The sequence below is a fragment of the Pseudomonas sp. Pmew2 genome (assembly GCF_058129885.1).
The window spans coordinates 4442970-4669071 of sequence record NZ_CM176702.1 but is presented as its reverse complement, the minus strand read 5'-3'; the positions used below and the strand labels follow the sequence as shown (position 1 = coordinate 4669071).

The following is a 226102-nucleotide window of genomic DNA, read 5'->3' as shown; positions in this document are numbered from 1 at the left end:
ATGTTCGAGGTCACTCAGGTCGGCGAGCAGTTGTCGCAGATCATTCAGCAGGTACAGGCGTTGGCGCCCCGTGTGCTGATGGTCAATGAAGGTATGCAGGCTCAGGCTACCGGTGCCGAACAGATCAATCAGGCGCTGGTGCAACTGGCGGATGCCAGCAGCCAGACTGTCGAATCTCTGCGTCAAGCCAGTTTCGCCATCGACGAGTTGAGTCAGGTCGCGGTCGGGCTGCGCGGTGGCGTTTCGCGATTCAAGGTCTGAACACTCCAATGACGGATCAATCGCCGAGGCGCAACGGCACGCCACTGACCACCAGCAAACTCTTTCTGCTGTTTTGCATCGGCGAAGACCGCTATGCACTGGACGCGACAGAGATTGCCGAGATCCTGCCTCGCGTGAAACTCAAGGCAATTGCCCAGGCTCCGCACTGGGTGGCGGGGATCTTTGCCCATCGCGGCGAGATCGTGCCGGTGATTGACATCAGTGCACTGAACTCCGGTCAGCCAGCGCGCTTGCGCACCAGCACCCGCATGGTTCTGGTGCATTATCGGCACGACGACGCGCACCCGGCGCAATTACTCGGGCTGATTCTGGAGCAGGCCACCGAAACGCTGCGTTGCCCGGTGTCACAGTTCAAGGCGTACGGGCTGGACAATCGCCTGTCACCTTACCTGGGGCCGGTTCGGGAGGATGAGCAGGGGCTGCTGCAATGGATTCACGTTCAGGAACTGTTGAGCGAGCCGGTTCGCGAGTTGTTGTACCCGGTGCCGCCAATCGACCTCGAACTGCTTGAGGACGCGCCATGAAGGTCGACGATTCACGCTTCTTCAGCTTCCTCAAGGAGCGTATCGGGCTGGATGTGACCTCGGTCGGCGAGGCGATCATCGAGCGTGCCTTGCGTCAGCGTGCGACGGCCGCCCATTGCCCCGACAGTGATGCGTACTGGCACCTTCTGGTGTCGTCGCCTCAAGAACAGCAGGCGCTGATCGAGGCGGTGATCGTTCCTGAAACCTGGTTTTTTCGCTACCCGGAATCGTTCGTCACACTGGGCATGCTGGCCCGTGAACGTATAGCGAGCCTTGCCGGTGTGCGCCCGTTGCGTATTCTCAGCCTGCCGTGCTCGACCGGCGAGGAACCCTATTCGATTGCCATGGCGTTATTCGATGCGGGAGTCGATGCCAGGCAGTTCAAGGTCGATGCCATTGATATCAGCCCTTTTTCGATTGCCAAGGCCGAGCACGGCATCTATGGCAAGAACTCGTTCCGGGGCAGCGACACCGGTTTTCGCGAGCGGTATTTCAACCCGGTCGCTGACGGGTTTGAAATCGCCGACAGTGTGCGCGCCTGTGTGAGTTTTCAGGCTGGCAACCTGCTCGATCCGAAACTGGCTTCGCAGGTCGCCTATGACATCGTTTTCTGCCGCAATCTGGTGATCTATTTTGATCGGCAGACCCAGCAACATGTGTTCAAGGTCCTCAAGCAACTGACCCGGGAAGACGGCCTGCTGTTCATCGGGCCGGCGGAGGGCAACCTGCTGGCAGGTATTGGCATGCGCTCGATCGGTATTGCGCAATCATTTGCCTTCCGGCATGCGCCAATCGAACCGACAGCTCCGGCTCCGGCTTGGAGCCCGGCTCCGGTAACCGCCCCGGTTGCACCGCGCCCGGCCCCCGATGCACCTGCCAGAGCGCCTGCGCCACGACCTGTCGCACGAACGTCCGCAGCGTTTGCGCCCATCGTCAAGCCGGTTGCTGTCACTGGCAATAGCGAGGTTTCGGCGCTGCTCGACAGGATTGCCGGCCTGGCCAACGAAGGCAAAAGTGCCGAGGCGCAGGCTGCCTGCGAGCGCTATCTGCAACAGCATGAGCCGGTTGCACAGGTGTTTTACTGGCTGGGCCTGCTCAGCGAAGTAGAAGGCAGCGTGGCGCAGGCTCAGGGTTTCTATCGCAAGGCGTTGTACCTGCAACCGCAGCACTCCGAATCGCTGGCCCAACTGGCTGCGTTGCTGGCCGCCCAGGGCGACAGTGCCGGGGCCCGGCGCTTGCAGGACCGTGCTGCACGTGGCGCGAATAAACAAGGAAACCATTGATGACGGGTGTGTCCGGTTTTTCCAGTCTTACCCATGACCAAGCCCTGGATATCGATGACTGCTGGAACCGTATCGGTATTCACGGTGATCGTTCCTGCCCGTTGCTTGAAGAGCACATACACTGTCGCAACTGCGCGGTTTATTCTGCGGCGGCCACTCGTCTGCTGGACCGCTACGCACTGGCCCAGGAATCGCATGAGCAGTTTCAGGGCTCTGTATTGCTACGCGACATACAGACCCGCTCCATCCTGGTATTTCGTCTTGGCGAAGAGTGGCTGGGGCTGGCTTCCCGCTGCCTCTCGGAGGTCGCCCCCAGCCAGACCATCCATTCGCTGCCGCACCAGCGCTCGCGTGCGATGCTGGGTGTCGCCAACGTACGAGGTGCTCTGGTAGCGTGCATATCGCTGGTCGAGCTGCTAGGGCTGGACAGCAATGCAGCGAGTGACCAGTCGGCGCGGGTGGTTCCGCGCATGTTGATCGTTGCTGCTGAAGGCGGCCCGGTCGTGGTACCGGTGGACGAGGTAGACGGCATTCACGCCATTGACGAGCGTGAGCTGGAAGCCGCTTCTGCGTCCGGTACTCATGCCAACGCCCGTTTTACTCGCGGCGTTCTGCAATGGAAAGGCCGAAGCCTGCGTTGGCTGGACGAAGAAGAGTTGTTGTCGGCGGTGCACCGGAGCCTTACATGACGCCAGATCAAATGCGTGACGCCTCACTGTTTGAACTGTTCACGCTGGAAGCCGATGCGCAGACCCAGGTATTGAGTGCGGGCCTGCTGGCGCTTGAGCGTAACCCGACCCAGGCGGATCAGCTGGAAGCCTGCATGCGGGCGGCACATTCGCTCAAGGGCGCGGCGCGCATTGTCGGCGTCGATTTCGGTGTGAGCGTTGCGCATGTGATGGAAGACTGTCTGGTCAGCGCGCAAGAAGGCCGTCTATTGCTGCAGGCCGAGCACATTGATGCGCTGCTGTCCGGCACTGACCTGTTGATGCGTATCGCTACGCCAGGCGGTAATAGCGTCGGTCAGCCCGATATCGACAGTTATGTTGAAAGGCTCAACGCGCTGCTGGCCTCCGGTGCTGGCGCAGCGCGCACGGTCAATACGCCGCTGCCTGACCCGGCCTCGGACGCATTGCTGGCCAGCGCGATGCAGCAGCTTGAGTCTTCAGCCCAAGGGGCTGAGCCAGTAATCAACCCTGTCCCTGATCCACTGACAGCAGAGCCGCGTCCGCCATCCAGGTCCGCCGCCAAGCCGGCTCCGGCTCCGGCTCCGGAACCGGAAGCACCTTTTACCCCCTTGGAACGTCGAGTGGCCGAGGGCGGCGAGCGTGTTTTGCGGGTCACTGCCGAGCGTTTGAACGGGCTATTGGACATGTCCAGCAAATCGCTGGTCGAGACCCAGCGACTCAAGCCGCTGTTGGCCGGTATGCAGCGCCTCAAACGCTTGCAAAGCAGCAGCGACCGCGCGCTTGAAGTGCTGGGTGCGAGCTTTGGCGAAGAAGGCCCCCCGGCTGATGTGCAAAAAGCCCTGGAAGATGCACGTAACCTGCTGTCCCAGGCGCAACAGGTGCTGGTCCAGCAAACCGCAGAGCTGGATGAGTTTGGCTGGCAGTCGGCGCAGCGCGCGCAGCTGCTGTATGACACCGCACTGGCCTGCCGCATGCGGCCCTTCGCCGATGTGCTGAACGGTCAGGCGCGCATGGTCCGCGATTTGGGGCGTGAGTTGGGTAAACAGGTACGTCTGCAGATTGAAGGGGAGAAGACCCAGGTCGACCGCGATGTACTGGAAAAGCTTGATGCGCCGCTGACCCATCTGTTGCGCAACGCGGTGGACCACGGCATCGAGTCGCCCGAAAAACGCGCGGCGTCGGGCAAGGACCCTGAAGGTCTGATTCGTCTGCAGGCATCGCATCAGGCTGGTTTGCTGGTCGTTGAGTTGAGTGACGACGGTGGCGGCGTAGACCTGGAGCGTTTGCGCCAGAGCATTGTTGAACGCAAGCTTTCGCCAGCAGAAACCGCCGCGCAGTTGAGCGAGGAGGAACTGCTGAGTTTTCTGTTTCTGCCGGGTTTCAGCATGCGCGACAAGGTCACGCAAATTTCCGGTCGTGGTGTCGGGCTTGATGCTGTGCAGCATATGGTTCGCCAGATGCACGGCAGTGTCGAGCTGCAGCAGTGGACGGGCGAGGGCAGTCGTTTCAGGATTGAAATGCCGCTGACGCTTTCAGTAGTGCGTAGCCTGGTGGTGGAAGTGGGCGGAGAAGCCTATGCCTTCCCTCTGGCCCATATCGAGCGCATGCGCGACTTGCAGCCGGATGATATTTTGCAACTGGAAGGGCGTCAGCACTTCTGGGATGAAGAGCGCCATGTCGGTCTGGTCTCGGCCAGTCAGTTATTGAATCGGCCGCCCGCCCAGAATGCCGGCGAAGCGCTCAAGGTTGTGGTTATTCGCGAGCGTGATGCAGTTTATGGCGTAGCCGTCGAACGCTTCATCGGTGAGCGTACGCTGGTGGTGATGCCGCTCGATGCGCGGCTGGGCAAGGTTCAGGACGTTTCGGCGGGGGCCTTGCTCGATGACGGTTCGGTGGTGTTGATCGTTGATGTAGAAGACATGCTGCGCTCGGTGGAAAAACTCCTGAATACCGGACGCCTGGAGCGTATTGACCGGCGCAACCGTCAGGTCGACCATGTATCGCGTAAACGGGTTCTCGTGGTCGATGACTCTTTGACTGTTCGCGAGCTGGAACGCAAGCTGCTGGTCGGTCGCGGTTACGAAGTATCGGTTGCCGTGGACGGGATGGACGGCTGGAATGCCCTGCGTGCCGGGGACTTCGATCTGCTCATCACCGACATCGACATGCCGCGCATGGACGGTATAGAACTGGTGACGTTGCTGCGCCGTGATACCCGTTTGCAGTCATTGCCGGTCATGGTTGTTTCCTACAAGGATCGTGAAGAAGACCGACGCCGCGGCCTGGACGCCGGAGCGGATTACTACCTGGCCAAAGCCAGTTTCCACGATGATGCCTTGCTCGACGCTGTTGTCGAATTGATAGGAGACGCGCAAGGATGAAGATTGCCATCGTCAACGACATGCCCATGGCCATCGAAGCCCTGCGTCGCGCGCTGGCCTTCGAGCCCGCGCACCAGATCATATGGGTGGCGTCCAATGGTGCCGATGCCGTGCAGCGCTGCGTCGAGCAGACCCCGGACCTGATCCTGATGGACCTGATCATGCCGGTGATGGATGGCGTAGAGGCCACCCGTCGGATCATGGCCGAAACACCCTGCGCTATTGTCATCGTGACCGTCGACCGCGAGCAGAACATGCGTCGCGTATTCGAAGCGATGGGGCATGGTGCGCTGGATGTGGTGGATACGCCTGCCATCGGCGGTCCTAACCCCAAAGAGGCGGCAGCACCCCTGCTGCGCAAGATACTCAATATCGACTGGCTGATCGGTCAGCGTGTCGGCCGCGAGCATGTGGTGGCTGCGCCGAGATCGGAGCCGGCGAGGCGCGACAGGCTCGTTGCCATCGGCTCCTCGGCGGGCGGCCCCGCGGCGCTGGAGATCCTCCTGAAGGGGCTTCCGGTGAGCTTTCCGGCAGCGATCGTCCTTGTGCAGCATGTTGATCAGGTGTTCGCGGCCGGTATGGCGGAGTGGTTGAGTTCCGCTTCCGGCCTGCCCGTGCGGTTGGCAAAGGAAGGCGAAACGCCGCAGCCAGGGGTGGTGCTGCTGGCCGGAACCAATCATCATATTCGTTTGCTCAAGGACGGTACGCTGGCGTATACCGCAGAGCCAGTGAATGAAGTCTACAGGCCCTCGATCGATGTGTTTTTCGAGAGCGTAACCCGTTATTGGAGTGGTGAGGCAGTCGGCGTTCTACTGACCGGCATGGGGCGCGATGGTGCGCAGGGACTCAAGGCAATGCGGGAGCGAGGTTTTCTGACCATCGCCCAGGATCAGGCAAGTTCTGCTGTGTATGGCATGCCCAAAGCGGCTGCAGCCATTGATGCTGCTGTTGAGATACGTCCGCTGCCCGCCATTGCCCCTCGCTTGGTCGAGGTATTTACTCAATGACTGCTCAGGTGCATTCACCTGTGGTCGGCGATCAGGAGAAACACTATGCATGACCTGCAGACGGATGAGATCAAGACCCCGGATGAGAACACCGCCATGGTGCTTCTGGTTGATGATCAGGCCATGATTGGCGAGGCTGTCCGGCGTGGGCTGGCTGGCCACGAATCGATCGACTTCCACTTTTGCGCCGACCCGCATCAGGCAATTGCCCAGGCCGTGCAGATTAAACCGACCGTGATTCTTCAGGATCTGGTCATGCCGGGCCTCGACGGTCTGACGCTGGTTCGCGAGTACCGCAGCAACCCGTTGACCCGCGATATCCCGATCATCGTGTTGTCCACCAAGGAAGACCCGCTGATCAAGAGCGCCGCGTTCTCGGCCGGGGCCAACGATTATCTGGTCAAACTGCCGGACAACATCGAACTGGTGGCGCGCATTCGCTACCACTCGCGCTCCTATATGACACTGTTGCAGCGTGACGAAGCCTATCGTGCCCTGCGGGTCAGCCAGCAACAGTTGCTTGACACCAACCTGGTGCTGCAACGCCTTATGAACTCCGATGGCCTGACGGGGCTGTCCAATCGCCGCCATTTCGATGAGTACCTCGAGCTGGAGTGGCGGCGTGCCATTCGCGATCAGGCGCAGTTGTCGCTGCTGATGATCGATGTCGACTACTTCAAGGCTTACAACGACAACTTCGGGCACCTGGAGGGCGACGAGGCCCTGCGTCAGGTGGCGAAAGCCATCCGCAACAGTTGCAGTCGCCCGTCCGACTTGCCCGCGCGCTACGGCGGCGAGGAGTTTGCCATGGTCCTGCCCAATACCTCTCCGGGCGGGGCGCGTCTGCTGGCTGAAAAACTGCGCCAGAGCGTGTCAGGCATGAATATCCCGCATATCGCTCCAACGCCGGGTTCCAGCCTTACCGTAAGTATTGGCGTCGCTACCGTGACGCCGCAGGTCGGGATGCACAGCCGTCAGCTGATTCTGGATGCCGACAAGGGGCTTTATCTGGCCAAGAACAACGGACGCAATCAGGTTGCGGCAGGCTGACGCCGCCAGTGGCCGGTAAAATAGGCCTCACAACGCCTGCTCGACGGGCTGCTTTCGTGGTCTTGCCTGGGGTATACTCGTCGGCTTTGAAAATTTCGCCTGCGAGTGCTGCCTACCATGGAAATCAACCCGATCCTAAACAGCATCAAGGATTTGTCCGAGCGCTCCGAAACCATTCGGGGGTATCTTTGACTACGATCACAAACATGATCGTCTGACCGAAGTCAACCGCGAGCTCGAAGATCCAAACGTCTGGAACAACCCGACCTACGCCCAGGAACTGGGGCGTGAGCGCTCCCTGCTGGCGCAGATCGTAGAAACCCTGGACGAAATGTCCTCGGGTCTGGCCGATGCCAAAGACCTGTTGCTGATGTCTGCCGAAGAAGAAGACCAGGCCGCCGTCGATGACGTCGCCGCCGAAGTCGAGCGCCTGCGCGAATCGCTGGAAAAGCTCGAATTCCGTCGCATGTTCAGTGGCGAGATGGACCCCAACAACGCCTACCTGGATATCCAGGCCGGTTCCGGCGGCACCGAAGCGCAGGACTGGGCCAACATTCTGCTGCGCATGTACCTGCGTTGGGCTGACAAGCGCGGTTTCGACGCCACCATCATGGAGCTGTCTGCCGGTGAAGTCGCTGGTATCAAGGGCGCTACCGTGCACATCAAGGGTGAATACGCCTTTGGCTGGCTGCGTACCGAGATCGGCGTTCACCGTCTGGTGCGCAAGAGCCCGTTCGACTCCGGCAACCGTCGCCACACCTCGTTCTCGGCCGTGTTCGTTTCGCCGGAAATCGATGACAACATCGAAATCGACATCAACCCGTCGGACCTGCGCATCGATACCTACCGCTCCTCCGGGGCCGGTGGTCAGCACGTAAACACCACAGACTCGGCGGTTCGTATCACCCACGTTCCGACCAACACCGTGGTCAGTTGCCAGAACGAACGTTCCCAGCATGCGAACAAGGACACCGCCATGAAAATGCTGCGGGCCCGTTTGTATGAGCAGGAAGTGCAGAAGCGCAATGCAGCGTCCCAGGCGCTCGAAGACACCAAGTCCGATATCGGTTGGGGTCATCAGATTCGTTCCTATGTGCTGGACGCCTCGCGTATCAAGGACCTGCGGACCAACATCGAACGCAGCGACTGCGACAAGGTGCTTGATGGCGATATCGACGAATACCTGATCGCGAGCCTCAAGCAAGGGCTGTAAACCGTCAGCCGACACCTCAAGTCCCTCGTCGCAAGACGAGGGCGAACCTGTGATGGAATATTTAAAGACATGAGCGACCAACAACTCGACCCGCAAGCCCTGCAACAGGAAGAAAACACCCTGATCGCCCTGCGCAAGGAAAAGCTTGCTGCAGGCCGTGCCAAGGGTCAGGCCTTCCCCAACGACTTCCGCCGCGACAGCTACTGCAACGACTTGCAGAAACAGTACGTCGACAAGACCAAGGAAGAACTGGCAGAGGCAGCGATTCCGGTCAAGGTCGCCGGTCGCATCATGCTCAACCGTGGCTCTTTCATGGTGATCCAGGACATGACCGGGCGTATCCAGGTCTATGTCAACCGCAAGACCCTGCCTGAAGAAACCCTGGCCGAGGTGAAAACCTGGGACCTGGGCGACATCATTGCTGCCGAAGGCACCCTGGCACGCTCCGGCAAGGGCGACCTGTACGTCGAGATGACCACCGTTCGCCTGCTGACCAAGTCGCTGCGTCCGCTGCCCGACAAGCACAATGGCCTGACCGACACCGAGCAGCGCTATCGCCAGCGTTACGTCGACCTGATCGTCAACGAAGACGTGCGCGAAACCTTCCGTGTGCGCTCGCAGGTTATCGCTCACATTCGCAGCTTCCTGATGAAGCGCGACTTCCTTGAAGTCGAAACGCCGATGCTGCAGACCATTCCCGGCGGTGCGGCAGCCAAGCCGTTCGAAACCCATCACAACGCGCTGGACATGGAAATGTTCCTGCGCATTGCGCCGGAGTTGTACCTCAAGCGTCTGGTGGTCGGTGGTTTCGAGAAAGTCTTCGAGATCAACCGCAACTTCCGTAACGAGGGCGTTTCGACCCGGCACAACCCCGAGTTCACCATGCTCGAGTTCTACCAGGCCTACGCCGATTACGAAGACAACATGGACCTGACCGAGGAGCTGTTCCGCGAACTGGCTCAACTGGTTCTGGGCACCACCGACGTGCCTTACGGCGACAAGGTGTTCCACTTCGGCGAACCGTTCGTGCGCCTGTCGGTGTTCGACTCGATCCTCAAGTACAACCCGGATCTGACCGCTGCCGATCTGCAGGACGTCGACAAGGCTCGTGCCATTGCCAAAAAGGCCGGTGCCAAGGTGTTCGGCTTCGAAGGCCTGGGCAAATTGCAGGTGATGATTTTCGAAGAGCTGGTCGAGCACAAGCTGGAACAGCCGCACTTCATTACTCAGTACCCGTTCGAAGTGTCTCCGCTGGCGCGTCGCAATGACGAAAACCCGAGCGTAACCGACCGTTTCGAGTTGTTCATCGGCGGCCGTGAAATCGCCAACGCCTATTCCGAGCTCAACGACGCCGAAGATCAGGCCGAACGTTTCCAGGCTCAGGTAGCCGACAAGGATGCCGGTGACGACGAAGCCATGCACTACGACGCCGACTTCGTCCGCGCGCTGGAGTACGGCATGCCGCCGACGGCAGGCGAGGGGATCGGTATCGACCGGTTGGTGATGCTGCTCACCGACTCGCCATCGATCCGCGACGTCATTCTGTTCCCGCACATGCGCCCGCAAGCGTAATCAATGAAAAAACAGCCGCCTTCAATGGGCGGCTTTTTTTAGGTGTTTTTCAGGACGATTCAAAAAGGAAGCTGTCGTGACGATTGCCAGAGAAGGGGCCGCCGGAGTAGCGAGCGCGGTGGCCAAAAGTGTCAAGTTTCAAGGCCGCAAGGCGGCCCGCGAAGGCAGTGAACAACGCAGACAGGTCATTCTCGATGCGGCCATGCGCATCGTGGTGCGCGACGGCGTGCGCGCTGTACGTCATCGCGCAGTGGCCGCTGAGGCCAGCGTACCGCTGTCGGCAACCACCTATTACTTCAAGGACATCAATGACCTGCTCACCGATGCCTTTGCCCAGTATGTACAGCGCAGTGCCGATTACCTGGCGCGGCTTTGGCAGAACACTGAAGGTATTCTGCGTGAGATGATGAGCCGCAGTTCGGGCAGCCCGACCGACCGTTTTCGGCTGGCTGACGATATTGCGCGTATGGTGATGGAGCATATCCGGCATCAATTGCTGACCCGGCGCGACTACCTGATTGCCGAACAGGCGTTCTACCACGAAGCGCTGATCAACCCGCGTCTGACCCCGCTGGTGATGGCCCATCAGGAAATTCTGCTGCAGGGCAGTTGTCAGTTCTTTCAGGTGATTGGTTCGTTGCAGCCGTATCAGGACGCTCAGGTATTGACGGGGCTAATCCGGCGCATTGAGTATCAAGGCCTGCTGCATGGCCCACAGCGTCAGGCGGACGAAGAAATGCTCTGTATTCTGACCCGGCAGATGCGTCTGGTTTTGGGAACGCCGCAGCCGGTTCGAGGGTGACTATACTTCGTTCGACGTGCTCTGGGTCGGCGGTTCAGACGGCTTGACGACCCTGCCAATTTCGATATTTTCCAGCGGTGGCGTGTTCTCATGCCGCCGAGCAGTAGCGAAACAGCCAGCCAAGGAGTACCGGTGGACGAGTATCAACAGACTATTCGTGCGTTATCGGATCGGATCGTCGTTGCACAGACGCCGATCCGCATTCTGGATGCAGTTAAATGGGATGAGACAGTTCGCAAGGACTTTCTGGCCGCCAAGGGCAAGGCGCTTCCTGCCGTGGACCGTGCCTATTACGAAAACCGTCCGCTGGGCTTTGATTCGGTCGCCTTGAAGCAAGAGTTTCAGAACATCGAGCGGGATGTAACGCGTCAACTCGGGCAGTTCAACCCGGTCGGGCAGATCATGCGCCGCATGTGCCGTGAGTACCGCATGGTGGTGCGTATGCTCGAGGCCCGCGGTACGTCCGACTTCGGCCTGATTTCGCAGGAGCTGTATGGCGCTGCGTCCGATGCCTTTCACGCCGGTGACCCGACGCTGGCCGATCTGGGCCTGATGCTCTCGGATTACCTGAACAACATTGCCGGACGCGGCGACCTGAAGGACGAGCCGAAAACGCTCACGGCCAAGGACGCTGTCTCGCTGCTGCAATCGCGTTTGAACCGTGTGTTCGGTGAGGCCGAGGAGACCATCCGGGTTTTCGAGTCCGACGGTATCGTCGCTGACGCGGCCGCGGGTGCCGACTACATCAAAATCCGCACCGACGCGATGTTCAATGAGCGTGATGTACGGGCGCTGGAGGTTCACGAAGGGCTGGTACACGTCGGCACCACGTTGAACGGGCAAAACCAGCCGATCTGTACGTTCCTGTCCAAAGGTCCGCCTTCATCGACGGTGACTCAGGAAGGCCTGGCGATTCTCATGGAAGTCATCGCCTTCGCCTCCTACCCCAGCCGTTTGCGCAAGCTGACCAATCGTACTCGTGCCATTCACATGGCCGAGCAGGGCGCTGATTTTCTGCAGGTGTTCGAGTTCTACCGCGAGCAGGGCTTCGGCATGTCGGAGAGCTACGGCAACGCCAGTCGCGTATTCCGTGGCTCGGTGCCCAACGGCTTGCCGTTCACTAAAGACCTGTCCTATCTGAAAGGCTTCATCATGGTCTACAACTACATTCAGCTGGCCGTGCGCAAGGGCAAGCTTGAACAGGTGCCGCTGCTGTTCTGCGGCAAGACCACGCTGGAAGACATGCGTACCTTGCGCCAACTGGTAGATGAAGGGCTGGTGGTGGCACCCAAATACCTGCCTGAGCAGTTCCGTGACATGAACGCGCTATCGGCCTGGATGTGCTTCTCCAACTTCCTCAACCACCTGAGCCTGGACCGTATCGAAGCGGACTACTCGAATATTTTGTAGGCCGAACTGACTATCGTGCCAATGCGCCGCGCTGCACAGTCAGGATCGGACGCAGAGCGTCCAGAACGGCATTCCCACGCTGGAGCGTGAGGAACGATAATCTTGTAACTATCGTGCCATTGCTCTGCGCCAGCACGGCGGTGATGTGGCGATGAAAACAGCAAGGAAACCCCATTTGAAACTGCTCGGAATCTTCACCCTGTTCCTCGCACTCACCGGTTGCAGTTCGATGCTGTTCTACCCCGAGCAAGGTGTTCCGTTCACACCAGACAAGGCTCGTTTACAGTATCAGGACGTGAACCTCACCGCCGCCGATGGTACGCGCCTGCATGGCTGGTGGCTGCCCGCGAAAGAGAGTGTGCCGGTCAAGGGTACGGTGCTGCATCTGCATGGCAACGGCGGCAATCTGTCCTGGCACCTTGGCGGCGTCTGGTGGTTGCCCGAGCAGGGTTATCAGGTGCTGATGGTGGATTACCGCGGTTATGGCGAGTCGCAGGGCGAACCGAGCCTGCCGGCGGTCTATCAGGATGTTCAGGCCGCTTTCGACTGGTTGAACACTGCACCGCAAGTGCAAGGCAAACCCCTTATGGTTCTGGGGCAAAGCATTGGTGGAGCGCTGGCGGTGCACTACTTGTCAGAACACCCGCAGGAGCGCTCGCGGCTCAAGGCGTTGGTGTTGGACAGCGTGCCGGCCAGCTATCGCAGCGTCGCGCGAAACTCGCTGAGCAAGTCGTGGCTGACCTGGCCGTTGAAGACGCCCTTGTCCTGGCTGATCCCGGAGGCTGACAGTGCCGTCAACGGCCTGCCACGATTGGCCGGCACACCGATGCTGATCTTTCACAGCATGGACGACACACTGGTGCCGCTCGCCAACGGTATCGAGCTGTACAAGGCCGCGCCTCCACCGCGCGTATTGCAATTGACCCGTGGTGAGCACGTACAGACGTTCGCAGACCCTCTCTGGCGTCAGGTGATGCTGCGCTATCTGGACGACCCGATGCATTTCAATGGCTTGCGTCGCCTTGCGCAAGTGCCCGACTACCCGACCCCTGCTACACCGCCAGCGCCATGAGCCGCGACCGTAACGTCAACGGCATGATTCTCAGCGCTGTCGGTGCAGTCATCGGCACCGTCGGCTGTCTGTGGTTTTACGGCTACCTGCACTTCGCAAAGCCTGAGGATGCATTGCTGCTCGGCGAATTCACTCTGCTCAAGACCGTGCCAGGCGAGGACTACAAGATCGCCGCGACGCCAGCTGTCGAGGTGGCGCAATGCGTTGATGGCGTGCTGGTGCTGTTCGACACATCGCGAAAGGGCTTGTCGGGCGTGTTGATCGATGACCACAGGCAAGCGGTGCGGTGCATCGGCCAGCAGACGCCACAGCAATAAACAAGGCGATAAATTTTCGGCATTAAAAAGCCCCGCCTGTATGCGCAGGCGGGGCTTCAGTGCAGCGGCTCAGTCGCTTATTTCATCGACGAGCGCGGTGCAACAGGCTGGTTGTCGTTGGAGATGGTGACTTCCACACGACGGTTCATGGCACGGCCCGAGTTGCTGGTGTTGTCAGCAACCGGATATTCCTTGCCGTAACCCATGGTCACAACGCGTGCTGGATCTACACCCATACGTACCAGTGCCATGCGAACCGAATTGGCGCGGCGCTCGGAAAGCGACTGGTTGTAGGAAGCAGAACCTGTGCTGTCGGTGTAGCCTTCAACGATCACTTTGCGATCAGGGTTTTCCTGAAGGAAAGCAGCCAGCTTGCCGATGTCGCCTTGAGCGGTCGGCTTCAGATCGGCCTTGTTGTAGTCGAACAGCACGTCACCGAAAGTCACCAGCGTACCGCGTTCGGTCTGCTTGGCGTTCAGGCTGTTCTTCAGCGCAGCGATCTGAGCATCACGAGCTTCCAGGCGTGCCTTGGCGCGGTCGGCAGAAGCATTCTGCAGAGCAGCTTCGGAGGTGCGCAGGGCGATGGTCTGCTTGGCCAGCTCTACGCGCTGGTTGGTCAGATAAGACAGTTGGTCAACTTTCTTGACGTCATCATCGTTACGGAAAGCCTGTTCTGCCTTGGCCAGCCATTCGCTGGCGTCTTTGGTTTCAAGCGCCGCGACTTTGGTAGCTTCCGGGTTGGTCTGCAGCGCGGTGAAGTTGCTGCGGGCCTGTTCCAGATTAGGGTTAGGCTTGGTTGCACAGGCTGCCAGGGCAACACTCATGGCCAGCAGAGCAGGGATCATCAATTGTTTACGCATAATAGGGTCGTCCTTTAATCAGTTACGAATTCATGAAAACAGAAAGGGTTCAGGGCAATCACTGCACCTGACGCAGGCCTTCTTCACGGAGTTCGTTGACGCCCTGACGAGCATCCTGCACAGCCTTGGCAGCTTTGGCGGCCTGAGATTTGCGTTCTGCTACACGAGCGTCCCACTCGGCTTGTTCAGCCAGGCGGCGAGCTTCGTCGTACTTGTGATCCTGCATGGCCAGATCAGCTTCTTTGAGCTTGTCCTGAGCCGACTTCATTTCCACCGCTGCGAATTCGGTACCGCCGGCGCTGACAGCGCTGTTGACGGCCGATTGCGAAACTGCATATTGCTCGGATGGCGGGTTACCTGCGCAACCGGCGAGGATAAAGGTGCTACCGAGCGCCAGCGCAGCCAGCTTGAGACCGCGCAGGCCTTTGAACTTGGTTTTGGCAGTTAAGGTGTTCATGGTGATCAACTCCATTGTCTGACTCCGAACGTGGTTATCCATGACAGTTGTTGCATCAAGTCCGGGCATGAGGTCGTACAACCGCCTGCTGCCTTTCGGGCTTTCCTGTAATGGTTAAAGGCTCCGACCTGCGCTGTTTTTGAATAGTTCAGATAAATATCTACTGTGTGGTCAGGAATTTTCAGGGGGCTTCAGGAAGCGGTCAGCATGTCGATCGGCATGTGAGCGGACGTCGCTGCAGGATTAATCAGGCGTTGAGGCGCGGCTTTTTGTTGAACCATTTGTCCAATTGCAGGCTTTTGGTGCACTGTTGGCAATGCGGATTCGAATTCACGTACGCCCGCGCTGTTTTGCGGGTACGCAACTGAGCCCAGACAAAAAACGGGAGAGGAACGATGGCCGATATCGATGCGCGTCTGCGCGAAGACGTTCACCTGCTGGGTGAGCTGTTGGGTAACACGATTCGTGAGCAGCGAGGCGCTGAATTCCTCGACAAGATCGAACGTATTCGCAAAGGCGCCAAGGCGGGCAGGCGCGGTTCTGCAGAAGGTGCCGAGCAACTCAGCGCCAGTGTCGACGGGTTGGGTGATGACGAACTCCTGCCTGTGGCCCGTGCGTTCAACCAGTTTCTCAACCTGGCCAATATTGCCGAGCAGTATCAGCTCATGCATCGCCGTGACTATACCCAGCCTCTGCCCTTTGAGTCGCGGGTGTTGCCCGAGCTGCTTGACCGCCTGAAAACGGAAGGTCACACGCCTGATGCCTTGGCGCGCCAACTGAGCAAGCTGGAAATCGAGCTGGTGTTGACGGCTCACCCCACCGAAGTTGCGCGCCGTACGCTCATTCAGAAATACGACGCCATCGCTGCGCAGTTGGCCGCGCTCGATCATCGCGACCTCAACAGCACCGAGCGCGCACAGATTACCTCGCGTTTGCAGCGTCTGATCGCCGAGGCCTGGCATACCGAAGAGATACGGCGTATCCGTCCCACGCCGGTTGATGAGGCCAAATGGGGTTTTGCGGTTATCGAGCACTCCCTCTGGCACGCAATTCCGAACTACCTGCGCAAGGCTGACCATGCACTGCACGCAGCGACCGGCTTGCATTTGCCGCTGGAAGCCGCGCCGATCCGCTTTGCCTCGTGGATGGGCGGAGACCGTGACGGCAACCCGAACGTCACGGCCAAAGTTACCCGTGAAGTGTTGTTGCTGGCGCGCTGGATGGCGGCTGACCTGTATCTGCGTGATGTGGATAACCTGGCCGCAGAGCTGTCGATGCAACAGGCCAGCGACGCCTTGCGGGCCAGCGTCGGTGACAGTGCCGAGCCTTATCGGGCAGAACTCAAGCGTCTGCGTGAGCGCCTGCGCGCGACGCGCAATTGGGCCAACGCCTCATTGAGCGAGACCTTGCCTGCGCCTGAAGCGGTGCTGCGAGACAACCGCGAGCTGCTGGACCCGCTGCTGCTGTGCTTCCAGTCGCTGCATGAGTGCGGCATGGGCGTGATTGCCGACGGGCCGCTTCTGGATTGCCTGCGCCGTGCCGTCACGTTCGGCCTGTTTCTGGTGCGTCTGGATGTCCGCCAGGACTCCAGTCGCCACTGTGCGGCGATGACTGAAATTACCGATTATCTGGGGTTGGGTCGCTACGAAGAGTGGGACGAGCAGACCCGCATCGACTTTCTGTTGCGCGAACTGAACAACCGCAGGCCGTTGCTGCCAAGCTACTTCAAACCGGCAGCCGACACCGCAGAAGTGCTGGCAACCTGCAGGGTAGTGGCAGCAGCTCCGGCAGCGTCGCTGGGCTCTTACGTCATTTCGATGGCAGGTTCGGCATCCGACGTGCTGGCCGTGCAGTTGCTGCTCAAGGAATCCGGGCTGCAACGGCCGATGCGTGTGGTGCCGTTGTTCGAGACCCTAGCTGACCTCGACAACGCCGGGCCGGTGATCGAGACGCTGCTCGGCTTGCCTGGCTATCGTTCGCGTCTGCACGGCCCGCAGGAAGTCATGATCGGTTATTCCGACTCGGCCAAGGACGCGGGCACTACGGCGGCGGCCTGGGCCCAGTACCGCGCGCAGGAAAAGCTGGTGGAGATCTGTCGCGAACAGCAGGTCGAACTGCTGCTGTTTCATGGTCGCGGCGGTACGGTTGGTCGTGGTGGCGGCCCCGCGCATGCGGCGATTCTGTCGCAGCCGCCAGGTTCGGTAGCCGGGCGCTTCCGGACCACCGAGCAAGGGGAAATGATTCGTTTCAAATTCGGCCTGCCGGACATCGCCGAACAGAACCTCAATCTCTATCTGGCAGCGGTGCTGGAAGCGACCCTGCTGCCGCCACCACCTCCGCAACCGTCTTGGCGGACGATGATGGACCAAATGGCCGCTGACGGGGTCAGCGCCTATCGCGCGGTAGTGCGCGAGAACCCTGAGTTCGTCGAGTATTTCCGTCAGGCAACGCCCGAGCAGGAACTGGGGCGCCTGCCACTCGGCAGTCGCCCGGCCAAGCGCCGCGAAGGTGGCGTGGAAAGCCTGCGCGCCATTCCGTGGATCTTCGCCTGGACGCAGACGCGTTTGATGCTGCCCGCCTGGTTGGGTTGGGAAGCCGCGCTGAGCAAGGCTCTGGAGCGTGGTGAGGGTACGGTGCTGGCGCAAATGCGCGAACAGTGGCCGTTTTTCAGAACCCGCATCGACATGCTGGAAATGGTCCTTGCCAAAGCTGATTCGGACATTGCCCGACTCTATGACGAACGTCTGGTCAGTGCTGAGCTGCAACATTTGGGCGCACATTTACGCGACCTATTGTCGCAGGCGTGCAATGTGGTTCTGGGGCTGACCGGGCAGAAGCAACTCCTGGCACACAGCCCTGAAACGCTGGAATTCATCAGTCTGCGCAACACCTATCTCGACCCGTTGCATTTGCTCCAGGCCGAGCTGCTGTCCCGCTCCCGCAGTCGCGAAGCCAGTCTGGACAGCCCTCTGGAACTGGCGCTGCTGGTGTCTGTAGCCGGGATCGCTGCTGGTCTGCGTAACACTGGTTGAGCACGCGCGTTACTTTAATTGCCGGGCCGTTTTGGCCCGGCATTGGCAAGACCGGGTTTGCAGGTTGGCCTGCCGGAAACGTTGATACAGATCACGCCGCTCGACAATCGGGGCGCGCAAGCCGGTGCGCACGCGGTTAATGCGACTTTTGGCGGCTTGTGCGGCCTCGGTCGGCTGTGTATCTTGATCAGCCTTTCGGCCTGTTGGCCTGATTATTTTTAGATTGGCCCCCGAGGCGAATCCGTTGATTTCACTATAAAAATTTTGAGGAGCATGACGATGCGCGTGATTCTGCTAGGAGCTCCCGGGGCCGGTAAAGGTACTCAGGCAAAATTCATCACTGAAAAGTTCGGCATCCCGCAGGTTTCGACAGGCGACATGCTGCGCGCTGCAGTCAAGGCTGAAACCGAGCTTGGCCTGAAGGCCAAGAGCGTCATGGACTCGGGTGGTCTGGTTTCCGATGACCTGATCATTGGTCTGATCAAGGATCGTCTGGCCCAGCCGGATTGTGCGAACGGCGTTCTGTTCGACGGCTTCCCGCGCACCATTCCTCAGGCCGAAGCCCTGTTGAAAGCAGGTCTGGAAATCGACCACGTGCTGGAAATCGCCGTTGATGACGAAGAAATCGTCAAGCGCATGTCGGGCCGCCGGGTTCACGAAGGCTCTGGTCGCATCTATCACACCATCTTCAACCCGCCGAAAGTCGAGGGTATCGATGATGTGACTGGCGAACCGCTGCTGCAGCGCAAGGACGACGTCGAAGAGACCGTGCGCCATCGCCTGTCGGTCTACCATGCCCAGACCAAGCCGCTGGTCGAGTTCTACAGCAAGCTGGAAGCGAAGGATGGCAAGCCCAAGTGCAGCCATATTCCTGGCGTCGGCTCGGTTGAAGAGATCACTGCAAAAGTACTGGAAGCCCTGAAGTAAGACTTTCAGTCTGAACAATAAATGGCCCGCTTGCGGGCCATTTGTCATTTATACTGCTGCACTTTTTCACCCTGACCATGACGGAAACACCGATGACCACCTTGCTGGCCCTGGACACCGCCACTGAAGCCTGCTCGGTCGCTTTGCTGCACGACGGCAAAGTGCTGAGCCACTACGAGGTGATCCCGCGCCTGCATGCCCAGCGGCTGCTGCCGATGATCAAGGACCTGCTGGCCGAGGCGGGTATCGCGATGTCGGCGCTGGATGCCATCGCGTTCGGGCGCGGCCCTGGCGCTTTCACCGGCGTGCGCATTGCCATTGGCGTCGTGCAAGGTCTGGCATTTGCGCTGGAGCGCCCGGTATTGCCTGTTTCCAATCTTGCCGTGCTGGCCCAGCGTGCCTTTCGTGAGCATGGCGTGTCTCAGGTGGCATCGGCCATTGATGCGCGCATGGATGAGGTGTACTGGGGTTGCTATCACGAGACAGCCGGGGAGATGCGTCTGCTCGGCAACGAGGCGGTCATGGCACCCGAATTGGCAACGCTACCTGCGCACGCCAGTGGACAATGGTTTGGTGCCGGTACCGGCTGGGGCTATGCCGAGCGCATTCCGGTGAGTCTTGCCGGGCATGACGCAGGCATGCTGCCCCATGCGCAGGACTTGTTGACGCTGGCGTCCTTCGCCTGGACGCGTGGTGAAGCGCTGCCAGCCGACGACGCCCAACCTGTCTACCTGCGGGACAAGGTTGCAACGCCCAAAGCGCGTTGATGTGATTGGCGTCAAGGCACGCCATAGTGTTCTGCTGTCATGCCCGTCCAAGTCATGCTATTCCGTCTATAGCTGGAAAAATATCAATTCACCAGCTACCGTTTATCGTCTGAATGGTCTTTAATCTCATTTGGCGAAAACAATTTGCAATATGTGTGGTCTAGTTATCGTTAAGCAATTTGCGAACTACAAGGCAGTAACGCTAAATTGCCACTATCGACGCCGAGTATATAATCGATGCGCATAGACGGAACCTCATCACGCTCTTACCCCATCAAGCGCAAGCCGCAGAAAACGCCTTCGACCGTTGAAGGCTCTTTCGAGGAAGTCGTAGTTGATGCCGAGTTGCCGCCGCCTCCTGCGCAGGCTCGTCGCGATGCGGGTGACTCACCGATAGGCAGCACTGCCAATGTGCCTGCGCGTCCGCAAGACATCATTTTCCCGCGCTCCATGAGCTCTCGTGTCGCTCACGCACTGGCCAGCTACCTGACCACCGCCAGCTTTGTCGATTGGGACCTTGAAGTATCGGGGCTCGATCTTCACGTTTGACTGTGTCTCGCCTGCCTTACTACCTCGGTTGTCCGTCATGGAGTGAAAACGCCTGGCGAGACTCGTTGTACCCGGAAGACGCCCGCCCCAATGATTTCCTGAATCTCTACACTCAGGTATTCAACGCTGTCGAAGGCAACACCACATTCTATGCCCGTCCCGCTGCCACAACGGTGCAACGCTGGGCAGAAACGATGCCCGACGATTTTCGTTTCACCGCCAAATTCCATAAAGACATCAGTCATAACGGCGACCTTCGTGAGCAGGTGGGCGCCGCTGAGGAATTCATCCGTCTGCTTGCGCCTCTGGGCGGGCGGATCGCACCGTTCTGGCTGCAGTTGCCCGCTAGCTTTACACCGCAGCGTCTGGCCGAGCTGGCCGGTTTTCTTGATGAACTCAATGTGCCGCTCGCCGTAGAAGTGCGCAACATGGCGTTTTTCATGAAGGGTGATGAAGAGCGCATGCTCAATCGCCTGCTGCTGGATCGAGGCGTCGAGCGCATCTGTCTCGACTCCCGGGCATTGTTCAGCTGTGTCTCGAGCGATCCCGCAGTCCTGCACGCGCAATCGAAAAAGCCCAAGGTGCCGCCTCGTCCGGCTGCGCTGACGCTGTTTCCCCAGGTCCGTTTCATCGGCGGTCCTGACCTGGAGGCCAATGATCAGTTTTTGGTGCAGTGGGTGGAAAAGGTCGCCGTGTGGATCGAAGAGGGGCGCACGCCTTATGTCTTCCTGCACACCCCTGACAACATCAAGGCTGCCGAGCAGGCCATGCGTTTTCACCAGCAACTGATGGCGCGATTGCCTGGCTTGCCGGCATTGTTCGAGCTGGATCGCGGGCCTCAGGTGGAACAGTTGGGCTTGCTCTGAGGTCTTCCAGGTGTGGGCTGACAGAGCCCGACCTTGTGGAGAGCCCGCTAATGGATTCGCAACTGCGCTGTTTGCTTGCCATTTACAAACCCTTCTTCAAATTCACCCCTGTTGTCTGGGGCATGGGCTGAGCATGCGTGTGCTTCTGGTATTCCTGCTGAGCTGTGCAATGGGGGCGTTCGCAGTCTGGCGAGGCTGGGTCGATGTGCCTGCGCGCTGGAACCCCTGGGCGCCTTTGGATGTGCGGGCCGAGCCCAATTTTCTGACGTCTTACAAGCTGTCACGACTGCACAACGACCCTGCGCTGTGCGACCAGGTGCTGAGTACGTCCGGGCTGCGTTTCAGTCGTCAGGCCGACAGTGAACCTTCTGCTCGCTGCCCTCTGGAAAATACCCTGCGCATTCAGGGCGGCGACGTGGCGCTGAGCAGCAGTTTCCTGGCCAGTTGCCCATTGGCGGTGGCCTATGCGCTGTTCGATATCCACACCTTGCAGCCCGCTGCCCAAGCGGTTTTCGGTCAGCGGGTAGCGCGGATCGATCACTTGGGCAGCTTTGCCTGCCGCAATATCTACAATCGCGCCAACGGCCGGCTCAGTCAGCACGCGACCGCCAATGCACTGGATATGGCAGGTCTTCGCCTCGCAGACGGTCAGCGCATCGGTGTTCTCAAGGACTGGAACGACGAAGGGGACAAGGGGCGTTTTCTGAGGCTGTTACGTGACGGTGCCTGCAAAAATTTCAGTACGGTGCTCGGGCCTGAGTACAACGCGGCGCATCGCGATCATTTTCACGTCGACATGGGGCGCTGGTCGGTGTGTAGGTAGCGGGCCTGTAAGCTGCCGGCAAGAGCATTGGGGCTTATGCCGCTGCAGGATCAGCGGGCGAGCCCAGCCGTTCTCGTAGTCGAACTGGCGTTGTTGGGCAGCAATGGTCTGCTCATCCAGAGGCAGGGCAGGCTTGTCGGCCAGTTCCCATTCGAATTCGGCGATTGGCAGGTGCAATGGGCGCGGTTGAGGGCCGGGGCCCGGGTTGACGCTGTCGCTGTACGGGTTCAGAACGGTAGGGCGTACCCAGTGGCTCTCGAATTCCAGATGACGTTGTTGTTCGATCAGCTCAGCCATGCTGAAGGGCTCGGCAGGCGGCGGCAGCAAGTCAAGGTCGAACTCGGCAATCGGCAGGAACAGCGGCTCAGGTGGTTTGACCTCGGTGTCGGTGACCGGGCAGGCACGTTGCTCGACAATCTTGCTCAGGGTTTTTGCGCCAGCGACCGGTTCGCCTGTTTCAACATCCACTTCAACGGCCGTCGGGTGCACCGGCACGGGAGTGCTTTCACTGACCTGATCCGCCATCGCTCGGGCAAATGCATCCGACCACAGCTGCGTCACACCACCCAGTGTGCGGCTGTTGCGAACGCTAAAGTCGCCTGAGTGCGACAAATAGCCGATGGATGATTGAACAATCTCTGACATAGCGATCAGTACTGGCCTTGGGTCTGGCAAAATGCCGGATACTTGGTTATCGGCAGACTTTGCCGATCATTAACAATTTTTGAGTGTGTGGGCGTAATGATTGAGCAGCAAACAGGCAGTCGTATCCGGGTCGAAGCGCTCGCGGTCGCAGGGCAGGAGCAGGCGGAGCATTGGGCGCAGCGTCTAGGCTTGCCGTTGAACGGCGCGGAAGCTGATTTTGCGTTGCAATCGACCGACGATGGCCTGCAATTGCAGCAGTTGGGCGACGATGCGCCTGGCGCTGTGCGAGTTGATTTTGTCGAGGGTGCAGTGGCACATCGTCGTCTGTTTGGCGGTGGCACCGGGCAAATGATTGCCAAGGCCGTCGGTATTCAGCCAGGCGTTCGTCCCAGCGTGCTGGATGCCACGGCAGGTTTGGGCAAGGATGCGTTCGTGCTGGCAAGTCTTGGTTGCGAGCTGAGCCTGATCGAGCGTCAGCCGATTATTGCTGCACTGCTGGAAGACGGTCTGGCGCGCGGACGCGATGATCGTGATGTGGGTGCGATCGTTGCCCGGATGCATTTGTTGACCGGCAACTCCATTGAAATCATTCGTGGCTGGACAGCGGAGCCGCCGCAGGTCATTTACCTCGACCCGATGTTCCCGCATCGGGAGAAAACCGCTCTGGTCAAAAAGGAAATGCGCCTGTTCCGGCCTCTGGTCGGCGATGACATGGATGCGCCTGCATTGCTGGAAGCGGCTCTTGCGCTTGCCACCCACCGTGTTGTGGTCAAACGCCCGCGCAAGGCCCCCTGCATTGACGGGCCAAAGCCAGGTTATGCGCTGGATGGAAAATCCAGCCGCTACGACATCTACCCGAAGAAGGCCTTGAAGCCTAAGGCAGTCAAAGACGATAGCGGTGCATAGCGCCTGTAGCGTCGATGGCCTGAGCCCGAATCAAACGCAGATGCGCCCGTGAATACAGGCGCTAACCCTGCACTCAAAGTGCGCCAAATACCTTCTTCGCCAGGCCTGTAGCGGCCGCCGCCGGGTTGGCGCGAATACTTTCTTCCTGTTTTGCAATCATCTCGAACAGCCCGTTCAGCGCTTGTTCGGTCACGTAGCTTTCAAGGTTGGCATTTTTGCTGTCCAGCGCGCCAAATGCCGCCGCCTTGCCGGCGAATGCGTTGTACTTCTGTGCCAGACCGACTTGATCGGTAGATTTCTTGACGATAGGCAGGAATTTGGCGCGGATCTGTTCGCGGCTGGTGCTGTTGAGGTACGGGGTGGCCGAGTCCTTCCCGCCGCTTAAAATGGCCTTGGCGTCGGTCACGCTCATCTTTTTCACGGCGTCTACCAACAACGCCTGAGCCTGAGGCACTGCAGCTTCGGCGGCCTGGTTCATGCTGGTTTCCAGCTGATCGACCTGAGCACCCATGCCAAGCATTTTCATTTTTTTCGCGACCTGACCGAGTTTGCCTGGCAGCTCGATACGCACCGCTTCATTCTTGCTGAAACCGCCGGGAACACCGAGCTGTTTGACCGCGACCTGTGCGCCTTGGGTCAGCGCGTCTTTGAGACCACCGGTCGCATCCGATTGCGAGAGGTCGTTCAGCGACAGGGCGAAGACGTTGGCCGACAGCAGCAGCCCGGCGCATAGACCAGCGAAGGTGAACGAAAAGCGAGGCATGAGAGCGTCCTTGTGAGAAGTGGGTACGGGATCAAGCGTATCAGGAACTTGCGGTATCCACCCGAAGCCTGAAAGAAACAGTGCTGTTTAGTGCCGATGGAAATGATGCGGTGTGCAACAACAAAAACATCAACGGCGCGTTGAAAACGCGCCGTTGATGAAAGCCTTTGCAGCGAAGAACAATCAACCGTTCACTTGAATGACCTTGATCTTCAGACCGCTCTGATCCTGCGGTATAGCCCAGTTCAAACGGCAATGGCACTTGCTGGGTAATCTGTGTTTCGCTGGCGTCAATGACAGTGGCTGGCGCGTCAGCCAGGTTGATGTCACTCAGGGTGACAATCAACTTGCAGCCAGTTGGCAGAGAGCGGCGTGGCAGGTAATAAACTTCACCCTGAAGACGTACCAGGGGTTCGCTGGACATTTCAATTTCCTTATTGAGTGTGATGAGTACCAGTCATGGGTACAAACCACACCTTAGCAGCGGCCGGGGAGCATAAAACACGTGTCTAAAGATCCCCGGCTAATTGCGGAAAAGCCCTACGCTACCCCTTCACCATTTCCCGCATCCTGCTCTTCTTCATTGCTGTGTAACGCCACTTGCCGTATCGACAGACGGATTTCGGCCGGTAACACCCGCTTGGCCGCACCTTCTGCCAGTTCGCCCAGCATCGGGTGATAGCTCAGCTTGCCGGCGCTGTCCTTGCGCAGCACGCCCAGGTCCAGCAAGGTCTGGATGAAGTGCCTGAATAGACTCTTGTCGAAGAACTCTGGTGCATTAAGGCCATGCAGAATAGACAGGCGCTGGGCCATGACCGTACACAGGTCTTCCAGCTGCTCGGCGCTCAACGTGTTCTGTCCACTGTTGAGCAACAAGGCGATTGCCATGTAGAAGCGCTGCAGGGTCTGCGCGATGGCCCGTGACAACAGGGTCAGCAGCACGAACTCGCGGGAGCTGGGCTCCGGACGCACATAGACGTCCTTTTTGAAGCGCAGCAAGCCTTGCTCGACGAACGCAGCCAGCCATTGATCGACCACCTCATCCAGCTCGCTCAGCGGCCAGCGAATGAACAATTCAGATTGCAGGAACGGGTACAGCGCACGCGTGTAGCGCAGGATCTGTTCGCGGCTCATGCGCGACGAGCTCTGGAAAAAGCTGGCCAGCAATGAGGGCAGGGCAAAGATGTGCAAGACGTTGTTGCGGTAGTACGTCATCAGGACTGCATTCTGTTCGTTGAGGTACAGAATTTTGCCCAATGCATCTTTTTGTTCGGCGAGCAGGTCCATGCCTTTGACGTGCTCGATCAGCGAGCGCCCGTCGCCTTCCGGCAACGTGGTGTGCGGCGAGTAAGGTACGGCGCGCAGCAGCGTCAGGTAAAGGTCGAGAACACGCTCCATGGCCTGATCGTCCAGCGCGAGCCTTTGCGTTGACAGCAAGGCCACAGCAACCAGGTTCATCGGGTTGACGGCGGCGGCTTCATTCAGGTGCTGGGCCACACGTTCACCCAGCCTATGAGTGGTTTCGCTCAGCCATTCCGGGCGAAATTGCGGTGCCAGCGCCTGCTCGCGCCAGTCCGGTTGTTCGCCGTCAAGAAATTCGGCCAGCTTGATGGGGGCACCGAAGTTCACCGATACCTGGCCGAAACGCTGCTTCAGCGCACCGATGACTTTGAATATGTCGAAGATCGACTCTTTCTTCTTGGTCGCTCCGCGCAATTCGCCCAGATAGGTACGGCCTTCCAGCACGCGCTCATAGCCGATGTACACCGGAACGAACACAATCGGCATCCGCGAGTTGCGCAGGAAGCTGCGCAGGGTGATGGCGAGCATGCCGGTTTTCGGTTGCAACATGCGCCCGGTCCGCGAGCGACCGCCTTCGACAAAGTATTCGACCGGGAAACCCTTGATGAACAGTGTGTGCAGGTACTCGGTGAAAACCGCTGTATACAGCGGGTTGCCCTTGAATGTGCGGCGCATGAAAAACGCCCCGCCACGGCGCAGCAGGCTGCCGACGACCGGCATGTTCAGGTTGATGCCGGCAGCGATGTGCGGCGGCGTGAGCCCGTTGCGAAACAACAGATAGGACAGCAGCAGGTAATCGATATGGCTGCGGTGGCAAGGGACGTAAATGACTTCATGCCCTGGCGCCACTTCCTGCACGCCTTCGATGTGGCTGACTTTGATGCCGTCGTAAATCTTGTTCCAGAACCAGCTGAGGACGACTTCCATGAAACGGATGACGGAATAGGTGTAGTCCGAGGCGATCTCGTTGCCGTAGCTCAGCGCCCGGTCCCGTGCCTTGTCCTGCGTAATGTTCTCCCGTTCGGCTTCTTCGATGATCGCCTGCTTGACCAGCGGCTCGTCCAGCAGCCCTTTGACCACGGTGCGCCGGTGCGAAACGTCCGGGCCGATGACCGCGCTTTTCAGGTTGCGAAAGTGCACGCGCAGAAGACGCTGGGTCATGCGCAGGGTCAGTTCGTAACCTTTGTTTTCACCCACCAGCTCGCGCATGTGAATGGGCGCGGAAAACTGTACACGGGTCTTGCGACCCAGAATCAGAATGCTGACCAGACGACGCAAGCGACCGGTCACTGCCCAGCTGTCGGCGAACAGCAGTTTCCAGGCGCTGGACTCGCGGTCAGGTGACTGCCCCCAGAACACACTGACCGGGATGATCTGCGCATCTTCGCCGGGATTCTGGCTCACGGCTGCGACCAGACGCTCCAGTGTCGGCGGTGCGCCGCGCTTGTCCTGGCGGCCAAGCCAGTCAGGCGCCGGAGTCAGGTAAAAGAATGCAGCTGGCTCTATCAGGTTGCCGACCGCTATCGACAATACGGGGCGAGGCAGGCCAGCCTTGCGACATTCGGTGTCGATCACCGCCAGATCGCTGATCGACGGCGACTGCAGGGCATAGAACACCGGACGGCTACGGTCCAGGTTGAGCGTAAAAGACGACTGATTGATGGTTTCCGAGCGCACCCAGAGATACAACAATCGGCGCAGGGTGCCGAACACAAGACGACGGAACGGAGAACGGGTCATACGGCTTCTGCTGAGTAAGGGACGGGCGACTGCCCGAGATGGGCGTCAGTGTGACGTATCCCGAAGCGATCGGCAAAAAGCCTGGTGTTTGTAGAAGAGTAAAGACTGAGCGGCCACCTTCGAGAGCCACGACGGCACATCCTGATGCCGTCGCTGCAAAAGGCTTACGAGGTGCGCCAGGTGATTTCTTCCTCGCCATCGGCGCTGACGCGTATCCAGCGGTCGGCGGTTTCATCGCTTTCTTCTTCAACCCAGGTGCCGGGTGCGCAGCGCACTTCGACGTTCAAGACTTTGAATGCCGCACGGGCGCAGGCGATGTCGTCTTCCCACGGGGTCTGATCGCTGTCCAGATGCAGACTGTTCCATTTACCGACTGCTTTGGGCAGCCAGGTTACGGTCACATTGCCGGCCTTGCACTTCCAGGTCTGGCCTTTCTGGTTCCAGTCACTGCACGGGCCCAGGGCGACGCTCAACCATTGGGCGATGGCCTTGTGGTCGACGTCTTCGTCTTTCAGGTAAATCTCGATATCGGGTTGGCGCATGGGTGCCTCTGTTGAATGCTTATTGCAGCACGAAATAATCGTAGCGCATGGAAACGGTGACCTTGAAAGGTCCTGATTGCTCAATGACGGCAGTCCGGCGCTCGGCGCTGGCGCGCCACCCGTGAGGCGTCATGGCCAGCAGATCGGCACGGGACTGGCCGTCGATCAGCTTCAGCGTATAGCGCAGGGTTTCGCTGTGTTGCAACTGCATGCCGGGTGGCACCAGAGACAGGTGCTTGTCGTCGGCATAATCGCGGACCTCATCATAAAGCTGCTGACGCAGTTCCATGAGATGTTCGCTGGTCGGGCCGACCCGCATCAGTCCGCCGCCAGGCGTCAGCAAGCGCTTGGCTTCAAGCCAGTCCAGCGGGCTGAACACACTGGCCAGAAACTGACAGCTGGCATCCGGCAAGGGAACACGGGCCATGCTGGCAACCATCCAGGTCAGCCTGGGGTCACGACGGCAGGCGCGTTTCACGGCTTCGCGGGAGATGTCCAGCGCATAGCCGTTGGCATGGGGCAGGGCCTCGGCTATTTGCGCGGTGTAATAACCTTCGCCGCAGCCGATGTCCAGCCAGTGCGCGGGGGAGCGCTCGGCGGCCAGTTCAGCCAGCCGCCGGGCTACCGGGGCGTAATGCCCGGCGTTGAGGAAGTCCCGCCGTGCTTCAACCATGGCCTGATTGTCGCCGGGGTCGCGGCTGTTCTTGTGCTGCACCGGCAACAGGTTCAGATACCCCTGACGTGCACGGTCGAAGCGGTGGTTGGCCGGGCATACCACGCCGTTGTCGGCGGTACTGAGCGGCGCAGAGCAGATCGGGCAGGTCAGCATCAGGCGAGCAACTTGACCAGGGTCTGGTAGTAGATCTCGGTCAGCACGTCGAGATCGCTGGCCAGAATCCGCTCGTTGACCTGGTGAATCGTCGCGTTGACCGGCCCCAGTTCAACCACTTGCGTACCCAGGGTCGCGATGAAACGGCCGTCGGAGGTTCCGCCGCTGGTCGAGGCTTTGGTGTCACGGCCCGTGACGCTTTTGATGCTGGACGACACGGCGTCCAGCAATGCGCCCGGCTCGGTCAGGAACGGCAGGCCGGACAACGCCCAGTTCACATGCCAGTCCAGCTCATGCTTGTCGAGGATGGCGGCGACACGCTGCTGCAAGCCTTCGACGGTCGACTCGGTCGAAAAACGGAAGTTGAATACTGCCACCAGATCACCCGGGATGACATTGGTTGCACCCGTGCCGGCGTTCAGGTTGGAGATCTGGAAGCTGGTTGGCGGGAAGAAATCGTTGCCATGGTCCCAGTGCTCTGCAGCCAGTTCGGCAAGTGCCGGAACTGCAAGGTGAATAGGGTTCTTCGCCAGATGCGGGTAAGCCACATGGCCCTGTTTGCCGCGCACGGTGAGGGTGGCGCCCAGCGAGCCACGACGCCCGTTCTTGACCACATCGCCCACCAGCGTGGTGCTCGAAGGTTCGCCGACGATGCACCAGTCCAGACGCTCCTTGCGCGCTGCCAGACGTTCGACGACAGCCTTGGTGCCGTGGTGCGCCGGGCCTTCTTCGTCACTGGTGATCAGGAATGCCACCGAACCCTTGTGATTCGGGTGATCGGCTACAAAGCGCTCGGCGGCCACGAGCATGGCTGCCAGGCTGCCTTTCATGTCCGCTGCACCGCGTCCGCAGAGCATGCCGTGCTCGTCGATCAACGCATCGAACGGGTCGTTCTGCCAGTTCTCCACCGGGCCGGTAGGGACCACGTCCGTATGACCTGCGAAACACAGTACCGGGCCGTCGGTAGTGCCGTGTGTGGCCCAGAAGTTATCGACGTCTTCGATACGCATGGGCTCCAGCTTGAAGCCGGCATTGCCCAGGCGTTGCATCATCACTGCCTGACAGTCGGCATCGACCGGCGTCACTGACGGGCGGCGGATCAGATCGCAGGCAAGTTGAAGGGTGGGCGACAGGTCGGTAGGGGCAGTCATGTACAGAACTCCGGTAGCAAGACTTTGGGCGCGAAAAGGCGGATATCTTAAAGCAAAACGACGACCTGGGGCCGTCGTTTATTGTGTGCTGTGGATATGTCAAGCAGTCGACAGCGCAGGGTGGGTCGCGTGAGCAGACAGGACGGCCATAATGATGGCTGCCAGATAAGGGAGGGATTGTGCGAACAGCATGGCTATCCAGAATCTCGGGCCCGGACCGGAAGTCTCGTCTCTTATTTGCTCGCGGGTCGGACAAATATGTTTGTAGAGGCTTTGCGCGGAGCGAAAGGGGTTATATGAGAGGCCCGAGATAGTTTTTGCCCCGTCAGCCCTGATTTCGACGGGGCGACAAGCCGGGTGCCTTAACCCCCTACAAACCCCTATAATGCGCGCCGGTTTTTGAGGTATTGATCATGAGCGCAGAAGATCCACGTTTCGCTGGCATCGCCCGTTTGTACGGCATTGAAGGCCTGGCGCGCCTGCGCGCGGCTCATGTGGCAGTGGTCGGTATCGGCGGCGTGGGCTCGTGGGCGGCGGAAGCCATGGCACGCAGTGGTGTGGGCGAGATTTCGCTGTTTGACATGGACGACGTCTGTGTCAGCAACAGCAACCGCCAATTGCATGCACTGGACAGCACAGTCGGTCGGCCGAAGGTTGAAGTGATGGCCGAGCGGATTCGCGCGATCAATCCTGATTGCATCGTGCATGCGGTTTCTGATTTCGTGACCCGCGACACGATGGCTGAGTGCATCACCCCGGACATGGATTTCGTGATCGACTGTATCGACAGCGTCAACGCCAAGGCAGCACTGATTTCGTGGTGTAAGCGGCGCAAGATCCAGATGGTCACCACCGGTGGTGCCGGTGGGCAGATTGATCCAACCCTGATTCAGATCGCCGACTTGAACCGCACGTTCAACGACCCGCTGGCCTCCAAGGTACGTTCCACCCTGCGTAGCGACTATGGCTTTTCGCGCACGCCTAACCGCCACTACAGCGTGCCTTGTGTGTTCTCCAGCGAACAGCTGCGCTATCCCAAGCCTGATGGCAGTATTTGCCTGGAAAAGAGGTTCGTCGGTGAGGGTGTAAAGCTCGACTGTGCAGGCGGCTTCGGCGCGGTGATGATGGTCACTGCCACGTTCGGCATGGTCGCCGCCACGCGTGCAGTGGACAAGCTGGTTGCAGGTGCGCGACGGCCTTCGGAGCGGGTCAAGCCAGCGGTTGCAACGCCCGATCAGGCTTGAGTCAGCTGACGCATCTTCTGTAGCACGGCATTCAGGCCGTTGCTGCGTGACGGTGAGAGCTGGCGACCAAGGCCCAACTGATCGAACCAGTCAGACAAGTCCACGGCTTCCAGCTCCGGGGCCGACAGACCGTTAACGCGGGCCAGCAGTAGCGCCACCAGACCTCGAATCAGCCGGGCGTCGCTGCTGGCCCGGAACAGCCAGGCTCCTGCGCTGACTTCGCCCGTCAGCCAGACCTTGCTTTCACAGCCGTGTACCAGATTGTCGTCCGTCTTTTCTTCGTCGCTCAACGAGGGGAGGCGATCCCCCCATTGCATGAGCAAGCGTGCGCGCTGTTCCCAGCTCTGTGGCTGGGAAAAGCTGTCGAGCGCGGTCTGCGCCAATGCGGGGAGAGTCATCGAAGCAGCTCCAGTGCCTGATCCAGTGCGCTGAAAAACCGCAGCAAGTCATCTGAATCATTGTAGAGCGCAAGTGAAACACGAATTGCGCTGGGCAGACCGAGTGTATCGAACAGTGGCATCGCGCAGTGACGACCAGCGCGCACGGCAATACCCTGTTCGGTCAGCAAATGAGCCAGATCGGCGTTGTGTATGCCGTCCACGACGAAACTGGCCAGTGCCAGGTCCGGTGAGCCCAATACCTGAATACCTTCACGCCTTTGCAGGCCTTCAAGCAGGCGACGGTGCAGATTTGCTTCGTGTTCCGCGACCGCCTGATGATCAAGGCTTTCCAGGTAAGCCAGCGTAGCGCCCAGACCGATCACGCTGGCGATGGGCGGGGTGCCCGCTTCAAAGCCCAGCGGGGCCGGGCGAAATTTCGCGTGTTGATAATCGGCGGTCAGCACCATCTCGCCGCCGAACTGCCAGTGCGTCAGGTTCGGTAGCGCGTCGCTGCGTCCGTACAGCACACCTAGCCCTTCCGGACCATAAAGCTTGTGGCTGGAAAACACATAAAAGTCGCAGCCCAGTGCCTGTACATCGTGGCGTCCATGCACCACACCTTGTGATCCGTCCACGACCGTGAGCGCACCTTGCGCTTTCGCCAGTGCGATAAGGCGGGCGAGCGGCTGCCAAGTGCCGAGCACGTTGGACAGCTGACTGACTGCGAGCAGACGCGTGCGAGGGCCGATCAGACTGGCCGCAGCATGGCAGTCGATTACACCATCGGGATCGAGCGGCAGTATCACCAGTTTCAGGCCGCGGCGCTGAGCCAGTTGCTGCCACGGCAGCAGGTTGGCGTGATGTTCCAGTGGGCTAATGGCGATCTCGTCGCCCGCAGTGAAACTATGCTCCAACCCATAGGCCAGCAGGTTGAGCGCAGAAGTGGCCCCGTGGGTAAAGATGATTTGTCCGCTCTCGCCGGCATTCAGCCAGTGCGCGGCCTTGCCACGGCTGGCTTCAAACGCCTGGGTGGCGTGTGCGCCCGGCAGATGCTGGGCACGATGCACGTTGGCGGCACCGTTGACGTAGTAATGAGTCAGGGCATCGATCAGCGCCTGGGGTTTTTGCGTGGTGGCGGCGTTGTCCAGATAGGTCTGGCCTTGCCGTTGCAGGGCGGCGATAGCGGGGAAGTCGCCACGCCAGGGAGAAATGAGGGGCATTGTTCGTCCAGCGTGTGGAGGCGGGTTCAAGGCCGCAGCCTTGAACCCACACACAGCATCAGTTATGAGCGTGCAGTGCTTCGTTCAGCTCGATGGCCGACTTGTGGGTTTTGCATTCCACTGCGCCGGTCTGCGAGTTGCGACGGAACAACAGGTCGTTCTGGCCTGCCAGCTCGCGTGCCTTGACGATCTTGACCAGTTCGTTGTTTTCATCGAGCAGCGCGACCTTGGTGCCGGCGGTCACATACAGACCCGATTCCACGGTATTGCGATCGCCCAGCGGAATACCGATGCCGGCGTTGGCACCGATCAGGCAGCCTTCGCCAACCTTGATGATGATGTTGCCGCCACCCGACAGCGTACCCATGGTCGAGCAGCCGCCACCCAGATCCGAGCCCTTGCCGACGAATACGCCTGCAGAAACGCGGCCTTCGATCATGCCCGGGCCTTCGGTGCCGCCATTGAAGTTGACGAAGCCTTCGTGCATGACGGTGGTGCCTTCGCCGATGTAAGCGCCCAGACGTACGCGAGCACTGTCAGCGATACGAACGCCGCTCGGTACGACGTAGTCGGTCATTTTCGGGAATTTGTCGACCGAGAACACTTCCAGCAGTTCGCCTTTAAGGCGTGCTTCAAGCTGACGTTCGGCCAATTCGGCGAGATCGACCGCGCCCTGGCTGGTCCAGGCTACGTTTGGCAGCAACGGGAAGATACCTGCCAGGTTCAGGCCGTGTGGCTTGACCAGGCGATGCGACAGCAGGTGCAGCTTGAGGTAAGCCTCTGGAGTCGACGTCAGGGTTGCGTCTTCAGCCAGCAGGGTGGCAACCAGCGGCTTCTGGCTTTCCGCCAGACGAGTCAGCAGCGCGGCCTGGGTCGCGTCCACGGATTTGACCGCCTCGGCCAGCTTGTATGCCAGGTCTACATTGAAGGTGATTGCCTGATTGCCGTTGGTGTAACCCAGAACAGGCGCGATGGCCGCGACCAGTTCTACGGAAGGATTGATCAGCGGCTGAGCGTAAAATACTTCGAGCCATGAGCCTTGACGATTTTGAGTGCCGACGCCGAAGGCCAGGCTGAACAGGGTAGTGGACATGTAAATACCTCTTGGCTTTATCAAGGGGCTTTCAGTAGCGCTCTGGCTTACTGTAAAGCCGCTGCATACAGGTCGGGCTTGAAGCCGATCAGGGTTTTATTGCCCAGATCAAGCACCGGACGCTTGATCATGGACGGCTGCGCGAGCATCAGTTCTATGGCTTTCGCTTGATCGAGATCGGCCTTTTGTCCGTCATCGAGCTTGCGAAAGGTAGTGCCTGCGCGGTTCAGCACGACCTGCCAGCCGTGTTCATTGCACCACTGCGCGAGGTGTTCCCGGTCGATGCCCTGTGTCTTGTAGTCATGAAAATCGTAGCTCACGGAATTATCGTCGAGCCAGGTGCGGGCCTTCTTCATGGTGTCGCAGGCTTTGATGCCAAATAGAGTGTAAGTCATCGTTTTGGGGTGGGGTGGCTGATCTTGCTCGATACTCCCCACTTTCTCTCCTCGCAATTTAGCCGGGTATTATGCCACGTCAGACCGCTTCGTGTTATGACAGCGCTGGTACAGAGACTGAACAAAAACTAGATAATAACCCTAACTGTCATTAAGAAAACTTCACCCTTCCACGCTTGAGTGGCACGCCCGGGCGGGCAATTATTGCTTTCCATTTAAAGGCTGGGTGCGTTATGTCTGAACAAGAGAAGAAGCGTCAAGAAGCGCTTGTCCGGCAACGTTATTACAGGGAACGTCAACGTGCCGAGGGATTCAAGCAAAGTACGATCTGGATTCATGGTGAGGCTGAGACGCAAGGCAGGCTGGCCGCACGTGAAGGAAAACCGTTGCTGCCCATGCAGTCCCATGACCCGGTAAGCTGGGCGGTCGGGTGGGTTGCGGAAAAACTGCGAACACGACAGTGACCGGTAGCGCTCTAAAGCCCTCGCGCCACACGGGGTGAAGTACGTGGCGCGATGTCTCAAATGCGGTTGCTGGCTAATTCGGCAGGGTAGCGGCCAGCGCATTGCAGGCACTGCTTGCGCATTACTGCCTGACGATCAGTATTTTCTTTACGATGCCTTGTCAGTTCGCCTCGAACTTTGAGTTTTTCCGGTCCCCGTATATGGAACCCATCACTTTGATGTCGTTAGGGCTGAGCGTTTTGCCAGTGTTGATGATTTCGAAGTCGCCAAGGGTCAGGCCGTTGGGAATGTCGTAATGCATGACGGAATCACGGTCGTAAGCCGAATGGTAGAAATCAGCAGCTTCGTACTTGTCGAAAAAATTGGTATTGATTTCTTCGTCAGTCAATCCGGATTGTAAAAGCAGGGGGCGTAGAAGCGGTTCGTTCCAGGGAATGTTTGCCTGAGGATGCTGGTGCTCGTGAACTGCTCCCAAGGCGTGCCCGAATTCATGGAGCACGATGCGCGTCAAGTCCGGCATGGGTTTCAGGTCTGCCGTGAACAGCTCCTTGACGTTGAATTCCATGGTGGCTTCATTCTGCTCGGCCAACAGGGCATCAGTCCCTATGGCGCTCCAGTTCAGATGCTCGTTGAAACCGATTCGGATATCGCTGGCCCCGCCTGTCACGAACTCGAATTTCAGATTTATGTGAGGCAGCCATTTCTTTGCAGCTTCGACAACGGGGGTTGTCAGAATGGCAGGAGGGTCTTTCTGAAAAAGCATTTTCAGGGTCCGCCCACGTGCCCAGTATTTGCTGAACGAAACCAGAAGACGCGCCATGTGCGTTGACTCTTCGCAGCCATGGCGTGCTCCTGATTCGTAGGCAGGAGTGATTGCTGCGTTGGCGGGGTTTTCGCGAATGGCGGTTTCGTACGAGGCCTGATGATTCGTTGCGCTGCGCATGGCGCAGGATGCAGGCAGCTTCAGGCTCTGTGTGGTGGGTGCGGACATGTGATCGACCTTCATCGTAGTTCGCTTCCTTTCAGGAAGGCTGGAAAATGAAGGTTGAAGGTACGTTTGTGCAAGGTGTAGCAGGTGGTAACTAATTACCCCCGCCACACATCAAAGGCGGCGGGGCTGTCTTCCTGAGGTTTCGCTGTTTATTTGCTCAGGAATGCGCGGATACGTTCGGCGGCTTCGACGCACTCGGCCAGAGGTGCAACGAGCGCCAGGCGAACCCGGCCGGCACCCGGGTTGACGCCATCCACCTCGCGGGAAAGGTACGAACCCGGTACTGCAGTCACATGCTGATCGATGAACAGGTCTCGGCAAAATGCAGCATCATCGGTGCCTACATTCGGCCACAGGTAAAACCCCCCGTCCGGGCGCTGGACGTCGAGCACTGGCGCGAGGATGTCGAGCACAGCATCGAATTTTTCACGGTACAAGTCACGGTTCGCGCGTACGTGCTCCTCGTCATTCCAGGCAGCAATGCTCGCCAGCTGAGTCTGTACCGGCATGGCGCAGCCGTGATACGTGCGATACAGCAGGAAGGCCTTGAGAATGTCGGCATCACCTGCCACAAAACCTGAACGCAGACCCGGCAGGTTGGAGCGCTTGGACAGGCTGTGGAACACCACGCAACGCTTGAAATCCTGGCGACCCAGCTCGACGCAGGCGCTGAGCAAGCCAGGTGGTGGAGCCTGCTCATCGAAGTACAGCTCGCTGTAGCATTCGTCCGCAGCAATGACAAAGTCATGTTTGTCGGCCAGGGCGATGAGTTTTTTCAGGGTTTCAACAGGAATAAGTGCTCCGGTCGGGTTACCCGGCGAGCACAGGAACAGGATCTGGCAGCGCTTCCAGGTTTCCGCGCTGACTGCGTCGAAATCGGGATTGAAACCGTTGTCGCTCAGGCATGGCAGGTAGTGAGGCTGGGCTCCGGCCAGAAAGGCGGCACCTTCATAGATCTGATAAAACGGGTTCGGGCTGATCACCAGGCCGTCATCGCTACGATTGACTACTGTCTGGGTGAAGGCGAACAGCGCTTCGCGTGTGCCATTGACCGGCAATACATTGCGCGCCGGATCGATCCAGCCCTGTGGTACGCCGAATCGACGGTTGCACCAGCCGGCAATGGCTTCGCGCAGCGCCGGGATACCCAGCGTGGTCGGGTAAACCGCCATCTGATCGAGGTTGTCTGCGAGTGTCTTGGCCACAAAATCGGGTGAGCGGTGCTTCGGCTCACCAATCGACAATGCAACAGGGCGCTTTTCCGGGTTGGGCGTTACGCCGGCCAGCAAGGCGCGCAGCTTCTCGAAAGGGTAAGGCTGAAGCAGTTGCATGGCGTTATTCATGGGGAGTGTTCCTCAATGGACTGCGTTGAGTCGATTCGTTTGGCCGAGTGCTCATATGCTGATTCGCAAATCATGGCCGGGCTCTGAGTTGACGCTCAGTTGCTTGACGATTGCGTCCTGCAACTGGCTGCACAGCTGTGGGTCGGACAGCGGATGATTATTCGCGTCGGTGATGAAAAACACGTCTTCCACGCGTTCGCCCAGGGTCGCAATCTTGGCATTCTGCAATGACAGATCGAACTCCAGGAAGATCTTGCCAATGCGCGCCAGCAGGCCGGGGCGGTCAGGTGCCAGCAGTTCAAGTACCGTCACAGGACGCTGGGCGTCGTTGTGAATGGTGACTTGCGGTGCGAACGCAAAGTGCTTGAGCTGACGAGGCACGCGGCGCTTGATGATCGTCGGGTAATCATCCGGGTTGCGCAGCGCTTCGGTCAGGCCGTTGCGGATTTCCTGAACGCGTTCCGGGTTGTCGCCGATCGAACCGCCTTCGTTATCGAGGACGATATAGGTGTCGAGTGTGAATTTGCTGCTGGACGTGATAATGCGCGCGTCATGAATGTTCAGGTTCAACTGGTCCATCGCCGCCACGGTCACAGCGAAGAAATCATGCTGGTCAGGGGCGTAAATGAATATTTGCGTCCCGCCTTCGAATTCCCGCTGAGTGGTTTCCTTGATCAGCACCAGCGGGCCGCCGTCGGCTGGCTGCTGCAGGATGGCATCGCTGTGCCAGGCAACATCGCCAGCGGTGTGACGCAGGAAATAATCGTCTCCCAGCGCTGACCAGAGTTGCTCGACATCGTCAGGGTCAGTGCCGTTGCGTACCAGGATGTCCAGCGCTGCGGTCTGGGTGCGACGAATCTGCTCCTCGCGATCAACCGGGTTTTCCAGGCCGCGGCGCAAGGCGCGCTTGGTTTCGGTGTACAACTGGCGCAGCAGGCTGGCGCGCCACGAATTCCAGAGGGTCGGGTTGGTCGCGTTGATGTCGGCAACGGTCAGCACATACAGATAGTCCAGGTGCACTTCGTCGCCGACGAACTGGGCGAAATCGTGGATGACCTGGGGATCTGAAAGGTCCTTGCGCTGTGCGGTGGTCGACATGACCAGATGGTTGCTCACCAGCCAGACAATAAGACGGGTGTCCCAGTCAGGCAGATGATGGCGCGTACCGAACGCCTGTGCATCTATTGCGCCCAGCTCCGAGTGATCGCCGCCACGGCCCTTGCCAATGTCGTGGTACAGCCCGGCCAGGTAGATCAGTTCCGGCTTTGGCAGTCGAGCCATTATTTTGCTTGCCAGCGGAAATTTTTCGGACACTTCTGTGTATTGCAGCTTGCGCAGGTGCTTGATCAGATTCAGCGTGTGCGCATCGACGGTATAGATGTGGAACAGGTCATGCTGCATCTGCCCGACGATATGGCCGAATTCCGGCAGATACAGCCCTAGAATGCCGTAGCGGTTCATCCGGCGCAGGTTGCGATGAATGCCTGTCTCGCACTTGAACAGCTCGATGAACAGGCTGGTGTTACGGATATCGTTACGGAAATCATCGTTGATCAGGTGCCGGTGTTCACGCAGCAAACGAATGGTGTCGGCGCGCACGCCCTTTATCTCGGGATGTTGGGCCATGAGCACGAAAATCTCGATCATGGCAAACGGGGTGCGCTTGAAAACGTTCGGGTTGGTGGCTTCTATATAGCCGTCGTGCAGCTGGAAGCGCGAATTGATCGGCTGCGCTGTGCCGCTGTCGTCGGAAAGAATCACTTCTTCGAAATGCTGGATAATCAGATCGCTGAGTTCGGCGATGCTCATGACCACACGGTAATACTTCTGCATGAAACGCTCGATGGCGAGCTTGGCGTCACTGTCTTCATAGCCCAGCAAGCCTGCGATGCGGACCTGATAATCGAACAGAAGCCGATCTTCTGATCGTCCGGCCAGCATGTGCAGCGCATAGCGCACTTTCCAGAGAAACTCCTGGGAGGAGGCCAGCAGGGCGTTTTCACTGCCCAGCAGGAAGCCTTCGCCTGCCAGTGCATGCAGATTCAACGTGCCGTACTGGCGTCGCGCAACCCACAGAATGGTCTGAATGTCGCGCAGGCCGCCGGGCGAGCCCTTGACGTTGGGTTCCAGGTTGTATTCGGTATCGTTGTACTTGTGATGACGCTTTTTCTGTTCGGCGTGCTTGGCAAGAAAGAACTCCTTGCTCGGCCACATATGCTGCGTACTGGTGACTTCCAGCATGCGTTGGCGCAGATGCTCGGGACCTGCAATGGTGCGGCTTTCCATCAGGTTGGTGATGACAGTCAGGTCGGCCAGGCCTTCCTGTGCACATTCATTGACAGAGCGCACGCTTTGCCCGACCTCCAGACCGATGTCCCAGAGCAGTGTCAGAAACCGCTCGATAGGTTCGCGAAAAATTTCGTGGTCATCACTGTCCAGCAGGATCAGCAGGTCAATGTCCGAGTACGGATGCAGTTCGCCGCGCCCGTAGCCGCCCACTGCAAGCAGGGCGATATCGGCATCTTCGCTCCATTCGAACTGATCCCAGGCCTTCTGCAGGATGTTATCTACAAACCATGCCCGGTCTTCTATCAGTCGCCGAATGTCTCGCCCTGACCTGAAGCGATCATCAAGGACGTCTTTCGCCCTGCGGATAGCCTTCTTGAACGCAGCGATGGGGCTGGCTTTCAAGGCCAGTTCGGCCTGGAACTGGCCACGATCGAACAAGTCTGGATCTACTTGCGGCATGGAGCAGTATTCCTCATGTCGGGTCGGGTGTTCAGTCGTGCAGCCTCCGGTCAGGGGGCTTTTTGTGCAATAGTGTCGTCACTGCGTAAAGTGAAGATTTCGTAACCGTCAGCGGTTACCAGCAGCGTGTGCTCCCATTGCGCCGAGAGCTTGCGGTCCTTGGTGATCGCCGTCCAGCCATCGCCAAGGATCTTGGTTTCAGGGCGTCCCTGGTTGATCATCGGCTCGATGGTGAAGGTCATGCCTTCCTGCAGTTCGATACCGGTTCCAGCCTCGCCGAAGTGCATGACCTGCGGCTCTTCATGAAACACCTTGCCGATGCCGTGACCACAGAACTCCCGAACCACAGAGAAACCATTCTTTTCAGCGTGTTTCTGAATAACGGCGCCGATGTCGCCCAGGCGAGTGCCGGGTTTGACGATTTCGATAGCCTTATACAGACACTCTTGAGTTACTTTCGACAGACGCTCGGCCCATACCGGAACGGTGCCGACATGGAACATCCTGCTGGTGTCCCCGTGGTACCCGTCCTTTATGACGGTAACGTCAATGTTGAGCGAGTCGCCGTTCTTCAGCTTCTTGTCGCTCGGGATGCCGTGGCAGACTACCTGATTGATCGAGGTGCAGATCGACTTGGGGAAGCCTTTGTAGTTCAGCGGGGCAGGGATGGCCTGTTGCTCGTTGACGATGTAATCGTGGCAGAGGCGGTCCAGCTCTTCGGTGGTTACACCGGGCTTTACGTGAGGCGCTATCATTTCCAGAACATCGGCGGCCAGGCGACCGGCGATGCGCATCTTTTCGATGTCTTCCGGGGTTTTGAGGGTGATGGTCATACAGAATCTCTCGGCGTGGCTGGCACGCGGTTGGTGCGCAAAGGCGTAATTCTATCAGACCGCCGGTGCCGGGTAATCATCGCTTCCTTCATATAGGCAGCGGATGCGGCTTTAAAAGCACCGCAAAACAAGAACTTGATGGGAGTTCCGTTCTCTTCCCTTTTGTGATATAAAATGCGCCGCTTTCCAAGGTCCGTCCTTGAAGCACAAACCCACACACGTGTCGACACGATGACCTGGGTGCCCTTGGCAGATGCCATTGGTTGGTCATTGGGATACGTGGAGGCCTAACCCGACTTATCAAGGAACTATCATGTCCCAAGTCAATATGCGCGATATGCTGAAGGCCGGTGTGCACTTCGGTCACCAAACCCGTTACTGGAACCCGAAAATGGGTAAGTACATTTTCGGCGCGCGTAACAAGATTCACATCATCAACCTTGAAAAAACCCTGCCTATGTTCAACGAAGCTCTGACTTTCGTTGAGCGCCTGGCTTCGGGCAAAAACAAGATTCTGTTCGTCGGCACCAAGCGTTCCGCTGGCAAAATCGTTGCTGAAGAAGCAGCACGTTGCGGTTCGCCGTACGTCGACCATCGCTGGTTGGGTGGCATGCTGACCAACTTCAAGACCATCCGTCAGTCGATCAAACGTCTGCGCGAGCTGGAAGTACAGTCCGAAGACGGTACTTTCGCCAAGCTGACCAAGAAAGAAGCCCTGATGCGCACCCGTGATCTGGAAAAACTGGATCGCAGCCTGGGTGGTATCAAGGATATGGGCGGTCTGCCAGACGCACTGTTCGTTATCGACGTTGATCACGAGCGCATCGCGATCACCGAAGCCAACAAGCTGGGCATCCCGGTTATCGGCGTTGTCGATACCAACAGCAGCCCGGAAGGCGTTGACTACATCATCCCGGGCAACGATGACGCCATTCGCGCCATCCAGCTGTACATGGGTTCGATGGCTGACGCTGTTATCCGTGGTCGTAACAATGTTGCTGGCGGCACCGACGTATTCGTCGAAGAAGCTCCAGCTGCAGCTGCTGTAGAAGGCTGAGTACAAACGCCTGGCGTTTACTCAGTACGCGAAAAGGGGGCTTAGCCCCCTTTTTGCCACCTAGGAAATGATTTGTCGGTCTGTAGCCATGACCTTGCTGTCATGTGTTGCTGCCACCCTGATTTTTCAAGAATTGCACGCCCGGCGAGCCGGGTGGAATGGTTGAAGACCTATCCAAGAGGATTTTGAAATGGCAGAGATTACTGCAGCGTTGGTCAAAGAACTGCGCGAGCGTACCGGCGAAGGCATGATGGACTGCAAAAAGGCCTTGACCAAGGCTGGCGGCGACATCGAAAAAGCAATCGACGATATGCGTGCTTCCGGCGCGATCAAGGCCGCCAAGAAAGCAGGCAACGTTGCTGCTGAAGGCGCGATCGCCATCAAGGATGACGGCAAGGCTGCTGTCATCATCGAAGTCAACTCGCAGACCGACTTCCTGGCTCTGCAGGACGACTTCAAGGCTTTCGTTGCTGCAAGCGTCGAAAAAGCCTTTGCTGACAAGCTGACTGATGTCGCTCCGCTGATCGAAGCTCAGGAAGCTGCACGTCTGGTGCTGGTCGGCAAGGTTGGCGAAAACGTCAACATCCGCCGCCTGAAGCGTATCGAGGGCGACGTTGTAGGTACTTACCTGCACGGCAACAAGATCGGTGTGGTAGTTACCCTCAAAGGTGGCAACGTCGAGCTGGCTAAAGATATCGCCATGCACGTAGCGGCAAGCAACCCCGAGTTCCTGTTCCCTTCGGAAGTGTCTGCCGAAGCGATCGAGCGCGAGAAAAACGTCTTCCTGCAACTGAACGAAGACAAGATCAAAGGCAAGCCAGCTGAAATCGTTGAAAAAATGGTTGGCGGCCGTATCACCAAGTTCCTGGCTGAAGCCAGCCTTGTCGAGCAGGCGTTCGTCAAGAACCCGGAAGTCAAGGTCGGTGATCTGGCCAAGAAAGCCGGTGCTGAAATCGTTTCCTTCACCTACTTCAAAGTAGGCGACGGCATCGAGAAGCCAGTTGATAACTTCGCTGACGAAGTGGCTGCACAGCTGGCTGCTGCCAAGCAGTAAGACGGTTTTTCAACTGTCGCCCCAAAGAGGCTGCCCGCTCACGCGTGCGGCCTCTTTGTCGAAAGAGAAAAGGAAATTTTCCTTGGAGATTGTGCTCACAAGGCTGCATTCTCCCGACGCTCGCAGAGCGTCAAGCTAAAGTAAGCGCAGGCTTGAAATAGCCAGCACAGATTTTTTTCAGAAAACGCCGCAGGAGAGATTCGCAATGGCTCAGCAGGGCAGTGGTTATCAGGCTCGCTATAAACGCATTCTACTCAAGCTCAGCGGTGAGGCCCTCATGGGCTCGGAAGAGTTCGGCATTGACCCCAAGGTGCTGGACCGTATGGCGCTGGAAGTCGGCCAGCTGGTCGGTATCGGTGTTCAGGTCGGTCTGGTGATCGGCGGCGGTAACCTTTTCCGTGGCGCAGCCTTGAGTGCTGCGGGTATGGATCGGGTAACAGGCGACCACATGGGCATGCTGGCCACTGTGATGAACGCCCTGGCAATGCGCGATGCGCTGGAGCGCGCTAATATCACGGCCATCGTGATGTCGGCCATTTCCATGCTGGGTGTGACCGATCATTATGATCGCCGCAAGGCCATGCGCCATCTCAGCGCCAAGGAAGTGGTGATTTTTGCTGCGGGTACGGGTAATCCGTTCTTTACGACCGATTCGGCTGCCTGCCTGCGCGCGATCGAGATCGACGCCGATGTAGTGCTCAAGGCCACCAAGGTGGATGGCGTGTATACCGCAGATCCGTTCAAGGACCCGAATGCCGAGAAGTTCGATCATCTGACTTACGATGAAGTGCTGGATCGCAAGTTGGGCGTGATGGATCTGACCGCAATCTGCCTGTGTCGCGATCACAAGATGCCATTGCGCGTCTTCAACATGAACAAGCCGGGTGCCCTTCTGAATATCGTCCATGGTGGCGCTGAAGGGACCCTGATCGAGGAAGCCCAACAATGATCAACGAAATCAAGAAAGACGCTCAGACCCGCATGCAGAAGAGTCTGGAGTCGCTGAACCACGCGTTCACCCGAATCCGCACCGGCAAGGCGCACCCGAGCATTCTGGGTGGTGTCATGGTCCCTTATTATGGTGCCGATACGCCGCTGAGTCAGGTTGCCAACGTGACCGTCAAGGACTCGCGCACTCTTCAGGTCGTGGCGTTCGAGCGTAATATGCTTGCTGCTGTCGACAAGGCTATCCAGAGCTCAGGTCTGGGCTTCAATCCGACCAACCTGGGTGAGCTGCTGCTGATCTCCATGCCTGCTCTGACCGAGGAAACCCGCAAGGGCTTCACCAAGCAGGCACGCGACGCCGCTGAAGACGCTCGTGTTGCTGTACGCAACATTCGTCGTGACGCCCTGAGCCAGTTGAAAGATCTGGTCAAGGAGAAGGAAATCAGCGAAGACGAAGAGCGTCGCGCGGCGGACGACGTGCAAAAGCTGACTGACAAATTCGTTGCTGAAATCGAAGTTGCTGTCAAGCAGAAAGAAGCTGATCTGATGGCTGTTTAAGGTTTCGGACGCTTTCATGGAAAAGATAAAACCGGCCGTGCCGTCTTCGGTACCGCGCCATGTCGCGATTATCATGGACGGTAATAATCGCTGGGCCAAGAAGCGCCTGCTGCCAGGCGTTGCTGGCCATAAGGCGGGCGTCGACGCTGTGCGGGCCGTTATCGAGGTGTGTGCCGAAGCCAAGGTCGAGGTGCTGACACTGTTCGCGTTCTCCAGTGAAAACTGGCAGCGCCCGGCCGAAGAGGTTGGTGCGCTGATGGAGCTTTTTTTCACGGCGCTACGCCGTGAAACCAAGCGCCTGAACGAGAACGACATCAGCCTGCGGATCATTGGCGACCGCTCGCGCTTTCATCCCGAGCTGCAGGCTGCAATGCGCGAGGCGGAAGTGCGTACGTCCGGCAATAGCCGTTTCGTGCTGCAGATCGCTGCCAACTACGGTGGGCAATGGGACATCGCACAGGCTGCCCAGCGGCTGGCGCGCGAGGTTCAGGCCGGGCATCTGCAACCGGAGGATATAACCCCCGAGCTGCTGCAGACCTGTCTGGCAACGGGCGATCTGCCGTTGCCGGACCTGTGCATTCGCACCGGTGGCGAGCACCGCATCAGTAACTTCCTGCTTTGGCAGCTGGCCTACGCCGAGCTGTACTTCTCCGACCTGTTCTGGCCGGACTTCAAACACGATGCCATGCGCGCCGCGCTGGCAGATTTCGCTTCTCGCCAACGTCGCTTCGGTAAAACCAGCGAACAGGTAGAAGCTGGAGCCCGGGCTTAATGCTGAAACAACGGATCATCACGGCACTCATTCTGTTGCCGATCGCCTTGTGTGGTTTTTTCCTGCTGACCGGCATGTATTTCGCCCTGTTCATCGGGGTTGTTGTCGTGCTGGGTGCCTGGGAATGGGCGCGGCTCGCAGGTTTTGCTGCGCAGTCGATGCGCATCGGTTATGCGGCTGTGGTCGCAATTCTGCTATTCCTCATGTACCTGCTGCCAGGGTTGGAGCCCTGGGTGCTCGTCGCTGCAGTCATCTGGTGGGGCGTGGCGACCTTTCTGGTTCTTACCTATCCAGACTCCAGTAGCCACTGGGCAAGCGCGGCCTGCAAGCTGGTGATCGGTCTTTTGATTTTGCTGCCTGCCTGGCAGGGGTTGGTGCTGATCAAGCAGTGGCCGCTGGGTAACTGGCTGATTCTGTCAGTGATGGTGCTGGTCTGGGCTGCCGACATCGGCGCCTATTTCTCCGGCAAGGCTTTCGGCAAGCGCAAACTGGCCCCCAAGGTAAGTCCGGGCAAGAGCTGGGAAGGCGTATACGGCGGTCTTGCGGTCAGTCTGGGCATCACGGCCGCTGTGGGCGTTTCTCGTGACTGGACGGTTGCTCAGTTCATCGCCGGGCTTCTTGGCGCTGCTGTGATTGTGTTCATCTCCGTAATTGGCGACCTGACTGAAAGCATGTTCAAGCGCCAGTCAGGGGTCAAGGACAGCAGCAACCTGCTGCCTGGACACGGCGGTGTGCTGGACCGTATCGACAGCCTTACTGCGGCCATTCCGGTATTTGCGGTTCTGCTCTGGGCCGCCGACTGGGGTGTCATGTGAGTGGGCCGCAACACATCACCATTCTGGGTGCAACAGGCTCTATCGGTCTGAGCACTCTGGATGTCGTCGCACGTCATCCTTCGCTTTATCAGGTGTTCGCGCTTACGGGCTTCAGTCGTCTGGATGAGTTGCTGGCCCTGTGCGTCCGACATACCCCGCAATACGCCGTGGTTCCCGATCAGTTCGTCGCCCGTAAATTGCAGGACTACCTTGCTGTGGCCGGGCTCGACACCCGGGTTCTGGTGGGCGAGGGCGGTCTGTGTGAAGTGGCTGCGCACCCGCGCGTGGACGCTGTCATGGCCGCCATTGTCGGCGCTGCCGGTCTGCGCCCAACACTGGCTGCGGTCGAGGCGGGCAAGAAGGTCTTGCTGGCCAACAAGGAAGCGCTGGTCATGTCCGGCGACCTGTTTATGCAGGCTGTTCGGCAGAGCGGCGCAGTGCTGCTGCCCATCGACAGTGAGCACAATGCGATTTTCCAGTGCCTGCCGGGCGATTTTGCTCGCGGGCTTGGTGCTGTGGGTGTCAGGCGGATCATGTTGACGGCCTCGGGCGGGCCTTTCCGCGAAACCCCGCTCGAACAGTTGCAGAATGTAACGCCCGAACAGGCCTGCGCGCATCCTGTCTGGTCGATGGGGCGCAAGATTTCCGTTGATTCGGCGACCATGATGAACAAGGGGCTCGAGCTGATCGAAGCCTGCTGGTTGTTCGATGCACGTCCGGATCAGGTCGAGGTGGTCATCCATCCACAGAGCGTGATCCACTCGCTGGTCGATTATGTTGATGGCTCTGTACTCGCTCAATTGGGCAATCCCGACATGCGCACGCCCATCGCCAATGCATTGGCCTGGCCTGAACGTGTAGACTCTGGCGTTGCGCCTCTGGATCTGTTCCGTATCGGCCAGCTTGATTTTCAAAAGCCGGACGAGGAGCGTTTCCCCTGCCTGCGGCTGGCGCGTCATGCGGCAGAGGCTGGAGGCAGTGCGCCTGCCATGCTTAACGCAGCCAATGAAGTGGCTGTCGCTGCATTCCTCGATGGGCGTATCCGTTACCTGGAAATCGCCGGTATTATCGAGGAGGTTCTGAATCATGAGCCTGTGACTGCGGTCGAAGGGCTCGACGCGGTGTTTGCCGCGGATGCAAAAGCGCGTTTGCTCGCGGGCCAATGGCTTGAAAGAAACGCGCGATAGCGATCTGATGACCCGTCAGGATTTGAATGAAAGGGTCGATGTGGTGCGTCAACGGCAGGCTTTGAAGTCTGCGATAATTAACACACTGGCCGACCAGTCGGTACCCGGAGAAGGCTGATGAGCGCTTTATACATGATTCTCGGCACCCTGATAGCGTTGGGCGTGCTGGTGACCTTCCACGAATTCGGCCACTTCTGGGTGGCCAGGCGTTGCGGCGTCAAGGTGCTGCGTTTTTCGGTGGGCTTCGGCACGCCTCTTCTGCGTTGGAGTGATCGTCAGGGTACCGAGTACGTGGTCGCTGCAATTCCGCTGGGTGGCTATGTCAAAATGCTCGACGAGCGCGAAGGCAATGTCCCGCCCGAGCTTGCCGATCAGTCGTTCAACCGCAAGACCGTCGGGCAGCGTATCGCAATCGTGATCGCAGGCCCGACAGCCAATTTCCTGTTGGCCATCGCGTTTTTCTGGGTGCTGGCGATGATGGGCAGCGAGCAGGTTCGTCCGGTTATCGGTGCCGTGGAGTCCGGAAGCATCGCTCAGCAGGCGGGTCTGACTGCCGGGCAGGAAATCGTCGCAGTCGACGGGGAGCCGACGTCGGGCTGGGCGGGGGTCAATCTGCAACTGGTCCGCCGTCTGGGTGAAAGCGGCACCATCGCTTTGAAGCTCAGGGATCAGGGTTCGACGGTCGACACGTCTCGTGAGCTGGTGCTCAATGACTGGCTCCGGGGGGCTGAAGAGCCTGATCCGATCAAGTCGCTGGGTATTCGTCCGTGGCGCCCGGCCTTGTTGCCGGTGCTGGCAGAGATCGACCCGAAAGGTCCGGCGCAGAGTGCCGGGCTTAAAACCGGAGATCGCCTGATTTCGATGGACGGTCAGCCGCTCAATGAGTGGCAGCAGGTTGTTGACCGGGTACGCGAGCGCCCTGAAGCAAAAGTATCGCTGCGCATCGAGCGTGACGGTGTACAAATGGACGTCCCTGTAACCCTCTCCGCGAAAGGCGAAGGCAAGGCGGCCGCAGGTTATCTGGGGGCTGGCGTTAAAGCTGTCGATTGGCCACCGGAAATGCTGCGCGAGGTCAGCTACGGTCCTTTCGCCGCGATGGGTGAGGGGATAAAGCGCACGTGGAACATGAGCGTGCTGACCCTGGACTCACTGAAGAAAATGTTGTTCGGCGAGCTCTCGGTAAAAAACTTGAGTGGACCGATAACCATTGCTAAAGTGGCGGGCGCTTCGGCCCAGTCGGGCATCGGAGATTTTCTGAACTTCCTCGCTTATCTGAGTATTAGCCTGGGTGTTCTGAATCTGCTGCCCATTCCCGTCTTGGACGGGGGGCATTTGCTGTTTTATCTGATCGAGTGGGCGCGTGGTCGTCCCCTTTCGGAAAAGGTTCAAGGTTGGGGGGCACAGATCGGTATCAGTCTGGTAGTGGGCGTAATGTTGCTCGCGCTGGTCAACGATCTGGGCCGACTGTAACGCTTTGCCGAGTTGCGAATCTGCCGCATTTTGCGGCAGTTTGTTTATTGCCAGTTGGAATAAGAAAGGACTTCATGAAACGTCTGCTGCTAACTGCGGTTCTTTCCGCACTGATGATCGCTGAAGTTCACGCCGAGTCCTTCACCATCTCCGATATTCGTGTCAATGGCCTCCAGCGGGTATCCGCCGGCAGTGTTTTTGGTGCGTTGCCGCTGAACGTAGGCGAGCAGGCGGACGATGGTCGTTTGGTCGATGCTACCCGTTCGCTGTTCAAAACCGGTTTCTTTCAAGATATCCAGCTGGGTCGCGATGGCAACGTACTCGTCATCAACGTCGTCGAGCGTCCTTCGGTTGCAAGTATCGAAATCGAAGGCAACAAGGCCATCTCCACCGAAGACCTGATGAAGGGGCTGAAACAGTCCGGTCTGGCCGAGGGTGAAATTTTCCAGCGTGCAACCCTTGAAGGTGTGCGTAACGAGCTGCAACGCCAATACGTTGCCCAGGGCCGTTACTCTGCTGAGGTTGACGCCGAGGTCGTTCCACAGCCGCGCAACCGCGTAGGCCTGAAAATCAACATCAATGAAGGCACCGTCGCCTCCATTCAGCATATCAACGTGGTGGGCAACACGGTCTTTTCCGACGAAGACCTGACCGACCTGTTCGAGCTCAAGACCAGCAACTGGCTGTCGTTCTTCAAGAATGATGACAAGTACGCCCGTGAAAAGCTGTCGGGTGACCTTGAGCGTCTGCGTTCGTACTACCTCGATCGCGGCTATATCAACATGGATATCGCCTCGACCCAGGTCTCGATCACGCCGGACAAGAAGAACGTGTACATCACGGTCAACATCAACGAAGGCGAAAAATACAGCGTCAAGTCGGTCAAACTCAGCGGTGACCTGAAGGTTCCTGAAGACCAGGTCAAGTCTCTGCTGCTGGTACAGCCGGGTCAGGTGTTCTCGCGTAAGGTCATGACTACCACGTCCGAATTGATCACCCGTCGTCTGGGTAACGAAGGCTACACCTTCGCCAACGTCAACGGCGTGCCGACCCCGAACAACGAAGACCACACGGTCGACATCACCTTCGTGGTCGATCCTGGCAAGCGTGCCTACGTCAACCGCATCAACTACCGCGGTAACACCAAGTCGGAAGATGAAGTGCTGCGTCGCGAAATGCGTCAGATGGAAGGCGGCTGGGCCTCGACCTACCTGATCGACCAGTCGAAAACCCGTCTGGATCGTCTGGGCTTCTTCAAGGAAGTCAACGTCGAGACTCCACCTGTTCCAGGCACCGACGATCAGGTCGATGTGAACTACGCCGTTGAAGAGCAGGCGTCCGGTTCGATCACCGCCAGCGTCGGCTTCGCGCAAAGCGCCGGTCTGATCCTCGGTGGTTCGATCAGCCAGAACAACTTCCTCGGTACCGGTAACAAGGTCAGCATTGGCCTGACCCGCAGCGAATACCAGAGCCGTTACAACTTCAGTTACGTCGATCCGTACTACACGCCGGACGGTGTCAGCCTGGGTTACAGCGCGTTCTACCGCACCACCAACTACGATGACCTCGACGTTGATGTTGCAAGCTACGCGGTAGACAGCCTGGGTGCCGGTATCAACCTTGGCTACCCGATCAGCGAAACCTCGCGCCTGACCTACGGCCTGACCGTGCAGCAGGATGAGATCAAGACCGGCAAGTACACCGTTGACGAGATCTTCGACTTTGTTGAAAAAGAAGGCGACAAGTACCTGAACTTCAAGGGCTCGGTCGGCTGGTCTGAATCGACTCTGAACAAAGGCGTACTGGCGACCCGTGGTCATTCGCAAAGCCTGGTGTTCGAATCTACCTTACCGGGCAGCGACCTGTCGTTCTTCAAGCTGGATTACCGTGCGCAGTACTTCCACCCGATCACCGATAACTACACTCTGCGTCTGCACACAGAGCTAGGTTATGGCGACGGCTACGGTTCGACCTCGGGTCTGCCGTTCTACGAGAACTACTATGCCGGTGGTTTCAACTCGGTTCGTGGCTTCAAGGACAGCACGCTTGGTCCGCGCAGCACGCCTAGTAACGGTTCCAAACCCGGTACGTTGGCCGATCCGGACCAGGATCCACTGCCGTTCGGTGGTAATGCCCTGGTGCAGGGTGGCGTAGAAGTCATGTTCCCGCTGCCATTCGTCAAGGACCAGCGTTCCCTGCGCACCTCCGTGTTCTGGGATGTCGGCAACGTATTTGATACAAACTGCGATTCCAGCAGGAAGACAGCCAGTGGCAAAAACGTCGAATGCAACAACATCGACCTTTCCGGCATGGCCAGCTCTGTGGGTATCGGTGTCACCTGGATCACTGCGCTCGGCCCTCTGAGCTTCGCCTTGGCGATGCCGATCAAGAAGCCGGACGACGAAGCAGAAACTCAGGTCTTCCAATTCTCCCTGGGTCAGACTTTCTAAGCGTCTGATCTTTGATAACGCAACGAATTTTGTAGGAGTTGTATTGTGCGTAAGTTGACTCAATTGGTACTGCTGGCAACCGTTCTGGTCGCAAGCCCTGCATTTGCCGACATGAAAATTGCCGTACTGAACTATCAGATGGCCTTGCTGGAATCTGATGCTGCCAAGAAATACGCTGTTGATGCCGAGAAAAAATTCGGTCCGCAACTGACCAAGCTGAAGAGCCTGGAAAGCAGCGCCAAGGGTATCCAGGACCGTCTGGTCAGCGGCGGCGACAAGATGGCTCAGCCTGAGCGCGAGCGTCTGGAGCTTGAATTCAAGCAAAAGGCTCGTGACTTCCAGTTCCAGTCCAAGGAACTGAACGAAGCCAAGGCTGTTGCTGACCGTGAAATGCTCAAGCAGTTGAAGCCAAAACTGGATCAGGCTGTTGAAGAAGTCATCAAGAAAGGTGGTTTCGACCTGGTCTTCGAGCGCGGTGCAGTGATTGACGTCAAGCCTCAATACGACGTTACTCGCCAGGTCATCGAGCGCATGAACCAGCTGAAGTAACCATGAGCATAACCATCAAGCTCGGCCAATTGGCCGAGTTCCTTGGCGCTACGCTACGTGGCGACAAGTACAAGGACATCACCGGGCTGGCTGCTTTACAAGAAGCCGGCCCTGGTCAAATCAGTTTCCTGGCAAAATCTCAATACCGTAAATTTCTGGTCGATGCCCAGGCTGCTGCCGTGCTGCTAAAGCCCGCAGATGCCGACAGCTACACCGGAGATGCGCTATTGGTCCCGGATCCTTACCTGGCCTATGCGCGCATTTCGCACTTTTTTGACCCCAAGCCCAAAAGCGTGGCTGGCGTTCATCCGACGGCAGTGATTGCCGACGATGCTGAGGTTGATCCTGCCGCCAGTATTGGCGCTTTCGTCGTTATCGAGAGCGGTGCCCGTATTGCAGCCGATGTCACCATTGGTGCGCACAGCTTCATCGGTGCGCGTTGCGAAATCGGTGAAGGTGGCTGGCTGGCCCCGCGGGTAACGCTTTATCACGATGTGCGCATCGGCAAACGTGTGGTCATTCAGTCGGGCGCGGTGCTGGGCGGTGAAGGTTTCGGCTTTGCCAATGAGAAGGGTGTCTGGCAGAAAATTGCACAAATCGGTGGCGTCACTTTGGGTGATGACGTCGAGATCGGCGTTAATACGGCGATCGATCGCGGTGCTCTGGCCGATACGCGAATTGGCAACGGCGTGAAACTGGACAACCAGATTCAGATTGCCCACAACGTACAGGTTGGCGATCACACAGCGATGGCTGCGTGTGTTGGCATCTCCGGAAGCACCATAATCGGCAAGCACTGCATGCTGGCCGGCGGTGTCGGCCTGGTAGGGCATATCGAAATCTGTGATGGTGTTTTCATCACCGGCATGACGATGGTGACGCATTCCATTACCGAGCCGGGTTCGTACTCGTCCGGTACTGCCATGCAGCCGGCCGCCGAGTGGCGCAAGAGTGCAGCTCGTCTGCGCAAGATCGATGATATGGCGCGACGTCTGCAAAAGCTTGAAAAGGCTGTAGAGACGGTGACCTGCGCCGATAATCGATCATCTGATGGCTGATACCTTTTTAATATCAAGCGTGCACAGTCGATAAACTGCCTCCTTGATGTAGAGGGGTGCTGCGCAGTCGCGACGCACCCCTAATCTTTACTACAGGCTTCCCCTCGAAATGATGGACATCAAAGAAATTCGCGAATACCTGCCTCATCGTTACCCGTTCCTGCTGGTGGACCGTGTGACCGAGCTGGATATCGAGAACAAGAACATTCGCGCCTACAAGAATGTCAGCGTCAACGAGCCTTTTTTCAACGGCCACTTCCCCGAGCATCCCATCATGCCGGGTGTGCTGATCATCGAAGCTATGGCGCAGGCTGCCGGTATTCTTGCGTTCAAGATGCTCGACTCCAAGCCGTCAGACGGTACGCTCTATTATTTCGTCGGTTCTGACAAACTGCGTTTCCGTCAACCGGTTCTGCCGGGCGACCAGCTGGTTCTTGAAGCGAAGTTCCTGAGCAGCAAGCGTCAGATCTGGAAGTTCGAGTGCAAGGCTACAGTTGACGGCAAGGCGGTATGCTCTGCCGAAATCATCTGTGCGGAACGTAAACTATGAGTTTGATTGACCCTCGCGCAATCATCGATCCGACGGCCATTCTGGCCGACAACGTTGAGGTTGGCCCCTGGTCGATCATCGGAGCCGGTGTGGAAATTGGCGAGGGTACAGTCGTCGGTCCTCATGTTGTCCTTAAGGGACCCACCAGGATCGGCAAGCACAATCGCATCTACCAGTTCTCATCGGTGGGCGAAGACACGCCTGATCTGAAATACAAGGGCGAGGAAACCCGTCTTGTCATCGGTGATCACAATGTGATCCGTGAAGGTGTGACCATCCACCGCGGGACTGTTCAGGACCGTGCCGAAACCACGCTGGGCGATCACAACCTGATCATGGCTTATGCACACATCGGCCATGACAGTGTGATCGGCAACCACGTGATACTGGTCAACAACACCGCGCTGGCAGGCCACGTTCATGTCGATGACTGGGCCATCCTGTCCGGTTTTACTCTTGTGCATCAGTTCTGCCATATCGGTGCTCACAGCTTTTCCGGCATGGGTACGGCCATCGGCAAGGACGTTCCGGCGTTCGTGACGGTGTTTGGCAACCCGGCCGAAGCGCGCAGCATGAATTTCGAGGGCATGCGCCGTCGTGGTTTTTCCGAAGAAGCCATTCATGCGCTGCGCAGAGCCTACAAGACAGTCTATCGTCAGGGGCTGACCATCGCTCAGGCGGCGGCCGACCTTGCCGAGCCGGCGGCGCAGTTCCCTGAAGTGGCCGTATTCCTTCAGTCTATCCAGACGTCGACCCGCGGTATCATTCGCTAATCATGACCAAGCCATTATGTATCGCTCTGGTCGCTGGTGAAGCATCCGGCGATATCCTCGGGTCCGGCCTGATGCGCCCCCTCAAGGTGCGCCATCCCGATATCCGTTTCATCGGCGTGGGTGGCCCGTTGATGGAGGCTGAGGGCATGCAGTCCTACTTCCCGATGGAGCGCCTGTCGGTGATGGGGCTGGTCGAGGTGCTTGGCAGGCTGCGTGAGCTGCTGGCCCGTCGCAAGCTGCTGGTACAGACCCTCATCAATGAAAAGCCGGACGTCTTCATCGGCATCGATGCCCCCGACTTCACACTCAATATCGAACTTCAGCTACGCCGCGCGGGCATCAAGACCGTGCACTATGTCAGCCCGTCAGTCTGGGCCTGGCGTCAGAAGCGTGTGCTGAAGATTCGTGAAGGCTGTGATCTGATGCTGACATTGTTGCCATTCGAAGCCCGTTTCTATGAAGAGAAGGGCGTACCGGTACGCTTTGTCGGTCACCCGCTGGCAGACACCATCCCTCTGGAGTCAGATCGCGCCGCAGCCCGCGCAGGGCTTGGCCTTGCTCAGGAAGCGCCCGTTGTTGCGTTAATGCCGGGCAGCCGGGGCGGCGAAGTAGGTCGTCTGGGCGGTTTGTTTTTCGATGCTGCCGAGCTTCTTCTCGCCCAGCGCCCTGGCTTGCGCTTCGTACTGCCCTGCGCCAGTCCTCAGCGACGGGCTCAGGTAGAGCAGCTGTTACAAGGCCGCAATCTGCCAGTCACGCTGCTCGACGGGCGGTCGCATGTGGCGCTGGCAGCATGCGATGCGGTACTGATCGCCTCCGGCACCGCGACTCTGGAAGCCCTGCTTTACAAGCGGCCTATGGTGGTGGCCTACCGTCTGGCACCGCTGACCTTCTGGATACTCAAGCGGATGGTCAAAAGCCCTTACGTGTCGCTGCCTAACCTGCTTGCCCAGCGCCTGCTGGTGCCAGAACTGCTGCAGGATGACGCCACCCCCGAAGTGTTGGCGCGGACGCTGCTGCCGCTGATCGACGACGGTCAGGCGCAAACCGCAGGCTTTGATGCCATTCACCGTATTCTGCGCCGAGATGCGTCCAATCAGGCCGCCGACGCGGTGTTGAGCCTGCTCGGCCAGTCGTCTTCACAGTGAGGTCGCCCATCATGCAAACAGGTCTGGATTTCACACTCGTCGAGGATCTGGTAGCAGGTGTTGATGAAGTAGGCCGTGGCCCGCTGTGCGGCGCGGTTGTAACGGCGGCAGTCATTCTCGACCCTGCCCGACCTATTCTCGGGCTCAACGACTCAAAGAAGCTGACTGAAGCCCGGCGCGAAAAACTCTACGTCGAAATTCAGGAGAAGGCCCTGTGCTGGTTCATTGCCCGGGCTGAAGTTGAAGAAATCGACCAATTGAATATTTTGCACGCCACGATGCTGGCCATGAAACGTGCCGTCGAGGGGCTGAGTATCACGCCGAAGCTGGCGCTCATCGACGGTAACCGTTGCCCGCAGTTGTCAGTGCCTTCTGCGCCGGTTGTAAAGGGCGACTCCAGGGTGCCTGCCATCGCGGCCGCGTCGATTCTCGCCAAGGTCAGCCGGGATCGGGAAATGGCAGCGTTCGAACTCATCTATCCGGGTTATGGCATCGGTGGGCACAAGGGTTATCCTACGCCGGTGCACCTGGAGGCATTGGCCCGGCTCGGACCTACGCCCATTCACCGACGCTCCTTTGCACCTGTGCGTGCAGCCCATGAAGCGCGAGCATCCATAATGATCGGCGGGTCGATCCCGCTGCCAGTCGGTTTATTGCAGGACTGACGTTTCATCCCGGGCCCGTTACAATCCTGCCCTTCGTTTTTTGTATTTTCGCGTTTTATAGGATCACCATGCCGGCTTCTTTCGTTCATCTACGCCTGCACACCGAATACTCGCTGGTTGACGGTCTGGTCCGGGTCAAACCGTTGATCAAGGCGCTGACTGGCATGAACATGCCTGCCGTGGCGGTGACCGACCAGAACAACATGTGTTCGCTGGTCAAGTTCTACAAGGCCGCGCAAGGCTCGGGTATCAAGCCAATCTGTGGTGTCGACTTGTGGCTGGCGGGCAGGGATGAAGACGCTGCGCTCAGTCGCATCAGCCTGCTGGCCATGAATGCCCAGGGCTATCGGAACCTGACCGAACTGATTTCCCGTGGTTTTATCGAAGGCCAGCGCAACGGCCAGATCGTCATCCAGCGCCAATGGGTCGCGCAGGCCAGTGAAGGCGTGATTGCGCTTTCCGCTGCAAAGGAAGGCGAGATCGGCATGGCGCTGCTCGGCGGCAACCCCGGCGAGGCGGACGAACTGCTGCGCGAATGGATGGCGGTATTTCCCGATCGTTTCTATATCGAAGTGCAGCGCACCAATCGCAACAATGACGAAGAGCATTTGCATGCCGCTGTTGCCTTGGCCGAACGCCACGGTGCGCCGCTGGTTGCGACCAACGATGTGCGTTTCATCAAGCAGACTGACTTCGAAGCCCACGAGACTCGCGTTTGTATTGGCGAAGGCCGGGCGCTGGACGATCCGCGTCGTTCGCATAACTACAGCGATCAGCAATACCTGAAAAGCCCGGAAGAAATGGCCGAGCTGTTCAGCGACCTGCCCGAGGCGCTGGAAAACACCGTCGAGATCGCCAAGCGCTGTAACATCGACGTTAAGCTGGGCACTCACTTTTTGCCCAACTTCCCGATTCCTGATGGCATGACCATCGATGAGTATTTCCGCAAGGTCTCGTTCGATGGTCTCGAAGAGCGTCTTGCCGTCCTGTTGCCCAAGGACACCACCGAAGATTACGAAGCCAAGCGTCAGGTGTATGTCGACCGGCTGAATTTCGAGCTGGATATCATCATCCAGATGGGCTTTCCCGGCTACTTCCTTATCGTGATGGACTTCATCCAGTGGGCCAAGAGCAACGGCGTACCGGTGGGGCCGGGTCGTGGTTCGGGTGCCGGATCGCTGGTTGCCTATGTGCAGAAGATCACCGACCTCGACCCGCTGGAATACGACCTGCTGTTCGAACGCTTCCTGAACCCGGAGCGGGTTTCAATGCCCGACTTCGACGTCGACTTCTGCATGGACGGCCGTGATCGGGTGATCGAATACGTGGCCGAGAAATACGGTCGCAATGCGGTCAGCCAGATCATCACCTTCGGTTCCATGGCCGCCAAGGCAGTGGTGCGTGACGTGGCGCGGGTGCAGGGCAAGTCTTACGGGCTGGCTGATCGTCTGTCGAAGATGATCCCGTTCGAAGTCGGCATGACCCTCGAAAAGGCCTACGAGCAGGAAGAAATTCTTCGCGACTTCCTCAAGGTTGATGAGGAGGCTGCAGAAATCTGGGAGATGGCGCTCAAGCTTGAAGGCATTGTGCGTAACGTCGGTAAGCACGCCGGTGGTGTGGTTATTGCCCCGACCAAGCTGACCGACTTTTCGCCGATCTATTGCGACGAGGCCGGTGACGGTCTGGTAACCCAGTTCGACAAGGACGATGTCGAGGCGGCGGGGCTGGTGAAGTTCGACTTCCTCGGTCTGCGTACCCTGACCATCATCGACTGGGCGCTCAAGACCATCAACCGCGACCGCGCCAAGGTCAACGAAGAGCCGCTGGACATCGCGTTCATCCCGCTCGATGACATGCCGACCTATCAGTTGTTGCAGCGTGCCGAAACCACTGCGGTGTTCCAGCTCGAGTCGCGCGGCATGAAAGAGCTGATCAAAAAGCTCAAGCCCGACTGCCTGGAAGACCTTATCGCACTGGTAGCACTGTTCCGTCCCGGCCCGCTGCAATCGGGCATGGTGGACGACTTCATCAACCGCAAACACGGTCGTGCAGAGCTGTCCTACCCGCACGTCGATTATCAGTACGAAGGCCTGAAGCCGGTACTGGCACCGACCTATGGCATCATTCTGTATCAGGAACAGGTGATGCAGATCGCCCAGGTCATGGCCGGTTACACCCTCGGCGGTGCGGACATGCTGCGTCGCGCAATGGGCAAGAAAAAGCCCGAGGAAATGGCCAAGCAGCGCGGTGGTTTCATCGAGGGTTGCAAGACCAATAACATCGACCCGGACCTTGCCGGTAACATCTTCGACCTGGTGGAAAAATTCGCCGGTTACGGCTTCAACAAATCCCACTCGGCTGCCTACGGACTTGTGTCGTACCAGACCGCCTGGCTGAAGACCCACTACCCGGCGCCGTTCATGGCTGCCGTGTTGTCGGCGGATATGCACAACACCGACAAGGTCGTGACCTTGATCGAAGAAGTGCGCACGATGAAGCTGCGCCTCGACGCGCCGGACGTGAACACCTCGGAGTTCAAGTTCACGGTAAGCGACGATGGCCGCATTCTTTACGGGCTTGGCGCCATCAAAGGGGTGGGCGAGGGCCCGGTCGAAGCGATTACCGATGCGCGTCAGAACGGGCCGTTCAAGGACCTGTTCGATTTCTGCGCCCGCGTCGATCTCAAGCGGGTCAACAAGCGAACGCTGGATGGTCTGATTCGCAGCGGTGCGCTGGATCGTCTCGGGCCGTACTTCGAACTGGAACCCAAGGCCTATCAGGCCAACATTGATCGTAACCGCTCGGTGCTGCTTGCCGCGCTGGAAGAAGCCATTCAGGCGGCAGAGCAGACCGCGCGCAGCCACGACAGTGGTCACGCAGACCTGTTTGGCGGCCTGTTCGTTGAAGCGGATGCCGATGTTTACGCCAATCATCGTAAGACCCGCGAGCTGAGCCTCAAGGACCGTCTGCGCGGTGAAAAGGAAACCCTGGGCCTGTACCTGACCGGTCACCCGATCGATGAATATGAAGGCGAGATTCGCCGCTTCGCTCGTCAGCGCATCATCGACCTCAAGCCCGCCAGAGACACCCAGACGGTGGCCGGCCTGATCATTGCCTTGCGCGTAATGAAGAACAAGAAGGGCGACAAGATGGGGTTCATTACCCTGGACGATCGCTCTGCACGCATTGAAGCATCACTGTTTGCCGAAGCGTTTCATTCGGCTCAATCACTGCTGCAGACCGATGCTATGGTGGTGGTCGAAGGCGAAGTCAGTAATGATGACTTCTCCGGGGGGCTGCGGTTGCGCGCCAAGCGGGTCATGAGTATCGAAGATGCGCGCACCAATCTGGCCGAGAGCCTGCGAGTGACGGTACGCGCCGAAGCACTCAAGGGCGACCGGCTGCGCTGGTTGGGTGATCTGTGCAAGCGCCATCGCGGTGCCTGTCCGATCACAGTGGACTACACGGGGCAGGACGCCCGTGCATTGCTGCAATTGGGAGAAGCATGGCGGATTGATCCCGCTGACAGCTTGATTCAAGCTCTGCGTGACCAGTTCGGACGTGAGAACGTCTTTCTCCAGTATCGTTGAACGTCGCAGGCTCGACTTGCGCTCAACCCTGAATTTTAATTTCGACCTGAACGCGCCGGTTCCGAACAGGAACGGCGCAGACGGATCAACCGGCCGGCCTCTTGGCCGTCGACCCAAGACGGATGCCTATGAACCCGAATTTTCTTGATTTCGAACAGCCTATCGCTGACTTGCAGGCCAAAATCGAAGAACTGCGCTTGGTGGGTAACGACAACTCGCTGAACATCGGCGACGAGATCTCCCGGCTGCAAGACAAGAGCAAGACGCTTACCGAAAGCATCTTCGGCAACCTGACCAGCTGGCAGATCGCGCGCATGGCACGCCATCCGCGTCGTCCCTACACGCTGGACTACATCGAAAACATCTTTACCGAGTTCGATGAGCTGCACGGTGATCGTCATTTCTCCGATGACGCAGCAATCGTCGGCGGTATTGCCCGTCTCGACGGCCAGCCGGTCATGGTTATCGGCCACCAGAAAGGTCGTGAAGTGCGCGAGAAGGTTCGTCGCAACTTCGGCATGCCGCGTCCCGAGGGCTATCGCAAGGCTTGCCGTCTGATGGAGATGGCCGAACGCTTCAAGATGCCGATTCTGACCTTCATTGACACACCGGGTGCCTACCCTGGTATCGACGCGGAAGAGCGCAACCAGAGCGAAGCGATTGCCTGGAACCTGCGCGTGATGGCCCGTCTCAAGACGCCGATCATCGCTACCGTTATCGGCGAAGGCGGTTCCGGTGGTGCGCTGGCCATTGGCGTCTGTGATCAGTTGAACATGCTGCAGTATTCGACCTACGCGGTAATCTCTCCGGAAGGCTGCGCGTCGATTCTGTGGAAAACCGCCGAGAAGGCACCGGATGCTGCCGAAGCCATGGGTATCACCGCTGACCGCCTGAAAGGATTGGGTATCGTCGACAAGGTCATCGCCGAACCACTGGGTGGCGCGCATCGTGATCCGGTCGCCGCCGCTGCCTTGATTCGCGAAGAGTTGAGCAGTCAGCTGGCGATGCTCAAGGAGTTCGATAACGATGAGCTGCTGGCCCGCCGTTATGACCGCTTGATGAGCTACGGTCTGTAAGCTGCGTCGCCACGATCGTTCCCACGTCTTGCGGGCTTCTGCCCGAAAGGCGTGGGAGCGAACCGCGCGACACTTCGTTTGTTCGCGAAAGGGCTGGCTTGAGCATTGAACCGTTCAGTGCGTGAATAAGCGAAGTTCGGTGAGAAACACCAATGACCACCTCCACACACAGCGGTCATGACCTTCCTGCCAGGCTCCTTCAGGCTTTGGTTCCCTGGCGCAACGCGCCAACCTGGCATATCGGCTTTTCCGGTGGCCTCGATTCCACGGTGCTGTTGCATCTTCTGGCTAAGCTCGCCAAGTGCGAAAGCCTGCCTGTCTTACACGCCATTCATGTTCATCACGGCCTGCAGGCCGCTGCCAATGCGTGGCCTGAACATTGTCGGCGGGTTTGTCAGGCGCTGGGTGTGGCATTTGAGCTGGTTCGGGTACACGTCGATCCTGGTGCGAGCATCGAGCAGGCTGCCCGGCAGGCGCGTTACACCGCGTTCACTGACAGGCTGGCTGAGGGGGATGTGTTGCTCACCGGCCAGCACCGTGACGATCAGGCCGAGACCCTGCTGTTCCGTCTGCTGCGCGGCGCTGGTGTACGCGGTCTGGCTGCCATGCCCGGTCAGCGAATTCTGGGGCGTGGGCATTTGGTGCGACCGCTGTTGGCAGTGTCTCGTGTCGAACTTGAAGGCTACGCACATCAGCACGGTCTGCATTGGGTCGAAGACCCGAGCAACGACGACTCTCGGTTCTCGCGCAACTTCTTGCGCAGTGACGTGCTGCCATTGCTGACCTCAAGATGGCCTCAGGCATCGATCAGTTTGGCGCGCACGGCGTGCCACCTCGGCGAAGCACAGCAATTGCTGGACGAGCTTGCGGTGCAGGATCTGGCCGGTGCCCAGGCCACGACACCATTTGCCTGGCTTGGTTTGCCGGTGCTGAGCATTGGCCCGCTTGCCGTGCTGTCCGCAGCAAGGCAGCGCAATGCATTGCGCCACTGGCTTGCGCCGCTGACGCGTCTGCCGGATACCGATCACTGGGCTGGCTGGGAGGCATTGCGCGACGCAGCGCAGGATGCCCGTCCGCTGTGGCGGCTTGCCGATGGCGAGCTGCACAGGGCGCAGGGCTGCATCTGGTGGGTGCCCGCTGACTGGGAGCATGTCCGTCACCCGGTAACAGACTGGCCCGACTGCCGCACACCGTTGCACTTGCCGGGCAATGGCTGGGTAAGCATTGAAGGTGATGCGCCGTGTGGCGCTCTGCAAATCCGCTACCGGCAGGGAGGAGAGGTGATGCACCTCGGCGGACGCGGCAGTCGTGATCTAAAACGGCTGCTAAATGAGCAGGCTGTACCGGTTTTTCTGCGCGGCAGATTGCCGCTGCTCTACTGTGATAATGACCTGCTGGCCGTCGCCAACCTGCCTGGACTGGACGGTTCGCCCAATGAAAGCTGGCGTTTGCACTGGGTTGTACCGACCAGCGACCAAAGTTTGAGCTGAAAGGCCCTTTCAGGTAGACTACGCTCCCTTCTTGATACAACTTCTGTTGGTTCTTTTGAAACAACGCAAGTTGCCGGTTACCAACCAGTGTTTGCTGGGTAATTCTTAAAATGTAGCGCACACCACACTGGCTTCGGCCGGTCGGTTTCAACGCAGCAGTTTGGGAGTGCACCGTGAATTTTGTCGGTAATCGGGGGCTTCGGCCTTCCTTCGCTATCCCCGGCGGCTCTGACCGCTTTAACGCAGACTTCTAGGGTTTTTCATGACGCGCTACATCTTCGTCACGGGCGGTGTTGTTTCTTCATTGGGGAAAGGCATTGCCTCGGCTTCATTGGCGGCCATCCTGGAGGCGCGGGGACTCAAGGTCACCATGCTCAAACTGGATCCCTACATCAACGTGGACCCAGGCACCATGAGCCCGTTCCAGCACGGTGAGGTGTTCGTCACTCACGACGGCGCCGAGACCGACCTGGACCTTGGTCACTACGAGCGGTTCATCCGCACCACCATGACCCAGAACAACAACTTCACCACCGGCCGTGTGTACGAACACGTCCTGCGCAAAGAGCGCCGTGGTGATTATCTGGGGGCGACCATTCAGGTCATTCCGCATATCACCGACGAAATCAAGCGCCGCATCATCAAGGGTGCAGGCGATGCCGATGTGGCGCTGGTCGAAATCGGCGGCACGGTGGGTGACATCGAGTCGCAGCCGTTCCTCGAGGCCATCCGCCAGTTGCGTTTCGAAGTCGGCGCACGCCGCGCGATGCTGATGCACCTGACGCTGGTGCCGTACATCGCTACTGCCGGCGAGACCAAGACCAAGCCGACTCAGCATTCGGTGAAGGAATTACGCTCCATCGGTCTGCAGCCTGATGTGCTGGTCTGCCGCTCCGACCACCCGATCGACGTGTCGTCGCGTCGCAAGATCGCTCAGTTCACCAACGTTGAAGAGCGTGCGGTTATCGCCCTTGAAGACGCGGACACCATCTACAAGATCCCGGGCATCCTGCATTCGCAAGGCCTGGACGATTTTGTGGTCGAGCGCTTTGGCCTGCAATGTGAGGGTGCCGATCTGTCCGAGTGGGACAAGGTCGTCGACGCCAAGCTCAACCCCGAGCACGAAGTCACCATCGCGATGGTCGGCAAATACATGGAACTGCTCGACGCCTACAAGTCGTTGATCGAAGCCATGAGCCACGCCGGCATCACCAACCGTACCAAGGTGAACCTGCGTTATATCGATTCCGAAGACATCGAAAACCAGGGCACCGGCCTGCTTGAAGGCGTGGATGCGATTCTGGTTCCAGGCGGCTTTGGCCTGCGTGGGGTCGAGGGCAAGATCACTGCCGTCCAGTTTGCACGGGAAAACAAGGTTCCGTATCTGGGCATCTGCCTGGGCATGCAAGTGGCGGTCATCGAGTTCGCACGTAACGTGCTGGGCTGGAAAGACGCCAACTCCACCGAGTTCAACCGTACCAGCGCGCACGCCGTGGTGGGTCTCATCACCGAGTGGGAAGATGCCACTGGTGCAGTCGAAACCCGTACCGAAAGTTCCGATCTGGGCGGCACCATGCGTCTTGGGGCGCAGGATTGCCAGCTTGAAGCTGGTTCGCTGGTACACGACTGCTACCGCAAGGACGTGATTGTCGAGCGTCATCGTCATCGCTACGAAGTGAACAACAATCTGCTGCCACAACTGATCGAGGCTGGACTGAAGATTTCCGGTCGCTCCGGCGACGGTGCGCTGGTTGAAGTGGTCGAAGCACCGGATCATCCATGGTTCGTCGCTTGCCAGTTCCACCCGGAATTCACTTCCACGCCCCGTGACGGTCATCCGCTGTTCAGCGGTTTCGTCAAGGCTGCACTGGCTCAACATCAGAAAAACTCCTGACAGGGACTTCACACATGGCTCAGAAAACAATTCGCGTAGGTTCGATCGAGATCGCCAACGACAAGCCAATGGTGCTGTTCGGCGGCATGAACGTACTCGAGTCCCGGGATATGGCCATGCAGGTCTGTGAAGAGTACGTAAGGGTGACCGAAAAGCTCGGTATCCCTTATGTGTTCAAAGCCAGCTTCGACAAGGCCAACCGCTCTTCGGTGAATTCCTACCGCGGGCCGGGCCTTGAAGAGGGCATGCGTATTTTCGAAGAGATCAAGCGCACCTTCAACGTGCCGCTGATCACCGACGTGCACGAGCCTCATCAGGCGGCCGTGGTTGCTGAAGTGTGCGACATCATCCAGTTGCCGGCCTTCCTGTCGCGTCAGACCGATCTGGTCGTTGCGATGGCGAAGACCGGAGCAGTCATCAACATCAAGAAAGCCCAGTTTCTCGCACCTCAGGAAATGAAACACATCCTGACCAAGTGCGAAGAGGCGGGTAATGATCAGTTGATTCTCTGCGAGCGGGGTTCCAGCTTCGGTTACAACAATCTGGTGGTGGACATGCTCGGCTTCGGCGTCATGAAGCAGTTCGAATACCCGATCCTGTTCGATGTGACACACGCCCTGCAAATGCCGGGTGGTCGCTCCGATTCTGCCGGTGGCCGCCGCGCTCAGGTCCTGGATCTGGCCAAGGCCGGCATCAGCCAGAATCTGGCCGGCCTGTTCCTTGAAGCGCATCCGGACCCTGACAACGCCAAATGCGACGGCCCGTGTGCCCTGCGTCTGGACAAGCTGGAGCCGTTCCTGGCCCAGCTCAAGTCACTGGATGAACTTGTCAAAAGTTTTCCGATCGTAGAGACCGCTTGAACAGGGTTCTCCGGTAAAGTGCCGTTCCCCGTCATTCGTGACGGGGTTGTCGCATTCAGACCTGCCTTTTTTTGCGTCTGACTGCGAGCATTGTTTTCCCAGCTGCGTCGTTTTCGTCAATCTTGGAGTGTTTACAACAATGGCAAAAATCGTCGACATCAAAGGTCGTGAAGTTCTCGACTCCCGTGGCAATCCCACTGTAGAAGCAGATGTGGTCCTCGATAACGGCATCGTTGGCAGCGCCTGCGCGCCGTCTGGTGCTTCAACCGGCTCGCGCGAAGCGCTGGAGCTGCGTGATGGCGACAAGAGTCGTTACATGGGCAAGGGCGTTCTGAAGGCTGTAGCCAACATCAACGGCCCTATCCGTGACCTGCTTCTGGGCAAGGACCCGGTTGACCAGAAGGCTCTGGATCACGCGATGATCAAGCTGGACGGCACCGAGAACAAGGCAAGCCTGGGTGCAAACGCAATTCTTGCGGTCTCCCTGGCAGCTGCCAAGGCGGCGGCTCAGGATCAGGATCTGCCGTTGTACGCGCACATCGCCAACCTCAATGGCACACCGGGCGTGTACTCCATGCCGGTGCCGATGATGAACATCATCAACGGTGGCGAGCATGCTGATAACAACATCGACATCCAGGAATTCATGATCCAGCCTGTCGGCGCCAAAACCTTCGCTGAAGGCCTGCGCTGGGGCACCGAGATTTTCCATCACCTCAAGGCAGTGCTCAAGGCGCGTGGCCTGAACACCGCTGTTGGCGACGAAGGCGGTTTCTCGCCTAACCTGGCGTCCAACAAGGAAGCGCTCGACGCTATTGCCGAAGCCGTCGCCAATGCGGGTTACACGCTGGGCACCGACGTGACCCTGGCGCTGGACTGCGCGGCGAGCGAGTTCTACAAGAACGGCAAGTACAAACTCAGCGAAGAGGGCGAGTACAGCTCCGCCGAGTTTGCCGAATACCTTGCCGAGCTGACGCGCAAGCACCCGATCATTTCCATTGAAGACGGTCTGGACGAGTCCGATTGGGATGGCTGGAAAGTTCTCACCGACAAGATCGGCGAGAAAGTCCAACTGGTCGGTGACGACCTGTTCGTAACCAACACCAAGATCCTGAAAGAAGGCATCGACAAGAAGATCGCCAACTCGATTCTGATCAAGTTCAACCAGATCGGCTCCCTGACCGAAACGCTGGAAGCCATTCAGATGGCCAAAGCTGCCGGTTACACTGCGATCATCTCTCACCGTTCCGGCGAAACCGAAGACTCGACCATTGCCGACCTGGCTGTGGGCACGTCTGCCGGTCAGATCAAAACCGGTTCGCTGTGCCGCTCCGACCGCGTCTCCAAGTACAACCAACTGCTGCGCATCGAGGAGCAATTGGGCTCCAAGGCCGCGTATCGTGGTCGTGCCGAGTTTCGCGGTTGAGCCATAGATGGTAAAAAGACGCAGAGTGCTGCACAGACTCGAGTCACCTGACTTGCCTGCGCAGCTCCGATGCTGACGCTCCGCGGTAATCTGGAGTGATTGAGCCTGGCTTATGTCAGGCTCAATGCCCTCAGTCGTTTGTTGTTCACGTTGGCTCTGCTGTCTTTTTTACTGGGTACCTGATATTTCAATGCGCAGTCCTAACTGGTTGTTCCTCGTCCTGCTCCTGTTGCTGGCTGGCTTGCAGTACCGCCTTTGGGTCGGTAACGGAAGCCTTGCGCAAGTGGCCAGCCTGACTCAGCAGATTGCCGACCAGCACGCTGAGAATGAGGTGCTGCTGGAGCGCAACCGCGTGCTTGATGCCGAGGTCATGGAGTTGAAAAAGGGTCTGGAAACCGTCGAAGAACGTGCCCGACATGAGCTCGGCATGGTCAAGGACGGCGAAACCCTTTACCAGCTCGCGCAATAATCAAGTTGGTGCCATGAAAGACTTTCTTCCTGCCTTCTGGGCAGTGATACCTGCTGCGGGCATTGGTGCTCGCATGGCAGCTGACCGTCCCAAGCAATATTTGCAACTGGGCGGCCTGACAATTCTTGAACACAGCCTGCTTTGCTTTCTCGATCACCCTCGGCTCAAGGGCCTGGTGATCAGTCTGGCTGTGGACGACCCTTACTGGGCTGCATTGCCCTGCGCTAAAGATGCCCGCATTCAACGAGTGGATGGCGGCAGCGAGCGTTCAGGCTCGGTGCTCAATGCGCTTCTGCACCTGCCTGCGCAGGGCGCGAGTGACAATGACTGGGTGCTGGTGCATGACGCTGCGCGTCCTAATCTGGCGCGCAGTGATCTGGATAATCTGCTCGGTGAGCTGGCTGACGACCCGGTTGGCGGCCTGCTGGCCGTACCGGCTCGCGATACCCTCAAGCGTGCCGACAGCAGTGGTCGCGTGCTTGAAACTGTCGACCGGAGCCTGATCTGGCAAGCATTCACGCCGCAGATGTTTCGCCTTGGGGCCCTGCATCGCGCCCTGGCGGACAGTCTGGTGTCGAACGTGAACATCACCGATGAGGCATCGGCCATCGAGTGGGCGGGGCAGTCGCCACGCCTGATCGAAGGGCGGTCCGATAACATCAAGGTCACTCGCCCCGAGGATCTTGAATGGTTGCGTCAACGCCGCACTGAGTTCGGCCATTAGCTACTGGCGATACTCATCGCGCATCGCCAATCCTTCTTTAAGATAGTCCACCAGCTTGCGTACCTTGGGCGACAGGTGCCTTTGCTGCGGATAGAGCGCCCAAACGGCAGTATTGGGCGGTTGATGGGCTTCCAGCAATGAAACCAGCGTTCCGTCATTGAGGTGTTTCTGCACGTAATAGTCCGGCAACTGACACAGGCCAACCCCATGTAGCGCGGCATCCAGCACCGCCTGACCGCTGTTGCAGCGCCAGTTGCCCTGTACTCTCTGAGAAAACTCGCGGCCATTCTGCTGAAGTTGCCAGGTATCGCTGCCCCCGACCAGACAGTTGTGGCGATTCAGTTCCGACAGGCTGTGAGGTCGCCCGTAGCGTTCAATGTAGGAAGGCGCAGCACACAGATACATTTGCCGTGGCGCGAGGCGGGTTGCAACCATGCGCGAATCCTGTAGCCGGCCAAGGCGAATCGCCAGATCCATCCCTTCATGCACCAGATCAAGCGTTTCGTTGCTCAGCTCAATGTCGACCCGCAAGTGCGGATACAGGTCCATGAAGCGTGTCACCAGGGGCGTGATGAAGCGCTCGCCATAAGCCACAGCGCAGGTCATGCGCAGCAACCCTTTTGGCTCGCTGGCCAGATCGCCTACAGCGCGCAGTGCTTCTTCGCGGCCGTCCTGCAAACGTTGGCAGTGATGCAAAAAAGTTTGACCAGCCTCGGTCAGCGCGACCTTGCGCGTGCTGCGATAAAGCAAACGGGTTTGCAGTCGTTCTTCAAGGCGCACGATCTGGCGGCTGATGTGTGACGAGGAAACCCCAAGCCTTTGTGCTGCCGCTGTGAACTGGCCACATTCAGCGACCGCAACGAATTCGTCCAGACCTTCCCAGCGATTGATGTGCATGGATTATCCCTGTACAGCATTAATGTTTTGCTTTTAGCCGTATTACTCGCCAATTGGCACTGTACTACACTGCAAACCTTGTTTTTACCCGTCGGAGAAGTTTGATGATCAAGTCGCGCGCTGCTGTCGCTTTTGAAGCCAAAAAGCCATTGGAGATCGTTGAAGTCGATGTCGCCATGCCCAAGGCCGGAGAAGTGCTGCTCAAAGTAGTGGCTTCCGGCGTCTGCCATACCGATGCCTACACACTTTCCGGTGCCGATCCCGAAGGGATTTTCCCATCGATCCTCGGCCACGAAGGCGGTGCGATTGTCGAAGCCATTGGCGAAGGTGTCACCTCTGTCGCGGTCGGTGATCACGTTATTCCGCTGTACACCCCGGAATGCCGCCAGTGCAAATTCTGCCGTTCGGGCAAGACCAACCTGTGTCAGGCGATTCGTGCCACGCAGGGTAAAGGCCTGATGCCGGATGGCACCACGCGTTTTTCCTACAAGGGCGAGCCGATTTTCCACTACATGGGCACTTCGACCTTCTCCGAATACACCGTACTGCCGGAAATCTCGGTGGCCAAAATCGACAAACAGGCACCGCTGGAAAAAGTCTGCCTGCTGGGTTGTGGTGTCACCACCGGTATCGGTGCGGTGCTCAACACTGCCAAGGTCAAGCCTGGCGATACCGTAGCGATCTTCGGTCTGGGCGGTATCGGCCTCTCAGCGTTGATCGGCGCGGTCAAAGCCAAAGCGTCTCGAATCATCGCCATTGATATCAACCCGGCCAAGTTCGAGATCGCCAAACAGTTGGGCGCGACTGACTGCGTCAATCCGAAAGATTTCGACCGTCCTATTCAGGAAGTCATTGTTGACATGACCGATGGCGGCGTCGACTTCTCGTTTGAGTGCATCGGTAATGTGCAACTGATGCGTGCAGCGCTGGAATCCTGCCACAAGGGCTGGGGCGAGTCGGTCATTATCGGCGTGGCCGGTGCCGGTCAGGAAATCTCTACCCGTCCGTTCCAGCTGGTGACAGGACGCGTCTGGCGCGGTTCGGCATTTGGTGGCGTGCGTGGCCGCACCGAACTGCCAAGCTATGTCGACATGGCGCAGACCGGTGAAATCCCGCTGGACACGTTCATCACCCATACCATGGGCCTGGAAGACATCAACAAGGCGTTCGACCTGATGCATGAAGGCAAAAGCATCCGCACCGTCATTCATTTTTGAGGAGCAGCGGCAAGCGGCAAGCACGAAGATTTGTTACATGCTTGTAGCTTGCCGCTTGCAACTGGAGGAAGCGACATGCCTTTGGAAAATATTTCCTGCCAGAAAAGCTTCGGCGGCTGGCACAAGCGTTACAAACACCACTCTCAAGTACTGGGTTGTGACATGGTGTTTGCGGTCTATCTGCCGCCCCAGGCAGAGCAGGGCAGCAAGCTCCCGGTGCTGTACTGGTTGTCCGGTCTGACCTGCACCGACGAGAACTTCATGCAGAAAGCCGCCGCTCACCGGCTCGCTGCCGAGCTGGGCATTATTATCGTGGCATCCGACACCAGCCCGCGCGGTGCCGACGTAGCAGACGACCCTGAGGGTGCCTGGGACTTCGGTCAAGGGGCAGGCTTCTATCTCAATGCCACCGAACAGCCATATGCGCGGCATTACCAGATGCATGATTACGTCGTCAGGGAGCTGCCAGCCCTTATCGAAGAGCACTTCCCGGCGTCAGAGGCGCGCAGTATCAGCGGGCACTCGATGGGCGGGCATGGGGCGCTGGTCTGCGCACTGCGCAATCCCGGTCGCTACAGGTCGGTATCGGCGTTCTCGCCGATCAGCAATCCGATTGACTGCCCGTGGGGGCAAAAGGCGTTCTCCCGTTATCTGGGTGAAGACCGTTCGCGTTGGCGCGAGTGGGATGCCAGTGTGTTGATTGGGCAAGCGTCGGAAAAACTGCCGACGCTGGTGGATCAGGGTGATCGTGATGACTTTCTGGTCAATCAGCTCAAGCCTGAAGTTCTGGTTCAGGCCGCCAAGGCTGCGAACTATCCGCTGACCTTGCGGATGCAGCCAGGTTATGACCACAGCTATTTCTTCATCGCCAGCTTCATCGAAGACCATCTAAGGCATCACGCTGAAGCCTTGAACAGCTAACGAGCGCCAAAGCAGGTAGAATCACGCCCTGACTTTTTTCAGGGCGTTTTTTTATGCGTATTGGCCATGGCTATGATGTGCACCGTTTCGCTGAAGGCGACTTCATTACCTTGGGCGGCGTGCGGATTGCACACGGGTTCGGCCTGCTGGCCCATTCCGATGGCGATGTCCTGCTGCATGCCCTGAGCGATGCGCTTTTGGGTGCCGCGGCACTGGGCGATATCGGCAAGCACTTTCCTGACACCGATCCGCAGTTCAAAGGTGCCGACAGCCGCGTGCTGCTGCGTCATGTCCTCAAGCAGATCCACGGCAAAGGCTGGAAAGTCGGTAATGTCGACGCCACCATCGTTGCCCAGGCACCGAAAATGGCACCGCATATCGATGCCATGCGTGCCTTGATCGCTGAAGATCTACAGGTTGAGCTGGACCAGGTGAACGTGAAAGCGACAACGACAGAAAAACTCGGCTTTACCGGACGTGAAGAAGGCATCGCGGTGCATGCCGTTGCGTTGTTGCTGCGCGCATGAATGAACTTGAACTGCTTGGCCCCAGGGCCTACGGCGATGCACTGGGTCGTGCAGCCCTCAAGGCGACTGCCGAAGACTTTCAGGTCGACGAAGTGCTGGACATTCCGCTTTCAGGCGATGGCGAGCATTTATGGCTGTGGGTCGAAAAACGCGGCCTGAATACCGAAGAGGCGGCACGTCGGCTGGCCCGGGCCGCGGGGGTGCAGTTGCGTACGGTCAGCTATGCCGGTCTCAAGGACCGCCAGGCACTGACCCGCCAGTGGTTCAGCATTCAACTGCCGGGCAAGGCCGATCCTGATCTGTCGGCCGCGCAGGACGATACGCTGCAGATTCTCAAAAGCACTCGACACAAGCGCAAGCTGCAACGCGGTGCTCACGCTGCGAATGGCTTTACGTTGCGGCTTACGCAACTGGATGCTGATACGGACGCTTTGAACCAGCGCCTTGAAATAATTGCCCGGCAGGGCATCCCCAACTACTTTGGTACGCAGCGTTTCGGTTATCAGGGCGGAAATCTTGGCGAGGCACGCGATTACGCTGCCCGCAAAGCGCTGCCTGAGCAACGTGCGGTGCGTTCGCGATTGTTATCCACAGCGCGCAGCTACCTGTTCAATCGGGTTCTGGCAGCCCGCGTTGCCGATGGCAGCTGGGAAAAGGCTCAGGTAGGGGATCTGCTCGCTTTCACCGACAGCCGCAGCTTTTTTCCGGCGGGTGTTGATGAGTGCAGCGATCCTCGGCTGGCGATTCTCGATCTGCACCCTACCGGGCCGCAGTGGGGTGAAGGCCCTTCGCCAGCCGGTGGCGCGACGGCAGAACTGGAAAATGCCATCGCCAATGATGAGTCTGCGTTGCGTGACTGGCTGGTCAGAGCGGGCATGGCGCACGAACGACGCATCCTGCGACTGCCCATTGGGCGGCTGACGTGGCATTATCCCGAATCTGACATTCTGCAACTGGAATTCGTCCTTCCGCCCGGATGCTTCGCCACCGTTTTAGTGCGCGAACTCATTGATCTGGTGCCGGTTGGGCAGACGGACAGCCCATGCGTATTCTGATATCAAATGATGACGGGGTGAACGCGCCCGGTCTTGTCGCGCTCCATGCGGCGCTGGCGGACTATGCCGAGTGCGTGGTGATCGCCCCTGATCAGGACAAAAGCGGTGCCAGCAGTTCCCTGACACTCGACCGGCCCTTGCACCCACATACACTGGCCAATGGCTTCATCAGTCTCAATGGTACGCCGGCCGACTGCGTGCATCTGGGGATTCATGGGTTATTGGAGCATCAACCGGACATGGTGGTTTCAGGTATCAACCTGGGTGCCAATCTGGGCGACGATGTACTGTATTCCGGAACGGTCGCTGCAGCGCTTGAAGGGCGTTTTCTGCAGCGTCCGTCGTTTGCCTTTTCGTTTTTGTCACGTCAGCCGGATAATCTGGCGACGGCGGCGCATTATGCGCGTTTGCTGGTCGAGGCCCATGAGCAACTCGACCTGCCACCCCGCACGGTACTGAACGTGAATATTCCGAACCTGCCGCTTGAGCATATCCGCGGCATTCAACTGACCCGACTGGGGCACCGTGCCCGTGCTGCGGCGCCGGTAAAGGTTGTCGACCCGCGTGGTCGTGCCGGCTACTGGATTGCCGCTGCCGGCGATGTAGAGGACGGCGGTGCTGGCACCGACTTCCATGCGGTGATACAGGGTTACGTATCGATTACACCGTTGCAGCTGGATCGAACTTATCAGGACGGATTCAGCAGCCTGAATACCTGGCTGGAGGGTCTTCGTTGATGTCGCGCGAGCAGGATGATCTATTGCGTCGCGGGATCGGGATGACCTCGCAGCGCACCCGTGAACGTCTGATCCAGCGCCTCTGCGAAGAGGGTATTTCCAACCAGCGGGTGCTGGACGTCATTCGCAAGACGCCCCGGCATCTGTTTGTCGATGAAGCGCTGGCGCATCGCGCTTATGAAGACACAGCGCTGCCCATCGGCCACAACCAGACGATTTCCCAGCCTTACATGGTCGCGCGGATGAGCGAGCTGCTATTGGCAGCAGGTCCGCTGGACAAGGTCATGGAGATCGGTACAGGGTCGGGCTACCAAACCGCGGTGCTGGCGCAGCTGGTGGAGCGTGTATTTTCGGTCGAGCGTATCAAAGTCCTTCAGGACCGCGCCAAGGAGCGTCTGGTCGAGCTCAATCTGCGTAATGTGGTTTTCCGCTGGGGCGACGGCTGGGAAGGCTGGCCTGCTCTGGCACCTTATAACGGCATTATCGTCACGGCAGTGGCAACCGACGTACCGCAGGCGCTGCTTGATCAACTGGCACCTGGAGGTCGGCTGGTCATACCGGTGGGTTCGGGAGAGGTTCAGCAATTGATGCTGATCATCCGTGAAGAAAACGGTTTTTCCCGGCACGTACTGGGGGCTGTGCGCTTCGTGCCACTGCTCAACGGGCCAATCGCGTGAAGATTGTCTGCGGTAAACAGTGAATTCTGGCTTCAGTCATTGGTCTACAGCGCGCGGCCCGGAATGTTGAATGGCCTGATGGCATCATTCCATGTAGCTGATTGATACATAACAACGTTTTTTCAACGGTTAATCACTGGCTGCCCGTCGCTATTACGGCACAATAGGCATCTTTTTTGAATTCAGTCACCAGTAAAGGGAGTGGCGGGTGAGTCTCACAGTCATTCAGCAGCTCAGGTCTTCAAGAAGTTATCAGCGTCTGGTGATTGGCATTGCTCTCAGTGTCCTTTTGGTCGGCTGCTCCAGCACGCCTTCAGGCGGTGTTCGTGTCGTTGATCGTAACGGTAATGCCGTTGCCCAGCGCCCGACGGTAACCACCGGCCAATACGTGGTCAGGCGCGGTGACACGCTTTTTTCTATTGCATTCCGTTACGGCTGGGACTGGAAAGCGCTGGCTGCCCGTAATCAGATCCCCGAGCCGTTTACCATCAAGCCAGGTCAGACAATTCGCTTTGACGGGCGCTCCTCTTCAACGCAGGACGTAGCGTCGACTTCTGGCGCAGGACGTCCGGTGACCTCTACATCAACCAGCACCAGCAGTTCCGGATCCGTCAAAACTACGGTTATTTCCAAGCCTGTTGCGGTTGTACCTGTGGTAATACCTCCTTCTGCGACCACCGGGACAGGCCCGGCCGGCAAGTCTCCGACGGGTTGGACCTGGCCTTCAAGTGGCATTTTGATAGGAAAATTTTCCTCAAACGGCAGTTTGAATAAAGGAATTGATATCGCTGGTGATTTGGGACAGCCTGTTTTGGCAGCGTCTGATGGTTCAGTTGTTTACGCCGGAAGTGGATTACGGGGCTACGGCGAATTGATCATCATCAAACACAGCGATACCTACGTCAGTGCCTACGGTCATAATCGCAGGCTTTTGGTACGGGAAGGTCAACAGGTCAAGGCAGGGCAAACGATTGCCGAGATGGGGTCAACAGGAACTGACCGGGTGAAACTGCATTTTGAGATTCGCCGCCAAGGGAAACCTGTAGATCCATTGGGATTTTTGCCACGTCGTTGATAGTTGCCAGCCTGTTCCGGGCGTATTAGGAACAGGCTCAAGTGTTGCCATGGAATCAGGCGATACTGGAGCTTGAGGTCGAACTCACCAAAGGACTAAAACAATGGCTCTTGGCAACGAAGCGCCGGAGTTTGACATCGATGATGAAGTGCTCCTTATGGAAGCCGGCATTGTCCTGAAGGAAGCGTCAAACGAGAAGCAGCCACCCGCTGCCTCCGGACGCGCCAAGGTCAAGCATTCAACATCGCTCAAACAACACAAGTACATTGACTACACGCGGGCGCTTGATGCTACCCAGCTGTACCTCAATGAAATCGGTTTTTCTCCTCTACTATCCCCGGAAGAAGAAGTTCATTTTGCGCGTCTGTCGCAAAGTGGAGACCCGGCCGGGCGCAAACGCATGATTGAAAGCAATCTGCGTCTGGTAGTTAAAATTGCCAGACGTTATGTCAATCGTGGGCTGTCATTGCTTGACCTGATCGAGGAGGGCAACCTGGGGTTGATTCGGGCGGTTGAAAAATTCGACCCTGAACGCGGCTTTCGTTTTTCCACCTACGCCACCTGGTGGATTCGCCAGACCATCGAACGCGCGATCATGAATCAGACCCGGACCATCCGGCTGCCGATTCACGTCGTCAAGGAGCTGAATGTTTATCTGCGCGCGGCCCGAGAGCTGACCCAGAAGCTGGATCATGAACCTTCTCCCGAAGAAATCGCCAATCTGCTGGAAAAACCGGTAGGTGAGGTCAAGCGCATGCTCGGTCTCAACGAGCGTGTCTCGTCGGTGGACGTCTCGCTGGGGCCTGATTCGGACAAGACGCTGCTCGACACCTTGACCGACGATCGTCCGACCGACCCCTGTGAGCTGCTGCAGGACGATGATCTGTCCCATAGCATCGATCAATGGTTGTCTGAGTTGACCGAGAAGCAACGGGAGGTTGTCATCCGTCGCTTTGGCTTGCGCGGACATGAAAGCAGCACACTTGAAGATGTAGGGCTTGAGATCGGTCTGACGCGTGAGCGGGTCAGGCAGATTCAGGTTGAAGGGCTCAAGCGCCTGCGTGAGATCCTTGAAAAAAACGGCTTGTCCAGCGAGTCTCTCTTCCAGTAACCAACCCCTCGTAATGTCAATCCAGGGCCGATATAACACAGAGTGTGTATATCGGCCTTTTTATATGTCTTTCGTTATTTGAATGTCGTAGGTCAATGCGCCTGCTCGGCCTTTCAGCTTTCAAAGCCTGTAAGTCATTGCGTACGGTTGTTGTAAGTCATTCAGGTAACAACAGTGAGGCTTGTCGCCAAACAGCTGTGTTTACGGATTTAACACGTTGTTTTAAATAGAGATTATATTTTTAAGGTGATTGACATGGAAATATCCTGGAGCGTTTGAGGTGTTGCTCTGCGGGTTTAAATCTCTAATATCGAAGCTGTGCCAACGGACAGGCGCAGGCCATCAAGGATGACGGTCAAGGACATCGCAGGATGCGATTCATCAGGATGATGACAACGGAATACAGGGATCAGGGATAAAATGTGGGCGGGTCATACCGCCCCTTTTTTTATCTGCAGAAAACCGGACAGATTCAACAAAAAAGGGTATCCGTCCGGCGAAGTCATCTACCCAGCCCTTCAAAGCCAAGACATGGTGTGCACTTAAATTTTAGTGGACACCATTTCTAGCCTTTTAAGCGGGTCTTTCATGCAGCCACAACGCCGTTCCTACTCCAAATCCTTCAAGGCCCATGTCATTCAAGAGTGCGCCCAGCCCGGGGCCTCGATTGCCAATGTCGCGCTGAGCCACAGCCTTAACGCGAACCTCGTCCATAAATTGATTCGAGTGCAAACGCAGAAAGCCATGGCGCTGCAACCTGCGTTCATTCCGTTACCCTTGCAGCTAGCCGGAGCAAATTCGCAGGTTGCGTTATCGACTATCTGTCTCGAAATCCCACATCCGCGCGGCACCGTCAAAGTGAACTGGCCGACCGAAAGCGCTGACGCCTGCGCCACCTTTCTGCGAGACCTGTTGCGATGATCCGCATCGACGCCATCTGGCTCGCCACCGAGCCCATGGACATGCGCGCTGGTACCGACACTGCTCTGGCGCGGGTGGTCGCGGTGTTCGGTGCGGCGCAGCCGCACTGTGCTTATCTGTTTGCCAACCGCCGCGCAAATCGAATGAAAGTGCTGGTGAACGATGGGTTGGGTATCTGGCTGGCGGCGCGCCGCCTGCATCATGGCAAGTTCTTCTGGCCGGGTTCTCGACGCGGCTCTCAGATGGAATTAGGTGGAGAACAACTGCATGCCTTGGTGCTGGGTTTGCCTTGGCAAAGAGTCGGGCAAGGTAGCGTAATTTCCATCATATAACGCCTGCCACGACCAGCTAGGCCGTGCAATTGTCCAATGAGCCTATCGTCGCTTTTAGGCTGTTCTGGCAAAATCGGCAGCATGACTTCGCTTCCTAATCTCGACCACTTAAGCCCTGAACAACTGCGTGCTCTGGCGGCGGAGTTGATGCAGCGTGTCGAGAACCTCGATCAGAAAGTCGAGACAATGGGTAAGCAAATCCACCATCACAAAACGGTCAACGAGAAACTGGCCCACGAGATCGCGCAGCTCAAGCGCTTCAAGTTTGCCAAGCGCAGCGAGCAACTAAGCCCGGATCAGGCCAGCCTGCTTGATGACCTGACCGACACCGATATCGCGGCCATCGAAACCGAGCTTGAAGCGCTGCGACCCGCGCCTGTTTCGAGCGAGGCTCGGCGAAAACCTAGAAAACCTAAACGTACCGCCTTGCCGCCGCAGTTTCCGCGCACCCTGATCCACCACGAACCCTGTAACAGCCACTGCCAGTGCGGCTGCGTCCTCAAGCGCATTGGCGAGGATGTCAGCGAGAAGCTCGACTACACGCCGGGCGTGTTCACCGTGGAGCGTCACATCTGTGGCAAGTGGGTATGCGATCAGTGCGAAACCCTGATCCAGGCACCGGTTCCGGCGCAGGTCATCGACAAGGGCATCCCGACCGCCGGCTTGCTAGCCCACGTGATGATCGCAAAGTTCGCCGACCATTTACCGCTCTATCGTCAGGAGTCGATTTTTGGTCGGGCCGGTCTGGCCATTGCCCGCTCGACCTTGGCGCAATGGGTCGGCAGCTGTGGCGTGCAGTTGCAGCCGCTGGCCGATGCCTTGCACGATGCTGTTCTTGAACATGGCGTAATCCACGCCGATGAAACGCCGGTGCAGATGCTTACGCCGGGCGCAAAGAAAACCCATCGCGCGTATATCTGGGCCTACGCCACCTGCCAGTTCTCGGACTTGGCAGCGGTCGTTTACGACTTCAGCCAGAGCCGCTCCGGAGAAAATGCACGCAACTTCCTGCAAGGCTGGAAAGGCAAGCTGGTCTGTGATGATTTTGGCGGCTACAAGGCCAGCTTCGAACCCGGCGTCACCGAGATTGGCTGCATGGCCCATGCACGGCGCAAGTTCTTCGAGCTGCACGCCACGAACAAGAGCCAGCTCGCCGAACAGGCCTTGCGCTACATCCAGTTGCTTTACGAAATCGAGAGTGAAGTCCGCCACTTGCAACCTGATTTACGCCGCCGAATACGCCAAGAAAGGGCCGTGCCGGTGATGGATGCCTTGCATGCCTGGATGATCGCCCAACGCCAACTTGTGCCCGATGGCTCGGCTATCGCCAAAGCTTTGGATTACAGCCTGAAACGCTGGACGGCGCTGTCGCGCTATCTCGATGACGGGGCTGTACCCATTGACAATAATTGGTGCGAGAACCAGATCCGACCATGGGCGTTGGGTCGCAAGAACTGGCTATTTGCAGGTTCACTGCGCAGCGGCAAACGGGCAGCGGCGATAATGAGTTTGATCCAATCGGCGCGACTCAATGGGCATGATCCGTATGTTTATTTGAAGGACGTCCTCAGGCGCCTACCGACGCAGCGGGCGAGTGAGATCGATCACTTGCTGCCGCATAAGTGGGGACTTAAATGACGCACCTTGAGCAGTAGTCAATTCTGGGGTATAGCTGCTCGGTGGTCATGATCCGCTCAGAATCCGTCAACAAATTCCTGAATGAGGAAATCGACAAACGCGCGTGCTTTGGAGGAGATTTGCCGGGAGCTCGGATAAATAGCCCAGACAGCGCGGCTTTGTTCGAGAGCAAAAGAGGAAAGGACTTCGACCAGATCCCCTTTATTCAAGGACGCTCGGGCATTCCATAGCGATATGGAAGCGATCCCCAGCCCTTCTACAGCCGCTATTCGAGCAGCTTCCCCGCAGTTGACTCTAAAAGAGCCGTTAATAATAGAAAATGGATTGCGTGCGTTACCGGCGAAGTGCCAGCGATTCTCTTCTCCTAATGTAATGCAATCGTGGCGGCTCAAATCTTCGGGCTCTCCCGGCTCACCTTTTTGCTCAAGGTAGGCCGGGGACGCGCAAAGGATACGGGTGTCGTTTCCAAGCTTGCGCGCCACATGTGTTGAGTCCTTCAGTGCGGCGATGCGAATGGCCACATCAATGCCGATCTCCGTTAAGTTTTGCACTTCATCCGAAAGCACCAGGTCTATTTTCAGATTTGGATGGCTTCTTAGAAAGCGAGTCACCGCAGGCATCAAACAGACCCTGGCGAAAGAGCCGGGGGCGGAGATACGCAATACGCGTTTAGGCGTCTCCTGGCTCTTCACAGTCGTAAAATAAGCTTCGTCCACAGCGGCTATGATACGAGAAGCATGAGGCAGGAAAAGCGCACCGTCCTCTGTAAGGGTCACCTGCCTTGTCGTGCGATGCAGCAACCGCATGCCCAATGACTTCTCGAGCTTGGCGAGTTTTTGACTCGCTACCGAAGGCACCAGCCCTAACTCCGCCCCAGCAGCGGTGATGTTTCCCATTTCCATGGATCTGACAAACAGGTTCAACGCTTGAATATCCATGGGCTGGCCCCGCTCAGCGTGTCTGCACCGGTGTTGCGTTGATCTTCACTCGCATCAAACTATAGGGTTTTTCTCGTAAATCCTTGCCACCATGAAATCCCGCCTGGCGATGGAGTTGGTTGGCAGTGAAGTAAAGGTAACCGTCAGTTCCCACAGAGAGTGTGTCCGGCCACAGTATGCGTGGATCGTGAACGACCGTCTGCCAACTGCCATCGGGCAGGCGCTTGCGAATACTGTTGTCTTCATAGTCGCCAGCGTAGACAGCACCTTCGCTGTCAGCCTCCAGCCCGTCCGATGGCCCTTTTTCGCCCAGATCCTTAACTGCATCGGTGAGCTGTTGCTCGGTGACGTTCGGGTCGCGCAAGAGCTTTGTAGATACCGAATACAGGTGGCGGCTGGACAGTGGGCAGAAATACAGAGTCTGGCGATCCGCCGACAGAGCAATACCGTCAGAAGCAACGGCAAATGGCTTGCTGCTTCCATCGGCATTGCGAACTCTCAGCAGTTGACCTTCAACCCTTGGCACAAAGTCTGGATCAGCTGATGTCGATGCCGCGCCACTCAAACGCCGTACTGCTTTACCCGTGGCAATGTCCATGACAATGATTGCGCCCGGCCCACTAAGAGAGGAGTCGGTGATGTAAATGACGCCTTCCTTACCGGCACTGAAGTCAAAACGCATGTCGTTGACGTAGGTGCTGGGCAACACGACATTTTCAGGAAAGACCAACGTCTTGACGACCTTGTTGGTGTGAAGATCAACGGCCACCAACTTGGCGCCACCCGCGAGCGGCTTGGAGAATTCGGGTGCAGCGGTATCAAGGATCCACAGGTGCCCTAAGCCATCAGCAACAATACTCTGGACGCTGATGAAACCCTTTTCCGGATGCTGCAGGTCAGCCTGGTTCAGCGCAACATCGGGATAAGGCACCACCTTGCCGTCGCGTAATTCCCCGACAGTGAACGGCACTTTGTCGCCCCAACGGGGGAAGTTGACAAAAATGCGTCCCTTTTCACTGATGCTGACGCCCGTTGGCATAGCGTCGTGAAATGCGAAAACCTGTTCAATCTTTCCCTGAGGCTGGTCTTTTGGGAGATTGCTGAGCACAGCAGCCTGGGTAGACTGACTACTGAAAGCGACCATCAAGGCCACGGACGTCCACAAAATTGATTTTTTAAAAGCCAAAACAGATCTCCTTGGCCTACTTCAGGCGGGCCAATATCGAATAGTGAGACTGGCCTCGTCTCGTGGCCAGGCGGGCATACTGACGGGTATATTGCGACGTAAAAAGCCGGTAAATTCACCAGCACTTTCACTCGAAAAGAGAAAATGATGCGACTGGGCGACTTGAAGCTGTTTGTGCGCACTGTAAAGCTTGGAAGCTTCTCCAACGCGGCACGCGAGGCCGACCTTTTGCCGGGACAAGTCAGCGCTGCCATAAAGCGTCTGGAGCGCGAATTGGGTATCCGCTTGTTCGCCCGCTCCACCCGTAGTTTGCGTCTGACTGGAGAGGGGGAAACGTACCTCCCCAGCGCGATTACCGCATTGGAAGCCCTGGCTCAGGGGCAGGAGAGATTGCACGGTGAAGGCAACCAATTGCAGGGGATATTGCAGGTCGCCGCGCCATCTGATCTAGGCAGAAACGTGTTGTTATCCTGCTTCAGCCAATTTCGCAAAGAACACCCACAGCTTACTTTGCGCCTGCTGATTTCTGATCGGCTGGCCAATGTTTTCCGTGACCCAGTCGACATCGCCATCCGTTATGGCTGCGCGGAAGATGCGAGCTACGTAGAACGGCCTTTGGCCGCCTGGAATCGACGGGTGCTGGTTGCATCACCGGCTTACCTTTCCCGTCATGGTAGGCCGGCCATGCTGGAAGATCTGAGTCATCATTCCTGCCTTCTGTACATGCTCAATGAGCACGTCTATGACAATTGGAAGTTTGGGCAGCAGAAGATTCCTGTCAAAGGCCTATTGCTGAGTGACGATGCAGATGTCGTTAGACTTTGGGCGATTGCAGGCGAAGGGATCGCGTACAAGTCCTGGCTTGATGTCCGCGAGGATGTGCTTAGCGGTCGTCTGGAAATTTTGCTTGCACAGCATCTTGGGGAATTGAGTCCGTTAAATCTGGTCTGTCCGCACCGCAAGCAATACTCGCCGGCAGTACGGCAGTTGCACCAGATGCTTAGCCGCCATTTAGCGCCCTTCGCTGCGGATATGGCCGCAGCGTTGGCGAATGCCGAAATCCCTGACTCGACTGCGTAATTAGTTGCTTGTAAGGGTGATGCCTGAGGTTTGATTCTTGAAAGGCGAGTTCTGAATTCGTTGATTGCTGACTACTGGGGTATGGCGTTGAGGGGTAGTTTTGATTGGGCAGAAGTTCTGCAAACACGGGAGTATCAGTTTTTTTGTGTTCGGGCTGGTTAGGGCCTGCCGTCAGGCAGGCCCTTGTTTTACCAGCTCGGTCTGGTAAATCGGTCTCCGTACAGGATCGCAAATTGATTCATTGCCACTTTCCAGTCGTGTGCCGCATGACCCCAGTTGGCGGTGATGTTGCGCAACCCAAGCCATATCAGTTTCGTCGCGGCCTCATCGGTCGGGAAGTGCCCTCGAGTCTTGATGATCTTGCGTAACTGGGCATTGATGCTCTCGATGGCATTGGTCGTGTAAACCACTTTGCGGATGCCCGCCGGGAAAACAAAAAACGGTATAACCCGATCCCAGGCGCGACGCCATGCAGCAACCACAGTCGGATACTGCTTGCCCCAGGGGCCCGCTTCAAAGGCGTTAAGCTCTTGCTCAGCCACATCTGCATTGATCGCCTGGTAGATCGGCTTGAGTGCTTTGGCCAGTGCCCGACGTTTATCCCAAGCGGCATAGTCCAAGCTGTTGCGGATCAGATGCACGATGCAGGTTTGCAGCGTCGTGGCAGGAAAAACCGCCCCCAACGCCTCCGGTATTCCTTTGAGGCCATCCGTGACGGCGATCAGAACATCTTCAACGCCACGAGTCTTGAGGTCGTTGAACACCTTCATCCAAAACTTGGCACCCTCGGTGCTCTCGATCCATATACCCAGAATGTCGCGCGTGCCATCAGGTAATACCCCCAGCGCCAGATAAATAGCCTTGTTGCACACTAACCCCTCGTCCCGGATTTTGACCCGTAACGCATCGAAGAAGATCACCGGATACATCGGTTCCAAGGGTCGTTGCTGCCAAGTGCCCACCTCTTCCATGACCGCATCGGTGACTGAGCTGATGAAGTCATGGGACACGTTAGTTCCATACTGCTCAGATAGAAAAGCGCGGATCTCACGCACCGTCATGCCCCGGGCGTACATGGCAATTATCTTGTCGTCGAAGCCTGTAAAACGTCGTTCGTGCTTGGGAATCAGGATCGGGGCGAAGCTACCATCGCGGTCTCTGGGGATATCCAGGCGAAGCGGCCCGTCGTCGGTCAGAACCGTCTTGCTGCTTTTGCCATTACGCTGATTGGTCGACTCCTCAGGGCGCTCCGCGCCCTGAGGGTAACCAAGGTGGTGACCCAGCTCGGCGCCTAGCGCACGCTCGATCAGAGCCTTCTTGAACGCCATGGACGCGTCTTGAATGGCTTCGGCGCTCATCGGGCCTTTAACAAACTGCTCGATCAGCTCTTGGGGAATCGAGGGCAACTCCCTCGCTGTTGCATTGGCGGACTTCTTTTTGGTCGGCATACATGCACCTCTAGCTACATGTTATGCCCGAACACAAAATTTCTGACAGTCTCCGGTGAGCAGGTGGATTTGCATCAGTTGTTGTTCTTCATCGTCACGCACGAAGCGCACGCCGCTGGCGTCGATGAACAGGCTGCGCTTGATGCGTCGCCCGCCTGATTGCTGCATGCCGCGCCAGTTGCGGAACGACTCGGACATCAAGCGCCAGGTGGGGATGGAGACGATGGTTTTGTCGAAGTTCTGCACTTTGACGGTGTGCAGGGTGATGTCCACCACATCGCCGTCCGCGCCGACCTGCGGCATTTCGATCCAGTCGCCGACGCGCAGCATGTCGTTGCTGGTCAACTGCACACTGGCGACGAAGGAGAGCAGGGTGTCCTTGTAGACCAGCAGGATGACCGCCGACATGGCGCCCAGGCCGGACAGCAGTAGCAGGGGCGAACGGTCGATCAGTGTGGCGACGATGATGATCCCGGCGAAGACGTACAGGATCATCTTCGACAGTTGCACGTAACCCTTGATGGAGCGCGTGCGGGCGTGTTCAGTGCGCGCGTAGATGTCCAGCAGGGCGTTGAGCAGGGTGCCGATGGCTAATGTCATGAACAGGATGGTGAACGCCATGGCGATGTTGCCGATCACGTTGCGGCCCGCAGTGCTCAGGCCCGGGACCAGCGTGAGGCCGAACTGAATGACCAGCGACGGCACCATCTGCGCCAGTCGGTGAAAGACCTTGTTGTGGCGGAAGTCGTTGACCCAGTGCAGGGACGGCTGACGGCCGAGCATCTTCACCGCGTACAGGACCACAAAGCGCGCGACACGACCAAGTACCAGCGCGGCGGTCAGCAACAGGACCAGTGCCAGCCCGGTGCGTACCCACGGGTGCTGGTCGAGCATGTCCCAGAGTTCCTGGGTCTTGAGCCAAAGCGAGTGAATATCCATAAAAGCATCGGGCCCGTTGCGCGAAGAGGGGGCGTGATTAAAACATTTACCGGGTCGGACGGGGCGGCCCGTCAGCACAAAGTGCACGTTGGGCAATGAATTCAAATTGTATTGATTGCTGAAGTAGACTCATCGCTCATTATCAAAGGAGTTGCGTCTTGCACCTATCCATCGTTCAACGCTGTGCGTCACGTCTTGGGTTGCAGGCCTTGTTGGTACTGGTCGGTCTGGCCTCGTCGACACTGGTCAGTGCCGCCGACGCGTTACCGACCTACGGTGAAATGGACGCTGCAGGGTTCGCGGGCTCGCCCCGGGAGAACTACGCCCTGCAGGACTTTTCCGATAAATACCGTGCGACGCTGGATATTTCCGCCAAGGACGATGTGTTTCGTCCCGGCGTCATCAACGTGTACGACAAGGCCAGCGGTGCGGCCTTGATCCGCGTGCAGTCCGATGAGCTGGTACTTGGCACTGACCCGAAAACCGGCAAGGTCAAAACCAACGTGCACGAGTTGCCCTATGGCGAACAGAGCGTGCTGATCTATAAGGATTTCAACTTCGATGGCATCAAGGACCTGGCCTTGATGGACGGGCAGAACAGCTGCTATCACGGCCCCTCGTATCAGGTCTTTCTTGGCACTGCCGATGGTTTCCGGCACAGCGATTCGTTCACCGAACTGGCGCAAAACAACTGCGGCCTGTTCAGCGTGGATGAGAAAGCCCACAAGATCGAGACCATGACCAAAAGTGGTTGCTGCTGGCACCAGATGTCCACTTACGGCATCCATAACGGTGAGCTGGTTCTGGAGACGCAAACAGTCATTGAACACACCGGCGGTTCGGGGCTGCCGACTGAAACAGTCAGTCGCAACCAGAATGGCAAGATGACGCACACCACCAGCATCGTCTGGGAGGAAGACCAGCAGCGTGAGATTCTTCTGCCGTTCAGGCTCGCGCCGTCCGGCAAGCGCATTGTGTTGTTCCGTTCAGGGGACGCAAGCCCGGTCTTCTACGCAGCCTTGGACAGCAAGAATCAGGTCGGGCTGCTGTTTCCCCAGGCTGAAGGTGAGCAACTGAAGTACGACGCTGCCAGTCACGTATTGAGCTTCGTGCGCGGCGACACCGCTTACCGGATCGTGGGTGACGCAAAGGGTGCGCCCACCGCCATGCAAGTGGTGGTGCGTGGCAAGACCACCGACCTGAAACTGCTTGCCGAGCCTGCTCAAGGTTCGCTGAACAAGGTCGCGGATGCGTTGAAAGCCGTGCAGTAATCAGGCGGCGGGGTGCTAGCCCCGATACCTCACCGCCTCAACAAACGCGCTGAACGCCGGCGACGCTTGTCGCCGGTTCGGGTAGTACAAGTGAAAGCCTTCGAAATACGGGCTCCAGTCGACCAGCACTTCTTTCAAACGGCCGCTGGCGATGTGCGGCTCGGCCATGGAGTCCGGCACGTAGGCCAGGCCCACGCCGTCCAGTGCGGCGTTGAGGACGTGGATCATGCTGTTCGACGTGAATTGCCCGCTGACCCGTATGTTGAGCTTGCGGCTGTCCTTCTCGAACTCCCAGGCGTAGCAACTGCCGTTTGGCGAGTGGCGGATGTTGATGCAGGTGTGTTGAGTCAGGTCCTGAGGCTGCAGCGGGACGGGATGTCGCTCGAAGTAGGCCGGCGAGCCGACCACTGACAAGCGCCAGTCAGGCCCCAGGCGCACGGCGATCATGTCCTTGCTGATGGATTCACCCAGACGGATGCCTGCATCGAAACGTTCGCTGACAATATTGGTGAAGCCGTAGTCGATGCAGATCTCGATCTGAATATCCGGGTATTGCGCGAGAAACCCTGCAAGCATGGGCCGGATAATGCCTTCGGCGGCGTCATCGGAGCAGGTAATGCGAATGGTGCCGGCGGGCTTGTCGCGCAGTTCGCCCAGCACTTCAACTTCTGCGGCAATTTGATCCAGCAGCGGCCCGATCGAGCGCATCAGCCTTTCGCCTGCTTCGGTCGGGGCCACGTTGCGGGTGGTTCTCGCCAGTAGGCGCAGGCCCATGCGCTCTTCAAGGCCCCTCATGGTGTGGCTCAGGGCTGAAGGCGTAACGCCCAGTCTGGTCGCGGCCTTGGTAAAGCTCTGATCGCGTGCCACCTGCAGGAAGGCTTGCAGGTCATTGAGTTTCGGTGTGCTCATTGCTGAGTATCTCTCACAAGCGCGTGGAAATTACGCCGTCTAATAATCCTAATACCTTTGCCCTAACCTGTGCCGACTCATTTTTAACGTCGCCAGGTCAGGACGCATGCAAGCATTTGATTCAACCCTGAAGCAGTCCGAAATAACCACTCATCCGCCAGCCTGGGGCGCCGTGTTTTCGATGGCGCTGTGTGTGGTGGTGCTGATTGCTTCGGAGTTCATGCCAGTCAGCCTGCTGACGCCGATCGCGCAGGATCTCGGCATCAACCAGGGCCAGGCAGGGCAGGCAATATCGATCTCGGGTTTCTTTGCAGTATTGACCAGCCTGCTGAACACACCGCTGACCAGGCATCTTGACCGCAAACCGGTCCTGCTGGGCTTCAGCCTGCTGTTGCTGGTGTCCGGGGTGATCGTCACGCTGGCCTCCAACGGCTGGTTATTCATGACGGGACGTGCATTGCTCGGGATTGCCATTGGCGGTTTCTGGTCGATGTCGACCGCTACCGTGATGAAGCTGGTGCCGAAGCAATCGGTCGCCAAGGGCCTGGCACTGATCAACGGCGGCAATGCGCTGGCGGCGACGGTCGCCGCGCCATTGGGCAGCTTCATGGGCCAGTACATCGGTTGGCGCGGGGCGTTTTTCCTGGTTATCCCGCTCGCGGCGCTGGCGTTTGCCTGGCAGTGGCTGAGCCTGCCGGCCATGCGCAGTCAGCCGAACAACCGGGCACGCAATCCGTTCCGCCTGCTGCGTAACCCGCAAGTGGCCGTCGGCATGAGCGCGATCCTGTTGCTGTTCATGGGCCAGTTCGCCGTCTTCACCTACCTGCGCCCGTTTCTGGAAGAGATCACCGGGGTCAGCGTCAACGCGTTGTCCCTGATGCTTTTGGTGTTGGGAGCCAGCGGGCTGGTCGGCACCTACCTGATCGGCAGGCTGCTGCACACAGGCCTGTATGCCTGCCTGATCGCCATTCCGTTGCTGATGGCGGTGCTGGCTGTGGCGCTGACCGGCCTGGGCCATTCACCTCAGTCCGTCGCCATTGTGCTTGCCGTCTGGGGGTTGATTGCCACACCTGCGCCGGTCGCCTGGGGCCTCTGGTTGAGCCGCACGCTGCCCGACGATGCCGAGGCAGGCGGCGGCCTGATGGTGGCGACCATTCAATTGGCGATCACCGCCGGTGCCGGCATCGGTGGCGCGCTGTTCGACAGCCTCGGTTGGTGGAGCCCGTTCGCATTCGGTGGCGTGTTACTGGCGTGTTCGGCCGCGCTGGCCTGGACGGCGCGAGACAACGCGTCTCTGCAGGAAAGCAACACCGGTCAGGGCCGGGCAGATAAACGCGGGTCAATTTCTCAACGAGGTAACACGCCATGAAAAAGATTCTTTTGATGCTTGGGTTTTTAATCAGCTCATATGCTGCGACAGGAGCAGACATGTCTCACGGTGCCGATAATTTCTACACAAGCGACAAGGTCGTTGCGCAAAAAGTGCTGTTCAACAACCAGTACAAGATGAAAGTTGCGGGCAACCTGTTTATACCCAAAGGCTCGAACCCGAACGTTAAAGCTCCGGCAATCATCGTCGGCCATCCGATGGGGGCGGTGAAGGAGCAAAGCGCCAATCTCTACGCGCAGAAACTGGCCGAGCAGGGGTTTGTCACCTTGTCGCTGGACCTGTCGTTCTGGGGCGAGAGCGAAGGCCTGCCGCGTAACGCCGTTTCACCGGATATGTACGCCGAAGACTTCAGCGCCGCAGTGGATTTCCTGAGCACGCAGACCTTCGTGGACAAAAAACGAATCGGCGTTCTGGGAATTTGCGGCAGCGGCAGCTTTGTCATCAGTGCCGCGAAGATCGACCCGCGCATGAAAGCCATCGCCACGGTGAGCATGTATGACATGGGCGCCGCCAACCGCAACGGCCTGAAACACTCGCAGACGCTGGCGCAGCGCAAGAAGATCATCGAGCAGGCGGCACTGCAACGCGACGTGGAATACAGCGGTGGCGATACGGCCTACACCAGCGGCACTGTACACAAACTGACTGACAAATCCGGCCCGATCGAACGCGAGTTCTATGATTTCTATCGCACGCCACGGGGCGAGTTCACGCCTGAAGGCCAGTCCCCCGAACTGACCACTCACCCGACGCTGACCAGCAACGTCAAGTTCATGAACTTCTATCCGTTCAACGACATCGAGACGATATCGCCACGCCCGATGCTGTTCATCGCCGGTTCAAAGGCGCACTCTCTGGAGTTCAGCGAGGAAGCGTACAAACTGGCCGGCCAGCCCAAGCAATTGATCATCGTGCCAGAGGCCGGGCATGTGGATCTTTACGATCGGGTCGATCTCATCCCGTTCGACAAGCTGGGCGAGTTTTTCAAGAACAACCTGAAGTAATCCGCGCTGAAAGCGCTACGCATGAAAAGGCCCTGCACAAGCAGGGCTTTTTTGTTATCGGTCACTGGTGGTTTCAAATCTGCCTAAAGATCCGCAGGCTCATCCTCATCGCGAAGGTGAATGTCCAGCCCCTGCCGACCCGCTGCAAGATGAGGACGCAATGTCAGCGCCGGGATCTCGTAGTCACCGTCGTTCTGCCTGCGAAACGGCAAGGGCTCAAGGGTGAACAGGGTATCCAGGCGGTTGCCGTAATCGGCGCAAATGCGGGCAAATGTTGCGCTGTCCACTTTGCCTGCCCGGTACACGGGGAAGGGCGCGAGCACCTCGAAGCCTGGATAGAACAGGATGCCGTGCTGGATAGGAAAGAGCACGTCGTTCAGCGCTCCGTTTACGCCACGCTCGCTGTAGTGGGACTCCCAGCCGCCCATGGTCACCGTCAGCATGGCGCGCTTGCCTGCCAGCGTTCCCTCACCGTATCGATCACCCCAGTGATGGTCGCTGTGCTCGCCCACGCCGTAGGCGAAGCCACAGGCGTACACCCGCTCTATCCAGCCTTTCATGATCGCCGGCATCGAAAACCACCAAAGCGGAAACTGAAATATGACGGCGTCTGCCCAGAGCAATCTGGCCTGTTCGGCCTCGATGTCCGGCGGTTGAATACCGGCGGCAAATACGCGTTGCGACTCAAGGGCAGGGTCAAAGCGGCTGCTGCTCTCAAGGCCAGGTGCATCGTTGGCGTCGATTGTCGCCTTCCAGCCCATCTGGTAAAGGTCGGACACCTGCACCTGATGGCCTTTGCTCTGCAGATGATCGACTGCGAAGTCTTTCAACGACCCATTCAGCGAGCGCGGTTCGGGGTGGGCGTAGACAATAAGTACGTTCATGAGGGGCTCCGGTTTGTCTGTCATGAGGCAACGCTACAGACTCGATCGGGTATGCTGGAAATCAATCTCCCAAACACTGGGTATTTGCATGAACAATACCTTGCGGCGTATCGACCTCAATTTGCTGATCACGCTGGATGCATTGCTCTCGGAGCAGAACGTGACCCGCGCGGCGCATCGGCTGAACCTGACTCAGCCGACGGTCAGCCTGCAATTGGGCAGGCTGAGGCAGGTACTGGATGATCCATTGCTGTTGCCGGGACCGCGGGGCATGACCCCGACTGCGCGGGCTGAACAACTGCGCGAACCGCTCAGGCAGGCGCTTGCAGCGCTGGAGTCCGCTTTGCTGCCCGGCCGGGATTTCGATCCGGCAAAGGCCGATCACACCTGGCGCGTGGCCGCCAGCGACTACGCGACCATCGCGTTGATATGGCCGTCGCTCGGCAGGTTGCGCAGCAGTGCACCGGGCACGCGCCTGGCCCTGTTGAACAAGCACCCGGTCAGCCTTGCCGCGGATCTCGAAAGCGGTCGACTGGATCTGGCGTTGCACACCCGCGATGAGGCGCCGCCCAAGCTGCGTCAGCGGTCGTTGATCCATGAACGTTATGTGCTTGCTGCCCGGCATGATCATCCGGATTTTGTGCAGCCCGTATCGCTGACACGTTTCTGTGAGCTGGAGCATGCGGTCATGTCTCTCAACGGCGGCGGGTTCGCTGGAAGCACCGATCAGGCCCTGGCGGCGCAGGGGTTAAGCAGACGGGTCGTGTTGTCGGCGCCGCATTTCGGCTCGCTGGTATCTGCACTGGTCTGCAGCGACCTGGTTGCTGTAGTACCCGAACGGCTGGTGCGCGCCCAGCCGACGCTTGTGGTTCAGGAACCGCCGCTTTCGATTTCCGGGTTTGAAATGCTCATGCTGTGGCCTGAGCGTTTGCACCGTGATCCGGCTCATATGTGGCTGCGAGAACTGATGGCTTTGGCCATTGATTGAGCCGTGCGGCGCTCATGATTCAAGCCCGCAGCCTGCGTTCGCGTAACGCACTCAAACACTCGCGCCCCGCAGCCTCGGCGGTTTGCAGCACTGTCTGGCTGTTGTCCTCGGTGATCCAGGTCAGCAGCCGGACCTGCCCCGTCGCCTGGCTGCCGCCGTGCATGCGAGACAGGGTTTCACGTTGTTTGAGCATGGCTTTCATGCGGGTGGCGAGCATGAAGATATCGTCGATGAAACCGTCTTCGACGTTGTCGTGATGCTCGATGCCAAGCCCCGTGGCGTCGTGGTCGATACGCAGGTGGTAGTGCATGGCCCCGGTTGCATCCTCGCTGCCGAACAGCGCGATGACGAAGCCTTTGCCCAGCAGTGAGCGCAGGGCGTGCTGGATGATTTCCTGCACATCGGGGGTGATCTGCCTGACTTCGCGGCTCATGTAACAGCTCCTGAACTGATTCGTAGTACCAGGCAGTATTCAATGGCTGGATGTTAAGTGCGGTCCGGGCCAGGTAATGCTGGGTAAAGACCTCCTGATTCATGCTTAAAGGTCAGTGTTTCAAAAGGTCTGGCCCAGCGAGAACTGGAACACCTGGGTCTCGGCGTCTTCGGGCTTTTTGATCGGCACGGCGAGATCGAAGCTCAACGGGCCGAGCGGCGAGTACCAGGTCACGCCGACGCCGACCGAACTGGCCATCTGGTCGATATTGATGTTGCCGCAGTTCTGCGTGGTGCTCAGGTAGCACTTGTCGGCGTAGACCGTGCCGAAGTCCCAGAACAGCGAGGTGCGCAGGGATTTCTGGTCTTTGACGAAAGGCATCGGGAACAGGTATTCCATGCCACCGGTGATCAGGATGTTGCCGCCCAGCGCTTCTGTGTCGCGGTCCGAGTAGTAGATTTGCCCCTGACTGGCGTAGGTGCCGGTGGCCGGGGTATTGCGTGGTCCCAGCGTACCGTCCTTGAAGCCGCGCACAGTGGCCTGGCCGCCCGCCGTATAGTTTTCGTAGAACGGCAGGCCGTCGGTTTCGCCGTAACCGTTGCCGTAGCCCAGTTTGGTGTGCAGGCGCAGCGAGGTGGTGTCGCTGAGCGGCAGGAAGGTCTGGCCGTTGTAGTCGAGTTTGTAGAACTGCAGGTCACTGCCCGGCACGGTGCTGGTCAGGGTCAGGCTTTGTGAATGACCGCGAGTGGCCAGCACGCCTTTGTTGAGGGTCGATTCCGACCAGCCGATGCTAGCCTTGAGGTTGGTGAATGACGAGCCCTCACGCTCGATGAAGTCATAGATCTCGTCGGCGCTGTAGCTGCCGGGGTCGAGGGTGTCGTGCTGGATCGACAAACCGTAGGTCAGGCGCGAGGTTTCGCTGATCGGATAGCCGAGGTTGACCCCCGCACCGACGCTGTTGAGCGAGTAGTAGGACACCTCGTCATCATCGTCGTAATACTTGCTGTAATCAGTGGCGTTGTAGAAAACGTTGTAGCCCAGGCTCACCCCGTCAGGCGTGAAGTATGGGTTGGTGAATGCAAAGTTGTACTTGGTCTGGTACTCGGAGCGCGTCATGCCGAGGCTGGCGAAGTTACCGGTGCCGAGGATGTTGTTCTGCGAGATCGAGCCCCCGAGTATCAGCCCGGCGCTTTGGGCAAAGCCTACGCTGGCGGTGATATTGCCCGAGGCCTGTTCTTCCACGGCGTAGTTGATGTCCACTTGGTCGTCGGTACCGGGGACAGCAGGCGTTTCGACGTTTACTTCCTTGAAGAAACCCAGACGCTCCAGACGCACCTTCGACTGGTCGATCAGGTAGGTCGACGCCCAGCCTCCTTCCATCTGGCGCATCTCGCGGCGCAGCACTTCATCGGCAGTCTTGGTGTTGCCGCGAAAGTTGATGCGGTTTGCGTAGGCCCGCTTGCCGGGGTCGACCATAAAGCTGATGTCTACGGTATGGTCGGCATCGTTGGCTTTCGGCACACCGTTGACGTTGGCGAAGGTATAGCCATCGTTGCCCAGGCGGCGGGTGATCAGATTGGTGGTATCGGTCATGACCTTGCGTGAAAACACCTGGCCCGGTTTGACCAGAATCAGTTGTTCAAGCTGAGCCTGCGGCACTTTCAGGTCACCGCCCAGCTTGACGCTGCCCACGGTGTACCGTTCGCCTTCGGTGATATTGACGGTAATGAACACGCCTTTCTTGTCAGGCGTCAGCGATACCTGCGTCGAGTTGATATCCATGTTGATGTAGCCGCGGTCCAGGTACCACGAACGCAAGCGTTCCAGGTCACCGGAGAGTTTTTCGCGGGCGTACTTGTCATCGTTCTTGAAAAACGACAGCCAGTTACTGGTCTTGAGCTGAAACTGGTCGGCCAGCTCCTCATCTGAAAACACCGTGTTGCCGACCACATTGATGTGCTGGATGGACGCCACGGTGCCTTCATCGATGGTGATTTTCAGCGCGATGCGGTTACGCGGTGCAGGTAACGCTTCGGTATCGACCGAGGCACTGTAGCGGCCTTGAGCAACGTACTGACGTTGCAGTTCATTGCGCACACCTTCCAGAGTGGCGCGCTGGAAGATTTCACCTTCACTGAGCCCCGACTGCTTCAGCCCCTTCATCAGGTCTTCCGTGCTGATTGCCTTGTTGCCGATAATCTCGATGCTCGCGATGGACGGGCGTTCGACGACATTGATCACCAGCACGTTGCCGTCGCGGGCAACGTTGATGTCTTGAAAGAAACCGGTCTTGAACAGTGAGCGCGACGCGTCGGCCAGACGCTGTTCATCGGCCTGATCGCCGACATTGAGCGGCAGCGCAGCGAATACGCTGCCGGCAGACACGCGTTGCAGGCCGTTGACGCGGATGTCCGAGATGGAAAAAGTGTCGGCGTGTGCCAGCGGGACGCTGAATAACAGGCAGAACGATAGAAACAGACGCGAAGAAATCATCAAACCCTTTCCAGAAAGCGGCGACAAAGGCATTTGAGCGCTGCCGATGACACGCCAGAAAGGGCCGGTCCGGCAGGCGCTGTTGGCTGCGCAGCATAGGGGGAGGGCATGTTGGGGACGGTTAACGGGGTGTAAGGTTAGGTAAAGATCATCAGGCCTGGCTGACACGCTGCAGCGGTGCCGGGATAATCGGCAACCACCAATCAAGGGCCTGCCATGACTCGCGTATTGCTTGTCGACGATGATCGGGAACTGACCGAAATGCTCAGCCAGTACCTGACCCGTGAAAGCTTCACTGTGACCTGCACCAACAGTGCGGAAGAAGGGGAAATCGAGGCGCTGTCCGGTCGTCACGACATTGTTGTGCTCGACATAATGATGCCACGCATGTCCGGAATCGAAGTGCTTCGGCGCATCCGCGCGCAAAGCCAGGTGCCGGTGATTCTGCTGACGGCCCGTGGCGACAATATCGACCGTATTTCCGGGCTGGAGCTGGGCGCTGACGATTACGTGCCCAAGCCCAGTTCACCGGGCGAACTGGTAGCGCGTCTGCGGGCGATCATGCGCCGGGTGAGGGCGGTGCCGGTGGTCGAGACGGTCAGGGAGGTGATTCAGGCCGGTGACTTGACGCTCTGGCCGGGCAAACGTGAAGCACGCTGGCAGGGCGTCACGCTGGAGCTGACCGGCAACGAATTCTGCCTGCTGGAGGAGCTGGCGCGTCATGCCGGGCAACTGGTCAGCAAGCAGAATCTGTCGATGAACGCACTGGGGCGGCCGCTGGCCCGCTATGACCGCAGCATCGATGTGCACATCAGCAGCATTCGCCACAAACTCGGGCCGCGCAACGATAACCAGAGCTGGATACAGAGCGTACGCAATCTGGGCTACCTGTTGATTACGCCATGAGGCCGAGCAGGTTATTCTGGAAGCTGTTTCTGGCGTTCTGGCTGGCGACCAGCCTGACCTTCATGGTCGGTGCGGGCTTGTTCATGCTGTCCCGGTCAGGACCGGGCGACCCCTCGTTCAGCACCGTGTTCGACAACGAAGTACGCATGCTTCAACAGTCGGGCATTCCCGCAGGGCAGGCGTTGCTCGATGCCTGGCAGCCTGACGGGCAGGACCGGGTCGGGCTGTACGATGAAAAGGGCCGGTTGCTTGCGGGCAAGCCGGTAGATAATCCGCGTTTCGAAATGGCCGTGCACACAAGGGAAGGCACAGTCGTAAACATCAGGGCCACCCAACGGCCCAAACACGAAGATCGGCCTTCCCACCTTAACCCACTGATCACCGGCACCTTCATGAGTGCGCTGTTCAGCTGGTTCCTCAGCGCCTATCTGGTGGCACCGCTGATTAAGTTGCGTGAGGCGATGGGCAAGGTCGCCAGAGGTCGTTTCGACACCAGGGTGAAACCCGACATGGGCCGCCGGCGCGATGAAATCGTCGATCTGGCCGAGGACTGCGACCGTATGGCCAATCAGCTCAAGGTCATGGCCGACTCTCAGCAGCAACTGCTGCATGACATTTCCCATGAGCTGCGTTCACCGCTGACCCGCATGAGCGCCGCCATTGGCCTTTTGCGCCAGGCGCCGACGCAACTGGACATGCTCGAGCGGATCGAGCGCGAGTCGGAACGGATGGACGCACTCATCGAGGAGCTGCTGACCCTGGCGCGCATGCAGAGCGATGCCGAAAGCCTGGAGCGAGAGACGGTCCATGTCATCAGCCTGCTGGCCGCCATCGTCGAGGATGCCGCGTTCGAGGCTGGCCTGAAACAGTGTCGGGTCAGGCTGCAGGCCCCCGAACCTTTTGTGGCACAGGTCGACAGCGAATTGCTTTACCGGGCATTCGAAAACGTGATTCGCAACGCGGTTCGTCATACGGCGGTGGGCACTGATGTGGTGGTGGTTGCCAATGTTCAGGCGCAGCCGCCGTGCTTGACGGTCAATGTCATTGATCAGGGGCCGGGCGTGGACGACGATTGCCTGCAACGTATTTTTCAGCCCTTCGAGCGTGGCCCGGACAATACTGCGCAAGGCTTCGGTCTGGGCCTGGCCATCGCGCTGCGTGCCGTTGAAATGCACGGTGGCCAGATTGCTGCGCGCAATCGGCCGGGCGGTGGCTTGGTTGTGGATATTGTGCTGCCGGTGTGCTGAGGCGTGCTGGTTGATCACCTTCAGCGGTTCGATTGTGCTGCTTGCGGCGGTGCTTCACCGGGCAATTCATAAACAAAATCGACCTTTGGTGGTAAAGAAACTCGGCCCCGGCGCTCGAAACCGTTACGCTATGCAGCTGTATTTTTGTTTTTCGTCGAGGTAGCACCCGTGTTTTCCGAATTCGCCCTGCACGAACGCCTGCTTAAAGCTGTGGCCGAGCTTAAATTTGTCGAGCCTACGCCCGTGCAGGCGGCCGCCATTCCGCTCGCACTGCAAGGGCGCGACCTGCGGGTGACTGCGCAAACCGGTAGCGGCAAGACCGCCGCATTTGTGCTGCCGATCCTCAACCGTCTGATCGGCCCGGCCAAGGTTCGTGTCGACATCCGTGCGGTGATCCTGCTGCCGACCCGTGAGCTGGCTCAGCAGACGCTCAAGGAAGTCGAGCGCTTCTCGCAGTTCACCTTCGTCAAGGCCGGCCTGATCACCGGTGGCGAGGACTTCAAGGTTCAGGCCGCGATGCTGCGCAAGGTGCCGGACATTCTGATCGGCACGCCGGGTCGTCTGCTGGAGCAGTTGAACGCAGGCAATCTGGACCTCAAGCACGTTGAAGTACTGGTACTGGACGAAGCCGACCGCATGCTGGACATGGGCTTCTCTGAAGACGTCGAGCGTCTGGCAGGCGAATGTGCCGGTCGCGAGCAGACCATGCTGTTCTCCGCAACCACCGGTGGTGCCGGCCTGCGTGAAATGATCGGCAAGGTGCTCAAGGATCCGCAGCATCTGCAAGTGAACAGCGTCAGTGAGCTGGCTTCCGGCACACGCCACCAGATCATCACCGCCGATCACAACGTGCATAAAGAGCAGGTGCTGAACTGGCTGCTGGCCAACGAGACCTACCAGAAAGCCATTATTTTCACCAACACCAAGGCGATGGCCGACCGTTTGTACGGCCGTCTGGTTGCACTGGAATACAAGGCGTTCGTGCTGCACGGCGACAAGGACCAGAAGGACCGCAAGGCGGCCATCGACCGTCTGAAGCAGGGCGGTGCCAAGATCATGGTCGCGACCGATGTGGCGGCTCGCGGTCTTGATGTTGAAGGTCTGGACATGGTGATCAACTTCGACATGCCGCGCAGCGGTGACGATTACGTCCACCGCGTCGGTCGTACCGGCCGTGCGGGTAGCGACGGTCTGGCGATCTCGCTGATCTGTCATGGCGACTGGAATCTGATGTCGAGCGTCGAGCGCTACCTCAAGCAGAGCTTTGAGCGTCGTGTCATCAAGGAAGTCAAAGGCACCTACGGCGGGCCGAAGAAGGTCAAGGCATCGGGCAAGGCTGTAGGCGTGAAGAAGAAAAAGACTGACGCCAAGGGCGACAAGAAAAAGACAGCGGCCAAGGGGCCGACCAAGCGCAAGACGGTCAACCGTCCCAAGTCCGATCTGGTCAGCCAGGACGGCATGGCGCCGCTGAAAAAACGCAGCACCCCGGCCCCGGCTGCCGAGTGATTGCCATGATCGCTCCCGCGCAGGCGGGAGCGATCAGCTTCTCCTCTGTCTGTCACCTGTGCAGAACAACCCCCCGTTATACCTTCCAGCAGCTTCTCTGAACCGCGACAAACCCCGCAGGTCACATTTTCTGAGTCGTATGCCTGTGGCTGGATGTCATGGGCGATCAATCCATGCTGGACGGAGGTTTAGAAAAATGACTTACAACTGGGACCTTATCGAGCGTTTGTTGCACGAAGTGCAGAACGACGGCACCAAATCGACAGCCACTGAGTTTGAGACACTGCTTAATCGCGGTTACATCGAACCTCGTCCTGGCGAGGAGGGCGGTGATGGCTCGAGCTACATGCTGACAAAGCGCGGCGCAAGCCTGCTTTCTTTGATCGACAGCAGCATTCCGGGAAATGATCACCCTCGTCAGGTACTGAATGAGCAGGCAGGCGACCCGCTTGACCCCGCACTCTTCGACACCATCGCTAAAAAGCCACAGATTGCCTGATACCCGAGATGCTCTGCGTGCCGGTTCAAGACCGGACGCAGAGCGTCCAGAGCGGCATGCGACGCGGAGCGGCGCACGATAGTTGTGGTGAGATGGCTATCGTTCCGCACGCTCCCGCTTGGGAGTGCCGAGGGTGAAGCTCTGCGTCACAATTCTGCGCCGCACTGCACACGCATGTCTGGGCGTAGAGCATGGGCGCGTTAGCTGCCGATCGTTCCTCACGCTCCCGCGTGAGAATGCCTTGGGTGACGCTCCGCGTCACTATTTTGCGCCGCACCACACACGCATGTCTGGGCGTAGAGCATGGGCGCGTTAGCTGCCGATCGTTCCTCACGCTCCCGCGTGGGAATGCCTTGGGTGACGCTCCGCGTCACGATTTTGCTCCGCACCGCACACGCATGTCTGGGCGTAGAGCATGGGCGCGTTAGCTGCCGATCGTTCCTCACGCTCCCGCGTGGGAATGCCTTGGGTGACGCTCCGCGTCACGATTTTGCTCCGCACCGCACGCGCATGTCTGGGCGCAGGTGGCACGACAGCGGGAGGGCGCGATGGTGGGAGTGCTATCGGATCACTGCTGTGACTTGAGGCAATCCAGGTCAGTGAAGTCCTTGCGCATGTCGGCAATGCGGCTCAGCAGTTTTGCACGCTGTTCCGGTGTGCTCATGGCGGTAACGTCGACAATCAACGATATCGCTGCCTTCTCGGTCTGGTCATAGGCCTTGCGGTACTCGGGCGTCCAGAAGGTCTCACGGTCTTGCAACAGTGCGGCGATGCGCTGCGGAAAATCGCTTGCCTGACGTTGTTGCACCGTAGCCAGAAACAGGTTCTGCCAGCGAGTACGGTTTTCAATCCACGCCTTGTTTTGCTCGCCAAGCGAGGCGGACCAAGCCTGAATCCGGTCTTTCTGCGCCTGATTCAGCTTGCCTATCCATGGCGTCAGGCGTTTTTGCATGCGGTCGGCGCGCTCGGCAACCTGGCGTTCCAGTGGTTGCTCAAGGTATTTGTTTTCACGTTTACGCTGATCCTTGGCAAACGACTCCTGCATCTCTTGCACTTGCTTGTCATCAAAGCGCGAGAGCAATTCCACAGCAGACGGGGTAATTTCCTTCGATATTTTCGCTATCGCCTCTTTGGCTTCGCGAGTGCGGGCCTCCAGCCCCTCGTACGTCACCTGGTCGGTTTTGACCATATCCTCAAGCTTGTCCAGCCAGGTCAGATACTCCGGTAACTGGGTACTGCAATGCCAGCTCAAGTGTTGCTTGAGGCGCACATCCAGCCAGCTTTTCTGTTCCGAATTCATGTCCAGGTAGTCGCTGAGCGTCCACGGGATGATGACGTCGAGATTGCGATACGCCAGTCCAACCTGATTGCATCCTGCAAGCAGCGCAACGGTCATCAACAGGGTGATGAGGGCTTTGAATAAAGACTGCATGACAACTCCTTGGCGTACTGACGTGCAGTAGAGGAGTGTAGCGTCTGGCAGTTCAACCGGTTTGAGCCTTTAAAAGAACGAGCGCACCGCTTTGAGCGTAAACGTCCCTTCACTGCGCGCGTTGTGGCCGCTGTAGACACTGCAATCGCCGCCGCTCAGGCTTGAGCCGCTGTAGATGAGGTTCATGTCAATGCCCAGCCAGGGGCGTGACAGGTTCAGCGACCAGTCGTTGAAACCGTTGATCAACCCGCCGTCGGCGGAAGACTGCGGGGTATCAAACTGATGATTGGCGTATTGCATGCGCACGCCCACCCCCAGTTGCTCTATAGCCCCCAGGTCGACAAATACCGTGCTGTCGCGTGTGCCAACATCGTTACTGAATGCTGCGCCGATGCGGCTGTTTCGCATGCGCAGTCCGGCGTAGAACTCGTGACTGTCGATCTGGCTGGTATCGGGGTAGCTGTAACGAATCATCCCCAGTTCATAGCCCAAGGTATTATCGAAGGGTTTCTTGAAGCCCATGTAGGAGTCAAGTTCCATCCCTGAATCGGAAGCAAAACCCATGTTTGGTGCCCATTGGCCGAAGTAGAAGCCGCTCTCGTGGGTCAGGTCCAGTCCGCCATGAAAAGAGCCCGAGCCGCCGCTGGGCGTCACAAGGCCTTGCGCCATGCTGCGCGTGGGCGTAGTTGCCAGTTTCAGGTCGAAGTCGCCCAAATCCCGCTCCAGAACCTGGGCAGAGACGGACTGACAGACAAGCATGGCGCTGAAAGACAGCACATGTAAGCGATGGCTGAGCATGGCTCACTCCTTGATCTGCGAGGAGTGTGGTCAGGGATGGCGTATCGAAAATGGCTCAGGAGCCGACACAAGCCGCGAGCTAGAGCCTCGCAAGGATACCGTTGAAATTGGCCGAGGGCGCACCGTTCGTCGATCCGTTGTGTGTCAGTTAGCCGCAGTGGTGCGCGCCGAGGGGATGACCAGGCCGCGAATCACTACCAGCGCCTGTTGAAATGACGGGTAGCCGCTCTTGGCAACGTCCAGTTGGGAGTACTCGGCCTGGTAACGTTCAGCAAGCTTCGGGTCGCTGACGCTCAGCTGTTGCGAGAGCAGGGCGATGGCCAGTGGATGCTTGTGCTTTGCCGCAGTCTGCAGCAGTTCGATAATCTGTTTTTGATCGGCCTGCTGGCGGATCAACAGTACGGCCTGGTAGAACTCGGCTTCGCCCGATGCGTCGTCGAGTGCGGCACGGCGCAGCATGGCTTCGGCCAGCTCGTAGTTTTCGCGGTCGTCTTCGCTGATCAGCAACTTGGCCTGGAGCATGTCGTTCTGATAAAGCAGATGCCCCGCCCGGCATGGGCTGTCGGTGAGCTGGCTGTCATTGGGACCGTTTTCGCAGTGGTGCGATGCGCAGCCGCCAAGGTAGACAAGTGCGCCGAAAAGCATCCAGTTCTTCATTCGAGCATTCCACAAAGGAGATAACGTCCAGAGCGTGAACCAGCTCGTGGTCATAGTGATATCAGAGGAGAGAGTAGCAGCGTGACCGGAAGAATATCCAGCGAAGGATCGTCAATCTAGCGCCTTGAGCGTCAAGGCGCATAGAGATCGACAGGCAGGGCGCGGTTTTACTTTTTACCGAGATTGATCTGCTTGGAAGGTGCGAAGGTCTGGCCACTCACGCCTTTGGCAATTTGCTGGATTTCACCGCCGGACTTCAGGAAAGCTGCAATCTGCGCGTTGATCGAATCGCTCGTTTCAACGGCTGGGGCGGGTTTGGCTTTCGAGTGGGATGCTTTGATACGCATGGCTGCCATTTACCTTCATAAACGTAATACGGCCAGCCAGAGTACAGGAAACGCTTGATTATTGCTTGGCAAATATGGCAGTCGCCCGAGGTCGGCCGTTTGGCGGAGCTGCCTGGGCTCTGCGCGATTTAAATCTAACACTCTGTTTTAAAAGACAAGTTTATGACTGGTAGCCTTTGTGCTGCCCGAGCGCGTCAATCCGTTTCGATCGGGGAAGCTGACGAGTGGAGGCTATGTCGGCACCTTCTGCCACGCGGCGCGAACCCGGCGGTAAAGTCGGGTAGAATGCCGCCCACGCAATGAGGGTATCTGGAAATGGCTTTAATCGGGCGCTACAACAGCTTGCAAATCGTCAAGCACACGAACTTCGGTCTGTATCTGGACGGTGCGCAGGATGGTGAAATCCTTCTGCCCAATCGGTACATCCCCAAGGATATTCCTACTGAAGATGAAGACTGGCTCAATGTGTTCATCTATCTGGACAGCGAAGACAAGCTGATCGCCACCACTGAAAAACCCAAAGTGCAGGTCGGTGAGTTTGCCAGCCTCAAGGTGGTTGAAGTCAACAGCATCGGCGTGTTCCTCGACTGGGGCCTGCCCAAGGACCTGTTGCTGCCGTACTCCGAAGAGAAGCGTACCTTGCAGGCCGGTGAATACTGCGTGGTTCATGTTTACCTCGATAAGCACACGCGGCGCATCACCGCCACCGCGCGCCTGGATCGCTACCTGGACAAAACCCCGGCCAGTTACAGCGTCGGCCAGGAGGTTGACCTGCTGGTCGCCGAAGCGACCGATATGGGTTTCAAGGCAATTATCAACAACAAGCATTGGGGCTTGATTCACAAGAACGAAGTGTTCAAGTTCATGCGCGCCGGCAAGCAGGAAAAGGGCTACATCAAGGAAATCCGTGCCGACGGCAATATCAGCCTGAGCCTGCAGCCGGTGGGCGCAGAAGCAGCGAGCAGCCTGAATTCGAAAATTCTCTCAAAGCTGCGTGAGAACAACGGTACATTGCCAGTCAGCGACAAAAGCGATCCGCAGGTCATCAGCGGCCTGTTTGGGGTCAGCAAAGGTAACTTCAAGAAAGCTATCGGTGCGTTGTACAAACAGGGGCAGATCGTGATTCACGCTGACCGTATCGACCTGGTCTGATATATCGCCCGGGCCCGGAATTTCATCAAGGACGTCCCATGAAAAGAATACTCACGGCTTACCTCGGCACGTTACTGGCGTTTCTGATCCTCGACGGGTTGTGGCTGGGCGTCCTCATGGGGCCGACCTACCGTGAATGGCTCGGACCGCTGATGCTTGCCACGCCCGTGGCTGGGCCTGCAATAGCGTTCTATCTGCTCTACGGGGCAGGCGTCGTGGTTTTCGGCGTAATGCCCGCGGTCAGAGAGCAGCGACTGAGCCGTGCGACCTTGTTCAGCGGGCTGCTGGGGCTGGTTGCCTACGGTACTTATGACCTGACCAACTGGGCCACCTTGCAGGGCTGGCCTGCGCAACTGGCGCTGATAGACCTTGCGTGGGGTACGGTGGTGTCGGCATTGGCCGGGACGGCGGGGTATCTGGCGGTGCGTCGGTTTACGTGAAGCGGCAGGCCGGGATGAGGTTGCCGATTGGCAACTTTCATCCCGAGCCGTGCGGGAACGTGACGACTGCTGGTGGAGCTATTTTTGCAAGAAGGCGGCAAAACCCAGGTTGCTGCCCTTGGGGCGCATGTCCTTGAGGAATGAATCCTTGTCGGCGCTCAGCTCCAGGCTGACGGTCGGCTTGCGTTTGTCCGCATTGCGCACTTCAAGGCCTTCCATGTGATCGCGCATGAACACCGTGGTCACTTTCAGGTGCAGCAACTGGTCGGTTTCAGGTGTGTGCAGCAGCAAGTGCAGCCATTCGTACTGACCCACTTGCAGGCGCGGCACAGGCAGGTCGAACCACCAGATGTTTCTTTTTGGGTCCAGCACGGCGAAGTGCGTGTTATTGACGCCGAGCACCGCGCCGCCCAAGTCCTGGTTTCTGCGTGCAATGGCCAGCTTTTTATCGAGTTTCATAACGTTCCTGTGCATCGGTTTGTTCAGCGTGTCGGCCCTGCCGGACAACAGTGGCGCGCATTCTCGCACAAACTTCGATGCAAACTCGCCGTCGGCGGCGCTAAAAACGCGCCATTGCAAATGGCAGACGAGTGGCATCAGCCGGCCAGAAAATAGTTGAAACTCTTCGCGACAGCCGCAGGTCAACCATTTTGTCGAGTACGACATCCGATTCCAGCGCGGTCTTCAGACCCAGGAGATTCACGATGAGCAGCACCAGCGATAAAGCCAAAGGTATGGCCAACGAAGCCGTTGGTAACGTCAAGCAGGCTGTTGGCAAGGCTACCGACAACACCAAACTGCGGGCTGAAGGCAAGGCGCAAGAGCTGAAAGGCGAAGGCCAGCAAGCCAAAGGCAAAGCCAAGGACGCGATCAAGAAGGGCGTGGACAAGGCTTGAGTCGATGGGTCCCGGGGCTTTCATTCCGGGATCAGGCAAGACCGATAACGGCCATCCGCGGATGGCCGTTATGCTTTCTGCTCTGCGGGACTGAAACCTTTCACGACCTGTCCAGTCAATGTGCCATCGGTATTCGCATCTCTGCGCCACATACGGGACACTGCATGCATGAAGTACCGGTTTTCAGGATGTGAGGTTTTCCAGTAAGGGAGCGAGAGGAAGCGCCATGATTTTCCCCCATTTGCGTAAATTGAAAGTCAGCAAGGTGCTGGTGAGAACCGTCAACGAGTTCCTCGACGACGAGATGTCCACCTACGCCTCGGCACTGGCTTATCAGATGCTGTTCTCTCTGTTTCCGTTTCTGCTGTTTCTGATCGCATTGATCGGCTTTCTGCACCTGCCGGACTTTTTTTCCTGGTTGCGGCTGCAATCGGAATTCCTCTTGCCGCCCCAGGCGCTCGAGCAGGTCAACCCGGTCATCGACCAGTTGCAACAGTCCAAGGGTGGCCTGCTGTCCATCGGTATCGTGATCGCGCTGTGGACTGCTTCAGCAGGTGTGCGCCTGATGATGAGTGCCATGAACGCTGCCTACGACGTGGTCGAAGGGCGGCCTATCTGGAAGCGCCTCCCGCTGTCGATCCTGTATACCGTAGGCATTGCCGGCATGTTGCTCGCGGCCGCAGCTTTCATGGTGCTGGGGCCGCAAGTGATGAACTGGATTGCAGCCCAGATCGGCATGGAAGACTTCATCGTGACGCTGTGGACCATCCTGCGCTGGCCGGCGATCATCATTCTGCTGATGGTTGCGGTGGCGCTGATCTATTACGTGATGCCTGACGTCAAACAGGAGTTTCGCTTTATTACCCCAGGCTCGGTGCTGGCGGTGGTGGTATGGATCGTTGCTTCACTGGCGTTTGGTTTTTACGTCAAGACCTTTGCCGATTACAACGCCATGTACGGCAGTATCGGCGCGATCATTGTCCTGCTGCTGTACTTCTACATTTCGGCTGCCGTGCTGTTGTTGGGGGCTGAAATGAATGCGGTGATCGAACATATGTCCGCCGAAGGCAAGGACGCAGGCGAGAAGGAAGCCGGTGACGGGCTGGGCGAGGAAAGCAGCGAAACAGGCAAACAGCACGTTTCCGGCCTGGGCCGCGATCACTCGGTGCCACTGCAGAAGGCTGACGAAACCTGATCGCGTTCTGTGGCAAGATTGCTTTTTAGGCAAGGAACACGCAGCCATGATCCGTAGCATCCTGAAAATGGGCGATGAGCGCCTGTTGCGCATCGCCCCTCCGGTGCCCGCAGACATGTTCGGCAGCAGCGAACTCAACACGCTGATTGCCGATATGTTCGAGACCATGCACAGCGTGGGCGGTGTGGGCCTTGCCGCACCGCAGATCGGCATTGATCTGCAACTGGTCATTTTCGGTTTCGAGCGCAGTGAGCGCTATCCCCAGGCCGAGGCGGTCCCTCAGACCATCCTGCTCAACCCGCTGATTACCCCATTGAACCCGAGCCTGGAAGAAGGTTGGGAAGGGTGTCTGTCGGTGCCGGGGTTACGGGGTATGGTGAACCGTTACCAGAGCATTCGCTACGAAGGTTTCGACCCTGACGGCCAGCGGATCGAGCGTGTTGCCCATGGATTTCATGCGCGGGTCGTGCAGCATGAATGCGACCACCTGATTGGTCGTCTCTACCCGTCGCGCATTACCGATTTCAGCAAGTTCGGCTTCATGGACGTAATGTTCCCGGACATGGACCCCAATGCCGATGAGTGATCTTCCGGCGGCTCTGCAAAACCGTCAGGCTTCCCGACAGAGCGCAATCAGCGGTTTGCTGCGGCTGTAGCGCATGAATTTCTCGCCGAGGGTGTGTGGCAGACGTTGTGCTGTTTCAAACCCGGCAAGCTGGTAAAAACCCAGCAAATCAGGATGGCAGAACAGCCACACCGGCCCGGCCAGCGGTTGCAGCGCGGCATCGATCAAGCTTCGCGCCACTGTCTTCCCGCGCATGGGGGGCGCTACGAACAGCCCGGTCAGCCAATGTCCCTCAGCGACGGGCGTCAGGCACAAGGCACCGATGATTTCTGCCTGCTTCGCCACCCACGCCTGCCCCTTGCTGGCCGCACGCATCGATGACTGATGCTCGCGGTAAAACTTGCCCAACAGCGGGCGGCACGCATCGGGTAACGGGTAAAAGCGGATTTCAGACATCGCGGACGGGCTCGGTACGTGGGCTGCGCATCATACAGAGGCTAAAGCCGTGACAACTAATCGCCAAGGGCTGCTGTCGATAGTTTCAGACCCGTTTTTTTTCGCGCCATTTGAGGTGAGCATGAAATCGATAACACGACTGTTGGGCTGTTCACTTCTGGCGCTGGGGCTGCTTGGGCAGACAGCAGGGGCGGCTGAAAAAAACGCGCCTATCCAGTTCGGTGCGCTCACTTGGGAAAGTGGCAGCCTGATCACCGAGGTGCTGCGTACCCTTGTCGAGAAAGGCTATGGCTACCGTACTGATACCTTGCCCGGCAGCACCGTCAGCCTGGAAACTGCGCTGGCGAAAAACGACATTCAGGTGATCGCTGAAGAGTGGACCGGACGCAGCCCTGTGTGGGTCAAGGCTGAAGCTGACGGCAAGGTGCTCGGCCTGGGCAACATCGTCAAAGGCGCGACCGAAGGCTGGTGGGTGCCTGAGTACGTGATCAAGGGCGATGCCGCCAAAGGTATCAAACCTGTAGCGCCCGATCTGAAGTCTGTCGCTGACCTGGCGCGCTACAAGGACGTTTTCAAAGACCCTGAATCGCCCGACAAGGGCCGTTTTCTGAACAGCCCGAGCGGTTGGACTTCGGAGATCGTCAACACCCAGAAGCTCAAGGCTTATGGCTTGACAGACAGCTTCGTCAACTTTCGCACCGGCTCGGGCGCGGCGCTGGACGCCGAAGTCGCATCGGCCATCCGCCGTGGCAAACCAGTGCTGTTCTATTACTGGTCACCCACACCCCTGCTGGGCAAGTACAAGCTGATCAAGCTGGAAGAGCCCGCTTTCGATGCAGAAGCCTGGAAAACCCTGACCGACGCCAGTAATCCCAACCCGCGTGGCACCTCTTCGCTGGCGGCGACGCTGTCTATTGGTGTGTCGGCAGAATTCAGCAAGCAATACCCTGAGTTGGTGAGTGTCTTCAAAAACGTCGATTTTCCGATTGATCTGCTCAACCGGACATTGGGTGAAATGAGTGACAAACATGAGGACCCCGGCGTGGCCGCCGCCAGGTTCCTCAAGCAGCACCCCGAGGTCTGGAAAGCCTGGTTGCCGGCCGATGTTGCCGCCAAAGTCAGTCACAGCCTTTGACCGTTGCGCTGCAAGGATCATGGAAGGGGCATAGCTGATAACGTCATCAATGGCCGGTATACGACGTGTCGGGTGGTAAAGCTCTGCCGAGCTGTTAAGTTCAGGGCTCAGTCAATTCATGCTCAGGAGGAGCCATGGCTGATTACATCCAGGGCTCGCGAGGTGCGTGGCAGACCTGTCTGGCACTCATGGCCTGCCTATGCCTGGACGCGCTGCACCCGGTCAATGCTGAAGAAGCGGATGACATGGCGCTGGCGTTGGTGGAACAGCGAAATCTGGGCGAAGGTCTGGCGTGGCTGGGTTATCAGGTCGCCTCGCGCACAGCGACGTTTGCCGGTATCGTGCAAGCAATTGGCAAGACCGAAGCTCAGGAACTGGTGCAAAAAGAGTTGCAGCGCCTGCAACCTGAGTATCAATCGCAATGGGACCGCAATCTGGCAGCGGCCTATGCCCATTCATTTACGGCCGAGGAATTGCGTTCGCTCAATCAGGGCGAGGACTCGCCTTCCATGGTGAGCAGATTCAGAGCCAGAAACACCCAGGTCAGTGCCGACATGAAAGCCCGGTCCTCGGAGCTGCTGGGACAATTCGTAAGTCGTGCGCTGGGCAACGCTCAGGCAGCACTGCAACGCTGACATCCATTCGATGATATGAGGCAAAACCATGGACGCATTCATGCAGGCTGCAATCGATGAGGCACAACTAGGGCTGAAGGAAGGTGGAATCCCCATCGGTTCGGTCATTGTTCACGAGGGCAAGATCATTGGTCGGGGGCATAACCGCCGTGTGCAAGAGGGCAGTGCAACCAGGCACGGCGAAATGGATGCCCTCGAAAACGCCGGTCGCCAACCGGCCCGCGTGTACCGTGACGCGGTGCTCTATACCACGCTGTCTCCTTGTGCGATGTGCAGCGGGGCGATCCTGCTCTACGGCATTCGCAAGGTGATCGTCGGCGAGAACCAGTCGTTCATGGGCGAGGAAGAACTCCTACGCTCGCGTGGCGTGCAGATCGAGGTGCTTGATAACCAGGAGTGCAAGCACATGATGCAGGGCTTCATCGCCAGCAAGCCTGAGTTGTGGAACGAAGATATCGGCGAGTAAGGGGGGTGAAACCTCCAGGTCATGAGTCCGAGAACGGGCTCGGACCAGCGCAATTGCCACAATAGTCATCGCGATACTTGCCTGCCGTGCCAATGCTCTGCGTTGGCATGCCTTTGGTGAGATTCTGCGTCACACATCCTCAGCCTGGCGAGGCAGCGTGCATAACCGACGCTCAGGCCTCAATGCCCCGACCCTGATCATCGATCAATAATCTTCTTCCGCTCCGGACTTAAAGTGCTGTTTGTGCCACTAGTGTGCCTTTAACGGTGATAATCTCCTCTCATCATCATTACGGTATGCACAACAGGCCGGTTGCCTGTTTATTTTCGGAGCCCGATATGTCGGTCCAACAGCGCAATAACGTCAATATCGTGGGCGACGGACCGGCCACTCTGATTTTTGCTCATGGATTCGGCTGTGATCAGCACATGTGGCGCTTCATGGCTCCGCACTTCGCCGAACGCTTCAAGGTTATTCTGTTCGACCTGGTAGGCAGCGGAGATTCCGACGTGTCGGCCTGGTACCCGCACAAATATGCGTCGCTCAAGGGCTATGCAAGCGACTTGCTGGAACTGGTCGACGAGTTCGCCGGAAACGGCCCGGTTGTGCATGTCGGTCATTCGGTCAGTTGCATGATTGCGGTGCTTGCTGAACTGCAGTCGCCCGGCCGGTTCGACGGCCATATCATGGTGGGTCCATCGCCCCATTACCTCAACGACGGTGATTACGTCGGCGGCTTCACTCGCGCTGATATCGATTCGTTGCTTGAGACGCTGGAAAGCAATTACCTGGGCTGGTCCAGCACCATGGCGCCGACACTCATGGGCGCCTCTGACCGGCCTGAACTGGGTGAAGAGCTTGCCAGCAGCTTCTGTCGTACCAATGCCGAGATTGCCAGGCAGTTTGCCCGCGTAACCTTTCTTTCCGACCATCGTGCCGATGTCGCGAAACTCAAAAGCAAGACGCTGATCATGCAAAGCAGCGATGATCTGGTGGTGCCGGTGCAGGTTGGCGAGTACCTGCACCGTGTCATTGCCGATAGCACCTTGCACATGATCGACAATGTTGGGCATTACCCGCACATGAGCGCGCCGCAGCAATGCATAACCGCCATGAATCAGTTTCTGGCGTCTTACGAGAGCGCTGCACATGACGGTTGAACAGGTGAGTCTGCCAGTGACAGAAGACCTGTACGAACATGCGGCCTGCGGTCTGTTGGTTACCTTGCCCAATGGCACCATTGAGCGTGCCAATCTGACGTTCTGCCGTTGGCTGGGCCTTGAACGTGAAACTGTTCTGGGTCGCCGCTTTCAAGACCTGCTGAGTCTGGCAGGCAAAGTCTTCCTGCAAACCCACTGGGCGCCGCTGTTACAGACCCAGGGGTCGATTGCCGAGGTCAAGGTTGAATTGATCCATGCCGGTGGCCGCGCCATTCCCATGATGCTCAATGCCGTACGCCGCGAGCATCCGACCGGGGTTTTACATGAAGTGGCGGTGTTCATGGCCGAGGAGCGCAACAAGTACGAACGTGAACTGCTTGTTGCGCGCAAGATCGCCGAAGAGCTGTTGCAGCAACAGATGACTGTTCAGACAGAACTTACCTCGGCACGCAATCGCCTGCGTCTGGCTCACGCCGAGGCGGAAATACGGGCCATTTTTGCCGAGCAGATGATTGGCATCGTCAGCCACGACCTGCGTAACCCGCTGGCGGCAATCAAGATGGCGGCCGGGCTGCTGGAGCGCACGCAACTCGAGTCGCGACAAGAACGAATCCTCGGGCACATCCACCACTCCACTGACCGGGCCGACCGCATGATTGTGGATCTGCTGGATTTTACTCATGCCCGCGTCGGCAGCGGTATTGCCGTGGTCCCTCAGGCTATCGATCTGCACGCGGTTGTTGCTCGAGGCGTCGAAGAGCTGCGCCAGGTTTTCCCGCACAGGGTGCTGACGCATCGCAGCGAAGGACAGGGTGCGTGCTCGGCGGATCCGGATCGTCTCCTGCAAATGCTCGGCAATCTGGTGAGCAACGCCATCAACTATGGCACGGACGGCAGCGAGGTTTTGATCACGTCGTCCTTCGATACCTGGCTGATCAAGCTGTCGGTGCACAACGTCGGCGAACCCATACCGATGGAGAAGGTGGACGACCTGTACGAACCGGTCGTACGGGTGGTCAGCGACAGTGACGAAACCCGCACAGTCGGGCTTGGCCTGTTCATTGTTCGTGAGATTGTTCGAGCCCATCTGGGTGAGGTGACGGTTCGCTCGTCGGTTGAGGAGGGTACAACGTTCACAGTGGCCTTCCCGCGCCCTCCTGCATGAGTGAACGTACGGCCAGGTTTTTTTCGGTCAACGTGGCGTATTCACGGGTGCACAATGATCGTTACAGACCTAAACTAAACGCTGCGCCATTACCTCAAGGCTGATACAGGTTCTCCATGCGGCAATCCATTTCAAATGATGTAGCCAAGATAAGCCGGATCAGCGCGGTTCCGGCCATCCTGCAAGTCATCACCGAATCAACCGGCCTGGGCTTTGCCGCCGTGGCGCGTGTCACCGAAAGTACCTGGATGGCTTGCGCGGTTCTGGACAAGCTGGATTTTGGTTTGAAACCCGGCGGCGAGCTGGAACTCAGCAGCACAATCTGCCACGAGATTCGCAGCTCCCACAAGGCTGTGGTGATTGATCATGTCGCTGAGGATCCGCTGTTTTGTGAGCACCATACGCCGCGGTTATACAACTTCCAGAGTTACATATCGGTACCGATCTTCCTCTCCAATGGCACCTTTTTCGGCACTATCTGTGCGCTGGACCCCAAACCCGCCAAGCTGACGGGTACCCCCATCGAGTCGATGATGGCGTCTTTTGCGCGTCTTCTGGCACTGCAGATCGAGGCCGAGGAAAACCTGCAGCAAGTGCGTGAAGACCTTCTGGCCGAGCGTGAGGTGGCAGAGCTGCGCGAGCAGTTCATCGCCGTTCTGGGGCACGACCTGCGCAACCCTTTGTTTGCCATCAATGCCAGTGCCGAATTGCTGCTGCGTCGGCCACTGGATGAAAAGGCCCTGCAAGTCGTGCAACACATCCTGACGTCTGGCAAACGCGCCTCACAACTGGTCGACGACGTGCTCGACTTTGCCCGCGGCCGGATGGGGCATGGTATTCCGCTGAGCATGCATGATGCACACGGGCTGGATGAAACGCTTGAGCATGTTGTGTCAGAGATACGCCGCGTTCACCCGTCCCGGCTGATCAAGTCGGATATAAAGATGCTGGAGCGTATTCGCTGCGACCACGAGCGGATCGCACAATTGCTGTCCAATCTGGTGTCCAACGCGATCAGTCACGGTGATCCCCAAAGCCCGGTCGAGGTGACAGCGGGAGTGCGCGGTGATCTGTTTCTACTCAGCGTTACCAATCAGGGCGAGCCGATACCCGAGTCCGTTCGTTCGCAGTTGTTCCTCCCTTACTCACGGCCAATCACTGACGAGCCGCAAGCCGGGCTAGGCCTGGGGCTCTATATCGCCAGCGAAATAGCCCTGGCGCATGGCGGTACGCTTGAAGTGTGCTCGACACAAGAGCAGGGTACTGTCTTCACGTTCAGGATGCCTTTGAAGTCGGCGTAGATACGCCCGCAAACCACGATGTGTGACCTGTGCGTGGCGCTCCTTGCCCTGCGCCAGGGCCAAGCCTGCGTGGCGTCGCGCATGGCTGAAGGTATGCGCTTTGACCATCCTTGTTACAAACTCTCACACCGCTATGCTTGCTCATCGACACTGTCGGGCCGAACCTGAGGCCTGGGCTGCCGTCAAAGGCCTGAGTCTTCACGGTTACCCCGCAGTTTCACCTTTGCCAAGAGGTAGTGATGAACAGTTTTTTGCGCAATCTTGTAGGGGGCGTGCTGGTTGCGTCATGTGGCATCGGTGCTGTTCAGGCGCAGACACTGCCAAACAGCACACTCAACAACGGCGCCAGCAGCAACCCCTATAACAGCCCGATCAAGCGCTCCAACCCCAACAGCCGTCAGGGCACCGAGTCAATCACGCCCCGCGCGCCCGGCTCCAATATTGCGCCTCCTGTGCGCAGGCCTACGCTGGAGAACGGCGGTATCGGCAACGGCTACCCCACGCGCCAGAATGCTCCGCGTCCCTCTACGCCGACAACCGACCCCAGCCGCGCCAACTGAATCTTCAACCAAGCGAGCCCGTTTCACCGCGGGACGTCGACTCAATGCATAAGGAAACGCTCATGCTTAGAAAAACCCTGATCGCCACTTGGTGTGCTGCTGCCATTCTGAGCCTGCCGCTGACGGCAAGCGCCGCCCCGGAAACCTACAAAAGCGAACAAGGCACCGTCACGGTCACCCCGGTTGCCGAAGGTCTGGATCACCCATGGGCACTGGCATTTCTGCCTGACAAGCAGGGCATTCTGGTGACGGAGCGCTCCGGCAACCTGCGTATCGTGTCGGCGGACGGCAAATTATCCGAGCCGCTTTCCGGTGTGCCGCAAGTCTGGGCAAGAAAACAGGGTGGGCTGCTCGACGTCGTGCTTTCCCCGGACTTCGCCAAGGACCGCATGGTCTACCTGACCTACTCCGAAGGCAGTGGCAAAACCGCTGCCGAGGGAGATACTGCGGGTACTGCGGCAGGGCGTGGTCGTCTGTCCAAAGACATGACCCGTCTGGAAGACTTCGAGGTTATCTTCCGTCAGCAACCAAAACTCTCGGTGGGCAACCACTTCGGCGCGCGGATGGTATTCGATCGCGACGGTTATCTGTTTATCGCGCTGGGCGAGAACAACGATCGTCCCACTGCGCAAGACCTGGACAAGCTGCAAGGCAAGATCGTACGTATCTATCCGGATGGTAGTGTGCCGAAAGACAACCCTTTTGTCGGGCAGAAAAACGTCCGGCCCGAGATCTGGTCCTACGGCCATCGCAACCAGCAGGGCGCAGCGCTCAACCCGTGGACCGGTACGTTGTGGACCAACGAGCATGGGCCCAAGGGCGGCGATGAATTGAACATCATCGAACGTGGCCAGAATTACGGCTGGCCGATTGCGACCCACGGTATCAATTATTCGGGCGAGCCGATTCCGGAAGCCAAAGGCAAGTTTGTCGAAGGCACAAAAGTACCGTTTCAGGTCTGGGAAGTGTCACCGGGCATCAGCGGTATGGCGTTCTATGACCACAGCCTGTTCAAGGCGTGGGATCACAATCTGTTCATCGGCGCGCTGGCCACTGAGGAATTGATCAGGCTGCAATTTGATGGCGACAAGATCGTTCATGAAGAACGGCTGTTGAAAGGCATGAAACAGCGGATACGCGATGTGCGTCAGGGGCCGGACGGTTACTTGTATTTGTTGACGGATGAAGACAAGGGGAAGTTACTGAAAGTCGGGTTGGCTCAGTAATAACCTGTTAAACCTTTGAAAAAGAAAATTCCCACAATGTAGTGGGAGTTTTCTTATGGTTTCTCGGTGCGATAACTGTTGGGGCAGTCGGATCAGTTATCCTTTGCGTCACGTACCACTTCGCCCGTCTTGGCATCGACGTCGTAGTTCCATTCCACACCCTTGGCGTCTTTCAGTTCGATCTTATAGACCAGGCGGCCGTCGCGTTCTTTTTCCAGCTCGGTATCGTGGACCGTGAAGCCTGTGTGCTTGGCAACGGCCTGCTTGTTGAACTGTTCAAAGTCACCCAATGCCTGAGACTTGTAAAGGCGGATCACTTCATCGGGACCAACGTCGGCCTGGGCGGCATCTGCAACAGCAGTGAGGGCAACAGCGGCGAAGACGGCAGGCATAAGTTTCATAGGGTATTCCTTTCTGATTGATCTGTTTCAATGGATTCGTGACACGCTGATTGGTTCAGCGGTTTTGTTGAATTCAGATTAGCCACACTTACTTAATTCATGCTTAATTATTCCGGTGCGCAACGTTTTTTGCGGTGGCTTCTTTCCCTGATACGTAAGTAGAGTTTTTCCGCGTCATTCGTTTACCGGCAGACCGTCACGCAAAGGTTGAAAAAAACCGGCAGTGAACGTAAAAGGTTGGCCCCCTGCCGGAAGGTGCATCGCGTCTGTCCAGGCACCTGTCCTTGCGGAGTCTGATCGATGAGTACGCCCTACCGACCTGCCATGCGTCATGCCTGGCGATTGTTACCGTTGGGCATGGCTGTTGCCTCGCAGCTAATGGCTGCGGATCCGCTCACTCTGGACGCGGTCAACGTGACCGGGTTCAGCGAACAGGAAGGTGCCAGCGACTATAAAGCTGGTCGGGCGTCGATTTACGGGTTTGATCAGGCTTCGCTGCTGGATACGCCTGCCTCGGTTTCAGTGTTCAGCGAAGCGCTGATCAAGGACCGTCAGGCAAAACTGCTGAGTGACGTGCTGCGCAACGATGCCTCGGTCGGCGACGGCTATGCGCCGGTAGGCTATTACGAAAACTTTGTGGTGCGCGGCTTCTCATTGAACGCGGCCAACAGTTATCGCATCAACGGCCGCAGCATTGCCGGCGAGCAGAACGTGGCGCAAGCAGCAGGTCGAGTTGCTCAAGGGGCTGTCCGGCTTGCAGAGCGGCGTTTCAGAGCCCGGTGGTGTCATTAACTATCAGACCAAGCGCGCGCAGGATGTCCGGTCGGTAACGGTCTCTACCAACGAACACGGCGAGCGCTACCTCGCGACCGATGTCGGCGGCTGGTTCGGCAGCGAACAGCAGTTCGGGCTGCGCGCCAACCTGGCCCATGAAGACATTCGCTCGTACGTCGAGCACGCCGACGGCCAGCGTGATTTCGCCTCGCTGGCCTTCGACTGGAACATCAGCGAGCGCGCCTTGCTGCAACTCGACATCGAGTATCAGAGCAAAGAGCAGCGCTCTGTGCCCGGTTATCAATTGCTCGGCGGCACGGTGCTGCCTCACGACGCCTCGCCACGCAAGCTGCTGGGCTATCAAAACTGGTCCAATCCGGTGGGCATCGACTCGCTGAACATGAGCGGGCGTTTCGAATACCGGTTCAACGACAGCTGGAAGGGCAGCCTGAGTGCGTCGCGCAGTCGCGTGGTCATTGATGACTACAGCGCCTTTGCGTGGGGCTGTTACGGCTCGGCCAGCTGCGCAGCCGAAGCGGTACCCAACCACTTCAGCGCTGAGGGTGGCTACGACATCTACGACTTCCGCAGCCCGGACGACACGCGCCGTAACGACGAGGTCGAAGCGGCAATGTCCGGTACGTTCAATACCGGATCACTGGGGCACGAGCTGACCTTCGGCACCAGCGCCTACCGCCGCACCGTGGACACGCGCGGGACCTTCAATGAATTCGTCGGCTCGGGCACGATCAACGAGTCGCCTGAATCGGTGGCACCGTCGCCTTTGACACTGCCACATACCGAGCGCCGTCTGGACAGCCGCCAGTACGGGCTGTTTATCACCGACCGGATCAGTTTCAACGAGCACTGGCAGACCGTGCTGGGCGGGCGACAAGTGCGGCTCGACGAGCAGGCGTTTACCGAAGACGGCAGCGACGCAAGACACACCGAGCGTTACGTGTTCCTGCCGCAGGCGGCATTGATCTACAAACCGGTGGACAACGTTTCGCTCTACACCAGCTACAGCAAAGGCCTCTCGCTGGGCGGGACAGCTGCCTGGTTCACTACCAACGCCAGTGAAATTCTTGCGCCCACCGTGTCTCGACAACTGGAAGCGGGTATCAAGTATGACTGGCAGCGTATGAGCCTGACGGCCGCAGTGTTTCAAGCCCGTCAGGCTTACCAGTATTCCAGGCCCAACGATGACGGCACGTTTACCTATGTGCAGCAAGGCGAGCAGAAAAACACCGGGCTTGAACTGGGCGCGAGTGGCTGGGTGACCGACCGCCTGCAGATATCCGCCAGTGCGGCGGCCATCCGGGCGCGAGTCGAGGGCAGCGGCACCGAGGCCTATGACGATCATCAGGCCCTCAATGTGCCCAAATACCGTGGCACCCTGCAAGCGGACTATAGCCTGCCGGTGCCCGGGCTCGCCTTACTCGGCGGGATGCAGTACAGCGCCAGCAAGTACGCTGACCGTGAAGGCTCCGTGCAGGTCAATGACTACACACTGTTCAATATCGGCAGCCGTTACAGCACCCGAATCAGCGGCTACGACACTGTCGTGCGCCTGACCGTCGACAACCTCTTCGACAAACGCTACTGGCGTGATGCCGGGGAGTATCTGGGTGACGACTACCTATTCATGGGCGCACCCAGAACGGCAAGATTGTCGGCCACCGTCAACTTTTAGTGGGCGGGCTCTACTGCACGGAGCGTTGGCACGATCGTCGGGATTCTCGTTCCACACGCTCCAGCGTGGGAGTGCAGTTCACGACGCTCTGCGTCGTCAAGAGGACGCGGAGCGTCCAGAAATGGCATGCGACGCGGAGCGCCGCACGATAGTTGAAGTGATCGTTCCTCACGCTCCAGTGAACTGCCCCCAAGAAGTTGGACACCAATCCGACCTCACGGGGGTGTTCAAATGGGTAAGTATTCAGAGCAGTTCAAGCTCACTGTCGTCAAAGCGTATCTTGAAGACAACATGGGCTTTCGTATGGTAGCCCGCCAGTTCTCGATCGATTTCAGCCTGCTTCGACGCTGGGTCGCTAACTACAAGAGTCATGGTCACACCGGCCATCGCAAGCCTGGTCTTCGATACAGCGAAGCTTTCAAGCGCTCAGTGCTTGAGCACAGGCGTGAACACAAGCTATCGCTCCGTCAGGCCGCTGCGCATTTTGGTATCGGGGATCCCGGCCAAATAGTCATTTGGGAAAAGCGGCATTACAGTAGCGGTACAGCCCCGTATGTTCCTGCCAGAAGAAAGCCTGTCGCCATGCCAAAGAAGCCTTATCCCGCCAAACCAGTAACCGCCGACGATACGCAGAAGACGCGCGACCAGTTGATGAGCGAGCTTGAATATCTGCGCATGGAGAACGCTTACCTAAAAAAGTTGGAAGAGCTGAAGGAGCAGAAACGACGGCAACCGAAAAAGCCCTGAGCATCAAGCAACTGAGGGGCCGGTTCCCGCTTTGCGCTCTGCTGAGGCTGGCGGGCTTGGCACGCAGCACGTTTTACTATCAGGTTCAGGTGCAATCCAGACCCGATCCCTATGCTGCTTTGAAACAGTTAGTCGAAAGCATTTACCACGAGGAGAAAGGCCTTTATGGCGCTCGGCGTATCACGGCGGTCATTCGCACTGCAGGTATTTTGGTCAACAAGAAGGTTGTAGAACGACTGATGGCAGAACTGGGCCTGCGATCAGTGGTGCGCCCCAAAAAATACCGCTCCTATAAGGGCGTAATCGGAACCATTGCGCCGAATTTGCTGGAGCGCAATTTCAGCGCGCAACGCCCGAACCAGAAGTGGGTGACCGATGTGACTGAGTTCAAGGTAGGCAATCGAAAGCTGTATCTCTCACCCGTGATGGACTTGTACAACGGTGAAATCGTGGCGTATGAAGTGTCGACAAGGCCGAGCTTTGAGCTGGTCACCAGCATGCTGGACAAGGCGCTTCAGCAGTTGCAGGACGAGCCGAAGCTTGTGATGCACTCGGACCAGGGCTGGCAGTATCAACACGCGCAGTATCGCCATAAGCTATCGGTACGAGGCGTCAAACAAAGCATGTCCCGTAAGGGCAACTGCCTGGACAATGCGGCAATGGAAAGCTTTTTCGGTACACTGAAATCCGAGTTTTTCTACCTGAAACAGTTTGAAAGCATCGATGAGTTGAAAGCAGGTCTGGATGAGTACATCCACTACTACAACCATGACCGCATCAAGCTGAAGCTCAACGGCCAAAGCCCCGTAAAATACAGGGCTCAGGCGGCAAGCTAAAACCGTCCAACTTTTGGGGGGCAGTTCACCAGCGTGGGAGTGCAGTTCACGACGCTCTGCGTCGTCAAGAGGACGCGGAGCGTCCAGAAACGGCATGCGACGCGGAGTGCCGCACGATAGTTGAAGTGATCGTTCCACACGCTCCAGCGTGGGGGGAGTGCAGTTCACGACGCTCTGCGTCGTCAAGAGGACGCGGAGCGTCCAGAAACGGCATGCGACGCGGAGCGCCGCACGATAGTTGAAGTGATCGTTCCTCACGCTCCAGCGTGGGAGTGCAGTTCACGACGCTCTGCGTCGTCAAGAGGACGCGGAGCGTCCAGAAACGGCATGCGACGCGGAGCGCCGCACGATAGTTGAAGTGATCGTTCCTCACGCTCCAGCGTGGGAATGCAGTTCACGACGCTCTGCGTCGTCAAGAGGACGCGGAGCGTCCAGAAATGGCATGCGACGCGGAGCGCCGCACGATAGTTGAAGTGATCGTTCCTCACGCTCCAGCGTGGGAGTGAAGTTCATGACGCTCTGCGTCGTCAAGAGGACGCGGAGCGTCCAGAAACGACATGCGACGCGGAGCGCCGCACGATAGTTGCGATCATCGTTCCCGCTACAGGCCTCAGCTCCGTATCAGTGCGCCCGCAAGCTTTGCTATTCTTCGCGCCCTGTGAGCGCCAGGCGCTTTTTTCAGCCATGTTTCGGGGGCTTCATGACGGCCATCGTTCAATCCACTCCCCAGCCCTTCAGCAGAGCCGACTACAAGACCCTGGGTCTTGCGGCGCTGGGTGGCGCGCTGGAAATCTACGACTTCATTATCTTCGTATTCTTTGCGCTGACCCTCAGCCAGCTGTTTTTTCCGCCCGACATGCCCGAGTGGCTGCGTCTGCTGCAAAGCTTCGGGATCTTCGTGACAGGCTATCTCGCACGCCCGCTGGGCGGCATTCTGATGGCGCATTTTGCCGACCGGCTGGGACGCAAGCGGGTGTTCAGCCTGAGTATTCTGATGATGGCCCTGCCTTGTCTGCTGATCGGCATCATGCCCACCTACGCACAGATTGGTTACTGGGCGCCGCTGGTGCTGCTGGCGTTACGCATTCTGCAGGGCGCAGCGGTCGGCGGCGAGGTACCCAGTGCCTGGGTCTTCGTGGCAGAGCACGCACCCCAGGGGCATCGCGGCTACGCACTCGGGGTTTTGCAAGCCGGTCTGACGTTTGGATACCTGCTCGGTGCGCTGACCGCAACATGGCTGGCAAGGGTCTTCAGCCCGGGTGAGATCCTTGACTGGGCGTGGCGCATTCCGTTTCTGCTTGGCGGCGTTTTCGGTGTAGTGGGCGTCTGGCTGCGTCGCTGGCTGAACGAAACGCCAGTGTTCATCGCAATGCACGCCCAGCGTGAAAACCTGCCTGCACTGCCGCTTGGCCAGGTCCTGCGCGATCATCGCCAATCCTTGCTGCCTGCCGCGCTGTTGACGTTTGTGCTGACGTCCGCGGTGGTCGTGCTGGTGGTGATTACCCCGACGGTCATGCAGCAGCGCTTCGGGATCAGCGCCAGCAATACCTTCGCCCTGAGCGCAGTGGGCATCGTCTTCCTCAATATCGGCTGCGTGCTGGCAGGCATGCTGGTTGACCGCATCGGTGCGTGGCGCGGGGTCATCATCTACAGCCTGCTGCTGCCGCTGGGTATAGGCGTGCTTTACGCCAGCCTCATCCAGCAATGGATGCCGCTGGGTATCGCCTACGCCATTGCAGGGCTGGCCTGCGGGGTTGTCGGCGTGGTGCCTTCGGTGATGGTCGGACTGTTCCCTGCGAACATTCGTGTGTCAGGCATCTCGTTCACTTACAACATTGCCTACGCTTTTTGGGCGAGTACCACGCCATTGCTGCTCATCGCGCTGATGCCCTGGAATATCTGGGTTTGCGTGCTTTACAGCCTGGTCATGGGGATTGTGGGTCTGACGACCGCAGCGGTATTCGGCCTGCGCCGGGGTGTAGTGGTAGATGACCTTGCAACCGGCAGAAGCGGATAGCGCCAAGCCTGTTCCTGCTGGCGCGCCTCTTTCTCGCACTCAGCCGCTCATCTCTGTGGGCGGTTTTCGCAAATGAAACATATCAAGAAAGTTCCTCAAGTCAGGCGCTGTCAATTGTAACAAGTGATTGTAATTCTGTTTGCTCAAGTCTATCTTGCGCCCCTCTATATTATTTTTATTTATTGAGCTGGTGTGCTCTTGCCTGCCACGATTCCAACGTGGCTCGGCTGGCGGGTTATTTATGATTTCATTAAATTGATAGTCGTAATTTTTCTGTATTTTCTGTAGGAGATTTCTTCAGTCGTTTATTAATTAACGATTATTCTTACAGGTCTTTGTTTTTGGCAAGGTTTTGGTTTTTATTCGGGTTTAATGAAAAACAATACTAAATAAAATGATTTCTGTGCCGATTTACTTTTTAGGTCATGGAAGACGAGTGTAAGAAACATCCTACAAATTTGCTCTAGGGCAAAATGATGGCAAGGGGAAGTAGTATGGAGGTGACAATGAGAGAGCAAGAGGTTCTTGGCCTGCTGTTGCAGGGCTGTACGAACAAGGAAATCGCCAGGCAGCTCCGTATCAGTGACTATACGGTTCGCGATCACGTGTCTTCGCTACTAAGAAAGAGCCGTGTAAAGACCCGTGTCGAGCTTATGGCGCGTTGTGTTTCTATCTTGCTTCCGGGAAAAAGTAACCGACCCCCTACATCTGTCGGATTGCGTAACGAGTCAGCACATACATAATGTGTCTTGTCACAGAATATATCTTGTCAGGGCGATCAGCGTTATCGGGATAGCGCCCCAAGGTCAATAATCTCAATGTTGCACTACGGTTGCTTTTCGGTGTTCGGCTATCTGGCTGCCCGGAACAGGGGATTTCTGAAGTTCGTCCTTACGGCAAACCGTAAAGAATAAAAAGGAGCAATCATGACTGTTTGTTTTGTTCGGGGCCGGTCTGAGTCCGATCAGTCATTGCGGTTGGATCCGCATCGGCCCGGTTTGAATCTCACAACAGACTTCCATCGCCTGGCAACCCGTCAGTCGGCACTTTCGGTGACGCAACTTGCCGAGCAACAGCAAAAACTGTCCGGCCCCGTTGGCCTGTTTGCCAAACTCTGCCGACAGGTTCGCTCGCATGGACGCCAGGCCCCGTTGATCGAAGAGGTCGAGCGGCTTGAGGGGCGCAAGCGCAAGTGGCTGGCCGAGCAGGCTGTACAGTTCATCCTGGGCTTGCACGGCCGCCGGCCAGCGGTCGACAACCCGTTCAAAGGCCTGTTGCGCGAAGACCTGTGTTGCATCGTGTTCGATGACGCATCGCTGCACACGCTGGTCGAGCGTTACACTGCCGGTGAAGCACTGCGGCACCAGGACAGTGAGTACTTCGTCAAACTCATTGCCACCACACGGAACACAGTCGAGCGACGAATCGTCTTCCACGGCCTGCTCGAACACTTCGACCGATTACTGCCGATCGAAAAGAGCATCTACCCGCTCAATTATCGCACCACCCAGCTTGCCCATCTGGAGCAGGAAGAGACCCTCTACGGCAAGTTGATCATGGAGCAGCCCATTAGCGCACTGCTTGAAGTACATACCCCTGCATGGCTGTTGGAAAATCTTTCCTCTTTTGAGTTTTCGATTGATTGAGAACCTGCTCTGGGTACCCATGGATTAATACTTTCTCTGAGAAGTATTTTACATGGATATATAAAGTCATTCGGCGGTTCACGATTTTTTCAGCGGTGGTGTTGAAACTCTGTAAGTAGAAAATTGGCAAAGTAAGCCGTTGGGGGCGGAAACAGTCACCTTTCATTTAACGTATTGATTGTCGACCCCTGACGATAAGCGTCAGGGGTTCTATAGGCCAGGAGTCCACATTATGCGGGTGATCAGCTCTGGAATAGAAGCGCTGGTAACAGCAAGGCAACTCGATGAAAAAATAGCCTCTAAAAAAATACCCGTTCTTGCTAACTCATCCAGTCATACAAACTTTTTGGACCCCTCCGTGACAATCAGTGGCGGGGCGATTCTCAAGCAGAGAATTTTCGGACTGACAGACCCTAAATTTCCAGCACCCATGCTGGGTAAGGCAGAGTGCGGCACGTCCATGCCTGAAACCTCTTTTTTAACACGGGATGACCGGAGGCTTCTTGGCGAGGTTTATGAGTGGGCCAGAGATCAGGGGGCTGATCTTTTCTACGTCGATGACTTGGCGTTTGGGCTGGCATCCTACAGGGAGAAAGACGATGGAAGGATCTGGTCTCGTCATAACCAAGGCAAGACCTATGACATGGAAGGGCACAAGGTCTTTTACAGTTTTACAGATACAAATGCGGCGACGGCCAAGCGTATTATTGAGGGAAGCGCTTTAACAACGACACGGCTGGATCAGGGTTTTATTCGTTTTATCACGGACAAAGACTACGGTGCCCTTGGTCACAACCACTTTGAGTTCATGGAAAAAGTCATCAATCGTTTTTCGACGTCGGGGGAAAGGGACCAGCAACTTGGACCTGACTATGCTACCTATAAAAGCCAGAAAAACGACTACATTAGAACTCTGTCAAAGGAAAAGTACGCCCCTGGCGAGGGTGACATTCGGGAAACCGGCATACCCGCTCAAAAAACCACAAAACCCAAGGAAATCACCCTGGAAAGCCTGCGAGAAGACATGCGCAACTCGTTCATGAAGGCGATGGGCATCAAGAACTTCTCATCCCTGTTTGACGTTCTGTTCAAGAACCGGCGTTGACCGGTCAGGCATCGGCACTCAGTGGCTGGAGCTCTGACGGCATATCCTGAGCGCTGGCCACGCAGTTGCGACCGGTGCTTTTGGCGAGGTACAGCGCCTTGTCTGCTTCGTGCAACCAGGATGAGGCATCCGGCAGTTCAGGAGAGTAGGCGGCTATGCCGATACTGAGGCTGACCTTGAGATCGCGCTGCAGAGAGTAGGTCATTTCATCTATCGCCAGACGCGTGCGCTCCAGGATTTCCCGCGCTTGAAACAAGTGGGTGTCCGGCAGAATGACGCAGAACTCATCCCCGCCACAACGTCCGATCAGATCCGAGTCACGCAGGTTTTCCATCAGTGCTTCACTGATGTTCTGCAGCACTGTATCGCCCATGAGGTGGCCATAGGTATCGTTGATGACTTTGAAATGGTCAATGTCGATCAGTGCGATGACGCACTGCTGATGCTGGTTCTGGCTTTTTACGTACTCCAGATCAAGCAGGTCTTTCCATGCGCCATGATTGAGCAGTCCAGTGAGGCTGTTGGTGCGGCTTATTTTGCGCAGGATGTTGCGATGCTCCCAGAGCTTCAGGGTGACCTGATGGCTCATCCAGCCGATGAAAATAGGGTAAATCACCAGTACGGGAAGGCAGGCGTAGATCTGTGCCATGTTGCCATGCAGATTGACAGCAGGGTTGAGCAAGGCCAGCGAGATCAGTACACCCAGTGCCTGTGCGCACAAGCCTTGCAGCATCAGGCGTGGCCCGGCAGCAGCCATGTTATGCATGGCCATCATCGCGATGACCGTAACGCCGGGAACGGCACTGAAGCCCATCGCGCCAATCCAGAACCCGCCCATCAGCGAATCGAAGAGCAGATTGCGCCATTCAGCCTGATAGGGTTCGCGCGACTTTTTCGCAATCTGGTAAGCAACATGTGGCCAGACCAAGGCATTGAGCAGTGCCAGCGTCCAAAGCCAGTGTGCGGCATTCACGTAATACAAAGACACAGCGACAGTAATAAAGCCAACGCTGACACCGAGAGATCTCGGCGCGTAGATCCGCTTGGCGAATGCCAGTCCCTTGCGGTGATATGAGCTCATAGTTCCTTACCGGACATAACGTCTTGAATCGGTCAGAAACCATGACTCCTTGACCGAAAGGCTGGAGTTTGAGCGTTCGACAGTGTCATGGGAAGAGCATTTTGCAGTGCTGTGTCAATTAGCTGCACATTGGGAAGGCTTGCATGTTTCGGAGTCAATTAACTGACAAAAACAGCCAGGAAACAGGTTCAAAAATATGACGAAACACACAAGCAGCGGCACACTGGAATAACCGGGCAGTGTAGTTGCGTCTTTGCAAAAGTACTGCCCGGTGACATCCGGCTAATCGAGCCGGGCCAGGTTATGCGGCTGCCTTGTTTTTCTGAATCCCGGTCATCCAGGCGACAGCAATGGCCAGCAATGCAACGACGGCTGCGACATATCCAACTGCATTCAGGCCCAGATGCTCAATGGTCAGACCGCCAATGATCGATCCCAGACCTATACCTGCGTTGGCGGCCGAGACGTTCAAGGTTCCTGCCAGTGCCTGAGCCTGCGGTGCCGCTTTCATCACCCTGATCTGACAGATAGGGAACAACGCTGTGTGGGCAATACCCCAAATCACCAGCACCACGGCCAGTAACGGCATCGAGCCTGCGGCAGGTACGCTTGCGGTCATGCCCAGCGCCAGCAGCAGCGCAAACACCATGGTTGAGCCCAGCGGGCTGCGGTCCACATACCGGCCACCCAACGCATTGCCGATCAGGCCGACTGCACCAAAGCCCATTAACCACCAACCTACTTGAGCCGACTCGATACCTGCGATGCGTTCCAGCGTATCTGCCAGGTAGGTGTAGGCGCCAAACATGGCAGTGAACAGTAAAATGGACAGTAGCAGGTTGGCGAGGAACAGCGGATCTCGCAGGATTTTTGCCTGCTCGGCGAGGCCTACCTTTGCGGTAGGTTCAATACGTGGCATCGACAACGCCAGCAGCACTGCCATTAATGCAGACAGCAGCGTCAGCGCCCAGAACGCGCCGCGCCAGCCCACTGCATCGGCAAATACTGTGCCCAGCGGGATGCCGAACAGCATGGCTGCAGAGATACCGAGGTAGACCTGCGCCACAGCCTTGCCAGCGCGCTTCGGTCCGGCCAGCAGGCTTGCGGTTTCACTGGCGGTGCCCCAGAACACCGGCAACGCCAATGCTGGAATGAATCGCGCCAGTGCCAGTACCCAGATGTTGCTCGACACCGCAGCCAGAGCGTTGGAGGCCGCGAAAATCAGCAGGATGACGATGAACGTACGCTTGCGGTCCAGGTGCGAAAGCATGGCTGTCAGCGGCGGGCCAAACAGCATCACCGTGAAGGCGAATAGCGTGACCAGCAAACCGGCAGTAGAAATGGAAATTCCCAGATCGCGGGCCAGTGAAGGCAGCAGTCCTATGATGAGAAATTCAGTGGTAACGATTACGAAGCCAGCCAGCGCCAGGATCGCGATGGACAAGCCAGCACCGGTCGAGCTTTCGCTCTTGGTGCCGGAGGCGGCAGTTTCCAGAGACGGCATGATACGAACCCATAAAAAATAAGTTCGCCAGCTTATTGCAGAAAATGATTCCTATCTTTGGCAAATATTCCGTACATTGTGGACTTAAATTCACTAATTGGTCTTCCATGTGCTGTCCACTGACCGCCTCAAGGGCATCGAAACGTTTGTCGCCGTTGCCAATGCTGGGAGCTTTACGGCAGCCGCTGACCGCTTGAGTCTGACTAATTCCGCAGTCAGCAAAAGCGTTGCACGCCTGGAAAGCCGCCTGGGCATGCGTCTGTTCGAGCGCACTACCCGAAGTCTGGCGCTGACCGAGGAGGGTGCGGCCTATCATGCGGTATGCACGCGACCTGGAGGCTGCCGAAACCGCGCTGGCGGCGCAGCTTACAGAGCCCGCCGGACAACTGCGTATCGATCTGCCTGCGACCTTTGGTCGTTTGCACGCGCTGCCGCTGATCCTCGCCTTCACCGGGCAGCATCACAAGCTGCGTCCGCGGATAACCTTCACTGATCGTTTCGTTGACATTCTTGAGGAAGGTATCGACCTGGCCGTGCGCATCGGCGGTCCTGCTGTCTGGCCAGCGGGCGTGGCGCACCGTTACCTGGGCACCGAGCGGGTGATCTTTTGTGCTGCACCGGCTTATCTGGAGCGCCACGGCGTACCGACGACGTTCGAGGACCTTGCCAGTCACGCATGTATTCTGTTTGGTCGTGGCGATGGCAGCACCAGCCCTTGGTTGTTTGTTGACGACCAAGGGCAGCGTGAGGCTCGCGCTGTCGAAGCGCGGCTGGTTATCGGCAACGGCGAAGCCCAGGTGGCTGCGGTGACTTCGGCGTGGGGCATTGCGCAGCTGGCGACCTGGCTGATCAGGGAGCAGTTGCAGCGTGGCGAGTTGGTGGAGATCCTTCCACAACTGGCCACTGACGGTTTGGCGCTGCATCTGGCCTGGCCGCGCAACCGCGAGTCATTGCCCAAGGTGCAGGCGCTGGTCGAGCGACTGTCAGAGGCGTTGCGGGTGGATTAAGCCATACTGGTCAGAGCCACCCGATGCTCGAATCATTCGCCTATGACGGCCTTCACCAGCGCTGCGTGTTCCTTCGGGTTTTTCGCGTTGGAGACCACGTTGAGCACGGCTGCGCGGGCACCCGAAGCGGCAATGATCGATGTGCTCAGAACCTGGGCGTCGCTCATGGTCGCGGAGGTATCCAGCTGCCGTACACCCAGACCGTTCTTCTTGACGATCTTCTTGTCACCCAGCTTTTTGAAGTCTTTGTAGCCGGTACTCTGCTGGGCAAGTATCCCGGTGACCAGGCCATCAAGCACTACGCCGTCGTTGTCGCTGGCCTGCACGCCCATTGGCATAGGCGTCTCGGTAACGATTAGCACGCGCTTTTCAGCGGCATTGGTGTAGAGCGCACCCGTCACCCCCTGAGCCTTGGCCTTCGCGTCAATCTCGGGCATCTCGCCCTGCACGTAGCCCGCAGGAATGGTAAACGCCAGTTTGCCACCCAGCAGCGAAGCCTTTTGTACCGCAGCGGCAGCAGGCGCGGCGGCCTGGGGCTTGGTCGCGGCCTGAACGCTGACCATGCTCTGGCAGGCTGCCAGTGCGACACACACAACGATTGCCTTGAAACCGAAAGACCGCATGGAAATTCCTTTTTTGTCTGTTAAATGGAGATGTATCGAGGCCTGTGTGCCCGAGGAATGTGAGTGGCCCGGCAGGTAAAAGTGCCCATAAAAAAACGGCCAGCAGGATCACTCCGGCTGGCCGTCCTTTATTGCGTTTCGCTTACTCGGCGATCTGCAGTTTGCGCGACTCGGTATAGACGTAACGCACTTTATCGTACTCGAATGGCGAGTTCAGCTGGCCATAACGGAAGCTGGTGACATACCGGCGATCAATCGCACGCAGCACGGTGATTTCCGGATGGTCGTCGCTGACTTCGGCAACGTTCAGGAAGTTGATCTGGTTTTCAGCCGTGTAGTCAAACAGCATACCGCCCGTGTCACGCAGGTTCGATGGACCGAACAATGGCAACACCAGATAAGGGCCGGCAGGAACACCATAAAAGCCCAGCGTCTGGCCGAAGTCTTCGCTCTGGCGCGGCAGGCCCATCATGGTCGCCGGGTCCCAAAGACCGGCGATGCCGATGGTGGTGTTGAGCAGCAGACGACCGGTTGTGTCCAGCGAACGCTCACCCTTGAACTGCAGCAGGCTGTTCAGCAGGTTGGAGACGTCGCCCAGGTTGCTGAAAAAGTTGCTCACGCCGCTGCGCACGAAGCCGGGTGTGATGTAGCGATAGCCGTCCACGACCGGCAGGAACACCCATTCATCAAAGCGGTAGTTGAAGTGGTACACCCGACGGTTCCAGGATTCCAGCGGGTCGTAGACTTCCAGCGCGTTAATGGAGGCGCGCTCGAATTCACGCTGATCCAGCCCCGGGTTGAATTGCAGCGACTTCAGCGGCTGGGTGAAACCGTCAGCATCGGTCTGACGGGCCACAGTAGCCGGGTGTTGAGCCTTGTTGCTGGTATCCGCGTCAGCGGCCTGGACTGTGCCGGCACAGAGCAGAGCGGCAAGAAGTAAAAGACGTTTAGCCACGGAAAAACTCCAGCATGGCGTCGGTGTTGACGCGGTAATTAAGGTTGCCGCAATGCCCGCCGTACGGATAAACGGTCAGACGATCCCCGAAGGTCTTGCGCAGGAAGCCCAGATCACCCGAGCCCAGAATCACATCGTCAGCGTTGTGCATGACGGCAATCTTGGTGTTGCTGTGCAGGTAATCCTTGAGTGCGTAAAGACTGACCTGGTCGACCAGTTGCAGCAGGCTACCGCCGTCAGTGCGGGCGCGCCACATCGGAATGACCTGTTCGGTCAGGTAGCAATCGAAGTCGCATTGCAGGGCACGCTTGAGGAACGGCGTCAGGCTGGTGCCTTCAGAGATAGGGAATTTTGGTGGCGTGATCAGGCCGCGGCGGTTGATCAGGTCCGAGGTGAACGCGATGTCGGCCGACGAGAAGCGGAACGAGGTACCGATCAGCATCGCCATCTGCTCATTGGTCAGGTGCTGCTTGGACTGCTGAAAGTCGAACAGCAGTGCATCGTTGAGGTCGATGTAACCCTTTTGCCGGAAGTAACGGGTCAGCTTGGCCAGCACCAGCTCGTAGAACGTGGTGGTGTTGTTGATGCCCTTGACGTTGGTCTGCACCAGTTTGTCGAGGTTGCTGATCGAGGTGTAAAGGTTGACCGGCGGGTTGAGCAGCAGCACTTTCTTGAAGTTGAAGCTGCGGCGGGTTTCATCCAGTTTGCTGACGAAGGCGGCATTCAGTGCGCCGAGGCTGTAACCGGTCAGGTAATAGTCGGTCACCGGCAGTTGCGCCTGCTGGGCACGAATGGCCTGCATGACGCGATAAATGTCTTCTGCGTCGTCGGTGGAGACGCCAGGAGTGGCGAAGCGCGAGGCCGAGCTCATGAAGTCATAGCTGGTGGGCGAAGACAGCTGCACCACGTGGTAGCCCGCGCCGTAATAGAGTTTTTTCAGGAATTCATTGATGGTGCTGTTATACGGCGCGCCTGTGCCGGCAATCAGGAAGATCAGCGGGGCGGCATGGTCCTGCTTCGCCAGGCGATAGTGCAGCTTTTTTACCGCCCAGAAGTTGTCCGGCAGGGTGAACTCGCGCTCGGGATGCAGGTTCAGGGTGTAGACGTCCTGATCGATGTCTTCATCGTCAGGCAGATCGGGGCGCAGATCAGGCGGTGTGGTCGCAATGGTCGCTTCAAACGGATTAGTCAGCGGGTAGCCATAGATGGCAGAGTCGACGGTGGTTGCCAGAGCGGACGCACTTAAACACAAGCCACCTATAACGGTAGCGAAGCGCAGAAAACGGAGCATGACTAAATCCCTTGGGAAAGAAGTGCTGATGAGATACGCAGGCTATGACCAAGGTGTAGTGCCAAAGTGCCGCATCCACCGGTTAACCGTGTAAATTATGACGGAACAATACACGTTCTTTGGATTTTGCAATGCAGTTATGCGGTTTATTTTTCGCAGGCGACGTAGATTGGCTCGGTTTGACCATACAGGCGGGGGACTGACTGCCGCTACATGCCGCTACGCTGCAGCTTCCTGGGGACGAAAAACACAAAGGAGAGCCGTAGCTCTCCTCCAATGTGTTTTACCTGCTCTTTTTATTGTTGTAGGGCGGCCTGTTATTGTTGTTGGCGGCCAGTCCCTTTACAGCGTTGTTGGGCGACCCCCATTCGGGGTCAAGAGCAAACGTATTTTTTTGAGCGCTGACTCGCTTTAATCACCTGTCTGCACAACATCGTGATCCCACCGGTTCGGGAGCTACCTGAAGGTAGTTTTATTGTTCTCTGTCCGGTCGCGAGGCCTTTCACCGAAAGGTCCCTGTAAAGCTGATCCACTCCAAAAAAATCTGTTAGCTGCGCCTCTGTCCGTTTTGTTCTTGTTATGTCAGAGCCGTTACGTCTTGTTTTTATTGGTTTGCCGCTTCGTTTCTTGTTTTTGTTGTACAAGAGAGATAGCAGAAGCTGTGCCAACTTTTCAAAGTGCTTTTAAAACAAAGATCTAGCTGTTCTGCGGGAAGAGGTGAGTGGGCTGCGCTGGAAAAACTGTTCCCGTGTTACCCGTTCGGGCCGGTGGATGTGAGTCGGCGGTAACACATCCTGTTTCGTTTTATAAAACGAGCAGGCTGAGACGTTTTTCAGCAGCGCTTGTCGCTGATGACTGCATGTTGTCGTTTCCCGTTGCCCGAGTGTCGTAGCCAGAGCATGTCTGCTTGCCCGGCAGGTTGATGATGACGGTGGCAATTTGCTGCGTGTCACTGCGCGTGGCGGCGATCAGAGCGCAGCGTGCCCCGAAACTGGACGCTCAGCGTTATACATCAGCCCCGGAGAGCCCGGGAAGTGATGCTTTCAAGCTTCTGCTCGCAGGGCGTGGGAGCGAACTTGTTCGCGAAAGGGCCGGTACAATCTCTGAATATGCATCGTCTGAGATACAGCCTTCGCGAACAAGTTCGCTCCCACGGCCTTCAGCCAGCATCACAAGCAACGTGTGTATGACGATGAGAGCCAAGCGTGGGTGTGCGCTTGAAAACAACGTTGACGAAGCCCGACAACCGTCGGTGCAGACTTCCGGGGAAGCGACAATGATGATGCGAAAAATACTGGGGGCGGGTGCCGCTCTGGTGCTTGCTGTCAGCTCCACGCTGGCGATTGCTGAAACCAAGACCCTGACCATCGGCTATGTGGAAGGCTGGTCCGACAGCGTCGCCACCACCTTCGTGGCTTCCGAAGTGATCAAGCAGAAGCTTGGCTACGACGTCAAACTGCAATCGGTCGCGGCCGGGATCATGTGGCAGGCCGTGGCCACCGACAAGCTCGACCTGATGTTGTCTGCCTGGCTTCCGGGCACTCACGGCGAGTACTACACCAAGTACAAGGATCAGGTCGTCAACTACGGGCCCAACTTCAAGGACGCCAAGATCGGCCTGATCGTGCCTGAATACGTGAAAGCCAAAACCATCGAAGACCTCAAGACCGATGCTTCCTTCAACAAGAAGATCACGGGGATCGATGCCGGTTCAGGGGTTATGCTCAAGACAGATCAGGCCATCAAGGATTACGGTCTGGACGGTTACAAACTGCAGGCGAGTTCCGGCGCAGGCATGATTGCCGAACTGACTCGTGCGGAGAAAGCGCAGAAAGCCATCGTCGTCACCGGCTGGGTGCCGCACTGGATGTTCGCCAAGTGGAAACTGCGTTTCCTGGAAGACCCTAAAGGCGTTTACGGTGCAGCTGAAACCGTCGACAACGTCGCCAGCCTTGGCCTGGAGAAAAAAGCCCCCGAGGTCGTGGCCTTTCTGAAAAAATTCCAGTGGGCATCCAAGGATGAAATCGGTGAAGTGATGCTGGCGATTCAGGACGGTGCCAAACCTGAAGCCGCTGCCAAGGACTGGGTAGCCAAGCACCCGGATCGGGTCGCCGCATGGACCGCTAAATAGTTCTGCAGTCCTCTGCAAAAGCCGTTTCAAGGCCGTCTGGTGCCATCGCCAGACGGCCTTTGCCTTTTCTGGATTACGGTATTTTCTGCACAGGCTGACTTGTGGCGGACCTGTGCCGTGCAAAGAGGTTCATCTGCGGCTAGTGTCGTTCTAATACTAAGGTCGTCTGGAGTGCGCGCCGGACCCGACTAAAGTGCGTTACGTGACATCTCATCTGTGCTGCGAGGACAAAAACAATGAACGACAGCATTTACCTCTCGATTCAAAACAGCCCGCGTTTCAAGGAGCTGGTATCCAAAAGAGAGCGGTTCGCCTGGATTCTCTCGGCGATCATGCTTGGCCTGTATGCGGCCTTTATTCTTTTGATTGCGTACGGACCCCATATTCTGGGGGCCAAGTTGAGCCCGACTTCAACCATTACCTGGGGAATGCCGATAGGCGTAGGGCTGATCCTCTCCGCGTTTGTGCTGACCGCCATCTATGTTCGCCGTGCCAATGGTGAATTCGATGATTTGAACAACGCCATCCTGAAGGAGGCTCAGCAATGATCCGGCGCCTATCAGCAGCACTTGGCCTGGCCACATTCGCGCCGACTCTCTGGGCGGCAGACGCATTGACGGGCGCCGTGCAGAAGCAACCCCTTAACATCGCCGCGATTGTCATGTTCGTGGTATTCGTCGCCTTCACGCTGTACATCACCTACTGGGCGTCGAAAAAGAACAAGACCGCGTCGGACTACTACTCGGCAGGCGGCAAGATCACCGGTTTCCAGAACGGTCTGGCAATTGCCGGTGATTACATGTCGGCAGCGTCCTTTCTGGGTATTTCCGCACTGGTCTACACCTCCGGCTACGACGGCCTGATCTACTCGATCGGCTTTCTGGTGGGCTGGCCGATCATTCTGTTCCTGATCGCCGAACGCTTGCGTAACCTGGGTAAATACACATTTGCCGACGTTGCGTCGTATCGCCTCAAGCAAAAGGAAATTCGCACCTTGTCCGCCTGCGGCTCGCTGGTGGTAGTGGCGTTCTACCTGATTGCGCAAATGGTCGGTGCCGGCAAGCTGATCCAGCTGCTGTTCGGTCTGGACTACATGGTTGCGGTGGTACTGGTCGGCATCCTGATGTGCCTTTACGTATTGTTCGGCGGCATGCTGGCCACTACCTGGGTGCAGATCATCAAGGCGGTCATGTTGCTGTCCGGTGCGTCGTTCATGGCCCTGATGGTTATGAAACACGTTAACTTCGACTTCAACATGCTGTTCTCCGAGGCGATCAAGGTTCACCCTAAAGGTGAAGCGATCATGAGCCCTGGCGGTCTGGTGAAAGACCCGATTTCAGCGTTCTCGCTGGGTCTGGCGCTGATGTTCGGTACTGCTGGCCTACCGCACATTCTGATGCGCTTCTTCACCGTGAGCGATGCCAAGGAAGCCCGCAAGTCCGTGCTGTACGCAACCGGCTTCATCGGCTACTTCTACATCCTGACCTTTATCATCGGTTTTGGCGCGATCCTGCTGGTCAGCACCAACCCGGCGTTCAAGGATGCAGCGGGTGTTTTGCTGGGCGGTAACAACATGGCAGCGGTTCACCTGGCCGATGCTGTCGGTGGCAGCCTGTTCCTGGGCTTCATCTCGGCAGTCGCCTTCGCCACCATTCTGGCAGTGGTTGCCGGTCTGACCCTGGCAGGTGCTTCGGCGGTCTCCCATGACCTGTATGCCAGCGTGATCAAAGCGGGCAAGGCCAACGAGAAAGACGAGATCCGTATCTCGAAAATCACCACCATTGCGCTGGCAGTCGTGGCGATCCTTCTGGGTATTGCCTTCGAAAGTCAGAACATCGCGTTCATGGTGGGTCTGGCGTTCTCGGTCGCTGCAAGCTGCAACTTCCCGATCCTGCTGCTTTCCATGTACTGGAAAAACCTGACCACCCGTGGCGCCATGATTGGTGGCTGGATGGGCCTGATCAGCGCCGTGGTGCTGATGATCCTGGGGCCAACCATCTGGGTGCAGATACTGCATCACGAGAAAGCCATTTTCCCTTACGAATACCCGGCGCTGTTTTCTATCGCCATCGCCTTCGTAGGTATCTGGTTCTTCTCCATCACCGACAAGTCGAAAGCGGCAGAGGGCGAGCGCGCCTTGTTCTACCCGCAATTCGTCCGGTCACAAACAGGCCTGGGTGCCAGCGGTGCGGTTTCGCACTAAGTGCTGAAGCAGTAAATGAAGCAGCCTTCGGGCTGCTTTTTCATGGGCCATAAAAAAGCCCCGCCTGGAGAGGCGGGGCTTTTGCCTGTTGCTTGAAGCAACAGGTTATATCTTGCCGAGCAATACCAGAATCAGCAGGATCACCAGGATAGTACCGATGATGCCCGACGGACCGTAGCCCCAGCTGCGCGAGTGCGGGAATACCGGCAGACCGCCAACCAGCAACAGAATCAGAACGATGATAAGAATAGTGCCGATGCCCATGATGAGTTCCCTCTTTCATTTAAGTTAGTTAACAGATGCAGTACAGAATTTCATACCCAACGGCACTGAATTTGCCTGCTTGACTCATCGGACTACGGCCACTCGGGAAAGGTTTCATCTATTTTTAATAATTTCTTACATATCTAAAAAATCATTAAAATCATGGACTTGATGTGTTTTTGTCCGACAATAATTCGGGTCTAGTTGATGGAAAGTGCCTGAAATGATCTTAAAAATCATTGAACTAAATGACGTGAAAATTCTCCGCTGATTTGCACAGATGACCTGATTGAAATCCAGCAGGGGGCGCGCAGATGTTTTATCGAGTGGCGGCAGATGCCGTGGTCGCGTTTCATCTACTGTTCATCGTATTCGTGCTGTTCGGCGGTCTGCTGGTAGTGAGCAGGCCGTGGCTGGCATTACTACACGTTCCGGCAGTTGCGTGGGGGGCTGCGGTTGAGTTTCTGCATCTGTACTGCCCACTGACACCGCTGGAAAACACACTGCGCCGCACAGCCGGTGAGCAAGGATATGACGGCGGCTTCGTCGAGCATTATCTGATTCCGCTGATCTACCCTGTCGGGCTTACGCCGGGCATACAGCTGTGGCTGGGGGGCATTGTGCTGTTGGTCAATGTGTCGGTGTACGGCCTGTTATTGATGCGTTTCGTATCACGCGTGCGGCATTCATGAGCTTCGGGTTTGCTCCAGGCATTCAGCGCCTTGATGGTGGGATTGTAGGGCCCCGGCTGTGATTACACTCAGGCAACTCCTGCACATCACAAGGCACTCGGCTATGCAAAACCGCATCATGATTACTGGCGCCGGCTCAGGTCTGGGTCGTGAAATTGCACTGCGCTGGGCGCGCGAAGGCTGGCGGCTGGCGCTGTCGGACATCAACGATGCCGGTCTGCAGGAGACCCTGACGCTGGTGCGCGAGGCGGGTGGTGACGGGTTCGTTCAGCGTTGCGATGTTCGCGATTACAGTCAGCTCACGGCGTTTGCTCAGGCATGTGAAGAGCGACTGGGCGGCATCGACATCATCGTCAACAACGCGGGCGTGGCATCGGGTGGCTTCTTCAACGAGCTGTCGCTGGAAGACTGGGACTGGCAGATCGCGATCAACCTGATGGGGGTCGTCAAAGGCTGCAAGGCGTTTTTGCCTATGTTGCAGGCCAGCAAAGGCAAAATCATCAACATTGCGTCGATGGCCGCGTTGATGCAGGCCCCGGCGATGAGCAATTACAACGTCGCCAAGGCAGGGGTTGTGGCACTTTCCGAAAGCCTGCTGGTTGAAGTGCATGATCAGGGCGTCGCCGTGCATGTGGTTTGTCCGTCGTTCTTTCAGACCAACTTGCTGGATTCGTTTCGAGGCCCGACGCCTGCCATGAAAGCGCAGATCGGCAGACTGCTGGAGAAGTCACCGATCACTGCCGCAGATATTGCCGACTACATCTTCAGGCAAGTAGCCGCAGGCGAGTTCATGATCCTGCCCCACGAGGAAGGCCGAATGGCCTGGGACCTGAAGCGCAACCAGCCACAGGCGATGTATGACGAAATGACCATCATGTGCGCAAAGATGCGCGCCAAGGCGCAGAAAGGGCATGCCTGACACAGCTCAAAAGCGGACGCGAGCATCTCACTATCGTGCGACGTTTCGGGCCGGAATGCCGTTGCGTACGTTGACTATCGTGCGACGCTCCGCGTCGCATGCCGTTCCGGATGCTCTGCGTCCTCTTGCGACGCAGAGCGTCGCGACCTGCATTCCCACGCTGGAGCGTGCGGAACGATAATCTCAACTATCGTGCGACGTTTATGACTATCGTGCGACGCTCCGCGTCGCATGCCGTTCTGGACGCTCTGCGTCCTCTTGAGCGACGTGTTCAAGGTCATCAGGGTCATGACCGCGCTGTTTTCTGATAGGGTTACGCCCCTCTTTTAAGCCCCTTTCAGCGAGTCCATCGTGCTCAATTACCTGTGGTTCTTTCTCGCAGCCCTGTTCGAGATATTCGGCTGCTATGCCTTCTGGCTATGGCTGCGCCAAGGCAAAAGCGCGCTGTGGGTCATTCCGGCACTCATCAGCCTGACACTGTTCGCGCTGTTGCTGACACGTGTGGAAGCGGCCTATGCAGGGCGAGCCTATGCGGCGTATGGCGGGATTTACATCGTCGCGTCGATTGCCGGCTGGGGCTGGTCGAGCGGGTCAGGCCGCTGGGTACGGACTGGCTGGGGCTGGCTTTCTGCGTGATCGGCGCCACCATCATCCTGCTGGGGCCGCGCTGGTCTGCTGCATGAAAACTGCGGCTGCCAGCGATATTTCCTACAGATTTAGCTAGGGTCTGTTCCCGTTTCACATTGGCAGCCACAGAAAAGCGCAGGCCATTGCTATGACGCTTTCATAGTTTCTCTTGAGTTTGTCGAACCGAGAAGCCGCCGCCCGGAAATGCTTCAACCGGGCAAAGGCGTTTTCTACGAGATGTCGATTGCGATATAACCCTTTGTCCAGATCTGCGTTCCCTTTCAGAGAATTGCGCTTTCGTGGAATCACCACTTTGCTGCCTTGCTGCTCGACCTGAGCGCGTATCGCTTCAGTGTCGTAGCCCTTGTCCGCAATGATCACTTCTGCATTGAGCATCTTGGCAATCAACGAGGCCGCCTGCGAACAATCATTGGTCTGGCCTCCGGTCACGTCAAATGCAATGGGCAGCCCACAAGCGTCTACAGCCAGGTGAATCTTGCTGGTGTTACCGGCTCGGCTTTTTCCGATGGCCTGGTCCTGCGTGCTGGCAGCACCTGCACTGTGCTGATGAGCCTTTACATAACTGCCATCAATGAAAACCCACTCCATGTCAGGATCGGTCATCAGCACCTCAAGCACCTTGACCCACTTGCCTGAAGCAGACCAGGCATTGAACCGCTTGTAGACCTTGCTCCAGTTTCCAAACGCTTTCGGCAGGTCTCGCCAAGGGCAACCCACACGCATGCGGTACAGCATGCCTTCAACCGTGGTGCGCAAATCTCGCTTGTTGTAGATCGATTCGTGCAGCAAAATTTCTCGAAGCTTCGGCCAGTGCTCATCACTGAGCATTAATCGGGGCATTGCAGGCTCGTATTGGTGTTGTGTGAGAACTCCAACAATACGGGCCTGTTCTCATAGAGATCAATGGGTTACGTCGAAACGGGAACAGACCCTAGAAAGTAAGACCCTTCCTTCAGTCTTTTCCGATGCGTTTGAAGGGCGTTACTGATTTGCCATCAGCGCATTGAAGCGCTCGGTTTCGCGATGCACCCTGCCTTTTTGCGCAACGAGAAGGGTGGGAAAAATGCTGGTACTGACGCGGGAAATTGGTGAAACGTTTTCAATCGGTGATGACATCACCGTGCAGATTCTGGGTATCAACGGCAATCAGGTGAGGCTCGGGATCAATGCCCCGAAAGACATCAAGGTTCACCGAGCCGAGGTCTACAAGCGCATCGCCAACAAACTTTCGCAACAAGCGACAACGCCGCTTCAATAGGCGACGTTGTTCGCCTCATTGAAAAACCGATTCAGGCCCGCCCAAGGTTATTGAAAAAACTCCTTGGGCACATCGTGCTTGAGCATCAACTGACATTGCTGACTCTCAAGATCGAAAAAGATCACCGCCTGGCCTTTGGTCAGCGCATGTCGCACACGCAGCACGCGGGTTTGCAGAGGTGTTTCGTCGCCATTATCGGTGCCCTCACGGGTGACGAAATCCTCGATCAGGCGGGTGAGGGTGTCGGGTTCCAGTTGGTCGTAGGGGATCAGCATGGCGGTTCTCGTGTCGATGAGCAGCGATGATAGAACTGCGGTGCCAGGCACCGCAATTCACAGGCCCTCAACTTTCCTCGCGATTCTGCCCGATCAGGCTGTCGACCGGTGGCACACGGGTGTCGGATTCCATCTGCGCATCATGTTCGATCTGATGGCTGAACCGCTCCAGTGAACTCTGGGCCGGTTTGGCATCGCTGGCGAACACAGGTGGGCTCAATATGTAAGCACCCAGCAGTTTGCTCAGCGCTGCCAGGCTATCGATGTGCGTGCGCTCATAACCGTGAGTCGCGTCGCAGCCGAAGGCCAGCAGGGCCGTGCGTATGTCGTGCCCTGACGTCACTGCCGAATGCGCATCGCTGTAGTAATAGCGAAACAGGTCACGGCGTACCGGCAGTTCGTTCTCTACGCCCAGACGCAGCAAGTGGCGGGACAGATGGTAGTCGTACGGACCGCCCGAGTCCTGCATCGCCACGCTCACCGCGTGCTCGCTGGAGTGCTGGCCCGGTGCAACCGGCGCGATGTCGATACCGACGAACTCGCTCACGTCCCAAGGCAGTACGCCCGCTGCGCCCGTACCGGTTTCTTCGGTGATGGTGAACAGCGGGTGGCAATCGATCAACGGCTCTGCACCGCTGTCGACAATGGATTTCAGCGCCGCAAGCAGCGCCGCGACACCGGCCTTGTCATCCAGATGGCGTGCACTGATGTGACCGCTCTCGGTGAACTCCGGCAGCGGGTCGAACGCCACAAAGTCGCCGATACCGATGCCCAGCGATTCGCAGTCGGCACGTGTGGTGCAATAGGCATCCAGACGCAGCTCGACGTGGTCCCAACTGATCGGCATCTCGTCGACGGCGGTATTGAACGCATGACCGGACGCCATCAACGGCAGAACGCTGCCACGAATCACGCCCGTGTCGGTGAATACACTGACACGGCTGCCCTCGGCAAACCGGCTTGACCAGCAACCGACTGCCGCCAGTGCCAGGCGGCCGTTGTCTTTGACTTCCCGAACGCTGGCACCGATGGTGTCCAGGTGCGCCGATACCGCACGGTCAGGGCTATTCTGCTTGCCCTTGAGGGTGGCGCGGATCGTGCCGCGGCGGGTCAGTTCGAACGGGATGCCCAGTTCTTCAAGACGCTCGGCCACGTAACGCACGATAGTGTCGGTAAAACCGGTCGGGCTTGGAATCGCGAGCATTTCCAACAAAACTTTCTGCAGGTATTTCAGATCCGGATCGGGGATATTTGCAGGGGTCATGGATGCTCCTTATGGAACAGTTGCAAGCCACAAGGCCGCAAGGGCTGATAGCCCTTTTGCAGCCTGTGTCCGCAACTGCGATCAGATATGCACAGGCAGGCTGTGCGGAAACAACAGATCGACGAAACGTTCGGCGGTGGGTTGTGGTTCATGGTTGGCAAGGCCCACGCGTTCATTGGCTTCGATGAACACGTACTCGGGCTGATCGGCGGCCGGCACCATCAGGTCCAGGCCGACGACCGGGATGTCCAGAGCCCGGGCTGCACGTACTGCTGCATCGCTGAGCACCGGGTGCAGAATGGCCGTGACATCTTCAAGGCAGCCACCGGTGTGCAAGTTTGCAGCGCGGCGCACGGCCAGACGCTGATCCATCGGCAGGATATCGGCATACTCAAAACCGGCCTCGCGCACTGTGCGCTCGGTCTCCTGGTCCATCGGAATACGGCTTTCGCCATCAGTCGCGGCGGCACGGCGACGGCTCTGGGCCTCGATCAACTGTTTGATGGTATGGCGTCCATCACCAATGACCTCAGCCGGACGACGGATCGCTGCAGCCACCACCTGAAAGCCGATCACCACGATGCGCAGGTCGAGGCCTTCATGAAAGCTTTCCAGAATGACGCGAGTGTCGAACCGACGGGCCTGTTCGATAGCGCTCTGAACGTCTTCGATGGTCCGCAGATCGACGGCGACACCCTGGCCTTGCTCGCCATCCAGCGGCTTGACCACGATTTGCCCGTGCTCTTCAAGAAACGCAAGGTTGTCGTCTGCACTGCCTGCCCGCTGCTGTGCGGGCAAGCGCAGGCCTGCAGCCTTCAACGCTCGATGGGTCAGGCTTTTGTCCTGACACAGGGTCATGCTCACCGCGCTGGTCAGATCGCTCAACGACTCGCGGCAGCGGATCCGCCGACCACCATAGCTGAGGGTAAACAGGCCGGCATCCGCGTCATCCACCTGTACGTCAATGCCACGACGATGGGCTTCCTCGACGATGATTCGCGCATATGGATTGAAATCCGCCTGCGGACCTGGGCCGAGGAACAACGACTCGTTGATGCCGTTCTTGCGCTTGATGGCGAAGGTCGGCAGGTTACGGAAATTCAGCTTGGCGTACAGCGCCTTGGCCTGATCGTTGTCATGCAACACCGACAGATCAAGGTAGCTCAGACCGCGGCTCATGAAGTGCTCGATCAAATGCCGCACCAGCACTTCACCCACGCCGGGACGTGTGCATTGCGGGTCAACCGCCAGGCACCAGAGGCTGCTGCCTTTTTCCGGATCATTGAAGGCTTTCTGATGATCAAGGCCCATGACGCTGCCGATGATCGTGTTGCTGCCCTCATCTTCGGCCACCCAATATACCGGGCCACCTTCATGACGCGGCGTGAGCAGGGCCGGGTCGATGGGCAACATGCCGCGTGCCAGATACAGGTTATTGATGGCTTGCCAGTCCGCTTCGTTATGCGCCCGGCGGATGCGATACCCGCGAAACACCCGGTGCGCCGGTCGGTAGTCGCTGAACCACAGACGAAGCGTGTCCGACGGGTCGAGAAACAACTGCTGCGGCGATTGCGCCAATACCTGCTGCGGCGCCGCCACATACAAGGCAATGTCACGCTCGCCGGGCTTTTCGTTGAGCAGGTCCTGGGCCAGTGCTGCCGGATCAGGGTAAGTGTGACCGATCAGCAAGCGACCCCAGCCACAATGCAGCGCCAAAGGCTCTGCGTCTATCTGGCTGCCATCTTCGGCAAGACGCGCTTGCAGACGTTCGTACGAGGGCGACTGGCCACGCAACAAGCGCTGGCTATAAGTCGTCGCGTTCTGTTTCATCAATCACAGTCCTTGTTCGCTGAGCCACAGGTTCAGCGCTGCCAGTTGCCACAGCTTGGAGCCGCGCAATGGCGTGAGCTGGCCCTCTGGGTTGGTCAGCAACTTATCGACCATGGCCGGATTGAACAGGCCGCGGTCCTGACTGGAGTCGGTCAACAGTTCACGCACCCAGTTGAGGGTGTCGCCCTGCAAGTGCTTGAGGCCGGGAACCGGGAAGTAGCCCTTCTTGCGGTCGATCACTTCCGAAGGAATGACCAGACGCGCCGCTTCTTTCAACACTTGCTTGCCGCCATCAGGCAATTTGAACTTGCCCGGAATACGCGCAGACAGCTCAACCAGACGGTAGTCAAGGAACGGTGTACGCGCTTCCAGGCCCCAGGCCATGGTCATGTTGTCGACTCGTTTGACCGGGTCATCGACCAGCATCACCGTACTGTCTAGGCGCAACGCCTTGTCGACCGCGGCGCTGGCGCCGTGCTGGGCGAAATGATCGCGAACGAAATCACCGGCTGCGTCGTTGGCTGTGCGCCACTTCGGCTGCACCGTCTCGGCATATTCCGCATAGCTGCGGTCGACAAACGCATCGCGGTAGGCCGCAACCGGGTCGCTCGCGCCGTCTACTTGTGGGTACCAGTGGTAACCGGCAAACAGTTCGTCAGCGCCCTGGCCGCTCTGTACCACCTTGCAATGCTTGGACACTTCACGCGACAGCAGGTAGAAGGCGATGCAATCGTGGCTGACCATCGGCTCGCTCATGGCGCGGAACGCCGCAGGCAGCTGTTCGATGATCTCGCTTTCCTGAATACGCAACTGGTGGTGGCGTGTGCCGTAATGCTTGGCGATCAAGTCGGAATACTGAAATTCGTCGCCACGCTCGCCACCGGCATCCTGAAAGCCGATAGAGAAGGTCGACAGGTCTTCTACCCCCACTTCACGCAACAGGCCGACCAGCATGCTGGAGTCGACACCGCCGGAAAGCAGCACGCCGACGTCTACCGCGGCACGCTGACGAATCGCCACTGCTTCACGGGTGCTGTCCAATACGCGGTCGCGCCAGTCTTCGAGCGTGAGGTTTTTCTCGTCTTCATGAGGACCGTAAGGCAGGGTCCACCAGACTTTCTGCTCGACCTTGCCGCTGGCGTCGATGCGCATCCAGCTGGCTGGCGGCAACTTCTCGACGCCCGCCAGCAGCGTGCGCGGGGCAGGCACCACAGCGTGGAAGTTGAGGTAATGGTTGAGCGCCACCGGATCAAGCATTCCGCTGATATCACCACCCTTGAGCAGGGCAGGCAGCGAAGACGCGAAGCGCAGGCGCTTGTCGGTTTTCGACAGGTACAACGGCTTTACGCCGAGGCGGTCACGGGCGATGAACAGCTGCTTGCTGTCACGCTCCCAGATGGCGAAGGCGAACATACCATTGAGCTTGGGCAGCATGTCTGCGCCCCAAGCGTGATAGCCCTTGAGCAACACCTCGGTGTCGCCACCGGAATGGAACTGATAGCCAAGGCTTTCCAACTCGGCACGCAATTCCGGGAAGTTATAAATCGCACCGTTGAAGGCCATGGACAGGCCCAGGTGACTGTCGATCATCGGCTGCGCCGAGCCATCCGACAGGTCCATGATTTTCAGACGGCGATGACCAAGGGCAACCGGCCCCTGGCTGTGAAACCCCCACGCATCCGGGCCGCGAGGCGCCAGCTCATGGGTAATGCGCTCAACAGCGGCCAGGTCCGCTGGTTGATGGTCGAAACGTAATTCACCTGCTAATCCGCACATTTGTCCTAAACCTTATGTGTTTCGGCGTGTTTGGCGTTACTGGCTTTCGGTGCGTACCAATTTCGTACCACTTTCACTCATATTGAGCTTTTCAAGCTCTGCCCAGTCGCTCGGCGAGCTGATCCACTTCGCATAGGTCGACAACAACACCTGCACGCTGTGCCCAAGTTGCGCGGCAATGAATGCCGGATTCATGCCGGACATCAGGCACATGGTTGCGTAGGTGTGGCGCGTGTCGTACATCCTGCGCCTTCTAATTCCCACCTTCCGCATGGCGCTCAGCCAGTAACGTTTTGGCCCCGTCTCGGAGCGGATAAAAAGCTCTGTTCGGTCCCCATTACCTTCGGGTGCAAACACGTAATCAGAGCGCAGCTCCGTCAGCGGCCTAGCCTTATCGAGTGCATGTAAGGCCCGATCGTTCAATAAAACTTCCCTCACCACCTTCGTTTTGGTCCTTTCCTGAATCTTTCCGTATATGCGGATCCGGCATACCCGTGCTGACCTTTTGCGGGTATCAACCTCGCTCCAGCGCAGAGCCATCGCCTCGCCCGGGCGCATCCCCGTGTAGAAGGAAAACTCGAAAAATGCTGCGTAGATGGCCTGCAAACCGCTTGTCGATTTGTAGAGCTGCTCGATCAAAGCATCTGCCTCTTCGCGCGTCAGCGGATCAATTTCGCGCTTCACACCTCGGGTTGCGGGTATTGATGCGGCCGGGTTGCGCACTATCAATTCATCACTGACAGCCTGGGCGAAGATGCTCGTGACGATCCGCACGGCACCTTTCCTGCGGCTGGGGGACGGCCACTGAATATCGGTGGCCAGCTTGCGCATTTTCATCGGCGTTATTTCATCAAGGCGCAGGCTGGCCAGGTAGGGGATCCAGTAGGTTTGCAGTGCAGAGCGATAGTTTTTCCGGGTGCTGTCCACGATCTGCAGGCTGTCCAGCCAATCTTGAGCATAGTCGAAGAAGATCGGGATCTTGTGGGTGCTGGCGCTTCGGGAGTTTGGGAACAGCTCGGCGTACTTCTCTGGGGTCAGCGCGCCGAGCTTTTCCAGCTGCTTTACCTGAGAACGTAGGCCTGCTGCTGCGGCGATGCCTTTCGGCGTCTGGGGGTAGGGGAGCGTCTCGCAGCAGCGGCGCTTGCCCCTTGAGAACCGGATTCTGATGGATTGCCCAATAAGCTCGACACCGGTCGGGAGTTCCAGAGGTTCTCTAGCCATTCGTCATATCTCCATTTGCTGTACATGATTCGTCCGTCGATCTTCATCCAGACGCCGGCGGGGATTATGTTGCGCTCGCGCTTTCGCTGAAGCGCTTTTGCGGTGGTACCGATCAGTTCGGCCATGCGTTTTTCGGTAACTTTGTCGTGCGCCGGATCTTCCGGCAGCTTGGCAGCGGTGGCCATAGGCTTATGCTCCGGGCCGCGCTGGGCGGCGGAAGGGGTTATTGAGGGGTCTTGCTCAGCACCGCGTCAGCCATTTTTATGGCTGCATGTGCATCGCTGATATAGCCGGGATCGAAGCCACCGCGCCCGCGGATCGTCGCCTGGCATGATCGGAGGTTTTCGCGCATGACTTTGAGCGCTGCTACTAGCTCTTTCCGCAATTCGGCTTCGGCGCGGCCAAGATCATAGAAGCGCTGGCCCCAGTGGCCGGGAGGCGGTGGATTCGTGCCTTGAAAGCCAAACCCCATCGCGCCGACTGCCACATCCAGAAGATCACGTTTGTATGCGTTGTCTCCGTCAATGCTCAGGCCGTTTCGGCGGAGCGCATCCAGAGCGGTGTTTAGGTTCGCTTCGGGCGATGGCAGGACCAGGTCGAAGTCGTCACTGCCCGGGCGAGTAACGATCACGAAAAGCTCGCAGTCGAGCGGGAGTTGCTGAGCAATGTCCGGCAGTGCGGCGATGATTGCTTCACGCAGATGGTGCTTTGGGTTAGCCATAAAAATACCTCGCTCGCCGATCACCGGCAGGCTCTGTAGGGAAGGGGGTATGTACTGATTGGATTACGGCATCACGCGCTTAAATTCGACAACCCAGACCCACGGGTTGGCGTTCCAGTTCTCAGCGCTGTTGATGGATTCCCAGAGAGTCCTGAATTGGACGCGCCACGCCATTTCGAGGTGTTCTGCGACTGGCCAATTCGGCCCCTCGGCTTCCGCCTGCTCTTCGCTTATGTCCTGCAACCGCTCGACCCTTACGTCGGTAATCTCCAGCAGGATGCGGCTGACCCAGCGCGGCATGTGGATGGATGGCCGAGTTTTCCCCAGCGTGATCATCGAGCATCCGGTTTGCCTTGAGGAACCATCTGCCGGGTATTGGATCGGCTCGCCGTGGCTCAGCTCGCGCGGCGCGATCGCATTCAACTGGGCGTCAGCCCGCCAAGCCTCTCGCACCCATAACCGGTCGCCAGGCTGGCCGTACGGGGACTTTGCGCTCCATTCCCCGCCGCTGCGGGTGGAGTAGGCATAGAAACCGTCTATCTCGTCGCCATTCACGGCGCGGCCGGCCAGGTACTCGAACCGGTGATCACGCCGCGACCAGCTAAGGTCGAATGGCTGAACTTTCACTACCCGCCGCGTGACCGTCTTCTGGCCCGACAGAATGGTGCGCACCATCGGAGCCGAGAACAGGATGGGGCGTTCTTTGGTTTGGTTGGTCATGACAATAACTCCAGTGGGGCGTCAGCTTTCGCCGTGATTTCAAACACTGCCAGCGCGTAGGCGTCGGGGTGCTGTTTGTCGAAAGCCGGCATATGCTCTGTTTCCAGCCACTGCCCGCGTGAGGTGCCCCTGGCCAGCCATGCCGGTTTACTTCCGGGTGCCTGAGTCCATACCGTCACGCCAATTCCGAAGGATGAAATTTGCTTTGCAGTGATGAAGCCTTGAAGCCGCATCTGCGCAATTACCCGCAGGGCCGATTCTTTCCACGGAGTGAGTCGGATCGGTGACGGCACACCGGCAGGCAGGGTTTCCACAACTGAGGGCACCTTGCAGCGCTGCTCAGGCCACCAGTCGAACATCCGGTTGGAGTACCCAAAGCGCGGGAGTTTCTTCTCCGGCCAGAACAGCTCCGAGTCAATGCTGAAGCCATGGGAGCAACCTTTCACCCTGGAGTACTTGCTTGCGACCAGCACACGGATGCCCAGGTGTTCAAGCATTTTCTTGATTCCTGCGCTGGAGTCGGTGATCTTGCTGACAATGACGAGGCGGTGGTCGGGACCGGGACGTCCGTAGAACTCGTCCCCAAGCGATGGCAGAATCTGGTCGGCTACTTTGGCGTTCAGAGCCAGCTTCGCTTCGACGCCGATTTGGCGCCCGTCCTCATGGACGACAAGCACATCAAACCCTGCGGCCTCGGGATGGCAGGTCCAGCCCGGCAGGCTGTTGAACTCCATCATGAAGACCGCGCACAACTGGGCCTCACTGGTTATGGCTTCAAGTTCCATTGGCATAGCTCCGCCATACCGCACATGCGGCTGACATTGAATTGATTGAGAGGGGGTTGTTACTGCGGAGTGTTCGGGCGCACCGGGCAAAAGTGAGGCCCTGTCAAACCCTTGGAGAAGCGCTTTATGAGTTCAAGTATCGGCCTTTGGGCGGTGATACTCGGTTGTTTCGGCACTTCCTGAGCCGCTGCACGCCAGCAGATTGGCGTGTTGGTCATGATCCTTCCCCTGTGTATTCACGCCAAGCGACCTTCACGCCGTTGACCAGAAAGCCCCAGTCGCCTTTCCAGCGGCTGGTGATGAAGAGCGTGTACACGCCGCCGGGCGACACTTCGTCGATGCGGTGGTATTCGCCGTGGTTGAGCCGTGCGGTGTCGCCTGGAATCCGGTCGGTGTACCCGGTGAGTTCCGAGGCTGTGCCTGGTGGAAGTCCTACATCGAGCAGTCTCTGTTCCGTGTACCAACCACGCAGGACCACCGTGCGTGCATTCCACGGATGGTCGTGCAAGTCCCGGTCGGCGTCGGGGCGCATGATGTGGTGCACGCGGATCGACCAAGGGCACCAGCGTATGCGGCCGAGGTGGGTTTCCCGGTCGTAGGCGTTGAACAGCCACCAGCGGCCCATGTACACCTCTTGGCCATCAGCTGACTGTATGTGCAGGTATGGGGTGCGCTGGGCGCGGGTGATGAGCCAGGCAGCGATTGCCGGGCGCGCGAGTAGCTTGGCGAGCAGTCGCCAGAAGATATTGATCATGGGGATTCCTTGGGGTTAGAGCTGCTGCTGTATTCGCATTCCGATCCAGCGCACCACTGGCACGGCCTTGCTGTTACCGATCGCTTTGTAGCGCGGACCGTCCGGGCATAAGCCCAAGACCCTGCCGCGCCAAGGAATGCGGGTGTAATCGTCAGGAAAGCCCTGCAGGCGCTCACATTCCCGCGGTGTAAGCCTGCGCACTGACGAGTTGACCAGCGCGTGCGCCTTGTCGCCGCCGCCACCTGATGCACGCAGAGCGTTACCGATGTCATCGCCAATCTCGGCGGTCGCACCACCATCCCTGCCGCGCAAAGCAACCGACACCACATTCATGCCGCGATCAGCGCATGGGCTTGAATCATGGCGCGCAGTGAGTGTGCCTGCGTGCTCGCCAAATTGAGTGATCGCGACTGCGACCTGGTCGCCGGCGTTTGCGTGACTGCCCTGATGGTTCATTGCTCGCAGCGTGGGGGCCAGTTGACCGGCGTCAGCACCGTGGTCCTTGCAACTGAACGCGAGGACGTTTTCTTGTCCGCTGTTCCGGCCGAGAGCAAAAGCCAATGAATCGCTGAAACTGGGGTCTTGAGTGCCATGAACGACCAGCAGGCCTGACTCCGCGTCCTGCTGCGTGGCACTGCCAGCAGCTTTCCCGTTGGCTTGAAGCGTCCCAGCGACTGCAAGGAAGTGGCCGCACGCTGCGCCATCTGGCCTGCCACCAGCACCGCCACTGAACGCATGACTGGTAAGAGCTCCAACAACTTGAAGGCCTCCCGCAAGATCGAAGTCTGTGCCCAGTCCGCCGCCGCCGGTAGATCTGGAACTGAGCGTGCCGGTAACGTCATGAGACGGCTGAACGAAAAACGTCTCGCTTTCCATGTCCATGCGTGTGTCCTTGGCTGTAAGCGTTGCCGCTCGCTCAACTGATCCGGACAAGCTGTGCCCGCCGAATGCTGGGATGCCGCCGAACATGCTCACCGCTGGCCCCTCATCGCCTTCGCAGTTCGGGCAGCCGTAATGGCCTAACTCTTCGCTGAACACATTTCCGCATCCGCACTGGAGCGCAGGGCCGAAAGGAGCTGTTCCGGTAACGTCTTGCCCCTCGCCTCGGCGCGGCGCAGTATCCCGGCGCACGCCTTCGCGCTCAAAAAGTACCGCGGTGGGATCGAAGTCTGCTCGAGCACTTGCGACAAGGAACACACGGCGGCGTCGTTGGGCCAGGCCGAAATATTGGGCGTCCAGGATCCGCCACGCGATTGTTCTTTTGGGTCCATACACACAACCAGCGTCCTGCCACCGCTTCCCTGGAGGCTGCAGTTCGCAGTCTTCCCCAGCAAGCGCGCCAAGAAAGCATCCGAAGGCGTTGCCTTTGTCGGAAAGGACACCGGGGACGTTCTCCCACACGATGATGCTTTCGGGTTGGTTTCGACTGGTTCGAACAAGGTCAACTGCATCTGCAAGCTCCACATATTTGATGGTTAGGGCGCCGCGCGGGTCGAGCATGCCCTGTCTCATGCCGGCGACACTGAATGCCTGGCACGGCGTCCCGCCTACAAGCACGTCCGGCGCTTTGATCTTGCCAGCCAAGACCAGGGCCCCGAGCTTTGTCATGTCGCCAAGGTTCGGGGTGCGAGGGTAGTGGTGAGCCAGTACGGCGCTGGGGAAGGGTTCAACCTCGGCGAACCACACCGGTTCCATGCCCAGCGGGTGCCAGGCTGCGGTCGCGGCCTCAATGCCGCTGCACACGCTTCCGTACTGAAGGGGCGGGTATTGCTGGTGAGCGGACATAGTTCATCCTCGCCGGGGTGGCGTGAGTCGTTTAAGTGGGGTAAGAAAGACTTTTCTGACCAAGTTGGCAGGGCGTCGATATGACTTTGAAAAAGGATATAGAAGCGCTTCAGGCAATCATGGAAGTGGCTGAGGACCTATTAATCCGACTGGATCTGCTGGAAGGTCATCAAAAGTCGGAGCTGCTCACTGGTATTCGGCAAATAATCGCAATGGCGCGCTACCGCGAAGCGCTGGGCAAAGCTGAAGGCGTTCTGCCCGATCAGTGAAGGTGGAGAAGAGTCCAGTTGGATGTGATAGCGCTGCGCAGATACCGGACCCTCAGCACCCTGTCAGTTCAAATGAACCCTCACAACCAGCGGTTGCCAACTCTGAACATCAACGTTTGGAGTACATGTCATGGAAGCCATAATCAGCCTGCTCTGGTTGCCGTTCTCGCTGCTCATCCTGTTCGCGAACATTGTCGTGATCATCGGCATCTGTAGGAGCCAACGGAGCCCGGGAGAGAAAGCGGCTTGGAGCATAGGGATCATGCTGTTTCCGGTCCTGGGTCTGATCGTCTGGGGTGTAGTAGGGCCGCGCGGCATAAAGCCGGGCACCGGGCCATCCTCGGATCAGCACAGCAAAGGGTAAAAGGAACTGCAGACATCACACCGTGACTTGCTCGCCGATTACCGTCGTTGAGGGCGTCACGGTGCACTCTCGTGCGGGGCTGAATTTCCCGCTGCAGGTATCGCAACTTATGTCTTTTTCAACGTGCTCCCCGGATCGATGTGGAACACAAGAAGCTTGCTGCGGTGCAGAGATCAAATTTTGGGAACTAGTAAAAATCGATCTGACCTAAACTTTACAGTCCCTTAATACCCGAAAAGGAGGTGGCGGTATGATTTCTAGTCTGGAATTACGGCATATCATTGAATCGGCTTTTCTGCCCATGAAGTGCGTCTGTAAGATTGAGCCGGACGGTTCAATGTTCATTCAGATCTTCGACCAAAGCACAGGTAAGGAGGAGTTGACGGTTACGGGAATTGACCCGTCAGGTCTTGGCTCGAGCCGCGCGATTGCATCTTTGGTCACGGAGCTAAAAGAAGATATGCGCCTTCGTAGCCTTGCACCCGAGCGCCGGAATAAAGCGCACAAGGCTTAGAAAACTGAAGTCCGCGTTTTGGCTCGCGCGGCTCGGTATGGGATGGCGTGCTTGCCCGGTACGCGGCGCAGTCTTCGACGTTCTGACCGCCCAGCTTTTGCTCATGAAGCGAATGCCGTAGGGCGGGTCAGTTACAACGCTGTCGATGGAGTTCGCAGGCAAGCCGCGAAGCACCTCCAGGCAGTCGCCGAGATGTAGTTCATATTCCATGGTTACTCCGGGCAGCCTCTGCCCGCCGAGGCGTTCAGCGCAATAGGTGGGGGTGGGTTAGGCGGCGTCAGGTTTTCGATCAGACGGGAGAAAAACGGGTATCACTGCTGCCAGCTCACGCACCGCGCGCATACCTGCTTCGTCATAGCCCCAGATGTTGGAGTCGCCGAAGCGCTCAGGCCCTAACCAGCCGAGCGGCATTTGCTTACCCTCGCAGATGTAATCGCGGAAGCGCTCGACCAGAGCTTTCAGGGTGCCGCCGTGGCTAAAGCCTCTCCAGCGTCCGCCCCACTGGGTAGGGTGGGTGAAGATGCGCTTGCCGGTGTAATCGTCAATCAGCCAAACCTTGCCGCGTTGATCGACCTCCAGGCTGGCGTATCGCTGGTTGGCTTCGTTGAAAAAGAACCTGCGCCCGTGGTCGCCGATGATCTCGATCACCTGATTGACCTGCTCGCAGCGTTGGCGCTTATTCCACAGGCTTTTCTCGGTGTACCTGGCGCCACGATACTCGGGCTTCGGCTCGTATTGAGTTGGCCTGATCACGGCGGCCAGCAGCTTCGACCAGACTCCAGCCCTGTTCGGAAGGCAGAGCCCGTGCTCTTTGGTGTCGTATTCGACGTTTTCACAGAGCTCGATAACCAGTTCTGCCGGTACGGCGATGTTCGAGCATCCGCTGTTGTAGTAGCCCAGTCGGTCCAGAACCTCAGTTTCGGTGTACACACCTGCAGGCTCCAGCTTCCAGCAATAGCCTTTGTCGTGACCCTTCCAAAGAGTGATCGCTTTAACGCGGCGCTTTGTGTGCTTGAGGCTGAGCACAATGTATTGACTCATGGTGTTTCTCCATGCATGCGCCACCCTCCGTGTCCGGTGGTGGCAAATTGGTTGGGGGTGAGCTATAGATGATCACCGGCATGGAGCCGGATAAAGGGGCGATAGATGACCGTTGTTAAGTTCGACCAAATCAAAAGCGTTAACTTAGATAATGTTCGTCAGATTCTCGTGATCGACGAAGCCAATAAATTTCATGGGCCGCTAGAGATATGGGCTGTTCGTACCTTGGGAGCGTTGGTTAGTTCTGACTCTTCGGGTACTACTGAGCGCCGAGAACAACTGCTGGTTGAAGTCGATGGAGAGGTGACGCCGGAGAAGCTCGCGGCAATAATGAAAATCTTAAAGGCGCGCGAGACTCCACCGGCTGATAATGGATTTATCTCAATTCATCAATGGGAGAAATGGGGTTTTCGAGCGGATATTTACCCCGGATAAGCTGGTATTTTGTTCGATACCCCTACGTGGTGCGGCTAAGCGATCAATTAGGACTGAACGTGCCTAATGCCAGCTTGGCTGCTTCGCCGACTTTAGCATCTAGAACCGATTTGAACTCTTGCGCGATCTCTTCGCGCTGCACGTCCTCGCCGACCCAGCGCAGTTTCAGCACCGGCTGTGCGCCGCTGGTGATAACCGAGATTCGTAGGATGATCTCGCGCATCTGAAGGCCTTCAAACGGCACGGCCGAGAAGATCAGCGAAGTGGGCAATGTTTCCTTGCTGGTTGCCTCGATGGCATCCATTGCGCTGCGGCTGGCGCGTGTCTCGCTGACGGTGTGATCGCTTTCCGAAGATGCCTTAACCGTGATGGTTCGCACGGCGGCGATGGCCTTGGCTAGAGGGATGTTCTGCAGTTCATCACCGACCGCCGACAGCGTGCTGTGCCAGTCTTCAATCCAGTCGCTCATATCCTTCTGCGACATGGCCCGGCCACTGATCGCCTGCACGGCCTGATAGGCAGCGGTAGGCTTGAGCTTCAGCACGGCGCGATCATCTGCATGGCCTGGCACTTCGTCGTTGCCCAGGTTGAACAGCACCGAACAGGTCATTTCGTCCTGATTGATGAAGCCTTTTGCTTCGGAGACTGCACGGTCGGATACGTATTTGGCGAAGTCCGCCAGGGAGTTGGTGGAGAACGTGCCGCGGAAGCGGCTGCGGCCTGCGCCGAATTGCTCAAGGTTCACGATCTTCGCGCCTTCGGGCAGCACGATGGTGGGCGTGACGGTGTCCAGGACTTTGCCGTCCGCGATCAGCGCGGTGTCGGTGATCAGTTGAATTGCTTCTTTCGTGAGGGACATTTGTCAGCTCTCTTTGAGGATGAAGGGTTGTTGCGATTGATCAGGTGCGAGGCTTGACCGGTGCTTGGTCGCGTTCGAACAGCGGGCCAGGGTGCGGAGCTTCAGCGAACAGCGTTACTTGGCCGCCGGTGCCGACGTTCATCGGTGTATCAAGTGCGGTGTTCTCGCTCCGGGTACCGCGCTTGGTCGGCACCTTGTAGTCGAGCTTGTGTTTGATTTTCACCATGTGGGAATCGCCGATCTGGCTCATATCCAGGGTGATGACCAGCTTCCCGGCCTTGCCATGCTCGACAACGCCCGAGGCGACTTCGGAAATTGCGTAACCGATCTGGCTGGCGAAAGCGCCGCCATTCAGCTCGTTCAGAAATTCGGTTGTATCGGTAGGGGTGGACATGGGGTTTTCTCCGGGGGCTTGATTCCACTGGGTGGGATGTTGAGTTGAAGAGGGCGGCGGCGATGGTTGGCGCGGGACTGCAAACGCCTCATTTCGGGCTTGGCCCTTGCAGCGGGTAGTCGATGTTGAATTCACGAATCAGCCGATTGATCATCGTATTACTCAGTCCGAGTTCGACGACGGCGGCCTTCTGCGATATGCCTCGGTCGCGGGCGGCTTTGATCCGCACTACGTTCAATGCGTCAGCTACCGGATCGGTCTGATAGGGGATTAGGTTCGACGCCGGGCTGAACGCCTTGTATTCGAAGCCATGCACGCGGGCCATCTTCCGAAGCCTGTAGATGCTCACGTCAGCTTTGCGCATGACATCGGTGATCGTCATCGTCTCGGCAAGCTTGCGGATGACCTCTACCTGCTCGGCTCGGGCGTTGCAGCGGTCTTGGATCACGTCTTGCGGCGCTGCGGCCCGCATTGCTTCTTTAGTCCGCCGACGCGGTAAAGGCTGGCGCGCGACCGGTGCACTCATCCGGCCGTATTCCTTTGGCTTGGGCTTCAACGGGAAGCCGCTTTTGGTTTCGATCACGCCGCCGCGCTTTAGGAAAGCAGCCACCTCAGCCTCGAGGATGGCGGACCGCTCTTTGTTGCGCTGAATCGTGCTCAGCTCCGGACTGATCATCAGCTGGCACCGTACAGCGCGAACAGCGCTATGCCGGTGGCGATGGCAGCAGTCCAGCGCAGCATGTGAGTGGCGAACGACCGCTGACGTACAGGCTGGGCTTCCAGTTGATCAGCGGCCTTGCAAGCCGCGCTGTGGCCGCGATGTACGCCGCGCACAGTGCCGGTCGAGCGCTCGACGATGCCGAACTCGTTATTGCCGTTCGGCACGACCGTGAAGCGCGGCAGAGCTGCCGGATTCTTGCGGCCGACCTTGTCGTAAAACTCGGCAGTGGAAAGGTTGCAGCGCTGGCGCAGGCCTTCGAGGATTGCACGACGTTGGCTGATTATCTGATGCATATGAGGCTCCTTGACCGCATTGGCCAGATGCCAGGCACGGGTGACTAAACCCTGCCGTGGTACTGGCCTGGCACCTGCCGATGCGGTCGTTTGATTTAGGGGAGGGGTACTGCAGGCTTGAAGCTGCATTGGAATGTCGGGCCGCACCATTTCTTGCAATCGACGTCCGGGCTTCGCCACAACCTGATTGCTCTGGAGACGCTTTTTTCATGTCCCGCCGACATTCCGATGCAGCCTCTTTCGAGGTGATCGGGCCGTACTCTCCGGCTGTCGCCGCTCCTTAACGCATAAGCGGTTCTTACGTTGATGCAGGGGGCCGCTTTCGCGGTGTGTATTCATCCGCATCGGGGTGTGATCTGTCGTCCGGTCTGGGCTGCCCGGCTTACTGGCTTTCGCCTCCCACATTCCGCCGCTCCGGTTCCCATTACGGGGCCGTCCATTGCAGGGCAAACAGATCACACTCCGATGCAGCCTGGCGCTATGACAGGGTTCGGGCAGTTTTCGTCAGGCTGACGCTGGCGCTGGTTGTTCTTGTGGTCACCGCCACGGGTAGCCCTGGTATGGCTCGCCAGATAGCCGATGTTCAGCTTGGCCGGCCAGCTTTTCCCAAAGCGCTTTGAGTCTTTTCCGTCCGGCCTTTGTTTCCTGGTCTGGAATGACCGTCTTCGCCAATGCAAATCCGCATTCGTCACTGCAGCAACTGAAGCTGTGGCCCCACGCCGAACTACTCATGCGTGCGCCACCCCATTCGTCTGGCGCATCTTTCGCACCGCAATGCGGACAATCGTGAGTCAGTAAATACCGTCTTGTTTGCACGTTCGTGCCCTCCGGTTGATTTCCCGTCTGGCCCTGTCGCCAAGGCCAGCCAGTGAAGTCGTTGCTCAGCAGATCGCCGCCACTGGCCGGAGCTTGTCCGATCCCTTACGGCTGATCTTCTGTTCGTAATCGGCTTTAATGCGGAGCCGGCTTTTCATCCGTGGAGCGGGCCAATTGCAGAAGCTTTTCTTGAGCTCTGGACCTCTCTACTCGCGCCCCGCCAAGGGCAGTAAGCGCCAGCTCAAGAGCGGTGCTTGCTTCCTCGTATGCTCGCTGTGCCTCGTCTTCTTGTTTCGCTGCTGCCGCCAGTTCGTTGAACGCGGCTAATTGGGCCTCTGTCATTGCGGTTCCTCCGGTTGTTTTGTCGCCAAGGCCAGCCCTTTAAATTGCTGCTCAGCAGATCGCCGCCACTGGCCTGAGCTTGTCCGAGCCCTTACGGCTGATCTTCTGTTCGTACCCGCCCCGACGGGACTCGGGGGCTCTGCGCTCGCGCCTCATCGATTCATCGCCCAGCACTGCGTGCAGAATGATCACCGACATGAACAACAGGCAGAGCGGGGAAATGATCTGTCGGCGCATGGCCTCGGCGATCATCGCTGTCTGGCGATTCACACCGAGCTTGAACATGGCGACCGACAGGCGCTTGACGACCGTGCCCGGCGCAATGCCGAACGTGCGGGCGATTTCCTTGGCTGTGCAGCCCTGGGCGGCTGACAACAAAAACTGCAACTCTCGCGGCGCAAGACCACGGCCGAGGTGGCCTCTCCATGCCCCACATACGATGGTGGTGTCCATTACGTTTTACTCGGTGGTTGTCATCCCAAAGCACCCGGCAAGCCAAGTGCTTTGGTGATGATGTGCGCCGCGACCCGCTACTGGCGTCGGTCGCGGCTTGCTGCGTTAGCGATGTTGGTCAGTTGCCCGCTGTTGATTGCAGGGCTGACCGGTCGTTTTCATAGGTTGGCGGTGAGCTTCCTCCCCAGGGCGTCAATCAGCATCTGTATCTGTTCGCCGTGGATCACAGGTCCCTACAACATGCACGCTGCAGCTCGTTTGCCCGGTTAGGTGGGCAGGGTGCATGAGGTCCGGCACCCCTCATAGCCGAGGCTCGGGGCGCTAATTCAGTTATTGCTTTGGTGATGCGGTACAGCGGGTGATTCCGTTCTCTGTAAAGAGCTTCGTCCAGTCGGTCCCGTTATCCGGGGCTGGGAGACCACTTCGCTGGTCCCGTGCTATCTGGCGGCTTCACCAGTCTTGTGGTCGATCCGAGAAGGCCTACTAGGGTCTGTCGCGTTTCGATAGATCTAGTTAACCATCGGTATATTTATTGGTCAATACCGATGGTTAACTTATTTTTTTGACCCGTGCGCTATGATTCTGTCTGTACTGGATATACATACAGTTTTTATTGGGGGAAAAATGGGTACCGCTAAAGCAGCAAAGCGAATCGAGATGTCCGGGGTAGAGCGTTTAGGGTTGCGAGTTTCGGAAATGATCAATCATCCAGTCGCGCAGATTCAGCGCTGGGTGACGATTCATCGCCTGGATACGGATGGAGACAGGGAGTGGGAGGAGGTGATGGGCGTTTTATGCGCTACGGACGAGCTGGATTTGACTTTCGAGGATGACGGCGCGGTGACAGTAAGGTGGGAGCCAATCCCGCTTGAGGATCTGTCGGCGGAGTCGAAAGAGGAGGCAGCCCCTTTTTGATAGACAATAAAAGCCCGCTTAACAAGCGGGCCTCTTCGTCCGGGTGCACTCGTCAAGCCTTGGTCGTGAGTTCTGCCAGAAGGCCGTCCTTTGTCATTTTTGACAAATCCGCTCTCTGGGTTTTAAGTTTTTCTAGCATGAAGTCATTTGTCAGGCTGAATTCATCAAAAATCCTAGGCCAATGCTTTATGTAAGCTTTTAACTTGTTGGTCTTTGTGACTATTCCAGGCTCACCATGGATCTTGTTAGATTCTAGACGCTGATCTATATTGAATGCTTCAGATGATATGGTTCTCCCAATGAGGATTAGCTCGAACTTGGTGAGGTCGCTCTGGAACGCGGGATATTTACTTATAATGGAAGCGTATGTATCTAACTGATGAAGGTGCTTGTCGTTTAGCGCGACACCTGGGCGTTTGATTTCAACAATTACACACCGGTAATATTGCTCCCCATTGGAATCATATTGAGGTTGCCTTCTTACAAGGAGGAGGTCAACTTGCTTTTGTGCTCCATCTACAGTGACTCCAGCAGCTAAATCTCCAACATCTATATCTTCTATGTCTTTAATTTGTTTTCTGAGATTTTCGGCTGCCTTCGTAAAACTGTCCTCTTCTGCGGCCAACGTTTCATAAGAAGCGCCAAACAACCAGGTGTTGTTCTCAATTACGCTCTGTAAGTGAGGGGTTTCTCTAACTTCTTTGTAGTGCACGTCCATGATTTCTTTTATTTGCTGAATCGCATGTTCGCGTTTTTGAAGTACTTCAATGGTGTTGACGATATGCTCAAGCTTTGTTTTGGTAAGTTGGCTAGCGAAGGTTTTCATAGTGTCTGCATCCAGGTCGAGAATGCTCTCGATGATGTCAAATATTCCACTATTTTCGTTTGAAACTGCAAGCCTGTCCAATAACCGAATGATTACGCGGCGTTGTTTTTTATTACTTCCGATAAATAAAGTAGGTTCTTTAAGTATGACGCTTTTTACTATTTCTTTAACATAGCTTAGGCGCCATGATCTCTCTGCTGCTCCGAGGTCAGAGTGCGCTGGGAAGTCGCCCTCAGATTCATACCTAGCTACCTGATCCTCAGCTTGACTTATCAGAAATGATGCGTAGTTTTCAGCTATGAATAATTTTATCTGTCTATCTAAGCTGCGGCCAATCTTGCTGTGCAGGAATGATTCGATGGGCTCAGATAAACTTTCCGGGTTAGGGTTGTACCGCTCAAAATAAGGTGAGTTGACATAGATGCTAATATAGTACTCAGGTTTTTTGTTGCCTGAGCTATGCATTCTGTGAAGTACCTTCCCATCGCTATTTACAAAATATGTGTATGATTTATCATTTCCTGGTTTTTCTTTCCAGCGAATCAAGCGGATCTCAAACTTGTGTAATTCAAGTACGGCTGTTTTCCTGAATTCAACATGCTCTTGCGGTGTTATTTTGAAATCATTTAACCAGAGAGATCTGTGCGGCTTCAATATGAAGTGTCCGCCAAATTCCTTGCTAAAATCACTGGCAAGAGATTCGTTCGGAGGGAGGTTGTGCTTGAAGTTTTTTAGCTCTACGCATGTTCCACTGGCGTAAGCAGTTAAAAGAGGATGCGAGGATCCAGATTCTATGCTGCTTCCCGAAACTTTGCTCAGGTTTGAGCTGGTGACGGTTATTAACGCATCCTCCCCCAGGTGCCTAGTGTACCAGTCCGCATGGTTGCAGATTTGGCTGAAAGCAAGGCGACCCCTCCCATGAGAACCATGAGTATCATAAGATGCTACTTTTAACGAGTCGTTAAATCTTTTGAAGTTGTTCGACGATTCCCTAAATTCTATACCAGAGCCATTATCGAGTACCGTCAAATGTGATGTGCCATCAACAGCTGTTTCTGAAATTGATACGCGAATATCAGAGGCTCCCGCATCAAACCCATTCCAAATTAATTCGGCTATGGCTTGCCATGGCTTAACATTTCTAAAATGCTTAGCTATGCCTTCGTGGGTGATGGTGTTAGAGCCTGAGAAATCGTATAAGGAGAATTCCCTTTCCACAAAAAATCACCTTGAGATACTAATTATAACTATAAAAGTTGGGCATTCCAGACTAGCAATACCCGCGCCTGAATATAGGTCTCGTCCACCCGGATAGTCTCCGGCGGATGCCTGGTGTTATCAGAAATCATCTTGATCTGGCCATCGCCCATCCATTGCAAGCGTTTGATGTACAGGTGCCCATCCCACGAAAACATGTAGATTCCGTCCCCCGCAAATTCGCGGATACTGATGTCCACCAATAACGGATCACGGTGCTTGATCGTTGGAGCCATCGACTGCCCCCAGCCCGTCACCATCTTCAGGTGAAAGTGCTCCGCGAACTCGACCCCCATCTCGCGCAGATGCCGAGGACTGACACGGACGTCTTGGAGCATTTCAGGGTAATCATGGGGTATCTGCCCACCACCCATAGCTGCACGAACATCGTAGTGAGCAATCGACACCTCATCACCGACCGCGCCAGGCCGGGAGGCGACCTCTGCAATTGGGACGTTGGCGGCTACTTCCTCTACCGCATCGGCAATCTTCTGGCGTGCGTCAGCGGGCAGATTTTTGCCGTGCTTGGCAATCATCTGCTGGACGATATCGACCGATGACTGGGAGACAGCCGGCTTCGCAGCGCTGGTCAGCGCGGCGATTTCTTTTGCCAAGCGCGGACTGAAACGCTCTACGGGCTCTTGGAGCATCCGCGAAAGCACAGCTGCGAATCTCGTATTCAGGGGATTGATGCCCTTGAAGTAAAGGTTCACGGCAGCCGGAGTCATGCCAGCCTCATCAGCGATTTTTTTCTGACTCAGCTTCAGCTCGTTTTTTTTCGAGAGGAACAAGTCGTGTGCTTCTGCGCACTCGGCGAGCAGCTCGGGCGGGAGGATGCGTTTCTTCGTCATCGCGCGAATGTATACCAACGGTTAAAAATAAGAAGAAACCATCGGTATTGATTAAAAATTAACAGATGGTTAACATCGGCCTCATCTATAACAGAGGCGCGACCCATGATTGAGACTTCCCTCGACAAGTTCGTGGCTGACAAAGGGCAGTCCGAAGCCGCCAGGCTTCTTCGGGTTACTGCACCTGCCATTCACAAAGCTTTGACTGCGAAGCGCGACATCCGCGTTCTTGAGCTGCCTGACGGCAGCTTCCGAGCACAGGAACAGCGCCCATTTCCCTCTCATATGTCAGCTGCACATTCCAGCAGCATGAGTTGAATTATCCGCTCAGGCGGGTAGGGCAGGTAGTACAGCAGATGGGCTGTTGATTCATCCAGTACCAAATTTCAGGCAAAAAAAAGCCGGTGGCTAGACCGGCTTCTTCACAACTTGCGAGACAGATTATGCACATCAGACCTGAGCAAGGCAACACAGGCAGATCGATTGGAGTAGCCCTGTGAGCGTTCAAGCAATGTCGTGGGCGCTACAGATCCCGCGCGTGACCCTTTCCGATTCCAGCGCCCGGCACGTCCTGCTGTGCCTGGCCAACTATGCCGGTACTGACGGACGCGGAGCGTTCCCTTCGGCCACCACCCTGAGCGAAGACACTGGCCTTTCCGAGCGCACAGTTCGTTCCAAGCTGGAGCTGTTGAGGGCATCTGAACTGATCGTCCCAGGCAATCAGGCGCTTGCCGCCGTGTACATCGAACGTCATGACCGACGCCCAGTCGTCTATGACTTGCCGATAAAGCGGGGTGCAAATACTGCACCCCGAACTGAACGGGGTGCAGATGACGGCACGGGGTGCAAATCACAGCAGAACGGGGTGCAGAATTCGACCGAACGGGGTGCGAAATCTGCACCCAATACGTCACTTAACCATCAATTAACCGAACAGCAGCAGCCGCGCGAAATTTCGGACGTGATCGACGAACAGGACAAGCAGGCCCTTGAGCCGACCGATGATCGCCAGCGCTTCGCCATGTTCGCCGACTGGACACCGGATAGCCGCTACCTGATCGCCCAGGCTCAGATCGCTGGCGTGAAGACGACCGATATCTCTGACGCGCTGATTCGCAGCTTCATCGGCTGGTTTGTGGCCAAGCAGAACAACGTAGACACATCCGCCGGTTGGTGTAACCGCTTGGTGGGCTGGTACGTGAAAGAGCGGGCCAAGGGCAATTTGCCAGAGTCAGAGGAAGGTGCCGAGGCAACCGGCAGCTGGGCGTCCAAGGGGGTGATCCTGTGAGTGGACCTATTCGAGCTGGTTATCTGGTCCAAAACCGGACAACCGATCCAGCCTATCGCCCAGCACCAGCCGTGACCGTCGAGGTTGACCCTGCAACCGAGCAGGTGATCGACGAGCTATTCCTTCGGCTGCAAGGGGCCTGCGGCGCGTGGCGTCAGTCCTGGCCGAACCAGAGAATCATGGACGCTTCAAAGCTCGAGTGGCTGGCCGAGTTCATGCGGTCCGGGATTACTTCGATGGACCAACTGCGCCACGGTATGCGCGTGGTCAGCGCGAGCAAGTTGGCTTTCGTGCCTGCGCCGGGGTTGTTCGTGAGCTGGTGTTTTGCCCCCGAAGGGCTCGGTTTGCCAAGCGTTGAGGTTGCTTACTCGCAGGCCTTGCGCAACTCCCACCCAGGCATGGAAGGGCGCGGTAAGTGGTTTCACCCGGCGATCTACCACGCCACTGCGGCCTCCGGCTTTCTCAGCCTGCAAACGCTTCCCCGCGACCTGGGTATGACCCGCTTTGAGCAGAAATACCTCGAGCAGTGCCGCAAGATCTGGCGCGGCGAAGAGTTGCCGCCCGTGCCGGTAGCGCAGCTCGCAGCACCGGGCAAATCAATCACTCCCGAAGTGGGCAACAAGGCGTTGGCCGCACTCCGTGCCAAGCGCAGCGGAGACACGCAATGAGCAAACTCACCAAGGCTGCATGCGACCGCGAATGCCAGATCCGGTATCCAGGATGCTCGAGCGAATCCTCGACCACGGTGCTGGCGCATTACCGGTTGGCCGGTACTTGCGGCATGGGCATCAAGCCAAACGACCTGCAGGCCGCTTGGGCGTGTGCTTACTGCCACGATATCGCCGATGGCCGCCTGCGCGCTCCGGCGGTGCTGAGCCGTAACGAAGTCCGCCTGTTCCACGCCGAGGGAGTCATGCGCACCCAGGACGCGCTGATTCGTGAAGGGATGGTAAAACCATGAAGCCCGCCGAAATGACATTGTTCAAACCGAAGCGTACCCGCGCCAAGTCGGTCGACCGTGAGGGCCTGGAGCAGGCCGCATTGCTGCGCGAGATCAAGCTGCGTATGCCCTTGGTGGCGGCTCTGATCTACCACGTTCCCAACGGTGGCCACCGGCACAAGCTGGTGGCGATCAAGCTGAAAGAGCAGGGTGCGCGCGCCGGTGTGCCCGATCTTGTGCTTCCGATGGCCCGCGGTGGGTACTTCGGCCTGTACATCGAATTCAAGGCCACGCCGCCGAACGATGCCGCTGTCTCGGGCAGCCAGTACGAGTGGATACGTCAGCTCAACCTGCAAGGCTATCTGGCGATCATCTGCCGTGGTCACTTCGACGCGATGGAGCAAATCCGCGCATACCTCCGACTTCCTCAGACTGTGGTGGCCGCATGAGCCAGACCCTGCTTACTTCGTTCTCGGATGCGGAAATCCGCCGGCAGGCAGCGAATTCAGACGTGCGCGACCTGCGCGATGCTCGTTACCCAGGAGTGTACTTTCGCTTTCACCAGAATCGCGAGCGCGGCACATGGCACCTGGTCGTGGGCAAGAAGTGGGAGAAGATCGCCGGTTTCCCAGAGCTGCCGGTGAAAGGGCTGATCAACGCTCTGCCGAAGATCCGGGAGCGGCTTGCGACTGACCCGAAGGCTTCAGCCGCAGCCGGCACACTGCAGACCGTTGGCCAGCTGCTGGAGTGGTTCATGGTTCGTCAGTCCACCGAGCGCAGTCTTTCGGCAAAGCGCCGTGCCACGAACACCTCGATCATCACCTGCCACCTCAAGCCGCGCCTATCCGAACTACTCATTGCCGACGTGGACCGGTCCACATTGGACAAGCTAGTCATGTGGCCCATGCAGGCCGAGATGTCACTGTCCTACGTCAGGCTGATGTGGGGCGTGCTGGTGGTTGCGTTCCGCCAGGCCGAAAAGCTGCGTCTGATCGCCCAGAACCCGGTCGCCGGTTTCAAGTTCACCGACTTCACCAAGGCTCGCATCCTGCCGAAACCATCGCGGCTGCGTGCTGTTCAGCTGGAAGAGGTGCTTGGTGACCTTGCTGCAGGGTTCGACCAGCACCCGCAGGACTGCATGCTGACGCTGATGATGCTGTGCCACGGCACGCGTGCTGGCGAGACAAGGCAGGCCCGCTGGTCGCATCTGACGCTGGGTGAGCAGGGCGAGTGGTTCATTCCTGCCGAGAACACCAAAACGCGCTGTGAGCATCGACTACCGCTGACCCATCAAGCCTGCGCGCTGCTGGAGAGGTATCGGGATTGGCAGTCGTCGAAGGGCTACAAGGGTGCCTACATGTTCCCGGCTCGCAACCGTGGGCCGATCAGCGACAGCCAGGCATGTGCCGTATTCGCGCGCCTGGGCAAGGGTGAGTGGACGAGCCACGACCTGCGCAAAGTGGCCCGGACCGGCTGGACTGATCTGGGCGTCGATTTCCTGATCGGCGAGATGCTGGTGAACCACACGCTGACCCGCAACGTGCAGACCTATATCCACACCTCGGCTGAACTGCTCAAGCGTGACGCTCTGAACAAGTGGCACGAATGGTTAGACGGGAAAGGCTTTAGCCGCATTCACCGTTCGACCCCGACTAGAAACGAAAATTCGCAGAATGCCGTCGAGGCCAATACCGGCGCGGCTTCCAGCGCGATCACGAATCCATAAAAGGCGAGGTTTAAAAATGGCATTTGTCATGGTGATGTTCGTCGCTCCTGGCGGATTCACGCTTGTTGAGCAGCGAGAGATCGAGCCGACTCTGGGCGACATCGTGATGATTGGTGCGGACCAGTTCGCGGTGCAGGCGGTGATTTCTCTTGATTACTGGTCTGCGTACGGCGATGTAAATCAGTTCAGATCGGCGACGGTCCTGCTGGACTGGAAGCCTGCGGAGGCAGCATGAAGAAGAGTCACGGCCCAGCGTTCCGTGCCGCCCGACTGGAACTGGCCCAGTGCCTGGCCTGCCGAGGTCGCGCAGTAATCAAGGGTGTTTTCCACGATCTGGCCTGCGTGCAGTGCAACGCCTCGGGCTGGGTCGCCGCCGAGACGGGTGAAGCGTTGCCGCTGGACGTGCTGGTGACGCAGTTGAGCATGCGCCTGCAGGCCGCTGACCGGCATATCGAACAATTGAAGCGCCCGGCCCAGATGACTGGACCTGCCGCCATTTACCAACAGAACAACCGCCGCGGTGCCGGTGGGTCGAATTACACAGGGGATTGACCATGATGACTCGCAACACGCTGCACCGCCCGCTGGGTGAAACTGAAAACATGCTCGAGCAGTGGGGGTATTGGCGGATGGATGGTATGGGCGTGCCCAGCTACGCCTCGCCCACGCTCGCCCTGATGCGGGATGCCATGCCGATGCCCGGTAAGTCGTATGTGATCACCGACGAGCTGGCCGGCCTTGTGGACGCCGCTGTTGCTGGTCTGTGCGCTCGTCATCAGCAGATGGGCGATATGGTCTGGTTCTATTACGGTGCGAAGTGGCCAGCGATCCGGGTCGGTCGTCACTTCGCGATGAGCGAGGGTAAGGCGCGCGAACTGATCAAGGCTGGTGCTGCCTGGGTGGATTGCTATCTGGAGGGAGTTCGGGCGGCAGCGTAAAAAAGAGTTGTCCATATGGAATAGCTCTGTTTTCATGGCACGGTGTTCAGCTGTTCCAGCGCGGCACCCCTGACGATTAAGCCCAGCCAAGTGCTGGGTTTTTTGCTTTATGCCGATGAACAAAGCCCGGCCTCATGGCGCAGGGGAAACAGTCAGAGCGAGGACTGGAGGGAAACGTCGCTACCGCAGCCTGAAAGGACTGCCATCTGCACTCATTTGAAGGCTCGCCATATCGGCGGGCCTTTTTCCTTTCTGGAGTAAGGCAATGACCGATAAAGCGAAGAATGAAGCCCAGCCAGTGATTGACGCCATCGTGCTGGGTGATGCGCAGCTTCTGGATCACGCGCTGCAACGGCTGTCCACGACCTTGCCTGACGTGTTTATCCGCGTGACTGGGCAGCTTATCGATCCCAGTCAACCCGAATACGTGTCGTGTCTCGCCATTGGCATCGGTTATATCAGTGATTTTTATCACGCTGAAGGCAAGGTTTTTGGTGCGGTTTATACCTCAAGTGCCTTCCTCGCTCGCAAGGCTGGCCCTTCCGGGGTAGGCATCGCGTACGAAGAGGTCAAGCGCATTGCCCTCAAGGCTCGTGCCGAGTTTGACGAGATAGTCCTGAAGAAGGCTGTGCAAGTTAAGGATGCTCTGAACGAACTTGACAAGATGTTGGTCGGGCATTCTTTCGCCGACAGGAAGCTGACCAGTCTGGCGCATGTCGATCTGTTCAAGGGTCACGCGCTGCTATTGGCTGCACTGAATCCTACCGTTCGTTAATCAAATCCATCACTCCCGAACGGGAGGACATTCGGAAGCCTCAAATGCCCGACAAACCAGACACCTGGGCCAAGCTCTGGATAGCCCTCTCGAATCCCCTATGGCAGGGCGCGATCATGGCCATCATCGTCTCTCTACTGCGCATCCTCTACGACGCCAAAGAAACCAGCAAACGCCGGATATTCTTCGAAGCGTTGATCTGCGGTGCACTGAGCCTGGTGGCGTCAAGCCTGATCGAGTGGATGGCCTGGCCCCCGAGCCTTTCAGTTGCTGCCGGTGGAACCATCGGCTTCCTCGGCGTTACCGCCATACGCGAACTGGTTACCCGGTTCATTGGCCGCAAGGTGGACATCACATGAAGGCTATCGCCGCTGCAATCATCATCGGCCTTGTTGCCCTGCTGCTCGTTGGTATCCAGCAGTACCGCGTCCTCGCGCTGGAAGGGCAGGTGACGCTGCAGATGAAGACTGCCAAGGATGCCACCGACGCCAACACCGAAAGCCAGAAGACAATCACCACGCTACAGGCTGAGGCCAAGCGCAATGCCAACTACATGGCCGATCTACAGCAGCGCCTCAAGGCCAGCGAAGACAAGGCCCGACAAGCGAGGAAAGACTTTGAAGACCTCAAGCGTAAGAGCCCGGCTGTTCGTAAGTGGGCTGATCAGCCTTTGCCTGACGGCCTGCGCGGCAAGCCCGCGACCAGTGGTGGTAAAGACATCAGCGGTAAGCCTGGAAGCACCGGTAATGGTGCCGTGCGAACGGGTCAGCGATAGCGACGAAGACCTGGCACTGAACGGTGACCTCTGGGCCTTGAAGGACCGAGCAGTCAACCTGCTGGATACGTGCGCCGATCAGGTCGACGCACAGATCAAACGCAGCCAGAACAAGTAATCAGCGAGGCAGGAGATGGATCGTAACCAGATCAGCTTGGCGCAACAGATGTTCTACGAACGCGACAAGATCCAGGCGCTGCTCGATGCCGTCGTGTCAGGTAAAGAACTGGCCGTCTCGATACGCGGCACTTGGCAGGATGCGGAGCTAGTGGCGCAAGTGCAGCGTCCTTTGCGCGACTACTACCGGCAGAAGGTCAACTCCATAAACGCGCAGCTCAAGCAGCTTGGCTGGAGCGGGAAGTAGGCGCGCCACAAATTCAAACACTGCCATTTCGTGGCGCGAACCACAGAGGAAAGATCATGGAGAACCAGCACAAGAAAATCACCGGCTACCGCGACCTGAGCCAGTCCGAGATCGATGGCATGAACTCGATCAAGGCCTTGGAGGCCGATACCGGTGAGCTGTTCAAGCAGATCGGCAAGATTGAAGGCGTTGATCCTCGATTGCTAGCTTTGGCCAAGACCAACCTGCAACAGGGCTTCATGTGGTTCGTGCGATCCATCGCCAAGCCTGCCGACCCGTTCAGTTGAAGAAGTCTTGGCTCGTCCATGCACCTGGCTACCCACCTTTCCCAATGATCCCGATGGGTTCAGCACTCACTCATGCCGAGGCACTGGCATGCGCCCGGGTGATCTGGCCGACCGCAACCGTAGAGTGAGTAGATATGAAGAGTTCCGCCCAAAGCAATCTCAGCTACCTGCTGTCGTCCCGCCCACTGGTCGTGAAGCGCAGCGGCCAGCATGTGTGCCTGCATGACGCTTTCAGTGGCGAAGTGCTGGGTGGGCAGAGCAGCGTCAAGCTCATCCAGAATCCTGGCGAAGCAACCCGCTTGGTCGTTCAGTTCGTCTGCGATGGCACGCATGTGCGCATGGATGGTGAGTGATGGCATGTAGTGGATGCGCCGCACGGCGTGATTGGATCAAGAAGTGGAGCAAGGTGGCATATGAACGAGCACAGCAACTCCTTGCTAAGCCAGATCCTGGCCGAGCAGATGAAGCAGACCCAGCTGCTACAGCGGATGGCAGAGCAACAGGCGCTGCTGATCGACGCACTGAGTGAAGAAGAGCCCGAAGATCCTGACGCTCAACCACTCACCTACCTGGACGGCACACCATGCCGTTAAGGCCGCAGAAGCCATGCAATGCCCAGGGCTGCAACGCATTGACCCGCAACCCTCGGTACTGTGACGCCCACAAGGATGTAGGCAAGCAGTTCGAAGTGAAGCAGCGGGAGAAGCAACGCGAGACCAGCAGCCAGCGCGGCTACAGCTACAAGTGGCAACAGGCGCGCAAGGGCTTCTTGGCTAAGCATCCGCTCTGCGTAGAGTGCGAGCGCGCTGGACGTGTCACAGCGTCGACAGACGTTGATCACATCGTTCCTCACAAGGGTGACATGGACCTGTTCTGGGATCGATCCAACTGGCAGGCCATGTGTCATCCATGCCACAGCACGAAGACGGCGGCAGAGGACGGCGGGTGGGGCAACACCCAGGCTGCCCGGCCTCGATGACAGAAACGAGAACGATTCTCTCCATTTTTCACGAAAATGCACCGATACGGTGCGAGCCCTGTTCTGGTGCGGTGGGGGTGGGTCAAAAGTCTGGGGCCTTTCGCTTCTAGACCGCGCCCTCAGTCGTTTTTTTACACCCGCGAAATTAAAAATTCTGGAGTTGCGCGATGGGAGGTACCGCCACGGTCGCCGGCCGTGGTCGCAAACCCAAGCCGACCGCCAAGAAAGCACTAGCCGGAAATCCCGGCAAACGCGCGCTGAATAAGGCCGAGCCGGCTTTTTCGAAGATCACAAATGTTGATCCGCCTGAATGGCTAAGTGACCGCGCTTCGCAGATGTGGAAGATGATTGTTCCCGAGCTTCTGCGTGAAAACGTGGTCGCGATAACTGATTTACACAACGTCGAAGCGTTCTGCGTTGCATACGACAACTGGCGAATGGCGCAGGAGTCAGTCCAGGCTCACGGGATCGTGGTTACTGGTGCCACCGGCGGACCGATGAAAAACCCGGCACTGACCGCCGCGAACGAAACGATGCGGCAAATGGTGACGTTCGGGGCGATGCTCGGCCTTGACCCGGCCAACCGCACACGTCTGATCGGAGGAAACAAGGAAAAAGAGACCAACGAATTCGCCGACCTATTGAGATCCTGAATGGCCAAGTCTGCCCACCCCAACGTTGATAAAGCGATGGTGTGGGGTAGGTCTCTGCTACGTGGGAAGGTGCCAGCTTGTCGCTACATCCATCAGGCAGTGCAGCGCCATTTCGATGACATGGCTGCCAGCCGCAAGCGCGGGTTCAGATTCAAGTTCGATCCGGCGAAGGCTGAGAAAAAGCTCAAGCTGATCCAGCTGCTGCCACATACCAAGGGCGAGTGGGCTTTCAAGCGTCAACGTATCACGCTCGAGGGGTGGCAGCTCTTCGGCCTGGCCGTCACGTTTGGCTGGGTCAAGAAGAAGGGCGGTCACCGCAGGTTCCGTGAAAGCTACTGGGAAGTGCCGCGCAAGAATGGCAAGTCGGTCGTAGCCGGTGGCGTAGGCATCGGCATGTTCGTGGCTGATGATGAGTACGGCGCGGAAGTCTACTCCGGAGCGACTACCGAGAAACAGGCGTGGGAAGTGTTCAGGCCCGCGAAGCTTATGGTGACGAAGTCGCCCAATCTGATTAAGGCGGCGGGTATCGAGGTCAATGCCTCGAACATGAACATCCCGTCCGACTTCAGCAGGTTCGAACCGCTTATCGGCAATCCTGGCGACGGTGCGTCACCCAGCTGCGCCATTGTCGATGAATACCACGAACACCCAACCTCCGCTCAGTACGACACGATGCTCACCGGCATGGGGGCAAGGCGTCAGCCGCTGATGTTCATCATCACCACGGCCGGCGCTGACATCGAGGGGCCTTGTTACGACAAGCGCCGCCAAGTGATCGAAATGCTTGCCGGCACGGTACCCGACGACGAGCTGTTCGGCTGGATCTGGACGCTTGATGAGGGCGACGACTGGACCGATCCCAAGATGTTGGCCAAGGCCAACCCCAACCACGGCGTGTCAGTGTTCCAGGAATACCTGGAAAGCCAGCAGGCGCGGGCGATCCGCTCGGCTCGGTTCACCAACACCTTCAAAACGAAGCACCTCAACCTATGGGTGAGCGCCAAGTCTGGCTTCTTCAACATGCAGGACTGGAAGTCCTGCGAGGACACCTCCCTTACGCTCGATCAATTCGAGGGGCAAGAGTGGATCGCCGGTTTCGACCTTGCGCGAAAGCTGGACATGAACTCGAGGGCGCGCCTGTTCTGGAAGGTGATCGACGGAAAGACTCACTACTACAGCGTGGCCCCCAAGTTTTGGGTGCCATACGACACCGCTTATGACAGCGACAACAAGCGCATGTCCGAGCGCTTCCAGGCCTGGCTGAACTCGAAACACCTTGAGGTCACCGATGGAGCCGAGATCGATTACCGCGAAATCCTCGAAGACACCAAAGAGGCAAACAAACACGCACCGCTGCGCGAGTCGCCGATTGACCCACACGGTGCTACTGGGTTGAGCCATGACCTCGACGACGAGGGTTTCAACCCGGTCACCATCACCCAGAACTACACCAACATGTCCGACGCCATGAAAGAGCTGGAAGCGGCTATCACCGCTGGAAGGTTCCACCATGACGGCAATCCGATCATGACCTGGTGTATCGGCAACGTGATCGGCAAAAACATGCCCGGTAACGACGACGTAGTACGGCCCATCAAACAGGGCGATGACAACAAGATCGATGGCGCTGTTGCACTGATCATGTCGGTCGGGCGGGCGATGCTGCAAGTCGTTGCCGGCGATGGCGGCGTGGACCGATTCATGGATTCAATCCGGGACCCAATATTCGAATGAATACATCATCAATCATTTACCTGCTGACTGCAGTGCTGGGCTTTGCCCTTGCAGTGGCAGGCGTTTACGTACTGCTTGGCGTGGGTTGGGCGCTTCTTGCCGCCGCTTCGTCATGCTTCGTCGCGGCAGCATTCATCCGAAGAGGGCTGACCAGTGGCTAAGTCCCTCCTGTCCGTACTGAGCAGCGCGGTGTCTGCGCCGCAGACGTCGATCATTGACTGGGTCGGTCGGTCGTTATCCGGTGGCGCCGACGGGATCTGGGCCCAAACGGTCGGCAGCACGTCCACTACCGGCAAGACCATCACCGTCAACAAGGCGATGCGCTTGGCGGCCTGCTGGTCCTGCGTCCGGCTGATCTCGGAGACGATCGCCACGCTGCCCTTGGGCCTTTACATGCGCCAGGCCGACGGCGGCCGCAAGGTGGACAGCGACAACGATTTGCACTGGATCATCAACACCAACCCCAACAGCCGAATGACCGCCGTGCAGTTCTGGGAGGCGGTGGTCGCCTCGATGCTGCTGCGAGGCAATGCCTTCGTCGAGATCGTCCGCATCGGCGGCCGGATTGTGGCACTGGAGTTCCTGCTGCCCAACCGCATGGACCTGGACGTCGCCGACAATGGCGAAATCCTCTACCGGTACCGCGAGAAGAACGGTCAGCTGCGCGACATCGCGGGCAGCGACATGATGCACATCCCGGCGTTCTCGCTGGACGGTCAGATCGGCCTGTCGCCTATCGCCTACGGCGCCGATGTCTTCGGTGCGGCGATGTCGGCAGAAGACGTGGCCGGCTCCACCTTCAAGAACGGCATGCACCAGACGGTCGCCTTCGAGGTGAACAAGACCCTCTCGCCGAAGCAGCGTGATGATTTCCGGGACTACGTCCAGCGCATCAGCGGCGCCATGAACGCCGGCAAGTCGCCGGTGCTGGAGGAGGGCGTCAGCGCCAAGGTCATCGGCATCAACCCGGTCGACGCCCAGCTGCTGGAGTCTCGCGAGTACAGCGCCGAGGAGATCTGCCGCTTCTACATGGTCGATCCGACCATGGTGGGCTACAGCGACAAGGCGTCGAACTGGGGCACGGGCCTGGAGCAGAAGCTGCTGCGCTTCCTGACTTTCACACTGCGCAGCTACATGCGCCGGATCGAGGAGGGCATCAACCGTAACCTGCTCACGCCAGCCCAGCGCCGCCAGATCTACTCGGAGTTCTCTATCGAAGGCCTGCTGCGTGCTGACAGCGCCGCCCGCGCGACGCTGTATTCGGGGATGGTGCAAAACGGCATCTACACCCGCGACGAATGCCGCATGAAAGAGAACCTGCCCAAAATGGGCGGAAATGCCGGTGTGCTAACTGTGCAAACCAACCTTTCGCCGATCGACAAACTGGGTCAGGGCGATGACGGGCAAGCCGCAAGGGCAGCTCTACAGAACTGGCTGGATCAGCCGGCAAACTCGAAGGAATAAATCATGCAACCAAAATCCAAGGCTGGCAGTTTTAACTGCGAGCTGAGCCCGCGCGCGCTCGACAGATGGAATCCGGCCATCAAAGCGGCCGTGGAGTCCACCAGCGATACCATCACCATCTACGGCGTTATTGGCCAGGACTGGTACGGGGAAGGCGTTACCGTCTCGCGTATTGACGCGGCCCTTCGCTCAATCGGCGACAAGCCAGCCACCGTGTACATCAATTCGCCAGGTGGCGACATGTTCGAGGGCCTGGCCATCTACAACCGGCTCCGCGAGCACAGCCAGCCGATCACAACCAAGGTCCTGGGCTTGGCTGCCTCGGCTGCGTCGGTGATTTACATGGCCGGCGCAAAGCGCGAAGTGGCCAGCAGTGGGTTTCTCATGATCCACAACTGCTGGACGCTGGCAGTCGGCAACCGCCATGACTTGCGCGATGTAGCGAACACGATGGAAGAGTTCGACGCAGCGATGGCCGACCTTTACGCGGAAGGCAGCGGCCAGGCAGTTGCTGACATTGCCGAGATGATGGATGACGAGACGTTCATACGCGGGCGACGAGCAGTTGAGCTCGGGTTTGCAACGGCCGTTCTCTCTTCTGACGAAATCACCGAGCGTGAAGACGAGCAGGCCCAGCAGAGTAATGCCCTTAAAGCCATGGACATCGCTCTGGCAAAGGCCGGAATGGCCCGCAGCGAACGCCGCGAACTCTTCGCCAATTTCAAGTCCAGCACGCCTCGCGCTGCTGGCGGGGGTACGCAATACGCTGCCTCGTCCGATAAGCCCCGCGCTGTCGAGCTGGACCTGTCACCCCTGCCGAAACTCAACTTTTCCTTTCCCGTATGAGGCTTCACACAATGATGAAATTTCGTCTGTCCCCGGCATTCTTGATGGCTGTGTTGTCCATCGCTGCCTTGATCCCGCTGACCTTCGGTGCCACGGCCGAAGCAGTTATGGGTTCGCTTTTGCTGGTGGGTATTTCCACAGCGCTCGTAAAACGTGGAACCTCTCAGTATCGCGGCTGGAATGCTCAGATGGGTAAAATCGGTGAGGATGACATCGAAACCCAGTACAAGCAGACCCAAGCCAACCTCAAGGACATCGGTGATCAGCTCAAGGCACATGCCGAGCAGGCGCAGAAGAATGTCGATCGCCATGAGGGCCTGAGCAAAGAAACGTCGGCCAAGGTTGACGAGTTGCTGATGAAGCAGGGCGAACTGCAGGCTCGCGTGCTGGAAGCCGAGCAAAAGCTTGTCAATGCCAATCGCGACACACAGCGTAACGAGTCCCCGAAGTCCGCTGGCGAGTTGGTTGTTACCAGTGAACACATGGAAGGCGTCAATTCGTCTTTCCGTGGCTCCCGTCGTGTTTCCGTGCCTCGCGCCGCTATCACCACCACATCCGCCGGTGGCTTGGCGGCCACGGAGCGCCTGGACACTGTCGCGCTGCCGGGCATGCGTCGAGCCACCATTCGCGATCTGGTTGCCCCCGGCCAGACCGAAGCTGGCTCGCTTGAGTACGTCCGCGAGACAGGCTTTACAAACAATGCCGCGACCGTAGCGGAGGGCTCTGCAAAGCCGTATTCCGAAATCACGACTGCCTTGGTAACGGCGTCGGTTCGTACTATCGCCCACCTGTTCAAAGCGTCGCGTCAGATTCTGGATGACGCGAAGGCTTTGCAGAGCTACATCGATGCGCGCGCTCGCTATGGCTTGCTGCTGACTGAAGAGGCGCAGTTGCTGTACGGCAGCGGTGCGGGTGCAAATCTGCAAGGGCTTGTTCCGGTTGCAAACGAATACGCGTCTCCAGCTGGCTGGACCGTAACCGGCGAGCAGCGCATCGACCGCCTTCGCCTGGCCCTTCTGCAAGCCGAGCTGGCAGAGTTCCCTTCGGATGGCATCGTGCTCAACCCGACTGACTGGGCTCTGATCGAGTTGATCAAAGACAGCCAGGGTCGCTATCTGATCGGTCAACCGCAGGAAGGCACTGCGGCTCGTCTGTGGAATCGCCCGGTAGTAGCAACCCAAGCGATGAAGCAAAACGACTTCCTGGTGGGGGCCTTCAAACTCGGCGCGCAGATCTTCGACCGGATGGAAGTTGAAGTATTGATTTCCACCGAGAACGACAAGGACTTCGAGAACAACATGGTCACGCTTCGCGCTGAAGAGCGCTTGGCGTTTGCCATCTACCGTACCGAAGCCTTCGTCACTGGCAAGCTCACGGCTGCGGCCGCTGCGGCTTAAGCTGCACCAACCCCTAAAGTGGCCGGCACCCCCGGCCCACCGAGGTGAGACATGTCAGATGTATTGATCAAGCCGCTGCGGGCTTACGAGGACCGCGGCACCATCGGTGACACCGACAACGAGCCTTATGCCGCGCCTGTATGGCTGGCCAAGGAGCTGGAGCAACTCAAGCTTTGCAAGATCGTAGGCGAGGCTGGCGCAGCGCTGACCAACAATTCCAGTGACCGCTCGGCGCTGACGATTGCCAAGAAGGGGCAGCGCTGGATTATCGTCGACGCTGAGGGCGCTCAGGTCGGTGACTTTATCGGCAAGAAAGAAGAAGCCGAAAGCGAGTTGGCCAAACTTTTGACCTCCACCACACCGGATCCCGCTGGCAATCCTGAACCTGATGTTCCTAGCGAAGGACCGCCGGTTCAGGACGAGAATTCGCCTCCACAAACCGAGCAGAACCAACCGCCTCAGGAGTGATACATGCCCGTCATCAGCATAGAAACGGCCATGCATCACCTGCATGCAGAATCCGAGGATCAGCCGCTCGTGGAGGAATTTCTGGGCGCCGCGGAGGAAGCTGTTATGCAGTTTTTGCAGCGCCGGTTCTATGCCGATCAGGCTGATGTGGATAAGGCGAAGGCTGACACCGTTCAGCGAACTCAAGCCGCTAGAGCTGCATACCGGGCTGCGCTGGAGTTGGCCGACAACCCAGAAAATTCGGATATTCGCTGCCGTCTTCGAGAGCGCGCTCGCCAGTCATTGTCTGAAAGCTTTGAGCAGATAGACATGGACGACTTCGGCATCGTGATCAACAAGGCCATACAGGCAGCATGCCTGCTCAAGCTGGGCAACCTCTTCGCCAACCGCGAGGAAGTGGTGATCGGCACGATTGCCGCGGAGCTGCCGCTGGCCTCCAAGTCGCTGCTTATGCCATACCGCATCGGGATGGGCGTGTAATGCGTGCCGGTCGACTTCGTCATCGCATCACGTTCCAGGCGTTGGGCAGACTGCAGGACCCTAAAACCGGTGAAGAGCTGGAGAGCTGGCAAACGGTTTGGGACAAGGTGCCCGCAGCGGTCGAGCCGCTGAGCGCCAAGGATTTTATTGCTGCGCAGGCCAGCCAGTCGGAGGCGACCGCGCGTATGGTGATTCGCTACCGAGCCGGCGTGCTGCCGACGATGCGGATTCTTTACCGAGGGGACACCTACGACATCAAAGGTCCGCCTTTGCCCGATCCCGATTCGGGGCTGGACTATCTCACCATCTTGGTTGCCAAGGGGGTCAACGATGGCTGACTCAGTGGATTTCCAACTGGAGGGTATTGACTCTCTCGTTGGGAAACTCGAATCGATCACTCAGGACATGAAGCGTAAAGGCGGTCGGTCGGCGCTGCGTAAGGCTGCCCAGCTGGTGGCCAACAAGATGAAAGAAGGCGCGCAGCGGATAGACGACCCTGAAACAGGCCGATCTATCGCGGACAACGTCGCGCTTCGCTGGAACGGGAAATTGTTCAAGTCGAGCGGGGACCTGGGTTTCCGGGTTGGTGTTCTGCAAGGCGCTGTCCTCAAGAAGGGCGGCGACAAATCTGCGAACGCTGCGACGCCTCATTGGCGCCTCATCGAATTCGGTACTTCCAAAATGCGGGCGGATCCATTCGCGCGAAAAGCCTTGGCCGACAACATAGCCGAGGCAACCAATACATTCATCACTGAATACGAGAAGGCCATTGACCGCGCGATTAAACGAGCGGCCAAGGCTTCAGGGGGGGCGTGATGTCATATGCACCCATATTCGCCGTATGCGCTGCTGACGCCGGGGTAACTGCACTACTGGGCGTCAGCCCCACCAGGCTTTATCCGTTCGATGATGCGCCCGAAGGCGTGGCGAAGCCGTATGCAGTCTGGCAGGTCATCACTGGCAGCCCAGAAAACTACCTCGCAGGCCGCCCAGATGTCGATGGGTTCACGTTGCAGGTTGATGTCTATGCCGCCACAGGCGCGCAGGCAAGGGCAGTGACCGACGCGATCAGTCACGCCATTGAACTCAAAGCGTATGTGGTCCGCTGGGGCGGCGAGAGCAAAGACACCGAAACAAAGCTGTACCGGTCGAGCTTCGATATCGACTGGCTTGTGCCCAGATAGCCGAAACCAATTCATCCGGCCTGCCATGAGCGGGCTTTTTTATGTCCGACATTTGGAGAAAGCCATGTCGATTCTTACCCAAGGCACTCAGGTTTTCGCACTGGTGCCTTCCGCTACCAATCCGGCGGTTCTCGAAATCCTTGAGATCGAATGCGCCACCGCATTCAGCCCGGGCGGTAACCCAGCCGATCAGATCGAAGTCACATGCCTGAGCGATAAAGTGCGCCGCTACATGCGCGGCCTTCGTACTCCGGGTCAAGCTTCCCTGACCCTGAACGCTGATCCTCGCAGCTCATCGCACGTTCGTCTTCATCAGATTTCCGAAGACGACACCATCGAGAGCGTGGCATGGGCTGTTGGTTGGGCTGACGGGATGGCTGCTCCGACACTGAACGCTGCCGGTGACGACTTTGAGCTGCCGACCAGTCGGACATGGTTCATCTTCGATGGCTACGTTTCTGACTTCCCGTTCGACTTCGCAGCCAACACGGTGGTGACTACGGCCGCCACCATCCAGCGTTCGGGCGGCTCCGCCTGGGTCCGCAAGACAGCCAGCGCATAAGGGATTTCCATGAAACTCAGCCTTGAAAGCTTGAGGGGCGTCGGCGCATTTACCGGCCGCCCAGTCGAGAAAGAAATCAAATGGCAGCAGGGCGGTGAAGATATCTTCGCCACGGTGTACGTCAGGCCGCTGGGGTTTCAAACGGCGATCAACGATGTGCTTTCCGCAGCCGGCAGGCTTGAGGTTCATGCCGGCCGGATCGCCGCCAGCATCTGCAACGAAGAGGGCAAGCCTGTCTTCACCGTAGATGACATCACCGGTGACGCTGATCCCGAGCGCGGCGCGCTGGACGGCAACCTGACAATGGCACTGATGAAAGCCATTGCCGAGGTCAACAACCTGGGAAAGACGAAGCCCTCTCCGACGACGAAGAGTTCTGGCACGAGCTCGTCCTCGCCGGCATCGGCGGGCGTACGATCGCGGAAGCCAAGGAAAACCTCAGCCTGATCGAGTTCAGGTCTTGGCTGAGGTACCGGGCGCTACGTGGCTCTCTGAACATCGGCATGCGTGTGGAACGCGGATCGGCATTGCTCGCAATGATGTACGCCAACGTGAATTACAAGGACGGTCCGTACAAGATGTTCGACTTCATGCCGCATGAGGCTGAGCAACCCATCAGTCTCGAGCAGGCGATGGAGAGTTGGGCGTGAGCTGGTGACTGGTCGTCGAGGCTGATACAGTCCTCGTCTTTCTGGGGGAATCCGAAGTGGCTCTGATAAAGTGCAGGGAATGCAGTACGTTGATATCTACTCAGGCTCAGGCGTGTCCTACGTGCGGCGCGAAAGCCAAGAAGAAAACCAGTCTGTTTACGTGGTTGATGTTGTTAATTGTCGTTGTCATTGTTTACAAATCTGCTTCACCTTCTACGGCGGTAACGAGCAGCTCCCCTGCTTCGGCGCAAGTGGGGGCGACGCCAGCGCTTCCGGATTTGCCCGAACAAGCTCGTCCACCAGAGGTTAGCAGCAACTGGACCGAGTCTTCATATACCGATGATTTGACTGATGCGCACGTTAAAGTAAATGGACTGAAATCGACTACATCCGTGAACTTTGCTTTTCCGTATAACTATCCTGGTGGCTCTCACCTCACTCTGTATATCCGTAAAGGTGGCGAAACCTTTGATGCTTATTTCAAGGTTGATAAAGGGCAAATGCTTTGTCACTACTCCGACTGCGGTTTTGTAATAAGGGTCAACGGCGGGAAGCCTCAGACATGGACAGGGCTAACCAGCTCTACAGGAAACGCTGATCTGATGTTTATTCGGGATGCCAAAGCGTTTGAAAGGATTGTAAAAAGCGGCGGCTCCCTAAGGGTTGGGATCGACTTCTATCACGCTGGAAAACAGACATTTGATTTTGACCTGTCAGGATATCCAGACAGATAAGCTAACCTCACACTGACCCGCCTAGGCGGGTTTTTTTTCGCCAGGAGAAACATGAATGAGCAAGTCACTGGGCACGCTCACGCTGGATTTGGTGGCCAGGATTGGTTCGTTTACTGGCCCTCTTGATAGGGCAAGCCAGGAGGCAAAGAAACGCAACGCGGAAATCGCCAAGTCTTTTGAAAACCTGGCCAAGGGTGTGGGCGTTGCCATCGCAGCCGTCCCTGCCGCTCTGACAGGGCTGGTCACCTATACGGCAGGCAGCGCCAAGGAAATCTCCAACCTTGCAGCGCTGGCTGGTCTTGGAACAACCGAGTTCCAGAAGTACGCGGCGGGCGCGAAAACCGTTGGCGTTGAGCAGGACAAGCTCGCAGACATCTTCAAGGATACCAACGATAAGCTGGGCGACTTCTTCAATACCGGCGGCGGTGAGCTGAAGGATTTTTTTGAAGTCATTGCGCCAAAGGTCGGCGTGACAGCGGAGAGTTTCAAAAAGCTCAATAGCGCAGAAGCACTTCAGTTGTATGTTTCGACCCTTGAGAAAGCAAATGTCTCTCAGGCTGAAATGACGTTCTACATGGAAGGCATTGCTGATGAAGCGAGCGCATTGGTACCGTTGCTGCGCGCCGGGGGGAAGGAGTTCAAAGCGCTGGGCGAGGCTGCAGAGTCAGCCGGCGCTATTCTCAGCGTCGAAACAATAGCCGTATCGAAACAGTTTTCAAGTGAACTTGTTGGGCTCATGCAGAACTTGCAGGGTGCGAAAAACAAGATCGCCGAAGACTTCATGCCCGTGGTTCAGCAACTGACCAAAGATCTTAATGACACCGTGAAAGCAGGTGGCGGTGTAACAAAGGTTGTGGGGGAAATGAGCGATAAGCTCGTTACCGCAACTGCCTTTATCGTCAGTGCTGGTGATGGAGTTACAAGAGTATTCAAGATCGTTTCGGATACCCTAGTAGGCATGTACGCGACAGCAGTCGGTTATACATCTTCGATGATGGCGGATGTCGCGGCGGGTTTGGCAAAGTTCACCATAGGTGATGTGTCCAAACAGTTCATAGCCGACAGCGCCCGCCTGCGCGATGAGGCTAAAGTGAACTTTGGCGCTGCCGCTGAGGCAGCAGCAGGGATTAAAGCAAGTCTCGAAACTCCACTCGCGGGCGATACGATTCAGAAATACATCACCGATGCGCGTGCTGCGGCGGGCGAGTACCAGCGACTGTTTGGCGGCGTTGGCTTCAGTGATCAGGGCGGAACAGGTAGCGGAGTCGACCCCAAAGCGTTGGAAGCAGCCAAGCAGGCTGCAAAAGACGCTGCGTCGGCGGCGAAGAAACTGAGCGATACTTTCAAAGGCTCCGAGACCGATCTGCAGCGACAGATCGCCCTGATCAATACCAGCGCGGATGCGCAGAAAAACGCCACGGAAGTGGACAAGATCCGCTTCGAAGTTGCATCGGGCAAGCTCGTTGGGATCAACGCTGTCCAGCAGAAGCGCCTCGAGGGCCTGGCATCGGAGCTGGATGCTCTCCAAAAACTCAAGGTGGCGAACGAGGAAGAGGCCAAGGCGGTCAGCTTCCTTGCCACATTGAAGGATGAGAATGCTGCCACTAGCGGCGGCTTCGATATGGAGCTCGCTGGCGCAGGTATGGGCGACAAGACCCGTGACCGCCTGAAGCAGGACATGGCCATTCAGGAGGATTACGCGCGCAAGGCTGCGGACCTCCAGGCGCAGCGCAACTCCGGCGATATCAGCGCCGAGCTGTACGCTAAAGAGACTGGCATGCTCTCCGAGGCGCTGGCCGAACGAATGGTCATCCAGCAGGATTATTACAATCGGATTGATGAGGCCCAGTCCAACTGGATGGCGGGCGTGAGTGATGCTTGGCAGAACTACGTTGATGCGGCCGAAGACTACTCGGCGATCGCGGCCGATTTCGTGTCTGGCAGCCTGAATGATTTGACCGGCGGCCTGGGCAACGTGTTCTCGGACGTGGTCACCGGTGCAGAGGACGCTGGAGACGCTATCGCTGACTTCGCTGGGAACATGTCCAAGTCGGTTGTCAACGCTTTGAGCGACATGGCGGCGCAGTGGCTGATCTATCAGGGCATTCAACTGCTCGTTGGCAAAAGCGGGCAATCGGCGGCGGCCACCGGCTTGATCGCCAACGCGCAGGCAGCGTCTGCGCAGGCAGCGCTGAACGCCTACGCATCGACCGCCGGTATTCCGCTGATCGGTCCAGCTGCTGCGCCGGCCGCCGCACTCGCCGCTGCTGCTGCAACTGCGCCAATGGTCGCCGCCGTATCCGCATCCGCACTCGCCGGTATGGCTCACAACGGTATGGACAACATCCCGAAGGAAGGCACCTGGCTGCTCGATGGCGGTGAGCGCGTGCTCAACCCGAACCAAAACCGCGACCTGACGAAGTACCTGGCTGATAAGGCCGGGAGTGGTACTGGCGGTGCGCCGTCTTTCACCATCAACGCGCCAGTGAATGTCCAGGCTCAGCCAGGCATGACCAACGCGGACGCGGCCAAACAGGGTTCGGCGATATCGTCTGCACTTGAGGCTCAGCTCGGGCAGTTTCTGGACAGAGAGATGCGCCAAGGCGGACGTCTTTGGAGGCGCGCGTAATGGCTGAGACATTCGATTTTGATGTACAGGTCGGAGCGTCCGGGGACGTGAAGCAGCGCACCTGGTCGAACGACTTCGGCGATGGCTACACCCAGGCTGGCGGTGTCGGCATCAACACCAAGTCGCAAGCATGGGACGTGACCGTGACCGGGCGTTACGGTGCTGGCCAGAAACTCCAGCAGGTTCAGGATTTTCTGGACCGGCACGAGGGTTTCAAATCATTCCTCTGGACGCCGCCGGGTAGTGCTCTTGGGCGATACCGGTCCAACGGCTACAAGCTTTCTGCTCTGGGTGGGGGAGCGCATGCGCTTTCCGCTAGCTTCCAGCAGGTTTTTAACCCGTAGAAAAATGACATGTATTTTGATTGCTCAAATATGAGCAACGGTTATAATTGGTTGACACACACGTCAACCCAAAGTAGGCGCTGGCTGTTTTTAGTAGCTTTTACTTGGGGAAAGCAACGAGGGGTTATCACTATGATTGCCACCCATACCGAAGTTAATGCCCGCCGCACCGAGCGCCGTCCTGCAGGGAAGCGGCCGTCATACCTCAGTGCTGAGGTGCTTGACCGAGCAGCCTCTGAGGGCGACGCTCGTCTTATCGCGCGCGCGCGTAAGCAGCGTGGTGAGTGAGAGTAATTGTCAGTAGGCCGCTCACGGCTACGCTAGGTGACTCTAATTCGCTCGAATTAGCATGCGATTTTCAGGCATACAAGCTCGATCCTGCTGGCCAAGCAGGAATTACGTTCGGGCGTGATAAAGATTGCTTATTCCCTGAGATTATCGTCAAGAATGGCGTTCGTCACGTTCATATGGAAGAAGATTCGGTTGTAAGCAATTGGCAGGCAGTTTGGGACCGCAATGGCCCGCAGGCCGATTATACCTCTGACAAGATTCTGATCTACGGGGGCATCCCCGATCCTACATATCCAAAGCACATGATTCCCTTCATGCTTTTAGACATCCTTTCACCCTTGGGTCATTCCTTGCTGAAGGACATCGAAGGTATGAAGGCCGTTGGCGAGATGTTTTTGGAGGAGATCGCTGCTTACTCGGTCCGTCTTCCAACTGACAAGTGGATTTACGCTAAATAGTTTTAAGCCCGGCACCACGAGGGTTTTCTCTGCAATCGCAAGCTTCCCTGTGATTCCGCCGCTGCACTTTGCTCTCAGAAATCAGACCACTATTCAATCCTAAACCCCGCCAAGTGCGGGGTTTTTCGTAGGTAACCACCATGATTTACAGCGCGGACATCCAGAAACTGGAGCCCGGCAACCAGATTCGTCTGTACGAACTGGATGCCACGCGGCTTGGCGCCACTCTCTGGCGCTTCCACGGGCACGAACACGAGGGTGACATTATCTGGCAGGGCCAGCTGTATTCCCCGATCCAGATTGAGGTCACCGGCTTGGATATCCGAGGTGATGGCCGGCCAGGAACCCCGAAGCTCAAGCTGGCGAACGAGCTGTCGGGAATTCCGCGAGCAGTTTCAGCCATTTGCCTTCAGTTCAAAGACCTGGCCGGCGCGGACTTCAAGGTGATCGAAACTTTCAAGCACTTCCTCGATGCCGCGAACTTCGAAGGAGGCAACCCAGATGCAGCAGACCAGTGCCGTATCAGTCTGTGGAAAATCGAACAGAAGACCGAAGAGAACTTTTCGGCGGTCGGCTTTGAGCTTTCCAGCCCCATCGACATGGAAGGCCAGCAGCTGCCTGCCCAGCAGATCACCAAGCTGTGCCGCTGGGCCATGCGCGGTCAGTACCGGCAGGAGGCCTGCGCTTACACCGGTACCGCTTACTTCGACAAGAAGAACGAGCCCACCGACAACCCTGCGCTTGACCGCTGCGGCGGCTGGTGGAGCAGCTGCAAGTTGCGCGGCAATACCCGCCGGTTCGGCGGATCAATGGGCGCGAGCCTGATCGCCAAGGGGTAACCATGCGAATCAATCAAAAGCTTCAGGACGCCATGCGGGCGCACGCCGAGCAGTCACACCCGGCCGAGGCCTGCGGGCTGCTGATCAAGACGGATGCAGGCCGCGAGTATGTGCCGTGCGGCAACGTGGCCACCGACCCGCTGCAGCACTTCCTGATCGACAAACACGACGCGGCGGCGGCGGAGGACCGGGGCGAGGTACTGGCAATCATTCACAGCCACCCGGACCGCGCCGCCACGCCGAGCATGACCGATCTGGTCAGCTGCGAGCTGCACGAACTGCCCTGGGCGATTGTAGGCTGGCCCGGCGGCGATATTCATTGGTTCAAGCCGACCGGGTTCCAGGCTCCGCTGCTTGGCCGGGACTTCTCGCATGGCCTGCTCGATTGCTGGTCGGCCTGCCGCGACTGGTACGCACGCGAGGCCGCGCTGCCGCTGCCGAACTTCGAACGCAAAGAGCTGTGGTGGGAAGATCCTGACAGCCCGAGCCATTACGAAGACAACTATGAAGCATGTGGCTTCGTCCGGGTTGAGCAGCCCCAGCGAGGCGACATGCTAATTTTTCAGATACCAACTGTAGGTCGTCCCTGCCACTTCCCGAATCATGCCGCGATCTACCTCGGGGCCGATGCCAGCCTTCACAGCGAGGCCGCTCCGGCGCTGGGCGGCGTTGGTCCGTTCATCTACCACCACATGCCCGGTCGCCTGGCTGCCCGTGAGGTTTACGGCTGGTCGATGGCCAACCGCGTGAAACTGATCCTGCGCCACAAGGAATACACCCCATGACCATGCGCACCATCAAGCTCTACGGCGTGCTGCGCAAGCACTTCGGGCGCCAGTACCGCATCGACGTGCATAGCGTGCGTGATGCCGTGAACGCGCTGTGCGCGATGAAGCCCGGCTTCGAGAAGTTTCTGCGGACCGGCGAAGAGCGCGGCCTTGTGTTCAGCGTGTTCTGCGGCAAGCGCAACGCGGGGGAGGGTGAGTTCGACATGCAGGGTAGCGACAACAGCGACATCCGCATCGTGCCGCTGATTCAAGGCAGCAAGCAGGCCGGTCTGTTTCAGGTTGTGCTGGGTGTGGCCTTGGTGGTTGCTGGCGCTTTTTCGGGCGGGCTCAGCGCCGGTGTTGGTATGGCGCTTCTCGCTGGCGGTGCGGCCGTCGGCCTGGGTGGTGTCGTGCAGATGCTTTCACCCACCACCACTGCCAGCGTCGGCAGCAACAACGACGATGGAAACAACCCCAGTTATGGTTTCGGGGGCGCGGTGACCACCGTTGCCCAAGGCAACCCTTATCCCGTGCTCTACGGCGAACGAGAGATCGGCGGTGCCGTCGAGTCAGGCGGCATCTACACACAAGATCAGATTTGATCATCAGGTAACACCAGACCCGCTTCGGCGGGTTTTTCTTTTTCTGGGGGCGGCATGGGAACGGCAGCGGCAGCGCGGAGCATTCGCGGAAGCAAGGGCGGCGAGGCAACACAGAAGCAGCCGACGATTGCGCTAAACAGCACGGCTTCGATTGCCACTGCCCGCATTGTCTATCTGTGGAGCTGGGGCCCCATCGTTGGGCCGGTGGACGGCTTGCGCTCGGTTAAGCTCGACGGTACGCCGCTGGTGGCCGAGGACGGCACTGTCAACTTTCCGGGCGTGAAGTGGCAGTTCCGCAATGGCGAGCTGAACCAGCAGCGCCTTGAAGGCATTGCCGAGTCCAGTAACGAAGTCGACGTAAACCAGCAGCTGCTCAGCACCACGCCATACCTGCGCACCGTCAACAACCCGGTGCTGGATGCGCTGCGCATTCGGTTCAGTTGGCCGCAGCTCCAGTCGCAAGACCAGAGCGGCAACGTCAACGGCGTGCGAATTGATTACGCGATTGACCTGGCCACCGATGGCGGGCCTTTTGTTCAGGTGCTGGCGGACTACGTCGACCGCAAGAACGTTACCAAGTACGAACGTAGTCACCGCCTCAACCTGCCAGCGGGCAGCCGTTGGACCCTGCGCGTGCGCCGGATCACACCGGAAGCCAACAGCTCGTTGATTCAGGACAGCATGTTTGTCGAGGCTGTGGCCGAGGTTGTGGACAGCGATCAGGAGTTCCCGCTCACCGCCGTGGGCTGTGTCGAATATGACGCTGAGCAGTTTGGCGGCGATATCGCCAAGATTGCTGTACTGATGCGCGGGCGCATCGTACGCGTGCCAACCAACTACGACCCGGATACGCGGACCTATGCCACGGGCGGCGCAGGCACCAGCAATGGGATCTGGGACGGCACATTCAAAGAGGCGTACACCAACAACCCGGCCTGGGTGTGCTACGACCTGGCCCTGAACCCGTATTACGGCCTCGGGCATCGTATTGACGCCACGATGGTGGACCGCTGGAACCTGTACCGCATCGCGCAGTACTGCGACCAGATGGTGCCAAACGGTATGGGTGGCATGCACCCCCGGATGACTTGCAATATCTACCTGCAAAAGCAGGCAGATGCATACGCAGTGCTGCAGGACCTGTCGGCCATCTTCCACGGCATGAGCACCTGGGATGGCAGTCAGATCACTTTCAACGCCGACATGCCAGGCGACCCGGTCTACACCTACAACCCGTCGCAGATCCTGAACAACGGTGAAATCCAGTATTCGGGCACCCGGGCGCGCGACCGCCACAACCTGGCAATGGTGACTTGGGACAACCCGGACCAGAGTTTTGCGACGGACAAAGAGCCTGTCTTTGATGACGTGGCGATGGCCGAATCTGGATCGGTCAACGAACTGTCGGTGGACGCCTACGGCTGCACTTCACTCGGGCAGGCGCAGCGCGCTGGCCAGTACGCGCTGATCACCGAACAGACGCAGACAAGGCCCGCGACCTTCCGCGTTGGCCTGGACGGCGGCATTCCGAAGACAGGGCAGATCATTGCCGTGGCTGACCCCATGCTGGCCGGTCGTGCGAACGGCGGTCGGATCAGCGCGGTGGCGGGGCGCGTCATCACCGTTGACCGCGACATCGATCTTTCGACCGGTGCCAAGCTGCGGGTGAACCTGCCCAGCGGCAAGACCGAGGCGCGCGTTATCACCTCGCTCACCGGCCGGCGGGTAACTGTGGCGGCCAGCTTCAGCGAAGTGCCAGAAGCCGAATGTGGCTGGATACTTGAATACGAAGACCTGAAAACCATGCAGTTTCTGGTGCGAAACATCACGCGCCCGGAATGGCACCAGTACCAACTCGAGTGCATCCAGCACGAACCGAGCAAGTTTGACGCCATCGACTTCGGCGCTGTGGTGGATATCCGCCCAATCAGCGGCATTCCAGTGGGCGTGCAGGCAGCGCCGGATGCCGTGTTCGTGACCCAACACGTTGTTATCGAGCAGGGTATCGCCGTCACCAACATGACCATCAGTTGGGACGCTGCGCCAGGCGCGGTTGCGTACGACGTGGAATGGCGCTGGGGCTCGCGCGAGTGGGTCAAGGTGCCGCGCACTGGCGAGCAGTCGGTGGATGTACCGGGTATCTACTCCGGTCAATACATGGCCAGGGTGCGCGCTGTCAGCGCCTTGAACGTTTCGTCTTTGCCGGCCACGTCGCTGCTAACGAACTTGCAGGGCAAGACCAGCTTGCCACCTGCCGTCACGTCACTGACTGCCGCGTCGCTGATCTTCGGCATCAAGCTGAAATGGACTTTCCCACCTGGTGCGGAGGACACGCAGCGCACGGAAATCTGGTACGGGCCGACGACAGACCTGGCCAAGGCCACGAAGCTCAGCGACCTGGCCTACCCGCAGTCCGAACACGTCATGCAGGGGCTGCTCGCAGGTGTGACGTTCTTCTTTTGGGCGCGGCTTGTGGATCGGACAGGCAACGTGGGTCCGTGGTATCCGACAGGCGTGGGCGTCATGGGGCAGACCAGCAGTGATGCTGGAGCAATCCTTGAAATGATTGCCGACCAGATTTCGGAGACGGAGCTGGTCAAGCACCTGCTGGACCGGATCGACCTCATCGATGGAGACGGAGCTGGCTCAGTCAATGAGCGCCTGGAAGAGCTGAAGGCCAACATCGGAGAAATCACCGACGCGCTGGTCTACGTGCCCACCGATGCCTACGTGCGGGATAACACCGTGCGCGTGGGTGAAAACCTCTGGACGGCCATTGCGGCGGTGCCAGCGGCCGCCAACGGATCGAACGGTCCGCCGAACCCGACTTACTGGGTGAACTCAGGGCAATCCATCCGGGCTGCCAACGCAGCGGTGGCGCAGATCACGAAGAACACCGCCGATATCGAGACGGTGAACGGAAAGACCAGCGCAACCGCCAGCCAGCTCCAGGCAGTTCAGGCTCAGTACCGTTCCGACAGTGGGGAGGGCGATCTGCTGGACGCGCTCAAGGGCTGGGACAGCACGGCCAGCGCGGCACAAGAGGTGAAGATCAGGGCAGAAGAAGACTTTGCCCAGGCGCAGCGCACTACGACTCTTCAGGCGCGTGTCGGCACCAACGAGGCGCGGATTACAACAGTCGAAACTACGACTGCCACTGACCGCGAGGCGAATTCGCAGCGCTTTACAGCTATTGACTCCCGTGTCGGTAGCAGCGAATCGAAGATCACGACCATTGAGTCCACTGCCAATACGGACAGGCAGGCCACGGCACAGCAGATTTCTACGCTGAACGCTGCAGTTGGCACCAACCAATCTGCCATTCAGACCGAAGCCACTGCGCGCGTGGACGGTGACGCTGCGATAAGCAAGCGCGTGGACACCGTCCAAGCAACAGCCAACAACGCGAGCGCCGCGGTTCAGACAGTTAGCTCGGCTCAGGCGACCACGGACGGCAAGCTGACGGCGATGTATACCGTCAAATTGCAAGTCAACTCCAACGGCCAGTACGTCATGGCCGGGATAGGCGCAGGGATTGAGAATGTTGGCGGGGTTCTGCAAAGCCAGATCCTCATGTCTGCCGACCGGTTCGCACTGGTAAACACGCTGGCGGGCGGAGCTATATCGACACCGTTCGTTGCCCAGAACGGGCAGTTGTTCCTCGGGCCTACCTTCATCATGGACGGCACGATCACCAACGCGAAAATCGGCAGCTTCATCAGCTCCACCGACTACGTAGCCGGGCAGCGTGGATGGATCTTGCGCAAGGACGGGACGCTCGAGATCAACGGATCAGGCGCTGCAGGCGGCAGGCTGGTGGTAACCAACCGATCGGTACGCGTGTACGACGCCAACAACGTCAAGCGCGTGCAGTTGGGGGACCTCAGCGAATGAGCAACGGCATGATGGTATGGGGCGCAGATGGTGCGCTCCAGTTAGATGAAACGTCATTTACGATTCGGGTTGTGTTGTCGACGCTCGTTACCTTCTCCGGCACCACGAAGACCAGCCAGGACTTTGCTGTGCCGGGTGTCGGGCCGGGTAACGGTGTTGCAATCGTCATACCGGCTGGCGCTTACGACAGCAATCAGAGGCAGCACGAAACGGAACTCGTTGACGGTATCGCCAGGGTTTACAACCACACCAGAACTTACGGCTCAAGCACGATTTCAACCGGCACCATGCGGCTGCTTGTCATGAGGTTTTCATAATGGCGGAAGCATACGGCCTAGAGTTTTCCAACAACAGCAATGTGGTAGTTCTCGATTCGCAATACGCGCGCCTAATGGTGATTGCTTCAGGGCGCTATCAGCCCACCGAGGAAAGCGGGCTTGGCTCAACCACCTACTTTCCTCGGCCTGTCACATCACAAGAGCCGCCCCTAGTGTTCGTGCGGCCCGACACTGTGAACGCGGTTGCAGGCCTTTGCATGATGCGTCTTGTGGGATCGGCCGGTAACTGGACGGGGTTCTATGTCCGGGCGTATGACGTGAACACCGCTCAACCCAACGGCCGCTATTTCGTTGCTCAATTTGCCGCTCAGCCGGTGGCTGACTTCGGGATGCGGCTTTGGGATGGCGCGACCAATTTGCTTTTCGATTCCGGGACCCCGAGCGCAAACTTTACTCGGGCGTTTCAAAATTGGACCTATGAACGGTTTGATTACTCATCGCAGAACTTCGTGCGCTGTTATTACTCGGTTCCGTTCAACTTCCCCGAGAATGAATATCTCTTGATTAACTCGTTCGGCATGGGCCTGAACTCCGGCAGCGGGATATCGAGGGGGCTGTATTGCTGGTGGGATTTCCCGAACAGCAAGCTCTACGCGATCACTACAGCACCTGCCAACCCGACCGCGTTCTTTCTCCCGGCAGTCTTCGCAAAGATGAATGTCTGAAATCCATTTAGTGAGTAACAAATATGCCTTGGCTTAGAAACGGTACTGTGTCCGTGACAAACGGATCAACAGCTGTAACTGGCGTGAACGTAGCGTTTGACGCTAACTCGCGAGTGGGTGATGCATTCGTAGGTCCGGACGGACTTAATTACGAGATCACCAACGTGGCCAGCCCCACGGTTATCTCGATTCTGCCACCCTATAAGGGCGCGACAGTCAGCGGTGCCGCATACGCGATCATGCCTGTGCAAGGCTACGATAAAATGCTGCGCGACGCTTTCAACCAGCTGCGGGTACAGTTCGGCGACAAGATGGCCGCACTCGGCACCACCGGCAACTACGATGTGCTTCCGGTAACTAAGGGTGGAACAGGTGCTACTTCGGCGGCCGACGCCCGCACTAACATGGGGCTGGGATCGGTTTCTGTTGAAAGCACTGTGCCTGTCACAAAAGGCGGTACCGGCCGCGCGGACGGCAGAGTGTTGCTATCTGAAGTTGGAGTGCAGCAGGCCGCTGCACTCTTTGGCACTCAGGGTATGTACATGGGCTGGAACTCTGGCTCCCAAGGTGAAGGCCACTTCGTTGTGAACAAAGGCGGCGGCGCTGGCGGTTTTAGCTGGCGATCCGTTAACGCTGCTAATAGTGCCACCGGCCCCACTATGACCTACAGCTACGACGGACTACTGACCGTTTCGTCGTTATCTGTTACTGCGGCACCTATCGGCATCGCATCTGGCGGTACTGGTGGTAACTCCCAGACAACGGCTCGTAACGCTCTTGGCGTTGGTCCTGCACAGGCTCCCACCTTCGGAGGTATTGAGCTCAGCAACACCAGCCCCTACATCGATTTTCATTACAACAACACTGCGGCAGATTATGACGTCAGGCTAATCAACCAGCAGAACGGCATCTTGACGCTGCAGGGTGCGATGCAGATCACGGGAAGGCTGGAGTCGGCCGGTACCTGGTGCAGGACGGGATTGAGCGGATCGAGAGGCGGGACCGTTTATAACTTTAACTGGACCAGTTCGAATATTGATGCCTACATCGATAATACATATGTGGGCACGCTCACCTTGTTTACTTCCGATTATCGAATCAAGAAGTATATCAAGGACTTCGCGCCAACATCGTTTCTTGACCGGATTGATGCCTATCGTATCGTTACTTATCAACGCAAGAACTTCGGTGATGTGTTCAAGGGTGGCGATACGGTGTTTCAGGGTCTGATTGCGCATGAAGCGCAAGCGGTCAACCCGCTGGCCGTATCCGGCGAGAAGGACGGCGCCGACGAAAATGGAAATCCACGCATCCAGCAGCTCGACCCGATGGCCTTGATTACCGATCTGATGGGTGCTGTCAAAGAGCTGCGCGCCGAGGTGCTTGCACTCAAGGCCGCAGCTCAGCCGGCCCCAGAACCTGCCGCCGCGTAATACCTGCACAGCAACACCCGCACCCCGCCACTGAGCGGGTATTTTTTTGCCTGGAGAAACCGAAATGCCGATCACCGCGCAGCAACTTCTGCAGATCCTCCCGAACGCCGGCCAGAAAGCCGGCGTTTTTGCACCCGTCCTCAATACGGCCATGAGCAAGTACCAGATCGTGACGCCGCTGCGCATCGCGGCATTCATTGCCCAGGTCGGCCATGAGTCCGGTCAGCTGCGTTACGTGCGCGAGATATGGGGGCCGACTACGCAGCAGCGGGGGTACGAGGGCCGCAAGGACCTTGGCAACACCGTTGCGGGTGACGGCTCGAAATACCGTGGCCGTGGCCTGATCCAGGTGACGGGCAGGGCCAATTACGAAGAGAGCGGCGAAGCGCTGGGCCTGGACCTGATCGACCACCCCGAATTGCTCGAGCTACCGCAGCACGCCGCGATGTCGGCGGCGTGGTTCTGGCACCGGGCCGCGCTGAACTCGCTCGCCGACAAGGGCGACTTCTTGACCATCACCCGTCGTATCAACGGCGGCACCAATGGCCTGGCTGACCGTCAGGTTCTGTACGCCCGAGCGCTTGAGGTGTTGGCATGATCGGCCCCTTTGCATACGGCTGGAAGGTGCTGGCAATAGTCGCCGCGCTCATCAGTTGCTGGGTGTGGGGATTCAACCACGGCTCCAACAAGGTCGAGGCGGACTGGCAGCAGAAGTGGGACAGGGAATTGAAAGCCCAATCGCAGGCCGTGGCCAGCACCACGACCGAATACCGAACCGAAGAGCAACGCCGCCAGAAGGCGGCCAACCAGGTGGTGAACGATGCAAGACAAGAACAGACCGCTGCGCTTACTGATGCTGCTGTCGCTGACGCTGCTGGCGACCGGCTGCGCGTCGAAGCCGGAAAGCTGGCAGCTACCGCAAGTTGCGCCCCCGGCGATACCGGCGCTGCCGAACGAGGCAAGGCAGCCAGCCGCGCCGCCATGGTGCTCTCCGAACTGCTCGGCCGGGCTGACGCGCGAGCGGGAGAGCTGGCAAAGGCTTATGACCAATCCCGAATAGCCGGGCTGGCGTGTAACCGCTTTGTCGAAGAGCTATCCAACACCACCAATTCAGCCAGGCCGTAGGCCGCCGGGGAAGCACTGTGCAGACAGCAACGAAGCAAGAAACCTACGACCGCACGATGAAAGTGACGTTGGCAGTGAAGGCGAACGGTGGGTCCGTGACGGTCCAGATCCAGGCCGGTGATAACTGGATCACCACCGACACGTTCTGGAAAGACGGTGGCTATCAGTTGAGCTTTCCGCCGGCGACCATCCGCATCGTGCCCGCTGCTGGCGCTGCGTTTGAGGTGTACGCATGAGCCTTCTGGTCAACCCGATTCCACGCCGCCAACCTATAAGGCGTGGCCTAGGCCTGCTCGGCGATAGCTTCTCTGGCAACTGCCACACCATCGCGGCGACGGCGTTCGGTACCGAGGCCTATGGCTATGCGGGCTGGATCGCGGCGCATACCGGCCTGTTCCCGAGCTACGTCGACAACCAGGGCAAGCTCGGCGACCACTCCGGGCAGTTTCTGGCCAGGCTGCCGGCCTGCATTGCGTCGTCCACTGCCGACCTGTGGCTGCTGCTGTCGCGCACCAATGACAGCACCACGGCAGGTATGAGCCTGGCCGACACGAAAGCCAACGTGATGAAGATCGTCACCGCGTTCCTGAACACGCCCGGCAAGCACCTGATCGTCGGCACTGGTACGCCGCGCTTCGGTAGCAGGGCGTTGACCGGGCAGGCGCTGGCCGATGCGATCGCTTACAAGGACTGGGTGTTGAACTACCTCAGCCAGTTCGTGCCGGTCGTGAACATCTGGGACGGCTTCACCGAAGCGATGACAGTCGAGGGCCTGCATCCCAACATCCTGGGCGCCGAGTTCATCAGTTCGCGGGTGGTGCCGATCATCACCGCCAACTTCGAATTCCCCGGCATCCCGCTGCCCACTGACGCTGGCGACATTTACTCGGCCATCCGCCCGTTCGGCTGCCTCAATGCCAACCCTCTACTGGCGGGCACTGGCGGCGCGCTACCGGCGGGCGTGAACGCTGTGGCCGGGTCAGTGCTGGCGGACGGCTACAAAGCCGTTGGCTCTGGCCTGACCGGTATCACCACGCGGTGGTACAAGGAGCCTGCCACCTATGGCGAGGCGCAGTGCATCGAGCTGCGTGGCAACATGGCGGCGGCGGGCGGCTACATCTACATGCAGCCCACGGCCAACGTGGTACAGACCAACCTGGCAGCCGGCGACGTTATCGAAATGGTGTCGGCGGTGGAAATCATGGGTTCGTCGCGCGGCATTCTGGCTTGGGAGGCTGAGTTAACCATCACCAAGACGGTCAGCGGTGCTGCGTCCACGTTTTACTATCGGTCGATGGACAAGTACCAAGAGCCGTTCACCATGCCGGCTAGCTTTGCCGGGGCGTTGGAAACGCAGCGCGGCACTATTGACCTGAGTGAAACCGTGATCACCTCGCGTATGGGCCTGTACTTGGCTGCAGGTGTGGTGCAGAACTCAACAGTCAAGGCAGCGCAGTTCGGGATTCGCAAGGTTTAAATATTTATGCCGAGGATGAGGTGCGCTTTTGAATGAGCTCAGTCACTTGGGTTTTTGCTAAGCTATCCTCTAATATAAATATTACCTGGTGTTTATGCTAAAACCCTCAATAGGGATTTCTTCGGTTCGATTGTAAATTGGCAAAGTGCTAAAGTTGGTCTTTTCAAGAGTTTCGCAGTTCCATGCCTTGGTTTGGGCTGCGTTATACAACATGCCTAACGTCATTGCCGTCTTTGCGCGCCGATCTTTAGATCTAAAGAATACGAAAATGTCAGTCCCTTCTGGCTTGAAGTAACGGTAGTGGTCGTAGTCGCCGGATTCAACACCAAAGTGTTCGAAAAAATTCTCCATAAAGTCACTGGCGTCGTCACCATCAAGCCCTAGCTCCCAACTGACTCTAGTAGCGAGGCTGAGAGTCTCGAATGCCTTTCGGCTAAATCCTACATAAAAGTAGATTCTCTCTACAAGATAATCAACTACTTCATAGTTTAGATCGCTTCTATCCATTTTAAAAAACCTGATCTTGTTCATCTACGATAGAATTGTAGGTATTCACCGTTACGTAACCTATTTTGCCAAGCTCGTATGCAGTATAGGACCATCCTATAACGGGTGTTGCTCGTGCGATGAAGCCACCAATGCTTCTTGTCCATCGGAGGTGCGGCGGAAACCATCCTGTAAGAGATGGTGCTCTGAAGTCTCCAGGAAACTTGCGGTTGTTTAGAGTGCGCCGCATTACTATAGACATGACGGAAGTGTTATTAATCGCTCCGCCAGGCTTTGTTCTAGTTGGTATTATGTTGGCGCCTAAGACGATGCCTAATGCAGCCCCTACATCGTCCAGTCCAAATTCCTCCATTGCCACCTCTGTGGCAATAACATAAAGTAGTTCATTTGCAGTTAGTCCGCAGTCACCGTCATAACAATATATTCTCGCCACTTAAAATATCCTTATGCGTAAGTGCTATTTCGTATTTGATCCCAGCCACCGGAGATATGTCCAATTATCAAGCCGGTGGTTCGGCTTTGCTGTGAATACTGCATGCTGACTTTGGCGTAACTAAATCTTATCACCTCCTCTGGAAAACTTGAAGGCGATCGCTCAAATAGATTGCCGGAGGCAACGCCGCTTATGATGACTTCGTCAAACACATATTCCAGATATTTTTGCTTTTCGCCGCCAGCACGACGTACGTACAGCTTCATTTGCTTAATATGTTGCCCTGCGCAACATGCCTCGAGAATCTTAGGGGTCGCAATGTCAACAGCTTTTACAATGCTGAAGTCGCTTAAGTAAACTCGACCAACTGTTGCCCCACCAGCCGAGCTTGCGGTTCTTGACACCGACTGAGCGGCTGACAAGCAAAAAGTGGTAATCTCAACCCAGTTTTTGCAGTCAGAGTCCGTAGACTCTCCACTAATGCCATCAATCCAAAGATATGCATCTATACTCATTCCGGCTCCTTGGAACATCTCTTAATGTAATTTATTGCCGTAGCACGATAGCATAAAGTCTGCCTTTGCGACTCGTGAGCGCCCTTTTCGTCGGCGCAGATTGGCGTCCCGCAACACTGCACTCTGAACTTGCGCCACCACATCCTTGGAGTGGGAACCCGACCAAGTTCGAGTGCCGGTCGATGGACAAGTACCAAGAGCCGTTCACCATGCCGGCCAGCTTTGCCGGGGCGTTGGAAACGCAGCGCGGTACTATTGACCTGAGTGAAACCGTGATCACCTCGCGCATGGGCCTGTACCTGGCAGCAGCCGTGCCGCAGGACTCGACGGTCAAGGCCGCGCAGTTCGGGATACCCAAGATATAGGTGGGCGAGCGGGCCGCTCCGCTACTCTGTCGGAACGCCTCGTTGGCGGCTGAGTGACTGCGGCAGCTTGTTCGGGCATTCCGGGTCTTCGATAAAGCCTCGTCCATCGCAGTGCGTGCAATCGTCACGCACTGCGAATCCGTCCAGGCAGTGAAGGCATCTGATAAATATCGAGTAGCTATGACGCTCCCACAGCGATACGTAGGCCTTGAAGTCGCCTTGTTCGAGGGCTACCGCTGAGGCGTCGACGAGCGCTCGATATTGATCTTCATCGCTCAGGCGTTGATAGCTCACACCGTTGATCTGCCTGGATTGCTCAACCAGCGTCAGCGTCTGGCCGGTTTCGGTGTAGATGTAGCGACCCTCGAGCACGCCGTACTTCTTGTAATCCCTCATGATGAGTTCGTTTTTCTCGTCGAGAAATGCAAAGTGGGCGGCATGGTAGGGCGACTGGTCGGCCTCATGAAGCACGTATCGGGAGTTGAGCAGGCTGCCGACTATTAAGCCGCCCTTGTTGTAGGCCAGATAGTCCGATGCCTGATGCCGCCATTCGTGGTTGCCTTCCTCGGTGAAGTGGCAAAAAGCGGCGCTGGCCAGCTCGAAGAGCTCAAAGCGCTCCAACGGATCGACCAACCCGCCAGCCTGCATGTCTTCGGCCATGCGTGCCAGAAACCGGTAAGTGACCGCGGGGTTTGTCCACTGCCTCCTGTCGTTGAGCCTTTTGTGCCATTCGGCCAAGGCTTCTGAGCTGTTGCTCTCGTTCATGGGGGGATTCTCAATTGCTGTATGGGCATACAGTAGTTGAGTCTTTCAGATTTGGGGAGTGGTGTTCGTCGGCAGGACGCCGGGGAGGGAATGGTGTGCGTAAACCTGTACCACTTTTCGTACCAATCAATGTTCCCTATAGGGGGTTTTAGTGCCATCCAGCAGCGCTAAGACCCCCTAATTACCGCATATGTCATACACCTGCTAATCCGCACATAAGTCCTTACCGGGTTTCCGTTGGGGAGGTGACTGAGAAAGTGCAGTCACCCAGAAACTGACCCAGTGCGGGCATGGTAGTTTTAGATCAAAAAGTTATAAGCGTTTGAGATATATCCCTTGCTGCAGCCCGGCGGGTGCGACTGGACCTATCAAGATTGCTAGTGATGGTTCAATGCCCAGGCAGCGCATGATTCAGCCAAATAGCACCTGCTGCTACCAGGACGGGATAGTGCAATGGACGCAAACACTTGGGTTTCGATGAGGGAAATAAACTCTGAGCGGGATCTGATCGCGGGGGAGAATCTACAGATCACTCTTATCAATACCGCAAGGGGAGAACCGGTAGAAACCGTTCGGTTCTCTCCGACGCCTGCAGTGGGGCAGTACGAGTGGACGAAAGCTTTCGCAGATCACATCAACGCTACGGCCGTGCACCTACGTGCAGGCGTCCGGCAGACCGATGGGACATTCAAGACCGAGCACAGCAGTTACTTGAATAAAATATGGACAGATTCAGCGCCTGATCGTGTTGCGCTCACCACCGCATGCCGTTTCAATCAGTGGTCGGATCTATATACAGTCAACGCGGTAGGCGCGTTGCCTGAAGGTACAACTATCACGTGTAATCTTCTCAACAAGTCGACAGGCGACCTCTACCAGACCGTTCAATGTCATGTCCCGACTGAGCGTTTGGGCAGATATTGGTGGCCTGCTTATTTGAGCGAGACGATTAACAACAGAGGAGAGCTGCTACGCGCTGGAGAAAAGGATGACGCCCAGAAAAAGTTTGTTCCTATTGGCAGCAGTTTTCGTAACCACGTTTGGGCTCCGGCCGGATTACCGCTGACGCTCGAATTCGATGTCGGCTTTTCGCCAGCCGCATTGGCAAGTGCCGCGCAGGTGTTTACGCGTCTTTGTGATCAGATACCCAAGTCTATTCCGTCTGCGCAGGATATAGACGTCTGGTTGAGCGGTTTTTCTGACGGTAAGTTTCGAGACATCACCTACCCCGCGCAAGGTTCGACAGTCGAGGATATCAGTGGGCTCAATCTGCATCTGGACAGGGCCTTCAGAATCGCCTGCTATCTCTTCAGTCAGGCAACTGCATCGCCTGCGCATTATCTGTCTCATGCGCTGGAAGCCCTGAACTTTTACGCCAGACAGGACTACAAAATCAGCTGGTGGAATCGACAGATTGGTCTTGCCAAAAAGGCTGGCCGCACGGCTGTGCTGCTCGCCAAACATTTGACCGGCTCAGAGCTGATCAAGCAGTTCATTCCCTACGCCATGAAGACCACAAACACCTATGCCTACACCCAGACTGGCGCCAATCTGGCTGACTTTGCGTCCGTTCAGATTCTGTGGAGTGTCAGCGCATGGAAGAACTCTGGGCAGGGCAGCTATTTACTGTATCTGCGCGCTGCGGCAGATGTGCTGTCCGGGCTGTGCCAGCCAGTCGAACGCGAGGGCAAGGAGCATGGAGAAGGGGTAAGCGTGGATTACGCTATCAATCAACACAATGCCCTCAACGGCAGTCAGTACTGCATGCAGCTTTACTCAGGATCCTATGGCGCTGAGTTGTTGAACAGAATTGTTGAAGGTGCAGTGGTGCTGGTCAGCGAGTTTTCACTCACAGCGACTGCAATGTCTGAACTGGTCAATGTTGTGGTGGAGGGTATGGGATGGATGGGCTACGCCAGCCGTATGGATTTCCACGTCAATGGAAGGGCGATCAGTCGCGGTGTTCCTTCCAATGCTCACATTGCGAAATGGGCTGAAGTACTGTTGCCCTTTGCAGATACTGCCAACAAAGAAGCACTCAATGAATTGATTCGACGCACAATTGGCGATGAATCAAACAACCAATACTACAGCGGTGGACGTCTTTTTTGGGTCAATGACTATCTGGCCCATATCGGCTCTCACTACTGTGTGTGGGCCAAGGCGATTTCCACTCGTACAGTGGGTGGAGAAAGTGGCAACGGCGAGAACCCGAAAGGTTATTACATGGGCGCGGGCACCTGCTTTCTGACTCATCATGGCAAAGAGTATGAGGGCATCCAGCCGGTCTGGGACTGGCAACGTCTACCGGGTACGACCGTCGAACAAGTTCCGAATTTCAAATGGCCCAATACTGCCTGGGGGGTAAACATGTGGGGATCTCACGACTTTGCAGGAGGCGTGAGTGATGGAAAGAGAACCCTTCTGTCCATGGAGTTGTCCAGAAAAAACGTGACTCATGCCTATAAGACGGTCATGGCGACCGATGATCGTGTGACTTGCATGGGGACCGGAATTGATACTCGCTCTGTCATGTTTCCGGTGGTTACCTGTGTCAATCAGTGCATTGCACGTGGTCCGGTGAGGTACCTGACGATCGACAATCAAGAGCATACACTTGAGCAGGGCTCGCTGACGGCTGACAATATTCAGGCCGTTTACCATGATGGCTTCGTCTATACGCTGGCATATTTCCGCTCTCGCCCTACCGTGACTATCGAGGTGAAAAGCCGCAGCGGTGCCTGGTCTGACATCAATATCAACGGCTCCCCCTATACGGTGACACTGCCTGTTTTTTCGCTTTGTATCCACCATCAAAAAGGTGAGAACGGCTCTTACTGCTATAGCGTCAGTCCTTCAGAAGATCTCTTGGACGGGGCGCTCCTGCCAACAGCTACCGTATTCGAAGCCGGCATGGCTGATGAACACATCGTGTACGATGGCGAGGCCGTAATGGTAAGTTGTTTCGATGCGGAGTTAACGCGCAGATGGGCGCAGGAAGCCGGCCATGGCTTCTATCCGGAACAACCGTGCGTTTATATTGCAGAACAGCAGGACGCGCAGGTTAAATTGACCTGCGCCGACCCCACGCAGACCCTGGAAAACTTGGCATTTGTCATCAAGGCAGATGAGCGGGGCACGCCACTGGTCAGGCTGGTAGTACGCCTGCCGCAGGGTGATGAACGAGGGCGCTCTGTAACCGTCAACTTCTTGATTGATTAGTTGATGTCCGCAAGGAGAAGAGACGGGTATCAATAGCCCGTCATCTCCAGATACCCGACTCCCTCCTGGCTACCGCTGAACCTCACCGGGCCTTCCCAGTAGGGAATACTGGTGCCCATCCAGGCCTTGGAATTCAGCGCTTCGGTGGTGATGTTCAGGTTCCTGCCGGGAATTTTGATTGCCCAACGGGTCGGTACCTGATGCTCGCCTATTGAGGTCTCCGTGAGTGGTTCAAGGCCGATTTCATTGGCGTGCAGCAAACTTGTCGTGCCATCGGCGCTGATCCAGTTGCCGGTCAGGTAGGGTGTGCCGTCCTTGTGGCGGATGCGGTAAAGCATCAAGCGGTCGCCGCCTGCCAGTTGCAGCGAGAACCAGTCCCAGCCGCTCTGGTTGGCGGTCAGTGGCTGGCTGCTCCACTCCCGGTCCAGCCAGGCGTTACCGGTGACTTGATAGGTTTTTCCTTCAATTAGCACACTGCCTTTGGCGTCGAAGAAAGGCTGGCTGTAGTAGTACGACGCCTGGCCCGCTTCCGATTTCTGGCTGTAGCCTTGTTCGCCCTGCAACACCAGCGGCTTACTGGAGGTCAGGTGCAGGTCGTAGCGGAAATCCTTGCCGCTTGCCTTGAGTTGCATCGATGCGAGCGGGTCTCCGGTTTGAGCAGTGCTTGTGAATGCCCAATCGTCGATCCACGCCGAGAAGGGCGCCGACGTCACGTTTGCCTGGCCGACTCCACCCCGTGCATAACGCTCTGCCACGTAATGGCCGCTGCTTGATGTGGCTGCTGCATGGCCCAGCCAGATCGTGCCTTCGTTCCAGCCACTGCCGGTCTGTTGGCCGGGTCGCAGGGCATTGCGGAACAAGGTCCACTGCACGCCGAGCTGCTGGCCCGCGTCGTCCTTGAGGGTGGCGGTGATGTACCACCACTCGATACGAAAGCCGGGGTGCTGGCCGTGGTCCTGCGGGAATGAAAAGACCTTGCCGGGTGTCACCTGCGCATAGCTGTCGGCCGTATTGCCCAGACCGGCGAAACCGCTTTCAGGCTGCGGTTTGTCGTCGCAGGCGGTGAGCAGCGCTGCGACGACCAGCGGCATCAGCCATTTACTGTTCATTGGCGAATGTCCTGATTAGATCCGCTGGACGGCTGCGATACAACTTCAGCAGCGGCCAGGCCGAGGCCAGCAAAGTCGCCAGCATCGCCAGTGCCATCAAGTGCATAAGTTGCAGCGGGAACACCTGAAGCGGCAGGCGCCAGCCAAAGGCGCGAACGTTGATCACCGCATCCAGGCACCAGGCCAGTAACAGCCCCAGTGGTAGCGCGAGCACCAGTGTCAGGACCGCCAGCAGCCAGGTCTGTCCCAGGTTGAGCAGCATCAGTTGCCGTCGCGTGACACCCAGCGCCCACAATGGGGCGAGCTGCCCGAGGCGGCTCTGGCTCTGGGTCAGCAGGCTGATGAACAGCGCCACGCCAGCCACGCCCAGTGTCAGGCTGTTGAGTGCGGCAGTGGCGGCAAACGTACGTTCAAAGACCTGGCTCGACCACCCCTCGAGCTGGCTCTGATCGATGATGTGATTATCGTCCAGCTTGAAACGCGCTTGCAGCCGGGTGACCAGCGACGGGATTGTCGCCTGATCGACCCTCAGGTTGAAACGCACCGGCATCGATTGCGGCCAGTGGGCGAGCAGGTGCCGGGAGTTGACCAGCAGATGGCCCTTGGGGTTGCCATAGTCGGCATAGATCCCGACGATGCGTGGGGTCCACTTGCCAGTGGGCACCGGGATACTCAGCGTATCTTCCAGCCCCAGTTGAAGGCGGCGGGCCAATTGTTCGCTGAGCATGACTGTGTCTTCATCGCGCAACAGATTCCACGGATCACCGGCGACGGATTCCAGCAACGCCCAATGCTGGCGATAGGTGTCGTGATCGATAACGCCAAACAGGTCCGCAGGCCAGCCCTGAACTTGCACCGGCACTTGCCAGTTGGGCAGCACGGCGCCGATATCCTGTTGCTGGCTCAGCCAGGTGTTCAGCGGCTCGGCCTGCTCCGGATTCTGCGGGCTGACATACAGTTCGGCGGTCAGGCGTTGCTCCAGCCAACTGTTGAACGTCTGACGAAAACCCGACGTCATGCTGCCTGCGCCGATGTTCGCGGCCATCGCCAGCAGCAGGGCCATCAGCGCCAGACTCAGGGCGGGCAACTGTTGACGGCAATCCGCCAGAAACCACTGCCCGAGCACCGAGCGGCTGCGCGTCAACAGACCGCCAAGCATGGTGTCCAGCAAAACCGGCAGGGCCAGCGCGGCACTGAGCAGCAGGGCGGACATCATCACAAACCCCAGCATCAGACTGGTGCCGAATAACAGCGCGCTCACGCCCACCAACGCGCCCAGCACCGCCACCCACGCCTGGCGCTGCAACCATCGCGCATGCGCTTGCTGCCATGCCTGGGCATCGGCCAGTGCCAGCAACGGCAGGCGCGCAGCCCGCAACAGGCTATTGGCACCGGCCAGCAACGCGCCAAGCAGACTCAGGCCGATACCGCTCAGCCACCACCACAGACTGAGGTTCAACTGGCCGGCGACTTCCGCGCCGTACAAGCCGCGCAGACTGGCCGCGACATCCGGCAATAACAGGCTGGCCAACAGATAGCCGCTGACCACGCCGAAAATACCGCCCAACAGAGCCAGTGCGCCCAACTCTACGCCCAGCGCAGCTATCAACAGGCGTGCGCTGACGCCACAGGCACGCAAGTTACGCAACAGCCCACGGCGCTGTTCGAGGGCCAGGCCAATGGCCGCGTGGACAATGAACAGGCCGACGATGAAGGACAGCACCCCGAGCGCATTCAGATTGAGGTGGAAGCTTTCGGTGAGACGCTCCAGATTGTTTTCTTCGCCGCTTTTCTTGATCACCAGCAGGTCATTCAGGGCTGCCGGTAGCGCAGGGTTTTGCCGGGCAAAATCCTTGGCCAGCAGCATTCCGGACAATTGCCCCGGCTGGCCCAATAACGGTTGCGCAAAGCCTATGTCAGTCAGCAAAACGCCGGGCGCCATGTCGAGTTTAGCGTGCAAGGGGGGCAGCGGAACGCCGGTTTCGGTCAACGGTTGCTGGCCTTCTTCGAGCCCCAGCGCTTGCAGGGTCTGCGGCGCAATCCAGGTCATGCCCGGCGGCGTGAGGAAGTCCACGACCTGTTCGGCGTTCAGCGTCTGCCCGGCCAGTGTCGAGCCGGTCGGCAAAGTCACCGGCTCGATACCCATCAGTTGCAGGCGACGGTCTTCGCGCCCTTGAAGCACGATACGGCCTTGCAGCATGGGCGATACGGGCCAGCCTTCGCGGCGCAACCCGATAAACAATGCCTGCGGGAACAGCCCGCCGCTGCTGGCGGCGATACGGGTCTGCGGCTCGCCGCCAATCAGCTGGCTGGCGCGCTGGTAGCTTTCCCGTGCCTGACTATTGAGCGCCTGCACGCCGGTCAGCAGTGCGGTGGCCAGCCACAGGCCGGTCAGCACGCTGAAAAACTGCACGGGGTGACGTCGCCAGTGGCTCAGCAATGCGCGCAGCGTCCAGTAGAAAACCCGCATCAGCGCTCGCCTTCGACAGCCAGACGACCGAGATGCAGCACCACTTTGCGCGCCAGTCGGTCAGCGACCCGCGGGCTGTGGGTGACCATCAACAGGCTAGTGGGGCTGTCGGCGAGCACATCCAGCAGCAGTTGCAGCACTTCGTCGCTGGTGGTCTCGTCGAGATTGCCGGTGGGCTCGTCAGCCAGCAGCAGGCTGGGCCGTGAAGCGAGGGCGCGACCTATCGCTACCCGCTGCTGTTGTCCGCCGGACAGTTGCTCGGGATAGCGATTCAGCAGCGTGCCCAGACCCAGACGCTCGATCAGGCGCGCCTGCCAGAGCGCATCGAATCGCCCGGCCAGCCGTGCCTGGAACGCCAGATTGTCAGCGATTTTCAGGCTGCCAATCAGGTTGAACTGCTGAAACACCAGACCGATTTCAGTCCGCCGCCAGTTCGCCAGCTGGCTTTCGTTCATCAGGTCCAGACGCTGGCCTGCAACCTCGATGCTGCCGTCATCGACCTGATCAAGGCCCGCGACCAGATGCAGCAAGGTGCTTTTGCCACTGCCGGATTCGCCCATCAACGCCAGGCTTTCGCCCTGTGTCAGGTGCAGGTCCACGCCCTTTAATACATTCAGCGGCCCCTGTGCCGTGGTGTAGCGCTTGAATACGTTTCGCACTTGCAGCATGAGCGGCTCAATGGTTCTGACTGAGTTAAAAGAGTAGCGCCTGAGCGCAAGCGCGTCGCGACCAGATATCAGCTATCGTGCGACGCTCCGCGTCGTCATGCCGTTCAGGACGCTCTGCGTCCTCTTTGCTACGCAGAGCGTCGCGACCTGCATTCCCGAACGACAATCATAAAGCTACTTCCCGCCGCCGCGAATCAGCCCGCGCAGGGCAAACCGGTTAGGGTGACAGGCTTCGGCAACGCTACGCGGCAAGGGCAGAGGTTCGTTATCGAGCCAGGCGGCGATCAGTTCGCCACACAGCGGCGCGGTGATCAGCCCGCGCGAACCGTGGCCGCTGTTGACGTACAGGCCGTCCAGCCACGGGCAGGCGATGTTGGGCACCTGGCGCGCGTCCTTGCCCAGGGCAGCATAGGCCTGAAGGAATGCTTCGCGATCGGCCAGCGGCCCGACGATGGGCAGGTAGTCCGGGCTTGTACAGCGAAAGGCTGCGCGACCCTGCAATTGCTCGGGCGACAAATCGGCGGTCTCGAGGCGTGAAGTGAGGTCTTCTGAAATCTCCCGCAACAGCCCCAGATTGTCCAGATGATCGGCCAGGTTGAGGGTCAGATCAGTACTGCTGAAATCGAAACTGGCACCCAGTGTATGTTCGCCCAGACGCGCCGGAGCCACATAACCCTCGGCGCACACCACACTGCGCAATGCCGCGCTGGCCTGAGTCTGCGGCAAACGGGTGATCTGCCCGCGGATGCGTTTGAGCGGTAAATCGGCGCTCTGCGAAAACTGCTTGATATCCGCCGCCCCGGCCAGCACGACGACTGGCGCGCTGGCGATCAGTTGCTCTGCGTTCCAGGCCTGCCATTGACCTTCCACACGTCGCAGTTGCAACGCCTGATGATGAGTCATCAGACGAATATTCGGGTGCTCGACCTGCGCATTGCACAAGGCAGGCGGGTGCACCCAGCCGCCTTCGGGGTAAAACAGCCCGCCACTGTTCAGCGCAACGCCGCTTTGCGCCTCGGCTGCCGGTTGGTCGAGCAAGCGCAGGAGGGATTCGGGGAAAGCATCGACCAGTTGTTTCTGGCGTTGTGCCTCCGTGTCGTCGAAGGTCAGTTGCAGCACGCCGCAAGCGTCCCAGTCGACACCGCGCTGCAAGCGTTCAAGCAGCCTTCGCGTGTGGCCAAAACCACTGAGGATCAACTGTGAAAGCGCTGTGCCATGCGCCGATAACTTCAGGTACAGCGCGCCCTGCGGGTTGCCGGATGCTTCCTGCGCCGGTGCGGCGTGGCGCTCCAGCAGGCTGACCTGCCAACCCCGCTGCGCCAGGCTCTGCGCCGTGGCGCAGCCTGCCAGCCCTGCGCCGATCACCAGCGCCTTGCGCTCGCCGCTAATCGGAGCGGGGCGGGCGAACCAGGGTTTGGCGGCAGGAGAGGGTGCAGCATCTTCAGGCCAGGCGATAAACGCGCCGCGCAGCACTTCCCATTTATGACCGATGCCCGGCACCCGCTTCATTTTGAAGCCTGCTGCGTTCAGCGAGCGCCGCACCCAGCCGGTGCTGGTAAACGTGCCTATCGTGGCGCTCGGTGCAGACAGGCGCGCCAGTTCGGCAAACAGTTCGGGTGTCCACATTTCCGGGTTTTTCGCTGGCGCAAACCCGTCGAGAAACCACGCATCAATCTGCCCGTCCAGCTGCGGCAGCATCTGCAGCGCGTCACCAATCAGCAGGGTCAGGGTCACGCGGCCGTCATCGAATACCAGACGCTGAAAGCCTTCATGCACAGCCACATATTGATCGAGCAATTGACCCGCGAACGGCCACAGCTCTGGCCACAACGCCAGGGCACGCTGCAGGTCGGCGCGGCTCAGCGGGTATTTCTCGACGCTGACGAACTGCAGGCGCGCATTGGCGGGCGCGCACTCGTCGAACAACTGCCAGGCACAGAGGAAATTCAGCCCGGTGCCGAATCCGGTTTCACCAATGATCAGCCTGCCGTCCTCCGGCAGCTCGCTGAAACGCCGACGCAGGTCGTTCTGGACCAGAAACACATGGCGCGTCTCGTCCAGACCGGACTCGGTGGAAAAGTAGACATCGGAGAAATCGCGGGAACGCGGGTTGCCTTGTTCGTCCCAGTCTATCCGGGCGTGGCGGGTAATGGTCATGTCAGGCTCAGCGGTGGCAGTGGGCGCATTTTAGCCGTGTGCGAGGATAAAAGTGCGATCACTGCTGCGCCGATTGACCGATGCCCGCAATCGGTGGTCAGAATGCTCACTGAGGGTTGTCCACCGGGCGTTCTCTGAGCCATCCCCAATCAGGAGTTGTGCATGTTTGAATCCGCTGAAATCGGTCATGCCATTGACGACGAGACCTACGAAGCTGCTTTGCCCGAGTTGCGCGAAGCCTTGCTGGAAGCGCAGATAGACCTGCACGAGCAGGCCGGTCGGCAGATCATCGTATTGATCAACGGCATAGAGGGCGCAGGCAAGGGCGAGACCGTCAAACTGCTCAGCGAATGGATGGACCCGCGCCTGATCGAGGTACGCACCTTCGATCAGCAGACCGACGAAGAGCTGGCCCATCCACCCGCCTGGCGTTACTGGCGACAACTGCCTGCCAAGGGGCGCATGGGAATCTTCTTTGGTAACTGGTATAGCCAGATGTTGCAGGGCAGGGTCCACGGGCGTTTCAAGGACGCGGTGCTCGATCAGGCCATCAGCGGTGCCGAGCGATTGGAAAAGATGCTCTGCGATGAAGGCGCGCTGATCTTCAAGTTCTGGTTTCACCTGTCAAAAAAACAGATGAAGCTGCGCCTCAAGACCCTCAAGGATGATCCGCTGCACAGCTGGCGCATCAGCCCGCTGGACTGGCAACAGTCCAAGACTTACGACAAGTTCGTGCGCTTCGGTGAGCGGGTGCTGCGTCGTACCAGCCGCGAATATGCGCCTTGGCATGTGATCGAAGGCGTGGACGCCAATTACCGCAGCCTGACGGTCGGCCGTCTGCTGCTGGAAGGCATGCAGGCCGCGCTGAACAAAGTCGAGCCCGAGCCCGCTGCGCTCACCGTTGGCCCGTTGGCGATCCATGACAATGAGTTGACCCTGCTGGACAGCCTCGACCTGAGCCTGCACCTGAGCAAGGACGACTACCAACAGCAGCTCATCACCGAGCAGGCTCGCCTGTCCGGCAACATGCGCGACAAACGCATGAAAAGCCATGCACTGGTGGCCGTGTTCGAAGGCAACGACGCGGCAGGCAAGGGCGGCGCGATACGTCGTGTTGCAGCGGCGCTCGACCCGCGTCAGTACGCTATCGTACCGATTGCTGCACCGACTCAGGATGAACGTGCTCAGCCGTATTTGTGGCGTTTCTGGCGGCAGATACCGGCGCGCGGCAAATTCACTATTTTTGACCGCTCGTGGTACGGCCGGGTGTTGGTCGAGCGGGTCGAGGGCTTTTGCAGCGAGTCCGACTGGAAGCGCGCTTACGCCGAAATCAATGACTTCGAAGAGCAGCTCACGGACGCAGGCATTGTGGTGGTCAAATTCTGGCTGGCCATCGATCAGCAGACCCAGCTGGAACGTTTTCAAGAGCGCGAAAAGATCCCGTTCAAGCGTTACAAGATCACCGAAGACGACTGGCGCAACCGCAAGAAATGGCCGGATTACCGCCAGGCAGTGGGCGACATGGTGGATCGCACCAGCACCGAAATTGCGCCGTGGACACTGATCGAGGCCAACGACAAGCGCTGGGCGAGGGTCAAGGTGTTACGCACGATCAACGAGGCGCTGGAAAAGGCGTTTAGTAAAGACAAGAAGAAGTGATCGTCTGAACCGCGTGCCTGTCTGCATCGGCACTGGCGGGCGCAGCGGGGCATCATTTGCGAGGCGGGCGCGTTTTCTGCCTGATGATGTAAATGGTCACCAGCACCGCGCTGGTCAGCATGAAAGTTCGTGCCCAAGGCTGTGCGATCAGGTAGCACGACAGGCTGATCTCAGCCACATCAGGCCGATTGCGTACACCTTGCCCTTGAGCGGGATGCCGTTGCCTTCAAGGTAGTCTCGAATCCATGGGCCAAGCCGCGGGTGGTCGACCAGCCAGTGGTAGAAACGTGGAGAGCTGCGCGCGAAGCATGCAGCTGCCAGCAGCAGAAAGGGCGTGGTGGGCAGCACCGGCAGGAATATCCCGATGACGCCCGATACCACGCTCAACCAGCCAACCGCTATCAGCAGATAGCGCACCGAGCGGTGACGGCTGGTGCGCGGTGGGTCTTGCGCCATAGGCGCAGACTCAGTGGTGGCGGGGCTTGAGGATCGCCGGCTTTTCGTCCGGAGCCTGGCAGAGCAGGTACAGGGCGGTCAGTGCTTCGGGGATCTGCACGATCATGTCGTCCATCAGGTTGGCGTCCTGGGCGATGTCGGCGAACTCCGGCTGCTCGTCGAACAGACCCGAACCGACCATGATCGGCAGGAGCATTTCGCTGACTTCTTCCTCGGCACTTTCGAACCAGGCGTTTTCACGCAGGAACACGCCTTCCATGAAGCCGATGCACCAGCCACGCAGGTCCGAATCATCCGGATCGTCGCCCAGGTCGAGATCACACGGCAGTTCGAACTCTTCGTCCGACGCCAGCTGGCGGGCAATGTGTGCCTTGAGTGCGATCAGCGTGGCTTCGACCTCTGTCTGTTGCGCCTCGCTGCTGTACTGCGGCGGCTCGGAGAACAGCGCGTCGATCCACTCGCGCTCCGGCACGTCTTCGGCACAGATGGACAGGGCGGTCAGGTAGCCATGAGCGGCCACGTAGTCCAGTGCTTCTTCGTGCAGTTCATCTGCATCGAGGAAGACTTGCAGGCGGGTTAATTGCTCAGCGAAGGACATGGAAGCGCTACCTTGAAAATAAACGATGCTGGATTCTAGGCCCTGAGCGTCCTTGGCGCCAGCGCGCAGGCCAATTGCGGTTAATTTCGACCGCTCATGTCCGAGCCATCCATTGCTCCCGAGCGCTCGGGTATACTCCCCCGTTTTGCAGTGCAGCAGGATATTCCGGGGTTTTTATGCTTGAGCAGGCACAACGCGTACTTAAAGACATCTTCGGTTACGACAGCTTTCGTGGTCGCCAGGGTGCCATTATCGAGCGTGTAGCCAACGGTGGCGATGCACTGGTGCTGATGCCGACCGGTGGTGGCAAGTCCCTGTGTTTTCAGGTGCCGGGGCTGTTGCGTGAGGGGCTCTGTGTGGTCGTCTCGCCGCTCATTGCGCTGATGGACGATCAGGTCGCCACGCTGGATGAACTCGGTGTGTCCGCTGCTGCGCTCAACTCCACCCTCAGTGCCGAGCAACAGCGCGAACTGGCTAACCGCATTCGCCTGGGCGAAGTGAAAATGCTCTACCTCGCCCCGGAGCGCTTGGTGCAGCCGCGCATGCTGTCGTTCCTGCAAAACCTTCAAATTGCCCTGTTTGCCATTGATGAAGCGCACTGCGTATCGCAATGGGGTCATGATTTCCGCCCTGAGTACCTGCAACTGGGGCAACTGGCCGAGCTGTTTCCGGATGTGCCGCGCATTGCGCTGACTGCCACCGCCGACAAGCGTACCCGTGAAGAAATCGTCACGCGCCTGCACCTGCAGAACGCCGAGCGCTTTCTGTCCAGCTTCGACCGGCCAAACATCTTCTATCGCATCGTGCCCAAGGAACAGCCGCGCAAACAGCTGCTGGCGTTCCTCTCCGAACGGCGCAGCGATGCTGGCATTGTCTACTGCCTGTCGCGCAAGAAAGTCGATGAAGTGGCCGTATTTCTGAGCGAAAACGGCTATCCCGCGCTGCCGTATCACGCCGGGCTGCCCTCGGAAACACGTGCTGCCAACCAGAAACGCTTCCTTAATGAGGAAGGGCTGATCATGGTGGCGACCATCGCGTTCGGCATGGGCATCGACAAACCCAACGTGCGTTTTGTTGCGCACATGGACCTGCCCAAATCGCTTGAGGCCTACTATCAGGAAACCGGCCGGGCCGGGCGTGATGGCCTGCCTGCCGATGCCTGGATGGCTTACGGTCTGCAAGACGTGCTGATGCTCAAGCAGATGTTGCAGAACTCCGAAGGTGACGAGCGCCATAAGCGTCTGGAGCAGCACAAGCTCGACGCCATGCTCGCCCTGTGCGAAGAAACCCGTTGCCGCCGACAGACCCTGCTGGCCTATTTCGACGAAGACATGCCCAAGCCATGCGGGCATTGCGACAATTGCGTCGATGGCGTGCAGACCTGGGATGCCACCGAGCCTGCGCGTCAGGCGCTGTCGGCCATCTACCGTACCGGCCAGCGTTATGGCGTCGGTCATCTGGTCGATGTGCTGCTGGGCAAATCCAACGACAAGGTAGAAAGCTTCGGCCATCAGCATCTGTCGGTGTTCGGGGTCGGCAAGGCACGCACCGAGGCCGAGTGGCGCTCGCTGTTCCGCCAACTGGTGGCGCGCGGGCTGGCAGACATCGACCTTGAAGGCTATGGCGGCCTGCGCTTGAGCGACACGTGCCGGCCTTTGCTGCGTGGCGAAGTTACTCTGGAACTGCGCCGCGACCTCAAGCCACAAACCACTTCAAAGAGCAGTTCCGGCAGCCCGGCGAGCCAACTGGTGCGCGGCGAAGAGCGCGAGCAGTGGGAGGCCTTGCGTGCCTTGCGGCGCAAGCTGGCCGAGGAACATGCCGTGCCGCCTTACGTCATTTTCCCGGACTCGACCCTGCTGGAAATGCTGCGCAGCAAACCCGGATCAATGGCCGAGATGGCCCGAGTGGGCGGCGTGGGCGCGCGCAAGCTGGAGCGTTACGGCGAGGCCTTTCTTGAAGTGCTCAGTGGCAAGGCCGAGGCACCACGGGTGGTGGCCGATGTACGCCACGAGCTGATCAGCCTGGCGCGTGCCGGTATGACCCCCACGCAGATTGCCGGTCAGTTGCAGTGCTCGGAAAAGAATGTCTACACCCTGTTGGCCGAGGCCATCGGCAAGCAGCAGCTGTCCATCGAGCAGGCACTGGACTTACCGGAAGACCTGTTGGGCGAGGTTCAGGATGCCTTTCTCGATGGCGAAGGAGAACTACCACCGGTGTCGGCGATTGCCGAGCAGTTTGCCGGGCGGGTGCCGGAGGGCGTTTTGTATTGCGTGCGAGCGGCGTTGCAATCGGAATTTGAGGTATAACAGCGTGCGACGAAACGTCACCGTCCCGCGCTTGCCTGAACATAAGGACCATGCTTAGCTCGCTAATAATTAGTTTGAATCATGAGTTTCCTTATGCCATTGACTGATGAACACCGTTTCGGGATGCAACTCGGACATCTCACCCGGGGCTGGCGCGCCGAACTGGATCGTCGGCTTGCCGATCTTGGCCTGTCTCAGGCGCGTTGGCTGGTCCTGCTGCACCTCGCCCGGTTCACCGAGCCGCCCACCCAGCGCGAGCTTGCGCAAAGCGTGGGCGTCGAAGGGCCGACCCTGGCGCGTTTGCTCGACAGTCTTGAAAAGCAGGGCCTGGTTCAGCGCCAGGCGGTGGTCGAGGATCGACGCGCGAAAAAGATCCTGCTCAGTGATACTGCCTTGCCACTGATTGAAAAGATTGAAACCATCGCCAATGTGCTGCGTATCGAGCTGTTCGAGGGCGTGAGCGAGGAAGATTTGCGCGTCAGCATGCGGGTGCACTCGCAGATTCTGGCCAATCTGGAAAGATCCTGAGACGAAGCCGGGCGTTCTCAACCATAATCGTGCAACGGATACTGAAGTCCAACTGATTACGTGAGAAGCCTGCTGTGGTTTCTATAAGGGTTCGCATGCTGAAGAGTTCACTGGCTGCTGTCGAAGGTGCAGGTCGCAGGGCGCGCGGGGTGTTTTGCAAGAGCGTCATAGCGGCGTCATTGCTGGCCTGCTCTACGCTGGCGTCTGCGTTGGGGCTGGGTGAAATCACCCTGCACTCGGCGCTCAACCAGCCGCTGAATGCCGAGATCCAGCTGCTGGAGACTGGTGGTCTGAGCAACGAAGATGTTGTCGCCAGGCTCGCGTCGCCCGAGGCTTTTGCCAAGGCGGGCATAGAGCGGGTGTTCTTTCTCAACGACCTGCGCTTCACCCCTGTGCTGCGCGGCGATCGCGGCGTGATCCGGGTGGTATCCACTAAACCGGTCACCGAACCCTACCTGAGTTTTCTCGTCCAGTTGGCGCGGCCGAATGGCGATTTGCTGCACGAATATACGGTGTTGCTTGATCCTGCCACCTCACCGCAAGGTCTGGCCGCCACGCGCAGCCGCAACACGCAACGTTCGACGGCCTCGGCGCAGGAAAGCCGCATGCCGGTCGCGCCACCGGCCGCCGTGCAGGGCAAGCATTACACGGTTGCCAATGGCGATACCCTGAATGGCATTGCCAGCCGCTTACAAGGGCCGGGCAACAAGGTTTCGGCAAGCCAGCTGGCAGACGGCATTCGTTTGCTCAATCCGCAGGCATTCGCGGCGGGCGCCGGTTCCGCGCTTAAAGTTGGCCAGGATTTGTTGCTGCCCGATTCCGCGATATTGCCAAGTGCCGCTGCGCCTGCCGCCAGCCCGGAGGCGTCGTCACCCAAGCCTGCCGAGTTGCAGCGCACCGCCGAGCAACTGTCGGCGGCCGCCATTGAAAACCAGCAACTGGCTCAATCGCTGGAGGCGCTCAAAGCCCAGACTCAAGAACTGCAAGAGCAGATGAGTGGCAAGGACAAGCAAATCACCGCGCTGCGCAGTGATCTTGCCGTTGCGCAATCCGCTGCCCGACCTGCCACGCCTGCCGCACCTGCAATAACTCCGGCTACTCCTGCTCAAGCGGCCGCTGCCCCGACGCCAGGCACCGATTCATTCCTGAGCCTGCCGATACTGCTTGCTGCCGTGTTGATTGTGCTTCTGCTTGTAGCGTTTGCTTATTCGAGACGACGCCAGCAGCGCAAACAGTCCGCAGCACCTGCTGTTGCGCCGGATGAGCAACTGATCAAACCTGCTCAGGCGACCATGCTTCCGGTGTTCGAAGTGCCCGCCGTTGCGCCACAGCCCGTGGTGCAGCCACCACCGACCCCGGCAGCGACCAAACCACCGGCAGCGCAACGTTCGGCTGGCTCTACGCCGGATGCGCTGGACGGCGTCAGCATTTACATCGCCTACGGGCGCTTTACCGAGGCGATGGGCATTCTGCGCAGCGCCCTGGAAAAGCAGCCGGAGCGTGATGACATTCGCATCCGCTTGCTGGAATTGCTGGCGGAGCAGGGCGACGGCAGCGGTTTTGTTCGGGAAGAGCAATCAGCGCTGGAGCACGGTGTTGATCCGCAGACCATTCAAGACATCCGCGACCGCTTTCCACAAATCAAGGCCGCCGAAGTTGCGCCTGTGGCGGCGGTCGTCCCTGCCGCTGCGGTCGCGGCTACCACGCTGTCTTTCGAAAAGTCCGAGCCCGAGCCAGAGTCTGCCGCCTATCTGCAGCCCGACCTGGAGCCTGAACCCGCGGCGCAGCTGGACGAAACCGCCGCAGCGGCGCTGAATCCGCAGGACGAGTTTCAGTTGAACCTCGATGACCTGTCGATGGATGCCGACTGGGATCTGGTCGATCCGTTCGACAGCCCGCCGCCGCGCATCAAGCCAGCAGCGGCGACTGCTGCGCCAGCGCCCGCTGACGTCGACCCTGGTTTTTCTTCGGACCTGACTCAACTGCCGGAAGTCTTTGAGCTCTCGGATGAGCAGTTCCTCAGTGATTTCTCCGAGCCCGATGTCATCGAGCCCATCGAAGTGGTGGCACCTGCCGCCGCTGACGACCTGAGCGATGACTTTCTCGACAGTTTCATGAGCGACGACGCAGAGTTCGACCTGCTGGACCTTGAAGAGCCACCACTCAGCCAGATCAATCAGGCGCAGGTGCTGATCGAGGAGGGCGATCTCGAGTCGGCTCGTGAAATTCTGCAACAGGTCATTGCCGAGTCCGACGAGGAGCATCGGCGCATGGCGCGGGAACTGTTGGCGGGCATCAGCTGAACCCGTTGTTTTCTTGAGCAGGCGTGACCGGTCTGGCGTTTAACGAAAGATCGGCCGAATGCCCCGGCATTTCGGATACGCCACGCAGCCCCAGAACTCACCGGCATTCTTGCCGGTGCGGGCCACCTTGATCACCATGGTTTTTTTACAGTGCGGACACGCGGGCGCTGCGGGCGCTGCGGGCTCTGCCGGCAGCTTTGGCGTGGCCGGTTCATGACGCTTTTCCGGGCGTTTGGCGCGGCTGGTTTTGACAGGCTTTTGCGGTTGCGGTGAATGCACTGCGGGTTTGGTGGGCTGCGCATGCTGTTGCTGATCCGCTGTCTGGCCGGCAACCCTGCTCAGTAGCCTGCGAAATATGCGGATCAATGCCGCCAGAGCAGATGTCGTGTTGCGTGCCATAAAGGTGCCTTGAGTCGCGTCGCGTTCAGGGGCGGCATGGTGCAGGCATCCTCGTCAGGACGCAAACTCCTACTTGGCGATCATGCCCGTCTGCTGTTCCCCGCCCCACCTAATTGCCGCCTGTGGCTAAAGCCCTGAGTTTTGTGGGCGATAACAGTGCACGAGGACTGCCGGTTGCCACCCTGAAAGGTTGTGCTACACCTTCAGCACACGCCCGGCATATCAAGCATTATCACGGAGTGAATTATTAATGCGCGTCAACATGCCTATCACGCAGACTGAACGGACTTTCCCGGCATCTGAACGCCTCATCTCCACCACCGACCTCAATAGCCACATTACCTACTGCAACGATGCCTTCGTCGCGTTGAGCGGTTTTACCCGCGAAGAACTGGTCGGCCAGCCGCATAACCTTGTGCGCCATCCGGATATGCCAGCTTCGGTGTTCGCCCATATGTGGGAAACCATCAAGCAGGGCAAGCCGTGGATGGGCGTGGTCAAGAATCGCTCCAAGCAAGGTGATTATTACTGGGTCAGCGCCTACGTGACGGCGGTGTATGAAAACGGTCGAATCGTCGGCTATGAGTCCGTACGCTCGTTGCCGACCCGCGACCAGGTTCGTCGGGCAGAAGCATTGTATGCACGGCTGCGTGCTGGTAAGTCGGCGGTGTCGGCAACCAGCTCGGCGGCCTATCACTTGGTTCGCCAGCTACCGATGATCCTCTGCGCCCTGGCACTCGCTGTCGGCGTCTACCTGCTGGACGATCTGCCTTCGATCATCATGATTCCGATCGTGATGGTGGTGTTGGGCGGTTTTCTGGAAATGCGTCAGCGCCGCAGCATTCGCAGCACCCTCGAAGAACACCCCAAAGCGTTCACCAGTTCTTTGGTTGCGCTGACCTACAGCGACAACCGTGGCCCGCAGGCGCAACTCGATCTGGCCATGCTCAGCGAAGAAGCCCGCCTGCAAACCGCTTTGACGCGCCTGGCCGATACCGGCGAGAGCGTACGCCAGCACGCCGGGCGTTCTGCGCAACTGTCGTTGCGTCAGGCCGAGTCGCTGGACCAGCAGCGCAGTGAGGCGGATCAATCGGCTACGGCCATCAATCAGATGGCGGCGACCATTCAGGAAGTGACCCACAACGTACAGAACACCGCCCACGCCGCCGAGGAAGCCGACAAGCTGGCGCAACAGGGGCGTGGTCTGGCCGATGAAAGCCTGCTGGCGATTCGGCACATGGCCAACTCGGTCTCCGACATCGGCAACGCAGTGGGTGAACTGGCCAGCGCGACGCAGTCAATCGGCAGCGTGGTTGACGTGATCACCTCCATCGCTCAACAAACCAACCTGCTGGCGCTCAATGCGGCCATCGAAGCGGCCCGTGCCGGTGAGCAGGGGCGTGGCTTTGCGGTGGTGGCCGATGAGGTTCGCTCGCTGGCTTCCCGTACGCAGTCCTCGACCGAGCAGATTCAGCAAATCATCACCTCGCTGCGTGATGGTGCCGACCGTGCGGTGCAGACCGCCAACAAAGGCGAGCAGATCTCCCAGGAAAGCGTCGCCAGCGTCGAAGCCGTGCAGAAGGCCCTGGACGGCATCAGCCAGTCGGTGACCCGCATCACCGGCATGAGCCAGCAAATGGCCTCGGCATCCGAAGAACAGAGCCACGTTGCGGAAAACATCAGCCAGCAGATTACCCGTATCGCGCAACTCTGCGACGAGAGTGCCAGCCAGGCGCAGCAAGGCTCGCAGATCAGCAGCGAACTGGAAGAAATGGCGCAGTACCTGCACAGCCTGGCCGAGCGGTTCAGTCGCTAAGCATGCGCAGAGGACGCAGAGCGTCCGGAACGGCATTACCACGCGTAGCGTGGTAACGAGAATTGGGGGGATTGCGCCTGGGTGCGTTCACACTACAACCCCACGGACCTCAGCCTGACCTCAGAAGGCGTAGCCCGAAGAGGACGCAGAGCGTCCGGAACGGCATTACCACGCGGAGCGTGGTAACGAGAGTTGGGGTATTGCGGCTGCGTGCGTTTACACAAAACCCAACCCCACCACCTATCGTGCCCATCGCTCCGCGTGGGTATGCAGTTCATGACGCTCCGCGTCATCTGTTTGCCGTAACGCAGACTCCATTTGGGTGATTATCAATTGTTGTCGGACAATTATTGGTATATCCGAATAAATAAGGCGCTTAACTGAAGTTGTTGAAGATATTGGCTGGAAAACTAGAAAAAGTGGAGGGCGTGCAATTAAATTGCCACTACTCAATTTAATTACCTCCATATCAAAAAAACAGACAAACTCAATACATTCAAACGGATATCACTTAACTATATATCCAGTAATGCATTATCCTTATGTCCTGAAACTTGTATCAGAATTGAAATAAATCTGTTGCCAAGTGCATAACTGCAGACTATGTTCTGGAATCGCTCAATGAAGAGCCGACCATTATCAGGTGTGCAGGGATGCGAAAGTCCAAGCGTTTGGGTGCTGTCCGTTATTCGTTTAAGCCTGTAGCAAGCGGTGCTCTTTGTGCGTTGTCTTTTACGTTTGGCTGCTCTGCCTACGCGGATTATGTCGAGCAGGGCAAACCGGGTGACGCTGCCAGTTGGCGTTCGGCAGAATTCCAGAGCGACTGGGGCCTGGGGCGTATTCAGGCTGATCAGGCCTACGCCGCTGGCATCACTGGCGCAGGCGTCAAGATCGGTGCGCTGGACTCAGGTTTCGACCCGTCCCACCCGGAAGCCACGCCATCCCGCTACCACGCAGTCACCGCTACCGGCACTTACGTTGACGGCTCGCCGTTCAGCATCACCGGCGCCATCAACCCGAACAACGACACCCACGGCACGCACGTCACCGGCACCATGGGCGCGGCGCGCGATGGCGTCGGCGTGCATGGCGTGGCGTACAACGCACAGATCTACGTCGGCAACACCAATCAGAACGACAGCTTCCTGTTCGGCCCGAGCCCGGACCCGCAGTATTTCAAGGCGGTGTATGGGGCGCTGGCGGATGCCGGAGTACGCGCCATCAACAACAGCTGGGGCAGCCAGCCATCCGACGTGACCTACGCCACCGAGGCAGGTGTGCGTGCGGCCTACGCTCAGCACTACAACCGTGGAACCTGGCTGGACGAAGCGGCGAACGTCTCGCGCAAGGGCGTGATAAACGTGTTCAGTGCAGGCAACAGCGGTTACGCCAATGCCAGCGTGCGGGCGTCGTTGCCGTATTTCGAGCCAGACCTCGAAGGCCACTGGCTGGCTGTGTCTGGCCTCGACAGCAGCAACGGTCAGCGCTACAACCAGTGTGGCCTGTCCAAATACTGGTGCATCACCACGCCCGGGCGACTGATCAACGGCACCGTGCCCGGCGGCGGTTACGGGATCAAGTCCGGCACCTCGATGTCTGCACCGCACGCCACCGGGGCGCTGGCACTGGTGATGGAACGCTTCCCGTACCTGAATAACGAGCAGGCGCTGCAAGTGTTGCTGACCACCGCCACCCAGCTCGATGGCTCGGTCACTCAGGCACCGACCAACAGCGTGGGCTGGGGCGTGGCCGATCTTGAGCGGGCGATGCGCGGTCCCGGTCAATTGCTCGGCACCTTCGACGCCAACCTGGGTGCCGGTGTGAGTGATGTATGGAGCAACGATATTTCCGATCAGGCGCTGCTTCAGCGTCAGGCCGAAGACACTGCCGAGCAGGCCACCTGGCAGCAAACCCTGATCAGCAAAGGCTGGCAAAACGGCGTTGCCAGTACCGCCAGCCAGCAGGATCAGGCCGATTACGCCACCGGCACCGCGCGTGCCGCCGCAGCCGCTCAGCGTCAGTACCAAGGTAGCCTGGTCAAATCCGGTGCCGGTCGACTGATTCTGCAAGGCGCCAACACCTACCGAGGCGATACCCTGGTCAATGGCGGCTTGCTGTCGGTCAACGGCTCGCTGGTTTCCGCTGTGCAGGTCAATGCGGGCGGCACGCTGGGCGGTAACGGCCAGATCGGTGGGCTGACAGCGCGCAGTGGCGGTATCGTTGCGCCGGGTAATTCCATCGGTACGTTGCAGGTCAACGGTGATGTCACCCTGCAACCGGGTTCGACCTACGCCGTTGAGCTTTCGCCCACCGCCAGTGACCGCATCGTCGCCACCGGAAGCGCCACCGTGTCAGGCGCGAACATGACGCTGGCGCTGGAGAACGCGACGCCGGTGGCCTTGAGTTCTGCACCGATCCAAAGCGTCGTAGGTCGCCAGTACAACGTGCTGCAAGCCGCCAATGGCGTGAACGGCCAGTTCGGCTCAGTGACTTCGAACTACGCGTTTTTGGGTGGCCGACTCGACTACGCAGCCAACGGCGTCGCGCTGAACGTCGAGCAAACCAGCGCATTCAGCAGCGTTGCCCAAACCCCGAATCAATCTGCCGTAGCAACCGCTGCCGAACAGCTTGGCGCAGGCAACGCGGTGTACGAAAACCTGTTGCTGACTCAAAGCGCAGCTGCTGCCCGAGACAGCTTTCAGCAACTGTCCGGCGAGATCTACCCGGCCATTGGCAGCGTGCTGATCAACGACAGCCGGCAGATCCGCGATGCAGTGGGTGAGCGTCTCGGGACCAGCGTATTCGGCACTGATGGCAATACGGCCGCGCAAGACAATGTCTGGATCAAAGCCCTGGGTGCCTGGGGCAAGACCGACTCGCGTGACGATACCGCCGGTTACACCACCTCGATTGGCGGCCTGCTGGCCGGTGTCGATGGCAACCTTGCCGATGACACACGTCTGGGCGTGGTCGCGGGCTACAGCGACAGCTCATTGAACATGGGCTCCGATGCATTCCCGGGCTTCGGTGGACAGCTACCACCTGGGCGCTTACCTCGGCCATGAAATCGGCGCACTGCGCCTGACCCTGGGCGGCGCGCACAGTTGGCATCGTATCGACGCACAACGCGACGTACAGGTCGGCGGTGCTGCTGGCAAAGAGAAAACCAAACACGATGCCCAGAGCACGCAAGTGTTTACCGAGGCGGCGTATCGCATCCACTTGCAACCCGCGACCCTCGAGCCGTTCGCCAATCTGGCCTACGTCCACCTCAACACCGACAGCTTCTCCGAGAAGGGTGACGCGGCGGCGCTGTCTGCCGGTAGCGATAACCGCGATGCGGTGCTGAGCACTCTCGGTGTACGGGCGCTGAAAACCATCGCGATCAGCGACCGACAGAAAATCGACCTGTCGGGCAGCCTCGGCTGGCATCACAACCTGAGCGACACCTCGTCCGAACAACACCTGGCCTTCGCCAGCGCCGGCAACAGCTTCAACGTACAAAGCGTCTCCATGGACCGCGACGCCGCCGTAGTCGGTGCCCGCGCCAGCCTGGCGTTGGGCAAGGATGCACGCATCAACCTGGACTACAACGGCTTGCTCGGTGCACGGGATAAAACCCACGGCGTGGGCTTGTCGCTGGATTGGCAGTTCTGATGTGGGATGCCTGCGGGGTGCAGTAGCCCCGCAGGCAATACCTATCGTGCCACTGCTCCGCGTTGGCACGCATTTCGTGACGCTCCCGCGTCACATCCAAGCCATCACGCGAATGCTGGATCACTCATAAGTCCAAGCTTCTGCCCGCAGGGCGTAGGAGCAACCGGGGCGGCGATCCGCATTGCTCGCGATATGCCGGGAACCGGCAGCAAAACCTGTGCATGCGGTACATCAGGCACAACCGAGGTGACCTTTTCAGGGCCGCTTCGCAACCGTCGTAACTTCTTCCTAAAACTCCCTATTTTGAGGGGTAGAAGCCTGCTCTCCGGGCTTGCCAAGGCTCGTATCCAGACTGCGCGGAGATTCTGGCCAAGTTCAGCTTCACACCTGCACCACACGCGGGAAACCGGAGTCAGTCAACGGCTGCTTTTGAGCCGCCAAAGCGGTTGTACGAATTTTCCGAATTTTTGCGGGCTTCATGTACCCCTCGGATTTTTTTACACTTCTTCTGTTAAGTTGCTCAGGCAGAGCTGTATCAAGAGTTGTCAGGGAGACACTGAATGTTCTTTTTTCACATGCTGCCCTCATGGGATGACATACGGCGAAAGCTTGATCGTGATATCGCGCCCTACAGAGGGGGCCATTTTCGCACGCATCGAAATGAACCCGTCCCGTCGCCCGCGCTGATCATTCGCCGCTTCAATTGTGTCAGGTCCGCGTTCGACCGCGCCGAATCGGAGGCTTGTCGCATACTGGGACAACGTTTCGTTGACCTCGACATCTCCAGCATCATCAAGGACTTGATCGATGTAGTCGCCCAGATGGCCATGATCGTCGTGGGCAGTGCTTTTGTCGGAGGAGTAGCCGGTGCAAGCGCGGGCGCGCTTTTTTTCGGGGTAGGTGCTGCTCCCGGTGGTTTAATGGGCGCTACATTAGGGGCGCAGGCCAGCACTTTCATACTGGGGATTCTTGGTCTGGAGTCCATCGCTGAATCCGTCATCGATGGCTTTCCGCGCATCATTCATTACTACACTCGTGGTATCAGCACAGCATGGCAAGGCCCCCGCGAACAAGGGTGGAGCTCCTTCATGGGAGACGATCCGGTCGCACAGAACAGCGCGGTTCAGGAAATCGCACAAGGGCACGTTGAGGTTGTGATTCTGCTATTGGGCGCGATGGTTCAGTACATCACACGCGGCCGCGGTAACGCTCGTGCCTTGGCAAATGAAATGCGGGCCAGCGCCAAAGGCGAGCGACTGGGCCAGTGGATGCTTGAGCATGAGGATGAGCTGAAGAAGCGACCTGATTTGCAGGGGCCGGAGCCGCGTAGGGGGGCGCTGGAACCTCAAGAGGCTTTGTCAACAAATCGCTCAAAGACCGCAGACGCAGCTAAACCAGACGCAATTGATCAAAAAACTGTTTCAAGCAAGATAGATGCAAAACAATTAGATCTTGTGACGGGCCACCCCAACGCACACTCCCTAAGTGTTCACGGTGGTAAAGTCTCTGATGGAGACCTAATGCTCCGGGCAAAATCAGCCATTAAGCCGAACGGAGACGTCGGCCCGTCAGTACCGCCTTTATCATCGGCTTTCCACAGCGATGAATTATTGATTTTTGCTGACCAAACCATTAGGAATGGTGGAGCTTTGGAAAGGGCTATAGCGCGCCAGCCAGGCCAGGATGTCATAAGGGTTACGGCTCAAGACGCAGGCGATATCGGCGTTGATCTTGGAAGAGGTTTCAAGAGGGTATTGCCCACTGGCAACATCCTTAAAAACCTTGAGACAAATGGCGCTCCAGAAAAGTTTGAAAATTTGCGAAGTATAGAAGGTTTGTATCAGTATAATCCCAGCAAGAAAAACTGGGAGACAATTACTATCTTTCCAGCACCTGCTCCCTAAAAAGGTAAGGCATTTATGAAATATGAAAATGTTCGACACATGCTAAAGACTGTTTTTTGTTCGGATTTTAATCTGGCAGAAGACGTTGCTATAGGTATATATGTTAATAGTCTTAATTCTAGTGGAAAAACAGATGAGATGAGGTATGAGTTAGCTGAGTGTCTTCATGATCAAAATGTTTCTTGGCGAGACATGTTAGTAAATGATGAGTACGAGGTCTTGGATTTTGAAACTGAGCAGGAAGCTAAGGATTATATTAAAAGGATTCTTTGGCAGCCATTGGATAAAAAAACCAATTGAAATTTACGAGGCGTTCGTAGGAACTTGAGTGGTCGTATGAAGAGGAGTTGTCAGGCAGTTTTCATAGCTCCTACAGGCGCATCTAAGGTCATAGGCGATTATGGATGGGAGTTTAATAGTCTTGAAAGGCTTCCTGAAAGTATCGGAGAGTATTTGGTTAGGTATTTGGGTCTTAAGTTTGAAGAGGAATACGCAGGCATCAAGAAATATACAAATAGTCAGATAAATATGTCGATTTTTCTTGATGGCAATAATGAGGTTGAGAGTATCTATTTTCAAGCGTTCGAAAGTTTCTTGGCGGAAATTTATAAGGCATGCCAAAATGAAGCGGTTTTTTCAGGGGCGGAAATATTTATTCCCGAGGAAATGAAAAGCTTTTAGTTGTAAAGGGGTATGTGTCTCACTGAAGTTTTGCAATGGTGAAATCGATGGCTCGGCAAAAGCCAAGGCTCAGGATTTTAAATGTTTGTTAAACAGTGTGAATGGATCTCAAAAGATGCTCTGGAAACAATGCTGACAATCGGTGATGCTGAAACTCAGTGCGTAGCTTTTTGTCATCCATATCATATGAATGTCGGGGACATGCTGCTAGAGCCTGTCCTTGCGATATCAATAAAAAATATATGCAAGATGGCGGCAGGCTCTCAGCCATACGTACTACGTATTGACGATGGATTCGTTCATGAAATTCTGGCTGAGGTGGTTAGTTTTGAAAAATCGCTGGTGATTGTAGGTCAACTCACTATTGAGTTGGATGATGTTCTACCCGGAGATATCGACGTCGGAGATATGATAAGTTTTTCCTGTGAGCGTCTTGATGTGATTTCCTGACTTTTAAAAGTGGCATTGCCAAGATGATAGGGAGTATCAGTTTTTTTGTGTTCGGGCTGGTTAGGGCCTGCCGTCAGGCAGGCCCTTGTTTTACCAGCTCGGTCTGGTAAATCGGTCTCCGTACAGGATCGCAAATTGATTCATTGCCACTTTCCAGTCGTGTGCCGCATGACCCCAGTTGGCGGTGATGTTGCGCAACCCAAGCCATATCAGTTTCGTCGCGGCCTCATCGGTCGGGAAGTGCCCTCGAGTCTTGATGATCTTGCGTAACTGGGCATTGATGCTCTCGATGGCATTGGTCGTGTAAACCACTTTGCGGATGCCCGCCGGGAAAACAAAAAACGGTATAACCCGATCCCAGGCGCGACGCCATGCAGCAACCACAGTCGGATACTGCTTGCCCCAGGGGCCCGCTTCAAAGGCGTTAAGCTCTTGCTCAGCCACATCTGCATTGATCGCCTGGTAGATCGGCTTGAGTGCTTTGGCCAGTGCCCGACGTTTATCCCAAGCGGCATAGTCCAAGCTGTTGCGGATCAGATGCACGATGCAGGTTTGCAGCGTCGTGGCAGGAAAAACCGCCCCCAACGCCTCCGGTATTCCTTTGAGGCCATCCGTGACGGCGATCAGAACATCTTCAACGCCACGAGTCTTGAGGTCGTTGAACACCTTCATCCAAAACTTGGCACCCTCGGTGCTCTCGATCCATATACCCAGAATGTCGCGCGTGCCATCAGGTAATACCCCCAGCGCCAGATAAATAGCCTTGTTGCACACTAACCCCTCGTCCCGGATTTTGACCCGTAACGCATCGAAGAAGATCACCGGATACATCGGTTCCAAGGGTCGTTGCTGCCAAGTGCCCACCTCTTCCATGACCGCATCGGTGACTGAGCTGATGAAGTCATGGGACACGTTAGTTCCATACTGCTCAGATAGAAAAGCGCGGATCTCACGCACCGTCATGCCCCGGGCGTACATGGCAATTATCTTGTCGTCGAAGCCTGTAAAACGTCGTTCGTGCTTGGGAATCAGGATCGGGGCGAAGCTACCATCGCGGTCTCTGGGGATATCCAGGCGAAGCGGCCCGTCGTCGGTCAGAACCGTCTTGCTGCTTTTGCCATTACGCTGATTGGTCGACTCCTCAGGGCGCTCCGCGCCCTGAGGGTAACCAAGGTGGTGACCCAGCTCGGCGCCTAGCGCACGCTCGATCAGAGCCTTCTTGAACGCCATGGACGCGTCTTGAATGGCTTCGGCGCTCATCGGGCCTTTAACAAACTGCTCGATCAGCTCTTGGGGAATCGAGGGCAACTCCCTCGCTGTTGCATTGGCGGACTTCTTTTTGGTCGGCATACATGCACCTCTAGCTACATGTTATGCCCGAACACAAAATTTCTGACAGTCTCATGATAGTTTGTATCACCTGTCTTCATTGCACTGCACACTCTGAATTGGACACAGAACCTCCCAGCATCACCACCTGAACCGCCCCGGGTTTCTCGGAGACTCCAACCTTTGAGAGGATGGAGCGATGAAAAAACTACCGAAGTATTCCCCAGAGGTCCGTGAGCGGGCCATCAGGATGGTTTTCGAACACCTTCCTGAGTACGAGTCGCAGTGGGCCACCATCAGTGCCATTGCCCCCAAGATCGGCTGCACGCCCGAGACATTACGGCTGTGGGTTCGCCAATCTGAGCGCAACAGCGGCCAGCGTGATGGGCTGAGCACAGTCGAACGTGAGCGAGTCAAGCTCTTGGAGCGTGAGAACCGTCAGTTGCGTCAAGCTAACGAGATCTTGCGTAAGGCCTCAGCCTATTTTGCCCAGGCGGAGCTCGACCGCCCATTCAAACGATGAAGACGTTTATTGATGAAAACCGCCAGTCTTACGGGGTCGAGCCGATTTGCAAGGTGTTGCCAATCGCCCCGTCGACGTACTACCGGTACGCTGCTCAGCAGGCTGACCCCAGCCAGCAGTCAGCGCGTGCGCAGCGTGACCAGGAACTGGGTGAGCACATCCAGCGAGTCTGGGATGAGCACTTCCAGGTATATGGCGTGCGCAAGGTCTGGCGACAATTGCTGCGTGACGGACTGCAAGTCGCCCGCTGTACGGTGCAACGTCTGATGGGAGAGCTGGGCCTGCAAGGCGTGGTACGCGGCAAGCCCGTCAAGACGACGGTCAGCGACCAAGCCAGGCCGTGCCCGCAGGATCATGTCAACCGTCAGTTTGTGGCTGAGTGCCCGAACGCCCTATGGGTATCGGACTTTACCTACGTCAGTACCTGGCAGGGTTTTGTTTACGTGGCCTTCATCATTGATGTCTTTGCCCGATTCATCGTCGGTTGGAAGGTGTCCAGTTCAGCGCGTACCGATTTTGTACTCGATGCACTGGAGCAAGCCCTTTACGCCCGTCGCCCAGTCAAGCAGGGTGGACTCATTCACCACAGTGACCGTGGCGTGCAGTACGTGTCCATTCGCTATACCGAGCGTCTTGTCGAAGCCGGTATTGAGCCATCGGTCGGGAGTGTCGGTGACTCTTACGACAATGCTTTGGCTGAGACCATCAATGGTCTTTACAAGGCTGAAGTGATTCATCGACGCTCTTGGCCCACACGGGGGGCGGTGGAGCTGGAAACCCTGAAATGGGTGGACTGGTTCAATCACCGCCGCCTGCTGGAGCCAATCGGTCATATTCCACCGGTCGAAGCAGAAGCAATCTATTATCAGCAACTCACCGAGTCTGCCCAGGTGGCATGACTCAAACAAAAGGGTCTCCGAGAAACCCGGGGCGGTTCAACCACTCAGAGCGCTCGTTGTTATACATAAGTCTGTTTTCGATTCTGGCAGAAGGTTTAGGTCACCCCCACTGCGGTTAAATCTATTCTGCTATGTCTTTTTTGGCCCCTTTTCCAGACCCACTCGAATTTTTGTATAGCGACAAGCGCATCCACGTGCTACCCATATGGCGACCCTCGCTATGACAAAAACTTCACACATCTCAAAATGCCCTCCCACGATGTGAGAACACCCAGGCAAGGACTCTGCTAAAGAATTGGTGGCCTATCGGTATCATGGTAAAACCTTGCAACAGACACTCGTTTGCACTCGCTAAGGAATAGCCATGAAAAAGACAGGGACAGGCTTCGTCGCCATACTCGCATTACTCTGTGCCTTCTCCGCAAACGCCCGAGAAACCCAAGTCACAGACGCCTCAATCGTCAAAGCCATCATCCAGGAATCCATCGACAGCTACCCCGGCAACTGCCCGTGCCTCTACAACTCTGCCCGTAATGGCAGCCAATGTGGCAAACGCAGCGCTTACAGCCGCAAAGGCGGCTACGCACCCATCTGCTACAAGGATGACGTCACCAAAGAAATGATCAGCGACTACCGACGCCGTCTGAAAGACTGATTCTGTAAAAACACGATGGTCGTCACCCAGCGTCGCGACCATCAAGCCACATTCAACCCAACCGAGAGACAGGCAACACAGCCCGCCACCACGACTTTGCCAAGCGGTGCGGCCGTGCATCGACCTGCATCTGCGGATGCGCCAACACCATAGGCATGTCCCGCAACCGTATCCACGGCTCGCCGTGCCAGTGCAACATACTCACCGACAAACCCGGCCACTGCAGCATGCTCAGGTGCGGCGTGCAGTCATCAAACGGCAACTGCCCATCCCGCAACGCAGGCACCACCTCATTGGTAATCCACTGCCGCAACCCACGATTCTCCGCGTGATAGTGATGCACCATCATCGCGTACGCCCCCGACTCACTGACCATCAGCTCTGGCTGTGCTTCGCCGTGCAGGTCGAGCGTGATCATCCGGTGCTGGTCAGCATCCAGCTTGCGCAGCGTCCGCTCGTTCAACGGCCAGCCGATCATGCGACCGAGATCTCGGGCACTGAACCAGGGTTGGTTTTCTAGGAGGAGGGCGAGGAGTTGGCGGTTGTGGCGGTGGAAGGGGGTTGGGGTGAAACCGGCACACACCTCGCGCCGCTGACGAGCACTGGCCTGAAATAGATTGCTTAACATGCTGACCTCTACGTATGAACTGAAATGACGTTAAAGACCAACGTAGAGCGGGCGTAAGAAAACCCAACTGAGCGGATCAGCAAAGCCGAGATTCCCCGTTCAATTAGAACGATTGGAATCTGAAGCTATGCGTGAACTCACTACATCTACGTTGGGTGTTTCTTAGGCACCGGCGCATACCATACCGACGCTGGCAACGTGTCGATATCGGACTGGGGAGGGAGGGGGTGTCAGGGAATTCCGATCTTCAGGCGAGGTATGGGGCTCAGCAACTCATATCGTTCCAACGCTCCGCGTAGGAATGCAGTTCGCGACGCTCTGCGTCGCATTCTCAGGGCTGCTACATAAATACGACACCACCGAGGCTTCGCTTTACCCATGCCGGCAATCTAGATACTGTTGTCGGACTTTTCCTACAAGGACGTTCGGCAATGCCTTCGCTCAATCAGATTTTCTTCGGTCCGCCCGGTACGGGGAAAACCTACGCCACAGTCGAAGCGACGTTGCAGATCCTTGATCAGCCTTTTCTTGCTAAGAATGCTGGTAGCCGATCAGCATTAAAAGCTCGGTTTGACGAGCTGCTCGCAGCAGGCGACGTGCGCTTTGTGACCTTTCATCAGAGCTTCAGCTACGAAGACTTTGTTGAAGGGCTTCGCGCTACGACTGACGAGCAAGGTCAGATCCGTTACGAAGTGGTATCTGGCGTCTTCAAGAGCCTCTGTGAGTCAATTGCGAGTGAACTGAGCGGAAAATACCGAGCATTCAAGGTCGGTGATCGCTACGGCACAGGCTACAAAGTGACCCGCGCCACGCCTGACGTCGTTGAGATAGAGAAGCCCCAAGGTAAACACCTTCCCATCGGCATGAGTCTGCTGAATACACTCGCTTCTTATGTAGACGCTGGCACCTTCACAATCGAAGAACTGGGCAATGGCCGCTGGGACAAGAAAGTGCCGGGCTCCGTCCTCGATCCGTTTTTGGTGAACGGCTACAAGAACTTCTTGCCATCAATGGTCGAGCACATGCTGGGCAAAAACGAGGAGGGCTTATTTGAGCCTGCCCCTATTCAGCATAGCGACGCCAAAGTGCTGATCATTGATGAGATCAACCGAGGCAACGTCTCGCGCATCTTCGGTGAGCTGATTACGCTCATCGAGCCTTCCAAGCGAGCGGGCGCCGATGAGGCTCTGGAAGTCATGCTGCCTTACTCGAAAGAGCGTTTCAGCATCCCCGGCAACATCCATCTGATCGGCACCATGAACACCGCTGACCGATCATTGGCCGCGTTAGACATTGCCCTGCGTCGTCGCTTCACCTTCATCGAAGTCCCGCCAAATCCAGAATTGCTTGATGAAGTAGAGGTTGATGGCATCGCCATCGACGAATTGCTCAGCGTGATGAATCAACGCATAGCGGCCCTGCTTGATCGAGACCACTGCCTTGGCCACGCTTACTTTATGCCGCTCAAGGATGAGCCTACGTTGGAGCGGTTGGAAGGCATCTTCCGCGAGCAAATCCTGCCGCTGCTTCAGGAGTATTTCTTCGAAGATTGGCAGCGCATTCAGTGGGTTCTCAACGATCAGCGCAAGGCCCCGGAAAATAGTTTTCTGATTCAGCCGAGCCAAGACCTCATTGCGTTGTTTGGGGATACGGTCACGGTTGGCCAGAGCAATGAGCGTTGGGAGTTGAATCTGCCAGCGTTCCAGAAGATTGAATCGTACCTGGGTGTGATTGATCACAACCTGAAAGTCGGTGCGCCGCTGGAAGCAAAAAACGTTAGAACGGATGGGGTAGATATAAGGCAGTCTGCCGATGGTCGCATCGATGTGTATCGCGGAGGTCAGCACATTAAGC

General features: G+C 57.9%; 224 protein-coding genes, 9 pseudogenes and 1 other annotated feature (2 of these 234 only partly in view). Of the genes and pseudogenes, 160 read left to right on the top strand and 73 right to left on the bottom strand.

What is annotated here, in order from left to right; all coding sequences use genetic code 11:
• From AC4ANK_RS21575 to AC4ANK_RS21515, 13 genes are all read left to right on the top strand, one after another.
• Positions 1-261: the 3' portion of a methyl-accepting chemotaxis protein gene (locus AC4ANK_RS21575; RefSeq protein ID WP_460384524.1), read on the top strand. The gene continues 1362 nt to the left of window position 1, outside the view; only the last 261 of its 1623 coding nucleotides appear in the window; its start codon lies beyond the left edge, outside the window; the stop codon is at positions 259-261.
• A gap of 8 nt (positions 262-269) precedes the next feature.
• Complete coding sequence (locus AC4ANK_RS21570; RefSeq protein WP_002554767.1) at positions 270-806, top strand: chemotaxis protein CheW; 537 nt, start codon at positions 270-272, stop codon at positions 804-806.
• Positions 803-2089 carry a CheR family methyltransferase gene (locus AC4ANK_RS21565; protein ID WP_002554766.1) on the top strand — a complete coding sequence of 429 codons (1287 nt, stop codon included), beginning with the start codon at positions 803-805 and terminating at the stop codon, positions 2087-2089. The genes AC4ANK_RS21570 and AC4ANK_RS21565 overlap by 4 nt, the downstream gene beginning before the upstream one ends.
• Positions 2089-2778: a chemotaxis protein CheW gene (locus AC4ANK_RS21560; RefSeq protein ID WP_002554765.1), complete on the top strand. Its 690-nt coding sequence runs from the start codon at positions 2089-2091 to the stop codon at positions 2776-2778. The genes AC4ANK_RS21565 and AC4ANK_RS21560 overlap by 1 nt, the downstream gene beginning before the upstream one ends.
• Positions 2775-5159, top strand: a complete 2385-nt coding sequence (locus AC4ANK_RS21555; RefSeq protein ID WP_460384527.1) for a hybrid sensor histidine kinase/response regulator — start codon at positions 2775-2777, stop codon at positions 5157-5159. The genes AC4ANK_RS21560 and AC4ANK_RS21555 overlap by 4 nt, the downstream gene beginning before the upstream one ends.
• A complete protein-coding gene (locus tag AC4ANK_RS21550; RefSeq protein ID WP_004666042.1) occupies positions 5156-6166 on the top strand; it encodes a chemotaxis response regulator protein-glutamate methylesterase in 1011 nt (336 codons plus the stop codon). The genes AC4ANK_RS21555 and AC4ANK_RS21550 overlap by 4 nt, the downstream gene beginning before the upstream one ends.
• Positions 6167-6211: 45 nt before the next feature.
• Positions 6212-7216, top strand: a complete 1005-nt coding sequence (locus tag AC4ANK_RS21545) for a response regulator (RefSeq protein ID WP_002554762.1) — start codon at positions 6212-6214, stop codon at positions 7214-7216.
• 117 nt (positions 7217-7333) lie between these two features.
• A protein-coding gene (prfB, locus tag AC4ANK_RS21540) for a peptide chain release factor 2 (RefSeq protein WP_099259081.1) occupies positions 7334-8429 on the top strand; the annotation gives its coding sequence in 2 pieces (ribosomal slippage) (positions 7334-7405 and positions 7407-8429; 1095 coding nt in all).
• A 69-nt stretch (positions 8430-8498) separates the two neighbouring features.
• On the top strand, positions 8499-10001 hold the full coding sequence (gene lysS, locus AC4ANK_RS21535) for a lysine--tRNA ligase (protein ID WP_002554760.1): 1503 nt from the start codon (positions 8499-8501) through the stop codon (positions 9999-10001).
• A gap of 76 nt (positions 10002-10077) precedes the next feature.
• Complete coding sequence (locus AC4ANK_RS21530; protein ID WP_002554759.1) at positions 10078-10803, top strand: TetR/AcrR family transcriptional regulator; 726 nt, start codon at positions 10078-10080, stop codon at positions 10801-10803.
• Positions 10804-10893: 90 nt separating this feature from the next.
• Positions 10894-12213: a flavohemoglobin expression-modulating QEGLA motif protein gene (locus tag AC4ANK_RS21525; RefSeq protein ID WP_170947351.1), complete on the top strand. Its 1320-nt coding sequence runs from the start codon at positions 10894-10896 to the stop codon at positions 12211-12213.
• Between the two features lie 175 nt (positions 12214-12388).
• The gene (locus tag AC4ANK_RS21520; protein ID WP_002554757.1) at positions 12389-13285 is read left to right on the top strand and encodes an alpha/beta hydrolase; all 897 of its coding nucleotides are present in this window, start codon (positions 12389-12391) and stop codon (positions 13283-13285) included.
• Entirely contained in the window at positions 13282-13602 is a 321-nt protein-coding gene (locus AC4ANK_RS21515) for a PA3694 family proteiin (protein WP_002554756.1), read from the top strand. The genes AC4ANK_RS21520 and AC4ANK_RS21515 overlap by 4 nt, the downstream gene beginning before the upstream one ends.
• 77 nt (positions 13603-13679) lie before the next feature.
• Here the strand turns inward: AC4ANK_RS21515 and lptF are convergent, their stop codons facing one another.
• Complete coding sequence (lptF, locus tag AC4ANK_RS21510; protein ID WP_002554755.1) at positions 13680-14462, bottom strand: lipotoxin F family OmpA-related lipoprotein LptF; 783 nt, start codon at positions 14460-14462, stop codon at positions 13680-13682.
• 58 nt (positions 14463-14520) lie between these two features.
• Complete coding sequence (locus AC4ANK_RS21505) at positions 14521-14934, bottom strand: DUF4398 domain-containing protein (RefSeq protein WP_004657980.1); 414 nt, start codon at positions 14932-14934, stop codon at positions 14521-14523.
• Positions 14935-15314: 380 nt separating this feature from the next.
• Between AC4ANK_RS21505 and ppc the strand changes: the two genes are divergently transcribed.
• From ppc to AC4ANK_RS21475, 6 genes are all read left to right on the top strand, one after another.
• The gene (gene ppc / locus AC4ANK_RS21500) at positions 15315-17951 is read left to right on the top strand and encodes a phosphoenolpyruvate carboxylase (RefSeq protein ID WP_460384533.1); all 2637 of its coding nucleotides are present in this window, start codon (positions 15315-15317) and stop codon (positions 17949-17951) included.
• A gap of 279 nt (positions 17952-18230) precedes the next feature.
• The gene (adk, locus tag AC4ANK_RS21495; protein ID WP_002554752.1) at positions 18231-18878 is read left to right on the top strand and encodes an adenylate kinase; all 648 of its coding nucleotides are present in this window, start codon (positions 18231-18233) and stop codon (positions 18876-18878) included.
• 92 nt (positions 18879-18970) lie between these two features.
• Positions 18971-19645, top strand: coding sequence for a tRNA (adenosine(37)-N6)-threonylcarbamoyltransferase complex dimerization subunit type 1 TsaB (gene tsaB / locus AC4ANK_RS21490; protein ID WP_002554751.1), 675 nt, complete (start codon positions 18971-18973; stop codon positions 19643-19645).
• A 237-nt stretch (positions 19646-19882) separates the two neighbouring features.
• Positions 19883-20194, top strand: a complete 312-nt coding sequence (locus AC4ANK_RS21485) for a hypothetical protein (protein WP_002554750.1) — start codon at positions 19883-19885, stop codon at positions 20192-20194.
• Positions 20195-20196: 2 nt separating this feature from the next.
• The gene (locus AC4ANK_RS21480; RefSeq protein WP_002554749.1) at positions 20197-21060 is read left to right on the top strand and encodes a DUF72 domain-containing protein; all 864 of its coding nucleotides are present in this window, start codon (positions 20197-20199) and stop codon (positions 21058-21060) included.
• Between the two features lie 133 nt (positions 21061-21193).
• Positions 21194-21883: an extensin-like domain-containing protein gene (locus AC4ANK_RS21475; RefSeq protein ID WP_031596299.1), complete on the top strand. Its 690-nt coding sequence runs from the start codon at positions 21194-21196 to the stop codon at positions 21881-21883.
• Between the two features lie 42 nt (positions 21884-21925).
• Here AC4ANK_RS21475 and AC4ANK_RS21470 read toward each other — a convergent pair.
• Positions 21926-22528 (bottom strand): annotated as a pseudogene (locus tag AC4ANK_RS21470) (energy transducer TonB); the annotation flags it as partial.
• A 96-nt stretch (positions 22529-22624) separates the two neighbouring features.
• Between AC4ANK_RS21470 and AC4ANK_RS21465 the strand changes: the two are divergent.
• Positions 22625-23434: a class I SAM-dependent methyltransferase gene (locus AC4ANK_RS21465; RefSeq protein WP_002554746.1), complete on the top strand. Its 810-nt coding sequence runs from the start codon at positions 22625-22627 to the stop codon at positions 23432-23434.
• A 73-nt stretch (positions 23435-23507) separates the two neighbouring features.
• On the opposite strand, the gene AC4ANK_RS21460 is transcribed toward AC4ANK_RS21465, so the two are convergent.
• The 6 genes from AC4ANK_RS21460 to dapE form a co-directional block, all read right to left on the bottom strand.
• Complete coding sequence (locus tag AC4ANK_RS21460) at positions 23508-24197, bottom strand: DUF4197 domain-containing protein (RefSeq protein ID WP_460384536.1); 690 nt, start codon at positions 24195-24197, stop codon at positions 23508-23510.
• Between the two features lie 40 nt (positions 24198-24237).
• Positions 24238-24621: a YbaY family lipoprotein gene (locus AC4ANK_RS21455; RefSeq protein ID WP_002554744.1), complete on the bottom strand. Its 384-nt coding sequence runs from the start codon at positions 24619-24621 to the stop codon at positions 24238-24240.
• 116 nt (positions 24622-24737) lie between these two features.
• Positions 24738-27239: a glycerol-3-phosphate 1-O-acyltransferase PlsB gene (gene plsB / locus AC4ANK_RS21450; RefSeq protein ID WP_002554743.1), complete on the bottom strand. Its 2502-nt coding sequence runs from the start codon at positions 27237-27239 to the stop codon at positions 24738-24740.
• 164 nt (positions 27240-27403) lie between these two features.
• Positions 27404-27781 (bottom strand): hypothetical protein, encoded by a 378-nt coding sequence (locus AC4ANK_RS21445; protein WP_002554742.1) that lies wholly within the window; start codon positions 27779-27781, stop codon positions 27404-27406.
• A gap of 19 nt (positions 27782-27800) precedes the next feature.
• Positions 27801-28610 carry a putative RNA methyltransferase gene (locus AC4ANK_RS21440; protein ID WP_460384539.1) on the bottom strand — a complete coding sequence of 270 codons (810 nt, stop codon included), beginning with the start codon at positions 28608-28610 and terminating at the stop codon, positions 27801-27803.
• A complete protein-coding gene (gene dapE, locus AC4ANK_RS21435) occupies positions 28610-29761 on the bottom strand; it encodes a succinyl-diaminopimelate desuccinylase (protein ID WP_002554740.1) in 1152 nt (383 codons plus the stop codon). Before dapE ends, AC4ANK_RS21440 begins: the two co-directional genes overlap by 1 nt.
• A 413-nt stretch (positions 29762-30174) precedes the next feature.
• Between dapE and tcdA the strand changes: the two genes are divergently transcribed.
• On the top strand, positions 30175-31005 hold the full coding sequence (gene tcdA, locus AC4ANK_RS21430) for a tRNA cyclic N6-threonylcarbamoyladenosine(37) synthase TcdA (protein ID WP_031596301.1): 831 nt from the start codon (positions 30175-30177) through the stop codon (positions 31003-31005).
• On the opposite strand, the gene AC4ANK_RS21425 is transcribed toward tcdA, so the two are convergent.
• The 4 genes from AC4ANK_RS21425 to AC4ANK_RS21410 are packed head-to-tail and all read right to left on the bottom strand — an operon-like array spanning position 30996 to position 34093.
• Positions 30996-31403, bottom strand: coding sequence for a SufE family protein (locus tag AC4ANK_RS21425; protein WP_002554738.1), 408 nt, complete (start codon positions 31401-31403; stop codon positions 30996-30998). The two genes, tcdA and AC4ANK_RS21425, sit on opposite strands and share 10 nt — an antisense overlap.
• A complete protein-coding gene (locus AC4ANK_RS21420) occupies positions 31400-32605 on the bottom strand; it encodes an aminotransferase class V-fold PLP-dependent enzyme (RefSeq protein ID WP_460384542.1) in 1206 nt (401 codons plus the stop codon). Before AC4ANK_RS21420 ends, AC4ANK_RS21425 begins: the two co-directional genes overlap by 4 nt.
• Positions 32606-32663: 58 nt before the next feature.
• Positions 32664-33698 (bottom strand): 2,3,4,5-tetrahydropyridine-2,6-dicarboxylate N-succinyltransferase, encoded by a 1035-nt coding sequence (dapD, locus tag AC4ANK_RS21415; protein ID WP_002554736.1) that lies wholly within the window; start codon positions 33696-33698, stop codon positions 32664-32666.
• 47 nt (positions 33699-33745) lie between these two features.
• Complete coding sequence (locus tag AC4ANK_RS21410) at positions 33746-34093, bottom strand: ArsC family reductase (protein ID WP_002554735.1); 348 nt, start codon at positions 34091-34093, stop codon at positions 33746-33748.
• Positions 34094-34326: 233 nt separating this feature from the next.
• On the opposite strand from AC4ANK_RS21410, the gene AC4ANK_RS21405 reads away from it, so the two are divergent.
• Entirely contained in the window at positions 34327-34557 is a 231-nt protein-coding gene (locus AC4ANK_RS21405) for a hypothetical protein (protein ID WP_004657963.1), read from the top strand.
• A gap of 160 nt (positions 34558-34717) precedes the next feature.
• Here the strand turns inward: AC4ANK_RS21405 and AC4ANK_RS21400 are convergent, their stop codons facing one another.
• The 4 genes from AC4ANK_RS21400 to map all read right to left on the bottom strand — a co-directional run bounded on the left by AC4ANK_RS21400 (position 34718) and on the right by map (position 40472).
• Entirely contained in the window at positions 34718-35563 is an 846-nt protein-coding gene (locus AC4ANK_RS21400) for a matrixin family metalloprotease (RefSeq protein ID WP_002554734.1), read from the bottom strand.
• 134 nt (positions 35564-35697) lie between these two features.
• Positions 35698-36891 (bottom strand): succinyldiaminopimelate transaminase, encoded by a 1194-nt coding sequence (dapC, locus tag AC4ANK_RS21395; RefSeq protein ID WP_002554733.1) that lies wholly within the window; start codon positions 36889-36891, stop codon positions 35698-35700.
• 51 nt (positions 36892-36942) lie between these two features.
• Positions 36943-39639, bottom strand: coding sequence for a [protein-PII] uridylyltransferase (locus AC4ANK_RS21390; protein ID WP_002554732.1), 2697 nt, complete (start codon positions 39637-39639; stop codon positions 36943-36945).
• A 50-nt stretch (positions 39640-39689) separates the two neighbouring features.
• A complete protein-coding gene (map, locus tag AC4ANK_RS21385) occupies positions 39690-40472 on the bottom strand; it encodes a type I methionyl aminopeptidase (protein WP_002554731.1) in 783 nt (260 codons plus the stop codon).
• 313 nt (positions 40473-40785) lie between these two features.
• On the opposite strand from map, the gene rpsB reads away from it, so the two are divergent.
• The 23 genes from rpsB (at position 40786) to ispD (ending at position 67049) form a co-directional block, all read left to right on the top strand.
• On the top strand, positions 40786-41529 hold the full coding sequence (gene rpsB / locus AC4ANK_RS21380; RefSeq protein WP_002554730.1) for a 30S ribosomal protein S2: 744 nt from the start codon (positions 40786-40788) through the stop codon (positions 41527-41529).
• Between the two features lie 190 nt (positions 41530-41719).
• Entirely contained in the window at positions 41720-42583 is an 864-nt protein-coding gene (tsf, locus tag AC4ANK_RS21375; protein WP_002554729.1) for a translation elongation factor Ts, read from the top strand.
• A 205-nt stretch (positions 42584-42788) separates the two neighbouring features.
• Positions 42789-43532 carry a UMP kinase gene (gene pyrH / locus AC4ANK_RS21370; RefSeq protein ID WP_002554728.1) on the top strand — a complete coding sequence of 248 codons (744 nt, stop codon included), beginning with the start codon at positions 42789-42791 and terminating at the stop codon, positions 43530-43532.
• Entirely contained in the window at positions 43529-44086 is a 558-nt protein-coding gene (frr, locus tag AC4ANK_RS21365) for a ribosome recycling factor (RefSeq protein ID WP_031596309.1), read from the top strand. Before pyrH ends, frr begins: the two co-directional genes overlap by 4 nt.
• A gap of 16 nt (positions 44087-44102) precedes the next feature.
• Positions 44103-44858: a polyprenyl diphosphate synthase gene (gene uppS / locus AC4ANK_RS21360; RefSeq protein WP_002554726.1), complete on the top strand. Its 756-nt coding sequence runs from the start codon at positions 44103-44105 to the stop codon at positions 44856-44858.
• On the top strand, positions 44858-45673 hold the full coding sequence (locus AC4ANK_RS21355) for a phosphatidate cytidylyltransferase (protein ID WP_004657951.1): 816 nt from the start codon (positions 44858-44860) through the stop codon (positions 45671-45673). The genes uppS and AC4ANK_RS21355 overlap by 1 nt, the downstream gene beginning before the upstream one ends.
• Entirely contained in the window at positions 45670-46860 is a 1191-nt protein-coding gene (ispC, locus tag AC4ANK_RS21350) for a 1-deoxy-D-xylulose-5-phosphate reductoisomerase (RefSeq protein ID WP_002554725.1), read from the top strand. Before AC4ANK_RS21355 ends, ispC begins: the two co-directional genes overlap by 4 nt.
• A gap of 117 nt (positions 46861-46977) precedes the next feature.
• Positions 46978-48330, top strand: coding sequence for a sigma E protease regulator RseP (gene rseP / locus AC4ANK_RS21345; RefSeq protein WP_031598543.1), 1353 nt, complete (start codon positions 46978-46980; stop codon positions 48328-48330).
• Between the two features lie 74 nt (positions 48331-48404).
• Positions 48405-50780 (top strand): outer membrane protein assembly factor BamA, encoded by a 2376-nt coding sequence (bamA, locus tag AC4ANK_RS21340; RefSeq protein ID WP_002554722.1) that lies wholly within the window; start codon positions 48405-48407, stop codon positions 50778-50780.
• Between the two features lie 45 nt (positions 50781-50825).
• Positions 50826-51329 (top strand): OmpH/Skp family outer membrane protein, encoded by a 504-nt coding sequence (locus AC4ANK_RS21335; RefSeq protein ID WP_002554721.1) that lies wholly within the window; start codon positions 50826-50828, stop codon positions 51327-51329.
• A 2-nt stretch (positions 51330-51331) separates the two neighbouring features.
• On the top strand, positions 51332-52387 hold the full coding sequence (gene lpxD / locus AC4ANK_RS21330) for a UDP-3-O-(3-hydroxymyristoyl)glucosamine N-acyltransferase (RefSeq protein ID WP_002554720.1): 1056 nt from the start codon (positions 51332-51334) through the stop codon (positions 52385-52387).
• Positions 52388-52496: 109 nt separating this feature from the next.
• Positions 52497-52937, top strand: coding sequence for a 3-hydroxyacyl-ACP dehydratase FabZ (gene fabZ, locus AC4ANK_RS21325; protein WP_002554719.1), 441 nt, complete (start codon positions 52497-52499; stop codon positions 52935-52937).
• The gene (gene lpxA / locus AC4ANK_RS21320) at positions 52934-53710 is read left to right on the top strand and encodes an acyl-ACP--UDP-N-acetylglucosamine O-acyltransferase (protein WP_002554718.1); all 777 of its coding nucleotides are present in this window, start codon (positions 52934-52936) and stop codon (positions 53708-53710) included. The genes fabZ and lpxA overlap by 4 nt, the downstream gene beginning before the upstream one ends.
• Before the next feature lie 2 nt (positions 53711-53712).
• Entirely contained in the window at positions 53713-54855 is a 1143-nt protein-coding gene (gene lpxB / locus AC4ANK_RS21315; protein WP_002554717.1) for a lipid-A-disaccharide synthase, read from the top strand.
• Between the two features lie 11 nt (positions 54856-54866).
• Positions 54867-55520, top strand: coding sequence for a ribonuclease HII (gene rnhB, locus AC4ANK_RS21310; protein WP_002554716.1), 654 nt, complete (start codon positions 54867-54869; stop codon positions 55518-55520).
• Positions 55521-55588: 68 nt separating this feature from the next.
• Positions 55589-59110, top strand: coding sequence for a DNA polymerase III subunit alpha (dnaE, locus tag AC4ANK_RS21305; protein WP_002554715.1), 3522 nt, complete (start codon positions 55589-55591; stop codon positions 59108-59110).
• A gap of 128 nt (positions 59111-59238) precedes the next feature.
• Complete coding sequence (accA, locus tag AC4ANK_RS21300) at positions 59239-60186, top strand: acetyl-CoA carboxylase carboxyl transferase subunit alpha (RefSeq protein ID WP_002554714.1); 948 nt, start codon at positions 59239-59241, stop codon at positions 60184-60186.
• Positions 60187-60338: 152 nt separating this feature from the next.
• Positions 60339-61676 carry a tRNA lysidine(34) synthetase TilS gene (tilS, locus tag AC4ANK_RS21295; protein ID WP_002554713.1) on the top strand — a complete coding sequence of 446 codons (1338 nt, stop codon included), beginning with the start codon at positions 60339-60341 and terminating at the stop codon, positions 61674-61676.
• Between the two features lie 262 nt (positions 61677-61938).
• Positions 61939-63570, top strand: a complete 1632-nt coding sequence (gene pyrG / locus AC4ANK_RS21290) for a CTP synthase (RefSeq protein ID WP_002554712.1) — start codon at positions 61939-61941, stop codon at positions 63568-63570.
• Positions 63571-63584: 14 nt separating this feature from the next.
• On the top strand, positions 63585-64430 hold the full coding sequence (gene kdsA / locus AC4ANK_RS21285; RefSeq protein ID WP_004666021.1) for a 3-deoxy-8-phosphooctulonate synthase: 846 nt from the start codon (positions 63585-63587) through the stop codon (positions 64428-64430).
• 139 nt (positions 64431-64569) lie between these two features.
• Complete coding sequence (gene eno, locus AC4ANK_RS21280; RefSeq protein ID WP_002554711.1) at positions 64570-65856, top strand: phosphopyruvate hydratase; 1287 nt, start codon at positions 64570-64572, stop codon at positions 65854-65856.
• Between the two features lie 190 nt (positions 65857-66046).
• Positions 66047-66325, top strand: a complete 279-nt coding sequence (gene ftsB, locus AC4ANK_RS21275) for a cell division protein FtsB (protein WP_002554710.1) — start codon at positions 66047-66049, stop codon at positions 66323-66325.
• Positions 66326-66338: 13 nt separating this feature from the next.
• Positions 66339-67049, top strand: coding sequence for a 2-C-methyl-D-erythritol 4-phosphate cytidylyltransferase (ispD, locus tag AC4ANK_RS21270; protein WP_002554709.1), 711 nt, complete (start codon positions 66339-66341; stop codon positions 67047-67049).
• Here the strand turns inward: ispD and AC4ANK_RS21265 are convergent, their stop codons facing one another.
• The gene (locus tag AC4ANK_RS21265) at positions 67050-67940 is read right to left on the bottom strand and encodes a LysR family transcriptional regulator (RefSeq protein ID WP_170947352.1); all 891 of its coding nucleotides are present in this window, start codon (positions 67938-67940) and stop codon (positions 67050-67052) included.
• 110 nt (positions 67941-68050) lie between these two features.
• Here AC4ANK_RS21265 and AC4ANK_RS21260 point away from each other — a divergent pair, with 110 nt between their 5' ends.
• From AC4ANK_RS21260 to tnpC, 11 genes are all read left to right on the top strand, one after another.
• A complete protein-coding gene (locus tag AC4ANK_RS21260) occupies positions 68051-69163 on the top strand; it encodes an S-(hydroxymethyl)glutathione dehydrogenase/class III alcohol dehydrogenase (RefSeq protein WP_002554707.1) in 1113 nt (370 codons plus the stop codon).
• 75 nt (positions 69164-69238) lie between these two features.
• Positions 69239-70084: an S-formylglutathione hydrolase gene (gene fghA, locus AC4ANK_RS21255; RefSeq protein ID WP_002554706.1), complete on the top strand. Its 846-nt coding sequence runs from the start codon at positions 69239-69241 to the stop codon at positions 70082-70084.
• A 53-nt stretch (positions 70085-70137) separates the two neighbouring features.
• The gene (gene ispF, locus AC4ANK_RS21250) at positions 70138-70611 is read left to right on the top strand and encodes a 2-C-methyl-D-erythritol 2,4-cyclodiphosphate synthase (RefSeq protein WP_002554705.1); all 474 of its coding nucleotides are present in this window, start codon (positions 70138-70140) and stop codon (positions 70609-70611) included.
• Positions 70608-71666, top strand: a complete 1059-nt coding sequence (gene truD / locus AC4ANK_RS21245; protein WP_002554704.1) for a tRNA pseudouridine(13) synthase TruD — start codon at positions 70608-70610, stop codon at positions 71664-71666. Before ispF ends, truD begins: the two co-directional genes overlap by 4 nt.
• Entirely contained in the window at positions 71654-72403 is a 750-nt protein-coding gene (gene surE, locus AC4ANK_RS21240) for a 5'/3'-nucleotidase SurE (RefSeq protein ID WP_002554703.1), read from the top strand. Before truD ends, surE begins: the two co-directional genes overlap by 13 nt.
• A 41-nt stretch (positions 72404-72444) precedes the next feature.
• Positions 72445-73080 carry a protein-L-isoaspartate(D-aspartate) O-methyltransferase gene (locus AC4ANK_RS21235; protein WP_002554702.1) on the top strand — a complete coding sequence of 212 codons (636 nt, stop codon included), beginning with the start codon at positions 72445-72447 and terminating at the stop codon, positions 73078-73080.
• Positions 73081-73288: 208 nt separating this feature from the next.
• Positions 73289-74155, top strand: coding sequence for a peptidoglycan DD-metalloendopeptidase family protein (locus AC4ANK_RS21230; RefSeq protein ID WP_002554701.1), 867 nt, complete (start codon positions 73289-73291; stop codon positions 74153-74155).
• A gap of 103 nt (positions 74156-74258) precedes the next feature.
• Entirely contained in the window at positions 74259-75266 is a 1008-nt protein-coding gene (gene rpoS, locus AC4ANK_RS21225; protein WP_002554700.1) for an RNA polymerase sigma factor RpoS, read from the top strand.
• Between the two features lie 588 nt (positions 75267-75854).
• Entirely contained in the window at positions 75855-76187 is a 333-nt protein-coding gene (gene tnpA, locus AC4ANK_RS21220) for an IS66-like element accessory protein TnpA (RefSeq protein WP_031597256.1), read from the top strand.
• Complete coding sequence (gene tnpB / locus AC4ANK_RS21215) at positions 76184-76519, top strand: IS66 family insertion sequence element accessory protein TnpB (protein ID WP_002554698.1); 336 nt, start codon at positions 76184-76186, stop codon at positions 76517-76519. The genes tnpA and tnpB overlap by 4 nt, the downstream gene beginning before the upstream one ends.
• An 81-nt stretch (positions 76520-76600) precedes the next feature.
• Positions 76601-78157, top strand: coding sequence for an IS66 family transposase (gene tnpC, locus AC4ANK_RS21210; protein ID WP_460384556.1), 1557 nt, complete (start codon positions 76601-76603; stop codon positions 78155-78157).
• 56 nt (positions 78158-78213) lie between these two features.
• Here the strand turns inward: tnpC and AC4ANK_RS21205 are convergent, their stop codons facing one another.
• Entirely contained in the window at positions 78214-79095 is an 882-nt protein-coding gene (locus AC4ANK_RS21205; protein ID WP_031597258.1) for a LysR family transcriptional regulator, read from the bottom strand.
• Between the two features lie 13 nt (positions 79096-79108).
• Positions 79109-80239, bottom strand: a complete 1131-nt coding sequence (locus tag AC4ANK_RS21200; RefSeq protein ID WP_044322563.1) for an L-dopachrome tautomerase-related protein — start codon at positions 80237-80239, stop codon at positions 79109-79111.
• Between the two features lie 186 nt (positions 80240-80425).
• On the opposite strand from AC4ANK_RS21200, the gene AC4ANK_RS21195 reads away from it, so the two are divergent.
• Entirely contained in the window at positions 80426-81361 is a 936-nt protein-coding gene (locus AC4ANK_RS21195; RefSeq protein WP_044322562.1) for a LysR family transcriptional regulator, read from the top strand.
• Positions 81362-81549: 188 nt separating this feature from the next.
• Here AC4ANK_RS21195 and AC4ANK_RS21190 read toward each other — a convergent pair whose 3' ends face one another.
• Positions 81550-82809 carry an IS256-like element ISPsy17 family transposase gene (locus tag AC4ANK_RS21190; protein ID WP_054082596.1) on the bottom strand — a complete coding sequence of 420 codons (1260 nt, stop codon included), beginning with the start codon at positions 82807-82809 and terminating at the stop codon, positions 81550-81552.
• 54 nt (positions 82810-82863) lie between these two features.
• A pseudogene (locus AC4ANK_RS21185) lies at positions 82864-83748 on the bottom strand (mechanosensitive ion channel family protein); the annotation flags it as partial.
• A 158-nt stretch (positions 83749-83906) separates the two neighbouring features.
• On the opposite strand from AC4ANK_RS21185, the gene AC4ANK_RS21180 reads away from it, so the two are divergent.
• On the top strand, positions 83907-85019 hold the full coding sequence (locus AC4ANK_RS21180) for an XAC2610-related protein (RefSeq protein WP_460384559.1): 1113 nt from the start codon (positions 83907-83909) through the stop codon (positions 85017-85019).
• 15 nt (positions 85020-85034) lie between these two features.
• Here the strand turns inward: AC4ANK_RS21180 and AC4ANK_RS21175 are convergent, their stop codons facing one another.
• Positions 85035-85928 (bottom strand): LysR family transcriptional regulator, encoded by an 894-nt coding sequence (locus tag AC4ANK_RS21175; RefSeq protein ID WP_002554417.1) that lies wholly within the window; start codon positions 85926-85928, stop codon positions 85035-85037.
• A 106-nt stretch (positions 85929-86034) separates the two neighbouring features.
• On the opposite strand from AC4ANK_RS21175, the gene AC4ANK_RS21170 reads away from it, so the two are divergent.
• Positions 86035-87297 (top strand): MFS transporter, encoded by a 1263-nt coding sequence (locus AC4ANK_RS21170; protein ID WP_002554416.1) that lies wholly within the window; start codon positions 86035-86037, stop codon positions 87295-87297.
• Positions 87294-88322 carry an alpha/beta hydrolase gene (locus AC4ANK_RS21165; RefSeq protein WP_002554415.1) on the top strand — a complete coding sequence of 343 codons (1029 nt, stop codon included), beginning with the start codon at positions 87294-87296 and terminating at the stop codon, positions 88320-88322. Before AC4ANK_RS21170 ends, AC4ANK_RS21165 begins: the two co-directional genes overlap by 4 nt.
• An 83-nt stretch (positions 88323-88405) precedes the next feature.
• On the opposite strand, the gene AC4ANK_RS21160 is transcribed toward AC4ANK_RS21165, so the two are convergent.
• A complete protein-coding gene (locus AC4ANK_RS21160; protein ID WP_002554414.1) occupies positions 88406-89206 on the bottom strand; it encodes an NAD(P)H-dependent oxidoreductase in 801 nt (266 codons plus the stop codon).
• 88 nt (positions 89207-89294) lie between these two features.
• Between AC4ANK_RS21160 and AC4ANK_RS21155 the strand changes: the two genes are divergently transcribed.
• A complete protein-coding gene (locus AC4ANK_RS21155; RefSeq protein WP_002554413.1) occupies positions 89295-90194 on the top strand; it encodes a LysR family transcriptional regulator in 900 nt (299 codons plus the stop codon).
• Between the two features lie 19 nt (positions 90195-90213).
• Here AC4ANK_RS21155 and AC4ANK_RS21150 read toward each other — a convergent pair whose 3' ends face one another.
• The gene (locus AC4ANK_RS21150) at positions 90214-90627 is read right to left on the bottom strand and encodes a hypothetical protein (protein WP_005734013.1); all 414 of its coding nucleotides are present in this window, start codon (positions 90625-90627) and stop codon (positions 90214-90216) included.
• A 120-nt stretch (positions 90628-90747) separates the two neighbouring features.
• Complete coding sequence (bamA, locus tag AC4ANK_RS21145; protein WP_002554411.1) at positions 90748-93120, bottom strand: outer membrane protein assembly factor BamA; 2373 nt, start codon at positions 93118-93120, stop codon at positions 90748-90750.
• 216 nt (positions 93121-93336) lie between these two features.
• Here bamA (AC4ANK_RS21145) and AC4ANK_RS21140 point away from each other — a divergent pair, with 216 nt between their 5' ends.
• The 4 genes from AC4ANK_RS21140 (at position 93337) to AC4ANK_RS21125 (ending at position 97278) form a co-directional block, all read left to right on the top strand.
• Positions 93337-94026: a response regulator transcription factor gene (locus AC4ANK_RS21140; protein ID WP_002554410.1), complete on the top strand. Its 690-nt coding sequence runs from the start codon at positions 93337-93339 to the stop codon at positions 94024-94026.
• Positions 94023-95273, top strand: coding sequence for a HAMP domain-containing sensor histidine kinase (locus tag AC4ANK_RS21135; protein ID WP_460384564.1), 1251 nt, complete (start codon positions 94023-94025; stop codon positions 95271-95273). Before AC4ANK_RS21140 ends, AC4ANK_RS21135 begins: the two co-directional genes overlap by 4 nt.
• 168 nt (positions 95274-95441) lie before the next feature.
• On the top strand, positions 95442-96779 hold the full coding sequence (locus AC4ANK_RS21130; RefSeq protein ID WP_002554408.1) for a DEAD/DEAH box helicase: 1338 nt from the start codon (positions 95442-95444) through the stop codon (positions 96777-96779).
• 196 nt (positions 96780-96975) lie between these two features.
• Positions 96976-97278: a hypothetical protein gene (locus AC4ANK_RS21125; protein WP_002554407.1), complete on the top strand. Its 303-nt coding sequence runs from the start codon at positions 96976-96978 to the stop codon at positions 97276-97278.
• Between the two features lie 568 nt (positions 97279-97846).
• Here the strand turns inward: AC4ANK_RS21125 and AC4ANK_RS21120 are convergent.
• The 4 genes from AC4ANK_RS21120 to AC4ANK_RS21105 form a co-directional block, all read right to left on the bottom strand.
• Positions 97847-98710 carry a DUF6279 family lipoprotein gene (locus tag AC4ANK_RS21120; protein ID WP_002554406.1) on the bottom strand — a complete coding sequence of 288 codons (864 nt, stop codon included), beginning with the start codon at positions 98708-98710 and terminating at the stop codon, positions 97847-97849.
• A gap of 69 nt (positions 98711-98779) precedes the next feature.
• Positions 98780-99508, bottom strand: a complete 729-nt coding sequence (locus AC4ANK_RS21115) for a TorF family putative porin (RefSeq protein ID WP_460384567.1) — start codon at positions 99506-99508, stop codon at positions 98780-98782.
• Between the two features lie 144 nt (positions 99509-99652).
• Entirely contained in the window at positions 99653-100165 is a 513-nt protein-coding gene (locus AC4ANK_RS21110) for a hypothetical protein (protein WP_004657591.1), read from the bottom strand.
• 167 nt (positions 100166-100332) lie between these two features.
• On the bottom strand, positions 100333-100521 hold the full coding sequence (locus AC4ANK_RS21105; protein WP_002554403.1) for a PFL_1563 family small protein: 189 nt from the start codon (positions 100519-100521) through the stop codon (positions 100333-100335).
• Positions 100522-100827: 306 nt separating this feature from the next.
• Here AC4ANK_RS21105 and AC4ANK_RS21100 point away from each other — a divergent pair, with 306 nt between their 5' ends.
• A complete protein-coding gene (locus tag AC4ANK_RS21100) occupies positions 100828-101664 on the top strand; it encodes a CvfB family protein (RefSeq protein WP_002554402.1) in 837 nt (278 codons plus the stop codon).
• A 38-nt stretch (positions 101665-101702) separates the two neighbouring features.
• Positions 101703-102104, top strand: coding sequence for a DUF2177 family protein (locus tag AC4ANK_RS21095; protein WP_002554401.1), 402 nt, complete (start codon positions 101703-101705; stop codon positions 102102-102104).
• Between the two features lie 78 nt (positions 102105-102182).
• On the opposite strand, the gene AC4ANK_RS21090 is transcribed toward AC4ANK_RS21095, so the two are convergent.
• Positions 102183-102563, bottom strand: coding sequence for a hypothetical protein (locus AC4ANK_RS21090; RefSeq protein ID WP_002554400.1), 381 nt, complete (start codon positions 102561-102563; stop codon positions 102183-102185).
• Between the two features lie 245 nt (positions 102564-102808).
• Between AC4ANK_RS21090 and AC4ANK_RS21085 the strand changes: the two genes are divergently transcribed.
• From AC4ANK_RS21085 to def, 3 genes are all read left to right on the top strand, one after another.
• Positions 102809-103000: a CsbD family protein gene (locus tag AC4ANK_RS21085; protein ID WP_002554399.1), complete on the top strand. Its 192-nt coding sequence runs from the start codon at positions 102809-102811 to the stop codon at positions 102998-103000.
• Between the two features lie 226 nt (positions 103001-103226).
• Positions 103227-104195 carry a YihY/virulence factor BrkB family protein gene (locus tag AC4ANK_RS21080; protein WP_002554398.1) on the top strand — a complete coding sequence of 323 codons (969 nt, stop codon included), beginning with the start codon at positions 103227-103229 and terminating at the stop codon, positions 104193-104195.
• Positions 104196-104241: 46 nt separating this feature from the next.
• A complete protein-coding gene (gene def / locus AC4ANK_RS21075) occupies positions 104242-104781 on the top strand; it encodes a peptide deformylase (RefSeq protein ID WP_002554397.1) in 540 nt (179 codons plus the stop codon).
• A 24-nt stretch (positions 104782-104805) separates the two neighbouring features.
• On the opposite strand, the gene AC4ANK_RS21070 is transcribed toward def, so the two are convergent.
• Positions 104806-105216, bottom strand: coding sequence for a GNAT family N-acetyltransferase (locus tag AC4ANK_RS21070; protein ID WP_002554396.1), 411 nt, complete (start codon positions 105214-105216; stop codon positions 104806-104808).
• 121 nt (positions 105217-105337) lie between these two features.
• Between AC4ANK_RS21070 and AC4ANK_RS21065 the strand changes: the two genes are divergently transcribed.
• The 8 genes from AC4ANK_RS21065 (at position 105338) to AC4ANK_RS21030 (ending at position 112864) form a co-directional block, all read left to right on the top strand.
• On the top strand, positions 105338-106351 hold the full coding sequence (locus AC4ANK_RS21065; protein WP_002554395.1) for an ABC transporter substrate-binding protein: 1014 nt from the start codon (positions 105338-105340) through the stop codon (positions 106349-106351).
• Positions 106352-106485: 134 nt separating this feature from the next.
• Entirely contained in the window at positions 106486-106986 is a 501-nt protein-coding gene (locus AC4ANK_RS21060; RefSeq protein ID WP_002554394.1) for a hypothetical protein, read from the top strand.
• 28 nt (positions 106987-107014) lie between these two features.
• Positions 107015-107452, top strand: coding sequence for a nucleoside deaminase (locus tag AC4ANK_RS21055; protein WP_002554393.1), 438 nt, complete (start codon positions 107015-107017; stop codon positions 107450-107452).
• A 338-nt stretch (positions 107453-107790) separates the two neighbouring features.
• Positions 107791-108612, top strand: a complete 822-nt coding sequence (locus tag AC4ANK_RS21050) for an alpha/beta fold hydrolase (RefSeq protein ID WP_002554392.1) — start codon at positions 107791-107793, stop codon at positions 108610-108612.
• Complete coding sequence (locus AC4ANK_RS21045; protein WP_460384574.1) at positions 108602-109777, top strand: PAS domain-containing sensor histidine kinase; 1176 nt, start codon at positions 108602-108604, stop codon at positions 109775-109777. Before AC4ANK_RS21050 ends, AC4ANK_RS21045 begins: the two co-directional genes overlap by 11 nt.
• A 116-nt stretch (positions 109778-109893) precedes the next feature.
• Positions 109894-111078, top strand: coding sequence for a GAF domain-containing sensor histidine kinase (locus tag AC4ANK_RS21040; RefSeq protein ID WP_005734000.1), 1185 nt, complete (start codon positions 109894-109896; stop codon positions 111076-111078).
• Between the two features lie 239 nt (positions 111079-111317).
• The gene (locus AC4ANK_RS21035; protein WP_002552537.1) at positions 111318-111638 is read left to right on the top strand and encodes a hypothetical protein; all 321 of its coding nucleotides are present in this window, start codon (positions 111318-111320) and stop codon (positions 111636-111638) included.
• Between the two features lie 62 nt (positions 111639-111700).
• Entirely contained in the window at positions 111701-112864 is a 1164-nt protein-coding gene (locus AC4ANK_RS21030; RefSeq protein WP_002552538.1) for a PQQ-dependent sugar dehydrogenase, read from the top strand.
• Positions 112865-112956: 92 nt separating this feature from the next.
• On the opposite strand, the gene AC4ANK_RS21025 is transcribed toward AC4ANK_RS21030, so the two are convergent.
• Entirely contained in the window at positions 112957-113265 is a 309-nt protein-coding gene (locus AC4ANK_RS21025; RefSeq protein WP_002552539.1) for a PepSY domain-containing protein, read from the bottom strand.
• Between the two features lie 300 nt (positions 113266-113565).
• Here AC4ANK_RS21025 and AC4ANK_RS21020 point away from each other — a divergent pair.
• The 6 genes and pseudogenes from AC4ANK_RS21020 (at position 113566) to AC4ANK_RS20995 (ending at position 122083) form a co-directional block, all read left to right on the top strand.
• Positions 113566-115732, top strand: a pseudogene (locus AC4ANK_RS21020) (TonB-dependent siderophore receptor).
• 231 nt (positions 115733-115963) lie between these two features.
• Positions 115964-117315 (top strand): IS3 family transposase gene (locus AC4ANK_RS21015; RefSeq protein WP_095077641.1). Its coding sequence is split into 2 segments (ribosomal slippage): positions 115964-116423 and positions 116423-117315, totalling 1353 coding nucleotides; the frame shifts between segments, so codons are not numbered across the junction.
• A 700-nt stretch (positions 117316-118015) separates the two neighbouring features.
• Positions 118016-119332 (top strand): MFS transporter, encoded by a 1317-nt coding sequence (locus AC4ANK_RS21010; protein ID WP_002552541.1) that lies wholly within the window; start codon positions 118016-118018, stop codon positions 119330-119332.
• Positions 119333-119805: 473 nt separating this feature from the next.
• Positions 119806-120075, top strand: a complete 270-nt coding sequence (locus AC4ANK_RS21005) for a helix-turn-helix domain-containing protein (RefSeq protein WP_004657623.1) — start codon at positions 119806-119808, stop codon at positions 120073-120075.
• 183 nt (positions 120076-120258) lie between these two features.
• Positions 120259-120978: a hypothetical protein gene (locus AC4ANK_RS21000; RefSeq protein WP_002552542.1), complete on the top strand. Its 720-nt coding sequence runs from the start codon at positions 120259-120261 to the stop codon at positions 120976-120978.
• 232 nt (positions 120979-121210) lie between these two features.
• Complete coding sequence (locus AC4ANK_RS20995; RefSeq protein ID WP_057442691.1) at positions 121211-122083, top strand: hypothetical protein; 873 nt, start codon at positions 121211-121213, stop codon at positions 122081-122083.
• Positions 122084-122087: 4 nt separating this feature from the next.
• Here AC4ANK_RS20995 and AC4ANK_RS20990 read toward each other — a convergent pair whose 3' ends face one another.
• Both AC4ANK_RS20990 and AC4ANK_RS20985 read right to left on the bottom strand, forming a co-directional pair.
• Positions 122088-123164, bottom strand: a complete 1077-nt coding sequence (locus tag AC4ANK_RS20990) for a diguanylate cyclase (protein WP_460384578.1) — start codon at positions 123162-123164, stop codon at positions 122088-122090.
• A 301-nt stretch (positions 123165-123465) separates the two neighbouring features.
• On the bottom strand, positions 123466-124668 hold the full coding sequence (locus tag AC4ANK_RS20985; RefSeq protein ID WP_002552546.1) for an MFS transporter: 1203 nt from the start codon (positions 124666-124668) through the stop codon (positions 123466-123468).
• A gap of 109 nt (positions 124669-124777) precedes the next feature.
• Here AC4ANK_RS20985 and AC4ANK_RS20980 point away from each other — a divergent pair.
• A pseudogene (locus AC4ANK_RS20980) lies at positions 124778-125675 on the top strand (LysR family transcriptional regulator).
• A 32-nt stretch (positions 125676-125707) separates the two neighbouring features.
• Here the strand turns inward: AC4ANK_RS20980 and AC4ANK_RS20975 are convergent.
• The 3 genes from AC4ANK_RS20975 to AC4ANK_RS20965 form a co-directional block, all read right to left on the bottom strand.
• The gene (locus AC4ANK_RS20975; protein WP_002552548.1) at positions 125708-126298 is read right to left on the bottom strand and encodes a DcrB/PsbP domain-containing protein; all 591 of its coding nucleotides are present in this window, start codon (positions 126296-126298) and stop codon (positions 125708-125710) included.
• Between the two features lie 142 nt (positions 126299-126440).
• Positions 126441-127253: an MlaA family lipoprotein gene (locus tag AC4ANK_RS20970; protein ID WP_460384580.1), complete on the bottom strand. Its 813-nt coding sequence runs from the start codon at positions 127251-127253 to the stop codon at positions 126441-126443.
• The gene (locus tag AC4ANK_RS20965; protein ID WP_031598501.1) at positions 127246-128544 is read right to left on the bottom strand and encodes a serine/threonine protein kinase; all 1299 of its coding nucleotides are present in this window, start codon (positions 128542-128544) and stop codon (positions 127246-127248) included. Before AC4ANK_RS20965 ends, AC4ANK_RS20970 begins: the two co-directional genes overlap by 8 nt.
• Positions 128545-129820: 1276 nt before the next feature.
• Between AC4ANK_RS20965 and AC4ANK_RS20960 the strand changes: the two genes are divergently transcribed.
• The 3 genes from AC4ANK_RS20960 to AC4ANK_RS20950 all read left to right on the top strand — a co-directional run bounded on the left by AC4ANK_RS20960 (position 129821) and on the right by AC4ANK_RS20950 (position 132878).
• Entirely contained in the window at positions 129821-130675 is an 855-nt protein-coding gene (locus tag AC4ANK_RS20960; RefSeq protein ID WP_002552551.1) for a glycine betaine ABC transporter substrate-binding protein, read from the top strand.
• 236 nt (positions 130676-130911) lie between these two features.
• Positions 130912-131223, top strand: coding sequence for a DUF485 domain-containing protein (locus AC4ANK_RS20955; RefSeq protein WP_002552552.1), 312 nt, complete (start codon positions 130912-130914; stop codon positions 131221-131223).
• Positions 131220-132878, top strand: coding sequence for a cation acetate symporter (locus tag AC4ANK_RS20950; RefSeq protein ID WP_031597943.1), 1659 nt, complete (start codon positions 131220-131222; stop codon positions 132876-132878). The genes AC4ANK_RS20955 and AC4ANK_RS20950 overlap by 4 nt, the downstream gene beginning before the upstream one ends.
• Positions 132879-132983: 105 nt before the next feature.
• Here the strand turns inward: AC4ANK_RS20950 and AC4ANK_RS20945 are convergent, their stop codons facing one another.
• Positions 132984-133142, bottom strand: coding sequence for a DUF3309 family protein (locus AC4ANK_RS20945; RefSeq protein WP_002552554.1), 159 nt, complete (start codon positions 133140-133142; stop codon positions 132984-132986).
• Between the two features lie 314 nt (positions 133143-133456).
• On the opposite strand from AC4ANK_RS20945, the gene AC4ANK_RS20940 reads away from it, so the two are divergent.
• From AC4ANK_RS20940 to AC4ANK_RS20930, 3 genes and pseudogenes are all read left to right on the top strand, one after another.
• Entirely contained in the window at positions 133457-133834 is a 378-nt protein-coding gene (locus AC4ANK_RS20940; protein WP_002552555.1) for a DUF2784 domain-containing protein, read from the top strand.
• Between the two features lie 103 nt (positions 133835-133937).
• Complete coding sequence (locus tag AC4ANK_RS20935; protein WP_002552556.1) at positions 133938-134753, top strand: SDR family oxidoreductase; 816 nt, start codon at positions 133938-133940, stop codon at positions 134751-134753.
• Between the two features lie 351 nt (positions 134754-135104).
• A pseudogene (locus tag AC4ANK_RS20930) lies at positions 135105-135436 on the top strand (YnfA family protein).
• Positions 135437-135491: 55 nt separating this feature from the next.
• Here the strand turns inward: AC4ANK_RS20930 and AC4ANK_RS20925 are convergent.
• Positions 135492-136241, bottom strand: coding sequence for an IS5 family transposase (locus tag AC4ANK_RS20925; RefSeq protein WP_460384584.1), 750 nt, complete (start codon positions 136239-136241; stop codon positions 135492-135494).
• A 223-nt stretch (positions 136242-136464) separates the two neighbouring features.
• Here AC4ANK_RS20925 and csrA point away from each other — a divergent pair, with 223 nt between their 5' ends.
• Complete coding sequence (gene csrA / locus AC4ANK_RS20920) at positions 136465-136659, top strand: carbon storage regulator CsrA (protein WP_002552557.1); 195 nt, start codon at positions 136465-136467, stop codon at positions 136657-136659.
• A gap of 47 nt (positions 136660-136706) precedes the next feature.
• Here csrA and AC4ANK_RS20915 read toward each other — a convergent pair whose 3' ends face one another.
• The 10 genes from AC4ANK_RS20915 to AC4ANK_RS20870 form a co-directional block, all read right to left on the bottom strand.
• Entirely contained in the window at positions 136707-136934 is a 228-nt protein-coding gene (locus AC4ANK_RS20915; protein ID WP_002552558.1) for a YheU family protein, read from the bottom strand.
• 67 nt (positions 136935-137001) lie between these two features.
• Positions 137002-138198 (bottom strand): osmoprotectant NAGGN system M42 family peptidase, encoded by a 1197-nt coding sequence (locus AC4ANK_RS20910; RefSeq protein ID WP_002552559.1) that lies wholly within the window; start codon positions 138196-138198, stop codon positions 137002-137004.
• A gap of 81 nt (positions 138199-138279) precedes the next feature.
• Positions 138280-140028: an N-acetylglutaminylglutamine synthetase gene (gene ngg / locus AC4ANK_RS20905; RefSeq protein WP_002552560.1), complete on the bottom strand. Its 1749-nt coding sequence runs from the start codon at positions 140026-140028 to the stop codon at positions 138280-138282.
• Between the two features lie 3 nt (positions 140029-140031).
• Positions 140032-141804 (bottom strand): N-acetylglutaminylglutamine amidotransferase, encoded by a 1773-nt coding sequence (locus tag AC4ANK_RS20900; RefSeq protein ID WP_031597946.1) that lies wholly within the window; start codon positions 141802-141804, stop codon positions 140032-140034.
• A gap of 36 nt (positions 141805-141840) precedes the next feature.
• Positions 141841-143025, bottom strand: a complete 1185-nt coding sequence (locus AC4ANK_RS20895) for a tyrosine-type recombinase/integrase (protein ID WP_460384587.1) — start codon at positions 143023-143025, stop codon at positions 141841-141843.
• 223 nt (positions 143026-143248) lie between these two features.
• Complete coding sequence (locus tag AC4ANK_RS20890) at positions 143249-143746, bottom strand: hypothetical protein (RefSeq protein WP_460384589.1); 498 nt, start codon at positions 143744-143746, stop codon at positions 143249-143251.
• Between the two features lie 63 nt (positions 143747-143809).
• Positions 143810-144466, bottom strand: a complete 657-nt coding sequence (locus AC4ANK_RS20885) for a hypothetical protein (RefSeq protein ID WP_460384591.1) — start codon at positions 144464-144466, stop codon at positions 143810-143812.
• The gene (locus tag AC4ANK_RS20880) at positions 144463-145251 is read right to left on the bottom strand and encodes a hypothetical protein (RefSeq protein ID WP_460384593.1); all 789 of its coding nucleotides are present in this window, start codon (positions 145249-145251) and stop codon (positions 144463-144465) included. Before AC4ANK_RS20880 ends, AC4ANK_RS20885 begins: the two co-directional genes overlap by 4 nt.
• A 214-nt stretch (positions 145252-145465) precedes the next feature.
• Positions 145466-146005, bottom strand: a complete 540-nt coding sequence (locus tag AC4ANK_RS20875; protein WP_002553066.1) for a hypothetical protein — start codon at positions 146003-146005, stop codon at positions 145466-145468.
• A gap of 15 nt (positions 146006-146020) precedes the next feature.
• On the bottom strand, positions 146021-147790 hold the full coding sequence (locus AC4ANK_RS20870; RefSeq protein WP_002553067.1) for a DNA cytosine methyltransferase: 1770 nt from the start codon (positions 147788-147790) through the stop codon (positions 146021-146023).
• An 80-nt stretch (positions 147791-147870) separates the two neighbouring features.
• Between AC4ANK_RS20870 and AC4ANK_RS20865 the strand changes: the two genes are divergently transcribed.
• The 3 genes from AC4ANK_RS20865 (at position 147871) to AC4ANK_RS20855 (ending at position 148937) form a co-directional block, all read left to right on the top strand.
• Complete coding sequence (locus AC4ANK_RS20865) at positions 147871-148059, top strand: hypothetical protein (protein WP_122325996.1); 189 nt, start codon at positions 147871-147873, stop codon at positions 148057-148059.
• Positions 148060-148189: 130 nt separating this feature from the next.
• Entirely contained in the window at positions 148190-148423 is a 234-nt protein-coding gene (locus AC4ANK_RS20860; RefSeq protein ID WP_460384595.1) for a PLD nuclease N-terminal domain-containing protein, read from the top strand.
• A gap of 250 nt (positions 148424-148673) precedes the next feature.
• Positions 148674-148937 carry a DUF1652 domain-containing protein gene (locus AC4ANK_RS20855; protein ID WP_122232917.1) on the top strand — a complete coding sequence of 88 codons (264 nt, stop codon included), beginning with the start codon at positions 148674-148676 and terminating at the stop codon, positions 148935-148937.
• Here the strand turns inward: AC4ANK_RS20855 and AC4ANK_RS20850 are convergent.
• Together AC4ANK_RS20850 and AC4ANK_RS20845 are read right to left on the bottom strand one after the other, a co-directional pair.
• On the bottom strand, positions 148872-149147 hold the full coding sequence (locus AC4ANK_RS20850; protein ID WP_460385236.1) for a hypothetical protein: 276 nt from the start codon (positions 149145-149147) through the stop codon (positions 148872-148874). The genes AC4ANK_RS20855 and AC4ANK_RS20850 overlap by 66 nt on opposite strands.
• A 57-nt stretch (positions 149148-149204) precedes the next feature.
• The gene (locus tag AC4ANK_RS20845) at positions 149205-149978 is read right to left on the bottom strand and encodes a hypothetical protein (RefSeq protein WP_460384597.1); all 774 of its coding nucleotides are present in this window, start codon (positions 149976-149978) and stop codon (positions 149205-149207) included.
• A 105-nt stretch (positions 149979-150083) separates the two neighbouring features.
• Here AC4ANK_RS20845 and AC4ANK_RS20840 point away from each other — a divergent pair, with 105 nt between their 5' ends.
• Entirely contained in the window at positions 150084-150413 is a 330-nt protein-coding gene (locus AC4ANK_RS20840) for a hypothetical protein (protein WP_044295079.1), read from the top strand.
• 43 nt (positions 150414-150456) lie between these two features.
• Here AC4ANK_RS20840 and AC4ANK_RS20835 read toward each other — a convergent pair whose 3' ends face one another.
• The 6 genes from AC4ANK_RS20835 to AC4ANK_RS20810 all read right to left on the bottom strand — a co-directional run bounded on the left by AC4ANK_RS20835 (position 150457) and on the right by AC4ANK_RS20810 (position 154291).
• Positions 150457-151272 (bottom strand): YfdQ family protein, encoded by an 816-nt coding sequence (locus AC4ANK_RS20835; RefSeq protein ID WP_460384599.1) that lies wholly within the window; start codon positions 151270-151272, stop codon positions 150457-150459.
• Positions 151273-151312: 40 nt separating this feature from the next.
• Positions 151313-151666, bottom strand: coding sequence for a YfdP family phage-associated protein (locus tag AC4ANK_RS20830; RefSeq protein ID WP_460384601.1), 354 nt, complete (start codon positions 151664-151666; stop codon positions 151313-151315).
• A gap of 88 nt (positions 151667-151754) precedes the next feature.
• Complete coding sequence (locus AC4ANK_RS20825; RefSeq protein WP_460384603.1) at positions 151755-152342, bottom strand: hypothetical protein; 588 nt, start codon at positions 152340-152342, stop codon at positions 151755-151757.
• Complete coding sequence (locus AC4ANK_RS20820) at positions 152342-152680, bottom strand: hypothetical protein (protein ID WP_460384605.1); 339 nt, start codon at positions 152678-152680, stop codon at positions 152342-152344. Before AC4ANK_RS20820 ends, AC4ANK_RS20825 begins: the two co-directional genes overlap by 1 nt.
• 951 nt (positions 152681-153631) lie before the next feature.
• A complete protein-coding gene (locus AC4ANK_RS20815) occupies positions 153632-153838 on the bottom strand; it encodes a hypothetical protein (RefSeq protein WP_460384607.1) in 207 nt (68 codons plus the stop codon).
• Positions 153839-153889: 51 nt separating this feature from the next.
• Positions 153890-154291: a LuxR C-terminal-related transcriptional regulator gene (locus tag AC4ANK_RS20810; protein ID WP_460384609.1), complete on the bottom strand. Its 402-nt coding sequence runs from the start codon at positions 154289-154291 to the stop codon at positions 153890-153892.
• A 624-nt stretch (positions 154292-154915) separates the two neighbouring features.
• Here AC4ANK_RS20810 and AC4ANK_RS20805 point away from each other — a divergent pair.
• Positions 154916-155206, top strand: a complete 291-nt coding sequence (locus AC4ANK_RS20805; protein ID WP_460385156.1) for a DUF1654 domain-containing protein — start codon at positions 154916-154918, stop codon at positions 155204-155206.
• Positions 155207-155258: 52 nt separating this feature from the next.
• On the opposite strand, the gene AC4ANK_RS20800 is transcribed toward AC4ANK_RS20805, so the two are convergent.
• Positions 155259-157250, bottom strand: a complete 1992-nt coding sequence (locus tag AC4ANK_RS20800) for an ATP-binding protein (protein WP_460384611.1) — start codon at positions 157248-157250, stop codon at positions 155259-155261.
• 29 nt (positions 157251-157279) lie between these two features.
• Positions 157280-158140: a S24 family peptidase gene (locus tag AC4ANK_RS20795; RefSeq protein WP_460384613.1), complete on the bottom strand. Its 861-nt coding sequence runs from the start codon at positions 158138-158140 to the stop codon at positions 157280-157282.
• 105 nt (positions 158141-158245) lie between these two features.
• Between AC4ANK_RS20795 and AC4ANK_RS20790 the strand changes: the two genes are divergently transcribed.
• The 47 genes from AC4ANK_RS20790 to AC4ANK_RS20560 all read left to right on the top strand — a co-directional run bounded on the left by AC4ANK_RS20790 (position 158246) and on the right by AC4ANK_RS20560 (position 191246).
• Entirely contained in the window at positions 158246-158458 is a 213-nt protein-coding gene (locus AC4ANK_RS20790; RefSeq protein ID WP_460384615.1) for a Cro/CI family transcriptional regulator, read from the top strand.
• A 193-nt stretch (positions 158459-158651) separates the two neighbouring features.
• Positions 158652-159428 (top strand): helix-turn-helix domain-containing protein, encoded by a 777-nt coding sequence (locus AC4ANK_RS20785; protein WP_460385158.1) that lies wholly within the window; start codon positions 158652-158654, stop codon positions 159426-159428.
• Positions 159425-160096, top strand: coding sequence for a replication protein P (locus tag AC4ANK_RS20780; RefSeq protein ID WP_460384617.1), 672 nt, complete (start codon positions 159425-159427; stop codon positions 160094-160096). Before AC4ANK_RS20785 ends, AC4ANK_RS20780 begins: the two co-directional genes overlap by 4 nt.
• Positions 160093-160389, top strand: coding sequence for a DUF1364 domain-containing protein (locus AC4ANK_RS20775; RefSeq protein WP_460384619.1), 297 nt, complete (start codon positions 160093-160095; stop codon positions 160387-160389). The genes AC4ANK_RS20780 and AC4ANK_RS20775 overlap by 4 nt, the downstream gene beginning before the upstream one ends.
• Complete coding sequence (locus AC4ANK_RS20770; protein ID WP_460384621.1) at positions 160386-160817, top strand: VRR-NUC domain-containing protein; 432 nt, start codon at positions 160386-160388, stop codon at positions 160815-160817. The genes AC4ANK_RS20775 and AC4ANK_RS20770 overlap by 4 nt, the downstream gene beginning before the upstream one ends.
• Complete coding sequence (locus AC4ANK_RS20765) at positions 160814-162094, top strand: tyrosine-type recombinase/integrase (protein ID WP_460384623.1); 1281 nt, start codon at positions 160814-160816, stop codon at positions 162092-162094. Before AC4ANK_RS20770 ends, AC4ANK_RS20765 begins: the two co-directional genes overlap by 4 nt.
• A gap of 16 nt (positions 162095-162110) precedes the next feature.
• Positions 162111-162329 carry a hypothetical protein gene (locus AC4ANK_RS20760; protein WP_024642337.1) on the top strand — a complete coding sequence of 73 codons (219 nt, stop codon included), beginning with the start codon at positions 162111-162113 and terminating at the stop codon, positions 162327-162329.
• Positions 162326-162646 (top strand): hypothetical protein, encoded by a 321-nt coding sequence (locus AC4ANK_RS20755; RefSeq protein WP_460384625.1) that lies wholly within the window; start codon positions 162326-162328, stop codon positions 162644-162646. The genes AC4ANK_RS20760 and AC4ANK_RS20755 overlap by 4 nt, the downstream gene beginning before the upstream one ends.
• A gap of 2 nt (positions 162647-162648) precedes the next feature.
• Positions 162649-163032 carry an antitermination protein Q gene (locus AC4ANK_RS20750; protein ID WP_017700707.1) on the top strand — a complete coding sequence of 128 codons (384 nt, stop codon included), beginning with the start codon at positions 162649-162651 and terminating at the stop codon, positions 163030-163032.
• 265 nt (positions 163033-163297) lie between these two features.
• Entirely contained in the window at positions 163298-163807 is a 510-nt protein-coding gene (locus AC4ANK_RS20745; RefSeq protein ID WP_460384627.1) for a hypothetical protein, read from the top strand.
• 44 nt (positions 163808-163851) lie between these two features.
• Positions 163852-164166: a phage holin, lambda family gene (locus AC4ANK_RS20740; RefSeq protein WP_024668585.1), complete on the top strand. Its 315-nt coding sequence runs from the start codon at positions 163852-163854 to the stop codon at positions 164164-164166.
• Complete coding sequence (locus AC4ANK_RS20735; protein ID WP_460384629.1) at positions 164163-164582, top strand: hypothetical protein; 420 nt, start codon at positions 164163-164165, stop codon at positions 164580-164582. The genes AC4ANK_RS20740 and AC4ANK_RS20735 overlap by 4 nt, the downstream gene beginning before the upstream one ends.
• Positions 164512-164700: a hypothetical protein gene (locus tag AC4ANK_RS20730; RefSeq protein ID WP_235684458.1), complete on the top strand. Its 189-nt coding sequence runs from the start codon at positions 164512-164514 to the stop codon at positions 164698-164700. The genes AC4ANK_RS20735 and AC4ANK_RS20730 overlap by 71 nt, the downstream gene beginning before the upstream one ends.
• Positions 164701-164715: 15 nt before the next feature.
• Positions 164716-164946 carry a hypothetical protein gene (locus tag AC4ANK_RS20725; protein ID WP_460384631.1) on the top strand — a complete coding sequence of 77 codons (231 nt, stop codon included), beginning with the start codon at positions 164716-164718 and terminating at the stop codon, positions 164944-164946.
• A 56-nt stretch (positions 164947-165002) separates the two neighbouring features.
• Positions 165003-165233, top strand: a complete 231-nt coding sequence (locus tag AC4ANK_RS20720) for an Acb2/Tad1 domain-containing protein (RefSeq protein ID WP_460384633.1) — start codon at positions 165003-165005, stop codon at positions 165231-165233.
• A gap of 134 nt (positions 165234-165367) precedes the next feature.
• Positions 165368-165586: a hypothetical protein gene (locus tag AC4ANK_RS20715; RefSeq protein WP_460384635.1), complete on the top strand. Its 219-nt coding sequence runs from the start codon at positions 165368-165370 to the stop codon at positions 165584-165586.
• A 60-nt stretch (positions 165587-165646) separates the two neighbouring features.
• Positions 165647-165826, top strand: a complete 180-nt coding sequence (locus tag AC4ANK_RS20710; RefSeq protein ID WP_460384637.1) for a hypothetical protein — start codon at positions 165647-165649, stop codon at positions 165824-165826.
• Positions 165817-166212 carry an HNH endonuclease gene (locus AC4ANK_RS20705; RefSeq protein WP_460384639.1) on the top strand — a complete coding sequence of 132 codons (396 nt, stop codon included), beginning with the start codon at positions 165817-165819 and terminating at the stop codon, positions 166210-166212. The genes AC4ANK_RS20710 and AC4ANK_RS20705 overlap by 10 nt, the downstream gene beginning before the upstream one ends.
• A 167-nt stretch (positions 166213-166379) precedes the next feature.
• Complete coding sequence (locus AC4ANK_RS20700; RefSeq protein WP_058418439.1) at positions 166380-166865, top strand: phage terminase small subunit P27 family; 486 nt, start codon at positions 166380-166382, stop codon at positions 166863-166865.
• Positions 166866-168599 (top strand): terminase large subunit, encoded by a 1734-nt coding sequence (locus AC4ANK_RS20695; RefSeq protein WP_198701141.1) that lies wholly within the window; start codon positions 166866-166868, stop codon positions 168597-168599.
• Positions 168596-168760, top strand: coding sequence for a hypothetical protein (locus AC4ANK_RS20690; RefSeq protein ID WP_002553089.1), 165 nt, complete (start codon positions 168596-168598; stop codon positions 168758-168760). The genes AC4ANK_RS20695 and AC4ANK_RS20690 overlap by 4 nt, the downstream gene beginning before the upstream one ends.
• Entirely contained in the window at positions 168753-170063 is a 1311-nt protein-coding gene (locus AC4ANK_RS20685; protein WP_460384642.1) for a phage portal protein, read from the top strand. Before AC4ANK_RS20690 ends, AC4ANK_RS20685 begins: the two co-directional genes overlap by 8 nt.
• 3 nt (positions 170064-170066) lie before the next feature.
• A complete protein-coding gene (locus AC4ANK_RS20680) occupies positions 170067-170909 on the top strand; it encodes a head maturation protease, ClpP-related (RefSeq protein WP_054986379.1) in 843 nt (280 codons plus the stop codon).
• 11 nt (positions 170910-170920) lie between these two features.
• Entirely contained in the window at positions 170921-172306 is a 1386-nt protein-coding gene (locus AC4ANK_RS20675) for a phage major capsid protein (RefSeq protein ID WP_080376660.1), read from the top strand.
• Positions 172307-172357: 51 nt separating this feature from the next.
• Positions 172358-172774 carry a hypothetical protein gene (locus AC4ANK_RS20670; RefSeq protein ID WP_460384644.1) on the top strand — a complete coding sequence of 139 codons (417 nt, stop codon included), beginning with the start codon at positions 172358-172360 and terminating at the stop codon, positions 172772-172774.
• A 3-nt stretch (positions 172775-172777) separates the two neighbouring features.
• Positions 172778-173254 (top strand): head-tail connector protein, encoded by a 477-nt coding sequence (locus AC4ANK_RS20665; RefSeq protein ID WP_002553095.1) that lies wholly within the window; start codon positions 172778-172780, stop codon positions 173252-173254.
• Complete coding sequence (locus AC4ANK_RS20660) at positions 173254-173592, top strand: phage head closure protein (protein ID WP_460384647.1); 339 nt, start codon at positions 173254-173256, stop codon at positions 173590-173592. Before AC4ANK_RS20665 ends, AC4ANK_RS20660 begins: the two co-directional genes overlap by 1 nt.
• On the top strand, positions 173585-174070 hold the full coding sequence (locus AC4ANK_RS20655) for an HK97-gp10 family putative phage morphogenesis protein (RefSeq protein WP_003370677.1): 486 nt from the start codon (positions 173585-173587) through the stop codon (positions 174068-174070). The genes AC4ANK_RS20660 and AC4ANK_RS20655 overlap by 8 nt, the downstream gene beginning before the upstream one ends.
• Positions 174070-174438: a DUF3168 domain-containing protein gene (locus tag AC4ANK_RS20650; RefSeq protein WP_082301325.1), complete on the top strand. Its 369-nt coding sequence runs from the start codon at positions 174070-174072 to the stop codon at positions 174436-174438. The genes AC4ANK_RS20655 and AC4ANK_RS20650 overlap by 1 nt, the downstream gene beginning before the upstream one ends.
• A gap of 64 nt (positions 174439-174502) precedes the next feature.
• Positions 174503-175000, top strand: a complete 498-nt coding sequence (locus AC4ANK_RS20645) for a phage tail tube protein (protein WP_460384649.1) — start codon at positions 174503-174505, stop codon at positions 174998-175000.
• 9 nt (positions 175001-175009) lie between these two features.
• Complete coding sequence (locus AC4ANK_RS20640) at positions 175010-175447, top strand: phage tail assembly chaperone family protein, TAC (RefSeq protein ID WP_002553098.1); 438 nt, start codon at positions 175010-175012, stop codon at positions 175445-175447.
• Positions 175402-175650, top strand: coding sequence for a phage tail assembly protein T (locus AC4ANK_RS20635; RefSeq protein WP_460414693.1), 249 nt, complete (start codon positions 175402-175404; stop codon positions 175648-175650). The genes AC4ANK_RS20640 and AC4ANK_RS20635 overlap by 46 nt, the downstream gene beginning before the upstream one ends.
• Before the next feature lie 56 nt (positions 175651-175706).
• Entirely contained in the window at positions 175707-176384 is a 678-nt protein-coding gene (locus tag AC4ANK_RS20630) for a hypothetical protein (RefSeq protein WP_206361132.1), read from the top strand.
• Between the two features lie 55 nt (positions 176385-176439).
• The gene (locus tag AC4ANK_RS20625; RefSeq protein WP_460384651.1) at positions 176440-179013 is read left to right on the top strand and encodes a phage tail tape measure protein; all 2574 of its coding nucleotides are present in this window, start codon (positions 176440-176442) and stop codon (positions 179011-179013) included.
• Entirely contained in the window at positions 179013-179357 is a 345-nt protein-coding gene (locus AC4ANK_RS20620; protein ID WP_082301323.1) for a phage tail protein, read from the top strand. The genes AC4ANK_RS20625 and AC4ANK_RS20620 overlap by 1 nt, the downstream gene beginning before the upstream one ends.
• Before the next feature lie 284 nt (positions 179358-179641).
• A complete protein-coding gene (locus AC4ANK_RS20615; protein WP_082301322.1) occupies positions 179642-180106 on the top strand; it encodes a type II toxin-antitoxin system YafO family toxin in 465 nt (154 codons plus the stop codon).
• Between the two features lie 140 nt (positions 180107-180246).
• On the top strand, positions 180247-180945 hold the full coding sequence (locus tag AC4ANK_RS20610) for a phage minor tail protein L (protein WP_460384653.1): 699 nt from the start codon (positions 180247-180249) through the stop codon (positions 180943-180945).
• Positions 180946-180947: 2 nt separating this feature from the next.
• Positions 180948-181730 carry a C40 family peptidase gene (locus tag AC4ANK_RS20605; RefSeq protein WP_002553103.1) on the top strand — a complete coding sequence of 261 codons (783 nt, stop codon included), beginning with the start codon at positions 180948-180950 and terminating at the stop codon, positions 181728-181730.
• Positions 181727-182314 carry a tail assembly protein gene (locus tag AC4ANK_RS20600; protein ID WP_460384655.1) on the top strand — a complete coding sequence of 196 codons (588 nt, stop codon included), beginning with the start codon at positions 181727-181729 and terminating at the stop codon, positions 182312-182314. The genes AC4ANK_RS20605 and AC4ANK_RS20600 overlap by 4 nt, the downstream gene beginning before the upstream one ends.
• A gap of 54 nt (positions 182315-182368) precedes the next feature.
• Positions 182369-186208 (top strand): TipJ family phage tail tip protein, encoded by a 3840-nt coding sequence (locus tag AC4ANK_RS20595; RefSeq protein ID WP_460384657.1) that lies wholly within the window; start codon positions 182369-182371, stop codon positions 186206-186208.
• A gap of 8 nt (positions 186209-186216) precedes the next feature.
• Positions 186217-186525, top strand: coding sequence for a hypothetical protein (locus AC4ANK_RS20590; protein ID WP_044308957.1), 309 nt, complete (start codon positions 186217-186219; stop codon positions 186523-186525).
• The gene (locus AC4ANK_RS20585) at positions 186525-187211 is read left to right on the top strand and encodes a hypothetical protein (RefSeq protein ID WP_024668671.1); all 687 of its coding nucleotides are present in this window, start codon (positions 186525-186527) and stop codon (positions 187209-187211) included. Before AC4ANK_RS20590 ends, AC4ANK_RS20585 begins: the two co-directional genes overlap by 1 nt.
• Before the next feature lie 23 nt (positions 187212-187234).
• Positions 187235-188644: a tail fiber domain-containing protein gene (locus tag AC4ANK_RS20580; protein ID WP_460384659.1), complete on the top strand. Its 1410-nt coding sequence runs from the start codon at positions 187235-187237 to the stop codon at positions 188642-188644.
• 64 nt (positions 188645-188708) lie between these two features.
• Positions 188709-189242, top strand: coding sequence for a glycoside hydrolase family 19 protein (locus AC4ANK_RS20575; protein WP_460385163.1), 534 nt, complete (start codon positions 188709-188711; stop codon positions 189240-189242).
• Positions 189239-189769 (top strand): DUF2514 domain-containing protein, encoded by a 531-nt coding sequence (locus AC4ANK_RS20570; RefSeq protein WP_236471202.1) that lies wholly within the window; start codon positions 189239-189241, stop codon positions 189767-189769. The genes AC4ANK_RS20575 and AC4ANK_RS20570 overlap by 4 nt, the downstream gene beginning before the upstream one ends.
• A 56-nt stretch (positions 189770-189825) precedes the next feature.
• The gene (locus AC4ANK_RS20565) at positions 189826-190005 is read left to right on the top strand and encodes a hypothetical protein (protein WP_032619255.1); all 180 of its coding nucleotides are present in this window, start codon (positions 189826-189828) and stop codon (positions 190003-190005) included.
• Positions 190002-191246, top strand: a complete 1245-nt coding sequence (locus tag AC4ANK_RS20560) for an SGNH/GDSL hydrolase family protein (protein WP_460384661.1) — start codon at positions 190002-190004, stop codon at positions 191244-191246. The genes AC4ANK_RS20565 and AC4ANK_RS20560 overlap by 4 nt, the downstream gene beginning before the upstream one ends.
• Before the next feature lie 81 nt (positions 191247-191327).
• Here AC4ANK_RS20560 and AC4ANK_RS20555 read toward each other — a convergent pair whose 3' ends face one another.
• From AC4ANK_RS20555 to AC4ANK_RS20545, 3 genes are read right to left on the bottom strand one after another with little or no spacing between them, the layout of a single operon-like run.
• Positions 191328-191777, bottom strand: coding sequence for a DUF1493 family protein (locus AC4ANK_RS20555; RefSeq protein ID WP_058886975.1), 450 nt, complete (start codon positions 191775-191777; stop codon positions 191328-191330).
• On the bottom strand, positions 191755-192186 hold the full coding sequence (locus tag AC4ANK_RS20550; RefSeq protein WP_081050543.1) for an STM2901 family protein: 432 nt from the start codon (positions 192184-192186) through the stop codon (positions 191755-191757). Before AC4ANK_RS20550 ends, AC4ANK_RS20555 begins: the two co-directional genes overlap by 23 nt.
• Before the next feature lie 11 nt (positions 192187-192197).
• On the bottom strand, positions 192198-192701 hold the full coding sequence (locus AC4ANK_RS20545) for an Hcp family type VI secretion system effector (protein ID WP_460384664.1): 504 nt from the start codon (positions 192699-192701) through the stop codon (positions 192198-192200).
• 167 nt (positions 192702-192868) lie between these two features.
• On the opposite strand from AC4ANK_RS20545, the pseudogene AC4ANK_RS20540 reads away from it, so the two are divergent.
• Positions 192869-193066, top strand: a pseudogene (locus AC4ANK_RS20540) (SGNH/GDSL hydrolase family protein); the annotation flags it as partial.
• Between the two features lie 21 nt (positions 193067-193087).
• Here the strand turns inward: AC4ANK_RS20540 and AC4ANK_RS20535 are convergent.
• Positions 193088-193831 carry a hypothetical protein gene (locus AC4ANK_RS20535; protein ID WP_460384666.1) on the bottom strand — a complete coding sequence of 248 codons (744 nt, stop codon included), beginning with the start codon at positions 193829-193831 and terminating at the stop codon, positions 193088-193090.
• A 453-nt stretch (positions 193832-194284) separates the two neighbouring features.
• Here AC4ANK_RS20535 and AC4ANK_RS20530 point away from each other — a divergent pair, with 453 nt between their 5' ends.
• On the top strand, positions 194285-197053 hold the full coding sequence (locus AC4ANK_RS20530; protein ID WP_160329131.1) for a polysaccharide lyase family 8 super-sandwich domain-containing protein: 2769 nt from the start codon (positions 194285-194287) through the stop codon (positions 197051-197053).
• A 29-nt stretch (positions 197054-197082) separates the two neighbouring features.
• Here AC4ANK_RS20530 and AC4ANK_RS20525 read toward each other — a convergent pair whose 3' ends face one another.
• The 4 genes from AC4ANK_RS20525 to mnmC all read right to left on the bottom strand — a co-directional run bounded on the left by AC4ANK_RS20525 (position 197083) and on the right by mnmC (position 203457).
• Complete coding sequence (locus AC4ANK_RS20525; RefSeq protein WP_002552563.1) at positions 197083-198162, bottom strand: lipocalin-like domain-containing protein; 1080 nt, start codon at positions 198160-198162, stop codon at positions 197083-197085.
• Entirely contained in the window at positions 198152-200632 is a 2481-nt protein-coding gene (locus tag AC4ANK_RS20520; protein ID WP_031597177.1) for an ABC transporter permease, read from the bottom strand. The genes AC4ANK_RS20525 and AC4ANK_RS20520 overlap by 11 nt, the downstream gene beginning before the upstream one ends.
• The gene (locus AC4ANK_RS20515; protein WP_002552565.1) at positions 200632-201300 is read right to left on the bottom strand and encodes an ABC transporter ATP-binding protein; all 669 of its coding nucleotides are present in this window, start codon (positions 201298-201300) and stop codon (positions 200632-200634) included. The genes AC4ANK_RS20520 and AC4ANK_RS20515 overlap by 1 nt, the downstream gene beginning before the upstream one ends.
• Positions 201301-201474: 174 nt before the next feature.
• The gene (gene mnmC, locus AC4ANK_RS20510) at positions 201475-203457 is read right to left on the bottom strand and encodes a bifunctional tRNA (5-methylaminomethyl-2-thiouridine)(34)-methyltransferase MnmC2/FAD-dependent 5-carboxymethylaminomethyl-2-thiouridine(34) oxidoreductase MnmC1 (RefSeq protein WP_002552566.1); all 1983 of its coding nucleotides are present in this window, start codon (positions 203455-203457) and stop codon (positions 201475-201477) included.
• A gap of 162 nt (positions 203458-203619) precedes the next feature.
• Here mnmC and pap point away from each other — a divergent pair, with 162 nt between their 5' ends.
• On the top strand, positions 203620-205116 hold the full coding sequence (gene pap, locus AC4ANK_RS20505; protein WP_057425619.1) for a polyphosphate:AMP phosphotransferase: 1497 nt from the start codon (positions 203620-203622) through the stop codon (positions 205114-205116).
• A 52-nt stretch (positions 205117-205168) separates the two neighbouring features.
• On the opposite strand, the pseudogene AC4ANK_RS20500 reads toward pap, so the two are convergent.
• A pseudogene (locus AC4ANK_RS20500) lies at positions 205169-205572 on the bottom strand (YbaN family protein).
• Between the two features lie 10 nt (positions 205573-205582).
• Positions 205583-206170 (bottom strand): UPF0149 family protein, encoded by a 588-nt coding sequence (locus tag AC4ANK_RS20495; RefSeq protein WP_002552569.1) that lies wholly within the window; start codon positions 206168-206170, stop codon positions 205583-205585.
• Between the two features lie 176 nt (positions 206171-206346).
• On the opposite strand from AC4ANK_RS20495, the gene recQ reads away from it, so the two are divergent.
• From recQ to AC4ANK_RS20480, 3 genes are all read left to right on the top strand, one after another.
• The gene (gene recQ / locus AC4ANK_RS20490; protein ID WP_016980791.1) at positions 206347-208476 is read left to right on the top strand and encodes a DNA helicase RecQ; all 2130 of its coding nucleotides are present in this window, start codon (positions 206347-206349) and stop codon (positions 208474-208476) included.
• Positions 208477-208569: 93 nt separating this feature from the next.
• Positions 208570-209004: a MarR family transcriptional regulator gene (locus AC4ANK_RS20485; protein ID WP_002552570.1), complete on the top strand. Its 435-nt coding sequence runs from the start codon at positions 208570-208572 to the stop codon at positions 209002-209004.
• 95 nt (positions 209005-209099) lie between these two features.
• Positions 209100-211307, top strand: a complete 2208-nt coding sequence (locus AC4ANK_RS20480) for a motility hub landmark protein FimV (protein WP_002552571.1) — start codon at positions 209100-209102, stop codon at positions 211305-211307.
• 39 nt (positions 211308-211346) lie between these two features.
• Here the strand turns inward: AC4ANK_RS20480 and AC4ANK_RS20475 are convergent, their stop codons facing one another.
• Positions 211347-211706 (bottom strand): topoisomerase DNA-binding C4 zinc finger domain-containing protein, encoded by a 360-nt coding sequence (locus AC4ANK_RS20475; RefSeq protein ID WP_031597185.1) that lies wholly within the window; start codon positions 211704-211706, stop codon positions 211347-211349.
• A gap of 250 nt (positions 211707-211956) precedes the next feature.
• On the opposite strand from AC4ANK_RS20475, the pseudogene AC4ANK_RS20470 reads away from it, so the two are divergent.
• The 7 genes and pseudogenes from AC4ANK_RS20470 to AC4ANK_RS20440 all read left to right on the top strand — a co-directional run.
• Positions 211957-212238, top strand: a pseudogene (locus AC4ANK_RS20470) (PAS domain-containing protein); the annotation flags it as partial.
• Between the two features lie 249 nt (positions 212239-212487).
• Complete coding sequence (locus AC4ANK_RS20465; protein ID WP_410477273.1) at positions 212488-213522, top strand: methyl-accepting chemotaxis protein; 1035 nt, start codon at positions 212488-212490, stop codon at positions 213520-213522.
• Between the two features lie 653 nt (positions 213523-214175).
• Positions 214176-217179 (top strand): annotated as a pseudogene (gene eprS / locus AC4ANK_RS20460) (autotransporter serine peptidase EprS).
• A gap of 560 nt (positions 217180-217739) precedes the next feature.
• Positions 217740-219083, top strand: coding sequence for a DUF6861 domain-containing protein (locus tag AC4ANK_RS20455; RefSeq protein ID WP_002552575.1), 1344 nt, complete (start codon positions 217740-217742; stop codon positions 219081-219083).
• A gap of 15 nt (positions 219084-219098) precedes the next feature.
• On the top strand, positions 219099-219383 hold the full coding sequence (locus AC4ANK_RS20450) for a hypothetical protein (protein ID WP_031597187.1): 285 nt from the start codon (positions 219099-219101) through the stop codon (positions 219381-219383).
• 24 nt (positions 219384-219407) lie between these two features.
• Positions 219408-219764 carry a hypothetical protein gene (locus AC4ANK_RS20445; RefSeq protein ID WP_080718969.1) on the top strand — a complete coding sequence of 119 codons (357 nt, stop codon included), beginning with the start codon at positions 219408-219410 and terminating at the stop codon, positions 219762-219764.
• An 81-nt stretch (positions 219765-219845) separates the two neighbouring features.
• Positions 219846-220214 (top strand): hypothetical protein, encoded by a 369-nt coding sequence (locus tag AC4ANK_RS20440; RefSeq protein ID WP_080718970.1) that lies wholly within the window; start codon positions 219846-219848, stop codon positions 220212-220214.
• A gap of 90 nt (positions 220215-220304) precedes the next feature.
• Here the strand turns inward: AC4ANK_RS20440 and AC4ANK_RS20435 are convergent, their stop codons facing one another.
• Positions 220305-221564: an IS256-like element ISPsy17 family transposase gene (locus AC4ANK_RS20435; protein WP_054082596.1), complete on the bottom strand. Its 1260-nt coding sequence runs from the start codon at positions 221562-221564 to the stop codon at positions 220305-220307.
• Between the two features lie 178 nt (positions 221565-221742).
• On the opposite strand from AC4ANK_RS20435, the gene AC4ANK_RS20430 reads away from it, so the two are divergent.
• Together AC4ANK_RS20430 and AC4ANK_RS20425 are read left to right on the top strand one after the other, a co-directional pair.
• Positions 221743-222965, top strand: a protein-coding gene (locus AC4ANK_RS20430) for an IS3-like element IS51 family transposase (RefSeq protein ID WP_095178853.1) whose coding sequence is annotated in 2 segments (ribosomal slippage) — positions 221743-222028 and positions 222028-222965 — 1224 coding nt in all. Because the reading frame shifts where the segments join, the coding sequence is not laid out codon by codon here.
• Positions 222021-222137 (top strand) — a sequence feature (AL1L pseudoknot). (Overlaps the previous gene by 117 nt.)
• A 364-nt stretch (positions 222966-223329) precedes the next feature.
• On the top strand, positions 223330-223620 hold the full coding sequence (locus AC4ANK_RS20425; protein WP_002554645.1) for a hypothetical protein: 291 nt from the start codon (positions 223330-223332) through the stop codon (positions 223618-223620).
• Positions 223621-223672: 52 nt separating this feature from the next.
• On the opposite strand, the gene AC4ANK_RS20420 is transcribed toward AC4ANK_RS20425, so the two are convergent.
• A complete protein-coding gene (locus tag AC4ANK_RS20420; protein ID WP_002554644.1) occupies positions 223673-224248 on the bottom strand; it encodes a BRO-N domain-containing protein in 576 nt (191 codons plus the stop codon).
• Between the two features lie 431 nt (positions 224249-224679).
• Here AC4ANK_RS20420 and AC4ANK_RS20415 point away from each other — a divergent pair, with 431 nt between their 5' ends.
• Positions 224680-226102 carry the 5' portion of an McrB family protein gene (locus AC4ANK_RS20415; RefSeq protein ID WP_002554643.1) on the top strand. The gene runs 131 nt beyond the window's last position, so only the first 1423 of its 1554 coding nucleotides appear in the window; the start codon lies at positions 224680-224682; its stop codon lies off the right edge, out of view.

Bases quoted from the DNA above. Each gene is read 5' to 3' on its own strand.
- AC4ANK_RS21570 (WP_002554767.1), top strand. From the start codon at position 270: ATGACGGATCAATCGCCGAGGCGCAACGGCACGCCACTGACCACCAGC.
- AC4ANK_RS21565 (WP_002554766.1), top strand. From the start codon at position 803: ATGAAGGTCGACGATTCACGCTTCTTCAGCTTCCTCAAGGAGCGTATC.
- AC4ANK_RS21560 (WP_002554765.1), top strand. From the start codon at position 2,089: ATGACGGGTGTGTCCGGTTTTTCCAGTCTTACCCATGACCAAGCCCTG.
- AC4ANK_RS21555 (WP_460384527.1), top strand. From the start codon at position 2,775: ATGACGCCAGATCAAATGCGTGACGCCTCACTGTTTGAACTGTTCACG.
- AC4ANK_RS21550 (WP_004666042.1), top strand. From the start codon at position 5,156: ATGAAGATTGCCATCGTCAACGACATGCCCATGGCCATCGAAGCCCTG.
- AC4ANK_RS21545 (WP_002554762.1), top strand. From the start codon at position 6,212: ATGCATGACCTGCAGACGGATGAGATCAAGACCCCGGATGAGAACACC.
- lysS (WP_002554760.1), top strand. From the start codon at position 8,499: ATGAGCGACCAACAACTCGACCCGCAAGCCCTGCAACAGGAAGAAAAC.
- AC4ANK_RS21525 (WP_170947351.1), top strand. From the start codon at position 10,894: ATGCCGCCGAGCAGTAGCGAAACAGCCAGCCAAGGAGTACCGGTGGAC.
- AC4ANK_RS21515 (WP_002554756.1), top strand. From the start codon at position 13,282: ATGAGCCGCGACCGTAACGTCAACGGCATGATTCTCAGCGCTGTCGGT.
- lptF (WP_002554755.1), bottom strand. From the start codon at position 14,462: ATGCGTAAACAATTGATGATCCCTGCTCTGCTGGCCATGAGTGTTGCC.
- AC4ANK_RS21505 (WP_004657980.1), bottom strand. From the start codon at position 14,934: ATGGAGTTGATCACCATGAACACCTTAACTGCCAAAACCAAGTTCAAA.
- ppc (WP_460384533.1), top strand. From the start codon at position 15,315: ATGGCCGATATCGATGCGCGTCTGCGCGAAGACGTTCACCTGCTGGGT.
- adk (WP_002554752.1), top strand. From the start codon at position 18,231: ATGCGCGTGATTCTGCTAGGAGCTCCCGGGGCCGGTAAAGGTACTCAG.
- tsaB (WP_002554751.1), top strand. From the start codon at position 18,971: ATGACCACCTTGCTGGCCCTGGACACCGCCACTGAAGCCTGCTCGGTC.
- AC4ANK_RS21485 (WP_002554750.1), top strand. From the start codon at position 19,883: ATGCGCATAGACGGAACCTCATCACGCTCTTACCCCATCAAGCGCAAG.
- AC4ANK_RS21475 (WP_031596299.1), top strand. From the start codon at position 21,194: ATGCGTGTGCTTCTGGTATTCCTGCTGAGCTGTGCAATGGGGGCGTTC.
- AC4ANK_RS21465 (WP_002554746.1), top strand. From the start codon at position 22,625: ATGATTGAGCAGCAAACAGGCAGTCGTATCCGGGTCGAAGCGCTCGCG.
- AC4ANK_RS21460 (WP_460384536.1), bottom strand. From the start codon at position 24,197: ATGCCTCGCTTTTCGTTCACCTTCGCTGGTCTATGCGCCGGGCTGCTG.
- AC4ANK_RS21455 (WP_002554744.1), bottom strand. From the start codon at position 24,621: ATGTCCAGCGAACCCCTGGTACGTCTTCAGGGTGAAGTTTATTACCTG.
- plsB (WP_002554743.1), bottom strand. From the start codon at position 27,239: ATGACCCGTTCTCCGTTCCGTCGTCTTGTGTTCGGCACCCTGCGCCGA.
- AC4ANK_RS21445 (WP_002554742.1), bottom strand. From the start codon at position 27,781: ATGCGCCAACCCGATATCGAGATTTACCTGAAAGACGAAGACGTCGAC.
- AC4ANK_RS21440 (WP_460384539.1), bottom strand. From the start codon at position 28,610: ATGCTGACCTGCCCGATCTGCTCTGCGCCGCTCAGTACCGCCGACAAC.
- dapE (WP_002554740.1), bottom strand. From the start codon at position 29,761: ATGACTGCCCCTACCGACCTGTCGCCCACCCTTCAACTTGCCTGCGAT.
- tcdA (WP_031596301.1), top strand. From the start codon at position 30,175: ATGAGCGCAGAAGATCCACGTTTCGCTGGCATCGCCCGTTTGTACGGC.
- AC4ANK_RS21425 (WP_002554738.1), bottom strand. From the start codon at position 31,403: ATGACTCTCCCCGCATTGGCGCAGACCGCGCTCGACAGCTTTTCCCAG.
- AC4ANK_RS21420 (WP_460384542.1), bottom strand. From the start codon at position 32,605: ATGCCCCTCATTTCTCCCTGGCGTGGCGACTTCCCCGCTATCGCCGCC.
- dapD (WP_002554736.1), bottom strand. From the start codon at position 33,698: ATGTCCACTACCCTGTTCAGCCTGGCCTTCGGCGTCGGCACTCAAAAT.
- AC4ANK_RS21410 (WP_002554735.1), bottom strand. From the start codon at position 34,093: ATGACTTACACTCTATTTGGCATCAAAGCCTGCGACACCATGAAGAAG.
- AC4ANK_RS21405 (WP_004657963.1), top strand. From the start codon at position 34,327: ATGTCTGAACAAGAGAAGAAGCGTCAAGAAGCGCTTGTCCGGCAACGT.
- AC4ANK_RS21400 (WP_002554734.1), bottom strand. From the start codon at position 35,563: ATGAAGGTCGATCACATGTCCGCACCCACCACACAGAGCCTGAAGCTG.
- dapC (WP_002554733.1), bottom strand. From the start codon at position 36,891: ATGAATAACGCCATGCAACTGCTTCAGCCTTACCCTTTCGAGAAGCTG.
- AC4ANK_RS21390 (WP_002554732.1), bottom strand. From the start codon at position 39,639: ATGCCGCAAGTAGATCCAGACTTGTTCGATCGTGGCCAGTTCCAGGCC.
- map (WP_002554731.1), bottom strand. From the start codon at position 40,472: ATGACCATCACCCTCAAAACCCCGGAAGACATCGAAAAGATGCGCATC.
- rpsB (WP_002554730.1), top strand. From the start codon at position 40,786: ATGTCCCAAGTCAATATGCGCGATATGCTGAAGGCCGGTGTGCACTTC.
- tsf (WP_002554729.1), top strand. From the start codon at position 41,720: ATGGCAGAGATTACTGCAGCGTTGGTCAAAGAACTGCGCGAGCGTACC.
- pyrH (WP_002554728.1), top strand. From the start codon at position 42,789: ATGGCTCAGCAGGGCAGTGGTTATCAGGCTCGCTATAAACGCATTCTA.
- frr (WP_031596309.1), top strand. From the start codon at position 43,529: ATGATCAACGAAATCAAGAAAGACGCTCAGACCCGCATGCAGAAGAGT.
- uppS (WP_002554726.1), top strand. From the start codon at position 44,103: ATGGAAAAGATAAAACCGGCCGTGCCGTCTTCGGTACCGCGCCATGTC.
- AC4ANK_RS21355 (WP_004657951.1), top strand. From the start codon at position 44,858: ATGCTGAAACAACGGATCATCACGGCACTCATTCTGTTGCCGATCGCC.
- rseP (WP_031598543.1), top strand. From the start codon at position 46,978: ATGAGCGCTTTATACATGATTCTCGGCACCCTGATAGCGTTGGGCGTG.
- bamA (WP_002554722.1), top strand. From the start codon at position 48,405: ATGAAACGTCTGCTGCTAACTGCGGTTCTTTCCGCACTGATGATCGCT.
- lpxD (WP_002554720.1), top strand. From the start codon at position 51,332: ATGAGCATAACCATCAAGCTCGGCCAATTGGCCGAGTTCCTTGGCGCT.
- fabZ (WP_002554719.1), top strand. From the start codon at position 52,497: ATGATGGACATCAAAGAAATTCGCGAATACCTGCCTCATCGTTACCCG.
- lpxA (WP_002554718.1), top strand. From the start codon at position 52,934: ATGAGTTTGATTGACCCTCGCGCAATCATCGATCCGACGGCCATTCTG.
- lpxB (WP_002554717.1), top strand. From the start codon at position 53,713: ATGACCAAGCCATTATGTATCGCTCTGGTCGCTGGTGAAGCATCCGGC.
- rnhB (WP_002554716.1), top strand. From the start codon at position 54,867: ATGCAAACAGGTCTGGATTTCACACTCGTCGAGGATCTGGTAGCAGGT.
- dnaE (WP_002554715.1), top strand. From the start codon at position 55,589: ATGCCGGCTTCTTTCGTTCATCTACGCCTGCACACCGAATACTCGCTG.
- accA (WP_002554714.1), top strand. From the start codon at position 59,239: ATGAACCCGAATTTTCTTGATTTCGAACAGCCTATCGCTGACTTGCAG.
- tilS (WP_002554713.1), top strand. From the start codon at position 60,339: ATGACCACCTCCACACACAGCGGTCATGACCTTCCTGCCAGGCTCCTT.
- pyrG (WP_002554712.1), top strand. From the start codon at position 61,939: ATGACGCGCTACATCTTCGTCACGGGCGGTGTTGTTTCTTCATTGGGG.
- kdsA (WP_004666021.1), top strand. From the start codon at position 63,585: ATGGCTCAGAAAACAATTCGCGTAGGTTCGATCGAGATCGCCAACGAC.
- eno (WP_002554711.1), top strand. From the start codon at position 64,570: ATGGCAAAAATCGTCGACATCAAAGGTCGTGAAGTTCTCGACTCCCGT.
- ftsB (WP_002554710.1), top strand. From the start codon at position 66,047: ATGCGCAGTCCTAACTGGTTGTTCCTCGTCCTGCTCCTGTTGCTGGCT.
- ispD (WP_002554709.1), top strand. From the start codon at position 66,339: ATGAAAGACTTTCTTCCTGCCTTCTGGGCAGTGATACCTGCTGCGGGC.
- AC4ANK_RS21260 (WP_002554707.1), top strand. From the start codon at position 68,051: ATGATCAAGTCGCGCGCTGCTGTCGCTTTTGAAGCCAAAAAGCCATTG.
- fghA (WP_002554706.1), top strand. From the start codon at position 69,239: ATGCCTTTGGAAAATATTTCCTGCCAGAAAAGCTTCGGCGGCTGGCAC.
- ispF (WP_002554705.1), top strand. From the start codon at position 70,138: ATGCGTATTGGCCATGGCTATGATGTGCACCGTTTCGCTGAAGGCGAC.
- truD (WP_002554704.1), top strand. From the start codon at position 70,608: ATGAATGAACTTGAACTGCTTGGCCCCAGGGCCTACGGCGATGCACTG.
- surE (WP_002554703.1), top strand. From the start codon at position 71,654: ATGCGTATTCTGATATCAAATGATGACGGGGTGAACGCGCCCGGTCTT.
- AC4ANK_RS21235 (WP_002554702.1), top strand. From the start codon at position 72,445: ATGACCTCGCAGCGCACCCGTGAACGTCTGATCCAGCGCCTCTGCGAA.
- rpoS (WP_002554700.1), top strand. From the start codon at position 74,259: ATGGCTCTTGGCAACGAAGCGCCGGAGTTTGACATCGATGATGAAGTG.
- tnpA (WP_031597256.1), top strand. From the start codon at position 75,855: ATGCAGCCACAACGCCGTTCCTACTCCAAATCCTTCAAGGCCCATGTC.
- tnpB (WP_002554698.1), top strand. From the start codon at position 76,184: ATGATCCGCATCGACGCCATCTGGCTCGCCACCGAGCCCATGGACATG.
- tnpC (WP_460384556.1), top strand. From the start codon at position 76,601: ATGACTTCGCTTCCTAATCTCGACCACTTAAGCCCTGAACAACTGCGT.
- AC4ANK_RS21205 (WP_031597258.1), bottom strand. From the start codon at position 79,095: ATGGATATTCAAGCGTTGAACCTGTTTGTCAGATCCATGGAAATGGGA.
- AC4ANK_RS21200 (WP_044322563.1), bottom strand. From the start codon at position 80,239: ATGGTCGCTTTCAGTAGTCAGTCTACCCAGGCTGCTGTGCTCAGCAAT.
- AC4ANK_RS21195 (WP_044322562.1), top strand. From the start codon at position 80,426: ATGATGCGACTGGGCGACTTGAAGCTGTTTGTGCGCACTGTAAAGCTT.
- AC4ANK_RS21190 (WP_054082596.1), bottom strand. From the start codon at position 82,809: ATGCCGACCAAAAAGAAGTCCGCCAATGCAACAGCGAGGGAGTTGCCC.
- AC4ANK_RS21175 (WP_002554417.1), bottom strand. From the start codon at position 85,928: ATGAGCACACCGAAACTCAATGACCTGCAAGCCTTCCTGCAGGTGGCA.
- AC4ANK_RS21170 (WP_002554416.1), top strand. From the start codon at position 86,035: ATGCAAGCATTTGATTCAACCCTGAAGCAGTCCGAAATAACCACTCAT.
- AC4ANK_RS21165 (WP_002554415.1), top strand. From the start codon at position 87,294: ATGAAAAAGATTCTTTTGATGCTTGGGTTTTTAATCAGCTCATATGCT.
- AC4ANK_RS21160 (WP_002554414.1), bottom strand. From the start codon at position 89,206: ATGAACGTACTTATTGTCTACGCCCACCCCGAACCGCGCTCGCTGAAT.
- AC4ANK_RS21155 (WP_002554413.1), top strand. From the start codon at position 89,295: ATGAACAATACCTTGCGGCGTATCGACCTCAATTTGCTGATCACGCTG.
- AC4ANK_RS21150 (WP_005734013.1), bottom strand. From the start codon at position 90,627: ATGAGCCGCGAAGTCAGGCAGATCACCCCCGATGTGCAGGAAATCATC.
- bamA (WP_002554411.1), bottom strand. From the start codon at position 93,120: ATGATTTCTTCGCGTCTGTTTCTATCGTTCTGCCTGTTATTCAGCGTC.
- AC4ANK_RS21140 (WP_002554410.1), top strand. From the start codon at position 93,337: ATGACTCGCGTATTGCTTGTCGACGATGATCGGGAACTGACCGAAATG.
- AC4ANK_RS21135 (WP_460384564.1), top strand. From the start codon at position 94,023: ATGAGGCCGAGCAGGTTATTCTGGAAGCTGTTTCTGGCGTTCTGGCTG.
- AC4ANK_RS21125 (WP_002554407.1), top strand. From the start codon at position 96,976: ATGACTTACAACTGGGACCTTATCGAGCGTTTGTTGCACGAAGTGCAG.
- AC4ANK_RS21120 (WP_002554406.1), bottom strand. From the start codon at position 98,710: ATGCAGTCTTTATTCAAAGCCCTCATCACCCTGTTGATGACCGTTGCG.
- AC4ANK_RS21115 (WP_460384567.1), bottom strand. From the start codon at position 99,508: ATGCTCAGCCATCGCTTACATGTGCTGTCTTTCAGCGCCATGCTTGTC.
- AC4ANK_RS21110 (WP_004657591.1), bottom strand. From the start codon at position 100,165: ATGAAGAACTGGATGCTTTTCGGCGCACTTGTCTACCTTGGCGGCTGC.
- AC4ANK_RS21105 (WP_002554403.1), bottom strand. From the start codon at position 100,521: ATGGCAGCCATGCGTATCAAAGCATCCCACTCGAAAGCCAAACCCGCC.
- AC4ANK_RS21100 (WP_002554402.1), top strand. From the start codon at position 100,828: ATGGCTTTAATCGGGCGCTACAACAGCTTGCAAATCGTCAAGCACACG.
- AC4ANK_RS21095 (WP_002554401.1), top strand. From the start codon at position 101,703: ATGAAAAGAATACTCACGGCTTACCTCGGCACGTTACTGGCGTTTCTG.
- AC4ANK_RS21090 (WP_002554400.1), bottom strand. From the start codon at position 102,563: ATGAAACTCGATAAAAAGCTGGCCATTGCACGCAGAAACCAGGACTTG.
- AC4ANK_RS21085 (WP_002554399.1), top strand. From the start codon at position 102,809: ATGAGCAGCACCAGCGATAAAGCCAAAGGTATGGCCAACGAAGCCGTT.
- AC4ANK_RS21080 (WP_002554398.1), top strand. From the start codon at position 103,227: ATGATTTTCCCCCATTTGCGTAAATTGAAAGTCAGCAAGGTGCTGGTG.
- def (WP_002554397.1), top strand. From the start codon at position 104,242: ATGATCCGTAGCATCCTGAAAATGGGCGATGAGCGCCTGTTGCGCATC.
- AC4ANK_RS21070 (WP_002554396.1), bottom strand. From the start codon at position 105,216: ATGTCTGAAATCCGCTTTTACCCGTTACCCGATGCGTGCCGCCCGCTG.
- AC4ANK_RS21065 (WP_002554395.1), top strand. From the start codon at position 105,338: ATGAAATCGATAACACGACTGTTGGGCTGTTCACTTCTGGCGCTGGGG.
- AC4ANK_RS21060 (WP_002554394.1), top strand. From the start codon at position 106,486: ATGGCTGATTACATCCAGGGCTCGCGAGGTGCGTGGCAGACCTGTCTG.
- AC4ANK_RS21055 (WP_002554393.1), top strand. From the start codon at position 107,015: ATGGACGCATTCATGCAGGCTGCAATCGATGAGGCACAACTAGGGCTG.
- AC4ANK_RS21050 (WP_002554392.1), top strand. From the start codon at position 107,791: ATGTCGGTCCAACAGCGCAATAACGTCAATATCGTGGGCGACGGACCG.
- AC4ANK_RS21045 (WP_460384574.1), top strand. From the start codon at position 108,602: ATGACGGTTGAACAGGTGAGTCTGCCAGTGACAGAAGACCTGTACGAA.
- AC4ANK_RS21040 (WP_005734000.1), top strand. From the start codon at position 109,894: ATGCGGCAATCCATTTCAAATGATGTAGCCAAGATAAGCCGGATCAGC.
- AC4ANK_RS21035 (WP_002552537.1), top strand. From the start codon at position 111,318: ATGAACAGTTTTTTGCGCAATCTTGTAGGGGGCGTGCTGGTTGCGTCA.
- AC4ANK_RS21030 (WP_002552538.1), top strand. From the start codon at position 111,701: ATGCTTAGAAAAACCCTGATCGCCACTTGGTGTGCTGCTGCCATTCTG.
- AC4ANK_RS21025 (WP_002552539.1), bottom strand. From the start codon at position 113,265: ATGAAACTTATGCCTGCCGTCTTCGCCGCTGTTGCCCTCACTGCTGTT.
- AC4ANK_RS21010 (WP_002552541.1), top strand. From the start codon at position 118,016: ATGACGGCCATCGTTCAATCCACTCCCCAGCCCTTCAGCAGAGCCGAC.
- AC4ANK_RS21005 (WP_004657623.1), top strand. From the start codon at position 119,806: ATGATGGCAAGGGGAAGTAGTATGGAGGTGACAATGAGAGAGCAAGAG.
- AC4ANK_RS21000 (WP_002552542.1), top strand. From the start codon at position 120,259: ATGACTGTTTGTTTTGTTCGGGGCCGGTCTGAGTCCGATCAGTCATTG.
- AC4ANK_RS20995 (WP_057442691.1), top strand. From the start codon at position 121,211: ATGCGGGTGATCAGCTCTGGAATAGAAGCGCTGGTAACAGCAAGGCAA.
- AC4ANK_RS20990 (WP_460384578.1), bottom strand. From the start codon at position 123,164: ATGAGCTCATATCACCGCAAGGGACTGGCATTCGCCAAGCGGATCTAC.
- AC4ANK_RS20985 (WP_002552546.1), bottom strand. From the start codon at position 124,668: ATGCCGTCTCTGGAAACTGCCGCCTCCGGCACCAAGAGCGAAAGCTCG.
- AC4ANK_RS20975 (WP_002552548.1), bottom strand. From the start codon at position 126,298: ATGCGGTCTTTCGGTTTCAAGGCAATCGTTGTGTGTGTCGCACTGGCA.
- AC4ANK_RS20965 (WP_031598501.1), bottom strand. From the start codon at position 128,544: ATGCTCCGTTTTCTGCGCTTCGCTACCGTTATAGGTGGCTTGTGTTTA.
- AC4ANK_RS20960 (WP_002552551.1), top strand. From the start codon at position 129,821: ATGATGATGCGAAAAATACTGGGGGCGGGTGCCGCTCTGGTGCTTGCT.
- AC4ANK_RS20955 (WP_002552552.1), top strand. From the start codon at position 130,912: ATGAACGACAGCATTTACCTCTCGATTCAAAACAGCCCGCGTTTCAAG.
- AC4ANK_RS20950 (WP_031597943.1), top strand. From the start codon at position 131,220: ATGATCCGGCGCCTATCAGCAGCACTTGGCCTGGCCACATTCGCGCCG.
- AC4ANK_RS20945 (WP_002552554.1), bottom strand. From the start codon at position 133,142: ATGGGCATCGGCACTATTCTTATCATCGTTCTGATTCTGTTGCTGGTT.
- AC4ANK_RS20940 (WP_002552555.1), top strand. From the start codon at position 133,457: ATGTTTTATCGAGTGGCGGCAGATGCCGTGGTCGCGTTTCATCTACTG.
- AC4ANK_RS20935 (WP_002552556.1), top strand. From the start codon at position 133,938: ATGCAAAACCGCATCATGATTACTGGCGCCGGCTCAGGTCTGGGTCGT.
- AC4ANK_RS20925 (WP_460384584.1), bottom strand. From the start codon at position 136,241: ATGCCCCGATTAATGCTCAGTGATGAGCACTGGCCGAAGCTTCGAGAA.
- csrA (WP_002552557.1), top strand. From the start codon at position 136,465: ATGCTGGTACTGACGCGGGAAATTGGTGAAACGTTTTCAATCGGTGAT.
- AC4ANK_RS20915 (WP_002552558.1), bottom strand. From the start codon at position 136,934: ATGCTGATCCCCTACGACCAACTGGAACCCGACACCCTCACCCGCCTG.
- AC4ANK_RS20910 (WP_002552559.1), bottom strand. From the start codon at position 138,198: ATGACCCCTGCAAATATCCCCGATCCGGATCTGAAATACCTGCAGAAA.
- ngg (WP_002552560.1), bottom strand. From the start codon at position 140,028: ATGAAACAGAACGCGACGACTTATAGCCAGCGCTTGTTGCGTGGCCAG.
- AC4ANK_RS20900 (WP_031597946.1), bottom strand. From the start codon at position 141,804: ATGTGCGGATTAGCAGGTGAATTACGTTTCGACCATCAACCAGCGGAC.
- AC4ANK_RS20895 (WP_460384587.1), bottom strand. From the start codon at position 143,025: ATGGCTAGAGAACCTCTGGAACTCCCGACCGGTGTCGAGCTTATTGGG.
- AC4ANK_RS20890 (WP_460384589.1), bottom strand. From the start codon at position 143,746: ATGGCTAACCCAAAGCACCATCTGCGTGAAGCAATCATCGCCGCACTG.
- AC4ANK_RS20885 (WP_460384591.1), bottom strand. From the start codon at position 144,466: ATGACCAACCAAACCAAAGAACGCCCCATCCTGTTCTCGGCTCCGATG.
- AC4ANK_RS20880 (WP_460384593.1), bottom strand. From the start codon at position 145,251: ATGGAACTTGAAGCCATAACCAGTGAGGCCCAGTTGTGCGCGGTCTTC.
- AC4ANK_RS20875 (WP_002553066.1), bottom strand. From the start codon at position 146,005: ATGATCAATATCTTCTGGCGACTGCTCGCCAAGCTACTCGCGCGCCCG.
- AC4ANK_RS20870 (WP_002553067.1), bottom strand. From the start codon at position 147,790: ATGTCCGCTCACCAGCAATACCCGCCCCTTCAGTACGGAAGCGTGTGC.
- AC4ANK_RS20865 (WP_122325996.1), top strand. From the start codon at position 147,871: ATGACTTTGAAAAAGGATATAGAAGCGCTTCAGGCAATCATGGAAGTG.
- AC4ANK_RS20860 (WP_460384595.1), top strand. From the start codon at position 148,190: ATGGAAGCCATAATCAGCCTGCTCTGGTTGCCGTTCTCGCTGCTCATC.
- AC4ANK_RS20855 (WP_122232917.1), top strand. From the start codon at position 148,674: ATGATTTCTAGTCTGGAATTACGGCATATCATTGAATCGGCTTTTCTG.
- AC4ANK_RS20850 (WP_460385236.1), bottom strand. From the start codon at position 149,147: ATGGAATATGAACTACATCTCGGCGACTGCCTGGAGGTGCTTCGCGGC.
- AC4ANK_RS20845 (WP_460384597.1), bottom strand. From the start codon at position 149,978: ATGAGTCAATACATTGTGCTCAGCCTCAAGCACACAAAGCGCCGCGTT.
- AC4ANK_RS20840 (WP_044295079.1), top strand. From the start codon at position 150,084: ATGACCGTTGTTAAGTTCGACCAAATCAAAAGCGTTAACTTAGATAAT.
- AC4ANK_RS20835 (WP_460384599.1), bottom strand. From the start codon at position 151,272: ATGTCCCTCACGAAAGAAGCAATTCAACTGATCACCGACACCGCGCTG.
- AC4ANK_RS20830 (WP_460384601.1), bottom strand. From the start codon at position 151,666: ATGTCCACCCCTACCGATACAACCGAATTTCTGAACGAGCTGAATGGC.
- AC4ANK_RS20825 (WP_460384603.1), bottom strand. From the start codon at position 152,342: ATGATCAGTCCGGAGCTGAGCACGATTCAGCGCAACAAAGAGCGGTCC.
- AC4ANK_RS20820 (WP_460384605.1), bottom strand. From the start codon at position 152,680: ATGCATCAGATAATCAGCCAACGTCGTGCAATCCTCGAAGGCCTGCGC.
- AC4ANK_RS20815 (WP_460384607.1), bottom strand. From the start codon at position 153,838: ATGACAGAGGCCCAATTAGCCGCGTTCAACGAACTGGCGGCAGCAGCG.
- AC4ANK_RS20810 (WP_460384609.1), bottom strand. From the start codon at position 154,291: ATGGACACCACCATCGTATGTGGGGCATGGAGAGGCCACCTCGGCCGT.
- AC4ANK_RS20805 (WP_460385156.1), top strand. From the start codon at position 154,916: ATGGGTACCGCTAAAGCAGCAAAGCGAATCGAGATGTCCGGGGTAGAG.
- AC4ANK_RS20795 (WP_460384613.1), bottom strand. From the start codon at position 158,140: ATGACGAAGAAACGCATCCTCCCGCCCGAGCTGCTCGCCGAGTGCGCA.
- AC4ANK_RS20790 (WP_460384615.1), top strand. From the start codon at position 158,246: ATGATTGAGACTTCCCTCGACAAGTTCGTGGCTGACAAAGGGCAGTCC.
- AC4ANK_RS20785 (WP_460385158.1), top strand. From the start codon at position 158,652: ATGTCGTGGGCGCTACAGATCCCGCGCGTGACCCTTTCCGATTCCAGC.
- AC4ANK_RS20775 (WP_460384619.1), top strand. From the start codon at position 160,093: ATGAGCAAACTCACCAAGGCTGCATGCGACCGCGAATGCCAGATCCGG.
- AC4ANK_RS20770 (WP_460384621.1), top strand. From the start codon at position 160,386: ATGAAGCCCGCCGAAATGACATTGTTCAAACCGAAGCGTACCCGCGCC.
- AC4ANK_RS20765 (WP_460384623.1), top strand. From the start codon at position 160,814: ATGAGCCAGACCCTGCTTACTTCGTTCTCGGATGCGGAAATCCGCCGG.
- AC4ANK_RS20760 (WP_024642337.1), top strand. From the start codon at position 162,111: ATGGCATTTGTCATGGTGATGTTCGTCGCTCCTGGCGGATTCACGCTT.
- AC4ANK_RS20755 (WP_460384625.1), top strand. From the start codon at position 162,326: ATGAAGAAGAGTCACGGCCCAGCGTTCCGTGCCGCCCGACTGGAACTG.
- AC4ANK_RS20750 (WP_017700707.1), top strand. From the start codon at position 162,649: ATGATGACTCGCAACACGCTGCACCGCCCGCTGGGTGAAACTGAAAAC.
- AC4ANK_RS20745 (WP_460384627.1), top strand. From the start codon at position 163,298: ATGACCGATAAAGCGAAGAATGAAGCCCAGCCAGTGATTGACGCCATC.
- AC4ANK_RS20740 (WP_024668585.1), top strand. From the start codon at position 163,852: ATGCCCGACAAACCAGACACCTGGGCCAAGCTCTGGATAGCCCTCTCG.
- AC4ANK_RS20735 (WP_460384629.1), top strand. From the start codon at position 164,163: ATGAAGGCTATCGCCGCTGCAATCATCATCGGCCTTGTTGCCCTGCTG.
- AC4ANK_RS20725 (WP_460384631.1), top strand. From the start codon at position 164,716: ATGGATCGTAACCAGATCAGCTTGGCGCAACAGATGTTCTACGAACGC.
- AC4ANK_RS20720 (WP_460384633.1), top strand. From the start codon at position 165,003: ATGGAGAACCAGCACAAGAAAATCACCGGCTACCGCGACCTGAGCCAG.
- AC4ANK_RS20715 (WP_460384635.1), top strand. From the start codon at position 165,368: ATGAAGAGTTCCGCCCAAAGCAATCTCAGCTACCTGCTGTCGTCCCGC.
- AC4ANK_RS20710 (WP_460384637.1), top strand. From the start codon at position 165,647: ATGAACGAGCACAGCAACTCCTTGCTAAGCCAGATCCTGGCCGAGCAG.
- AC4ANK_RS20705 (WP_460384639.1), top strand. From the start codon at position 165,817: ATGCCGTTAAGGCCGCAGAAGCCATGCAATGCCCAGGGCTGCAACGCA.
- AC4ANK_RS20700 (WP_058418439.1), top strand. From the start codon at position 166,380: ATGGGAGGTACCGCCACGGTCGCCGGCCGTGGTCGCAAACCCAAGCCG.
- AC4ANK_RS20695 (WP_198701141.1), top strand. From the start codon at position 166,866: ATGGCCAAGTCTGCCCACCCCAACGTTGATAAAGCGATGGTGTGGGGT.
- AC4ANK_RS20690 (WP_002553089.1), top strand. From the start codon at position 168,596: ATGAATACATCATCAATCATTTACCTGCTGACTGCAGTGCTGGGCTTT.
- AC4ANK_RS20680 (WP_054986379.1), top strand. From the start codon at position 170,067: ATGCAACCAAAATCCAAGGCTGGCAGTTTTAACTGCGAGCTGAGCCCG.
- AC4ANK_RS20675 (WP_080376660.1), top strand. From the start codon at position 170,921: ATGATGAAATTTCGTCTGTCCCCGGCATTCTTGATGGCTGTGTTGTCC.
- AC4ANK_RS20670 (WP_460384644.1), top strand. From the start codon at position 172,358: ATGTCAGATGTATTGATCAAGCCGCTGCGGGCTTACGAGGACCGCGGC.
- AC4ANK_RS20665 (WP_002553095.1), top strand. From the start codon at position 172,778: ATGCCCGTCATCAGCATAGAAACGGCCATGCATCACCTGCATGCAGAA.
- AC4ANK_RS20660 (WP_460384647.1), top strand. From the start codon at position 173,254: ATGCGTGCCGGTCGACTTCGTCATCGCATCACGTTCCAGGCGTTGGGC.
- AC4ANK_RS20655 (WP_003370677.1), top strand. From the start codon at position 173,585: ATGGCTGACTCAGTGGATTTCCAACTGGAGGGTATTGACTCTCTCGTT.
- AC4ANK_RS20650 (WP_082301325.1), top strand. From the start codon at position 174,070: ATGTCATATGCACCCATATTCGCCGTATGCGCTGCTGACGCCGGGGTA.
- AC4ANK_RS20645 (WP_460384649.1), top strand. From the start codon at position 174,503: ATGTCGATTCTTACCCAAGGCACTCAGGTTTTCGCACTGGTGCCTTCC.
- AC4ANK_RS20640 (WP_002553098.1), top strand. From the start codon at position 175,010: ATGAAACTCAGCCTTGAAAGCTTGAGGGGCGTCGGCGCATTTACCGGC.
- AC4ANK_RS20625 (WP_460384651.1), top strand. From the start codon at position 176,440: ATGAGCAAGTCACTGGGCACGCTCACGCTGGATTTGGTGGCCAGGATT.
- AC4ANK_RS20620 (WP_082301323.1), top strand. From the start codon at position 179,013: ATGGCTGAGACATTCGATTTTGATGTACAGGTCGGAGCGTCCGGGGAC.
- AC4ANK_RS20610 (WP_460384653.1), top strand. From the start codon at position 180,247: ATGATTTACAGCGCGGACATCCAGAAACTGGAGCCCGGCAACCAGATT.
- AC4ANK_RS20605 (WP_002553103.1), top strand. From the start codon at position 180,948: ATGCGAATCAATCAAAAGCTTCAGGACGCCATGCGGGCGCACGCCGAG.
- AC4ANK_RS20600 (WP_460384655.1), top strand. From the start codon at position 181,727: ATGACCATGCGCACCATCAAGCTCTACGGCGTGCTGCGCAAGCACTTC.
- AC4ANK_RS20595 (WP_460384657.1), top strand. From the start codon at position 182,369: ATGGGAACGGCAGCGGCAGCGCGGAGCATTCGCGGAAGCAAGGGCGGC.
- AC4ANK_RS20590 (WP_044308957.1), top strand. From the start codon at position 186,217: ATGATGGTATGGGGCGCAGATGGTGCGCTCCAGTTAGATGAAACGTCA.
- AC4ANK_RS20585 (WP_024668671.1), top strand. From the start codon at position 186,525: ATGGCGGAAGCATACGGCCTAGAGTTTTCCAACAACAGCAATGTGGTA.
- AC4ANK_RS20580 (WP_460384659.1), top strand. From the start codon at position 187,235: ATGCCTTGGCTTAGAAACGGTACTGTGTCCGTGACAAACGGATCAACA.
- AC4ANK_RS20575 (WP_460385163.1), top strand. From the start codon at position 188,709: ATGCCGATCACCGCGCAGCAACTTCTGCAGATCCTCCCGAACGCCGGC.
- AC4ANK_RS20570 (WP_236471202.1), top strand. From the start codon at position 189,239: ATGATCGGCCCCTTTGCATACGGCTGGAAGGTGCTGGCAATAGTCGCC.
- AC4ANK_RS20565 (WP_032619255.1), top strand. From the start codon at position 189,826: ATGAAAGTGACGTTGGCAGTGAAGGCGAACGGTGGGTCCGTGACGGTC.
- AC4ANK_RS20560 (WP_460384661.1), top strand. From the start codon at position 190,002: ATGAGCCTTCTGGTCAACCCGATTCCACGCCGCCAACCTATAAGGCGT.
- AC4ANK_RS20555 (WP_058886975.1), bottom strand. From the start codon at position 191,777: ATGAACAAGATCAGGTTTTTTAAAATGGATAGAAGCGATCTAAACTAT.
- AC4ANK_RS20545 (WP_460384664.1), bottom strand. From the start codon at position 192,701: ATGAGTATAGATGCATATCTTTGGATTGATGGCATTAGTGGAGAGTCT.
- AC4ANK_RS20535 (WP_460384666.1), bottom strand. From the start codon at position 193,831: ATGAACGAGAGCAACAGCTCAGAAGCCTTGGCCGAATGGCACAAAAGG.
- AC4ANK_RS20530 (WP_160329131.1), top strand. From the start codon at position 194,285: ATGGACGCAAACACTTGGGTTTCGATGAGGGAAATAAACTCTGAGCGG.
- AC4ANK_RS20525 (WP_002552563.1), bottom strand. From the start codon at position 198,162: ATGAACAGTAAATGGCTGATGCCGCTGGTCGTCGCAGCGCTGCTCACC.
- AC4ANK_RS20520 (WP_031597177.1), bottom strand. From the start codon at position 200,632: ATGCGGGTTTTCTACTGGACGCTGCGCGCATTGCTGAGCCACTGGCGA.
- AC4ANK_RS20515 (WP_002552565.1), bottom strand. From the start codon at position 201,300: ATGCTGCAAGTGCGAAACGTATTCAAGCGCTACACCACGGCACAGGGG.
- mnmC (WP_002552566.1), bottom strand. From the start codon at position 203,457: ATGACCATTACCCGCCACGCCCGGATAGACTGGGACGAACAAGGCAAC.
- pap (WP_057425619.1), top strand. From the start codon at position 203,620: ATGTTTGAATCCGCTGAAATCGGTCATGCCATTGACGACGAGACCTAC.
- AC4ANK_RS20495 (WP_002552569.1), bottom strand. From the start codon at position 206,170: ATGTCCTTCGCTGAGCAATTAACCCGCCTGCAAGTCTTCCTCGATGCA.
- recQ (WP_016980791.1), top strand. From the start codon at position 206,347: ATGCTTGAGCAGGCACAACGCGTACTTAAAGACATCTTCGGTTACGAC.
- AC4ANK_RS20485 (WP_002552570.1), top strand. From the start codon at position 208,570: ATGCCATTGACTGATGAACACCGTTTCGGGATGCAACTCGGACATCTC.
- AC4ANK_RS20480 (WP_002552571.1), top strand. From the start codon at position 209,100: ATGCTGAAGAGTTCACTGGCTGCTGTCGAAGGTGCAGGTCGCAGGGCG.
- AC4ANK_RS20475 (WP_031597185.1), bottom strand. From the start codon at position 211,706: ATGGCACGCAACACGACATCTGCTCTGGCGGCATTGATCCGCATATTT.
- AC4ANK_RS20465 (WP_410477273.1), top strand. From the start codon at position 212,488: ATGATTCCGATCGTGATGGTGGTGTTGGGCGGTTTTCTGGAAATGCGT.
- AC4ANK_RS20455 (WP_002552575.1), top strand. From the start codon at position 217,740: ATGTTCTTTTTTCACATGCTGCCCTCATGGGATGACATACGGCGAAAG.
- AC4ANK_RS20450 (WP_031597187.1), top strand. From the start codon at position 219,099: ATGAAATATGAAAATGTTCGACACATGCTAAAGACTGTTTTTTGTTCG.
- AC4ANK_RS20440 (WP_080718970.1), top strand. From the start codon at position 219,846: ATGTTTGTTAAACAGTGTGAATGGATCTCAAAAGATGCTCTGGAAACA.
- AC4ANK_RS20435 (WP_054082596.1), bottom strand. From the start codon at position 221,564: ATGCCGACCAAAAAGAAGTCCGCCAATGCAACAGCGAGGGAGTTGCCC.
- AC4ANK_RS20425 (WP_002554645.1), top strand. From the start codon at position 223,330: ATGAAAAAGACAGGGACAGGCTTCGTCGCCATACTCGCATTACTCTGT.
- AC4ANK_RS20420 (WP_002554644.1), bottom strand. From the start codon at position 224,248: ATGTTAAGCAATCTATTTCAGGCCAGTGCTCGTCAGCGGCGCGAGGTG.